The 226763-nt window shown below is 63.3% G+C and carries 217 protein-coding genes and 3 pseudogenes (2 of these 220 running past the window's edge); 105 read left to right on the forward strand and 115 right to left on the reverse strand.

What is annotated here, in order from left to right:
• Positions 1 to 1392, forward strand: partial view of an error-prone DNA polymerase gene (locus ELS24_RS16530; RefSeq protein WP_127184731.1) — the final stretch only. It extends 1842 nt beyond the left edge of the window; only the last 1392 of its 3234 coding nucleotides appear in the window; its start codon lies off the left edge, out of view; its stop codon occupies positions 1390 to 1392.
• A 181-nt stretch (positions 1393 to 1573) separates the two neighbouring features.
• Positions 1574 to 1963: an I78 family peptidase inhibitor gene (locus ELS24_RS16535; RefSeq protein WP_050446590.1), complete on the forward strand. Its 390-nt coding sequence runs from the start codon at positions 1574 to 1576 to the stop codon at positions 1961 to 1963.
• Between the two features lie 69 nt (positions 1964 to 2032).
• On the opposite strand, the gene ELS24_RS16540 is transcribed toward ELS24_RS16535, so the two are convergent.
• The 10 genes from ELS24_RS16540 to ELS24_RS16585 form a co-directional block, all read right to left on the reverse strand.
• On the reverse strand, positions 2033 to 3007 hold the full coding sequence (locus ELS24_RS16540) for a LysR family transcriptional regulator (RefSeq protein ID WP_127184732.1): 975 nt from the start codon (positions 3005 to 3007) through the stop codon (positions 2033 to 2035).
• A 33-nt stretch (positions 3008 to 3040) separates the two neighbouring features.
• Positions 3041 to 3775 (reverse strand): amino acid ABC transporter ATP-binding protein, encoded by a 735-nt coding sequence (locus ELS24_RS16545; RefSeq protein WP_050446591.1) that lies wholly within the window; start codon positions 3773 to 3775, stop codon positions 3041 to 3043.
• An 11-nt stretch (positions 3776 to 3786) separates the two neighbouring features.
• A complete protein-coding gene (locus ELS24_RS16550) occupies positions 3787 to 4476 on the reverse strand; it encodes an amino acid ABC transporter permease (protein WP_050446592.1) in 690 nt (229 codons plus the stop codon).
• Positions 4469 to 5158 carry an amino acid ABC transporter permease gene (locus ELS24_RS16555; protein WP_050446593.1) on the reverse strand — a complete coding sequence of 230 codons (690 nt, stop codon included), beginning with the start codon at positions 5156 to 5158 and terminating at the stop codon, positions 4469 to 4471. Before ELS24_RS16555 ends, ELS24_RS16550 begins: the two co-directional genes overlap by 8 nt.
• A 31-nt stretch (positions 5159 to 5189) precedes the next feature.
• The gene (locus ELS24_RS16560; protein ID WP_127184733.1) at positions 5190 to 6011 is read right to left on the reverse strand and encodes an ABC transporter substrate-binding protein; all 822 of its coding nucleotides are present in this window, start codon (positions 6009 to 6011) and stop codon (positions 5190 to 5192) included.
• A gap of 68 nt (positions 6012 to 6079) precedes the next feature.
• Entirely contained in the window at positions 6080 to 7282 is a 1203-nt protein-coding gene (locus tag ELS24_RS16565) for an aminotransferase class I/II-fold pyridoxal phosphate-dependent enzyme (protein WP_127184734.1), read from the reverse strand.
• Complete coding sequence (locus ELS24_RS16570) at positions 7279 to 7959, reverse strand: RraA family protein (RefSeq protein ID WP_100856002.1); 681 nt, start codon at positions 7957 to 7959, stop codon at positions 7279 to 7281. The genes ELS24_RS16565 and ELS24_RS16570 overlap by 4 nt, the downstream gene beginning before the upstream one ends.
• Positions 7960 to 8119: 160 nt before the next feature.
• Positions 8120 to 9007 (reverse strand): hypothetical protein, encoded by an 888-nt coding sequence (locus ELS24_RS16575; protein WP_050446731.1) that lies wholly within the window; start codon positions 9005 to 9007, stop codon positions 8120 to 8122.
• Between the two features lie 33 nt (positions 9008 to 9040).
• A complete protein-coding gene (locus ELS24_RS16580; RefSeq protein WP_050446597.1) occupies positions 9041 to 9652 on the reverse strand; it encodes an LON peptidase substrate-binding domain-containing protein in 612 nt (203 codons plus the stop codon).
• 10 nt (positions 9653 to 9662) lie between these two features.
• Positions 9663 to 10097 (reverse strand): carboxymuconolactone decarboxylase family protein, encoded by a 435-nt coding sequence (locus tag ELS24_RS16585; protein WP_127184735.1) that lies wholly within the window; start codon positions 10095 to 10097, stop codon positions 9663 to 9665.
• Between the two features lie 154 nt (positions 10098 to 10251).
• On the opposite strand from ELS24_RS16585, the gene ELS24_RS16590 reads away from it, so the two are divergent.
• Positions 10252 to 10680 carry a VOC family protein gene (locus tag ELS24_RS16590; protein ID WP_050446599.1) on the forward strand — a complete coding sequence of 143 codons (429 nt, stop codon included), beginning with the start codon at positions 10252 to 10254 and terminating at the stop codon, positions 10678 to 10680.
• A gap of 95 nt (positions 10681 to 10775) precedes the next feature.
• Here ELS24_RS16590 and ELS24_RS16595 read toward each other — a convergent pair whose 3' ends face one another.
• Positions 10776 to 11699 (reverse strand): helix-turn-helix transcriptional regulator, encoded by a 924-nt coding sequence (locus ELS24_RS16595; protein WP_127184736.1) that lies wholly within the window; start codon positions 11697 to 11699, stop codon positions 10776 to 10778.
• A 174-nt stretch (positions 11700 to 11873) separates the two neighbouring features.
• Here ELS24_RS16595 and ELS24_RS16600 point away from each other — a divergent pair, with 174 nt between their 5' ends.
• From ELS24_RS16600 to ELS24_RS16610, 3 genes are read left to right on the forward strand one after another with little or no spacing between them, the layout of a single operon-like run.
• Positions 11874 to 13937, forward strand: a complete 2064-nt coding sequence (locus ELS24_RS16600) for a TonB-dependent receptor (protein ID WP_127184737.1) — start codon at positions 11874 to 11876, stop codon at positions 13935 to 13937.
• A 44-nt stretch (positions 13938 to 13981) separates the two neighbouring features.
• Positions 13982 to 15010, forward strand: coding sequence for a methyltransferase (locus tag ELS24_RS16605; RefSeq protein ID WP_127184738.1), 1029 nt, complete (start codon positions 13982 to 13984; stop codon positions 15008 to 15010).
• Complete coding sequence (locus tag ELS24_RS16610) at positions 15007 to 16338, forward strand: MFS transporter (RefSeq protein WP_127184739.1); 1332 nt, start codon at positions 15007 to 15009, stop codon at positions 16336 to 16338. Before ELS24_RS16605 ends, ELS24_RS16610 begins: the two co-directional genes overlap by 4 nt.
• 103 nt (positions 16339 to 16441) lie before the next feature.
• Here ELS24_RS16610 and ELS24_RS16615 read toward each other — a convergent pair whose 3' ends face one another.
• On the reverse strand, positions 16442 to 17311 hold the full coding sequence (locus ELS24_RS16615) for an IclR family transcriptional regulator (protein WP_050446604.1): 870 nt from the start codon (positions 17309 to 17311) through the stop codon (positions 16442 to 16444).
• A gap of 218 nt (positions 17312 to 17529) precedes the next feature.
• Between ELS24_RS16615 and ELS24_RS16620 the strand changes: the two genes are divergently transcribed.
• Both ELS24_RS16620 and ELS24_RS16625 read left to right on the forward strand, forming a co-directional pair.
• Positions 17530 to 19167, forward strand: coding sequence for a GMC family oxidoreductase (locus ELS24_RS16620; RefSeq protein WP_127184740.1), 1638 nt, complete (start codon positions 17530 to 17532; stop codon positions 19165 to 19167).
• Positions 19168 to 19261: 94 nt separating this feature from the next.
• Complete coding sequence (locus ELS24_RS16625) at positions 19262 to 20602, forward strand: MFS transporter (RefSeq protein ID WP_127184741.1); 1341 nt, start codon at positions 19262 to 19264, stop codon at positions 20600 to 20602.
• Between the two features lie 21 nt (positions 20603 to 20623).
• Here ELS24_RS16625 and ELS24_RS16630 read toward each other — a convergent pair whose 3' ends face one another.
• From ELS24_RS16630 to ELS24_RS16640, 3 genes and pseudogenes are all read right to left on the reverse strand, one after another.
• Positions 20624 to 22057: an efflux transporter outer membrane subunit gene (locus tag ELS24_RS16630; RefSeq protein ID WP_127184742.1), complete on the reverse strand. Its 1434-nt coding sequence runs from the start codon at positions 22055 to 22057 to the stop codon at positions 20624 to 20626.
• 5 nt (positions 22058 to 22062) lie between these two features.
• Positions 22063 to 25211: pseudogene (locus ELS24_RS16635) on the reverse strand (multidrug efflux RND transporter permease subunit).
• A gap of 40 nt (positions 25212 to 25251) precedes the next feature.
• Entirely contained in the window at positions 25252 to 26493 is a 1242-nt protein-coding gene (locus ELS24_RS16640; protein WP_127184743.1) for an efflux RND transporter periplasmic adaptor subunit, read from the reverse strand.
• Positions 26494 to 26713: 220 nt separating this feature from the next.
• Between ELS24_RS16640 and ELS24_RS16645 the strand changes: the two genes are divergently transcribed.
• On the forward strand, positions 26714 to 27301 hold the full coding sequence (locus ELS24_RS16645) for a TetR/AcrR family transcriptional regulator (RefSeq protein ID WP_127184744.1): 588 nt from the start codon (positions 26714 to 26716) through the stop codon (positions 27299 to 27301).
• Here ELS24_RS16645 and ELS24_RS16650 read toward each other — a convergent pair whose 3' ends face one another.
• The 4 genes from ELS24_RS16650 to ELS24_RS16665 all read right to left on the reverse strand — a co-directional run bounded on the left by ELS24_RS16650 (position 27302) and on the right by ELS24_RS16665 (position 32367).
• Complete coding sequence (locus ELS24_RS16650; protein WP_127184745.1) at positions 27302 to 28312, reverse strand: aldo/keto reductase; 1011 nt, start codon at positions 28310 to 28312, stop codon at positions 27302 to 27304.
• Between the two features lie 274 nt (positions 28313 to 28586).
• Positions 28587 to 29564, reverse strand: a complete 978-nt coding sequence (locus tag ELS24_RS16655) for an IS110 family transposase (RefSeq protein ID WP_127183152.1) — start codon at positions 29562 to 29564, stop codon at positions 28587 to 28589.
• Between the two features lie 505 nt (positions 29565 to 30069).
• Positions 30070 to 31131 carry a serine hydrolase domain-containing protein gene (locus ELS24_RS16660; RefSeq protein WP_127184746.1) on the reverse strand — a complete coding sequence of 354 codons (1062 nt, stop codon included), beginning with the start codon at positions 31129 to 31131 and terminating at the stop codon, positions 30070 to 30072.
• A 36-nt stretch (positions 31132 to 31167) separates the two neighbouring features.
• Positions 31168 to 32367, reverse strand: a complete 1200-nt coding sequence (locus ELS24_RS16665) for a pyridoxal-phosphate-dependent aminotransferase family protein (RefSeq protein ID WP_127184747.1) — start codon at positions 32365 to 32367, stop codon at positions 31168 to 31170.
• A gap of 214 nt (positions 32368 to 32581) precedes the next feature.
• Between ELS24_RS16665 and ELS24_RS16670 the strand changes: the two genes are divergently transcribed.
• The 11 genes and pseudogenes from ELS24_RS16670 to ELS24_RS16715 all read left to right on the forward strand — a co-directional run bounded on the left by ELS24_RS16670 (position 32582) and on the right by ELS24_RS16715 (position 43443).
• Positions 32582 to 33382, forward strand: coding sequence for a GntR family transcriptional regulator (locus tag ELS24_RS16670; protein ID WP_428839644.1), 801 nt, complete (start codon positions 32582 to 32584; stop codon positions 33380 to 33382).
• 108 nt (positions 33383 to 33490) lie between these two features.
• Positions 33491 to 35074 (forward strand): ABC transporter substrate-binding protein, encoded by a 1584-nt coding sequence (locus tag ELS24_RS16675; RefSeq protein WP_127184748.1) that lies wholly within the window; start codon positions 33491 to 33493, stop codon positions 35072 to 35074.
• A gap of 66 nt (positions 35075 to 35140) precedes the next feature.
• A complete protein-coding gene (locus ELS24_RS16680) occupies positions 35141 to 36058 on the forward strand; it encodes an ABC transporter permease (protein WP_050446616.1) in 918 nt (305 codons plus the stop codon).
• A 1-nt stretch (position 36059) separates the two neighbouring features.
• Positions 36060 to 36971: an ABC transporter permease gene (locus ELS24_RS16685; RefSeq protein ID WP_127184749.1), complete on the forward strand. Its 912-nt coding sequence runs from the start codon at positions 36060 to 36062 to the stop codon at positions 36969 to 36971.
• A gap of 2 nt (positions 36972 to 36973) precedes the next feature.
• Positions 36974 to 37963: an ABC transporter ATP-binding protein gene (locus tag ELS24_RS16690; RefSeq protein WP_127184750.1), complete on the forward strand. Its 990-nt coding sequence runs from the start codon at positions 36974 to 36976 to the stop codon at positions 37961 to 37963.
• Positions 37960 to 38952 (forward strand): ABC transporter ATP-binding protein, encoded by a 993-nt coding sequence (locus ELS24_RS16695; RefSeq protein ID WP_050446620.1) that lies wholly within the window; start codon positions 37960 to 37962, stop codon positions 38950 to 38952. The genes ELS24_RS16690 and ELS24_RS16695 overlap by 4 nt, the downstream gene beginning before the upstream one ends.
• Positions 38949 to 40355: a M20 family metallopeptidase gene (locus tag ELS24_RS16700; RefSeq protein WP_127184751.1), complete on the forward strand. Its 1407-nt coding sequence runs from the start codon at positions 38949 to 38951 to the stop codon at positions 40353 to 40355. Before ELS24_RS16695 ends, ELS24_RS16700 begins: the two co-directional genes overlap by 4 nt.
• A gap of 85 nt (positions 40356 to 40440) precedes the next feature.
• Entirely contained in the window at positions 40441 to 40515 is a 75-nt protein-coding gene (locus ELS24_RS31730; protein ID WP_428839703.1) for a hypothetical protein, read from the forward strand.
• Positions 40516 to 40631: 116 nt separating this feature from the next.
• Positions 40632 to 40706, forward strand: coding sequence for a hypothetical protein (locus tag ELS24_RS31735; protein WP_127186369.1), 75 nt, complete (start codon positions 40632 to 40634; stop codon positions 40704 to 40706).
• Positions 40707 to 40922: 216 nt separating this feature from the next.
• Positions 40923 to 42017, forward strand: a pseudogene (locus ELS24_RS16710) (IS481 family transposase); the annotation flags it as partial.
• 526 nt (positions 42018 to 42543) lie between these two features.
• Entirely contained in the window at positions 42544 to 43443 is a 900-nt protein-coding gene (locus ELS24_RS16715) for a hypothetical protein (RefSeq protein WP_127184752.1), read from the forward strand.
• A 32-nt stretch (positions 43444 to 43475) separates the two neighbouring features.
• Here ELS24_RS16715 and ELS24_RS16720 read toward each other — a convergent pair whose 3' ends face one another.
• The gene (locus ELS24_RS16720) at positions 43476 to 44096 is read right to left on the reverse strand and encodes a TetR/AcrR family transcriptional regulator (RefSeq protein WP_127184753.1); all 621 of its coding nucleotides are present in this window, start codon (positions 44094 to 44096) and stop codon (positions 43476 to 43478) included.
• Between the two features lie 321 nt (positions 44097 to 44417).
• Between ELS24_RS16720 and ELS24_RS16725 the strand changes: the two genes are divergently transcribed.
• Positions 44418 to 44996: a hypothetical protein gene (locus ELS24_RS16725; RefSeq protein WP_127184754.1), complete on the forward strand. Its 579-nt coding sequence runs from the start codon at positions 44418 to 44420 to the stop codon at positions 44994 to 44996.
• A 6-nt stretch (positions 44997 to 45002) separates the two neighbouring features.
• Here ELS24_RS16725 and ELS24_RS16730 read toward each other — a convergent pair whose 3' ends face one another.
• The 3 genes from ELS24_RS16730 to ELS24_RS16740 form a co-directional block, all read right to left on the reverse strand.
• The gene (locus ELS24_RS16730; RefSeq protein WP_127184755.1) at positions 45003 to 45338 is read right to left on the reverse strand and encodes a hypothetical protein; all 336 of its coding nucleotides are present in this window, start codon (positions 45336 to 45338) and stop codon (positions 45003 to 45005) included.
• Positions 45328 to 45834, reverse strand: a complete 507-nt coding sequence (locus ELS24_RS16735) for a DUF523 domain-containing protein (RefSeq protein WP_127184756.1) — start codon at positions 45832 to 45834, stop codon at positions 45328 to 45330. The genes ELS24_RS16730 and ELS24_RS16735 overlap by 11 nt, the downstream gene beginning before the upstream one ends.
• A gap of 67 nt (positions 45835 to 45901) precedes the next feature.
• Positions 45902 to 46168, reverse strand: coding sequence for a hypothetical protein (locus ELS24_RS16740; RefSeq protein ID WP_127184757.1), 267 nt, complete (start codon positions 46166 to 46168; stop codon positions 45902 to 45904).
• Positions 46169 to 46285: 117 nt separating this feature from the next.
• On the opposite strand from ELS24_RS16740, the gene ELS24_RS16745 reads away from it, so the two are divergent.
• Positions 46286 to 47065, forward strand: coding sequence for an AraC family transcriptional regulator (locus tag ELS24_RS16745; protein ID WP_127184758.1), 780 nt, complete (start codon positions 46286 to 46288; stop codon positions 47063 to 47065).
• Positions 47066 to 47071: 6 nt separating this feature from the next.
• Here the strand turns inward: ELS24_RS16745 and ELS24_RS16750 are convergent, their stop codons facing one another.
• Positions 47072 to 48976 (reverse strand): NYN domain-containing protein, encoded by a 1905-nt coding sequence (locus ELS24_RS16750; RefSeq protein WP_127184759.1) that lies wholly within the window; start codon positions 48974 to 48976, stop codon positions 47072 to 47074.
• A gap of 296 nt (positions 48977 to 49272) precedes the next feature.
• Here ELS24_RS16750 and ELS24_RS16755 point away from each other — a divergent pair, with 296 nt between their 5' ends.
• The 10 genes from ELS24_RS16755 to ELS24_RS16800 all read left to right on the forward strand — a co-directional run bounded on the left by ELS24_RS16755 (position 49273) and on the right by ELS24_RS16800 (position 56650).
• Entirely contained in the window at positions 49273 to 50169 is an 897-nt protein-coding gene (locus ELS24_RS16755; protein ID WP_127184760.1) for a motility protein A, read from the forward strand.
• Positions 50166 to 51143 (forward strand): OmpA/MotB family protein, encoded by a 978-nt coding sequence (locus ELS24_RS16760; protein ID WP_127184761.1) that lies wholly within the window; start codon positions 50166 to 50168, stop codon positions 51141 to 51143. The genes ELS24_RS16755 and ELS24_RS16760 overlap by 4 nt, the downstream gene beginning before the upstream one ends.
• A gap of 162 nt (positions 51144 to 51305) precedes the next feature.
• Entirely contained in the window at positions 51306 to 51659 is a 354-nt protein-coding gene (locus ELS24_RS16765; RefSeq protein WP_127184762.1) for a YciI family protein, read from the forward strand.
• Between the two features lie 100 nt (positions 51660 to 51759).
• Complete coding sequence (locus ELS24_RS16770; protein WP_127184763.1) at positions 51760 to 52011, forward strand: FitA-like ribbon-helix-helix domain-containing protein; 252 nt, start codon at positions 51760 to 51762, stop codon at positions 52009 to 52011.
• Positions 52008 to 52439, forward strand: a complete 432-nt coding sequence (locus ELS24_RS16775) for a type II toxin-antitoxin system VapC family toxin (protein ID WP_050446637.1) — start codon at positions 52008 to 52010, stop codon at positions 52437 to 52439. Before ELS24_RS16770 ends, ELS24_RS16775 begins: the two co-directional genes overlap by 4 nt.
• Positions 52440 to 52562: 123 nt before the next feature.
• Complete coding sequence (locus tag ELS24_RS16780) at positions 52563 to 52973, forward strand: YciI family protein (protein ID WP_050446638.1); 411 nt, start codon at positions 52563 to 52565, stop codon at positions 52971 to 52973.
• A gap of 18 nt (positions 52974 to 52991) precedes the next feature.
• Positions 52992 to 53399: a VOC family protein gene (locus tag ELS24_RS16785; protein WP_127184764.1), complete on the forward strand. Its 408-nt coding sequence runs from the start codon at positions 52992 to 52994 to the stop codon at positions 53397 to 53399.
• Positions 53396 to 54670: an RNA polymerase sigma factor gene (locus ELS24_RS16790; RefSeq protein ID WP_127184765.1), complete on the forward strand. Its 1275-nt coding sequence runs from the start codon at positions 53396 to 53398 to the stop codon at positions 54668 to 54670. The genes ELS24_RS16785 and ELS24_RS16790 overlap by 4 nt, the downstream gene beginning before the upstream one ends.
• An 18-nt stretch (positions 54671 to 54688) precedes the next feature.
• On the forward strand, positions 54689 to 55570 hold the full coding sequence (locus tag ELS24_RS16795; RefSeq protein WP_240669322.1) for an AraC family transcriptional regulator: 882 nt from the start codon (positions 54689 to 54691) through the stop codon (positions 55568 to 55570).
• A 120-nt stretch (positions 55571 to 55690) separates the two neighbouring features.
• Positions 55691 to 56650, forward strand: coding sequence for a DMT family transporter (locus ELS24_RS16800; protein ID WP_127184766.1), 960 nt, complete (start codon positions 55691 to 55693; stop codon positions 56648 to 56650).
• On the opposite strand, the gene ELS24_RS16805 is transcribed toward ELS24_RS16800, so the two are convergent.
• On the reverse strand, positions 56645 to 57829 hold the full coding sequence (locus ELS24_RS16805) for a CynX/NimT family MFS transporter (protein WP_127184767.1): 1185 nt from the start codon (positions 57827 to 57829) through the stop codon (positions 56645 to 56647). The genes ELS24_RS16800 and ELS24_RS16805 overlap by 6 nt on opposite strands.
• A 120-nt stretch (positions 57830 to 57949) precedes the next feature.
• Between ELS24_RS16805 and ELS24_RS16810 the strand changes: the two genes are divergently transcribed.
• Positions 57950 to 58855: a LysR family transcriptional regulator gene (locus ELS24_RS16810; RefSeq protein ID WP_127184768.1), complete on the forward strand. Its 906-nt coding sequence runs from the start codon at positions 57950 to 57952 to the stop codon at positions 58853 to 58855.
• Positions 58856 to 58960: 105 nt separating this feature from the next.
• On the opposite strand, the gene ELS24_RS16815 is transcribed toward ELS24_RS16810, so the two are convergent.
• Positions 58961 to 59770 carry a DUF169 domain-containing protein gene (locus ELS24_RS16815; RefSeq protein WP_127184769.1) on the reverse strand — a complete coding sequence of 270 codons (810 nt, stop codon included), beginning with the start codon at positions 59768 to 59770 and terminating at the stop codon, positions 58961 to 58963.
• A gap of 149 nt (positions 59771 to 59919) precedes the next feature.
• Positions 59920 to 60813, reverse strand: coding sequence for a LysR family transcriptional regulator (locus ELS24_RS16820; protein WP_127184770.1), 894 nt, complete (start codon positions 60811 to 60813; stop codon positions 59920 to 59922).
• A gap of 97 nt (positions 60814 to 60910) precedes the next feature.
• Between ELS24_RS16820 and gstA the strand changes: the two genes are divergently transcribed.
• Positions 60911 to 61525: a glutathione transferase GstA gene (gene gstA / locus ELS24_RS16825; protein WP_050446646.1), complete on the forward strand. Its 615-nt coding sequence runs from the start codon at positions 60911 to 60913 to the stop codon at positions 61523 to 61525.
• 55 nt (positions 61526 to 61580) lie between these two features.
• Here the strand turns inward: gstA and ELS24_RS16830 are convergent, their stop codons facing one another.
• Positions 61581 to 62498 carry a LysR substrate-binding domain-containing protein gene (locus tag ELS24_RS16830; protein WP_050446647.1) on the reverse strand — a complete coding sequence of 306 codons (918 nt, stop codon included), beginning with the start codon at positions 62496 to 62498 and terminating at the stop codon, positions 61581 to 61583.
• Positions 62499 to 62601: 103 nt separating this feature from the next.
• On the opposite strand from ELS24_RS16830, the gene ELS24_RS16835 reads away from it, so the two are divergent.
• Positions 62602 to 63351 carry an SDR family oxidoreductase gene (locus tag ELS24_RS16835; RefSeq protein WP_050446648.1) on the forward strand — a complete coding sequence of 250 codons (750 nt, stop codon included), beginning with the start codon at positions 62602 to 62604 and terminating at the stop codon, positions 63349 to 63351.
• A gap of 50 nt (positions 63352 to 63401) precedes the next feature.
• On the opposite strand, the gene ELS24_RS16840 is transcribed toward ELS24_RS16835, so the two are convergent.
• Together ELS24_RS16840 and ELS24_RS16845 are read right to left on the reverse strand one after the other, a co-directional pair.
• The gene (locus tag ELS24_RS16840; RefSeq protein WP_127186371.1) at positions 63402 to 64190 is read right to left on the reverse strand and encodes a HEAT repeat domain-containing protein; all 789 of its coding nucleotides are present in this window, start codon (positions 64188 to 64190) and stop codon (positions 63402 to 63404) included.
• Positions 64191 to 64246: 56 nt separating this feature from the next.
• Complete coding sequence (locus ELS24_RS16845) at positions 64247 to 64759, reverse strand: MarR family winged helix-turn-helix transcriptional regulator (RefSeq protein ID WP_205736911.1); 513 nt, start codon at positions 64757 to 64759, stop codon at positions 64247 to 64249.
• A gap of 221 nt (positions 64760 to 64980) precedes the next feature.
• On the opposite strand from ELS24_RS16845, the pseudogene ELS24_RS16850 reads away from it, so the two are divergent.
• Positions 64981 to 65940, forward strand: a pseudogene (locus tag ELS24_RS16850) (hypothetical protein); the annotation flags it as partial.
• Positions 65941 to 65999: 59 nt separating this feature from the next.
• Here the strand turns inward: ELS24_RS16850 and ELS24_RS16855 are convergent.
• The 7 genes from ELS24_RS16855 to ELS24_RS16885 form a co-directional block, all read right to left on the reverse strand.
• Positions 66000 to 66893, reverse strand: coding sequence for an alpha/beta hydrolase (locus ELS24_RS16855; RefSeq protein ID WP_127184771.1), 894 nt, complete (start codon positions 66891 to 66893; stop codon positions 66000 to 66002).
• Positions 66890 to 68782, reverse strand: a complete 1893-nt coding sequence (locus tag ELS24_RS16860) for a caspase family protein (RefSeq protein ID WP_127184772.1) — start codon at positions 68780 to 68782, stop codon at positions 66890 to 66892. Before ELS24_RS16860 ends, ELS24_RS16855 begins: the two co-directional genes overlap by 4 nt.
• A gap of 161 nt (positions 68783 to 68943) precedes the next feature.
• Complete coding sequence (locus tag ELS24_RS16865; RefSeq protein ID WP_127184773.1) at positions 68944 to 70908, reverse strand: TRAP transporter large permease; 1965 nt, start codon at positions 70906 to 70908, stop codon at positions 68944 to 68946.
• Entirely contained in the window at positions 70905 to 71531 is a 627-nt protein-coding gene (locus ELS24_RS16870; protein ID WP_127184774.1) for a TRAP transporter small permease subunit, read from the reverse strand. Before ELS24_RS16870 ends, ELS24_RS16865 begins: the two co-directional genes overlap by 4 nt.
• A 19-nt stretch (positions 71532 to 71550) precedes the next feature.
• Positions 71551 to 72675 (reverse strand): TRAP transporter substrate-binding protein, encoded by a 1125-nt coding sequence (locus ELS24_RS16875; RefSeq protein ID WP_050446654.1) that lies wholly within the window; start codon positions 72673 to 72675, stop codon positions 71551 to 71553.
• Between the two features lie 269 nt (positions 72676 to 72944).
• On the reverse strand, positions 72945 to 73577 hold the full coding sequence (locus ELS24_RS16880) for a DUF6923 family protein (RefSeq protein WP_205736913.1): 633 nt from the start codon (positions 73575 to 73577) through the stop codon (positions 72945 to 72947).
• A gap of 31 nt (positions 73578 to 73608) precedes the next feature.
• A complete protein-coding gene (locus ELS24_RS16885; protein WP_127184776.1) occupies positions 73609 to 74838 on the reverse strand; it encodes a helix-turn-helix domain-containing protein in 1230 nt (409 codons plus the stop codon).
• 172 nt (positions 74839 to 75010) lie between these two features.
• Here ELS24_RS16885 and ELS24_RS16890 point away from each other — a divergent pair, with 172 nt between their 5' ends.
• The 9 genes from ELS24_RS16890 (at position 75011) to ELS24_RS16930 (ending at position 85664) form a co-directional block, all read left to right on the forward strand.
• On the forward strand, positions 75011 to 75730 hold the full coding sequence (locus ELS24_RS16890; protein WP_127184777.1) for a DUF3348 domain-containing protein: 720 nt from the start codon (positions 75011 to 75013) through the stop codon (positions 75728 to 75730).
• A 10-nt stretch (positions 75731 to 75740) separates the two neighbouring features.
• Positions 75741 to 78971: a DUF802 domain-containing protein gene (locus tag ELS24_RS16895; RefSeq protein WP_240669323.1), complete on the forward strand. Its 3231-nt coding sequence runs from the start codon at positions 75741 to 75743 to the stop codon at positions 78969 to 78971.
• Positions 78968 to 79618 carry an OmpA family protein gene (locus ELS24_RS16900; protein ID WP_050446658.1) on the forward strand — a complete coding sequence of 217 codons (651 nt, stop codon included), beginning with the start codon at positions 78968 to 78970 and terminating at the stop codon, positions 79616 to 79618. The genes ELS24_RS16895 and ELS24_RS16900 overlap by 4 nt, the downstream gene beginning before the upstream one ends.
• Positions 79608 to 80288 (forward strand): DUF2894 domain-containing protein, encoded by a 681-nt coding sequence (locus ELS24_RS16905; protein ID WP_240669324.1) that lies wholly within the window; start codon positions 79608 to 79610, stop codon positions 80286 to 80288. The genes ELS24_RS16900 and ELS24_RS16905 overlap by 11 nt, the downstream gene beginning before the upstream one ends.
• Positions 80289 to 80456: 168 nt before the next feature.
• The gene (locus ELS24_RS16910) at positions 80457 to 82370 is read left to right on the forward strand and encodes a B12-binding domain-containing radical SAM protein (RefSeq protein ID WP_205736914.1); all 1914 of its coding nucleotides are present in this window, start codon (positions 80457 to 80459) and stop codon (positions 82368 to 82370) included.
• 84 nt (positions 82371 to 82454) lie between these two features.
• Positions 82455 to 82697, forward strand: coding sequence for a ParD-like family protein (locus tag ELS24_RS16915; protein WP_050446659.1), 243 nt, complete (start codon positions 82455 to 82457; stop codon positions 82695 to 82697).
• On the forward strand, positions 82698 to 83489 hold the full coding sequence (map, locus tag ELS24_RS16920) for a type I methionyl aminopeptidase (RefSeq protein ID WP_050446660.1): 792 nt from the start codon (positions 82698 to 82700) through the stop codon (positions 83487 to 83489).
• Between the two features lie 160 nt (positions 83490 to 83649).
• Positions 83650 to 84879: an MFS transporter gene (locus ELS24_RS16925; protein WP_127184780.1), complete on the forward strand. Its 1230-nt coding sequence runs from the start codon at positions 83650 to 83652 to the stop codon at positions 84877 to 84879.
• A 149-nt stretch (positions 84880 to 85028) separates the two neighbouring features.
• The gene (locus ELS24_RS16930) at positions 85029 to 85664 is read left to right on the forward strand and encodes a glutathione S-transferase family protein (RefSeq protein WP_127184781.1); all 636 of its coding nucleotides are present in this window, start codon (positions 85029 to 85031) and stop codon (positions 85662 to 85664) included.
• A 50-nt stretch (positions 85665 to 85714) separates the two neighbouring features.
• On the opposite strand, the gene sodC is transcribed toward ELS24_RS16930, so the two are convergent.
• The 4 genes from sodC to ELS24_RS16950 form a co-directional block, all read right to left on the reverse strand.
• The gene (sodC, locus tag ELS24_RS16935) at positions 85715 to 86239 is read right to left on the reverse strand and encodes a superoxide dismutase family protein (RefSeq protein ID WP_127184782.1); all 525 of its coding nucleotides are present in this window, start codon (positions 86237 to 86239) and stop codon (positions 85715 to 85717) included.
• A gap of 146 nt (positions 86240 to 86385) precedes the next feature.
• Positions 86386 to 87630 (reverse strand): DUF445 domain-containing protein, encoded by a 1245-nt coding sequence (locus ELS24_RS16940; protein WP_050446739.1) that lies wholly within the window; start codon positions 87628 to 87630, stop codon positions 86386 to 86388.
• A gap of 191 nt (positions 87631 to 87821) precedes the next feature.
• A complete protein-coding gene (locus tag ELS24_RS16945; protein WP_127184783.1) occupies positions 87822 to 89051 on the reverse strand; it encodes an AI-2E family transporter in 1230 nt (409 codons plus the stop codon).
• A gap of 85 nt (positions 89052 to 89136) precedes the next feature.
• Positions 89137 to 90066 carry a LysR family transcriptional regulator gene (locus tag ELS24_RS16950; protein ID WP_050446665.1) on the reverse strand — a complete coding sequence of 310 codons (930 nt, stop codon included), beginning with the start codon at positions 90064 to 90066 and terminating at the stop codon, positions 89137 to 89139.
• Between the two features lie 182 nt (positions 90067 to 90248).
• On the opposite strand from ELS24_RS16950, the gene ELS24_RS16955 reads away from it, so the two are divergent.
• From ELS24_RS16955 to ELS24_RS16985, 7 genes are all read left to right on the forward strand, one after another.
• Positions 90249 to 92372 carry a 3-hydroxyacyl-CoA dehydrogenase NAD-binding domain-containing protein gene (locus ELS24_RS16955; protein ID WP_127184784.1) on the forward strand — a complete coding sequence of 708 codons (2124 nt, stop codon included), beginning with the start codon at positions 90249 to 90251 and terminating at the stop codon, positions 92370 to 92372.
• A gap of 75 nt (positions 92373 to 92447) precedes the next feature.
• On the forward strand, positions 92448 to 93632 hold the full coding sequence (locus ELS24_RS16960) for an acetyl-CoA C-acyltransferase (protein WP_127184785.1): 1185 nt from the start codon (positions 92448 to 92450) through the stop codon (positions 93630 to 93632).
• Positions 93633 to 93650: 18 nt separating this feature from the next.
• Positions 93651 to 94847 carry an acyl-CoA dehydrogenase family protein gene (locus ELS24_RS16965; RefSeq protein ID WP_127184786.1) on the forward strand — a complete coding sequence of 399 codons (1197 nt, stop codon included), beginning with the start codon at positions 93651 to 93653 and terminating at the stop codon, positions 94845 to 94847.
• A gap of 9 nt (positions 94848 to 94856) precedes the next feature.
• Complete coding sequence (locus ELS24_RS16970) at positions 94857 to 95990, forward strand: acyl-CoA dehydrogenase family protein (protein ID WP_127184787.1); 1134 nt, start codon at positions 94857 to 94859, stop codon at positions 95988 to 95990.
• 16 nt (positions 95991 to 96006) lie between these two features.
• Positions 96007 to 97941, forward strand: coding sequence for an acyl-CoA synthetase (locus ELS24_RS16975; protein ID WP_127184788.1), 1935 nt, complete (start codon positions 96007 to 96009; stop codon positions 97939 to 97941).
• A gap of 75 nt (positions 97942 to 98016) precedes the next feature.
• Positions 98017 to 99003, forward strand: coding sequence for a tripartite tricarboxylate transporter substrate binding protein (locus ELS24_RS16980; protein ID WP_050446671.1), 987 nt, complete (start codon positions 98017 to 98019; stop codon positions 99001 to 99003).
• Between the two features lie 168 nt (positions 99004 to 99171).
• Positions 99172 to 99858 (forward strand): GntR family transcriptional regulator, encoded by a 687-nt coding sequence (locus ELS24_RS16985; RefSeq protein ID WP_050446672.1) that lies wholly within the window; start codon positions 99172 to 99174, stop codon positions 99856 to 99858.
• A 13-nt stretch (positions 99859 to 99871) separates the two neighbouring features.
• Here the strand turns inward: ELS24_RS16985 and ELS24_RS16990 are convergent, their stop codons facing one another.
• Entirely contained in the window at positions 99872 to 100753 is an 882-nt protein-coding gene (locus ELS24_RS16990; RefSeq protein ID WP_127184789.1) for a LysR family transcriptional regulator, read from the reverse strand.
• A 138-nt stretch (positions 100754 to 100891) separates the two neighbouring features.
• Here ELS24_RS16990 and ELS24_RS16995 point away from each other — a divergent pair, with 138 nt between their 5' ends.
• Positions 100892 to 102412 (forward strand): MFS transporter, encoded by a 1521-nt coding sequence (locus ELS24_RS16995; protein WP_127184790.1) that lies wholly within the window; start codon positions 100892 to 100894, stop codon positions 102410 to 102412.
• 14 nt (positions 102413 to 102426) lie between these two features.
• Here ELS24_RS16995 and ELS24_RS17000 read toward each other — a convergent pair whose 3' ends face one another.
• The 10 genes from ELS24_RS17000 to ELS24_RS17045 all read right to left on the reverse strand — a co-directional run bounded on the left by ELS24_RS17000 (position 102427) and on the right by ELS24_RS17045 (position 115036).
• Positions 102427 to 103710, reverse strand: coding sequence for a cystathionine gamma-synthase family protein (locus ELS24_RS17000; protein WP_127184791.1), 1284 nt, complete (start codon positions 103708 to 103710; stop codon positions 102427 to 102429).
• Between the two features lie 68 nt (positions 103711 to 103778).
• Positions 103779 to 104804 (reverse strand): response regulator, encoded by a 1026-nt coding sequence (locus tag ELS24_RS17005; protein ID WP_050446676.1) that lies wholly within the window; start codon positions 104802 to 104804, stop codon positions 103779 to 103781.
• A gap of 33 nt (positions 104805 to 104837) precedes the next feature.
• Positions 104838 to 105848, reverse strand: coding sequence for a chemotaxis response regulator protein-glutamate methylesterase (locus ELS24_RS17010; protein WP_050446677.1), 1011 nt, complete (start codon positions 105846 to 105848; stop codon positions 104838 to 104840).
• Entirely contained in the window at positions 105845 to 108163 is a 2319-nt protein-coding gene (locus ELS24_RS17015) for a hybrid sensor histidine kinase/response regulator (RefSeq protein WP_127184792.1), read from the reverse strand. Before ELS24_RS17015 ends, ELS24_RS17010 begins: the two co-directional genes overlap by 4 nt.
• Positions 108160 to 108825, reverse strand: a complete 666-nt coding sequence (locus ELS24_RS17020; RefSeq protein ID WP_127184793.1) for a chemotaxis protein CheW — start codon at positions 108823 to 108825, stop codon at positions 108160 to 108162. The genes ELS24_RS17015 and ELS24_RS17020 overlap by 4 nt, the downstream gene beginning before the upstream one ends.
• Complete coding sequence (locus tag ELS24_RS17025) at positions 108818 to 110158, reverse strand: CheR family methyltransferase (RefSeq protein ID WP_127184794.1); 1341 nt, start codon at positions 110156 to 110158, stop codon at positions 108818 to 108820. The genes ELS24_RS17020 and ELS24_RS17025 overlap by 8 nt, the downstream gene beginning before the upstream one ends.
• A complete protein-coding gene (locus ELS24_RS17030; RefSeq protein ID WP_127184795.1) occupies positions 110155 to 110685 on the reverse strand; it encodes a chemotaxis protein CheW in 531 nt (176 codons plus the stop codon). Before ELS24_RS17030 ends, ELS24_RS17025 begins: the two co-directional genes overlap by 4 nt.
• 7 nt (positions 110686 to 110692) lie before the next feature.
• Positions 110693 to 112312, reverse strand: a complete 1620-nt coding sequence (locus tag ELS24_RS17035) for a methyl-accepting chemotaxis protein (RefSeq protein WP_050446681.1) — start codon at positions 112310 to 112312, stop codon at positions 110693 to 110695.
• A 222-nt stretch (positions 112313 to 112534) separates the two neighbouring features.
• Positions 112535 to 114025: an amidase gene (locus ELS24_RS17040; protein ID WP_127184796.1), complete on the reverse strand. Its 1491-nt coding sequence runs from the start codon at positions 114023 to 114025 to the stop codon at positions 112535 to 112537.
• Between the two features lie 126 nt (positions 114026 to 114151).
• Positions 114152 to 115036 (reverse strand): LysR family transcriptional regulator, encoded by an 885-nt coding sequence (locus ELS24_RS17045; RefSeq protein WP_083447351.1) that lies wholly within the window; start codon positions 115034 to 115036, stop codon positions 114152 to 114154.
• A gap of 115 nt (positions 115037 to 115151) precedes the next feature.
• Between ELS24_RS17045 and ELS24_RS17050 the strand changes: the two genes are divergently transcribed.
• Positions 115152 to 116720 carry an MFS transporter gene (locus ELS24_RS17050; protein ID WP_127184797.1) on the forward strand — a complete coding sequence of 523 codons (1569 nt, stop codon included), beginning with the start codon at positions 115152 to 115154 and terminating at the stop codon, positions 116718 to 116720.
• Here the strand turns inward: ELS24_RS17050 and ELS24_RS17055 are convergent.
• From ELS24_RS17055 to ELS24_RS17080, 6 genes are all read right to left on the reverse strand, one after another.
• A complete protein-coding gene (locus ELS24_RS17055; protein WP_127184798.1) occupies positions 116698 to 118968 on the reverse strand; it encodes an ATP-dependent DNA helicase in 2271 nt (756 codons plus the stop codon). The genes ELS24_RS17050 and ELS24_RS17055 overlap by 23 nt on opposite strands.
• Positions 118965 to 120608, reverse strand: a complete 1644-nt coding sequence (locus ELS24_RS17060) for a VRR-NUC domain-containing protein (protein ID WP_127184799.1) — start codon at positions 120606 to 120608, stop codon at positions 118965 to 118967. The genes ELS24_RS17055 and ELS24_RS17060 overlap by 4 nt, the downstream gene beginning before the upstream one ends.
• 83 nt (positions 120609 to 120691) lie before the next feature.
• Positions 120692 to 121195 carry an AAA family ATPase gene (locus ELS24_RS17065; RefSeq protein ID WP_127184800.1) on the reverse strand — a complete coding sequence of 168 codons (504 nt, stop codon included), beginning with the start codon at positions 121193 to 121195 and terminating at the stop codon, positions 120692 to 120694.
• A 205-nt stretch (positions 121196 to 121400) separates the two neighbouring features.
• On the reverse strand, positions 121401 to 122717 hold the full coding sequence (locus ELS24_RS17070; protein ID WP_050446687.1) for a c-type cytochrome: 1317 nt from the start codon (positions 122715 to 122717) through the stop codon (positions 121401 to 121403).
• Positions 122718 to 122729: 12 nt separating this feature from the next.
• On the reverse strand, positions 122730 to 124505 hold the full coding sequence (locus ELS24_RS17075) for a GMC family oxidoreductase (protein WP_127184801.1): 1776 nt from the start codon (positions 124503 to 124505) through the stop codon (positions 122730 to 122732).
• Between the two features lie 6 nt (positions 124506 to 124511).
• Positions 124512 to 125225, reverse strand: coding sequence for a gluconate 2-dehydrogenase subunit 3 family protein (locus ELS24_RS17080; protein WP_050446689.1), 714 nt, complete (start codon positions 125223 to 125225; stop codon positions 124512 to 124514).
• A gap of 327 nt (positions 125226 to 125552) precedes the next feature.
• On the opposite strand from ELS24_RS17080, the gene ELS24_RS17085 reads away from it, so the two are divergent.
• Positions 125553 to 126185: a hypothetical protein gene (locus ELS24_RS17085; protein WP_127184802.1), complete on the forward strand. Its 633-nt coding sequence runs from the start codon at positions 125553 to 125555 to the stop codon at positions 126183 to 126185.
• Between the two features lie 62 nt (positions 126186 to 126247).
• Here ELS24_RS17085 and ELS24_RS17090 read toward each other — a convergent pair whose 3' ends face one another.
• The 3 genes from ELS24_RS17090 to ELS24_RS17100 all read right to left on the reverse strand — a co-directional run bounded on the left by ELS24_RS17090 (position 126248) and on the right by ELS24_RS17100 (position 127597).
• Positions 126248 to 126643, reverse strand: coding sequence for a PIN domain-containing protein (locus ELS24_RS17090; RefSeq protein ID WP_050446691.1), 396 nt, complete (start codon positions 126641 to 126643; stop codon positions 126248 to 126250).
• On the reverse strand, positions 126640 to 126885 hold the full coding sequence (locus tag ELS24_RS17095) for an AbrB/MazE/SpoVT family DNA-binding domain-containing protein (RefSeq protein WP_050446692.1): 246 nt from the start codon (positions 126883 to 126885) through the stop codon (positions 126640 to 126642). Before ELS24_RS17095 ends, ELS24_RS17090 begins: the two co-directional genes overlap by 4 nt.
• Before the next feature lie 94 nt (positions 126886 to 126979).
• On the reverse strand, positions 126980 to 127597 hold the full coding sequence (locus ELS24_RS17100; RefSeq protein ID WP_127184803.1) for a TetR/AcrR family transcriptional regulator: 618 nt from the start codon (positions 127595 to 127597) through the stop codon (positions 126980 to 126982).
• Between the two features lie 212 nt (positions 127598 to 127809).
• Here ELS24_RS17100 and ELS24_RS17105 point away from each other — a divergent pair, with 212 nt between their 5' ends.
• Both ELS24_RS17105 and ELS24_RS17110 read left to right on the forward strand, forming a co-directional pair.
• A complete protein-coding gene (locus ELS24_RS17105) occupies positions 127810 to 128847 on the forward strand; it encodes an MBL fold metallo-hydrolase (RefSeq protein WP_083447352.1) in 1038 nt (345 codons plus the stop codon).
• 60 nt (positions 128848 to 128907) lie between these two features.
• A complete protein-coding gene (locus ELS24_RS17110; protein WP_127184804.1) occupies positions 128908 to 130521 on the forward strand; it encodes an NAD(P)/FAD-dependent oxidoreductase in 1614 nt (537 codons plus the stop codon).
• Between the two features lie 147 nt (positions 130522 to 130668).
• Here the strand turns inward: ELS24_RS17110 and groL are convergent, their stop codons facing one another.
• The 5 genes from groL to ELS24_RS31085 all read right to left on the reverse strand — a co-directional run bounded on the left by groL (position 130669) and on the right by ELS24_RS31085 (position 134020).
• Positions 130669 to 132291 carry a chaperonin GroEL gene (gene groL / locus ELS24_RS17115; RefSeq protein WP_127184805.1) on the reverse strand — a complete coding sequence of 541 codons (1623 nt, stop codon included), beginning with the start codon at positions 132289 to 132291 and terminating at the stop codon, positions 130669 to 130671.
• 63 nt (positions 132292 to 132354) lie between these two features.
• Complete coding sequence (gene groES, locus ELS24_RS17120; protein ID WP_050446697.1) at positions 132355 to 132672, reverse strand: co-chaperone GroES; 318 nt, start codon at positions 132670 to 132672, stop codon at positions 132355 to 132357.
• A gap of 113 nt (positions 132673 to 132785) precedes the next feature.
• Positions 132786 to 133421, reverse strand: coding sequence for a diguanylate cyclase (locus ELS24_RS17125; protein WP_127184806.1), 636 nt, complete (start codon positions 133419 to 133421; stop codon positions 132786 to 132788).
• A gap of 139 nt (positions 133422 to 133560) precedes the next feature.
• A complete protein-coding gene (locus ELS24_RS17130) occupies positions 133561 to 133797 on the reverse strand; it encodes a tautomerase family protein (protein ID WP_050446699.1) in 237 nt (78 codons plus the stop codon).
• A 61-nt stretch (positions 133798 to 133858) separates the two neighbouring features.
• Positions 133859 to 134020, reverse strand: coding sequence for an SDR family oxidoreductase (locus tag ELS24_RS31085; RefSeq protein ID WP_205736915.1), 162 nt, complete (start codon positions 134018 to 134020; stop codon positions 133859 to 133861).
• 50 nt (positions 134021 to 134070) lie between these two features.
• On the opposite strand from ELS24_RS31085, the gene ELS24_RS31535 reads away from it, so the two are divergent.
• The 4 genes from ELS24_RS31535 (at position 134071) to ELS24_RS17150 (ending at position 135687) form a co-directional block, all read left to right on the forward strand.
• Positions 134071 to 134205 (forward strand): hypothetical protein, encoded by a 135-nt coding sequence (locus ELS24_RS31535; protein ID WP_255696172.1) that lies wholly within the window; start codon positions 134071 to 134073, stop codon positions 134203 to 134205.
• Between the two features lie 207 nt (positions 134206 to 134412).
• Positions 134413 to 134853: an Hsp20/alpha crystallin family protein gene (locus ELS24_RS17140; protein WP_050446701.1), complete on the forward strand. Its 441-nt coding sequence runs from the start codon at positions 134413 to 134415 to the stop codon at positions 134851 to 134853.
• A 29-nt stretch (positions 134854 to 134882) separates the two neighbouring features.
• Complete coding sequence (locus ELS24_RS17145) at positions 134883 to 135287, forward strand: Hsp20/alpha crystallin family protein (protein WP_050446702.1); 405 nt, start codon at positions 134883 to 134885, stop codon at positions 135285 to 135287.
• Between the two features lie 127 nt (positions 135288 to 135414).
• Positions 135415 to 135687: a hypothetical protein gene (locus tag ELS24_RS17150; RefSeq protein WP_050446703.1), complete on the forward strand. Its 273-nt coding sequence runs from the start codon at positions 135415 to 135417 to the stop codon at positions 135685 to 135687.
• Between the two features lie 15 nt (positions 135688 to 135702).
• On the opposite strand, the gene ELS24_RS17155 is transcribed toward ELS24_RS17150, so the two are convergent.
• Both ELS24_RS17155 and ELS24_RS17160 read right to left on the reverse strand, forming a co-directional pair.
• Positions 135703 to 136485, reverse strand: a complete 783-nt coding sequence (locus ELS24_RS17155) for an SDR family NAD(P)-dependent oxidoreductase (RefSeq protein ID WP_127184807.1) — start codon at positions 136483 to 136485, stop codon at positions 135703 to 135705.
• Positions 136486 to 136577: 92 nt separating this feature from the next.
• Complete coding sequence (locus ELS24_RS17160; protein ID WP_127184808.1) at positions 136578 to 137666, reverse strand: alkene reductase; 1089 nt, start codon at positions 137664 to 137666, stop codon at positions 136578 to 136580.
• A 229-nt stretch (positions 137667 to 137895) separates the two neighbouring features.
• Here ELS24_RS17160 and ELS24_RS17165 point away from each other — a divergent pair, with 229 nt between their 5' ends.
• Positions 137896 to 138477: a TetR family transcriptional regulator gene (locus ELS24_RS17165; RefSeq protein WP_127184809.1), complete on the forward strand. Its 582-nt coding sequence runs from the start codon at positions 137896 to 137898 to the stop codon at positions 138475 to 138477.
• 62 nt (positions 138478 to 138539) lie between these two features.
• A complete protein-coding gene (locus ELS24_RS17170) occupies positions 138540 to 138992 on the forward strand; it encodes a MaoC family dehydratase (protein ID WP_050446743.1) in 453 nt (150 codons plus the stop codon).
• On the opposite strand, the gene ELS24_RS17175 is transcribed toward ELS24_RS17170, so the two are convergent.
• The gene (locus ELS24_RS17175; protein ID WP_127184810.1) at positions 138958 to 139971 is read right to left on the reverse strand and encodes a PAS domain-containing protein; all 1014 of its coding nucleotides are present in this window, start codon (positions 139969 to 139971) and stop codon (positions 138958 to 138960) included. The two genes, ELS24_RS17170 and ELS24_RS17175, sit on opposite strands and share 35 nt — an antisense overlap.
• A gap of 193 nt (positions 139972 to 140164) precedes the next feature.
• On the opposite strand from ELS24_RS17175, the gene ELS24_RS17180 reads away from it, so the two are divergent.
• The 4 genes from ELS24_RS17180 to ELS24_RS31330 are packed head-to-tail and all read left to right on the forward strand — an operon-like array spanning position 140165 to position 143860.
• Complete coding sequence (locus tag ELS24_RS17180) at positions 140165 to 141733, forward strand: BCCT family transporter (RefSeq protein WP_127184811.1); 1569 nt, start codon at positions 140165 to 140167, stop codon at positions 141731 to 141733.
• A complete protein-coding gene (locus ELS24_RS17185; RefSeq protein ID WP_127184812.1) occupies positions 141730 to 142902 on the forward strand; it encodes an aromatic ring-hydroxylating oxygenase subunit alpha in 1173 nt (390 codons plus the stop codon). The genes ELS24_RS17180 and ELS24_RS17185 overlap by 4 nt, the downstream gene beginning before the upstream one ends.
• Positions 142899 to 143249 (forward strand): FAD-binding oxidoreductase, encoded by a 351-nt coding sequence (locus tag ELS24_RS31325; RefSeq protein ID WP_240669325.1) that lies wholly within the window; start codon positions 142899 to 142901, stop codon positions 143247 to 143249. The genes ELS24_RS17185 and ELS24_RS31325 overlap by 4 nt, the downstream gene beginning before the upstream one ends.
• On the forward strand, positions 143243 to 143860 hold the full coding sequence (locus ELS24_RS31330) for a PDR/VanB family oxidoreductase (RefSeq protein WP_428839645.1): 618 nt from the start codon (positions 143243 to 143245) through the stop codon (positions 143858 to 143860). Before ELS24_RS31325 ends, ELS24_RS31330 begins: the two co-directional genes overlap by 7 nt.
• A 29-nt stretch (positions 143861 to 143889) precedes the next feature.
• Here ELS24_RS31330 and ELS24_RS17195 read toward each other — a convergent pair whose 3' ends face one another.
• Positions 143890 to 144291 carry a VOC family protein gene (locus ELS24_RS17195; RefSeq protein ID WP_127184813.1) on the reverse strand — a complete coding sequence of 134 codons (402 nt, stop codon included), beginning with the start codon at positions 144289 to 144291 and terminating at the stop codon, positions 143890 to 143892.
• A gap of 238 nt (positions 144292 to 144529) precedes the next feature.
• Here ELS24_RS17195 and ELS24_RS17200 point away from each other — a divergent pair, with 238 nt between their 5' ends.
• The gene (locus tag ELS24_RS17200; RefSeq protein WP_127184814.1) at positions 144530 to 144925 is read left to right on the forward strand and encodes a VOC family protein; all 396 of its coding nucleotides are present in this window, start codon (positions 144530 to 144532) and stop codon (positions 144923 to 144925) included.
• 48 nt (positions 144926 to 144973) lie between these two features.
• Here ELS24_RS17200 and ELS24_RS17205 read toward each other — a convergent pair whose 3' ends face one another.
• A complete protein-coding gene (locus ELS24_RS17205; RefSeq protein WP_127184815.1) occupies positions 144974 to 145690 on the reverse strand; it encodes an SDR family oxidoreductase in 717 nt (238 codons plus the stop codon).
• A gap of 47 nt (positions 145691 to 145737) precedes the next feature.
• On the reverse strand, positions 145738 to 146412 hold the full coding sequence (locus tag ELS24_RS17210) for a peroxiredoxin-like family protein (RefSeq protein WP_127184816.1): 675 nt from the start codon (positions 146410 to 146412) through the stop codon (positions 145738 to 145740).
• Between the two features lie 122 nt (positions 146413 to 146534).
• Between ELS24_RS17210 and ELS24_RS17215 the strand changes: the two genes are divergently transcribed.
• Together ELS24_RS17215 and ELS24_RS17220 are read left to right on the forward strand one after the other, a co-directional pair.
• Positions 146535 to 147422, forward strand: coding sequence for a LysR family transcriptional regulator (locus ELS24_RS17215; RefSeq protein WP_127184817.1), 888 nt, complete (start codon positions 146535 to 146537; stop codon positions 147420 to 147422).
• Positions 147423 to 147472: 50 nt separating this feature from the next.
• A complete protein-coding gene (locus ELS24_RS17220) occupies positions 147473 to 147823 on the forward strand; it encodes a nucleotide pyrophosphohydrolase (protein WP_127184818.1) in 351 nt (116 codons plus the stop codon).
• Between the two features lie 58 nt (positions 147824 to 147881).
• Here the strand turns inward: ELS24_RS17220 and ELS24_RS17225 are convergent, their stop codons facing one another.
• From ELS24_RS17225 to ELS24_RS17235, 3 genes are all read right to left on the reverse strand, one after another.
• On the reverse strand, positions 147882 to 148058 hold the full coding sequence (locus ELS24_RS17225; protein WP_205736916.1) for a hypothetical protein: 177 nt from the start codon (positions 148056 to 148058) through the stop codon (positions 147882 to 147884).
• A 118-nt stretch (positions 148059 to 148176) separates the two neighbouring features.
• Positions 148177 to 148923, reverse strand: coding sequence for a glucose 1-dehydrogenase (locus ELS24_RS17230; RefSeq protein ID WP_127184819.1), 747 nt, complete (start codon positions 148921 to 148923; stop codon positions 148177 to 148179).
• A 156-nt stretch (positions 148924 to 149079) separates the two neighbouring features.
• Entirely contained in the window at positions 149080 to 150066 is a 987-nt protein-coding gene (locus tag ELS24_RS17235; protein ID WP_127184820.1) for a GlxA family transcriptional regulator, read from the reverse strand.
• 106 nt (positions 150067 to 150172) lie between these two features.
• Between ELS24_RS17235 and ELS24_RS17240 the strand changes: the two genes are divergently transcribed.
• Positions 150173 to 150811, forward strand: a complete 639-nt coding sequence (locus ELS24_RS17240; RefSeq protein WP_127184821.1) for an HD domain-containing protein — start codon at positions 150173 to 150175, stop codon at positions 150809 to 150811.
• Between the two features lie 27 nt (positions 150812 to 150838).
• Here the strand turns inward: ELS24_RS17240 and ELS24_RS17245 are convergent, their stop codons facing one another.
• From ELS24_RS17245 to ELS24_RS17265, 5 genes are read right to left on the reverse strand one after another with little or no spacing between them, the layout of a single operon-like run.
• The gene (locus tag ELS24_RS17245; protein ID WP_127184822.1) at positions 150839 to 151438 is read right to left on the reverse strand and encodes a TetR/AcrR family transcriptional regulator; all 600 of its coding nucleotides are present in this window, start codon (positions 151436 to 151438) and stop codon (positions 150839 to 150841) included.
• A gap of 51 nt (positions 151439 to 151489) precedes the next feature.
• Complete coding sequence (locus tag ELS24_RS17250; protein ID WP_127184823.1) at positions 151490 to 152284, reverse strand: SDR family NAD(P)-dependent oxidoreductase; 795 nt, start codon at positions 152282 to 152284, stop codon at positions 151490 to 151492.
• 1 nt (position 152285) lies between these two features.
• Positions 152286 to 153002 carry a glutathione S-transferase family protein gene (locus ELS24_RS17255; RefSeq protein WP_127184824.1) on the reverse strand — a complete coding sequence of 239 codons (717 nt, stop codon included), beginning with the start codon at positions 153000 to 153002 and terminating at the stop codon, positions 152286 to 152288.
• The gene (locus ELS24_RS17260) at positions 152999 to 154087 is read right to left on the reverse strand and encodes a DMT family transporter (protein WP_342672786.1); all 1089 of its coding nucleotides are present in this window, start codon (positions 154085 to 154087) and stop codon (positions 152999 to 153001) included. The genes ELS24_RS17255 and ELS24_RS17260 overlap by 4 nt, the downstream gene beginning before the upstream one ends.
• Before the next feature lie 35 nt (positions 154088 to 154122).
• The gene (locus ELS24_RS17265) at positions 154123 to 155031 is read right to left on the reverse strand and encodes an alpha/beta fold hydrolase (protein ID WP_127184826.1); all 909 of its coding nucleotides are present in this window, start codon (positions 155029 to 155031) and stop codon (positions 154123 to 154125) included.
• Positions 155032 to 155115: 84 nt separating this feature from the next.
• On the opposite strand from ELS24_RS17265, the gene ELS24_RS17270 reads away from it, so the two are divergent.
• On the forward strand, positions 155116 to 155496 hold the full coding sequence (locus ELS24_RS17270; RefSeq protein ID WP_127184827.1) for a MerR family transcriptional regulator: 381 nt from the start codon (positions 155116 to 155118) through the stop codon (positions 155494 to 155496).
• A 42-nt stretch (positions 155497 to 155538) separates the two neighbouring features.
• Here the strand turns inward: ELS24_RS17270 and ELS24_RS17275 are convergent, their stop codons facing one another.
• From ELS24_RS17275 to ELS24_RS17285, 3 genes are all read right to left on the reverse strand, one after another.
• Positions 155539 to 156246, reverse strand: a complete 708-nt coding sequence (locus tag ELS24_RS17275) for an RES family NAD+ phosphorylase (RefSeq protein WP_127184828.1) — start codon at positions 156244 to 156246, stop codon at positions 155539 to 155541.
• A complete protein-coding gene (locus ELS24_RS17280) occupies positions 156239 to 156913 on the reverse strand; it encodes a hypothetical protein (RefSeq protein ID WP_127184829.1) in 675 nt (224 codons plus the stop codon). Before ELS24_RS17280 ends, ELS24_RS17275 begins: the two co-directional genes overlap by 8 nt.
• A 175-nt stretch (positions 156914 to 157088) precedes the next feature.
• Complete coding sequence (locus tag ELS24_RS17285; protein ID WP_050446723.1) at positions 157089 to 158012, reverse strand: LysR family transcriptional regulator; 924 nt, start codon at positions 158010 to 158012, stop codon at positions 157089 to 157091.
• Between the two features lie 141 nt (positions 158013 to 158153).
• Here ELS24_RS17285 and msuE point away from each other — a divergent pair, with 141 nt between their 5' ends.
• The 3 genes from msuE (at position 158154) to ELS24_RS17300 (ending at position 160882) form a co-directional block, all read left to right on the forward strand.
• The gene (gene msuE / locus ELS24_RS17290) at positions 158154 to 158735 is read left to right on the forward strand and encodes an FMN reductase (protein WP_127184830.1); all 582 of its coding nucleotides are present in this window, start codon (positions 158154 to 158156) and stop codon (positions 158733 to 158735) included.
• A 103-nt stretch (positions 158736 to 158838) separates the two neighbouring features.
• On the forward strand, positions 158839 to 159822 hold the full coding sequence (locus tag ELS24_RS17295; protein ID WP_127184831.1) for a DUF1852 domain-containing protein: 984 nt from the start codon (positions 158839 to 158841) through the stop codon (positions 159820 to 159822).
• A gap of 31 nt (positions 159823 to 159853) precedes the next feature.
• Entirely contained in the window at positions 159854 to 160882 is a 1029-nt protein-coding gene (locus ELS24_RS17300) for a methionine synthase (protein ID WP_127184832.1), read from the forward strand.
• 103 nt (positions 160883 to 160985) lie between these two features.
• Here the strand turns inward: ELS24_RS17300 and ELS24_RS17305 are convergent, their stop codons facing one another.
• The 4 genes from ELS24_RS17305 to ELS24_RS17320 all read right to left on the reverse strand — a co-directional run bounded on the left by ELS24_RS17305 (position 160986) and on the right by ELS24_RS17320 (position 164840).
• Entirely contained in the window at positions 160986 to 161969 is a 984-nt protein-coding gene (locus ELS24_RS17305) for a Bug family tripartite tricarboxylate transporter substrate binding protein (protein ID WP_127184833.1), read from the reverse strand.
• A gap of 282 nt (positions 161970 to 162251) precedes the next feature.
• Complete coding sequence (locus ELS24_RS17310; protein WP_127184834.1) at positions 162252 to 163016, reverse strand: SDR family NAD(P)-dependent oxidoreductase; 765 nt, start codon at positions 163014 to 163016, stop codon at positions 162252 to 162254.
• Between the two features lie 125 nt (positions 163017 to 163141).
• The gene (locus ELS24_RS17315; protein ID WP_205736917.1) at positions 163142 to 164098 is read right to left on the reverse strand and encodes a zinc-binding dehydrogenase; all 957 of its coding nucleotides are present in this window, start codon (positions 164096 to 164098) and stop codon (positions 163142 to 163144) included.
• Positions 164099 to 164117: 19 nt separating this feature from the next.
• Positions 164118 to 164840: an alpha/beta fold hydrolase gene (locus tag ELS24_RS17320; RefSeq protein WP_127184835.1), complete on the reverse strand. Its 723-nt coding sequence runs from the start codon at positions 164838 to 164840 to the stop codon at positions 164118 to 164120.
• Positions 164841 to 164961: 121 nt separating this feature from the next.
• On the opposite strand from ELS24_RS17320, the gene ELS24_RS17325 reads away from it, so the two are divergent.
• Positions 164962 to 165891 (forward strand): LysR family transcriptional regulator, encoded by a 930-nt coding sequence (locus ELS24_RS17325; RefSeq protein WP_127184836.1) that lies wholly within the window; start codon positions 164962 to 164964, stop codon positions 165889 to 165891.
• A 53-nt stretch (positions 165892 to 165944) separates the two neighbouring features.
• Here the strand turns inward: ELS24_RS17325 and guaA are convergent, their stop codons facing one another.
• Positions 165945 to 167537 carry a glutamine-hydrolyzing GMP synthase gene (gene guaA, locus ELS24_RS17330; RefSeq protein WP_127184837.1) on the reverse strand — a complete coding sequence of 531 codons (1593 nt, stop codon included), beginning with the start codon at positions 167535 to 167537 and terminating at the stop codon, positions 165945 to 165947.
• A 99-nt stretch (positions 167538 to 167636) separates the two neighbouring features.
• Positions 167637 to 169097: an IMP dehydrogenase gene (guaB, locus tag ELS24_RS17335; protein ID WP_050449705.1), complete on the reverse strand. Its 1461-nt coding sequence runs from the start codon at positions 169095 to 169097 to the stop codon at positions 167637 to 167639.
• 276 nt (positions 169098 to 169373) lie between these two features.
• Here guaB and ELS24_RS17340 point away from each other — a divergent pair, with 276 nt between their 5' ends.
• Positions 169374 to 170054, forward strand: coding sequence for a DUF2239 family protein (locus ELS24_RS17340; protein ID WP_127184838.1), 681 nt, complete (start codon positions 169374 to 169376; stop codon positions 170052 to 170054).
• A 154-nt stretch (positions 170055 to 170208) separates the two neighbouring features.
• Positions 170209 to 170589 carry a DCC1-like thiol-disulfide oxidoreductase family protein gene (locus tag ELS24_RS17345; RefSeq protein WP_050449703.1) on the forward strand — a complete coding sequence of 127 codons (381 nt, stop codon included), beginning with the start codon at positions 170209 to 170211 and terminating at the stop codon, positions 170587 to 170589.
• Positions 170590 to 170608: 19 nt separating this feature from the next.
• Here ELS24_RS17345 and ELS24_RS17350 read toward each other — a convergent pair whose 3' ends face one another.
• Positions 170609 to 171505: a LysR family transcriptional regulator gene (locus ELS24_RS17350; RefSeq protein ID WP_127184839.1), complete on the reverse strand. Its 897-nt coding sequence runs from the start codon at positions 171503 to 171505 to the stop codon at positions 170609 to 170611.
• Between the two features lie 191 nt (positions 171506 to 171696).
• On the opposite strand from ELS24_RS17350, the gene ELS24_RS17355 reads away from it, so the two are divergent.
• Positions 171697 to 172692, forward strand: coding sequence for a Bug family tripartite tricarboxylate transporter substrate binding protein (locus tag ELS24_RS17355; protein WP_127184840.1), 996 nt, complete (start codon positions 171697 to 171699; stop codon positions 172690 to 172692).
• Between the two features lie 66 nt (positions 172693 to 172758).
• Positions 172759 to 173724, forward strand: coding sequence for a 2-hydroxyacid dehydrogenase (locus ELS24_RS17360; RefSeq protein WP_127184841.1), 966 nt, complete (start codon positions 172759 to 172761; stop codon positions 173722 to 173724).
• Between the two features lie 72 nt (positions 173725 to 173796).
• Here ELS24_RS17360 and ELS24_RS17365 read toward each other — a convergent pair whose 3' ends face one another.
• A complete protein-coding gene (locus tag ELS24_RS17365; protein WP_240669327.1) occupies positions 173797 to 174234 on the reverse strand; it encodes an Imm1 family immunity protein in 438 nt (145 codons plus the stop codon).
• A gap of 116 nt (positions 174235 to 174350) precedes the next feature.
• Here ELS24_RS17365 and ELS24_RS17370 point away from each other — a divergent pair, with 116 nt between their 5' ends.
• Positions 174351 to 174884, forward strand: coding sequence for a hypothetical protein (locus ELS24_RS17370; protein ID WP_127184842.1), 534 nt, complete (start codon positions 174351 to 174353; stop codon positions 174882 to 174884).
• A gap of 59 nt (positions 174885 to 174943) precedes the next feature.
• On the opposite strand, the gene ELS24_RS17375 is transcribed toward ELS24_RS17370, so the two are convergent.
• The gene (locus ELS24_RS17375) at positions 174944 to 175150 is read right to left on the reverse strand and encodes a hypothetical protein (protein WP_127184843.1); all 207 of its coding nucleotides are present in this window, start codon (positions 175148 to 175150) and stop codon (positions 174944 to 174946) included.
• Between the two features lie 350 nt (positions 175151 to 175500).
• On the opposite strand from ELS24_RS17375, the gene ELS24_RS17380 reads away from it, so the two are divergent.
• Entirely contained in the window at positions 175501 to 175725 is a 225-nt protein-coding gene (locus ELS24_RS17380; RefSeq protein ID WP_050449695.1) for a hypothetical protein, read from the forward strand.
• A gap of 32 nt (positions 175726 to 175757) precedes the next feature.
• Here ELS24_RS17380 and fdx read toward each other — a convergent pair whose 3' ends face one another.
• The gene (gene fdx, locus ELS24_RS17385; RefSeq protein WP_050449718.1) at positions 175758 to 176096 is read right to left on the reverse strand and encodes an ISC system 2Fe-2S type ferredoxin; all 339 of its coding nucleotides are present in this window, start codon (positions 176094 to 176096) and stop codon (positions 175758 to 175760) included.
• A 29-nt stretch (positions 176097 to 176125) separates the two neighbouring features.
• On the opposite strand from fdx, the gene ELS24_RS17390 reads away from it, so the two are divergent.
• Positions 176126 to 177025 carry a carbonic anhydrase gene (locus tag ELS24_RS17390; RefSeq protein ID WP_230695165.1) on the forward strand — a complete coding sequence of 300 codons (900 nt, stop codon included), beginning with the start codon at positions 176126 to 176128 and terminating at the stop codon, positions 177023 to 177025.
• 148 nt (positions 177026 to 177173) lie between these two features.
• Here the strand turns inward: ELS24_RS17390 and ELS24_RS17395 are convergent, their stop codons facing one another.
• Genes ELS24_RS17395 through ELS24_RS17405 form a run of 3 tightly spaced genes read right to left on the reverse strand, consistent with a single transcriptional unit; the run spans position 177174 to position 179254 of the window.
• Positions 177174 to 178322: an extracellular catalytic domain type 1 short-chain-length polyhydroxyalkanoate depolymerase gene (locus ELS24_RS17395; protein ID WP_127184844.1), complete on the reverse strand. Its 1149-nt coding sequence runs from the start codon at positions 178320 to 178322 to the stop codon at positions 177174 to 177176.
• Between the two features lie 29 nt (positions 178323 to 178351).
• Positions 178352 to 178774, reverse strand: a complete 423-nt coding sequence (locus ELS24_RS17400) for a CopG family transcriptional regulator (protein ID WP_050449717.1) — start codon at positions 178772 to 178774, stop codon at positions 178352 to 178354.
• A gap of 33 nt (positions 178775 to 178807) precedes the next feature.
• Positions 178808 to 179254 carry a hypothetical protein gene (locus ELS24_RS17405; RefSeq protein WP_127184845.1) on the reverse strand — a complete coding sequence of 149 codons (447 nt, stop codon included), beginning with the start codon at positions 179252 to 179254 and terminating at the stop codon, positions 178808 to 178810.
• Between the two features lie 284 nt (positions 179255 to 179538).
• Here ELS24_RS17405 and ELS24_RS17410 point away from each other — a divergent pair, with 284 nt between their 5' ends.
• The 11 genes from ELS24_RS17410 (at position 179539) to ELS24_RS17460 (ending at position 191806) form a co-directional block, all read left to right on the forward strand.
• A complete protein-coding gene (locus ELS24_RS17410) occupies positions 179539 to 180528 on the forward strand; it encodes a LysR family transcriptional regulator (protein WP_127184846.1) in 990 nt (329 codons plus the stop codon).
• Positions 180525 to 182006 carry a flavin-containing monooxygenase gene (locus tag ELS24_RS17415; protein WP_127184847.1) on the forward strand — a complete coding sequence of 494 codons (1482 nt, stop codon included), beginning with the start codon at positions 180525 to 180527 and terminating at the stop codon, positions 182004 to 182006. Before ELS24_RS17410 ends, ELS24_RS17415 begins: the two co-directional genes overlap by 4 nt.
• On the forward strand, positions 182003 to 182977 hold the full coding sequence (locus tag ELS24_RS17420; RefSeq protein WP_050449687.1) for an ABC transporter permease: 975 nt from the start codon (positions 182003 to 182005) through the stop codon (positions 182975 to 182977). Before ELS24_RS17415 ends, ELS24_RS17420 begins: the two co-directional genes overlap by 4 nt.
• Entirely contained in the window at positions 182974 to 183891 is a 918-nt protein-coding gene (locus ELS24_RS17425; protein WP_050449686.1) for an ABC transporter permease, read from the forward strand. Before ELS24_RS17420 ends, ELS24_RS17425 begins: the two co-directional genes overlap by 4 nt.
• Entirely contained in the window at positions 183888 to 184898 is a 1011-nt protein-coding gene (locus ELS24_RS17430; protein ID WP_127184848.1) for an ABC transporter ATP-binding protein, read from the forward strand. The genes ELS24_RS17425 and ELS24_RS17430 overlap by 4 nt, the downstream gene beginning before the upstream one ends.
• Positions 184895 to 185911, forward strand: a complete 1017-nt coding sequence (locus ELS24_RS17435) for an ABC transporter ATP-binding protein (protein WP_127184849.1) — start codon at positions 184895 to 184897, stop codon at positions 185909 to 185911. Before ELS24_RS17430 ends, ELS24_RS17435 begins: the two co-directional genes overlap by 4 nt.
• Before the next feature lie 91 nt (positions 185912 to 186002).
• Positions 186003 to 187586, forward strand: a complete 1584-nt coding sequence (locus ELS24_RS17440) for an ABC transporter substrate-binding protein (protein WP_127184850.1) — start codon at positions 186003 to 186005, stop codon at positions 187584 to 187586.
• Between the two features lie 3 nt (positions 187587 to 187589).
• On the forward strand, positions 187590 to 189053 hold the full coding sequence (locus ELS24_RS17445; protein WP_127184851.1) for an acyl-CoA thioesterase/bile acid-CoA:amino acid N-acyltransferase family protein: 1464 nt from the start codon (positions 187590 to 187592) through the stop codon (positions 189051 to 189053).
• A 24-nt stretch (positions 189054 to 189077) separates the two neighbouring features.
• Positions 189078 to 190253, forward strand: coding sequence for a CMD domain protein (locus ELS24_RS17450; RefSeq protein ID WP_127184852.1), 1176 nt, complete (start codon positions 189078 to 189080; stop codon positions 190251 to 190253).
• A gap of 105 nt (positions 190254 to 190358) precedes the next feature.
• Positions 190359 to 191222, forward strand: a complete 864-nt coding sequence (locus ELS24_RS17455; RefSeq protein WP_127184853.1) for a class I SAM-dependent methyltransferase — start codon at positions 190359 to 190361, stop codon at positions 191220 to 191222.
• Positions 191223 to 191494: 272 nt separating this feature from the next.
• On the forward strand, positions 191495 to 191806 hold the full coding sequence (locus tag ELS24_RS17460; RefSeq protein ID WP_127184854.1) for a hypothetical protein: 312 nt from the start codon (positions 191495 to 191497) through the stop codon (positions 191804 to 191806).
• Between the two features lie 216 nt (positions 191807 to 192022).
• Here ELS24_RS17460 and ELS24_RS17465 read toward each other — a convergent pair whose 3' ends face one another.
• The 14 genes from ELS24_RS17465 to ELS24_RS17535 all read right to left on the reverse strand — a co-directional run bounded on the left by ELS24_RS17465 (position 192023) and on the right by ELS24_RS17535 (position 209383).
• Positions 192023 to 193468, reverse strand: coding sequence for an IS1182 family transposase (locus ELS24_RS17465; protein WP_127184855.1), 1446 nt, complete (start codon positions 193466 to 193468; stop codon positions 192023 to 192025).
• Between the two features lie 263 nt (positions 193469 to 193731).
• Positions 193732 to 195774, reverse strand: a complete 2043-nt coding sequence (locus ELS24_RS17470; RefSeq protein ID WP_127184856.1) for a hypothetical protein — start codon at positions 195772 to 195774, stop codon at positions 193732 to 193734.
• Positions 195759 to 196670, reverse strand: coding sequence for a TRAFAC clade GTPase domain-containing protein (locus tag ELS24_RS17475; protein WP_127184857.1), 912 nt, complete (start codon positions 196668 to 196670; stop codon positions 195759 to 195761). Before ELS24_RS17475 ends, ELS24_RS17470 begins: the two co-directional genes overlap by 16 nt.
• Entirely contained in the window at positions 196663 to 197685 is a 1023-nt protein-coding gene (locus tag ELS24_RS17480; protein ID WP_127184858.1) for a TRAFAC clade GTPase domain-containing protein, read from the reverse strand. Before ELS24_RS17480 ends, ELS24_RS17475 begins: the two co-directional genes overlap by 8 nt.
• Before the next feature lie 6 nt (positions 197686 to 197691).
• On the reverse strand, positions 197692 to 198753 hold the full coding sequence (locus tag ELS24_RS17485; protein ID WP_127184859.1) for a GTPase-associated system all-helical protein GASH: 1062 nt from the start codon (positions 198751 to 198753) through the stop codon (positions 197692 to 197694).
• A 19-nt stretch (positions 198754 to 198772) separates the two neighbouring features.
• Positions 198773 to 200113, reverse strand: a complete 1341-nt coding sequence (locus tag ELS24_RS17490; RefSeq protein ID WP_127184860.1) for a metallophosphoesterase — start codon at positions 200111 to 200113, stop codon at positions 198773 to 198775.
• 625 nt (positions 200114 to 200738) lie between these two features.
• On the reverse strand, positions 200739 to 201782 hold the full coding sequence (locus ELS24_RS17500; RefSeq protein WP_127184862.1) for a hypothetical protein: 1044 nt from the start codon (positions 201780 to 201782) through the stop codon (positions 200739 to 200741).
• A gap of 234 nt (positions 201783 to 202016) precedes the next feature.
• Positions 202017 to 203825, reverse strand: coding sequence for an alkaline phosphatase family protein (locus ELS24_RS17505; protein WP_127184863.1), 1809 nt, complete (start codon positions 203823 to 203825; stop codon positions 202017 to 202019).
• A gap of 32 nt (positions 203826 to 203857) precedes the next feature.
• A complete protein-coding gene (locus tag ELS24_RS17510; RefSeq protein WP_127184864.1) occupies positions 203858 to 204985 on the reverse strand; it encodes a DUF4062 domain-containing protein in 1128 nt (375 codons plus the stop codon).
• 444 nt (positions 204986 to 205429) lie between these two features.
• Entirely contained in the window at positions 205430 to 205672 is a 243-nt protein-coding gene (locus tag ELS24_RS17515) for a hypothetical protein (RefSeq protein ID WP_127184865.1), read from the reverse strand.
• A 239-nt stretch (positions 205673 to 205911) separates the two neighbouring features.
• The gene (locus tag ELS24_RS17520; protein ID WP_127184866.1) at positions 205912 to 206712 is read right to left on the reverse strand and encodes a hypothetical protein; all 801 of its coding nucleotides are present in this window, start codon (positions 206710 to 206712) and stop codon (positions 205912 to 205914) included.
• On the reverse strand, positions 206709 to 207926 hold the full coding sequence (locus ELS24_RS17525) for a toll/interleukin-1 receptor domain-containing protein (protein ID WP_127184867.1): 1218 nt from the start codon (positions 207924 to 207926) through the stop codon (positions 206709 to 206711). Before ELS24_RS17525 ends, ELS24_RS17520 begins: the two co-directional genes overlap by 4 nt.
• 122 nt (positions 207927 to 208048) lie before the next feature.
• Complete coding sequence (locus ELS24_RS17530) at positions 208049 to 208723, reverse strand: TIR domain-containing protein (protein ID WP_127184868.1); 675 nt, start codon at positions 208721 to 208723, stop codon at positions 208049 to 208051.
• A gap of 186 nt (positions 208724 to 208909) precedes the next feature.
• A complete protein-coding gene (locus ELS24_RS17535; protein WP_127184869.1) occupies positions 208910 to 209383 on the reverse strand; it encodes a TIR domain-containing protein in 474 nt (157 codons plus the stop codon).
• Between the two features lie 988 nt (positions 209384 to 210371).
• On the opposite strand from ELS24_RS17535, the gene ELS24_RS17540 reads away from it, so the two are divergent.
• Complete coding sequence (locus ELS24_RS17540; RefSeq protein ID WP_050448696.1) at positions 210372 to 211655, forward strand: IS256 family transposase; 1284 nt, start codon at positions 210372 to 210374, stop codon at positions 211653 to 211655.
• 151 nt (positions 211656 to 211806) lie between these two features.
• Here the strand turns inward: ELS24_RS17540 and ELS24_RS17545 are convergent, their stop codons facing one another.
• Positions 211807 to 212595 carry an IclR family transcriptional regulator gene (locus ELS24_RS17545; RefSeq protein WP_127184870.1) on the reverse strand — a complete coding sequence of 263 codons (789 nt, stop codon included), beginning with the start codon at positions 212593 to 212595 and terminating at the stop codon, positions 211807 to 211809.
• A complete protein-coding gene (locus ELS24_RS17550; protein WP_046807937.1) occupies positions 212592 to 213224 on the reverse strand; it encodes a flavin reductase family protein in 633 nt (210 codons plus the stop codon). The genes ELS24_RS17545 and ELS24_RS17550 overlap by 4 nt, the downstream gene beginning before the upstream one ends.
• Before the next feature lie 248 nt (positions 213225 to 213472).
• On the opposite strand from ELS24_RS17550, the gene ELS24_RS17555 reads away from it, so the two are divergent.
• The 7 genes from ELS24_RS17555 (at position 213473) to ELS24_RS17585 (ending at position 219350) form a co-directional block, all read left to right on the forward strand.
• The gene (locus tag ELS24_RS17555; protein ID WP_127184871.1) at positions 213473 to 214441 is read left to right on the forward strand and encodes a Bug family tripartite tricarboxylate transporter substrate binding protein; all 969 of its coding nucleotides are present in this window, start codon (positions 213473 to 213475) and stop codon (positions 214439 to 214441) included.
• Between the two features lie 137 nt (positions 214442 to 214578).
• A complete protein-coding gene (locus ELS24_RS17560) occupies positions 214579 to 214959 on the forward strand; it encodes a RidA family protein (RefSeq protein ID WP_127184872.1) in 381 nt (126 codons plus the stop codon).
• A gap of 12 nt (positions 214960 to 214971) precedes the next feature.
• Positions 214972 to 215934: an amidohydrolase family protein gene (locus ELS24_RS17565; protein ID WP_240669328.1), complete on the forward strand. Its 963-nt coding sequence runs from the start codon at positions 214972 to 214974 to the stop codon at positions 215932 to 215934.
• Positions 215931 to 216800 carry a fumarylacetoacetate hydrolase family protein gene (locus ELS24_RS17570; RefSeq protein WP_127184873.1) on the forward strand — a complete coding sequence of 290 codons (870 nt, stop codon included), beginning with the start codon at positions 215931 to 215933 and terminating at the stop codon, positions 216798 to 216800. The genes ELS24_RS17565 and ELS24_RS17570 overlap by 4 nt, the downstream gene beginning before the upstream one ends.
• Positions 216801 to 216813: 13 nt before the next feature.
• Complete coding sequence (gene hpaH, locus ELS24_RS17575; RefSeq protein ID WP_127184874.1) at positions 216814 to 217596, forward strand: 2-oxo-hept-4-ene-1,7-dioate hydratase; 783 nt, start codon at positions 216814 to 216816, stop codon at positions 217594 to 217596.
• A 10-nt stretch (positions 217597 to 217606) separates the two neighbouring features.
• Positions 217607 to 218374 carry an aldolase/citrate lyase family protein gene (locus ELS24_RS17580; RefSeq protein WP_127184875.1) on the forward strand — a complete coding sequence of 256 codons (768 nt, stop codon included), beginning with the start codon at positions 217607 to 217609 and terminating at the stop codon, positions 218372 to 218374.
• A gap of 187 nt (positions 218375 to 218561) precedes the next feature.
• Positions 218562 to 219350 (forward strand): DUF899 domain-containing protein, encoded by a 789-nt coding sequence (locus ELS24_RS17585; RefSeq protein ID WP_127184876.1) that lies wholly within the window; start codon positions 218562 to 218564, stop codon positions 219348 to 219350.
• Between the two features lie 10 nt (positions 219351 to 219360).
• Here the strand turns inward: ELS24_RS17585 and ELS24_RS17590 are convergent, their stop codons facing one another.
• From ELS24_RS17590 to ELS24_RS17600, 3 genes are all read right to left on the reverse strand, one after another.
• Entirely contained in the window at positions 219361 to 220251 is an 891-nt protein-coding gene (locus tag ELS24_RS17590) for a hypothetical protein (protein WP_050449538.1), read from the reverse strand.
• Positions 220248 to 220823: a DUF6932 family protein gene (locus ELS24_RS17595; RefSeq protein WP_127184877.1), complete on the reverse strand. Its 576-nt coding sequence runs from the start codon at positions 220821 to 220823 to the stop codon at positions 220248 to 220250. The genes ELS24_RS17590 and ELS24_RS17595 overlap by 4 nt, the downstream gene beginning before the upstream one ends.
• 269 nt (positions 220824 to 221092) lie before the next feature.
• Positions 221093 to 221893, reverse strand: coding sequence for a hypothetical protein (locus tag ELS24_RS17600; RefSeq protein ID WP_127184878.1), 801 nt, complete (start codon positions 221891 to 221893; stop codon positions 221093 to 221095).
• 117 nt (positions 221894 to 222010) lie between these two features.
• Here ELS24_RS17600 and ELS24_RS17605 point away from each other — a divergent pair, with 117 nt between their 5' ends.
• The 3 genes from ELS24_RS17605 to ELS24_RS17615 all read left to right on the forward strand — a co-directional run.
• Positions 222011 to 222445, forward strand: coding sequence for a hypothetical protein (locus ELS24_RS17605; protein ID WP_164741262.1), 435 nt, complete (start codon positions 222011 to 222013; stop codon positions 222443 to 222445).
• Positions 222446 to 222879: 434 nt separating this feature from the next.
• Positions 222880 to 223821 carry a DUF4123 domain-containing protein gene (locus ELS24_RS17610; protein WP_127184879.1) on the forward strand — a complete coding sequence of 314 codons (942 nt, stop codon included), beginning with the start codon at positions 222880 to 222882 and terminating at the stop codon, positions 223819 to 223821.
• 3 nt (positions 223822 to 223824) lie between these two features.
• Positions 223825 to 226763, forward strand: the 5' portion of a protein-coding gene (locus ELS24_RS17615; protein ID WP_127184880.1) for a T6SS effector BTH_I2691 family protein. The gene runs 226 nt beyond the window's last position; 2939 of the gene's 3165 nt are visible here — the first part of the coding sequence; it begins with the start codon at positions 223825 to 223827; its stop codon lies beyond the right edge, outside the window.

The following is a 226763-nucleotide window of genomic DNA, read 5'->3' on the forward strand; positions in this document are numbered from 1 at the left end:
ATGCTGCCCCGCCTGCGGCCGCGCAAATATTACGACCTGGTCGTGCAGGTAGCCATCGTGCGCCCCGGCCCGATCCAGGGCGGCATGGTCCACCCCTACCTGCGCCGGCGCCAGGGCAAGGAAGACGAAACCTATCCCAGCGAAAAAGTGCGTGGCGTGCTCAGCCGCACCATGGGCGTCCCCATCTTCCAGGAACAGGTGATGCAGATCGCGGTGGTGGCCGCGGGGTTTACGCCGGGCGAGGCCGACCAGTTGCGCCGGTCCATGGCTGCCTGGAAACGCAAGGGCGGCGTGGACAAATTCCGCGTCAAGCTGGTGGGCGGCCTGCTGGCGCACGGCTACACGCTGGAATTCGCCGAAGCCCTGTTCCGGCAGGTAGAGGGGTTTGGCGAATACGGTTTTCCGGAAAGCCATGCCGCCAGCTTCGCCCTGCTGGCGTACTTCAGTTCCTGGCTCAAGCGCCACGAACCCGAGGCCTTCCTGGCCGCCCTGCTCAATTCCCAGCCCATGGGCTTCTACGCGCCCGCGCAACTGGTGCAGGACGCCCGCCGACATGGCGTCTGCGTGCTGCCCGCCGACGTCACCGTCAGTTGCTGGGATTCGGCGCTGGAAACCTTGCCGGCCGATCACCCCGGCGCCCAGCGACGCCCGCGCCCGCACTCACCCCCCGCCGAAGACACCCGCCCCGCCGTCCGGCTGGGCCTGGGCCTGATCCAGGGCATGCGGGAAGACGCCGCGCGCCGGATCGAAGAGGCTCGCGCAAAGGCGCCTTTCACCGACACCGGCGACCTGGCCCGCCGCGCCACGCTGAACCGCCACGACCTGAACGCCCTGGCCGCCGGCGACGCGCTGCGCACCCTTGCCGGCCACCGCCGCCAGGCCAGTTGGCAAGCCGCCGCCAGCGTGCAAAGCCGCGACCTGCTGCGCGACGCCGCCATCGTGGAAACCCAGGCCCCCCAGTTGTCGGCCCCGTCGGAAAACCAGACCGTGGCCGCCGACTACCGCAGCCTGGGGCTGACGCTGCACAGCCACCCGGTCGCCCTGTTGCGCGCGCAACTTGCCGCCCGCAATTTCCAGCCGGCCGAGGTCCTGAACAGCTACCCCGACAAGCGCGTGGCCCGCGCCTGCGGCATCGTCACCGTGCGCCAACGGCCCCAAACCTCCAAGGGCGTGATCTTCGTCACGCTGGAAGACGAAACCGGCCCCGTCAACGTGGTCGTGCGCCCGGAACTCATCGAACGCCAACGCCGCGAACTGCTGGGCGCCAAGCTGCTGGGCGTCTACGGCGCCTGGCAGAACGTGGACGGCGTGCGCCACCTGATCGCGCAACGCCTGGTGGACCTGTCCGACCTGCTGGGCGGGCTGGCGACGCATAGCCGGAATTTTCATTGAGGCGTCAACTGGCGGAAGCTAGTACTTTCCTCAGTAACCAAACCCCGCCATCGCAGCCCGCCTTGATCTCATTTCAACGCGGGCTTTTCACTTTTTGGCGCGCCGCCGCAACGCCAGATTACAGCGCGCCTAGGCTGGTCTATCATGGCTTTTTTCGTCGTGAAGTTGTAAGGAGCGATACATGATCCGCAAGCTGATCCCTTTCATTCTGGTTGCCAGCCTGACCGCATGCGCCAACACTGGAACGTCGTCGTCCAGCGCACCGGCAGCCTCCAGCTCCTCCAGCTCTTCATCCTCGTCCGGCGCCAGCTCGTCGGGCGGTGCTTCCTATGGTGGGTCGGGCTCGGCCATGCCGGGCTACGGTAGCAAAACCTGCGATGCCGCCGCGCTGCAATCGCAAATTGGCCAAAAAGCCACCACGTCCTCGATGGAAGACCTGCGTACGCGCAGCGGCAGTACCACCGCCCGCATTCTGCGCCCCGGCCAACTTGTCACCATGGAATACAACGCCACCCGTTTGAACCTGATCGTGGATGACAAAGACGTCATGACCGCCATTCGCTGCGGTTGATCTCCCCCCAAGCCCTGCGAGGACCCCACCCCGCCCCGGACTGGCCGACGCCTGACATCGCCGGCCGCCTCAGGCTTCGTCCGGCAAAGCGGCGGGCGGCGTGGGCGGCACGTGGGGCAGGAAGGCCCCCGCCACTTCAAACGCGCATTCCTCGCGCGCAATCTCGATCACCCGCGACACAATCGGGTTGACGATGTTCTTCTTGTGCACCGCGTAGTAATTGATGGTGGGCAGGTCGGGTTCCACATTCAGCTGGCATAGCGCGCCGCGTTCGACCAGTGGCGCGAAGTAGGCGCCAGGCAGATAGCTGATGCCCAGCCCCAGCATCGTCAGTTGCGCCATCATCCCCAGGCTGTTGCAGGTCAACACCCGCTTGACCGACAAGCCCTGTTCGGCGAACCAGGCGTCGTACAGATGAGACAGCGCGGAATTGGTCGGCTGCGAAATCACCGGATACGGCGCCAGGTCCTGCGGCGACAAACGCGCCTGCAAATCGATATCCAGCGCGGGGCTGGCCATCCAGACGTTGGTGACGCCCCCCAGGTGAATGCCCTCGTATTGATAGCTCCAGAACGGGCCAGGCATGATGGCCAGGTCCAGTTGGTCTTGGTCCAGCCTTTCGTACAGCGTAATGCCGCCGTCGATCTCGGGCATCAGTTGTACGCGCGGGTAGCGCAAGCTGATCTGGTTGATCAGCCGCGCCAGCCACGTCATGCCCACCAGCTCGGTCACCCCCAGCCGTATCACGCCTTCGAAACTGGCCGGGTCGGCCATGTTTTGCACGATGCGGCTGTTCAAATCCAGCATTTCACGCGCCAGTTCAAACAGCTTGCGCCCTTGCGGCGTCATGACCAGTTTCTTGGCCCGGCGCTCGAACAAGGGCGACCCGGCAAAGGCTTCCAGTTCGCCCACCCGCTTGGCCACCGCCGATTGCGTGGTGTGCAGTTTCCGGGAAGATGCGCTGAAGCTGCCTAGCTCGGCGCTCCAGTAAAAAGCCTCTAGCTGTTTAAGGGTGTACATCGCGGCGGTGGATGCGAAACGCATGAAAGCCCTCACGTTACCATCGCCGCCACGGCCCTAGCCGCGTGGGTGCAGGATGTCGGCCAGAAAGCGCTGTGCGCGCGGATGCGAGGGCGCGCTGAAAAAGCGCTCGGGCGTGTCCACCTCAAGAATCTCGCCACCGTCCATGAAGACGACCCGGTCGCAGACGTCACGCGCAAAGCCCATTTCGTGGGTCACGCAGACCATCGTCATGCCGTCCTTGGCCAGGCCCTTCATCACCTGCAGCACCTCGCCCACCATTTCCGGGTCGAGCGCGCTGGTCGGCTCGTCGAACAACATCACCGGCGGCTGCAACGCCAAGGCGCGCGCAATCGCCACGCGCTGCTGCTGGCCGCCCGACAGCGCACCAGGGTAGGCGTCGATCTTGTTCAGCAGTCCCACCCGATCAAGCAGCGCACGCGCCAATTCCACCGACTGCTTGCGCGGCTGCTTGCGGATATTGACCGGTGCGAAGATCACGTTTTCCAGCACGCTCATGTGCGGAAACAGGTTGAACTGCTGGAACACAAAGCCGATCTTCTGACGCAGCGCATTCAGGTTGGCGCCCTTCTGGTAGATGTCGGCTCCGTCGATCAGGATGCGACCTTTCTCGATGGGTTCCAGCCGGTTGATCGTGCGGATCATGGTTGACTTGCCCGAGCCCGACGGCCCGCACACCACCAGCACTTCGCCACGCGCCACGGACAGGTCCACGTCTTTCAGCACGTGATGGTCGCCATACCACTTGTTCACTTTTTCAAGCTTGATCATGATTCTTTCCGTTAAGCCATGGCGCGCGAGCGGCGGATACGCAGGTCCAGCCAGCTCAAGCCGCGGCTCAGGCTGAAGCACACCAGGAAATAGATAATGGCCAGAATGCCGAACACCTGCAGCGGCTGCGTCAGTACCAGGTTATTGATTTGATTGGCCGCAAAGGTCAGCTCGTTGACACTGATGACATAGCCCAAGGACGTTTCCTTGATCGTGGAGACGAACTGGCTCGTCATGCTGGGCAGCACGTTGAACAGCGCCTGCGGCAGCACCACCTTGCGCATCGTCGTCCAGTAGCCCACGCCCAACGAACGCGATGCCTCGATCTGGCCGCGCGGCACCGCCTCGATGCCCGACCGGATCACCTCGGACAAGTAGGCGCTTTCATAGACCACCAGCGCGAAGATCAGCGTCCAGAAACCGCTGACCACCTGCCCCGTCAACTTGGGCACCACGAAGTACGCCCAGAAGATCAGCATCAGCAGCGGCATGCCGCGCACCACGTTGACCAGCGCCTTGCTGGCGGCCCGCAACGCGCCGAATGGGCTGACTCGGGCCAGCGCAATCAACAGCGCCAACGGTAAGGACATCAACAAGCCCAGCGCCGCCAGGATCAGCGTCAGCGCCAGCCCGCCCAAGGGCCCGTTGGGGTATTGGCCGACCAGCAGCGTCGGCCAGTATTGCATCAGCAGGTCAAGCACCGTGGCCTCCGCGATTCAAGCGATAACGGGCGTAGACGCGCGACCCCACCGCCATGATCAGGAACGATCCCAGCAGGTACATGATCGTGGCCGCGCCGAAGGTGGCGAAGGTGCGATAGGTTTCATTTTCAATTTCGCGCGCCTGATAGGTCAGCTCCATCACGCCGATCGCCATCGCCACGCTGGTGTTCTTGAACAGCAGCAACGCGCGGCCGACCAGCGGCGGAATGGATATGCGCAACGCCTGCGGCACGATCACGTAACGCATGCATTGCAGATAGCTTGCGCCCAGCGCGCGCGCCGCCTCGAACTGCGTCCACGGTATGGCGCGCAGGCCGCTGCGGATGTCCTCGGCAATGTACGCGGCCGACCCCAACGCCAGCGCAATCGCGGCCAGCGACATCTCGGCGTTGTGATCGTAGAGCCACAGCCGCAGCCCTTCGGGCAGCAGCTCCGGCATGCCGAAATACCAGAACAACACCTGCACCAACAGCGGCACGTTGCGGTGGTATTCCACATAGGCGTCCACCACCCAGCGGCATGGCGCCAGGTTGGTGGCGCGCACCACCACCAGCGTCACCGCAATGGCGAAGGCCATGACCCAGGCAACGAAGAACAGTTGCACGGTAACCACCATGCCGCTGAGCAGCAGCTGGTATTGGGATGCATCTAGCAAGCTCATAAAGCGTCGGCCCTTGGCGGTTGCGCGGCCATCAGCCGGCGATGGGGCCGATCTTGAACCCGCGCTCCAGCTTGTAGGGCGTGGTGGGGCCGAACCACTTGTCGAACAGCTTGGCCGCCGCGCCCGAGCTCTCGGCTTCGTCCAGCGCCTGGTTCACGGTTTGCAGCATGCGCGTCTCGGACTTGCGCACACCCAGGCCCCAGGGTTCGTCAAACACCGACTTGCCGATCACGCTGACGGGCGCCGTGGGCGGGCTTTGCAGCACCAGGCGCACCAGCACCAGTTCCGACGCAAATTGCGCATCCACCTTCTTTTGCTGCAAGGCCAGGTAAGTGGCCGAACTGTCGCCATAACCAATCACCTTGGACTTGTCCAGGATGCGCTTGATCTCGCGTTCCGAGCTGGAGCCCTTGGTGGCGCCAATGCGGTGGCCGTTCAGCGCTTCGATGCTGTCCAGGCCCGAGTCCTTGCGCACCAACAGCTTTTGCGGGCTGACGTAGTAAGCATGGCTGAAGGAAATCTGTTCAGCGCGATCCGGCGAATAGCCCAGGTTGGCGGCCAGGATGTCCACGCGCCCTTCATTCAATTCCGGCACGCGCGCCGCCACCGACAGCAGCTTGTAGCTGATCTTCACGCCCAGCTTGTCGGCGACGAGCTTGCACACGTCCACGTCATAGCCCACCAACTGGCGGGTGGCGCCGTCCTGGAAGCTGAACGGCTGCGACGTGCCCAACGTGCCGCAGACGAGTTCGCCGCGCGCCTTGATGTCGTCGACTTGATCCGCTTGCGCGGTGGCGCCCAGCGCCAGCGTGGTCAGGCCCAGGCAGGCCGCGAAGATGGAGTGGCGTTTCATGGTTGATTCCCCTTGTGTGTTGTGTGGTGGTCAAACGGTCTTGCGTAGCGTGGTGTGCCGCCTGGCGTTCAGGCCAGCTTGGCGCAGGCCTCGCGAATGGCGGAACATCCTTGCTTGATATCTTCCAGCGACGCGGCGAACGACAGCCGGAACGTGCCGGGCGCGCCGTAGGCGTTGCCGTCGATCACGGCCACGCCCGCCTCGCGCAGCAGGTAGTGCGTCAGGTCGGTGTCGGTGGCGATGACGTCGCCAGCGGGCGTTTTTTTGCCCAGCAGGCCCGAGCAGTCCGGAAATACGTAGAACGCGCCTTGCGGCACGACGATGCTCAGGCCCGGCGTACCGGACAACTCGGCAACCGCCAGGTCGCGGCGCGTTTTGAAAACCTTGGCGAATTCGGTCACGCAATCCTGTGGGCCGGACAGGGCCTCAAGCGCCGCCGCCTGGCTGACCGACGACGCGCCCGACGTGCTTTGTGATTGCAGAATCGCCATCGCCTTGATCAATTCGTCGGGCCCCGCGCCATAGCCGATGCGCCAGCCCGTCATGGCGTAGGCCTTGGACACGCCGTTGACCACCAGCGTGCGGTCGGCCAGTTCGGGCGCCACCTGCAGCGGATGCACCGTCGGCTCGTCCGTGAAATTGAGCCGGGCATAGATGTCGTCCGTCATCAGCCAGACGTGCGGATGGCGCTTGAGCACGTCGGTCAGCCCACGCAATTCGTCGGCGGTATAGACCGAGCCGGTGGGGTTGCTGGGCGCGTTCATCATCAACCACTTGGTGCGCGGCGTGATGGCTTGTTCTAGCGCCTGGGGCGTGAGCTTGTAGTCCGTGGCCGGCAAGGTCTGCACCACGACCGGCACCCCGCCGTTGACCAGCACCATGTCGGGGTACGACACCCAGAACGGCGCGGGGATCAGCACCTCGTCGCCGTCATTCAACGTGGCGGCCAGACCATTGAAAATCACCTGCTTGGCGCCGGTGCTCACGATGATCCGCGCCACGGGATAGTCCACGCCCGTGGCCGCTTGAACATGGCCGCGCGCGGCACGGCGCAACGCCGCCGTGCCCTGGGCAGGCGGGTATTTGGTTTCGCCACGGTTCATCGCGGCGGTGGCGGCCTGGCGGATATGTTCCGGCGTTGAAAAGTCGGGTTCGCCAATCGTCAGGTCGATGATCCGGCGGCCTTGTTCGCGCAGTTCGGCAATGATGGCGCGCGCGGCAACGCTGGGCGACAGCTTGATGCGCTTGATGCGGTCTGCAATGATGCTCATTTGGCGCCGCCCGTCTTTTCGGCAATGGTCTTTGCCAACCACGGCTTGGTGTAGGTGCCGGCACGCAGCTTTTCCTTGGCCACGGCTTCATCGGCTTCCTTCTTTTGCGCCAGGGCCAGTACGGCGGCCGCGTGTTCGGCGGGAATCACCACCACGCCGTCGGCATCGCCCACGACCACATCGCCCGGGTTGACCACCTGCCCGCCCACGGACACCGGCACGTTGATTTCGCCCGGGCCGTCCTTATACGGACCCTTGTGCGACACGGCACGCGCGAAGCAGCCGAATTCGCCTTGGCCAAAGACGTCCACGTCGCGCACCGCGCCGTCGATGACAAAGCCCGCGATGCCGCGCGACTGCGCATCCATCATCATCAGCTCGCCCACCAGCGCGTTACTGGCATCGCCCGCGCCATCGACAACGATGACGTCGCCCGCCGCGCCCATCGAAATCGCCTGATGGATCAACAGGTTGTCACCGGGACGGGTCTTGACGGTCAGCGCCAGGCCGACCATGCGGCGCGTGCCGCCATGCATCGGGCGCAGGCCCGACACGCCGTACAGGCGATTCATGCAGTCGCTGATCTGGGCGGAGCCGATATCGGCAAAGCTGGCCAGCACGTCGGCGGCCACGGCCGGCGCCGACCGAGAAAGAATGCGAAATCCGATGGGAGTCATAAGAAAGTCGAGGGGGATGAATGCGTCAAGCGATTAAGCGAATACGCATTACAAAGCCCCGCGCACCTTTCCTCAAAACGATATAAATTCCCAGCTAATCAGGAATTTTTTTCGTGCATACGCTCGTTAAGGGTTATCCCTTATTCGTAATCGGGGGAGCTTAATCGTCCCCGCCGCCGTTGGCGGCCCGCGCTTCCGACAGTGCGATCGTCAGGTTGACGACCTTCTTCTTCAACTGGTCGCGCTCTTCCGTCACGCGCGCCAACACCCCACGCAATCGCGCCACTTCGGCTGGCAAATCGGCGATGTGTTCGATCGGCACCTCGGGCGGGGCTTCGCGGGGCGGCGGCGCCTTGGCCAGGCGCACTTCGCGCGCGGCCTGTTGCAGTTCTTTCTTGCCGCCCGCCACCGCCGCCGCCTGGCGCTCGGGCGGCAAGGACGCGACTGCCGCCGCGGCATTGATGGAAATCGCGCCCTCTTTCACGGCGCGCACCAGTTCCGGCGCGGCGGCTTTCTGAATCTTTTCGATCTGCCCCAGGGTATTGCTGCTGATGCGCGCGGCGCGTGCCAGCGCCTGGCGGCTGGGCACGGGCGGCGTCCATGACATGTTGGGCGGCAGGCGCGGGGCGCCATCGGCGGCGGGCGCGCCGTCGTCCTCATCCCAGGGCGGCGGTCCATCCGCCTGCTGCGCGTCAGGCGCGGTCTCGGGCGCCTCGGGCGGTGTGCGCGCCAGCAAAATTTCTTTCTTGCGCAAGGCCAGCACGCCGCGCTGGAAGTCCGACACGCTACGGCGTCCCAGGTGGTTTTCAATCATCCACAGATGTACGTCTTCCATCGACTTGAACGTGGTGTTCTGGCGCGTCTGGAATTCAATGCCGTGTTTCTTGCACAGGGCGTAACGGTTGTGCCCGTCCACCAGCAGGTCGCCCCACAGCACCAGCGCATCGCGGCAGCCTTCGGCCAGCAGGCTGCGTTCCAGCGCCTCGTGCTCGTCTTCGGTCAAGGGGTCTATGTAGGCGCGCAGGCCCTCGTCTATCCTGATTTCCATGGTGTCCAATTCGTTGATCTTGTCGGGCTGACGCTACGTCAGCCCCTGGCCGCGCAGAAAATCCTGTATTGCTTCCAGCCGTGCCACCGGGTCCGTCAGGCCCAGCAGACGGGTCTTGTCATCCGGCGGCAGGGGCAGCAATTCGCACCAGCGGTCCGCCACCCAGCCGCTGTCGTCCAGCCGGAATGGCGGCGCAATCGGCATCTTGTCGGCAGGCACGCCCTCTTGCTGCCATTGCGCAACCAGCCGCCCCAACGCATCGGCGCTGGGCTGCATGGAGGCCGGCACGGGCGTGGGCGGATCGTCGGCAATGGGCTCGGCCTGCCCCATCCAAAGGCCGTATTTTGCCACTTCGCTGGAAAGCAGCCGAAACCGACTGCCGCCAATACAGCGCACTTGCAGCAAGGCGGGCATGGGCGCGTCCCAAGAGGCGATGCGCGCCATGGTGCCCACCGACGCAAGCGTCTCCACGCCCTCGGGCGAACGCACTTCGCTACCCGCCAGCAGGCCCACCACGCCGAACTCGCTGCCATCCGCGATGCAGCGGCGGATCATATCCAGATAGCGCACCTCAAAAATGCGCAGATGCAGCACGCCGGCGGGGAACAGTGCGTTGGATAAGGGAAACAGCGGAATCAGCGCCATGGCCGGCTCCTTATTTGATGTCGGAATCGTTGACGGAAGCACTAAGGTCAAATGCGGCATCCACCGGCACCTGCATCGCCGTCACCATTGCGTTGGTCTGCGCCGCCATGCCAATCACCGACAGCAGTTCCGCATGCTGGCCGTCGGTCATGCCCCGGGCCTTGGCCGCCGCCGTGTGCGAATGCACGCAGTACGAACAACCATTGGCAGTGGACACGGCGATATAGATCATCTCGCGCACCAGCGGCGACAATTCGCCGTCGGCCATCATGACTTGCTTCAACTGCGCCCACACGCGCTGCAATTGCAGGGGATCGTTCGCCAGCGCACGCCAGAAATTATTCACGAAATCAGACTTGCGCGTCGCCCGGATGTCTTCGAACACCGCCCATGCCTCAGGGCTTTTACGGACTTCGTCGTCCGATAGCAGTTTGACCGTGCTCATGCCATTTATCCTATGTGAGGCCCATGCCAGGCCGAATTTGCCGTCAAGCGGCTACAGTGCGTACTTTGCCGGCTTCTTCGGGTACCGTGGGCCGGGTTTTCCATCATAGTGCGGCAGCGCTGCGCGCACCCGCCCCCCAAAAAAAGGAAACATCATGCCCCAGCTATCCGCCTATCTCAGCTTTGACGGCAACTGCGCGGACGCCATGCGCTTTTACGAGCGCGTGCTGGGCGGCCGCCTTGAAACGCTGATCCGCTACGCCGACGCGCCGTCGGACGCGGCCATGCCCGCGCTGTCACCCGAGGACGCCGAACGCGTCATGGTGGCGCGCCTGGTGCTGGACGAGCAGACGCTGCTGGGCAGCGACGCCACCAGCGGCCATCCTTATCCCGGCAAGCAAGGTATTGCCCTGGCCCTGGTCTACCCCACCGTGTCCGACGCCCAGCGCGTGTTCGATCAATTGGCCGACGGCGGCAACGTGACGATGCCATTGCAGAAAACATTCTGGGCAGACGCGTATGGGGCGTTGCTGGACCGCTTTGGAACGCGCTGGATGGTCAGCGGCGGCAAGATCACGCATTAAGCGTGTGGGCGTGGCCCGGCCATGCCCACACGCGGCTTGGCCGCCACGTAGTCGCCCCCGTAAGCGCGCGGATCCCCCGCCGCGCCGTCGACACGTCAGGCGCGCCGCTTGCCGAACACGGACTTCGGCGTGCGTCCGTGAAAGCGCGTGAAGGCCGCGCTGAAATTAGCGGGGTGCCGGTAGCCCACGCGATACGCCGCCTGCGCCACCTGGCACCCGGTTTCCAGCAATTCCCAGGCGCGGCGCATGCGCAGTTCGGTCAGCATCCGATGCGGGCTGGTGCCGTACAACTTGCGAAAACCTTCCTTCAGCTTGAACTCGTTCAAGCCCGTGGCCAGGCACAGGTAGGCCACGGTCAGGTCGCGGTCCATCTGTTCCTGCATCAAGGCGCGCACCGCTTCCAGCCGCGCAATATCGGCCTGACTAAGCCGACCCGGTTCAGACATGGGCGCCAGGCCGCGCAGTTGCCGCGACAGCAGCGTCAATGCCCGGATGTGCGCGTCCAGCGGGTCCTGGCCTGACGCCAGTTCCAGCGCGGCCGATGCCAGGTCAGGCGCGGTGCGGCCCTGCGCCAGACGACGAAAACCGCCCGCGCCCAGCAGGCTTTCCGCGCGTTCAACTCCCGCATAACGGCGCAGCACCTGTTCACCCACCAACAGCCGCAATTGCGAAACGGTGGCGCCGCCCAGATAGCGGCGCTCGCCCCGGACGCGCTGAAATGCGGTGACCGTCGTGGTGCCACCACGGAAATCCAGCGCGGCGCCATCGGCGCCTTGATAAGCCGACACGCCCTGCATCGCCAGCGTAATCACCAGCGTGCGCGCGCCATGCCCGGCGGCATTCTCTTCAATCAGGTCGCGCCTTGGGGTGTATTGCGAATGCACCAGCGTCAATCCCTCATCCAGTTCCATGCGGTCCGCGTGGCAATCGCCCAGGTCGGTCGGCAAGGCCAGGCGATGCCAGCCCACGCGGGGGCTCGGGCCGGGTTGGGCAAGCAGCGAAGAAACGCGTATGGGCATGGGGATTTCCTGGTCCGGCGGCGTAGGCAACGGCAAAAAAAGCCGCGCCGCCGACTTGCATACGGATGGATCCGGAATGCATATAAATGTGAATGATAGTTGTTCGCATAAAGAAATACCATCCTTCGGACGGCCGCAATGCATAGCGGTCGCGATGTCCGCACAGGAAGCCCGATGCCCCACCCCGCTCCCCTCACGCCCATCCGGGCCTTGATCTGCCTGGCCTTGTTCTGCCTGACGCTGGCCCCGGAAACGCAGGCGCAGAATCGCGCTGAAAGTCCCGTCCAGGTTTCTACCCCCGCCCCCGCCGAACTGCCCGCCATCACCGTCACGGCCGACAAGCAGGAACGCGCGTTGGAAGACGTGCCCACCAGCCTGTCGGTCTTTGACGGCGACCTGCTGGACGCGCAAGGCATCCACAGCGTGGAAGCGTTGCAGACCATCACGCCAGGTTTAAGCTTTCAGCCCTTTGGCCAGGCCGGCGTCAATTCGGCCGTGATGCGCGGTTTGTCCGCCAACTTCTTTTCGTTCTCGACGTCCACGCTGCTGGTGGTGGATGGCGTGCCGACCTTGATGGCGCAAGGCTACGACGACCAACTGCTGGCCATCGACCGCGTCGAAGTGCTGCGCGGCCCGCAGTCCACGCTGTACGGCCGCAATGCCGAGGCCGGCGTCATCAACATTCACACACGCCAGCCCGACAACACCTTGCGCGGCCAGGTCTCCGCCGAGATCGGTAGCCGCGACCTGCGCGTCATGCGTTTCGACCTGAGCGGCCCGCTGATCGAAGACCGCCTGGCCGCCAGCGTTGCCGGCACGTGGCGCAGCCAGCACGGCTTCATCGACAACACGTACACCGGCCAGCGCGAAGACGACCGCGAATTGCGCAACGGCAAGGTCGCGCTACGCTGGACGCCATCGGCCCGCACCGACGCCACGCTGCGTTACGCGCAAGTGGACTACCGCGACGGCGCCGCGCTGTGGGGGTCACCGGCCGCCCCGCGCGACACGGTTGCCTCTGGCACGCCCAGTTGGAACCACTCCATCGGCCGCAGCGCATCGCTGTCCGTGCGCCACGATTTTGACTCGGGTCTGCGCCTGTCGTCCGTCACCGCCTGGAACGATTTTCGTGACCGCGTGCAGCAAGACACCGACTTCCTGCCCGCCGACCTGCTGCATATCCGGCGCGATCACCAGTTCAGCACTCTGTCGCAGGAACTGCGGCTGGAAGGCGAATGGCGCCACGCGCGCTGGCTCGTCGGCCTGTATGCCGACGGTGACGATCACCACTTGCGCAACACCCAGAAAATGCCGATGGGCCTGACGGAAAGCGTCGTCAAGCTGCGCGGCAATTCCACGGCGGCGTTCACGAACTGGACGGTGCCGCTGGCCGAACGCTGGACGCTGGAAGCCGGCGCGCGCATCGAACGCGACCGCGTCCGGTTCCGGCCCGAAGCAGCAGGTCCAGGTGCCGGCGCGGGCGGCAGCACTCGCACCGCCGACTGGACGCGCGCCACCCCTCGCGTGGCCTTGCAGTACTCCTTCGCGCCGCGCCAGCAGGTCTACGCATCCCTATCCGATGGCTTTCGCGCGGGCGGCTTCAACGTGTTTTCCCCCGCCGCCGACTACGCTGCGTACCAACCCGAGACGCTGCGTTCCTACGAAATCGGCGCCAAGGGCTGGTTGCCGGGCAATCGACTGCGCTACGCCAGCGCTTTCTACGTGATGACGGTCAAGAACATGCAGGTGCAGCAGATGCCCGTGCCCGGCCTGGTCTACGTCACCAATGCGGCCTCGGCCCGGTCGATCGGCGCCGAATTCGAGCTGGAATACCTGTTGGGCGACGGCTGGTCGATGCAAGCCGGGCTGGGCCTGAACCGCACGCGATTTGCCAGCTTCATGGATGGCGCCAACGACTACAGCGGCAATCAAAACCCCTTCGCGCCGCGCATCAACGGCTATGTCAGCGCGCGCTACGACGCCCCCGCCGGCTGGTACGCCCAGGCCTCGCTGACCGGCGCCGGCCGCGTCTACCTGGATGCCGCCAACCGCTATTCCCGCAACGGTTATGGCCTGGTCAACCTGGCCGCCGGCGTCACCGTGCGGCGGGTCGAAGTTTCCGCCTACGTTAACAACCTGGCCAACCGCCGCTACGACGCCGTGGGCTATCAAAACGGCATTGTGACCGTCTATAGCCCGCCGCGCGAAGTTGGCTTGCGCTTCACCTGGCGCATCTGAGTCCGGCCCATCCACTTAGCCTGAACCCTTCAACAAGGACACCGATGAGTTCGCCCACTACCCACCCCCTGCAACGCTACTGGGACCTGGCGGCCGCACCGATCCAGGCGGCCGCGCTGGATGCAGCGTTGGAACTCGGCTTGCTGGACCGCCTGACGCAGCCGGCCAGCGCCGCCGATGTCTCGCAAGCGCTGGCACTGCGCCCCGAGCAGACCGTGCATCTGCTGGACATGCTCTGGAGCCTGGACCTGCTGCACCGCATTGACGGCGACCCGGTGCAATACCTGTGCCAGCCCGAGGCCCGCAAGTACTTCTGCCAGGGCCAACCGGGCTACTGCGCCGACGCCTGGCGCTACCGGCGCCGCGCGCTGGCGCACTTCAGCGAACAACTGGGTGAACAACTGCATCTGGACGGACCCGCCGTCGAACCTTATGTGCAGACCAACGCCACCGGCTGGACGCAGGCCGCGCGAGTACAGATCGCGCAGGAGCAGCGCGCCATCGCCGTGGCCGCCGCCGAACATGCCATCGCATGCGTACCCGGCGCCACTCATGCGCGGCGCATCCTCGACCTGGGCGGTGGCCCGGGCTTGATCGGCATCGCACTGGTGCAACGCTGGCCTGACGCGACAGGCGTGGTGTTTGACTGGCCCGACACCGCTGCCGTGGCGCTGGAGAACATCGTCCAGGCGGGTCTGTCGGACCGCATGTCGGTCATCGGCGGCGACCTTGCCACCGATGACATCGGCCAAGGCTACGATCTGATCTGGTGCTCGTCGGTACTGCATTTTCTGCCCGACCCGCACGCCACGCTGCACAAGATGCACGACGCGCTGGCTCCTGGCGGAACGCTGGTGATGGTGCATGCCGAGGTGCCGGCCGATGCCCATGCCGCCGCCCGCGTGCTGCCCTACTACCTGCCCATGATGCTGCTGGGCCGGCGCGTCACGCGCGCGGGTGAATTGCATCAAGCCCTGCAAGCTTGCGGTTTCGCGGACGTGCGCGGATTCGATTCCGACCGCTTTCCGATGGCGCCCGTGCATGTGCTGGCCGCCCGCAAGGCATACGCATGAACGCGCCGCTACGCAATGGGTTGCGCCAGGCGCTGTTCGGCTGGTTGAATCTGGCGCTGACCGCGCCCGGCGTTTATCTGTGGTTGGGCCTGCCGATGGTGCTGCGTCAGCATGGCTGGTCCGGCACCGCCATTGGCCTGTTCCAACTGGCCAGCCTGCCGACCTTGTTCAAGTTCCTGCTGGCCCTGCCCTTGGAGCGCCGTCGTGCAACGCCCGCCACAACGAAAGCGGCTCCGCCAGCAGCGACGGTCCCGGCGGCCCGCGCAGCCTATCGCGGTTGGGCCGTCTTGCTGTTGTTGATCTATGCCGCCGTGTTGTGCGCGCTGGGATGGCGCAACCTGTTGGATGACAAGCGCGTGCTGTTCGCGCTGGCCACGGCCGCGGCGCTGGCTGGCACCTGGGCCGATGTGCCCGTCAACGCGCTGGCGATTCGCGTGCTGCCGCCATCCAGCCGCGCCTGGGCCGGCGGCGTCCGGTCGATGGCCTTGTGCCTGGGCGCCATTGCGGGCGGCGGTTTGATGCTGGTGGCGCAGGCGCGCTGGGGCTGGCAAGCGCCCTTTGCCATCATGGCGGGGGCCTTGGCCTTGGGCGCGGCCTCGCTTCTGTTCGTCCGCGAAGACCTGATCGGGGGGCAAACGAAATCCGCTCCAGACCGTGTTCACGGTAATGGCAATGGCGGTGGCAATGGGGACGGCAATGACAATCGCAATGGCAACGATGGCGCCATCGCCCATGTCTGGCCGCAGATCCGCGCCTACGTCAAACGCGACGACACGCGCCGTTGGCTCCCCTTGCTTGCTTTGCTGTTTCCCTTCATCGGGTCGGGATGGTTTTTCCTGAAGCCGCTGCTATTGGACCAAGGCCTGCCGGCCGAGCGAGTGGGCTGGCTGGTCGGCGTCGCGGGCGGCGCGGTGGGAGCGGTGGCCAGCGCGTGGTCGGCGCGTTGCAGCAAACGCATGCGTCCGGCCGTCACCGTGCCGTGGCACGCGGCAGCGGTATGCGCCGCGCTCTTGTCGTTGGCGGCCGCCGTCTGGTGGCAGGCGCCGCCGGCAGTCTTGATAGCCTGCGCCATGGGCATTGCCGCCGCGATGGGCGCCACGGCCGCGCTGACCTTCAGCTTGATGATGTCGCACGCCCGCCCCGGCTGGCAGGCGCTGGACTACGGCATCCAGTCCAGCGTGTTCTCGCTGACCCGCATCGCCGTGCCACTGGCGGCCGGAGTGCTGATGGACGCCGCCGGCCAGGTCGTGATGCTGGCCGCGCTGGCTGCCGCATCCGCCTGCGTGGTGTGGATGGCGCTACGCACGGCCCCGTCGTTGCGCGGCTAGCAGGCCAGGTCCGCGCCCGTGCCGGAAATGGTCGGAAGTGGTCGAAGTGACTGAAACGGAGTGACCGAAACGGAGTGGCCGAAGTGATCACACCGGCCAGGCATCAAGCCCCCGGCCGATGCAACGCCAGCACATCGTGCAACGATTGCGCCGCGCGTTGCAGCACCGGCACGGCGCGCAGCAAGTCGTCCAGCATGACGCGGGCCGTGGGGGCGTGACAGGCCACCGCCGCCACCACCCGGTCCTCGGCGTCTTTCACGGGCACCGCCACCGCGCTCATGCCGCGCACGAATTCTTCGTTGTCGATACCGATGCCGCGCGCGGCCAGGCGTTCCAGTTCTTCTTCCAGTTGCGCGGGGTCGGTCAAGGTGCGCGGCGTGTTGCGCGTCAGCGGCAGGCGGGCCACCACGCGGCCCCGTTCCAGCCGGTTCATTGACGCCAGGAACAGCTTGCCGCTGGCCGTGCAATGCATGGGCACATGGCTGCCCACCGCGAAGAACAGCCGCAAGGGTTCCGACGTTTCCACGCGTTCCATATAGACCACGCGGTCGCCGTCGGGCGCGGTCAGGTTGCAGGTTTCACCCAGGGTGCCGACCAGTTGCGCCAGCACCGCGCGGCAGGCCCGCGTGAAGGCCGACGCGTGCAAGGTGGCCAGCGCCAACGACGTGGCTTGCGGCCCCGGCACAAAGCCGTGTTCGGTGGGCGTGGACGCCACGAAACCGGCGCGCTGCATCGCGGCCAACAGCCGCATCAGCGTGGTCTTGGGCATGTTCAGCCGCTGTGCAAGCTGCGCCAAGGTGGGCGGATGCTGGGCGCGCGCCAGGTGTTCCAGCACCACCAGGGCACGTAGTGAACGCGCCGCCTCTTGCTGCTGTTCGGGCGTGTCGCCGTCGCTCGACTTCACCCCCGCCTTCGGCGTGGCCGCCGATGCTGCACTGCGATTTTGAAACCGAAGTTGCATGTTCCGTTCCATTTGTCCGCCCCCTCGCGCGTTGTGCTTTGTTCTACGCGCCTGCTTTCTAGAATCGCCACAGATGTCCAGCCGGTTCCCGCATCAACACCGGATGGGATCGAAGCAGTATATAAGTGCGCCCCGCCGCAACAAGCAGGGAAAACGCGCCGTCATGGGGCGGTGCGGGTTGCGGCGGCACAGGCGGCACAGGCGGCACAACAACAGGGAGACAAGGCGATATGTCCGATACCGTGGATGTCATCGTGGTGGGCGCCGGCTCGGCCGGATGCGTGATGGCCAATCGGCTTAGCGCCGACGGCACACACGCCGTCTGCCTGCTGGAAGCCGGCCCCAGGGACACCTACCCCTGGATCCACATTCCCATCGGCTACGGCAAGACCATGTTCCACAAGGTGGTGAACTGGGGCTACTACACCGACCCCGACCCCAACATGCTGGGCCGCCGCATCTACTGGCCGCGCGGGCGCACCTTGGGCGGCTCCAGCGCCATCAACGGCCTGATCTACATACGCGGCCAGCGCGCCGACTACGACGCCTGGGCGCGCGCGGGCAACCCCGGCTGGGGCTGGGACGATTGCCTGCCCTACTTTCGCAAGCTGGAAAACAACGACCTGGGCGCAGGATCCACCCGGGGCGTGGATGGCCCCTTGAACGCCACCTCCATCAAGACCCCCCATCCGCTGGTGGAAGCGATGATCGCCGCCGCCGGAACGCTGGGCGTACCGGCGGTGCGGGACTTCAACACGGGCGAGCAGGAAGGCGTGGGCTATTACCAACTGACCACGCGCAACGGCCGCCGCTGCTCCACCGCCGTGGCCTACTTGCGGCCCGCCGAAGACCGCCCCAACCTGCGCGTGGAAACCGATGCCCACGCCATGGCGATTCTGTTTGAAGGCGGACGCGCCTGCGGCGTGCGCTACCGGCAAGGCGGCCAGGTGCGAACGCTACGCGCGCGGCGCGAGGTAGTGCTATGCGCGGGCGCGCTGCAATCGCCGCAGTTGCTGCAACTATCGGGCGTGGGCCCCGCCGCGCTGCTGCGCCAGTTTGGTATCCGCGTGGTGCGCGACCTGCCCGGCGTTGGTGAAAACCTGCAAGACCACTTGCAGATCCGGCTGATCTACGAAACCACGCAGCCCATCACCACCAACGACCAGTTGCGCAGCCTGCCCGGGCGCGTGCGCATGGGCTTGCAATGGCTGCTGTTCCGGGGCGGCCCGCTGGCGGTCGGCATCAACCAGGGCGGCCTGTTCTGCCGGGTGGACCCGGCCAGCCTTACGCCCGACACGCAGTACCACTTCGCCACGCTGTCGGCCGACATGGCCGGCGGCAAGGTGCATCCGTTTTCAGGATGCACGTATTCCGTCTGCCAGTTGCGCCCGACGTCACGCGGCCAGGTGCGGCTGCGCAGCGCGGACCCGTTCGAAGCGCCGTCCATGCAGGCCAACTACCTGTCCACCGAGCTTGACCGCCACATGACGGTAGCGGCGGTCAAGCATGCGCGGCGGCTGGCCGCGACCGAGCCACTAGCCGGGCTGATGAAACGCGAATTCCGGCCCGGGCCCGAGGTGCGCACGGATGACGACATCCTGCATTTCTGCCGCGAACATGGGGCCACCATCTTCCACCCGTCGGGCACGGCCAAGATGGGGCCACGCAGCGATCCGATGGCGGTGGTGGACGAGCGCCTGCGCGTGCATGGCGTGGCCGGACTGCGGGTGGTGGACTGTTCCATCATGCCCACGCTGGTCTCGGGCAACACCAACGCGCCCGTGGTGATGCTGGCCGAACGCGCGGCCGATTTCATGCTGGAAGATTTCAAGCTGTCCCGGCGCCGGGCGGATCTTGTCGCCGCCTGATCGTCACCCCATCGACAAGGAAGTCCCGAACGAAGCTAAAGCCAGACCCGCGCACGGCGCCGCAGAGCGCCCCGCCCCATCAAAGGAGACTGCAATGCCCAAGCAAAACGAAGCCGCGGTACGCAAGGTCGTCACCGCATCGCTGATCGGCGCCACCATCGAGTGGTACGACTTTTTTCTATACGGCGTGGTCGCCGGCATCGTATTCAACAAGCTGTACTTTCCCACCGGCGACCCGCTGGTCTCCACCATGCTGGCCTACACCACCTTCGCGGTGGGCTTCATCACGCGGCCATTGGGCGGGCTGATCTTCGGCCACTTTGGTGACCGCATCGGCCGCAAGAGCATGCTGGTGATGACGCTGATGATCATGGGCGTGTCCACCTTCCTGATCGGCCTGGTGCCCACCTACGACAGCATCGGCGTGTGGGCGCCCATCCTGTTGCTGCTGCTGCGCATCTTCCAGGGCATCGGCCTGGGCGGTGAATGGGGTGGCGCGGTGTTGATGGCCTACGAGTACGCGCCGCCGGGCAAGAAAGGCTTTTATGCGTCGCTGCCGCAGATCGGGCTGGCGATCGGGCTGTGCCTGGCGTCCGGCACGGTGGCGCTGCTGTCCACCTTGCTGACCGATGAACAGTTCATGGCCTGGGGCTGGCGCATCGCCTTCCTGGCGTCCGCCGCCATGGTGCTGGTGGGCATGTACATCCGGCTGAACATCAAGGAAACGCCGGAGTTCACGGCGGTGAAGGCCAACAACGCCGAAAGCCGCATTCCGTTTTTCGACATGCTCAAGCGCTATCCGGGCAACGTCTTCAAGGGCATGGGCGCGCGCTACATCGACGGCGTGTTCTTCAACGTGTTCGGCGTGTTTTCCATTTCGTACCTGACGCAGACCGTGCAGATCACGCGCACCGAGGCGCTGATCGGCGTCATGGCCGCCGCGCTGGTCATGTGCTTTTTCATTCCCTTCTTCGGCCGCTTGTCCGACCGCATCGGCCGCACGCGCGTCTACTTCTGGGGCTCGTTGATCACCGCGCTGGCGTCGTTTCCGGGCTTCTGGCTGATGCTGAACAGCCAGGGCAACGTCATGCTGATCTGGCTGGCCATCATCATCCCGTTCGGCATCTTCTACGCCGCCGTGTACGGGCCCGAAGCCGCGCTGTTCTGCGAGCTCTTCGACGCCAAGGTGCGCTACACGGGGATCTCGTTCGTCTACCAGTTCTCGGGCATCTTCGCGTCGGGCATCACGCCCATCATCGCCACCGCGCTGCTGAAGACGGGCGGCGGGCAGCCATGGCTGATCTGCCTGTACGTGCTGTTTGCCGGCGCGGTATCGGCCTGGTGCGCGTGGCTGATCGGGCGCGGCAAGCCCGCCGAAGACCCGGTCGCGCAGTCTACGGCGCCCCTGCCTCGCGCGGGTTTGCGCAAGGCCTGAGCGGGGTCTGAGCGTGGTCGCTCAGTTGGCCTGCGCCACGGGCGGCTGGACGCCGGTCCAGCCGCCGCCCAGCGCCTTGAACAAGGTCGCCAGCGCGATCTGGCGCTGCGTGCTGACTTCGATGTAGGTCAGTTGATCGGTGAACGCGCTACGCTGCGCGTCCAGATAGCGCAGGTGGCTGTCCACGCCCCCGCGATAGCGCGCTTCCGACAGGCGCATGGCTTCCTGGCTGGACTCGGCCAACGCCCGCCGCGATGCCTCTTCGCGCCGCAAGGTGTCCGTGGCGGCCAGCGCGTCGGATACCTCTTTGAACGCGGTCTGAATCGCCAGCTCGTACTGCGCCACCGCGATGTCCTTGCGCACCGTCGCCAGGTCCAGGTTGGCCACATTGCGCCCGCCCGAGAAAATGGGCAGCGTGATCTGCGGCGTGAACGACCAGGCCCGCTGACCACCGCCGAACAGGTCGGACAGGTCCGCGCTGGACGAACCGAACAGGCCCGTCAGCGTGATGCTGGGAAAGAACGCCGCCCGCGCCGCGCCGATGCTGGCGTTGCGCGCTTGCAGTTCATGTTCGGCGGCCAGGATGTCGGGCCGACGTTCCAGCAGTTCCGACGGCGCACCCGCCGCAATCTCCTGCACCAGCACGGGTGACGTAGGCAGTTGCTTGGGAAGGTATGGACGCAGATCGTTCACACCCACCAACAGGGCCAGCGCGTTGCCGGCTTGACGGACCTCGCGGTCGATACGCTCGCGCTCGGCGCGTGCCTGTTCGGTCAGGCCCAAGGCCTCTTGGTAGTCCAGCGCCGTGGCCGCGCCGGCCTGGCGTCGTTGGGCGGTCAGGTGCAGCGACGCCTCGCGGCTGGCCAACGTCTGCTCGGTGACTTGCAGGCGGCGCATCGCGCTGTCGCGCGTGAGATACGCCTGTATCACTTCAGCCACCAAGCTGATGCGGGTGCTGTGCGCGGTTTCTTCGGTAGCCAGATAGCTTTGCAGCGCGGCGTCCGACAGGCTGCGCACGCGGCCAAACAGGTCGATCTCGAACGAGGTCAGCCCAATACCGGCCTGGTAGCTGCTTTGCACGGCAGAACTGCCCGTGCTGTTCAGGTCACCCGGCACCCGCTGCCGCGTGCCCGTGCCTTGCGCGTTGATGCCCGGCAGGCGGTCGGCGCGTTCAATGCGGTACTGCGCGCGAGCCGCCTCGATATTCAGCACGGCCTGGCGCAGGTCGCGGTTATTGTCCAGCGCCAACGCCACCAGTTGACGCAAGGGTTCGTCGGTGACGAAGGCCTGCCAGTCCAGCGTGCCGGCCGCCGAAGGCGCCGAGGCTTCCGGCTGGCCGAACTGCGTGGGGATGGGGGCATCAGGCCGCTGATAGACCGGCGCCATCGAGCAGCCGGCCAGCGCTGCCGTCAACATCAGGGCGCCCAGGGAGCGCGAAAAAGAAGTTTGCATCATGACGGTCATTCCTCGGCCGTGCGTGTGGCAGGCAAGGCATCGGGGGCCGGCTTGCTGCGATTCTTGGGCAGCAGCGACAGCACCCAGACAAAGAAGATGGGCACGAAAATCACGCCCAACAAGGTGGCGGTCAGCATGCCGCCGATCACGCCCACACCCAAGGCGCGCTGGCTGGCCGCGCCCGCGCCGCTGGCCAAGGCCAGGGGCACCACGCCCAGAATGAACGCCAGCGACGTCATCACAATGGGACGAAAGCGCAGCTTGGCAGCCTGGATGGCGGCGTCCGCCAACGTATGGCCCTGCTCGCGCAAGCTCTTGGCGAATTCCACGATCAGGATGGCGTTCTTGGCCGCCAAGCCGATGATGGTGATCAGGCCCACCTTGAAATACACATCGTTGGACATGCCCAGCACGGTTACCGCCAACACCGAACCCAGCGCGCCGATCGGCACGATCAGCATCACCGACGCCGGAATGGCCCAGCTTTCATACAGCGCCACCATCAACAGGAAGACCACCAGGAACGCCAGCGCGAACAGCATGGGCGCCTGCGCCCCAGCGAATTTCTCTTGGTACGACAAGCCGGTCCATTCGTAGCCGATGCCGTTGGGCAGTTCGGACACGATCTTCTCAATCACGGCCATGGCCTCGCCCGTGCTGTGCCCCGGCATCGCGTCGCCCGCGATCTTGAACGCGGGGTAGCCGTTGTAGCGCGAGATCTGCACGGGGCCATTTTCCCAATCGGTCTTGACGAAGGCCGACAGCGGCACCATGCCTCCCGACTTGTTCGGCACGTTCAGCATCAGGATGCTTTCGGGCGTCATGCGATCACGCACGTCGGCCTGCACCACCACGCGCTGCAAGCGCCCGGCGTTGGCAAAGTCGTTGACGGTGGCCGAGCCATAGGCCGACGAGATCGCCGTGCTGATCGTGTCAAAGCCCACGCCCAGCGCTTCGGCCTTCTGGCGGTCGATGTCCAGGCGCAGCTGCGGCGCGTCGGCCAGGCCTTCCATCATGGCGTAGGCGATGACGGGCGAGCTATTGGCCTTGGCCAGCAGTTGGTTGCGTGCATCGGTCAGCGCCTGGCGGCCCAAGCCGCCCCGGTCTTGCAGGCGCAGCGCAAAGCCGCCCGAGTTGCCCAGGCCGTCGATGGGCGGCGGGTTCACGGCCATGATGGAACCGTCCGGAATCACCGCGAAGCGTTCGTTCACGCCCGCCGCGACGTCAGAGGCGGCTTGGCCCTTGCCACGTTCAGACCAGTCTTTCAGCGTGGGAAACGCAATGCCCGCGTTCTGGCCGGTGCCCGAAAAGCTGAAGCCCATCACGGTAAAGGCGTCGCCCATGGCGTCCAGCGACATCAGGTGTTCCTCGACATCCGCCACGACCTTGTCGGTGCGGTTGTAGGTAGCGCCCGGCGGCAACTGCACGTCGACGATGACGTAGCCCTGGTCTTCGGCCGGCACGAAGGATTCCGGCACGCGCACGTACAACACGCCCAGCACCGCCACGATGGCCACATAGATCACCATGTAGCGGCCGGTGCGCTTGACCAGCCGCGAGTTCAAGGCTTCGAAGCGCCCGGTCAGCCGGTTGAACATACGGTTGAAGCCGCCAAAAAAACCCTTCTTCTCGTCGTGATGCCCCTTCGGGATGGGCTTCAGGAAGGTCGCGCACAACGCCGGCGTAAAGGTCAGCGCCAGGAAGCCCGAGAACAGAATCGACACCGCCAGCGACAGCGAGAACTGTTGGTAGATCACGCCCACCGAGCCGCTCATGAAGGCCAGCGGCAGGAATACGGCGGACAGCACCAGCGTGATGCCGATGATGGCGCCCGATACCTGCTCCATGGCCTTGATCGTGGCCTCGCGGGGGGCAGGCCCTCTTCAGCCATGATGCGTTCCACGTTTTCGACCACCACGATGGCGTCGTCCACCAGGATGCCGATGGCCAGCACCATGCCGAACATCGTCATCATGTTGACCGAGAAACCCAGCACCGACATCACCCCGAACGTGCCCAACAGGCAGACCGGCACGACGATGGTGGGAATCAGCGTGTAGCGGAAATTCTGCAAGAACAGGAACATCACCAAGAAGACCAGCACCATGGCTTCCAGCAGCGTATGCACGACCTTGGTGATGGCCACGCTGACAAACTGCGAGGTATCGAACGGCACCGAGAATTCCACGTCCTCGGGGAACGAAGCGGACAGTTCCTGCAAGCGCGCCTTCACGGCCTTGACCGTGTCGATGGCGTTGGCGCCCGGCGCCAACTGCACCGCCGCGCCCACCGACTTCTTGCCGTTCAGGCGCGTTTCAAAGTCGTAGCTCTGGCGCCCGACTTCCAAGCGGGCCACGTCCGACAGATGCACGACCGAACCATCGGCATTCGCGCGCAGCACGATGTTGCCGAATTCCTCTGGCGAATCCAGCATGCCCTTGACGGCCAGCGTGGCCGTCAGCTCTTGTTCGGCCGAACCGGGACGGCTGCCGAAACTGCCGGCCGGCACCTGCACGTTCTGCGCGGCGATGGCCGCGTTGACGTCCGCCACCGACAGGCCCAGGCCCAGCAGTTTCTGCGGATCGATCCACACGCGCATGGCCGCTTCGGCGCCAAAGAACTGCACCTTGCCCACGCCTTTGACGCGGCGGATCTCGTTGTTGATGTGACGCGCGGCATAGTCCGACAAGCCCACCACGTCCTTGTGCGCGTCTTCGCCCTTGTAGGTCAGCGCGTAGATCATCAGGAAGTTCGAGCTGGCCTGCTCCACCTGCAAGCCCTGCTGCGTCACCGCCTGCGGCAAGCGTGCTTCCGCTTTCTTGATGCGGTTCTGCACGTCCACCTGCGCCAGGTCCGGGTCCATGCCCGGTTCGAACGTGACGGTGATTTCAGCGCTGCCGCTCGAACTGCTGGACGACTCGTAATACAGCATGTTCTTGGCGCCGTTCAGCTCTTCTTCGATGACGCTCGTCACCGAGTCCACCAGCACCGAGGCCGATGCGCCCGGGTAGGTAGCGGCAATGGTCACCTGGGGCGGCGCCACCACCGGAAACTGCGACACCGGCAGCGACGGAATCGCCAGCAAGCCCGCCAGCGAAATGAAGATGGCCACCACCCACGCAAAATTGGGGCGGCCAATAAAAAACTTGGACATGATCTACCTTTGGGTATGCACGCAGTGCGTCGGCGGCTGCTTAGTTCGCGACATGGCTGGCGGCTGCGTTGGTGGCCGGGTCAGTGGCTTCATGGGTCGCCCCGTTGCTTGCCGCGTTGTTTACCGCCACCCGTGCTTGTTCAGCGGGCGGCGCCACGCTGACTTTCTGGCCCGGCACGGCGGCCGACACCCCGCCCACGATCACGCGGTCGCCCACCGCCAGACCGTCCACGATGTGCCAGTCCGAGCCACGCATCGTGCCGGTTTGCACGGCGCGCGATTCCACTACGTCGTCCTTGCCCACCAGCATCACCTGCGGCTTGCCGTCGGTGCTGCGCGTGACTGCCCGCTGCGGCACCAGGATGGCGTTGAGGTCCACGCCCTGCTGCGTTTGCACGCGTACATACATGCCGGGCAACAGCAACACATCGGGGTTGGCGAATTCGCCGCGCACCGACACCTGCCCGGTTGTCCGGTCTACCGCGATATCCGAGAACAGCAGCTTGCCGCTACGGCGTTCGTCCGTGCCGTCGATCGTGATCGAGATGCTGGCGCCCTCGCCCTGCCCCAGGCTGCCGTTCTGCAACGCCGCGCGCATGCGCAGCATGTCGGCCACGGGCTGGTTGAAGTCGACGTAGATGGGGTCCAGTTGCTGGATCGTTGCCATGGCGGTGGCTTCGTTCTGGCCGACCAGCGCGCCTTCGGTCACCTGCGCGCGGCCGATGCGGCCAGAGATCGGCGCCTTGACCGTTGCGTAGTCCAGATTCAGTTGCGCGGTCTCGACGTCGGCCTGGGCAGACCGGCGCGCGGCCTGGGCGCTTTTCAGCGTGGTGGTGGCGGTATCGAAATCCTGCTGGCTGACGGCTTCGATCTTCACCAAGGGGGTGTAGCGCTTCAAGATGGCTTGCGCGTCGGCCACGGCGGCATCCGCCTTGGCCAGCTCGCCCTGCGCGCGCGACAGCGCGGCCTTGAACGGCGCGGGGTCGATGCGGAACAGCACGTCGCCCGCCTTCACGTCGGCGCCTTCCTCAAAATTGCGCGTCAGCACGATGCCCGCCACGCGGGCGCGCACTTCGGCCACTCGGACCGGTTCGACGCGCCCGGGCAAGGTGCTGGACAGCGCATAGCGCTGCGTTTGCACCTCAAGCACTTGCACCGGACGCGGCGTGTCGGCCTGCGACTGGTTGGGGGGTTCACCGCCGCAACCGGCCAAAACCAGGGTCAAGCCCAAGGCCGCCACCAATGCCGTTGCAGGCAAGCGCCGCTTCATCTGAATCTTCATTTTTTTACCTTGCGCCCCGCGGCACTGTTTTTTCACCAAGCTGCGGATGCTACTTGAAAGATTGATTTGAATCAATAACGATTCATTTGATTATCAAAAGATCATCAAAGACCATTAACAAGTCGTTTCTTGTCAAATCAGCAAAAGTTTGCACAAGCTGAATCCTGCATGCTCCAATACCCCGCAAATGGGGATCTCACGCACATAACAGGGGAAGGCGATGTCTGACGACACAGGACACGAGCGGTTTTTGGTTGCGTTGGCGTTGGCGATGGTGGACCAGCCGCGCGCCACCTTGCAGGACCTGGCCAAGGCCGTGGGCGTCAGCAAAGCGACGCTATACCGCTTCTGTCAGACGCGGGACCAATTGGTCCTGCGGCTCACGACGCATTGCGCGCACATCATGAAGAAGGCGCTGGCGGACTCGCATCTGGATAGCGCGCCGCCGCGCGAGGCGCTACGCAACCTGATTCAGCAGAACATGGCGCACAAGGAATTGACGGCGTTCCTGATGTACCACTGGAAGCCCGACAACGAGCAGCAGCCCGACATCATGAGCAGTTGGTCGGGTTATCAGGAGTCGTTGGATGCGTTCTTTCTGCGCGGCCAGCGCGAAGGCGCCTTCCGCGTGGACATCACGGCGGCGGCGCTGACAGAGATGTTCTTCGGCGTGCTGACCAGCATGGTGGACGCCGAACGACGCGGGCGCGTCGCACGGCTGGGCATTGCGTCCGTGGTCGAGCAGATGATGCTGCACGGCATCGCCAGCGAACCGGTGCGCGCCCCGGCCCAGGGCGCACCGGCCTGATCAGGCGCTGGCGACGGGACGACCGAAGAACGGGTAGTTCGGGTCGTTGTAGCCGTGGCTGGACGCATGGCCAGGGACGACCCAGCCGTCCACGATGGCTTCGTCTTCGGGCGTGATGGTGACATCCAGCGCCGCGTAGTAGTCGTCCATTTGCGCCAGCGTGCGCGGGCCGGCGATCACGCCGGTGATGATGGGGTTGGCCAAGACCCAGGCGGTGGCGAAATGGCCCGGCTGCACGCCGCGCGCGGCGCTGTGCTGCACCAGTTGCTGGGCGATCTGTAGCGATTCTTCGCGGAATTCAGTCGCCAGGATGCGGCGGTCACCACGGCCGGCCCGGGTATCGGACGCGGGGGTTTGGCCCGGCAGATACTTGCCCGTGAGCACGCCACGTGCGATGGGGCTGTAAGGCACCACGCCCAGGCCGTAGTGCTTGCACGCCGGCAAGATTTCGACTTCAGGGCCACGGTTCAGCATGTTGTAGTACGGCTGGCAGACCACCGGCTGCGGCACGCCCATCTTTTCGCACAGGCGCATCACCTCGGCAATGCGCCATCCCCGGAAGTTCGACAAGCCAAAGCTGCGCAGCTTGCCCGCGCGGATCAGGTCGCCCAGCGCCCACAACGCTTCTTCCAGGTTCTCTTCGTGAAAGTCGCGGTGCAGGTACAGGATGTCCATGAAGTCCGTACCCATGCGCGCCAGGCTTTGCTCGACGCCGCGCATCAGCCATTGACGCGAGTAATGCGACTGGTTCGGCCCCTTGCCGACCGGGTTGCCGATCTTGCTGGCCAACACCCAGTCGTGGCGTTGCCCTTGCAGCAGTTTGCCCACCACTTCTTCCGAGCGGCCTTCGTTGTAGACGTCGGCAGTATCGATGAAGTTGACGCCATGGTCACGCGCCGACGCAACGATGCGCGCGGCCTCGTCGTCCGGCGTCTGCTCGCCAAACATCATCGTGCCCAGGCACAAGGGCGAAACGCGAAGATTGCTGGTTCCCAGTCGACGGTATTTCATGGGACATTTCCCTTTCAAATGTAGGATGGGTGAAGCGCGAATATGCACGCCAAAAGAAAAGCAAGGCGGAACGCGCGCAACCCATCAAGCAGCATAGGCCTCGCGAAGATTGTTCCTATATAGAGGCCATCACAAGAAAACCGTATAGGAACCGTCGCAAGAAAACCGTTGCGCTGCACGATGGGTTGCGCGCGTTCGACGTCTGCTTGCTATGTTGCGGTTTCGCGCGCTTCACCCATCCTACACCTCGTCGACGGCGTTTCCCACGTAGATTCTATGGTTTGGCGCAAGCCTGGCTGGCCATAAAGAGGTTTACATCGAAGGGTTTGCGCGATTTCCATACGCCGAAGGCGATGCGTAGGAGTTTTCTGGCGATGATGTTTAATGCCTGCGTTGAGGCCCAGCCCTTGACTCGTAGCGCTGTGTAGAGGGGTTTGAAGGCAGCTGTTCGGCTTGCTGAGGATGCCGCGTTGTAGGCAAGGCTTCTCAGGGCCGCATCGCCTTGCTTGCTGAGTTTACGCAGGCCTTTGTAGGCGCCAGACTCCTTGGGCCTGGGGTCTAGCCCCGCGTAGGCCACCACGGCGTCCGAGGAGGCGAACGGGATGCGGGCGAAGGCGGTCACCAGTGCGGCCCCAGTCAGCTTTCCCACGCCGGTAATGCTGGTGATTAAGTTGAAGTCGTCGGCCAAGGCGGGTTCGGCAGCGATCTGATCGAGCATTTCGCGCTCAAGAGCGTCTGCCAACTGCGTCAAGGCATCCAACGCTCGCTGGACCTGAGCTTGCGAGCCCACGTGTTTGTGCCGATCGCTGGACAGGCGCAGCCTCGTGCGCGTCGTGACCGCCACCTTGCGTAAGCGTTGGATCTGACTCAGGCGCTCGATGTGCTCCGGGCAAGGTTCGTACCTATGCAACCGCTCGTGCTCGAGCGCCACGTAACGCGCAATCATGACAGCGTCGAGTCGGTCGGTCTTGCCCCGTTGAGCCTGCGACTTGGCGTAATGGTGCAGGGCCTTGGGGTTCAGCACGTAGACGCGCAGCCCACGCTCATATGCCAGGTCGGCCAACAGGCGCTCGTAGCCACCGGTGGACTCCATGGCAAGAACGCTTCCGCGCGGCAGCGTTTGCAACCATTTTTCCAAGCCAGTCGTTGAGTTTTTGACGGCCCGGGTCAACGGCTTGGCCGCCCCGTGCATCGCCACAACAACCTCGGATTTCCCCACATCCACACCAAAGAAAGATTGAGACGTTTGCATCTCTAGACTCCCTGCGATAGCGTTGTGTCTGCTGGGGAAGCCGCGCCCGATTCGTTACCTTGCGATCAATCGGCGGTCATGGCCGCTAGATTCTTAATCGACGTATTTGGGCGGGGTGGGATATCTACCGACGTCAGTCCGCTAGTGACGGCTGATGGATGGGTGCGTCCCGATCCCCAGCACCCCCGAAGCAAGATCGGTAAGTGCTATGAAAACATACAAGGATGGGTGAAGCGCGAAGACCCACGCCAAAAGAAAAATAAAGCGCGACGCGCGCAACCCATCAAGCAGCATAGGCCTCGCGAAGATTGTTCCTATATGAAGGCCATCACAAGAAAACCGTTGCGCTGCACGATGGGTTACGCGCGTTCGACACCTGTTTGCTATGTTGCGGTTTCGCGCGCTTCACCCATCCTACACCTCGTCGACGGCGTTTCCCACGTAGGATGGGTGAAGCGCGAAGACACACGTCAGAAGGAAAATAAAGCGGAACGCGCGGAACCCATCAAGCAGCCTCGCCCGCATCCACCGCCGCCAAAATCTTCCCAAACAGCGCATCAGCGTGTGCCGAATTCAACCAGCGCACGATAACCACCATCTTGCGCTCCGGTTCCACCCACGTGAACGAGCTGCCCGCGCCCACGCCGAAGAAGCTGGAAGCCGGCACGCTGGGAAACACGCGGCCTTCGTGGTTCAGCCAGATCAGATAACCGTAATACGGCGCAATCTCGCAGGGCGTACGCATCGCCTGAATCCATTCACGCGACAGAATCTGTTTCCCATTTGCGGCCTGGCCGTCATTCAACAGCATCTGACCGATCAGCGCCTGGTCGCGCGCGCTGATGGACATGCCGCCGCCCCAGTGCGAACCGCCCGGCACCGACGGCATGCGCTGGCCGTCGATCTCGACCCAGGCGGTGTCGTAGCCTACCCATTGCCAATCTTCACTAGCGCCGATGGGGCGCGTGACGGCTTCGCGGAAAACGTCCGGCAGAGGTTTGCGGAACAGGTGCAACAGCGCATACGACAACTGGTTGATGCGGACGTCGTTGTATTCCCAATAGGTGCCAGGCTGCTGCAAGGGCCGCGCATCGCCCTTCTTGCCGTCCGGCGGCACGCCGAAGGTGACGGCGCGATAGCGGTCTGCCTGGTCCGACACGCCGAAGCGTTCGCCTTCCCATTCACTGGTCTGCTGCAACAGATGGCGCCAGGTGATGTCGGCGTTCTGCCCTTCATCAAAACCGATGCCCGGCACGCGCTTGCCCACGGGCTCGTCCACGTCGGGCAACAGGCCACGGTCATGCGCCACGCCGGCCAGAATCGCCAGGTACAGCTTGGCCACGCTGAAGGTCAGATCGGCGCGCTCGGGCTCACCCCAGGATGCCACCGTCTTGCCGTCCACCACCACCACGCCCGACACCGGGCCACGATCGTGAATGGGGCCCAGCAGGCGGTTCCAGGGCGGCGGGTCGTTCAGGTGCACGCCAAAGTTGCCCTTGACGCTGCGGTCCCAGGTGGATTCGTGTTCATTGGCGAATTCAATCGCCTGCTGCATAAGCGTGTTCATGGTTTCCCTTCGTGTTGTCTTTGTCTTGCTTGATCTTCAGACCGCCGCCGCGCCCTCGGGCGTGCGCGCCAGAAATTCCATCGCGGCCTGCACGCCGCCGGAACGATGCGGCACGCCCGCGGCGGCCAATCCCATTTCGACGCCGGCCAGCGTGCCGCACAGCGTCAGGTCGTTGAAGTGGCCCAGGTGGCCGATGCGGAAAATGCGGTCGGACAATTTCCCCAGACCCTGCCCAAGCGACATATCGAAGCGTTCCAGAATCAGCTTGCGCAGCGCGTCGGCGCTATGGCCCTCGGGCATCATCACCGCGGTCAGCGCGGGGCTATGCGCGGCCGGATCCAGGCTCAGCAGTTCCAGCCCCCAACCCGCCACGGCCAGGCGGGTTGCGCGCGCGTGGCGTTCGTGGCGCGCGAACACAGCGGGCAAGCCTTCGGCTTGCAACATGGCCAACGCTTCATGCAGGCCGTACAGCAGATTGGTCGACGGCGTATACGGGAAATAGCCCTTGGCGTTGGCCGTCAGCATTTCGCCCCAGTCCCAATACGAACGCGGCAGACGCGCGCTATCGGCTGCCGCCAGCGCACGCGCGCTGACGGCGTTGAACGCCAGGCCCGGCGGCAGCATCAAGCCCTTTTGCGAGCCGGCCACGGTGACGTCCACGCCCCATTCGTCGTGGCGGTAATCAATCGAACCCAAGGAAGAAATCGTGTCCACCATCAGCAGCGCGGGGTGCGCGGCGCGGTCGATCGCGGCACGCACGGCGGCGATGTTGCTGGTGACGCCGGTAGACGTTTCGTTATGCACCACGCACACGGCCTTGATGCGATGCTGCGTGTCTTCGGCCAGGCGCGCGCCGATCACGGCGGCGTCAACGGGATGGCGCCAGTCGCCTTCCACGTAATCCACCTCCAGCCCCAGCCGCCCTGCCAGCTTCTTCCACAGGCTGGCGAAGTGGCCGGTTTCCACCATCAGCACGCGGTCGCCGGACGACAGCGTATTGACCAGCGCCGCTTCCCAGGCGCCCGTGCCCGACGACGGAAAAATCACCACCGGCGATTGCGTCTGGAAGACCTGCTTCGCGCCTTCCAGCACCGCGAGGCCCAGCGCGCCGAACTCGGGTCCGCGATGATCGATGGTGGGTTGATCAATGGCGCGCAAGACGCGGTCGGGCACATTGGTTGGCCCCGGAATCTGCAAGAAGTGCCGGCCGGACAGATGGGTGTTCAGGGTAAGCATGCGTAGCCCCAGGGTGGAATTTTTTGTATACCAGTGAAAGAAGCGCGGCGTTTAACACGGCGTTTGAAACGGCCGGGGCCGAGCACGCGGACTTGCAGCATGCGCCACTCTATCCCATTGTTTTTGCATCGATAACCTAGGGTATACACCCATGATTGAAGTCGCGGCGACAGGTTTATAGTGCAAAAAAACACGGGGAAATGTTGGTATACCAATGAGCAGCAATCCTAGCCTGATGCCGGATTTGGCCAGGTCGGCACGCGCCGATTCCGCCATGCCCGACGCGTTGCCAAACGCCGCCGCGCCCGCCGCGCCCGCCGCGCCACGCGCCGCCAGCAACGGCCGCACGCTGCCCGGCACGGTTGCCAGCGCGCTGCGCGAACGCATCATCCAAGGTGAATTCCCCCCCGGTTCCCGCTTGAACGAACGCGCCTTGTGCGACTTGCTGGGCGTGTCACGCACCCCCTTGCGTGAAGCCTTCCGCGTATTGGCGGCCGAAGGCCTGGTGCAGATCGAACCCAACCGCGGCGCGCAAGTCGTGGCGCTGTCGGAAGCCAACATCCGCGAGGCCTTCGAAGTCATCGGCGGCCTGGAAGCCATGTCTTGCCGGCTGGCGTGCGAACGCGCCACCGACCTTGAAATTGCCGAGATCCGCGCGCTGACCTACGAAATGATGGCCAGCCACGCGCGCCACGACCTGCCTACCTACTTCCACACGAACCGCGAGATCCACGAACGCATCAGTCTGGCTTCGCACAACAGCCTGCTAAAGCAGTTGTACGACGCGCAGAACGCGCGCATCCAGAACCTGCGTTTCGTGTCGAACGAGAACCGGCAGAAGTGGGACTTGGCCATGCGTGAACACATCGAGATGGCCGAGGCCCTGGACGCGCGCGACGCGGACCGGCTGGCGGGCATCATGCGGCAGCACTTGCAGCGCAAGTGCGAGGCCGCGCTGAAAAGCCTGAACCCCGATGCGGCGCCCCCGCCCGCGCAATCGTCCAAATCTGGTTGAGCCTGCCCTCCCGGCGCAAGGACGATAACGATAAAAACAGGGTGGCGCGACCCGGAGCGAGACGTTGGATACGCAGTACTTGTAGTGCCTTCCACAGGAGCCTTCACCATGGCTGATAGTCGCTTCACACCGCAGCACCCTGCCTTTGCCCCCGTCTTGCGCGCCCGCCGCATCACCCCGATGCGCGCGGTTGCCGCCGCCCTCCTGGCCTGCGCCACGCTTACGGCCCAGCCCGCGCTGGCCGGCAAGAAGGACGACACCTTGCGCATGGCCTATGACCAGGCGCCGGAAAGCGTGGACCCGTACTTCAACAATGTGCGGATCGGCGTCATCATTGCCGCCAACGTCTGGGACACGCTGCTCTACCACGACCCCGTCTCCAACGAGTACCGGGGGCAACTGGCCAAGAGCTGGAAGCAGATCGATGACAAGACGATGGAATTCGAGCTGCGCCAAGGCGTGAAATTCCACAACGGCGAAGAGTTCGACGCGGACTCGGTCGTGTACACGCTGAACTATGTGGCCGACCCGAAGAACAAGGCCGTCACGCAGCAAAACGTGTCGTGGATCGACAAGGTCGAAAAAATCGACAAGTACAAGGTGCGCCTGACCACCAAGGCGCCCTTCCCTGCCGCCAAGGAATACCTGTCCACCACCGTGGCCATCCACCCGGCCAAGTACTACAAGGAAGTCGGCCCCCAGGGCATGAACGCCAAGCCGGTGGGCTCTGGCCCGTACAAGGTGGTGGACTACCAGCCGGGCAAGTCCATCACGCTGGAACGCAACACCGAGTACTTCAAGGATTCGCCCAAGGCGCAGCCGAAGATCGGCAAGGTCGTCATCCGCTTCATTCCTGACCGCCAGACGCAGATGGCTGAAGTCATCTCGGGTGGCGAAGACCTGATCATGAGCGTGCCCAAGGACCAGGCCGAACAGCTGGGCCAGATACCGAACCTGCAGATGGTCACCGGCAACACCATGCGCATCGTGTTCATGCAGATGAACATCAAGGAAGGCACGCCCGCGCCGCAACTGAAAGACGAGCGCGTGCGCAAGGCCATCATCCACGCGATCGACCGCGAATCCATGCTGAAGAACATCGTGGGTGAAGGCGGCGGGCTCATCAACACCATCTGCACCCCCTCGCAAGTGGGTTGCACACAAGATGGCGCGCCCACCTACAAGTACGACCCGGCGCTGTCCAAGAAGCTGCTGGCCGAAGCGGGCTACCCCGACGGTTTCGACATCGACATCGTGGCCTACCGCGAGCGCAACCAGACGGAAGCCATCATCAATTACCTGCGTGCCGTGGGCATCCGCGCCAAGCTGAACTTTTTGCAGTACGCCGCCATGCGCGACATGATCCGCGCCAACAAGGCGTCGCTGACGCACCAGACCTGGGGCTCCAACCTGGTGAACGATGTGTCGGCGTCCACGCCCGTGTACTTTGCCTTCGGCAACGACGACATCACCCGCGACCCCAAGGTGCGCGACCTGCTCAACAAGGGTGACCACACCATCGAGGCCAAGCCGCGCAAAGCGGCCTACAAGGAAGCGCTGGACCTGATTGCGGAGAAGGCGTACGCGGTGCCGCTGTGGACGCTGCCCGCCTACTACGTTGCCACCAAGGACGTGAACTTCAAGCCCTATTCGGACGAACTCGTCCGCTTCTGGGACATGAGCTGGAAGTAAGGCGCAGGCTTGGCGCCGGGCGTGCGTAATGCGCGCCCGGCGTGCTGACACGTTAGAGGAAGTCCTATGCTGTATTTCACGATCAGGCGTCTGGGCCTGGCGGCGCTGGTGGCGCTGACCGTATCGGTCCTGGCGTTCCTGCTGCTGCACCTGTCGGGCGACCCCGCCCTGGCCCTGGCGGGCGAAGGCGCGCGCCAGGCCGACATCGACATGATCCGCAAGACCTACGGGCTGGACCGGCCGCTGGTGGTGCAGTATGCCGATTGGCTCTGGCATATTGCGCAAGGCGATTTCGGTACGTCTGTGTACTTCAAGACCGACGCCGGCCCGCTGATTTGGTCCAAGCTCAAGACCACCTTGATGCTGGGCATGGGCGCGCTGGGCTTCGCGCTGTTTATCTCGATTCCGCTGGGCGTGCTGGCCGCCATCTACAAGGGCAGCGTGATCGACCGCGCCTGTCTGGCCATCGCGGTGCTGGGCCAGGCGCTGCCGAATTTCTTTTTCGCGCTGATCCTGATCATGCTGTTCTCGATCTCGCTGCGCATCCTGCCGGTATCGGGCAGCGGCACCTGGCAGCACTTCGTGATGCCCGCCATTGCGCTGGGCTACTACGTGGCGCCCGCCTTCATGCGGCTGATACGCGCCGGCATGATCGAGGTGCTAGGCGCCGACTACATCCGCACCGCGCGCGCCAAGGGCCTGCCGGCCCGCAAGATCATCTTCAAGCACGCGCTGCGCAACGCCATCGTGCCCGTGGTGGCGCTTGCCGCCGTGCAGTTGGGCTACCTGCTGGGCGGCTCGGTCGTCATTGAAACCATCTTCGCGCTGGACGGGCTGGGCTACCTGGCCTACCAAAGCATTACGTACAAGGACTTTCCGGTGATGCAGCTGATCGTGCTGCTGCTGTCCGTGCTGTATGTGCTGCTGACGCTTGCCGCCGATATCGCCAACGCGTGGCTTGATCCGCGCATCCGGGTGTCCTGACATGACTACGCCTATCCTCACCCCTACGGTTCCGGGCGCCCCCGCGCCCATGGAACTCACCGCCGCCACCTTGCGCTGGCGCCGGCTGCGCCGCAACAAGGCCTTGCTGGCGGGCGGCGGCATCCTGCTGATCATTGTGCTGATTGCGCTGCTGGCGCCGTGGATATCTCCGCACGACCCCTACTTCCAGGACCTGGCCTACCGCACCGCGCCGCCCGTCTGGTACGAAAAAGGCACCTGGCTGCATCCGCTGGGCACCGACCAGTTGGGCCGCGACTATATGTCGCGCCTGTTCTACGGGGCCCGTATCTCGCTGTTGATCGGCATCAGCGTGGCGCTGATTTCGGGAATCATCGGCACCGCCATGGGCATGGCCGCCGGGTACTTCGGCGGCAAGGTCGACATGGCCGTGTCGTTCCTGATCACAACGCGTTTGTCGATGCCTGTGATTCTGGTGGCGCTGGCTACCGTGGCCATCGTGGGCGGCTCGCTGTGGGTCGTCATCCTGGTGCTGGGCCTGCTGAAATGGGACCGCTACGCCGTCGTCATGCGCAGCGCCACGCAGCAGGTGCGGTCGTTGGAATACGTGGCGGCGGCGCAGGCCGCGGGCGCGTCCACCTGGCGCATCGTGTGGGGCGAAGTGCTGCCCAATGTGGTGCCGCAACTGATCGTGATTGCCACGCTGGAAGCCGCCAGCGCCATTCTGCTGGAGGCCTCGCTGTCGTTCCTGGGCCTGGGCGTGCAGCCGCCGCTGCCGTCCTGGGGGCTGATGATTTCGGAAGCCAAGGCCTATATGTTCTTCTCGTTCTGGCTGATCGCCATTCCGGGGTCGGCGTTGGCGCTGTTGATCTTTGCGATCAATCTGGCCGGCGACGGGCTGCATCAACTGCTGACGCCTGAAGAGAGGGCCTGACCATGAACGAAAAAGAAATTGTTCTGGACGTACAAGGGCTGACGGTGGACATCGCCACGCCACGCGGGCCGCTGCATGCGGTGCGCGACGTGTCGTTCCAGGTCAGGCGCGGCGAAACGCTGTGCCTCGTGGGTGAGTCGGGCTGCGGCAAGTCGATGACCTCGCTGGCCATCATGGGCTTGCTGCCCAAGGCCGCCAAGCGCACGACGCGCCGCCTGGCGGTGCTGGGCGAAGACCTGTCCGCCGCGCGCGGCCGCCGCATCAACGCACTGCGCGGCAGCAAGATGGCGATGATCTTCCAGGAACCGATGACGGCGCTGAACCCGGCGTACGCCATCGGCGAACAACTGACCGAGCACTACATCCATCACCGTCATGCCAGCCAGCAGCAGGCGCGCGACCGCGCCGTGGAACTGCTGGAGAAAGTGGGCATTGCCTCGGCCGGACAGCGCCTGACGCAGTATCCGCATCAGTTGTCGGGCGGCCTGCGCCAGCGCGTGATGATCGCGATGGCGCTTATGTGCGGCCCGGAATTGCTGATTGCCGACGAGCCCAGCACCGCGCTGGACGTCACCATCCAGGCGCAGATCCTGCGCTTGCTGGCCGACCTGCAAGCCGAGCTGGGCATCGCGATGGTGCTGATCACCCACGACCTGGGCGTGGTGGCGCGCATTGCGCAGCAGGTTGCGGTGATGTATGCCGGGCAGATCGTCGAGGAAGGCCCGGTGAAAGACATCTTCGCCACGCCGCGTCATCCGTATACGCAGGGGCTGCTGGGCTGTATTCCCGTGCCCGGCCGCACCCCGCCCGGCGAATCGCTGGGCACCATACCCGGCGTGGTGCCGTCGCTGGTGGGCGACCTGCGCGGCTGCGCCTTCGCCGACCGCTGCCAGTATGTGCAGCCGCAATGCCGCGACACGGTCCCTGTGTACGGCCATCCGCCGCACCAGCAATGGCGCTGCATCCGCCAAGAAGAAGGAGTTCCGGCATGAGCGCGCTCTTGCAAGCTGAAGCCGTCAGCCGGCAGTTTTCCATCCGCTCGGGCATGTTCCGCCCGCGCAGCACCTTGCACGCGGTCAATGGCGTGGACCTGGCGGTGGAACGCGGCGCGGTGCTGGGCATCGTGGGCGAATCGGGCTGCGGAAAATCCACGCTGGCGCGCATGCTGCTGGGGCTGACGCCGCCCAGCGCGGGCGTGATCAAGCTGGACGGGCAAGACATCAGTCAGATGGACCGGCGCGCGCTGGCCCGCCGTGTGCAGCCGATTTTTCAGGATCCGTATTCGTCCTTGAACCCGCGCCGTTCCATTGCGTCCATCGTGTCGCTGCCGCTGGAGGTGCACGGCATCCCCAACCCCAAGCTGCACAAGGCCATTGAAATGCTGGAGCGCGTGGGCCTGCCGCCGCGCCTGGCGCACAACACGCCGGGGCAGTTGTCGGGCGGGCAGCGCCAGCGGGTGGCGATTGCGCGGGCGCTGGTCATGAACCCCGAGATCGTGATTTGCGACGAGCCGACGTCCGCGCTGGATGTGTCGGTGCAGGCGCAGATCATGAACCTGCTGATGGACCTGCGCCGCGAATTCAACCTGACCTATGTCTTCATCAGCCACAACCTGGCGGTGGTGGAGCACATTGCCACGCACGTGGCGGTGATGTATCTGGGCCGCGTGGTGGAATCCGCCGACACCGCCAAACTGTTCCACGACCCGCGCCACCCGTACACGCAGGCCTTGCTGGCGTCGGTGCTGACGCCCGAGCCCGGGCTGGGCATTCCGGACATGGGCTTGGGGCTGTCGTTTCCCGACCCGCTAAACCCGCCGCCGGGCTGCCCCTTTCACCCACGCTGCCAGTACGCGATGGCGCAATGCAAGACCGAACGGCCGGCATTGACCTTGCGCGACGAATCCGTGGTGGCCTGCCATCTGTACCCCGCCGTGTCTTCCCCCGTTTCCCCTACCCTGACCGGAGTCCAACCATCATGAGCCGCGAGCAAGCCATCGCCCAGGCGGAACACTGTTTTGATTCTGGCGCCTTCCGCGCGCTGCTGGCGCGCCGGCTGGCGCTGCCCACGGAAAGCCAGAACCCGGAACGCGCCGCCGTGCTGGCGGACTACCTGGAATCGGAAATCCGCCCCGCGTTCGAGGCGCTGGGTTTCACCTGCCGCACCTTGACGCATCCCAAGGCGCTGGCGCCTTTCCTTTATGCCGAACGGATTGAAGACGCGAGCCTGCCCACCGTGCTGGGCTACGGGCATGGCGACGTCATCCGGGGCTTGGAAAAGGAATGGAAGGAAGGCTTGTCGCCGTGGACGCTGACCGAGGCCGAAGGCCGCTGGTACGGCCGTGGCATCGCCGACAACAAGGGGCAGCACACCATCAATATGGAAGCGCTGCGGCTGGTGCTGGAAACGCGCGGCAAGCTGGGCTTCAACGCCAAGTACTTGATAGAGATGGGCGAAGAGACCGGGTCGATGGGCTTGCGGGAACTGTGTGCCGAGCATCGCGACATGCTGGCGGCCGACCTGCTGATTGCGTCCGACGGCCCGCGCCTGGCGCCCCAACGGCCCACCATCTTTCTGGGCGCGCGCGGTAGCCTGAACTTTGATCTGTCGATCGAGGCGCGTGCGGGCGGGCACCATTCGGGCAATTGGGGCGGGCTGATTTCCAACCCCGGCATTCAGTTGGCGCATGCCATTTCCACGATTGTGTCGCCCACCGGCCAGATCCGTATCAAGGAATGGGTGCCCGCGGAATTACCCGACGCGGTGCGCCGCGCGCTGGCGGATTGCCAGGTGGATGGCGGCACGGACGGCCCCGAGATTGAACCGGAATGGGGCGAACCCGGCCTGTCGCCGGCGGAACGGGTTTTTGGCTGGTGCTCGTTTGAAGTGCTGGCGTATAAAACCGGCAACCCGGAAACGCCTGTCAACGCGATCCCACCGCGTGCCTGGGCGCGTTGCCAACTGCGCTTTGTGGTGGGCGTGGACCCGGACGATCTTATTCCCGCGCTGCGCCGCCATCTGGATCGCGAGGGCTTTCCTATGGTGAAGATTGCGCTGACACGCGAATCCATGTTCCGCGCCACGCGGATTGACCCCGACGACGCCTGGGTGCGCTGGGCGGTGGATTCGCTGGAACGCACGTCGGGGCAGAAGACGGCGCTGCTGCCGAATTTGGGCGGGTCATTGCCGAATGATATTTTCACGGACGTGCTGGGCCTGCGCACGATATGGGTCCCGCATTCGTATCCTGGATGTTCGCAGCACGCGCCGAATGAGCACCTGCCGCCGGAGCTGCTGCGGCAAGCGCTGGGGTTGATGACGGGCTTGTATTGGGATTTGGGCGCGGGGGGAACGCCGGCGGTATCGCGGGAGAAGGATGCTTGATGGTTGCACGCGTTGCGCTACACCCATCCTACGGTGCCGCTTCGTAGGATGGGTGTAGCGCGCGAAGGTCGGAAAAAGAGACCCGATTCCTTTCGCGCGAAACCCATCATGCAGCCGCTGCGTTGTGGCGAACGTCGTGTCGAACTCAACCGTTGCTTGATGGGTTTCGCGCGTTGCGTGTCGACGCTTTTTTCACCGACATGCCGCGCCACACCCATCCTACGGTGCCGCTTCGTAGGATGGGTGTAGCGCGCGAAGGTCGAAAAAAGAAACCCGATTCCTTTCGCGCGAAACCCATCATGCAGCCGCTGCGTTGTGGCAGACGTCGTGTCGAACTCAACCGTTGCTTGATGGGTTTCGCGCGTTGCGTGTCGGCGCTTTTTTCACCGACATGCCGCGCTACACCCATCCTACGGTGCCGCTTCGTAGGATGGGTGTAGCGCGCGAAGGTCGGAAAAAGAAACCCGATTCCTTTCGCGTGTATGGCCCGGGGACATGGGTAACGGGTGTTCGGGGACATAGGTAACACTTCTAGCATCACGGTATGGTCGTTTTTAGGAGCGAGCGATGCCGTGGAAGGAGTCAAGCCTTATGTCCTGCCGAATGGAGTTCGTTCAGCTTGCCCTGCAACCGGGCAGCAATGTACGGGAGCTTTGCCGGCGTTTCGATATCAGCGCCAAGACCGCCTACAAGTGGTTGGGCCGCTACGAGCGGAACGGCCAGGCTGGGTTGCAAGATCTGTCTCGCAGGCCAGGCAATAGTCCTGGGCGCACGTGTGAGCAAATCGAAGCGCAGGTGATCGACCTGCACAAGCGTTACCCGTACTGGGGGCCTCGCAAGTTGCGGGCGCTGCTTGGGCCGACTACGGTGCCCGCGCCCAGTACCATCTCGGCAATTTTGCGACGACATGGCTATCGGGTCCAAGGCGAGGACTCGAACGTCGGGCTGGCGAACCAGCGCTTTGAGCATGAGGCGCCAAACCTGTTGTGGCAGATGGACTTCAAGGGGCACTTTGCCCTGACCGACGCGCGTCAGGGACGGTGCCATCCGCTGACGCTATTGGACGATCACTCACGCTACGCCCTGTGCATCCAGGCTTGTGGCGATGAGCGCAGCAAAACCGTGCAGCAGCACCTGAAGGCTGTATTTCGCCGTTACGGATTGCCCGAACGGATCACCGCGGATAACGGCCCATCCTGGGCATCGGTGCGCGGCCTGGGGCTGACAGGCCTGGAGGTTTGGCTCATGCGGCTGGGTGTGCGTATCAGCCACAGTCGTCCTCGCCACCCGCAAACCCAGGGCAAGCTAGAACGCCTGCATCGAACGCTCAAGCGCGAGTTGATCCAGGCCCGGGGGTTTAGCAGTCTGCTGGACTGCCAGCAAGCCATGGATCAGTGGCGTGAACAATACAACCACGTCCGGCCCCACCAGGCGTTGGGGCAGATGCCGCCCCTGTCGAGATATAGACCTAGCCCTCGTCGCTATCCTGCCTCGTTGCCTCCGATCGAATACGAGCCGGGCGATCGAGTGCTCAAGGTCAGGACCAAGGGGCAGATCATTGTGAACGGACGCGTCGTCTTCGTCGGAGAGGGAATGGCGGGTCTGCCGGTCGCGGTCAGACCCTCCTCGCAAGACGGCGTGCTCGATGTCGTCTTCCTGTACAAATTGTCCAACAGATCGACCTCAGAGCACGCCAATAGGATAAAAACCTATGTGTTACCCATGTCCCCGAACATGTGTCACCCATGTCCCCGGTCCATACATTTCGCGCGAAACCCATCATGCAGCCGCTGCGTTGTGGCAGACGTCGTGTCGAACTCAACCGTTGCTTGATGGGTTTCGCGCGTTGCGTGTCGGCGCTTTTTTCACCGACATGCCGCGCTACACCCATCCTACGGTGCCGCTTCGTAGGATGGGTGTAGCGCGCGAAGGTCGGAAAAAGAAACCCGATTCCTTTCGCGCGTAACCCATCATGCAGCCGTTGCGTTGTGGCGAACGTCGTGTCGAACTCAACCGTTGCTTGATGGGTTTCGCGCGGTCGATTTTTGTGTTCTTGCGATGGCCTTGGCGCGCTACACCCATCCTACGCACCACCCGAATTGGTTCTCAACAGACAGAGAAAATTCGACATTAGCCCGCTTCTGCTGTCAAATGCCCGCACTGTGCATTTAAAACCAGGAAACGTGCTTTGTCCTATTGCCGTTGGACCGTTACCGCAGCGCTGCTATTTGCTTGCGGCGCAAGCCTTGCATCCCCCACCGTCATCCCCGTCAAGATCGCCGATGATCTCGGCGTGCCGTTTATCAGCGTGACGCTTGGCACGGTCAAGACGGATTTGATGCTGGACACGGGCGGTCAGATTGGCATCACCGTGCCCGAAACCCTGATCACCCCCGAGACCGGGGTGTTCCTGACGGGCAGGCAAGAACGCCGGACCGACGTGACCGGGAAAATCTTCCAGGTGCGGCAATTGATTGCCCCCGACGTCTATCTGGACACCGCAAAACTCGGTCCCGTCGCGGGCGCCCTGCATTACGACTGGGGGCTGCGCATCAACGATGACGACCGCATGCCCGCGCCAGAATCGTTGAACGCTGGCGTCATCGGACTGGGCGCCCTGTCCTCGCGCAACATGCTGCTGGATATGGCGCAGCAACGCCTGCTGTTGTACGAACGCGGTGGCATGGAGCGCCCGGACCTGTCTTCCTGGCAGCACGTTCCGTTTGTCTACGACGACGAGGGAATCGTGATCACGCTACACGCCGATGGCATCCCGATACGCTTCTCGCTGGACACCGGCGCCAGCACGTCGATACTGCGCGACGACGCAGCTATCTTCACCCAGCGGCCGTCGCCCTGCGCCGGCAAACAAGCCGAGGACACGCACTGCGGCATCTGGCGGCTGACGCGTCCCGAATCTCACGGTATGCCGCTGGACGACCTGGACGTTCTCGTCGTCCCCATGGCAGGCGTGCCATTCGACGGATTGATTGGCATGGATTTCCTGCGCAGCCACAAGGTGTTCATCGACTTCGACACGCAGACCCTGCACATCCAGGCCACGCCCGACACGAATGCGTCCGGCTGACCGCGCGGGCAATGGCCCAAAAAAGCCTCCGTCTACGAGGCTTGTCGTTGAGGGTGGCGGATGCCATCCAGCAGCAGGTCTGTGATGAACTCCGCTAGCGCCTGTTGCTGCGCCGCGTCCGGCATCTGGCGGGTGAAGCGTTCGATGATGCCCATCAACGACTGCGCAAACCAGTCCGCCGAAATCTCCGGGCGAAACAAACCCGCCTGCTGTTCGGCGCGAATGTTGTCAGCGATCATCGCCACCAATTCGTCCTTCAACGCTTCGGCCGCCGCCACTTGAAAGAAGCCGATGCGGGTCAGGTTGGGATCTTCCTGCAAGATGGCCAGCAGGCCCAGGATGCCGCCACGAATGCGATCAACCAGTTCGGCACCATCCAGACCTGCCGGCACACGCGCCTGGCTGATCGCCTGGCGCAAGCGCTGCGCGAACATGCCGACCAGCTCGTCGTAGGCCGCTTGCTTGCTTGAGAAGTATTGATAAAAGACAGGCTGCGTCACGCCGGCCCGGGCAACGATGTCGCTGATCCGGGTGTGCTGGAATCCGCGTTCGGCGAACTCCGCGGCGGCAACTTGCAAAAGCTGTAAACGGGTGCGTTCACCTTTGGTGAGACGCTTGTCTTGCGATAAAGAAGGGGGTCGTGCCGTCATCATCGCGAGAAAGTACCCTGCTTCATGGCTTTGCGCTACTAGTTCGCATGGCCTTCCCGCAACGCAATGTCACGGTATTTCGGGGCTTTCCAAGGGGCGCGCCCAAACGCTTACAAATTACTGAAACAAAGCCGTCGCAATTTCCCGACAAGTGCCGATTCTTATGCGTCCCAATACGTTCCCCAGCCGCGTTGAAACCCCTTGAAGTCACTTGAAATGCCGGTAGCTTTTGCAACAACTCTTGATGCCTGCGCAGCAGTAAAGTAACGCTATCGCCATGGCGCATTTCAAATATGCCCGTGCCAGGCGGACAGGAGCAAGATCATGAAACGGTTTACAGGCCGACTGATTGCCGTGACGGTGGCGCTTGCCGTTGCAGGTGCGCCCGCGATGGCGGGCGGTCGTGGCGGTGGGTGGGGCGGCGGCGGTTACCACGGTGGCTATTACAACGGCGGTGGCTATCACCACCATGGCGGCGGCGGCAGCAGTTCGGACGGTTGGTGGATAGGCGGCGCCTTTGCGCTGGCCGCCGTTGGCCTATTGCTGGCGGCGAACTCTGGCCCCAGTTATGCGCAGACCAGCGTCTACGCCTCGCCGGGCATTGCCTACACGAGCCCGCCGATCTATGCCGCGCCCGTCTATGACGCGCCGCCTGTGTATGCCGAGCCGTCCGTTGCCTATGCGCAACCGCAATCGCAGCTTGAATCGCAGCCGCAATACGCGCCCGTGCAGTACGAGGCCGCGCCCAAGGTCAGCGCCACCACCGATTGCCAGCGTTGGGCCATGAATCAAAGCGGCTATAACCCGGCCACCATTTCGCAATGGACGACGCAAGTGATGGTGGATTCGTACAACCATTCGCTGGATTCGTGCATGACCAGCCGGGGTTACCGAAGTCAATAAAGCGTGTCAGCGCGCACGGTGCCGCCAACCGCGCCACGCCAGCGCCAGCCCGGCGATCAGCGATGCCGTGGCCGGCAACACCCAGACAAAGCCTGACGACGTATAGACCACTTGGTCCACGGGATCGTAATAGCGACCTAATTCGTTGAAGTCCCACTTCCAATAGAACGCATACCAGGCGTAGTAGAAGAAGGCGGACAGCCCCAGGCACAGTACGGCGCTGACGCGCGCCCGCCACGGGTGGCGCGCGGCGCCCTTCCCGCCCGATCGCCCTGCAACGCGCGCGCCCCAGGCCGCAATGGCCAGCAGCGCCAACACCACGGCTCCCGCGCTAATCCACATCTTGAGCATCCAACTCTGCCAGGCAAGCGTCGGCCTCGGCCCATTGCTTTTCGCTGAAGACCTGCACGCCGGCGCCGATCAGCAATTCGGCCGTGATGCCCACGCCCTTTTTTCGCTGACCCGAGTAATGGCCGTCATACACATAGCCGCTACCACACGACGGGCTGCCTTCTTTCAGCACCGCGATGCGAATGCCGCGCTGTCGCGCCACGGACAAGGCCGCATGGCCGCCTTGCACGAATGGCTGGGTGACGTCGTCTCCTGTCACGGCAATCACGCGCGCGCCGCCGGCCAACACATCGGCGGCCCGCTTGCCCGGCTCGATCTCGGCGGGCGGGCGCGGGGTAGCCATGCCGCCCGCGACTTCCGGACACACCGACACGACCCGCCCTTCCTCGCGCCAGCGAGCCAGGACGGCGTCATCGTTGGGCACCGCGCGTCCGTCATAGCGCACGGGGTTGCCTAACAGGCAGGAGCTGATCAACACGTATTGCATGGCGAAATCAAACTGGGCTGGGCTTGGAAATTAGCAGCCCTGAATCATAGACCAGCAAGCACGCGCGTCAGTCACGCCCCGACATCAACGCGTGTATCCAGGCCCGCAAGCCAGGGTCACGCAGTTCCAACACGTCGAACAAACCCAGCGCGTGCAGGGCTGGCAGCGCATCTTGAATGTCGCGCCGCGCTGCGGCCACCGCCTCTGGCGATGCATTGGCATCGGTGCATACGCGCGCGTTCGCCAGAAACGCGCCCACGGTGCCCTTGCGCACCGGCACGCCGTTGAATTCACTGTGGTTCATGCCGTCCGGCAATATGTCTTTGGCTTGCATGCTTGGCTCCTGATAGTGAGGCACAAGCGTTACGATAGCGGCATCACGTTGGCGTTACTGCGGGGTTTTGGCCAATGAATACCGTGTTTCTGCCATCGTCGCCTGCCACCTGTTGATATGACGACTCCCTTGCTGCCCCCCGAACAGGCCCAATCGACTCGCGGCCCGGCGCTCATCGCCGTGCGCCGCGACGACGGCCTGCTGCGCGACACCGCCATGCACCAGCATGCGCGCGGCCAATTGCTGGGCGCCTATCGAGGCTTGCTGACGGTGTATGCGGGCGCGCGGCAATGGGTGGTGCCGGCCGCCCATGCCGTGTGGATTCCGCCCGACCAGCCCCATGGGTTGAGATCGCACGGGCCGTACGCGGGCTATAGCGCCTACCTGAGTCCTGCGGCCTGCGCGGGCTTGCCCACCACTGCCCATGTGCTGCAAACATCAGCCTTGCTGCTGGCTGCCGTGGACCGCGCCGCATCGTGGAATGGCAATGAGACCGTCGCCGCGCGCATCCGCGTGCAAGAACTGATTCGGGACGAAATACGCACGCTACCCCCGGCAGGCCAGGCGCTGATTCTGCCTGACGACCCACGCTTGCAACGGCTGGCGGTATCTATTTCGGATCACCCCTCGGACACCCGGTCATTGGATGCCTGGGCGGCGCAGGTCGGCATGGCGCCGCGCACTTTGGCGCGCCGTTTCCTGGCGGAAACCGGCCTGCCCCTGGGCGCATGGCGGCAGCAGGCCCGCCTGATGCGGGCGCAGGAAATGCTGGCGGCGGGGAGTGCCGTTACGACGGTGGCGTTGGAACTGGGCTACGACAACATCAGCGCATTCATCGCCATGTTCAAACGCGAATTCGGAATCACGCCGGGCCGCTTTCGCGGCCCGGTGCTGTAAACCCGATCAGGATTCCTTGGCCGCCGTCTTGCGAGGGCTGCGGGTACGCGACGCGGTCTTGCGGGCAGGCTTGGCAGGCGCCTCGGCCTGCGGTTCAGCAGCCGGTGCCGATGCCGCCGCTTCGGTTGCCGACGGTTTCGTTGCCGTCGCTCCCTTAGCCGTGGACTTGGTCGCCACCGATTCCGTTGTCACGGCCCGGGCAGCGCGACCCGCGTCCGATTCAGCCGACTTGGCCTTCGTGGTCTTGCTGGCGGCACGGGCGCGCTTGGCCGGGGCTGCCGGAGCGGGAGCAGGAGCAGGTTCTGCCGCCGGCCTGGCATTTGCGCCTGCGAACGGGTCGGCCACTTTGGCGGGCGCCTTGTCGGCTGCCTCGCGGCGCGTCTCCGCGGGGGGCTCAACGAACGTCCATTCCGCGATATTCACGGCAGGCAGCGGCTGGCGCGCTTGCGGCAAGGGCGTCGGCATGGGCGGCAGGCGCGACGGCTGGACAGGCTTGGGCGCTTGAGCGCGCGCCAGGGCATCCGCGCGCATGGACTCCAGTTTGGCGACTTCCCGAGCAAGCGCCTTGGCGGTTTCCTCGTCGGCCTCGGCTTGCTTGTCGACCTGGGCTTGCTGGTTCGCCTGGCGTTCGGCCTGGGCTGCGCCCTGGAACGATACGGGCGGCGTAGTGGCTGCCGTAGTGGCTGCCGTAGTGGCCGGCGCAGTGGCCGGCGTAAATGCGCCCTCTTGGGTCCGCTCTTGGGTCCGCCGCTCTCGGGTCCGCTCTTGCGCCCGATCCTGCACACCCTCGGGTGCTGCGACCAGAACCGCCGCCTGCGCGTCCGGCGCAGCGTCAGACGGCGCGGCGACCGCCGCTTCGCCCGCGCCTTGCTCAACCGCGTGGTTGGCGCCTCGGCCGGATCCGCCCGACTTGCGGCCGCCGCGTGATCTACGGGCAGGCCGGGAGCTGGTTTCTTCCTGCTCCGCGCCAGCTTGGGTATCGTCAACATCCACCTGCGCCGCCTCGGCCGACTGTCGGCCCTGCCCGGAACGAGACCTACCCTGGCCGCCCGCGCGGTTCACTTCCGGCGCGCCATCAATGCTGTCGCGATACACATAGGTGCCAGACTTCTCTTCGCGGCCCACTTCCAGGAAGCCGCGCGACTGGGCTTCGTCCAGCAGGTTGCCAAAGGCGCGAAAGCCGTAGTACGACTCGTTGAAATCCGGCTTGCGGCGCTTCAACGCATCTTTCAATGCCGACGCCCAGATCTTGCCGCTGTCGCCGCGTTCGGCCATCAGCGCCTCGAAGGTCTCGACGACCATGTCCACGGCCTGGGTCTTGCGCGCTTCCAGCTCTTCCTTGCGGCGGCGCTCTTCGTCCGGCGTGCGGCGCTGGCCGGTGCCGGCAGCGGCGCCGCCACGGTTGTCGCGGCGGGCGTCGGCGGTGCGCTGGCCTTCGCGCGCCAGGTCGTCATAGAAGATGAATTCGTCGCAGTTGGCAATCAGCAGGTCGGACGTGGATTGCTTCACGCCGACGCCGATCACCTTCTTGTTGTTCTCGCGCAGCTTGGACACCAGGGGCGAAAAGTCGGAATCGCCGCTGATGATCACGAAGGTATTGACGTGCGACTTGGTATAGCAGAAGTCCAGCGCGTCCACGACCAGCCGGATGTCGGCCGAATTCTTGCCCGATTGGCGCACGTGCGGAATTTCGATCAGCTCGAAATTGGCCTCGTGCATGGGGGCCTTGAATTCCTTGTAGCGTTCCCAGTCGCAATAGGCTTTCTTGACGACGATGCTGCCCTTGAGCAACAGGCGTTCCAGCACGGGCCGGATGTCGAATTTCTGGTATTTGGTGTCCCGCACACCCAGCGCCACGTTCTCGAAGTCGCAGAAAAGCGCCATGCTGACGTTTTCGTTGGGGGTAGTCATATTCTTCTCCAAAGCGAGGCGGCCACGTACTTCGGGCCGCCAGATAGCGCTCATGATATACATATCCGGCTTTGGTCCCCCATCCCTACCCGAGCAGCCGCACAATTTCATCCGCGCGGCGACATGACCTGGCCCCGTTTCTGACGCCCCGACCGCCTTCCTGACGACTTGCCTAAGCCGGCGCTTACCGGCCCTTTCGCCCCGCTTTCCGGCGGATTGACTTGGACGCGCGCTGGCTAGAATTCCCGAAAATCCGGCATTCCGGCTCGGCGTGCCATCCCCTTCGGGCAAGATCCATGAATCCGTCTACCCTCATCGGCGCCGCCGTCGGCCTGCTTACCCTTGTTATCGTCGTGGCGCTGTCCGCCACCAACGCCAGCATGTACGTCAACCTGCCGGGTCTGGCCATCGTGCTGGGCGGCACCTGCGCCGCGCTGTTCATCGCCTACCCGCTGTCGGAAGTGCTGCGGATCTTCAAGCTGGTCCGCACGGTGTTCCGTAATGATCAGCACGACCAGCAGCGCGACATCGAAGAACTGGCGACGATGGCGCAACTGTGGATGAACACCGACGTCCACAAGGTCGAGCAGGAGCTCAAGAAGGTGTCGAACCCCTTCCTGCGCACCGGCGTGCAGTTGATCATCGACAACACGCCCGAAGACCAGATCATTGAAGTGCTGCAATGGCGCGTGGCCCGACTGCGCGCCCGCGAGCAGGCCGAAGCGCAGATGTTCCGCGTCATGGCCACGTTCGCACCGGCCTTCGGCATGCTGGGCACGCTGATCGCCTTGATCAACATGATGGCGGTGCTGGGCGACGGCAGCATGACCACAATCGGCCAGCACCTGGCCGTGGGTCTGATGACCACGTTCTACGGCATTTTGCTGGCCAACCTGATCTGCAAGCCGATCGCGCTGAAGCTTGAACGCCGCACCGCGCGCCGCGTGGAATCCATGAACATGGTGCTGCAAGGCATTTCGATGATGTGCGAAAAGCGCGGCCCGGCCGTGGTGCGCGAAACGCTGAATTCCTTCGTGCTGCACATCGAAGACGAAATCTACGACGGCGGCGTGGCGGCCGCGCCCGCGTCCAAAGCCAAGGCGGCCGCTCCGGCCAAGGGCCCCGCCAAGGGCGGCCAGGCTGGCGCCAACGCCCCCGTCTCCATCAGCCGCCCAGCCGCCACGCGTCAATGAGCCTGATTTCCCCTTCCCTGGCGCAGCGGATCGAACTGGCCCGCCAGGCCCAACTGCGCGCCCAGAAAGCCGCGGACACGAACGCCTGGCGGCCCAGCAAGACCGACCGCAAGGACCGCTACGCCCGCTGGCACGTCGAAGAAACGGTTGAGCAGGACGCCGAGAACTGGCTGCTGAGCTACCTGGACCTGATCACCCTGCTGCTGGCGATGCTGGTCGTGATGCTGGCGGTGTCGCGCCTGCATGGCCTGGGCGCTGAAGCCTCTGACAAACCCATCGAACTGGTCGGCACGCTGGCGACCGCCGGCTTGCCCAAGTACGACGGTGAATATTCGGAATTCGACGCCGTCGCCATCCCCGCCAGTTGGGCCGAACCGCCCGCGCCCCCGGCAACTGCCGTCCAGAGTGCCGAGGCCGCGCCGGTCGAAGACGGCGTGAAGGTGGCCGACGCCGCCCCGCCGCTGGTCGCGCCGTCCAAGGAATCTCTGGGACTGGACGATCTGGGCAAGTCGGTGGATGTGATCATCAACGAACAATCCGTGAGCTTTCGGATCAGCAACGAATTGCTGTTCCCCTCGGGTCAGGCCACCCTCAGCCCGTCCGGCCTGGACGTGATCAAGCGCCTGGCGACCATTCTGAACAAGAACGGGCACCCGGTGTCCGTGGAAGGCCACAGCGACCCGGTGCCGATCCAGACGCGCCAGTTCGCCTCTAACTGGGAACTGTCGACCAGCCGCGCCACCAGCGTGCTGCGTGAACTGGTGCGCGACGGCGTGTCCCCCGACCGCCTGCGCGCGGTGGGCTATGCGGAAACGCGCCCGATCGAATCCAACGACACCCCGGCCGGCCGGGCCGCCAACCGCCGTGTCGAGCTGATCATGGACATCGCGCCGAAACAGGCGCCCACGAAGAAGGCGCAGGCGCCCGCCGAGCCGTCGACGCCCCAGGCGGACACGGCACCGGCGCGGTCCTGAACGGGCAACCCCGCAACGCTGAGTGCGGGCGACATCACAACAATCAGCGCGTGGCTTGTGTCGCCCCAGGGTGGATAAAGGCGTCACGGTCAGGCTGGCGGGGTGCTGGGCAAGGGCGGTAAGCTTCGCCCAATTGCCCCACCGCTCGAACCAGGAAACGCCATGTCCTATATGTTGTTGATCGTTGAACCGGTAGGCCAGCGCGCCCAGCGCACGCCCGACGAGGGCCGCGAGGCCTACGCGCAGATGGTGCGCTACGCCGAAGGCCTGAAAAGCCGTGGCCTGCTCGTCAGCGCCGAATCATTGAAATCGGAATCCGAAAGCGTCCGCCTGCAAATCCGCGGCGGCGAACGGTCGCTAATGGACGGGCCATTCGCCGAAGCCAAGGAAATGATCGGCGGATTCTTTCTGTTGACCTGCGACACCCGCGAAGAGGCGCTGGCGCTAGCCGCCGAATGCCCCGCCGCCCAATGGGCAACCGTAGAAGTCCGCGAACTTGGGCCCTGCTTTATGTAGAAGCATGGCCGGCTCCTGGCCACCCACCGCAACGCGGGTTGCACAAGTGACGGCATATTCCTAGAATGCCTTCACTGAATGCATCGGGAGCACCCGCATCATGCCTATGTTGACTGTGAGAAATATCTCTGAAGAAGTGCACCGCGCCCTGCGCGTGCGCGCCGCCCAGCATGGCCGAAGCACCGAAGCCGAGGTCCGCGCCATTCTTGAAGACGCCGTCAAGCCTGAAGGGCGCGTCAAGCTGGGCTCGTTGCTTGCGCAGATCGGCCGCCAGGCCAAGCTCACCGACGAGGAAGCCGCCTTGTTCGACCAACGCGACAAGGCGCCCGCCGCCCCACCGAGGTTTGAATGATTCTGCTGGACACCAATGTCATCTCGGAGCCGCTGCGCCAGGCGCCCGCCGACGCCGTCATCGAATGGATAGACCGGCAGCCCCTGGAAACCTTGTTTCTTTCCGCCGTCACCGTCGCTGAATTGCGCTTTGGCGTGGCCTGCATGCCGGTGGGCAAACGGCGCGACGCCTTGCATGCAGACCTGGAACAGCGCGTCCTGGCCTTGTTTGCTGGGCGCATCCTGGCTTTCGATACCGCCGCCAGCCTGGAGTACGCCGCGCTGATGGCGCGTGCGCGGGCCTCGGGCCAGGCCATCGGCGGGCCAGACGGCTACATTGCCGCCACCGCCGCCGCGCACGGCATGAGCGTCGCGACCCGGGACGTGGCGCCCTTTGAAGCCGCCGGGGTTTCCGTCATCAACCCTTGGGGCGCGCATCCACCGCACTAGTAATTACCCTGGTTTCGCGACATTGCTGTCGATCTGACCGTCTTCCATTCGTCGTCCCCCTACAAGCCCCCGAAGATTCACCCCGGATCGGGCGGCGAAGTCCCAATCCAAGGAGAGACTCGGATGCGTTTCATGATGATTGTGCGGGCCACGCCCGATAGCGAAGCCGGCCTGATGCCGGACGACAGCCTGCTTGCCGCGATGGCGACCTACCACGAAGCGCTGGTCAAGGCTGGCGTGCTGCTGGACGCCAATGGCTTGAAGCCCACATCCCAAGGCTGGCGCGTGCAATACGCGGACGGCCAACGCCAGGTGGTGGACGGTCCTTTCGCGGAAACCAAGGAACTGATCGCGGGCTACACCCTGATTCAGGTGCGCTCGCGCGAAGAAGCCATGCAATGGGCGATGCGCTTTCCGCAACCCTTCCCCGGCCAAAACTGCGCCATCGAAGTGCGCCAGTTGTACGAACTGGACGACTTCGAACCCAGCCAGCAAGTGGAACGCTTTCGCGACATGCCCAGCGCCAGCCACTGATATTCAGGAGACAAGGCCATGCACAAGCAGATTTTCGTCAACATCGCCATCAACGATATGCAGAAGTCGCAGGACTTCTTCAAAAAGCTGGGTTTCACCTTCAACCCCGATTTCACCAACGAGCAAGGCGCCTGCATGGTCATCAGCGATGACATCTACGCCATGCTGCTGACGCGTGACTTCTTCCAGGGCTTTACCGGCAAACCGCTGGTGGACGCCAAAGAGGCAACCGAAGTCCTGATCTGCCTGTCTTGCGAAAGCCGCGCCGAAGTCGACGATCTGGTCGCCCGCGCGCGGGCCGCCGGCGGCACCGTGCCGCGCGAGCCGCAAGACCACGGCTTCATGTACGCGCATGGCTTCGAAGACCTGGACGGCCACATCTGGGAATTGGTCCACATGGCGCCCGGCGAGGTTCCCGCGGCATGACGCAGGCGGCCACGCATCGTGCCATCGAGGCGGTCTGGCGGATCGAGGCCGCCAGCGTCATCGCCGGCGTTGCGCGCCTGGTGCGCGACGTCGGGCTGGCCGAAGAACTGGCGCAGGACGCGCTGGTGACCGCCCTGGAACGCTGGCCGCAGACCGGCGTGCCGGACAACCCGGGAGCCTGGCTGATGACCACCGCAAAGAACCGTGCCCGCGACCGCTTGCGGCTGGATGCGCTGCACACCCGCAAGCACGAGCAGATCGGCCACGAACTTGAAGCCTTGCACGCGGACGTAGAGCCCGACTTTGTCGACGCGCTGGACGCCGCACGGCAGGACGACATCGGCGACGACCTGCTGCGCCTGGTGTTCACCGCCTGCCATCCGGTGCTGTCCACCGATGCCAGGGTGGCGTTGACGCTGCGCCTGCTGGGCGGGCTGTCCACCGTCGAGATCGCCCGTGCGTTTCTGGCATCGGAATCCACCATTGCCCAGCGCATCGTGCGCGCCAAGCGCAGCTTGACCGCCGCGAATGTGCCGTTTGAAGTGCCCGATGCCAAGGACCGCGCCGCGCGCCTGGCGTCCGTGCTGGAAGTCATCTACCTGATTTTCAACGAAGGCTATTCGGCGACGTCCGGCGACGATTGGATGCGCCCGGCGCTGTGCGACGAAGCCTTGCGACTAGGCCGCATTCTGGCCGAACTCACCCCTGACGATGCGGAAGTGCACGGTCTGGTGGCGCTGATGGAACTGCAAGCCTCGCGCCTGCATGCGCGCACGGATGCCGACGGCAAGCCGGTGCTGTTGATGGATCAGGACCGTGCCCGTTGGGACCCCTTGCTGATCCGGCGCGGCTTGGCCGCACTGACCCGCGCCGCCGCGCTAGGCGGGCCGCCTGGCCCCTATGTCTTGCAAGCTGAACTGGCCGCTTGCCACGCGCGCGCAGCAACGCCGCCCGACACCGACTGGCCACGCATCGTGGCGCTTTACGACGCGCTGGTGCAATTGACGCCCTCGCCCGTGGTGGCGTTGAACCGCGCGGTGGCCGTGGGTATGGCGTTCGGGCCGCAGGCGGGCTTGGACCTGGTCGACGCGCTGGCAAGCGAGCCCGCCCTGGCCAACTACCACTGGCTGCCCAGCGTGCGCGGCGACCTGCTGGCCAAGCTGGGGCGCAACGCCGAAGCACGTACAGAATTCGAGCGCGCGGCCGGCATGACCCGCAACGCCCGCGAACGCGAACTGCTGCTGGCGCGCGCCCAGGCGATGCAGGCGTAGGTGGATTAAATTCCACGCATGGGTTCCCTGCCTGCCGCCTTATCCGATTCCGACGCCGATGCCGGCGCTTCCGTCTTGACGGGCGTGCCGGCCGAGTTTGACCATCCCAACGACCGCGCCGAATTTCGCCGCGCGGCGCATCAGCCCGGCGTGGAGCTGTACCGCGCCCACATCATCCGCCACGCCTTCGAACCGCACACGCACGAAGCTTATGGGCTGGGCGCCATCGAATCCGGCGTCGAGCGGTTTCGCTATCGGGGCGCCGATCACCTGGCGCCGTCCGGCTCGGTCGTGCTGATGAACCCCGACGAACTGCACACCGGCCGCGCCGAAACGGAAGGCGGCTGGCGCTATCGCATGGTGTACATCGACCCCGACGTGGTGGCGCGTGTATCAGGCGAAGCCGGGTGGTGGTTCGACACGGCCGTCGGCCATGACGTCGCCAGCGCACAGCGCGTCACCGCCCTGCTCGACACCTTATGGCAGGCGCGCGAACCGCTGGCTTTCGACAGCGCACTCTACACGCTGCTCAGTGAATTCCGCCGCCACGCCCAGGTGCCGCGCGATGCGCCATCCGAGGGCGCGCCTCGTTTTTCCCCCGTCGTCGACTACCTGCGCGCGAACCTGTCGCGCCGCCTCACGCTGGATGAGCTGGCGGCGGTGGCGGGGCTGAGCCCCTTTCATTTCCTGCGTCGCTTTCAATCGCACTACCACGCCACGCCCCAGCAGATGCTGATGGCCTTGCGCCTGTTTGAAGCCAAGCGGCTGTTGGCTGCGGGCATCCCGCCCGCTCAGGCGGCGCTGGCGGCCGGCCTGACCGACCAGGCGCACCTGACGCGGGCGTTTTCGCGCCGCTACGGCGTCACGCCCGCCCGCTATCAGAAGCAGGTGCGCGGGTAGGCCCGACCACACCGCCAACCAGAAGCAGGATCGGACGTAAGCTCACCACACCGCAATCTGGTACAAGATTGGCCCCGCTCGCGCCGCTAGACTGCCCGCATTGATACGCAGGAGCATGGCATGTGGGCAGGAACCCTTTACGCGCTGGCCGCCGGCCTGATGTGGGGGCTGGTGTTCGTGGGGCCGTTGTTGCTGCCGGAATACCCGGCCGCGCTGCAATCGGTGGCGCGCTACCTGGCGTTTGGCCTGATCGCGCTGCCGCTGGCGTGGCTGGACCGCAATCGGCTACGGCAGTTGCGCCGCGCCGACTGGATCGAGGCGCTGAAACTGGCCGCCATCGGCAACCTGCTGTACTACCTGTGCCTGGCCAGCGCCATCCAGCGCGCGGGCGGCCCCGTGCCCACGATGATCATCGGCACGCTGCCGGTCGTGATTGCCGTTTGCGCCAACCTGCGCAACGCGCGCCGCGACGGCAAGCTGCCATGGAAACGGCTGGCGCCCTCGTTGGCTCTGATTGCGCTGGGCATTGGTTGCGTCAACCAGGTTGAGCTGCAAGCGCTGCGCCAGGACGCCGATGCCGACTTGTCGCGCTACGCCGTGGGCGCCCTGCTAGCGCTGGCCGCCGTCGCCTGCTGGACCTGGTATCCCCTGCGAAACGCCGATTGGCTGCGGGCGCACCCCGACCGCAGCCCCAGCACCTGGGCCACCGCGCAGGGCGTGGCCACCTTGCCGTTGGCGCTGGTGGGCTACGCCGTGCTGTGGGGTGGCATGGCCGCTACCGGCAGCCCCTTCGACATGCCGCTGGGACCGCGCCCCGACGTATTCCTGGGCCTGATGATCGCCATCGGCCTGTTCGCGTCCTGGCTGGGCACGCTGTGCTGGAACGAGGCCAGCCAACGCTTGCCCACCGCCCTGGCCGGCCAGCTTATCGTCTTTGAAACACTGGCCGCGCTGGCCTACGCCTTCATTCTGCGCGGCACCATGCCGCAACCGCTGACCTTGGTTGGCATCGCGTGCCTGATGGTGGGCGTGCTGCGCGCGGTGCGCGTCAAGCCGGTGCCGGTGCCCGCGCCGCTATAGCCGGGCCGCCCGAACCCGCCGTAGACCGGCGGCAATCACCAAGCCCCCCAGCGCCGCCGCCAGCACCACATATGACGCCGCACCCCAGCCGTAGCGGTCTATCACCCCGCCCACGGTGACCGGCCCGATCACCTGGCCCAGGTTGCTGCCCTGCATCACCAGCCCGACCGAGGCCGCCGTCAGCGCGGGGCGTGGCGCGACCAGCGGCGCGGTGCCCAGCAAAGTGGCGGGTATCAGGCCGCCCACCGCCGAGAACAGCACGCACAGCAGGAAGGTCGGCATGGCCGGCAACACGGATTGGAAGATCAGCAGTGCCACCAGGCCCATCGTGGCGCTGGCGCAGGCGATCAGGGTGGATCGCCGCCAGCCGCGCGCCAGCAGCACGCCCGCGCCCAGATTGCCGATGATGTTGGCGGCGCTGGCGATGGCGCTGTACAGGCCGGCTTGCGCCAGGGTCAGGCCCAGTTGTTCCATCAGCAGCACCGGCAGGAAGGTGAACAGCGCGAAGAACATCAGGCTGTAAAGCGTGAACGACAGGGCCAGCAATACCGGCCCGGCCGCGCCCAGCGTATCGACCGTGTCCTGCCGCATGCCGCGCCAGGACAGCGATGCCGAGGCCGTGGATTCCCCCGCGGGCACCAACGCCGCCACGCTTGCCAGCGCCACGACCACCGCCGCGCCGGCGCACCACCAATAGGCCTGCCAGTGGTCAAACGCCTGCGAGGCCAGCATCGCGACGGCCATGCCGGTCGGCATGTAGCAGCTCCAGAGCGCAAAGGCGAAATCCCGGCCGGATGCCGACACCATGCGCTGCAAGGCGGCGGGGCCGGCTACCGTAATCATCAGGAAGCCCAGACCCTCGACGACGCGGGACGCCAGCAGCAGCCCGTAGCTGGGCGCCATGGCGCCCATGGCCGTGCCCAGCGCCGTGGCCAGCAAGCCCAGCAGCAGCATGCGCCGCGCGCCAAAACGCGCGATCACGCCGCCGGCGGCAATACCGCCCACCACACCCAAGAGAGAAAACACCGCGGTCAGCGTGCCGATCGACGCCAGGTCCAGGCCCAAGTCCTGGCGCAACAAGGGCGCGGCGATGATCACCTTGCCCACCTGCAACGACGCCACCACGCCGGCGCCCACAATAGCCAGCACCCCGGTCCAACGGGTTTCACCCTGATTCATTGCTGCCTCGATACCCATGCGATGGTCGCCAGCATGCCCGCTGGAAGCGATCTTGAGAAGTGATAAATTTTCGATAAAAATGATCGACAAAATAGATCACTGAATCGACCAGCCCGCCCGATGATAGACGCCCTGACCCTGGACCAATTGCGCGTGTTCGCCGCCGTGGCGGACGCCGGCAGCTTTCGCGCCGCCGCCCGACGCCTGTCGCGCGTGCAATCGGCCGTCAGCCACGCCATCGCCAATATGGAACAGCAGTTGGGCGTGACGCTGTTCGACCGCGCCGGTCATCGCCCAGTGATGACCCCGCAAGGCCAGGCGCTGCTGGCCAATGCCCGCGACATTCTGCTGCGCGTGGACGCCATGCGCGCGCGGGCGCAAGGCATGGGCACGGGAGTCGAACTAGAGCTTTCGCTGGTGGTGGATACCCTGTTTCCCATCGCCACGGTGGGCTCGGCGCTAAAGACCATGCGCGACTTGTATCCCATGGTGGCCACGCGCGTGGCGGTCTTGCCGCTGGGCGGGCCGATTGATGCCTTGCTGTCGGGCAGCCATACGCTGGGCATCATTGCGGGCGAACATTTTCGCCATCCGCGCATCACCGTGCAGGCCTTGTCGTCGGTGCAGATGGTGGCGGTCGTGAGCGCCGGCCATCCACTGGCGCGGCACGCAGCCAGCAACACCGCGCTGGGCGCGCCGGAATTGGCCGACCATTTGCAGATTGTGCAGTCCGATCCGTCCAGCTTGAGCGAGGGGCGCGACTTTGCGGTGCTGTCGCCACAAACCTGCCGCGTCAGCGGCCAGGACACCAAGCATGCCTTGATTGTGGCGGGCCTGGGTTGGGGCCGACTGCCGCTCTGGCAAGTGGAGCGCGACCTGGCCGAAGGCAGGTTAGTGCGCCTGCCCACGCACAGCCTGGGACGCGGCAGCCAGGTCGCCACCGAGACGTACCTGGCGCACCGCATCGACATGCCGCTGGGTCCGGCCGCGCGCGCGTTTGCGGAAGCGCTGAGGGCCAGCGCCTAAGCATTGCGCCTAAGCATTGCGCCTACGTATTGCGCCTACGTATTGCGCCTAAGCATCGCGCCTACGCGCCAAGCCGCAAGCTCCGCCTGCGACACCTATCGCCTTCTAGGCCTTGCGATCCCCCCGCGCGGGCGCTTGCGCATAGCTCACCCCCATACCCGCGCGCACGTCATTCTGAATGCCATAGGGCGGGATCGGATAGCGCAAGCCATTGGCGGCCAAGGCCTTCATGCCCTCGATGGCAATCGGCAGATAGCGCGGTGGCAACGCCATCAGCATTTCTTCATCGGGCACACCGCCGTAGCGGCGTTCGGCGAAACAGGGCAAGGACAAGCTCGGTTCGCCCGTGGCAAGCGCCCGTCCCCAGGAATCCGCACAGGCGGTTTCGCCCACCACGCTGAAGTCAAAGCGCCGATAGTTCTTCCACTGCAAGCCATTGATAAGAATGATCATCTGCCCCGGCGTGGCATACACCAGGCAGATGTCGGGCGGGTTCAGCCGGCCCGAGGCCAGCGGCGACACCACCAAGCCCCGGTACTTGCCCGCCGGCACACAGGACAGCGCTTCCTGGCGTGCACGCGCGTCGGCTTCAGTGGCATGCCACACGCCCACGTAGTCCTTGCCGCTTTTCCAGGCTTCGTCCTGCGGGCCAAGACCTATCACCGCGCGGCATTGCGACCCGACAAGATCATCGCCCGTGATGCCCACCGTCCAGCCTAGCCGCGCCGCCATGCCGACGATCTGGTCGGTGGTGTGCGTGGCCTGCGGTCGACGCAAGCCCTTCACGCCGGCCATGTCCGCTTCGTTCTCGAACAGCTTCATGCCGATGACCGTGGTCTTCAAGCGCAGCAGCTTGTTCAGGTCGTCCACCAACTGCGGCCAGTTCATGGTCGCGTCTTGCGTTGTCTCTTCCATACCTGTCCTTTGGACTGTTGTGCGCGGCGTCTGCCGCGATGGGAATTCGTGCCGGCGAGTTGGGCGCGGCTTGATCGCCTGCTGCCCAATCGCTGATCAGCCGTAAGCATGCACCAATCCGCCCATGCATGAAACACACAGGCACAGGGTCAGGGTGTGCGCCCAATGCCGCCTGGCGCTTGCCGCTGCAACATCGCAAACATAGCCTGAACCGGCGCGCTGTCCGCCGACTGCGCTGACGCTGCCAACCCGAACGACCGGTACAGCGGCGCGGCCAGTCGCAGCACACGCAAGCCGCGACGGTTCTCAGGCAAGGTCAGCGCGGGCACCAGCGACACACCCACGCCTTCGCGCACCAGCGCAAACGCGCTGCTCCAGTCGCGCACTGTGGCGCGCACGTCCGTGATCGTCACGCCCTCGCCATTCGCCACGCTTTGCGCATGCACGCTGCATCCGCCCGTGGCCAGCACGAATGGCTGCCGGGCAAGCTCGGCCAGATCGATGGCGTTGCCGGCGCGCGCCAGCGGATGCGTGGCGGGCAGCACGGCCAACCATTCATCCTCGCCAAGCGGGCACACGTGCCGGTCGGGCGCGGCGTTCAGCACCACGCCCACATCCACGGTGTTGGCCGCCAGCAGCGTTTCGACTTCGTCATCGCTGGCTTCCAGGGACACGACATCGATGGCCGGATGCAATTGCCGAAAGCGCCGCAACACGGGCGGCAGAATCGTCGAGAACACCATCGGAAAACTGGCCAGCCGCAAGGTGCCGCGCGCCGCGCCGCGCGCGTCTTGCGCCATATCCTGTATGCGTCGCAGCGCATCCAGCATGGCGCGCGCTTCATCCGCCACGCGCAGCCCCAATGCGGTTGGCAGCGTCTGCCGGCGTTCGCGGGTGAAGAGCGGTGCACCCAGCGTGTCCTCCAGGTTGGCGATGGCCTGGCTGGCGCCAGACTGGGTCATGCCCACCTCGGCCGCCGCGTGCGTGATGTTGCCGGCGTCGGCCACCGCCAGCACCAGGCGCCAATGCATCAGGTTCATCATGGCATTAGCTCTTCTTATTTCACATTTTTGAAGAAGTAATTTTACGCATGCCTCGGGCGGGCTCAAGCTGAACGCCTTGTTGAATCAGGAGTGACCGATGAAGCTGTATTACGCCCCCGACACCTGCTCCCTATCGCCACACATCGTGCTGCGCGAACTGGGCCTACCTTTCACGCTGGTGCGCGTGAACAACCAGACCAAGCGCACGGAAGACGGCGGCGATTTCCTGGCGATCAACCCCAAGGGCTACGTCGCCGCCCTGCAACGTGACAACGGGCAGGTGCTGACCGAGGGGCCGGCCATCGTGCAGTACCTGGCCGACTTGAAGCCGGAAGCCGGATTGGCGCCGGCCAACGGCACGTGGGAACGCAGCCGCTTGCAGGAATGGCTGAACTTCATCAGCACCGAAATCCATGGCGGCTTTGGCCCGCTGTTCAACCGCGCGCTGCCGCCCGCTGCACGCCAGTGGTGGCAGGCGAGGTTGGAAAAACGGCTGGACTATGTGGCGGGCGCCTTGCAGCCGCATTCCTATCTGGTCGACGACCGCTTCGGCGTGGCCGACGCCTACCTGTACACGGTCTTGCGCTGGGCCGCGTTCTTCGACATCAGCCTGACGCGCTGGCCTGCCCTGGCGGACTACATGGCCCGCATCGGCGAGCGGCCCAGCGTGCGGGCGGCGTTGGCGGCCGAAGGACTTGCCAGCGGTACGTAATTCCTGACGCGCGCCATCTTGCCGCAAGCGTTGCCGTCGCAGCTCGCCGCGCCGTTCAGCGAAACGCATCCACGCCGCGCATCAACGCCTGCGCCATCTTCGGTTGGCGCAACTGCTCCAACCACCACGTCAGCGCGCGCCCTTCGTGGCCCCCGCGCCACGCTAGGTAAAGCAAGTTGGGTTCACGCGGGGTCTCGGTGGTTTTTTCCACCAATTCGCCGCGCGCCAGCAACGACGCCACGCGATGGCGCGGCACCCAGCCCACGCCCAGCCCGTCGCGCTGCGCCAGAATCTTGGCGCGCATGCTGGGCACGGCCAGCACCGCCTGCCCGCCCACGCGGCCGTAGCCGCGCGCCGCCGCGCCGCGCGATGTGTCCGCGACCACCACGGCGCGATGCTGCTGAATCTGGTCTTGCCGCAAGGGTGTTTTCAGCTTGGCCAGCGGATGGCGGGGCGACACCGCGAACAACCATTCCATCGCCCCCAATTCCGCCCACTGCAGATTGGGCATAGACTGAGGTTCGTTCGTCGCCCCCACGATAAGATCCGCCCGGCCTTCGCGCAGCGCTTCCCAGGTGCCGCCCAACACCTCTTGCGTCAAGCGCAGGCTTACCCCGGACTCCAGGCGATCAAACGCGCGGATCAAGGGCAGCATCAATTCGAATTCCAGAATTTCGTCGCTGACGATGAGCAGACGGTCTTCCCACCCGTTGGCCACCTGCTTGACCCGCTGCGTCAACCGCGACACGTCCTGCATCAGGCGGGCGGCTTCATCGGCCAGCAACTGGCCGGCTGGCGTCAATTGCAGTCGATAGCGGCGACGATCAAACAGCAAGGCGTCGAATCGTTCTTCCAGTTGGCGCGCCGCGTGAGATACCGACGACGGCGCGCGGCCCAGTTTCACCGCCGCGCGGGACAGGCTGCCGCTGTCCCGGATGGCTTCCAGCAGCGTCAGTTCATTGACCGACAACATGTGCGATTCCTTCGAACGTGTTCATGCGAAAGATCGTACGACAAAGCGCCAGCCCTGGCGCAACATGGCTACACCTTATCGAACGACTCCCAAGGAGATCACCATGAACCGTTTTGAACACAAGACCGTATTGGTCACCGGCGGCACCAGCGGCATTGGGCTGGCGGCAGCGCAGGCGTTTGCGGCCGAAGGCGCCCGCGTCATCGTCACGGGGCGCGACGAAGCCGCGTTGGAAACCACGCGCGGCGCCCTGGGCGGCAATGCGCTGGCGATCCGCAATGTGGCGGGCGCGCCGGGCGCCGCCGCCGCGCTGGCACAAGCACTGAAAGACGCGGACGTGCGCCTGGACGCCGTCTTCTTCAACGCCGGCATCGCCAAGTTCGCCACCTTGGCCGAATCCACCGAAGACCTTTGGGACCAAACCTTCAACACCAATAGCAAGGGCGTGTTCTTTCAGTTGCAAGCGCTGGACCCGCTGCTGAACCCAGGCGCGTCCATCGTGCTGAATGGGTCCATCAGCGCCCACATCGGCATGCCGGCATCCAGCATCTACGGCGCCAGCAAGGCCGCGCTGATCTCATTGGCCAAGACCTTGTCGGCGGAACTATTGCCGCGCGGCATCCGCGTGAACGTGGTCAGCCCCGGCCCGATCTCCACCCCCATCTACGGCAAGCTGGGCCTGGACGCGGAAACCCTGGAGAAGACCGCCGCCGGCATCCAGGCGCAGATCCCGCTGGGCCGCTTTGGCACGCCACAAGAATTGGCGTCGACCGTGCTGCACCTGGCCGCGCCGGAATCCGCGTTCATCGTGGGCACCGAGATCATCGTGGATGGGGGAATGAGTCAGCTCTGACTCATCAGCTTTGATTCATCAGCTTTGACTCATCAGCGCTGCCCCCTCTGCTACGCCCCGATCGAGCGCAACGCGCGCTGACAGATGCGTTCGGTGGCAGCGCCTGGCTTGCCCGCCAGCCATCGCGCGCAGACCTCCCGCACCCAGTCGGGCTGGTCTTTGCTGGCGTCGTTCAACCAGTTCGCCACCGAGTCCTGCACATACACCGAGGGGTCCGCGCGCAACGGCTCCAGCAAGGGCAGCGCCATGGCGGGGTCGGCTTTTAGCGCCGCGATGTGCGCGCACCAGACACCGCGCGGGCGCAGGCATTCGCTGGCATAGCGGCGCACGCGCTCGGAAGGGTCTTGCGTCCAGGGGTGCAATGCCTGAATGGCCGCCGGCAGATCAGCCGTCAGGCGCGGGCGCACCGCCAGCCATGCCCATTCGCGCACGCCGAAATGCGCATCGTCGGCCAAGGGGCGGATCCGCTCAAGCCGCGCGCGCAAGGGCAAGTCCGGCACTGCGCCGATGACGAAGCAGGCCCAGCCGCGCACGGTGTCGGACGCATGCGCGGCAAGCTGCGCTTCGCAATCGGCGCCCAATGCTTGCACCAGAAGTTCGGCGGCCAGCGCCATGCGTTTGGAAATTCCCAGCGCCGCCTGCGCCTGCATCCGCGCGATGGCCTCGGGCCCGGCTTGCGGCGCCGCCGCCTGCATCAGCGCCGCGAAATCCACCGCCAGGCATTCGGTCAGCGTCGTGGCTGGCGCGCCCGCATTCAGTTGCGCCAGTCGCGCGGCGGGGATGTCCTTGACGCCACGCCCGCTGGGTTTGGCGGTGGGTGATTTTTTGGCGGTGGGCATGTTGGCGGTGGGTGATCTGGCGGTGCGTGATTTGGCGGCGGCTGGTTTGGCTGTCCTCATGACCGCCTCTGCGCGATAGTGGCGCGGCCGGCATCGGTGCCGCGCCAGACGCGTGCCAGCAATCCGCTTAGTTGTGTCTTGTCCGCCGCGCTCAACTTGCCGAACAGCGACGCGATCCAGGCCGTGTGCTCGTCGAACAACTGCGCCGCCGCCGTCTTGCCCTTGGGGGTCAAGGTCACCATGATCTTGCGGCGGTCGCCCTGGCCCGCCTGGCGCTGCACGTAGCCGTCCCGCGCCAAGCCATCGAGCAGGCCCGTGATGGTGGCGCGCGTAACGCCCGCCCCGTCCGCCAACTGATGCGGCGACAAGCCATCGGTCTGCTCGTGCAACAGAAACAGCAGCACGAACTTGCCTTCCGACAATTGCCGGGGCGCCAGGCGCGCCGCGCAATCGCGGTCGATGGCATTGGCCAGCGACAACAGCTGAAAGCACAGTCCGATATCGTCGGCCGAGGCCAGGCCGCGCCGCGCGGCTTCGTCCAGCAGCGCGTGATGTTTGGGTTCAAGCATGGGGATGTCGGGAGGCAAGGCGAGATTCCTGGTTCAATTCACGGGCAGATAGTAAGGCACCTAATTATAAGAAGGCAAGGCGCGGCGTTAGCCGCCGATATTCCCCACGATCCACCACGAGCCCCCTGCCGCTATCATCCCGATCTTCCCCCCAAGCGATCCGCCCATCCCGATGATCCCTTCAGGACCTGGCGCAAGCCGGCATCGACCCCGACACGCCGGCTGCCGCCGCCGCCACCTGGCAAGGGCGGCGCGACGCCGACGGCTATCGCGGACGATGGATCGACGCGCGCACGGGCAGGCAACGTGCGTTCACGCTGCGCCGCGTGGCCCAGTACGATCCCGACGCGCTGGCGCCGGACAGCGTGCAAGCGGTTACCGACGCGATCAGCGGCGGCACGGGTAGCGGTATCGATCGCGGCGTCGGCATCAATGCCACCAACGCCCCGTACGAAACCCTGAAGCTTGCGGGTTTCGCCAAACCGGCCGGCCCCGACAGCGGCACGGGCGCAGTCGCCTACCGTATGTGGCGCGATCCGCGCACCAAGTTCAGCTACCCGCGCCTGAGCCGCCACCCCGACCCGCAAGTGCTCACGCGCGTCAACCACCTGCTTGAACAACGCCATTGGCAGATGAACCTGGCCGCGCTGGCTTGCATGGCGTCCGCCTATACCGACGACAACCCCGCCGCCGGTACGCTGGGCAGCTATGACGACGAAGCCATCACGGTGCAGTGGTTATCGTCCGCGCTGATGACCGTGACCGAGTCCGGCAGCCTGTACTGCGGTGGCGCGCATCCCGATAATCATTTCGAGCCCTACACCTTCGACCTGCTGCAAGGCGGCTATCTGGATTGGAACCGTGTGCTGGACGCATACGTGCCGGGCGACAACGGATGGCGCCAGGCAAGCCCCGCCCTGCTTGCGCTGGTGGAGAAAGCCCGCGCGCCGCTGGCCGGCGCAAAGATCGAGAACACGGAAGAGGCATCGCTGAAGGAATGCTCTGACCTTTGGCCCAGCTATCTGGCCTTGGGCACCCAGGCGCCGGGCGTGCTGACCCTGTCAGTCTCCGGCGTGGGCCACGCGATGGGCGTATGCCTGGGAACGCACGCAAGTGTGCCGTTCAAGGACCTGACGCCGTATCTGGCGCCGGGCGGGCAGGCTTATCTGGTGGGTGAGTAACGGCGAATAGCGGGGTTGGCGAACAGCGGGGTGGGCGCATGACGGACCTAAGCGCTTGATTACTTTATCAGCGCATCGTGAATACGGCGGGCAATGACCGGATCATCCAGGTAGCCCTCGATGCCGTGCTGATTGCCGGTATGGTTGGCAACGTCGGTCTTGTTTTCGATAGGCGGATTGACCCGGAAATTTCGCTGGTCCAGCGGGTACAAGGCCACCACGTCGTGCGGGTCCAGCGCGTTGAACCAATTGCCCACGCAGGTCGGGTGCGACACGCCGCCCAGCCGGTCGCGTATGGCCTTGATGCCCAGCGGCGAACCCAGCGTAATCAAGGTGGGCACGCGCCACCCAGCCTGGGCGGTCGTTTGCCGCAGCATCAGATAGGCAACGATGGTGCCCAGTGAATGGGCCACCACCACCTTGTCCGCCGGGTTATCAAAGGCGAGACCGACGCCGCGATGAATGACCGTGCGCACGTTGGTCTTGCGCAAGTACATATAGACGTCATGGGTCAGCATGCCGATCAGCGCGCCGCCGCCCGGCATGTGCTGGTCGATCGTGCGCAGCACCGCGTGAACCCAGCGCCAATTTTGCACGCCGCGCTCAATCACCATCGGCTCGCCGTCGCGCGGGATATTTCGGTTGATCTCGTCCTCGCCGATCCGGCAGGCCACGATATATTCGTCCAGCAAGTCCAACAGGAAGCCCGAAGCGGCGGCGTCGTCTTGCGCGCCGCGCACGATGATCTTCGCCGCCGAGTGCTCGTCCACGCCGCGCACCAGGTCCCTGAGCGTGTCGCCATAGAAAGGGAACCGGATCCGTTCGACAGGAATGGGCAGGGACAGCCCGGCTTTGCCCAGCCCCCGCTCCCAGGCGGCAATCCACTCGCGCTTGAGCGTCTCGGAGGCTTGGTCGTGTTGCGATCGGCCGTGGATCAGCACCAGCTCTTTCATAAGGTCGGCGCCGACATCGAGTAGGCCTCGGCCTGTCCGGTGGAAGGCTCCAGCCACCCCGCCAGGCGCTGCATCCCTTGCGGCGAGTAATGCGCCCACAACTGGCCTGTGTCGTACTGGCGCAGGCTGCGCAGTTCGGCAGGCAGCGTGTGCCCCAAGGCATCCATCAGAACCCATCCGGTTGAAAGCAAGGGCGTGGCGGGCATGAAATCAGTGGGCGTGTAGGGGCCACGCAGCAGGTCGCGCGACAGCAATGCCAGGTCGAACAGATGGACGCCCAAACGCTGGAACATGTAGTCGCGCAACTCGCGGATACGGTCAATTTCGCCGATCTCGCGATAGGCGTAGGCTGCGTAAAGGGCCAGGGCGGGATCCAGGAATTGCAGCTTGGCCATGCGCTCGTCCAAGGCCTGCGCGCTGGTCTTGTCGACTTCAAATACGTTTTGCTTGGCGGCTTCCGCCACCACGGCGCGCAGCCACTGAAGCTGGCGCATATCGTCGGTGTCGGCCTGGGCGTACAGCGGGTCGTAGTGCAGCGCGATGCGTTCTTCGGCGTCCCATCTCAGCGTGGCGATGCATCCGTTGAAAAGGGGGACCAGGAAGCCCGAGCCGTCGTGCAGCTGCACCAATGCCTGCTTGGGCGTCCAGAGATCCGGGAATTGCCAGGAGTCGAACACGACGATGTCCTGGCCGCCGTTCGCGCCGACCGTGCCGAAGCCGGGCATGATGGCGCCATCGTATTCCAGACACGTTACGGTTAGCACCCGTTGCCCGATCGCGACCAGACCGGACGCCTCCAGCTCGGGAATACCCAGGCCAAGCGCCCTAGTCGCCTTTTGAAGCACGTCCCGGGCTTGTTCACCCAGAACATCGAGCGACGGAATTTCCAGGTTGGCCTCGTCCAGCGAATGACGAAGCACATGGCTGACCAAGCCTTCCGCCGATAACAGCGACAGGCCGGGCGAACCCAAGGCGGGCGCACCGGACGGCGCATGCCCGTCTCCTGACGCTCCGTCTTTGCTTGCCTGCCCCTTGGCGTCCGGGAGCCCGCTGTGGGAACCGTCGCCGAAGGACGCACCCAGGTTTCCGAACGGCCCATCGCCCGTCTGGGAAATTCTGGGATCAAATCGCGCCAGCCAAGCTTGTTCGTCCGACAGGATGTACGCGTCGGGATCCTGATTGATGGTCGGAGAAAAGCCCTGCGCGCGCAGGTACTCGGGCACAAGCGTCTTCAACGCCATCTGCAATGGCCGCGGCCGGATGAAGCCGGCCGTAGCCACCTGGGGTTTCGCGCCGCGCAGCACCTCGAACAGCACCTCGGTGTAAGCGGCCTTATACACGCCGTTGGCGCCAACCCGAACAGGAACTTCCAGTGCCGGCGCACCCAACCTGGTAGCGTAAAAGACATCGACCCAGGACGAGTCGTTCACATCAATAGAATTGGGAAATATGCCAGCGCCGTGCAATTTCGTATGGGCCACGTCTTTCGGCACGGTGCGGCAGGCGTCTGAAATGAACACCACATGGCGCACGCTGCCGAGTTTCGCGGATTCTTGGCTGACAAACAGGTTGACGGCCGCATTCAGGTCATTGGGGGCATCGGACAGATGCCAGAACTCCCCGCGGCCGTCCATGGAGCCGTGTCCGGAGAAATAGACAATCAACTGTTCCACCGGGTCCTGCTCAACAAAATGCCGGACCCAACGGTAGATCTGATGAGTCGTCACAGGCTCCCCCGCGCCGTCCGTGATGCGGGCAATGCGGTCTGCCGGAATGCCCTGCCCGCGCGCCCATTGCTCCATCAGGTCCACGGCGCTTTCCACCGCTTCCAGACGGCCCAAATGGCCGCGCGTCTGGCTAACGCCGATAAGAACGATTGCCCGATCCATGCCGTCTCGCCTTGACGCGCCGTGCGCGCCTGTGCCCAAGCGTTTACCTGGATGCAGGTCTTTCAACCCGGCCGCCGAAAAGAGTACGCCCGGGGTCCCCGGGCGCACAATGATGCATGGGCACCGGGTAGCAAGCGCTGCCCCAGGCCCCGGCGCTGCGCCTAGCGGTACAGCACCGTCGGCAGCCACATCCCGATTTCCGGGAACATGTACAGCAGGAAGATCGCCACGATCTGGATGCCCATGAACGGCATCATGCCCAGGAAAATCTGGTTCAGCGTGACGTGCGGCGGCGATACGCCTTTCAGATAGAACGCCGACATGGCCACGGGCGGCGACAAGAACGCGGTTTGCAGGTTCAGCGCCACCAGCAGGCCGAAGAACAAGGGGTCGATGCCGAAGGTGTTCAGAAGCGGCACGAAGATGGGCATGAAGATCACGATGATCTCGGTCCATTCCAAGGGCCAGCCCAGCAGGAAAATAATGGCCTGCGCCAGCAACAGGAACTGGATGGGCGTAAGGCCCAGCGACAGCACCCATTCTTCAATGATGCGCTGGCCGCCCAGCAGCGCGAACGCCGCCGAGAAGATGGACGACCCCACGAACAGCCAGCACACCATTGCACTGGTCTTGGCGGTAAGGAATACCGATTCGCGCAGCACCGGCAGGTTCAGGCGCCGGTACGCCAGCGCCAGCAAGGCGCCGCCCATGGCGCCCATGGCCGCGGCTTCGCTGGGCGTGGCCAGGCCGAAGACGATGGAACCCAGCACCGCCGCGATCATCACCGCCAAGGGGAAGAACGAGCCCATCAGCATCTTGAAGATCTCAAGGCGCGCCCAGGTCAGCGCGGCGTAGAACACCACCAGCATCACCGCGCAGATGGCGGCGAAAATCCAGAAGCCGGTTGGCGCGGCGACGGCGTTGTCCTTGTCTTCAACGGCGGCCGAGGCGGCGGCAGCGGCGGGCTCGGTGGCGGGTTCGGCCTGCGGCGTGCCGGGCGGTTCCGACAAGCCCCCTGAACCGGCATCCGACAACGGCGGCTCGGCCAAGCCATCGACCGGGGGTTCGCTCAGACCGGAATCAAACCCGCCCGAATCAAAGCCGCCAGAATCAAAGCCACCGCCCCCCAATTGCAGTTCAGCGGGAATCTCGTATTCCACCACCGGGCGCGTCAGCCCATGGTGCACCACCGCCACCAGCAACACGGTCACGGCCAGCGGCGCCAGCACCGTCGCCATGTTGCGCAGCATGAAGCCGAACGGCACGCCGTGGTTGCGGCGGCCCTTGAACATGGCGGCCACCATGCCGGTCAAGGCGCGCGTGTATCCGGCGGCGGCCAAGGTCTTGGTTTCGGGTGACAAGGGCACGCCGCGCTCGCTAACCGGCAAGGGCGGCGCCATGTCGGGGCGCAGCTTGGCCAGGATGATCACGTAGCCCATATACAGCGCGGCCAGCATGATGCCGGGAAACAGTGCGCCGGCGTACAACTGCACCACCGACACGCCCGTGGTCGCGCCGTACACGATCAACATGACCGACGGCGGCAGCAAGATGCCCAGGCAACCGCCCGCCGTGATGGACCCGGCCGTCAGGCGCACGCTGTAGCCGGCCTTCAACATGGCGGGCATGGCCAACAGGCCCATCAACGTCACCACCGCGCCGACGATGCCGGTGGCGGTGGCGAAGATGGCGCAGGTGGCCAGCGTGGCCACCGCCAGCGCGCCGGGCAGACGCGCCAGCGCCAGGTGCATGGACCGGAACAGCTTTTCAATCAGGTTGGCGCGTTCAACCAAGTACCCCATGAAGACGAAGAGCGGAATTGAAATCAGCGAATCGTTCGTCATGGTCGCGTACGTGCGCTGCACCATCAGGTCCAGCGTCTGCCTGATCGAGCGGCCCGCGTCGTCGCTTTGCAGGTAGTACGCCAGAAACGTGAACAACACGCCCATGCCCATCAGCGTGAACGCCGTGGGAAAGCCCAGCATGATGGCCACGACAATCAGCGCCAGCATCAACAGCCCGATGTGCCCCTGGGTGATCTCGCCCCATGGGGTCAGGAAGGCGATCATCGACAGCACTATCCCGATGCAGGACAGGCCAAACCACAACGCCTTGTGGATTTTCATCGGTGGGGTTCCCGGGGGGTGGTCACGTAACGGTCCAGTTGGGCGATGTCTTCGTCCTTCACGTGCACCATCTTCTTCAGCTTGTCGATGTCCACTTCCTCGACGTCTTCTTCGCGTGACGGCCACGTGCCGCGCCGCAGGCACAGCACGCAACGCAGCACCTCGGCCACGCCTTGCAGCAGCAGCACCGCGCCCGCCACGGGAATGAAGGCCTTGAAGGGATAGATGGGCGGCCCGTTGGCCATCAGCGACGAGTGCTCGCCGATGGCGATGGAGTAGCTGGCGTAATACCAGCCCGCCCACACCAGCGCGATCACGCCGGGAAAGAAGAACACCAGGTACAGGATCAAGTCCAGGCCACCCTGTACGCGCGGCGGCAGGAAGCCGTAGAGGATGTCGCCGCGCACATGGCCGTTCTTGGCCAGCGTGTAGGCGCCGGCCATCATGAAGAGGATGCCGTAATACATCATCTGCATGTCGAACGCCCAGGCGCTGGGCTTGTTCAGCAGATACCGCGCCGCCACCTCCCAGCACACGTGCAGGGTCAGTACGACGATCAGCCAGGCAAAAGTCTTGCCGACGAAGGTGGAGACGCGGTCTATCAGACGGACGAGACGAAGCATCGATGGGCCTGGGTTGGGGTCAGGCCGGCTTGCTGCTACGCGAGAAATAATGGTTGTAGGCCATTCGGAAATTGACCGAGGTATCCCCCTGCCAACGCCCCACCCGTTCGGCGAAAGCGCGCTGCGATTCCAGCACTTTCTTGAACAAGGGGTTCTCGGCCGAGCGCTTGGCGATCATCTCGTCCCAGATCTTCAACTGCTGCTGCAGGATGGCGTCGGGCGTCTTGTAGAACTTGACGTTGTGTTCCTTCTGCAGCTTGATGTAGTCCTGCGAGTAGCGGTTCGCGGCCTTCCAGGACATGTCGGCGCTGCTGGCCTGCGCCGCATAGCTCAGCACGTGCTTCAAGTGCGGCGGCAGCGCGTCGTACTTGGCCTTGTTGAACAGGATTTCGAACTGTTCCGCGCTTTGGTGAAAGCTCTGCAGCATGCAGATCTTGGACACGTCCTGAAAGCCCAGCGCCAGGTCCGACGATGCGTTGTTGAACTCGGCGCCATCCAGCAGGCCGCGGTCCAGGGCGGGCACGATTTCACCGCCCGGCAAGGCGTTCACCGCCAGGCCCATGGCGGTGTACATATCGATGGCCAGACCCACGGTGCGAAACTTCACGCCCTTGACGTCTTCAACCTTGGTGACCGGCCGCTTGAACCAGCCAAAGGGTTGCGTGGGCATCGGGCCATACATCAGGGACACCACGTTCACGCCCATGGCCTTCTGGATTTCCGTCAGCAGGTCCTTGCCGCCGCCGTACTCATGCCAGGCCAGCAGCATGTTGGCGTCCATGCCAAACGCGGGCCCCGAGCCCCATAGCGCCACGGCCGTGTTCTTGCCGTACCAATACGCCACCACGCCATGGCCGCCGTCCAGCGTGCCAGCCGACACCGCGTCCAGCAGGTCAAACGCCTTCACCACCGCGCCCGCCGGCAACACCTCGATCGTCAACTGGCCGCCGGCCATGTCGTTGACCTTTTGCGCGTAGTCGCGGGCGAACTCGTGGAAGATGTCGTTGGCGGGCCAAGTGCTTTGGAACCGCATCGAAATGGGCGCGTTCTGCGCCCGGGTGACAGCAGGAAAACCCAGTGCGGCGGCGCCCGCGACGGCAGCGCCGGAAATGAACTTGCGGCGGGGCTTTGTGACGTGTTGCATGGCTTCTTGTCTCCTTGGTGGACTACATGGGACCAGCTTGTAGTAACTGCACCTGCGAGGACGCGGGGGATCGCCTGCTGCGCGCTTCCCTGTGTCGGGGCTACGACTGCTTTGCAACTTTGTGCTGATTAAACCTGCCTGACTAACGGCTGACAATCAGCTTGTTGTCGGGAATTACCCTACAGGGGGGCTAGTGCGTTTGAAGGGGATGTTGCGCTTGCCCGACCTGCCGCGCGGCCAGGCAATGTGCATGCCATCACGAAGCAGGCCTACTCGGGCCGACGCACCGCCCTGACCTTGCCGCTGTTGCCGCCGCCGCAGAAAAAGCGGCCCGCGCCATCTGACTCCAGGCCCGACACGCCCACGCCCGCGGGCATGTCAATGCTTTCCAGCACGGCGCCAGTTGCCGGGTCCAGGCGGCGCAAGTCGCTGTCGTCGTTCTCCCAGGTGCCATGCCAGAGTTCGCCGTCCACCCAGGTGACGCCGGTCACGTAGCGGTTGGAATCTATCGTGCGCAGCACGCGGCCGGTCTCCGGGTCCACTTGGTGGATCTTGCGTTGCTGGTATTGACCAACCCACAGCGAGCCATCGGCCCAGGCCATGCCGGACGCTTCCGCGCCGCCGGGCGCGGGAATAGTGGCGTGCACGCGGCCGTTGGCCGGGTCCACCTTCAGAATGCTGCCGTCCGAAATTTGATAAAGGAATTTGCCGTCGAAGGCGGTGCCGGCGTTGGCCACCATGTTCAACGTGCGCTGCGTTTCGCCGCTGTCGGGGTCCAGGTTGATTAGCTTGTCACCCGTGGCAAACCAGATCTGGCTGCCGTCGTAGCTCACGCCATGCACGGCGTCGACATCAGGGAAAGGACCATACTCACGCAGGATTTGGGCTTGGCTTCGTTTCATGTCTGGCTCCTTGTAATGGGGTGAATCCATGCTACAGGCCGGGCACCAGCGTAGGGAGTAACAAGCTTGTCGTGAATGCCGGCACGGCCGGTGTCGTCCAGCGCCGCGCGCGGCCATGGCCCAGCGGCTGCGCCTGGCCCGACGCCGCCAGCGCATCCAAGGCGCGCTGCACCGTGCGCTGGCTCGCGCCCAGGGCCAAGGCCAAGGCCGAACTGGACCACGCCTGCCCGTCCACCAGACAGGCCAGCACCGCCGCGTGATCGCGGTCCGCAACGTCGACGGGACGGGCAAGCACGATGACCTGCGTGTCCGCATGCGGGCGCAGCACAAAGCCATGCCGCGTGGCATTCACGTCCGCCATGCCTTGCATCGCGGTGCGCAAACGCCCAATTTCCACGCGCAGCCGCACCCGATGCGACTCGTCTTGAAAGCCGGTGCGGAAGGCGCGGGCGATCAGCAGTTCGCGGGTCACGTCCTGTGGCCAGGCCTCGGCCAGCATGCGCGCCAGCGTGAACAACACGGGGCGGCTGGCCAGTGGCGCCGTCTGGCCGTTCTGGCGCAATACGTTGCGGCACGCATCGATGATCAGCGCTGGAGACGCCAGCAGCGTTTCCACTTCGTCCAGCAAGAGATCCCGCGCGCCGTCTTGCGTGACCAGACGCGCGGCCGGCGCGCGCAGCGTCTGCACCGCGTGATCCACCTCGGCCTGCAAGGCGGCAATGCCCGCCTCACGCGCAGCGTGTTCGGCGCGCGCCAGTGCCGCTTTGGCACGCGCGGCCTGCACGCGCCGCAGCGCGATGCCGGCCGCGATCAGTTCATGGATGGCGCGGGACGCGGCCGGCACGGCGTCGCCGTCCACGCTGGCCAGCGTTTGTTCGGCATCGTCCAGGCGGCCCAACATCAATAAGCGCCGCGCCGCCAGATACGCGGCATGCGCGGCATTGACGGCATCGCCCTGCGCGGTCAGCGTGGCGCGCGCGGCCGCCAGCGATTTCTCGGGCCAGGCCAGGTCACGCGAGGCCAGCGCGACTTCGGCTTCGGCCACGATGCAGCGGGCGCGCGCCACGGCATGCGCCGGCCCAAACGCGCGGGCCGCCTGGCGCAACAAGACCTTGGCCCGAACGAAATCGCCCAGTTGCGCCATGGCGATGCCGCGCAAGGCCAAGGCAGGCGCATCATCACGCAGCGCAACGTGGTTCAGCGCGGTCAGCGGGTCGCCTGCCGCCAGGGCGCGCGCGGCGCTTGTGATCAGCAAATCCATGAATGTCTCGCCACCTTCAACCCTTGCCCATGCCGGTTGCGACTGAATCTACCACTGCCCGTGGCGCGGATGCGGGGATGCCCATGCGGCCCCATTTATAAGCCGGCGCCCGCCCACCCGCCCTTCAGCCGCCTGCCAGCGTGTAAACTCCCCCCTTTTTGACTCTGGTGGTATGTTGCAAGCCCCACAGCGCACAGGTTTAAGCGGCCCGACGCTCATTCGCTTGCTGACTCGCCTGACGGATGTCGACGTTCCGGAATCCAGGCAATCTCTGTCCGACCATTTGAGCCAGTGGCTCGGCTGGACGGACGCGATCGCGCTGTCCGCGGCGCTGACCACGAGCCCGCCGGTTATCGCCCCCGGCGCGCGTCTGTTCAGCAGCGCCGAAGAGCGTGAATGCGTGCGCGTGCGCACGACGCTGGCCGACGCCATCGCCAGCGATACGGCGGCCACAAGCGCCAAGCGGTTCGTGCCGGGACAGGCGCCTGCCAAGCCGTCGGCGGCGGTTGAAGAAGCCCAGGCCGATTACTCGAATTTTCGTCAGCGGTACGTGTCCTTACAGCACACGATGGAGACCAGCGTGGGCAATTTGCGCAGCCGCCTGCGCGGCATGGTCGCCGCCCGCAATGGCGAGATGACGCGCCTGGCCGTGGTGGACGCCATCATGGACCGCGCGTTGCTGCCCAAGGAACGCACCCTGCTGGGCGCGATCCCGAAGCTGCTGCAAGAGCATTTCGAGCGTTTGCGTCTGGCCGAAGAAGCGCAAGAGCCCGCCACCCCAGGTGCGTGGCTGGACGTATTCCGCAAGGATATGCGCAGCGTTCTGCTTGCCGAATTGGATGTACGTTTACAACCGGTGGAAGGGCTGCTTGCCGCCCTTCGCGCCAGCTAACCAGGACACCATGTCCAAGACTCTGATCAATTTCGTTGTGTTTTTGGCCGGTTTGGCCGTTGTGGGCTGGATTGGCGCGGGCTACGCGGGGTCCAACCCGCTTGCGCTGGCCGTGACGCTGCTGATAGCCGTCTGTTACCTGGCCGGCGCGTGGGAACTGCTGCGTTATCAGCAAGCCACGTCGAGCTTGGCGCGGTCCACTGCCGCGCTGTCCGAAGCGCCCGCCAGCCTGGCTTCCTGGCTGGACCAACTGCACCCCAGCCTGCGCAACGCCGCGCGCCTGCGCGTTGAAGGTGAACGGGTAGGCTTGCCCGGCCCGGCCCTGGCGCCCTATCTGGTTGGCCTGTTGGTGCTGCTGGGCATGCTGGGCACGTTCCTGGGCATGGTCGTGACGCTGCGCGGCACCGGGATGGCGCTGGAAAGCGCGACCGACCTGGGCGCCATCCGCGCGTCGCTGGCCGCGCCGGTCAAGGGCCTGGGTTTTGCCTTCGGCACCTCGATTGCCGGGGTGGCGACGTCCGCCATGCTGGGTCTACTAGCCGCGCTGTGCCGCCGTGAACGGGTGCAGGCCGCGCAACTGCTGGACAGCAAGATCGCCACGACCCTGCGCGTGTATTCGCAAAGCTATCAGCGCGAAGAATCCTTCAAGCTGCTGCAACGCCAGGCCGAAGTCATGCAGCGCCAGGCCGAGGCCATGCCGACGCTGGTTGACCGCCTGCAAGCCATGATGCAGAACATGGAGCAGCAGACGCGCGCCATGAATGACCGCCAATTGGCCAGCCAGGACGCTTTCCAGGGCAAGGCCGAAGCCGCCTACGCCCGGCTGGCGTCGGTAATGGAACAGTCCATGAAGGAAGGCGTGGCCGAAAGCGCGCGTTCCGCCGGCGTGGCCTTGCAGCCCGTCGTGCAGGCCACGATGGAAAGCCTGTCGCGCGAAACCGCCAGCCTGCAAGACACGGTGGCGCAAGCCGTGCAGCAACAATTGAGCAGCCTGACCTCGGGCTTCCAGGCGTCCACCGCCAATGTGGCCGACATCTGGAACCAGGCGCTGGCCGGCCAGCAACGCGCAAGCGAAACGCTGGCGCAAGACCTGCGCGCCTCGATGGACCGCTTTGCCGAAACCTTCGAACAACGCTCGGCCGCGCTGCTGGACGGCGTGTCCGCGCGCCTGGAGGCGTCGTCGGGCAATATGTCGGAAGCCTGGACTTCCGCGCTGTCGCGCCAGGAGCGCGTCAGCGAAAAACTGGCGGGCGACAACCTGCAAGCGCTGACCGCCGCCGCCGCCAGCTTTGAACAGCATTCCGCGTCGCTGCTGCGCACGCTGAACGATTCGCACGCGCTGTTGCAGTCGGACCTGGCCTCGCGCGATCAACAGCGCCTGGCCGCCTGGGCCGAGACCCTGGGCGCCATGGGCGCCACGCTGCGCCAGGAATGGGAACAGGCCGGCACCCAAGCCGCCGACCGCCAACAGGCCATTAGCGACACGCTGGCGCAGACCGTGCGCGACATCAACGCGCAGGCCGCCGCGCAAGCCCGCGTGCTGGAAGCCGTGTCGGCCCGCATGGAAGCTGCCGCCAACAGCGTGTCGGACCGCTGGAACAGCGCGCTGAGCCGCCACGAACAAGTCAGCGAAAAGCTGGCGCAAGACAATCAACAAGCCTTGACGACGGCGGCCGCCGCGTTCGAGGCGCATTCGGCGTCGCTGCTGCGCACGCTGGACCAGTCGCATGCCGAGCTGCATGCAGCCCTGGCCGCGAAGGACCACGAACGCCTGTCCGCCTGGACCGATACGCTGGCCGCCATGGCGGCCACCTTGGGTCAGGAATGGAAGGCAGCCGGCGACCAGAACGTGGCGCGCCAGCAGGAAATCAGCGACGCGCTGGCCCTGACCGCGCAGAACGTCACCGGCCAGACCGAAGCGCAGTCCCGTCTGCTGGACAGCGTGTCGACCCGTCTGGAAAGCGCGGCCGGCAGCGTGACCCAGGCCTGGACCGAGGCCCAGACGCGCCAGGCGCAGCTGGGCGAGAAGCTGGCCGCCGACAACCAGCAAGCCCTGAGCACCGCCGCCGCTGCGTTCGAGCAGCACTCGGCCGCGCTGTTGCGCACGCTGGACCAATCGCACGCGGACCTGCAAGCGGCGCTGGCCGCCAAGGACGAAGAACGCCTGTCCGTCTGGACCGCCAAGCTGGCCGCCATGGCTGAGGCGCTGGGCCAGGAATGGGAACTGGCGGGCGCGCAGGCCGCCACCCGCCAGCAGGAACTGACGCAGGCGCTGGGGCAAGCCACGCAAGAGATCACGGCGCAGACCCAGGCGCAGGCGGGCGTGTTGGAGACCGTGTCCACGCGCCTGGAAACCGCCGCCAGCCAGGTCACGCAAGCCTGGACCGACGCACAGACGCGCCAGGAACAGCTAGGCCAGCAATTGGCCGAGGCCAATCAGCAGGCGCTGGAGGCGGCCGCGGCCACCTTCGAGCAGCACTCGACGGCGCTCTTGCACACGCTGGACCAGTCGCACGCGGACCTGCAAGCGGCGCTGGCCGCCAAGGACGAAGAACGCCTGTCCGCCTGGACCGCCAAGCTGGCCGCGCTGGCCGACACGCTGGCGCAAACCGCGCACGGCATCACCGCGCAAACGCAGGCCCACGCCAGCGAGACCATTGCCGAAATCGGCCGCCTGGTGCAGGCCGCGTCGGAAGCGCCGAAGGCTGCCGCCGACGTCATCGGCGAACTGCGCCAGAAGCTGTCCGACAGCATGGTCCGCGACAACGACATGCTGCAAGAGCGCAATCGTTTGCTGGACACGCTGGATACCTTGCTCAACGCCGTCAACCACACCGCCGCCGAACAACGCTCTGCGGTGGATGCGCTGCTGGCCTCGTCGGCCGAATTGCTGGAGCGCGTGGGCACGCAGTTCACCGAACGCGTCGAAGCCGAAACCGGCAAGCTGACGGACGTGGCGGCGCACGTCACCACCAGCGCGGTGGAAGTGGCCAGCCTGGGCGAATCCTTCGGCGCGGCGGTGCAGTTGTTCGGCGAGTCCAACAACACGCTGGTGGAACACCTGCAACGCATTGAAGCCGCGCTGGACAAGTCGATTGCCCGGGGCGACGAGCAACTGTCCTACTACGTGGCGCAAGCGCGCGAAGTGGTGGACCTGAGCCTGATGTCGCAAAAGCAGATTATTGAAAACCTGCAGCAGCTGGCCGTCCAGCGCGCTGCCGCCAGCGCGGAAACCGCATGAGCGACGACATCGACGGCGGCATCGAGCCTTCCGCCCCCGCCTGGGCCGTCTTCGGCGACCTGATGTCGGTGCTGCTGGGCGCCTTCGTGCTGATTCTGGTCAGCGTGATCGGCATGCAGTTGCAGTTGTCGACGCAGTTGGAAGAAGAGGTCAAGCAGCGCCAGGAAGAAACCCAGCGTCGCGAAACGCTGGAACAGGCGCTGGCCGTTCCGCTGGCAGCGGGCCGCGTGACCCTGGTCAATGGCCGCATCGGCATCAGCGGCAGCGTGCTGTTTGCGCTGAACTCCGACCAGTTGCAGCCGGAAGGCCGCGAGATTCTGAAATCGCTGATTGAACCGCTATCCAGGTACCTGAAAACGCACGACGAAATTCTGATGGTCAGCGGCTATACCGACAACCAGCAAGTGCACGAGGGCAACCGCCGCTTTGCGGACAACTGGGATTTGTCGGCGCAGCGCGCGCTGACCGTCACGCGCGCCTTGATCGACGAAGGCGTGCCGTCTTCAACGGTGTTCGCAGCGGCGTTCGGGTCCGAGCAGCCGGTGGCGTCCAACACCGACGAGGAAGGCCGCGCCAAGAATCGCCGGGTAGAGATCACGCCCATCCCCAAGCAATCCGATGCCCCGGGAAAACCGCGTGAGCAGTGACGGCAGCAGCCAAGGCACGCTGGACGCGCAGGCCATGCTGGACGCTTGGCGCGAGGGTGGAGCCGACCAGGCCGACCCGGTGCGCTTTTGCTTCCTGCAAGCGATGGCGCGGCGCGCCGCCGTGCTGGACGGCCCGGCGCGGCGGTTGCTGGACGAAAAGTTGGCGGGGCATTTGAATGCCTACGCGCAGTTGCTGGATGCCGAGCCGGATGCCAATGCGGATGCCGAACCAGAAGCTGGGGCAGACGCCGAACCGGATGCCGAACCCAGCGCGCTGGCCGGTTTGCTGGCTTATCTGGCGGACCCAGGCCTGAACACCCCGGATGGCGAGCCCGACTGGAACCGCGACGCGCTCGGCCTGCGCGAGGCTTACCCCGACGTGCAGATGCTGGAGTATTTTCGCGCCGTGTGGTCGCGCGTCAGCGCTGACCGGCAGGTGCGGCAGTCGCAGCAGCAGGTGCACAAGAACGCCGGCCCGCTCAATTCCAACCAGTTGGTGCACCGTGCGCTGTCCTTGATGCGCGAGTTATCGCCCGGTTACCTGCAGCAGTTCCTGTCGTACACGGACGCGCTGATGTGGATGGAGCAGATCCACGCGGCCACCGCGCCCGCCCCCAAGGACGCCGCGCGGGGCTCCGCCAAGAAAACATCGCGGGCGAAGGCGCGCTAAGGGTACTGAAAGGCGTACCCAGGCTCGCGCGCAAGCAGCCCGGCGTTCAGGGCAAATGGCCGTGCTGCCTATAATTGCCCTAGCCAGCGGCCCAAGCCCATCGCCCCAAACCCGCCGCCCCGACCCATCGTCTCAACTTCCGCTTTGACGGCAACCATGCCGTGCCTCATGTCCACCTTGCCCCTACGCGTGCTGTCCATCATCCCCCCGATGACGCAGCTGAATACGCCCTACCCCTCCACTGCCTACCTGACCGGTTTCCTGCGTTCGCGCGACGTGAACGCGGTGCAGGAAGACCTGGCGCTTGCGCTGGTGTTGCGCCTGTTGTCGGCGGAGGGCTTGCGCGCCGTGGCGGAGCGGGTCAACGCCCTGCCGCTTGAAAAGCACACGCCCGCCATCCAGGCCTTCGTGGCGATGCAGCCGCGCTACCTGGCCACCATCGGGCCGACCATCGCTTTCCTGCAAGGGCGGGATTCCACGCTGGCGCACCGCATCGTGGGGCGTCACTTCCTGCCCGAAGGCCCGCGTTTCAGCACGCTGGACGTCTACATGGACGAAGACGGCGGCGACCCCTTGGGTTGGGCGTTCGGCGCGTTGGGGCTGCAAGACCGCGCCAAGCACCTGGCCACCCTCTACCTGAACGACCTGGCCGACGTGCTGCGCGACGCCGTGGACGATCGCTTTGAATTCGTGCGCTATGCCGAATCGCTGGCGGGCAGCCAGCCCACCTTCGACCCTTTGGCCAACGCCCTGACCAGTGCGCCCACGCTAGTCGACGACACCTTGCGCGAACTGACGACCGAAGCCCTGTCGCGCCACGCGCCGACGATGGTGCTGTTGTCGGTGCCGTTTCCCGGCGCGGTCTACGCGGCCTTCCGCATCGCGCAGACCATCAAGGCGCAGGACCCCAGCATCGTCACCGTGCTGGGCGGCGGCTTCGTCAATACCGAACTGCGCGAACTGAAAGACCCGCGCGTGTTCGACTACTTTGACTACGTCTGCCTGGATGCCGGCGAGCGCCCGCTGTTGGCCTTGCTGGAACACGTGCAGGGCAAGCGCTCGCGCCAACGCCTGGTGCGTACGTTTGTGCGCAACCAGGACAGCGGCGCCGTGCAGTACGTGAACCTGGTGGAACCCGACGTGGCCTTCGCCGAAGTGGGCACGCCCACCTGGGACGGCCTGCCGCTGGACCGCTACCTGTCGCTGCTGGACATGCTGAACCCCATGCACCGCCTCTGGAGCGACGGGCGCTGGAACAAGCTGACCGTGGCGCATGGCTGCTACTGGAAAAAATGCAGCTTCTGCGACGTCAGCCTGGACTACATCGGCCGCTATGAAGGCGCGTCGGCGTCCGTACTGGCCGACCGCATTGAAGCCATCGTGCGTGAAACCGGGCAGACCGGTTTCCACTTTGTGGACGAAGCCGCGCCACCCAAGTCGCTCAAGGCGCTGGCCACCGAGCTCATCGAGCGCAACACGGGCATTTCGTGGTGGGGCAATATCCGCTTCGAAAAAACCTTCAGCCCGGAATTGTGTGAGCTGCTGGCTGACAGCGGCTGCATCGCCGTATCAGGCGGCTTGGAAGTGGCGTCGGACCGCTTGCTGAATCTGATGAAGAAAGGCGTGTCAGTCGACCAGGTGGCTCGCGTCACGCGCGCGTTTTCGGATGCCGGCATCCTGGTGCATGCGTATCTGATGTACGGCTTTCCGACGCAGACGGTGCAAGATACCGTGGACGCGCTGGAATACGTGCGCCAACTGTTCGCCAACGACTGCATCCAAAGCGGGTTCTTCCATCGCTTTGCCTGTACGGTGCATTCGCCGGTGGGCAAGAACCCCGAGGAATACGGGGTAACGCTGCAACCGCTGCCGCCCGTCACCTTCGCCAAGAACGACATCGGTTTTCATGACCCGACGGGCGTGGATCATGATGCGCTGGGCCGCGCGCTGAAAAAAGCCATCTATAACTACATGCACGGCATTGGCCTGGATGAAGACGTGCGAACCTGGTTTCCGTTCAAGGTGCCGAAAACCACCGTGTCGAAAAACCGCATTGCGCGGGCGCTCAGCCAGCAAGGCTAAGGCCGGGAATGCCTCGATTTGCGCGAGGCCCCCACCGCGCTGTACCATACGGTCCATATACAAACCATATATGGATCATTCTTTATGGGCCTCGTCAAAATTTCCGAGCAGATGCATGAGAATCTGCGCGTCGCCAGCGGCGCCCTCAGCCGCTCGATCAATTCCCAAGCCGAACACTGGATGCGCATCGGCATGCTGTCCGAGCTCTATCCCGAACTGCGCCACGCTGACATCTGCCAGTTGCTGATCCGCATTGAACAGGGCGAAGGCTTCACCATTGCCTCCCTGTCTCGGCGGCTGCCGGACGCGGCCCAGGAGGTCGCGTAAATGGCACGCAAGGTATCCATCAAATCCGCCGCTGATATCGAAATGGCCCGCAAGGCCGGCGCCATGGCGGCCGAAGTGCTGCACATGATCGGCGAACACGTGCGCCCCGGCGTTACCACCGACGAGCTTGACCGCATCTGCAACGAATACATCGTCAATGTGCTGAAAGCCATTCCGGCCAACGTCGGCTACCACGGCTTTCCCAAGACCATCTGCGCGTCGGTCAACCATGTGATCTGCCACGGCATTCCCGGACCCAAGGTGCTGAAAAACGGCGACATCCTGAACATCGACGTGGCCGTCATCAAGGACGGCTGGTTTGGCGACACCAGCCGCATGTACTACGTGGGCCAACCCAGCCCGCTGGCGCGCCGCCTGGTCAACACCACCTATGAAGCCACCCGCGCCGGCATCATGGCCGTGAAGCCGGGCGCCACGCTGGGCGACATCGGCCACGCCATCCAGACCGTGGCGCACCGCGAGCACTTTTCCATCGTGCGCGAATACTGCGGCCACGGCATCGGCCAGATCTACCACGACGAACCGCAGGTGCTGCACTACGGCCGGCCCGGCGAAGGGCTGGTGCTGCAACCCGGCATGATGTTCACCATCGAACCCATGATCAACGCGGGCAAACCGGCCACCAAGCAGTTGCCGGACGGCTGGACCGTGGTCACCAAAGACCGTTCGCTGTCGGCGCAATGGGAACACATGGTGGTGGTGACCGACACCGGCTACGAGGTGCTGACGCCCTGGCCGGACGGCTACGGCGACTATCCGCCGATTCCCTGAAGCGCCTTTTCTGACGCGCCTTTCCTGAACCCAGCCTTCCTGAACCCCGCCTTTCCTGATCACGCCGGATAGGCGCAAAGGGCAAGGACCGGAGTGCAAACCGCCAAGGGCACGATCATGATCGTGCCCTTGCCGTTTTCGGCGCAGCGTTTGTTCCCCCATGCCCACCCTGCCCCTTGCGTTTCGCCGCCTGGCCGCGTCCAACCTGGCCGCCCAGTTTTCCGAGCAGATGGCGCTGGCGGCCGCGCCGCTAGTCGCCGTGCTGGCGCTGGGCGCCACCGCCGCGCAGACCGGCACACTGCAAGCCGCGCAAACCTTGCCCTTTCTGCTGCTATCGATGCCGGCCGGCGTGCTGGCCGACCGCATGTCGCGCAAAGCGCTGATGACCGCTGCCGAATGCGTGCGCGCCGCCAGCCTGCTGGGGCTGCTGGCCTTGTTGTGGATGGGGGGACTGAACCTGGCCTGGCTGGCCGCGCTGGGTTTTCTGGGCGCGGTTGGCACCGTGGCGTACAACGTTTCCGCGCCGGCATTGCTGCCCCGGCTGGTGCCCGCCAGCGAATTGGCCAGCGCCAACCGCTGGCTGGAACTGGCGCGCAGCAGCGCGTTCGCGGCGGGGCCGGCGGCGGGCGGCGCGCTGGTCGGCTGGATGGGCGCGCCCACCGCCTATGTGCTGGCCACCACCTTGTCTTTGCTGGCGGCGGCGCTGCTGGCGGGCTTGCCTCGGGATGGGTCGGCGGGTAACGGGAAACCGGCTCGCCGCCATCCCTTGACCGAACTGCGCGAAGGGGCCGCGTTCGTCGCCACGCACCCCCTGCTGCATCCCGTGCTGATCACGGCGGTGTTCTTCAATACCGCCTGGTTCGTGCTGCAAGCGGTGTACGTGGTCTATGCCATTGAGCGCCTGGGCTTGAACGCCACGGGCGTGGGCATCACCTTGGGCGTGTACGGCGGCGGCATGCTGGCGGGCGCCCTGGCCGCGCCATGGCTGGCGCGCCGCCTGTCCTTTGGCGCGATGATCGCGGCCGGACCGCTATCGGCCTTGGCGGCAAGCGTTCTGTTGCTGTTCACCTTGGCGTATCCGTCGGGCGTGGTCGCGGCGGTGGGCTTCTTCCTGTTTGGGGCGGGCCCGATCTTGTGGACCATTACCACCACGACGTTGCGCCAGGCCGTCACGCCGAACGCGCTGCTGGGCCGCGTATCGGCCGTGATCCTGACAGCTACCTATGGCGCGCGGCCCGTGGGCGCGCTGATTGGCGCGGCGCTGGCCGACCGCATCGGGCTGGACGCCTGCCTGTGGGTGTCGACTGCGGGCTTTCTGGTGCAGTTCGTGGTGTTGTTCACGTCGCCCGTCGCGCGCCTGCAAAGCCAACCACACACCGTTGAAGCCTGACCCGAGGGTCGAAGTCCGCCAGCAATCTGTTGTGCCTGCGCGCGCGTGGCTCTGTATCTGGCGGCCGTGGCTGCCTGCCGCTAGACTGCGGCGATACCCCTTTGATATTGCTTCCAGCCGCCGCACAACCGCCCTGCTCGCCACCGAAAATGCTGAAAATCCTGGGCAAAGCCTCGTCCATCAATGTGCGCAAAGTGCTCTGGACCTGCGCGGAACTGACCCTGCCCTTTACCCGCGAAGACTGGGGCTCGGGCTTTCAGCCCACCAGCGACCCGCGCTTTCTGGCGCTGAACCCGAACGCCATGGTGCCCGTCATCCAGGACGGAGACTTCGTGCTGTGGGAGTCGAACAGCATCATCCGCTACCTGGCCGCGCAGTACGGCGGGCAGGCGCTCTATCCGGCTGAACCGAAATTACGAGCGCGCGTGGATCAATGGATGGATTGGCAGGCCACCGACCTGAACCGGTCCTGGAGCTACGCCTTCATGGCGCTGGCGCGGCAATCGCCCGCGCACCAGGATGCGGCCAGTATCGCGGCGTCGTGCCAGGCTTGGGCCTTGTACATGGGCATCCTGGATACCCGGCTGGCGCAAACCGGTGCGTATGTAGCGGGCGAGGCCTTCAGCTTGGCGGACATCCCCATCGGCCTATCGGTCAACCGCTGGTTCGCGACGCCTTTCGGCCCTGCCCATGAAAAACCCGCCCTGCCCGCCGTCAGCGCCTATTACGACCGGCTGGCCGCCCGCGAGGGCTACCGGCTGTACGGGCGCAACGGCATGGTTTGACGGGTGGGCTTGGCTGACGGGTCCGCTGACCGATCAGCCAGCCTGCTGTGCTACTTCACCACGCCGCAGACCAAACGCCCGCCCCCGCCGCCCAGCGGCTCGGGCTTGTCGCTATAGTTGTCGCCGCCTATGTGCACCATCATCGCGTGCCCTTTCACATCGGCCAGCTTCAGATGTGGCGCCACCACGGCTTTCTTGGCCGTGCCGTCGTCGGCCACCGTAATGAACGGCAGATCGCCCTGGTGCCCGTCCTTGGCCATCGGCCCCTTGTGGGCCTTGGTGCCCTTGGGGTCCAGATGTCCGCCCGCCGCGCCGCCGGGCGCCATCTTGCCGTTCACCATGCCCGGCATGCAGGAACCCTTTTCGTGGACGTGAAAGCCGTGCTCGCCCGGCTTCAAGCCGTTCAGATTGGGCGTGATCTCCAGCCCACCCGGGGTGTCCTTCAGCGAAATCGTGCCGGCGCTTTTGCCCAGGCCGTCGGCGGTCAGGAACGACATCGAAACGTCTTCGGCCAGCACGGCGCCAGACGCGCCCGCCATCGTCAGCGCCGCGACAAGCATCGAGATTTTCTTCATGAAGTGCCTCCTGGAATCATGCACGCAAGGTGCGGATGCCCGGCCAGCGCAAACCTTGCCGCCTGGCCCAGGGCGCAGAAAACAATAGCACCGGGGCAAGTCGGCGCACCAGCATTCTTCCTTCCTGATACAAGCGATCAGGCTTCTTAACGATTCACCAGCAGCACCAGCGCGTGCAGCGCAACACCGATCAGCCCGCCGACCAGCGTGCCGTTAAAGCGGATGTATTGCAGGTCGCGCCCCACGCTCAGCTCCAGTTCGTCGACCAGATGGCGTTCGTCCCAGTTTTTCACCGTGCGTGAAATGTGTTCGGTCACGCCGATGCGCAGCCGGCCGGTCAGGCGACGCGCGCTGCCCATCACGTGGCTGTTGATGGCGTCGCGCAGGCTTGGGTCTTCGCCCAGCTTGCGGCCCAGCGCCAGCATGGCGCGTTCCAGATGGCCGGCCAGCGCCGAGTTTTCGTCAGACAGGTCGCGCCGCAAGGCGGTGTGGATGTCGTCCCACAGGCCTTGCACGTATTCCTGCACCTTGGGGTGGTCGATGGCGCGCTGCTTCAAGGCTTCAACCTGGGCCGACAAGGCCGGGTCGGTCTTCAGGCGTTCGATGTAATTCAGCACCCAGGCTTCGTAGTCGCGCCGCACGGGATGGTCGGGTTCGGACAGCACGTCGCGCAGCTCGTCCATCAAGGCCATGGCCAGGCGGTCGGCCAGGTTGTCGGCAATGCCGTCCACCGACTTCACCACGTCCACCGCCGCGATGATGCGCGGCCATTCCTTGCGCGCAAATTTCACCAGCAGCGTGGACGCGCGTTCCTTCACGTCGTCTTCGCCCAGGTAGCCGCCCAGGCGCTCCATGGCCGCATCCAGCAATTCCTGGTGGCGCCCGTCGCGCGTCAACAGGCCCAGCACTTCGCCGACGGTGCCCGCCGCGTCCCAGCCGCGCAGGTTCTTCACCACGAATTCCTGGATCACGCCACGCACGGCGTGGTCGTCCAGCATGTCCAGCGTTTGCAGCGCCACGCGACGCGCGCCGTCGCTCAAGGCATGCGCCTGCTTGGGCCGCACCAGCCACCGTGACAGCCGCGTCGCGGGATCGAACACGCGCAGCTTTTCCATCAGCGTGTCCGGGTCCAGGAAGTGGTCGCGCACGAACACGGCCAGGTTGTCGCCAATGCGGTCTTTGTTGCTGGGGATGATGGCGGTGTGCGGAATTGGCAGCCCCATCGGACGGCGAAACAGCGCCACCACCGCGAACCAGTCGGCCAGCGCGCCCACCGTGGCCGCCTCGCAAAACGCCCGCACCCAGGCCCATGCCCCCTGCCCGCCCATGACATGGCTGGTGATGAAGCCACAGACCATGGCCACCAACAGCGCCAGCGCGGCGATTTTCATGCGCCGCAACTGCGTGCGGCGCGCGTCGGAGGCCAAGGTGGAATGCGTGGCGAACGCGGCGGAGGCCCGTCCGGGCTGGGGCGGAAAGCCGGGCGTCTTCGGCGTGTCGGCGGGTTCGGGCTTATCAGGCATGGCGGGCTTTTGCGTGGCAACTTCGGCGTGGCAAGCGAGGCGTCAGCATACCAACTGCGCTACTCGCCCAGGAACTCCGACACGGCCTCCAGCCCTTCGATGTGATCCGCCACCACCTTGGCGATAAACGCAATGGGCACCGACAGCAGCGTGCCCCAGATGCCCCACAGCCAGGTGAACAAGAGCAGCATCATGAAGACGGCCACCGAGTTCATCCTGGCGATGCGGCCCGACATCCAGGTCGTGACCAGCACGCCGATCAGCAAGGCAATGGCCACCGAGCTGCCCGCCACCTGTAGCGCCGGCCCGATTTCGCCGAATTGAATCAGCGCCGCCACCCCCGTGCCCACCGCCGTCATCAGCGGGCCAAAGTACGGAATGATGTGCAAGGCGCCCGCCACCACCGCCCAGGTGGCGGCGTTCTCCAGGCCCAACAGGCGAAATGCGCCCCACGACAGCACGCCCAGCGCCACGTTCGTGACCAGCATCATCGCCATGTACATGTGAATCGAATTGTTGATCTGGTCCAGCATGTGCACGCTGATCTTCTTCTGCGACAAGGTCGTGCCCGCCACCTTGACGAACTTGCGCTTGAACGCGTTGCCCGACAGCAGCAGGAAGAACACCAGGAACACGCTCATGGTGGCCTGGCCCAGGAAGGTAGCCAGCCCCTTGGAACCCCACAGCAGGAATTCACTGAAGCCCGCGTCGGACTTGGCCACCACCACCTGGCGGCCCGGCTCTACGCCGCCGGTATCCTGCAGCACGCTGGCCGCGCCTTTGATGCGTTCAATGAAGGAACCATCGCCGCTGGAAAAACCGCTTAGCGTGCGCGAGATCTTGCCGGAAATCTCGGGTAGCGCCTCAATGATGGAGCTGACCTGGCTTTGCGTGGCGTACACCAGGCCCGCCAGCCCGAAGGCAATCACGGCCATCAGGATGACAATACCGACCGGGCGCGGCAGGCGCACCCGTTCCATCAGGGTCACGGCAGGGTCCAGCGCATACGCCACGACAATGGACATGACCACGGGCACGATGAATTCCTGCGCCATCTTCAGGGAAAACAGCACGGCCAACACGGTCAGCGTGGTCAGACAGGCGCCGCGCGCCCAGACGTGCGTGACGTTGGGCGCGGGTTCGGGGATGATGCCGGCGTCTTGGACGGTGGCTTTTTCATCCGAAGCGCGGTCGTCCGGCCCGGACTTTTCCGCCGCCCGTTCTTCCGGCGACGCTTTTTCCAGCGTAGTCTTTCCCGGCGTCACCTTCCCCGGCGTCGCGCTTTCCATCCCGTCCCCTCGCATTTCATTTTGGTGAACGCGGACAGCAAGTATCGTGCCTGGAGATGTTCCGTTTGCTTTTCAGCCCTGCCTTTTACCCCTTCACCGCCAGCAGCCCCGCCTGCCCTTCGTGGTCGCGCTGCGCGCGTTCCAGAATGAATTCGATCAGCATGGAAATCGCGCGCGGATGGTGGCGGTTGGGCATGTACAGCATGTACATGCCGCGCCCAAAGATACTTAGCCGCCACTGCGTCAGCGCCGCCAGCAGCTCGCCGCGCGCAATGTCGTCATGCACCACGTAGTCCGGCACCACGCCCACCCCCAGCCCGGCGCGAATCGCATCCCGTAGAAAGGCGTAGTTGCGCGAAATTACCGTGGGTTCCAGCACCACATGCTGGCGTGGCTGGCCGCCGTAGTAGGCCGACAACCGCAATGGCCGGCCAATGACGGCTGCGCTGATGATGGGCGCCTGGGCCAGATCATCGGGCCGCTGGGGCAGCCCCCGCACGTCGGCATAAGCTTTGGATGCGCAGGCCACGTAGCGCACCAGCCCGAGTTCGCGCGCCACCAGGTTTTGCGGCGGCTCGGACATGATGCGTACCGCGATATCGACCTCGTCGCGCAATAGATCGTCAACGCTGTTCTCGAACAGCACGTCCAGCACGATATCGGGATACGCCTGCTTGAACTCCAGCAGCCAGGGCGTCATCACAAATTGCCCATAGCCGCTGGGCACGCTCAAGCGCACCTTGCCTTGCGGCGTCTTGCCCAGGGTGTCGACCGCCTCGCGCGCGGCGACCAGTTCGTCCTGGATGCTGCGGCCATGTTGATACAGCTTCAGCCCGATCTCGGTGGCTTCCACGTGGCGCGTCGTGCGCCGCACCAGTTGCATGCCCACTGAACGCTCTAGTTGATTCAGGTGGTAGCTGACGTTGGCGCGGGTCATCTTCAGCCGGCGCGCGGCTTCGCTCAAGTTGCCGGCGTCCAGGATATCGACCAGCAAGGTCAGGGATTTGGTGTCCATGGCGTCTCCTTGGGCCGGATTGTCAAATTTTTTTATCCGTCGTGTCAATTCCTGATGGCATTGTCAAGACATCTTTACTGGGAAAGAATAAAGAACTAAGAGACACACGCAAAACAAGACAAGCGGTTTTTCCGGCTTGCCAGGCGCCGCGACAGCGGCCGCCACTAAGGAGACAAGGACCCATGACGGACAGCAGCACTGCCGGCGCCGCCCACGCGCGCCGCGACGAAGACATCCTGGTCATCACCCTGGACCACCCGCCGGTCAACGCGCTTAGCGCGGACGTGCGGCGCGGCCTGGCCGACGCCATCCAGGCCGCGCAGGCTGACCCCGACGTGCGCGCCATTCTGCTGGTGGGCGCGGGCAAGAACTTCATTGCCGGCGCCGACATCCGCGAATTCGGCAAACCGCCCAAGCCACCCGCCCTGCCCGACGTCTGCAACCAGATTGAAGCCAGCACCAAGCCGGTGGTGGCCGCGCTGCATGGCGCGGCGCTGGGCGGCGGACTGGAAGTGGCCTTGGCCGCGCACTATCGCGTGGCGCTTGCCAGCGCCAAGCTGGGCTTGCCCGAAGTAAACCTGGGCCTGCTGCCGGGCGCGGGCGGCACGCAGCGCACGCCCCGCCTGATTGGCGCGGCCGCCGCGCTGGACCTGATGCTGTCGGGCAAACACCTGTCGGCGGACGCCGCGCTGCGCGCCGGGCTGGTGGATACGCTGGCTGAAGGCAATGACCCGCTGGCGGCGGGGCTGGCGTATACCCGCCAACTGTTGGCAAAAGGCGCGGGCCCCCGCCGCAGCCGCGACGCCACCGCAGCGTTGGCCGACAAGGCCGCCGCCCTGGCCGAAGCCGCTGCGGCCGGCGAGCGCATCGCCAAGACGCTGCGCGGGCTGTATTCGCCCGCGAAAATCGTGGAAGCCGTGCGCGCCGCCATCGAACAACCCTTTGACGAAGGCCTGCGCACCGAACGCGCGCTATTCCTGCAATGCCTGGACAGCCCGCAGCGCGCCGGCCTGGTGCACGCCTTCTTTGCCGAGCGTGAAACCACCAAGGTCCCCGAACTGAAAGAAGGCAAGCCGCGCGCCCTGAACAAGATCGGCGTGGTGGGCGGCGGTACGATGGGCGCGGGCATCGCGGTGTCGGTGCTGGACGCCGGCTTGCCGGTGGTGATGGTTGAGCAGGACGACGCCGCGCTGGAACGTGGCCGCGCGCGTGTGGCGCAGGTGTACGACCTGCTGCTCAAGAAAGGCCGCATCACGGCAGAAGAACGCGACGCCCGGCTGGCACGCCTGACCGGCGCCACCACCTACGACGCCCTGAGCGATGCCGACCTGATCATCGAGGCCGTGTTCGAGGACATGGACGTGAAGCTGGCCGTGTTTGCCGAACTGGACCGCGTGGCCAAGCCCGGCGCGGTGCTGGCCACCAACACGTCGTACCTGGACGTGAACCGCGTCGCCACCGCCACGCGACATCCGGGCAACGTGCTGGGGCTGCACTTCTTTTCGCCGGCCAACATCATGAAGCTGCTGGAGATCGTGGTGGGCGAGCAGACCGCGCCCGACACGGTGGCCACCGGCTTCGAACTGGCGCGCAAACTGCGCAAGACGCCCGTGCGCGCGGGCGTGTGCGATGGCTTTATCGGTAACCGCATCCTGGCCGTGCACCGGCAGGCGGCGGACATGATGATGGAAGACGGCGCGTCGCCCTACGACATCGACGCCGCCGTGCGCGAGTTTGGCTACCCCATGGGCCCCTACCAGATGGCCGACCTGGCGGGCGGTGACATCGGCTGGGCCACCCGCAAGCGCCGCGCCGCCACCCGCGACCCCGCCTTGCGCTACGTGCAGATTCCCGACCGCCTGTGCGAACGCGGCTGGTTCGGCCAGAAGACGGGCCGTGGCTTTTACCTGTACCCCGATGGCGCGCGCGTGGGCACGCCGGACCCGGACGTGCTGGCCATCATCGACGACGAACGCCGCCGCGCGGGCGTTACGCCGCGCCCGTTCACGCACGAAGACATCCAGCGCCGCTACCTGGCCGCCATGATCAACGAAGCCGCCAACGTGCTGGACCAGGGCATTGCGCTGCGCCCGTCCGACGTGGACGTGGTGTTCCTGTCCGGCTACGGCTTTCCGCGCCACCACGGCGGCCCGATGCACTACGCCGACAGCGTGGGCCTGGACCGCGTGCTGGCCGACATCCGCACCTATGCGCAGGAAGACCCGGCGTTCTGGAAGCCGTCGCCGCTATTGGTACGCCTGGCCGAATCCGGCCGCAACTTCGCCAGCCTGAATCAGGCTGCCTGAACGCACGTTTTTTAGCCGCCGGCCGCCTGAACACCGCCCGCCTGAATACAGAACCCACTTTCGACTGGAACCCTTATGCGCGAAGCCGTCATCGTCTCTACCGCCCGCACCCCCATCACCAAGGCGGGGCGCGGCGAATTCAACCAGATCGCCGGCCCCACGCTGGCGGCGCACGCCGTGCGCGCCGCCGTTGACCGCGCCGGCATTGACCCCGCGCTGATCGAAGACGCCTTCATCGGCTGCGGCTATCCCGAAGGCGCCACGGGCCGCAACATCGGCCGGCAAGCCGTCATCCGCGCCGGCCTGCCGGTCAGCGTGGGCGGCGCCACCATCAACCGCTATTGCGCGTCGGGCCTGCAAGCCATTGCGTCGGCCGCCGGCCGCATCGTGATGGACGGCGCCCCGGCCGTGATCGCGGGCGGCGTGGAACTGGTGTCGCAGATCCGCACGCGCGACGACGGCGTCAGCGGCATGGACCCCTGGATACTGGCGAACAAGCCCGAGCTGTATTTGCCCATGATCGAAACCGCCGACATCGTGGCCGCCCGCTACGGCATCAGCCGCGAAGCGCAAGACCGCTTTGCCGCGCAAAGCCAGGCGCGCACCGAAGCCGCGCAAGCCGCCGGCCGCTACCGCGAAGAGATCATCGCCGTTACCACCACCATGTCCGTCACCGACCGCGCCACGGGCGTCGTCAGCGAACGCGAAGTCACGGTGGACAAGGACACCTGCAACCGCCCCGGCACCACCTACGAAGCGCTTGCCGGCCTTGCGCCCGTGCGCGGCGAAGGCCAGTTCGTCACGGCCGGCAATGCCTCGCAACTGTCCGACGGCGCGGCCGCCTTGGTGCTGATGGAAGCCGCCGACGCCCAGCGCGCCGGCATCCGCCCGCTGGGCGCGTTCCGGGGCTTGGCCATTGCCGGCTGCGAGCCCGACGAAATGGGCATCGGCCCCGTCTACGCCGTGCCCAAGTTGCTGGCGCGCCATGGCTTGAAGGTCGATGACATCGACCTCTGGGAACTGAACGAGGCATTTGCGTCGCAAGCGCTGTATTGCCAGGAAAAGCTGGGCATCCCCATGGACCGCCTGAACGTGGACGGCGGCTCCATTGCGTTGGGCCACCCGTTTGGCGTCACCGGCGCGCGCCTGGCCGGCCATGTGCTGATCGAAGGCCGCCGCCGCGGCGCCCGCTATGCCGTCGTCACGATGTGCATCGGCGGTGGCATGGGCGCGGCGGGCCTGTTTGAAATCTATGCTTGAGATGCATTAAGGACCGACATGGACTTGGAATTCACCCCCGAAGAAAACGCCTTCCGCGACGACGTGCGCGCCTTCCTGGCGGCCAAGCTGCCCCGGCGCCTTTCCGACAAGGTTGGGCTGGGCAAGCTGCTTACCAAAGACGACATGGTTGAATGGCACGCCATCCTGAACCAGCAAGGCTGGCTGGCCAGCCACTGGCCCGTGGAATACGGCGGCACCGGCTGGAGCGCCACGCAAAAATTCATTTTCGATAACGAATGCGCGCTGGCCGCCGCGCCCCGCATCGTGCCCTTCGGCCTGAGCATGCTGGGGCCGGTGCTGATCAAGTACGGCAACGAAGCGCAGCGCCAGTACTGGCTGCCCCGCATCCTGGACGGCAGCGACTGGTGGTGCCAGGGCTATTCCGAACCCGGCGCGGGCTCCGACCTGGCTTCCGTCAAGACCACCGCCGTGCGCGACGGCGACCACTACATCGTCAACGGGCAAAAAACCTGGACCACGCTGGGCCAGTACGCCAACATGATTTTCTGCCTGGTGCGCACCTCGCAGGAAGGCCGGCGCCAGGAGGGCATCAGCTTCCTGCTCATCGACATGAACAGCCCGGGCATCGAAGTGCGCCCCATCATCACGCTGGACGGTGAACACGAAGTCAACGAAGTGTTCTTTTCCGATGTGCGCGTGCCCGTCGAGAACCTGGTGGGCGAAGAAAACCGGGGCTGGACCTGCGCCAAGTACCTGCTGACTTATGAGCGCACCAACATTGCGGGCGTGGGCCAATCCACCGCCGCGCTGGAACGTCTGAAGGCCGTGGCCGCCAAGCAGAAAAAGAACGGCCGCCCCCTGGCCGAAGACCCTGACTTTGCCGCCCGGATGGCGCGCGTGGAAATTGAACTGGCCAATATGCGCACCACCAACCTGCGCGTGGTGGCGGCGGTGGCGGGCGGCGGTGCGCCGGGTGCGGAAAGCTCGATGCTGAAGATACGCGGCACGCAGATCCGCCAGGAAATCACGGCCTTGAACCGCCGCGCCATGGGTCCGTATGCGCGCCCCTTCGTGCCCGAAGCGCTGCACGACGGCTACGACGCCGCCCCCATCGGCCCCGAAGGCGCCGACAGCGCGGCGGCGCAGTACTTCAACAACCGCAAGCTGTCGATCTTCGGCGGCTCCAATGAAATTCAGAAAAACATCATCTCGAAGATGATCTTGGGACTGTAAGGGCCGGCCATGAACTTTGAACACACCGAAGACCGGCGCATGCTGTCCGACATGCTGCGCCGCTTTGTCAGCGAGCAGTACGACTTCGCCACCCGCGAACGCCATGCGCAATCGCCCCAGGGCTACAGCGTGGAATTCTGGCGCCGCTATGCCGAGCTTGGCGCGATCGGCGCCTTGTTCACCGAGGCCGATGGTGGCCTGGGCGGCGCGGGCTTTGATATCTCGGTCGTCTTCGAGGCGCTGGGACGCGGCCTGGTCGTGGAACCCTTTCTGGACGCCTTGATGGTGGGCAGCGCCATCGCCGCCGCCGGCACGCCCGCGCAGCGCGAAGCCGTGGACGGCCTGATCTCGGGCGCCATCACCGCTGCTCTGGCACAAGCGGAACCGGATTCCGGCTATGAGTTGGCGCGGGTCAGCACGCGCGCCGAACGCGCGGGCGACGGCTGGGTGCTCAACGGCGCCAAGGCCGTGGTCACGGCGGGCGAACACGCGGACCTATTCCTGGTGTCGGCGCGTACGTCCGGCGCGGAAGATGACGAAGCCGGCATCAGCCTGTTCTTGGTCAGCGCCGGCACGCCCGGCCTGGAGGTGCGCGGCTATGGCCTGATCGACGGCGGACGCGCCGCCGAAGTCACGCTGACCGACGTCAAGCTGGGGCCCGAGGCCCTGCTGGGCGAGGCCGGCGCGGGCTACCCGCTGCTGGAACGCGCCACCGGGCGCGGCATCCTGGCGCTGTGCGCCGAAGCCGTGGGCGCGATGGACTGCGCCCGCGACGCCACGCTGGAATACCTGCGCACGCGCCGCCAGTTCGGCACGCCCATCGGCAGCTTCCAGGCCTTGCAGCACCGCATGGCTGATGTGCTGCTGGAAATTGAACAGGCGCGCTCAGCCGTCATCAACGCCGCCGCCGCGCTGGACAACCCCGACCGCGTCACCCGCGAACGCGCCCTGTCCGCCGCCAAGTTCACCATCGGCCGCATCGGCACGCTGGTGGCCGAAGAAAGCATCCAGTTGCACGGCGGCATCGGCATGACCTGGGAACTGCCGCTGGCGCACTACGCCAAGCGCCTCGTCATGATCGACCACCAGTTGGGCGACGAAGACCATCACCTGCGCCGCTACATCGCGCTGGCGCAGGCGTGAACGGAGGCAGCCCGACATGACGCAGGCCCACGCTGCTCAGCCACCGCTATCACCTCCGTTCTCGGCGCCGTTCCCCGTGCGCAGCGCCGCCGACGTGCAGCGGCTGCAAGCGCGCCCGCTGGCGGAAACGCTGACGGTGCAAAGCACCTACGAGATCTTCCGCAACTCGGCCGCGGCCTTTGGCGACAAGACCGCGCTGACTTTTCTGCGGTCGGCGAATCCGGATGACGAAGCCATCCGCTGGAGCTATCGCGAACTGCTGGCCGGCATCCACCAGACAGCCAACCTGCTGCACGACCTGGGCGTGCGCGCGGGCGACGCCGTGGCCGTGATGCTGCCCGGTTGCCTGGAATACCACCTGGCGCTGTGGGGGGGCGAGGCCGCCGGCATTGTCCAGCCGCTGAACCCGCTGCTGACGGAAGACAAGCTGGCCTCGCTGATGACAACCGCGCGCGCCAAGGTGCTGATCGCCTACGGCGCGGACGCCGATTGCGAAATGTGGTCCAAGGCGCTGCGGCTGCGCGAGCGCGTGCCCAGCCTGCAAACCCTGCTGCGCGTGGCGCCGCACACCGAGCCGCTGTCAGACCGCCCCGCCCTGCCCGACTACGCGCTGGACTTCAACGCCAACCGCTCGGCGCAACCGGCCGACCGCCTGCTCAGCGAACGGGTCATCCGCGCCAGCGACGTGGCGGCCTACTTCCACACGGGCGGTACCACGGGCGCGCCCAAGCTGGCCATCCACACCCACGCCAACCAGGTCTTCACCGCCTGGGCGGCCGTGCAGTTGCAGAACGCGGGGCCGACCGACGTGGTCATCAACGGCTATCCGCTATTCCACGTGGCGGGCGTGTTGCCGGCCTCGTTGGCGGCCTTGTCGGCCGGCGTGGAAACCGTGATCCCCACCCCCATGCTGCTGCGCAACCGCGACGTGCTGCGCAACTACTGGCGCCTGGTCGAAAAGCATCGCGCGACGTCCTTGCAAGGTGTGCCGACCATATTGGCGGCGCTGGCCGACGTGCCGCTGGCGGGCGCCGATATCTCGTCCTTGCGCTATTGCCGCACCGGCGCCGCGCCGCTGCCCGCCGAACTGGCCGCGCGCTTCAAGCGGCTGTTCGGCCTGCAAGTGAATGAAAGCCTGGGCATGACGGAGATGGCCGGCATCTCGTCCATCACGCCGCCGGGCTCGGTGTTTCCCGTCAACTGCGTGGGCTACCCGCTGCCCTACGTGCAGGTACGCATCGTCGGCCTGGACATCCCCGCTGGGCAAGCCGCGAAGGACCTGCCACCGGGCACGCCCGGCATGGTGTTGTTCAAGGCGCCTAACGTGATCCCCGGTTTTCTGGACCCCGCCGACACCGCCCGCGCCTTCACCGAAGACGGCTGGTTGATCAGCGGCGACGTGGGCTTCATGGATGCCGAAGGCCGGCTGCATTTGCAAGGCCGCGCCAAGGACTTGATTATTCGCAGCGGCCACAACATCGACCCCAAGACCATCGAAGACGCGCTGGCCACGCACCCGGCCGTGCACCTGTGCGCCGCCGTCGGCGCGCCAGACGCCTATGCCGGCGAATTGCCGGTGGCCTTCGTCACGCTGATGGAAGGCGCGCAAGCCACCGAAGCCGAACTCGTTGCCTACGCGGCCGCGCACGTGGATGAAGGCCCGGCGCGGCCCAAGCGCGTCATCGTGCTGGACGCCATGCCCATGACCAACGTGGGCAAGATCTACAAACCTGATTTGCGCCACCTGGCCACTGCCGTATCGGTAGAGGCGGTGGTGGCGCGCACCCTGCAAACGGCCGGGCTGGCGGAAGACAGCAATATCTTCCGCGTGCTGGCCGATGCGCAACCGGATGTCGCTGTTGAAGCGGCATCCGGCGTGTCCGCGCCGCTGAAGGAGCAGTTGCGCGAAGCCTTGGCGCGCTTGCCGGTCAAAGTCGTGCTGCGCGACTGACCCCGGAACGCGTCCAAGCACATCTCGACCCATTTCCACACACACAACAAACCACAACACCACTGGAGACAACCCATGCTGAAGATGCCCAAGCGCCGCGCCTGCCTGGCCGCACTGCTGCTTGCCACCACCGGCGCCGCCTTGCCGCTGGCCGCCAACGCGCAAACCGACTTTCCCACCAAGCCCATCACGCTGATCGTGCCCTTCCCGGCCGGCGGCTCCACCGACCGCCACCTGCGCATCGTGGCGCAGGACGCCTCCAAATACCTGGGTCAGCAGGTCATCGTGGAAAACCGGCCCGGCGCGGGCGGCACCCTGGGCCCGGCCACCATGGCGCGCACCGCCAAGCCCGACGGCTACACCATCAGCCTGTACACGCTGGCCATGCTGCGCATGCCGTACATGCAGAAAAGCAGCTGGGATCCCATCAACGACTTCAGCTTCATCATCGGCTTGTCGGGCTACACCTTCGGCTTCACGGTGCGTTCGGACTCGCCGTACAAGACCTTCAACGAATACATCGAGGCCGCTCGCAAGGCGCCGGGCACCATCGACTACGGCTCCACCGGCGTGGGTTCGTCGCCGCACCTGCTGATTGAAGAAATCGCCCTAAATTCCAAGGTCAAGCTGAACCACGTGCCGTTCAAGGGCAACGCCGACATGCAGCAGGCGCTGTTGGGCGGCCACGTCATGGCGCAAAGCGACGCCACCGGCTGGGACCAGTTCGTGGACTCCGGCAAGATGCGCTTGTTGGTCACTTTCGGCGAAAAGCGCACCACGCGCTGGCCCGACGTGCCCACCGCGCAAGAGCTCGGCTACAAGGTGGTGTCGACCTCGCCGTATGGCCTGGCCGGCCCCAAGGGCATGGACCCGGCCGTCGTGAAAACGCTGCATGACGCCTTCAAGAAGGCGCTGTTCGACAAAGCCAGCATGGACGTCATGAAGCAACTGAACCAGGAACCCGCGTACCGCAACAGCGCGGACTACAAGGCCTGGGCGCAAGCCACGTTCGTGAAAGAGAAGGACCTGATCGAATACCTGGGCTTGATGGCGAAGGATTGATCATAGGTCGGCAAGAGCCCTGATACAGGGCCAAAAAAGCCGGACGGGACCGCAGATTTTCTTTGCATGCTACGTTTGTATGCAAAAAATGTCTGCCTTTCCTGTCCGGCTTTTTGATAGACTGGCTGCCCGATTGTTTTACCCTCCGGCCCGCCGCAGCCGCGCCCCATGACCCAGGAAGTTCCGCTAGACCCCAGCGCCGACGATATTGCCCGCGAAGTGGCCGCCGCCATCGTGGCGCACAAGCTTCCGCCGGGTACGCGCTTGCGCGAAGAAGCGCTGGCGCGGGTCTACAAGGTCAGCCGCACCAAGATCCGCGCGGCGTTGCTGATGCTGTCCAAGGACAAGCTGATCAACATCGTTCCCGACAAGGGCGCGTTTGTCAGCAAGCCGGACGCCAACGAAGCGCGCGAAGTCTATGCCGTGCGCCGCATCCTGGAAGCCGCGCTGGCCAAGGAATTCGTGGCGCGCGCCACCGCCGCCGACTACCGCCGTATTGACGCCCACCTGGCCGAGGAACGGCTGGCGGTGCAAGCCGGCGACGTGCAAAAGCGCAACTATCTGCTGGGGCATTTCCACATTCTGCTGGCCGAAGCCGTGGGCAATTCGGTGCTGACGGGCATGCTGCGCGAACTGTCCGCGCGCAGCGCCGTGATCACCGTGCTGTACCAAAGCTCGCATGACGCCAGTTGCTCGTCGCAAGAGCACCACGCTTTCATCGAGGCCGCGCGCGCGGGCGACACCGAACGCGCTTGCGCGCTGATGGACGAACACCTGGAACACGTACAGACCGCGCTGAATTTCACCGAAGACGGCACGGGTGGCGGAGACTTGGTCACGGCGCTGCTTAGCTGAGGCCGTACTCCTTTCACCCCGCAGTCGTCCCACCCAGCATCTGCCCCATGCGCTGCTGTAGCCAAAGCTCGGTCGTGCTTAACGACGCGCCTTGCAGCCACAAGGTACGCACCGACAACATCGGCAAGGACAAGCCTGTGCACGGCACCCGCGTCAGCGTTCTGCGAAAGCTTTCGTATTCGGCGATGTTCAACGGCAGGATCGCCCAGCCCAGTTCGTCGGCCACCATGCCGGCAATGCTGTAGAAGCTGTCCGTGCGCCAAACGGTGGGGCTCAGCACCACCTCTTCCACGCCTTCCATCTGCATGACCAGTTGCCGGTAACGCGCCAGGTCGCTGCGCGTGACCTCGGCCAGGGCCGCCAGCGGATGGCCCGACGCCACGAACACCGCCTGCGCCACATGGCCCAGATAACGGTGCGCGAAGGCGCTGCCGGGGTCGCCCCGGTCGAAGTGGAACGCAATGCTGGCGCGACCCTGCTGCACGTAGTCGGCCACCTCGGTCGCGGTGCCGTTCAACTGCGTGAGTTCCAGGGCGGGAAAGCGCTCAGCCACTTCCACCATCAGCGCGCCCAGCACCTGGTACGGCAGCGCTTCGTCCAGCGCGATCGACAGTCGCGCGTCCTGCCCCGCCGCGAAAGACAAGGCCCGCTGATCCAGCCCGCCCGCCTGCCGCAGCAGTTCACGCGCCTCTTGCAGCATCACTTCGCCAGCGGGCGTCAGCGTAGCGTTGCGCCGCGAGCGGTCGAACAATTCCACGCCCAGGTCGGCCTCCAACAGGCCCACCGAGGTACTGACGGCGGACTGCGCGCGGCCCAGCGCACGCGCCGCGGCAGAAAAGGAACCGGCATCCGCCGCTGCCACGAAATGCCGAAGTTGATCCAAGGTCCATTGCATGTCGCCCTCCGTAATTCATCTATTTTATAGATGGAATCAAACTTTTTACGGCAAATAAACAGATAGATAATGCCGGCCTTGCACTCGTAGCGCCGCCGAAACCGCGCGGCCGGGTGTGGTTTAACCAGGAGTAGAACTATGCAGCGGACTCATTCGAACGCTGTCGCCACGGCCGACCCGCGCCGTTGGCTGGTGCTGGGCATTGTGTCCATTGCCTTGTTGTTGATCGTGGTGGACATGACGGTGCTGTACACCGCCCTGCCCCGGCTCACGCACGAGCTGGGCGTGACCGCGTCTGAAAAATTGTGGATCGTGAACGTGTACGGCTTGGTCGTATCCGGCCTGCTGCTGGGCATGGGCACGCTGGGTGACCGGCTGGGCCACAAGCGCCTGTTCATGATGGGCTTGGTCGTCTTCGGCGTGGCCTCGCTGGCCGCCGCCTATTCGCCGGGCGCGGCGTCCTTGATTGCGGCGCGCGTGCTGCTGGCGGTGGGCGCGGCCATGATGATGCCGGCCACCTTGTCCATCATCCGCCTGACGTTCGCCCAGGAACGCGAGCGCGCCGTGGCCATCGGCATCTGGGCGTCGGTGGCCTCCGGCGGCGCGGCGCTGGGGCCGGTGGTGGGCGGCGTGCTGCTGGAGCATTTCTGGTGGGGCTCGGTGTTCCTGATCAACGTGCCCATCGTGCTGCTTGCGCTGCCGTTGGCCTGGCGCTGCATTCCCGCCAGCCGCGCCGCCGCCGCCCGCCCCTGGGACCTGATGGGCTCCTTGCAGGTCATGGCGGGTTTGATCCTGTGCGCCTACGCGCTGAAAGAACTGGGCCGCGCCACCACCTCGTGGCTGCATGCCGGACTGGCTTGCGCGGCCGGGGTCACCATCTTGACCTTGTTCGTGCGCCGCCAGCGTCGCCGCCCATATCCGCTGATCGACTTCGCCATTTTCCGCAACGCCACCTTCAGTTCGGGCGTAGCCGCCGCACTGTTCGCGGGCGCCGCGCTTTTGGGGCTGGAACTGGTGTTCAGCCAGCGCCTGCAACTGGTGCTGGGCATGTCGCCGATTCAGGCCGCGCTGTTCATCCTGCCGCTGCCGCTTGCCGCCTTCGTGGCGGGGCCGCTGGCGGGCTGGCTGCTGGCCTATATGCGTGGCCCGCGCCTGATGTTCCTGGCGCTGGCCGTGTCGGCCGCGGGCATGGGCGCTTACCTGCTGTGCTATGACGGCGCCATCCTGCCGCAAATGCTCAGCCTGAGCGTGCTGGGCCTGGGCATCGGCGCGACCATGACGGCGGCGTCCAGCTCCATCATGCAAAGCGCCACACCGGAACGCGCCGGCATGGCGGCGTCGATTGAAGAGGTGTCCTACGAATTGGGCGGCGCGCTAGGCGTGACGCTGATGGGGTCGATCCTGTCGGGCGTGTATGCCAACACGCTGGACGTGCCCCCTGCCCTGGCCGCTGCGCCCGCGTTGCGTGACAGCTTGGACGAGGCGCTGATCGTGGCGGAAGGCCTGCCGACGGACCTGGCGGCCACCTTGACGCACTTGGCCAAGACCGCGTTCGACACCGGCTATGCCGCCGTGATCGCCACCGCCACCGTCATGCTGCTGGCCACCGCCGCGTTCGTGCTGCTGAACCGCACGCGCCGGCAGCCGGCCCGGGGCTGAGCGAGGCACTCCCGTCACCGAATCCGAAAAGCGTGGTCCATATCGGCGATCAAATCTTCTTCGTGCTCCAGCCCGATCGAAATCCGGATCAGCCCCTCCGACACGCCCGCCGCCGCGCGCTCCTCGGCCGGCACGCCGGAATGCGTGGTGGACGCCGGGTGGCACACCAGCGATTCCGTGCCGCCCAGGCTGACCGCCGACTTGAACAGATGCAGCGCGTTGATGAAGCGGAACGCCCGCTCGCGGCCGCCCTCAAGTACGAAGGCGAAGGTGGAGCCGGGGCCGGTGCACTGGCGCTTATAGACCTCTTGGTAGGCGCGGTCAGCGATCATCTCCGGATGATAGATAACGACCTTCTCATACGGATTGCCGGCCAGCCATTGCGCCACCTTGGTGGCCGTGCGCGCCGCCTGCTTCATGCGCAGCACCACCGTTTCCATCGACCGCGTGATCATCCAGCACGAATGCGGGTCCAGTTGCGAGCCGAACGCGCTGCGAATGGCGCGCACCTTCTTGATCAGGTCCTTGCTGCCCGTGACGGCGCCCGCCACCAGGTCGCTGTGGCCGCCCACGTACTTCGTCAGCGAATACACGCACAGGTCCACGCCATGGTCGGCCGGCTTTTGAAAAATAGGCCCCAGCAGCGTGTTGTCGCACACTGATACGGGGCGATAGCCGTGGCGCGTTTCAAAGGCATCCAGCTCGTTCTTCATGCCTTCGAAATCGATCAGCGCGTTGGTGGGGTTGGCCGGCGTTTCCACGTAAAGCACGCGCACCGGCCCCTTGGCCGCCGCCTCCTCCAGCGCCGCGCGCATGGCCTGGGGCGACAGGCCGTCGCGGATGGCGTGCGAGCCGATGCCCCATTCCGGAAACACCTTGGCAATCAGCGTCTCGGTGCCGCCATACAGGGGCAGTGACTGCACCAACTGATCGCCGGGGCGCAAGAACGCCATCAGCACGGCGCTGATGGCGGCCATGCCGCTGGCCGTGACCGCCGCCGCCTCGGACCCATCCAGCAAGGCCAGCCGGTCTTCCACGATTTCCAGATTGGGATGATTGAAGCGGCTGTAGACCAGCCCGGCGGATTCGCCCTGCGGCAAGGGCTTGCGGCCCGACACCACATCAAAGAAGGCCGCGCCGTCCTCGGCGGACCGGAACGCGAAGGTGGACGTCAAGAAAACAGGCGGCTTGACCGCGCCTTCGGACAGAAAGGGGTCATAGCCATAGGACATCATCTGCGTTTCCGCATGCAGCGGGCGTCCAAAAATATCCTTCTTGTGATAAGTCGAATACGTCATGGTGTGCCTCTTACTCTGGGATTCCCGCCGACCGGGCAGGCGCGTCTCGCATGTTGCGACGATAACGCCTATTCGTCCGCCTGCAACTGGCCGGGCACGACGCGGTTGCGGCCGTGGTGCTTGGCTTGGTAGAGGCCACGGTCGGCCGCCCGGATCAAGTCGGTGCAGGGCTGGTCGTCAGTGGGAATGGCCGTGGCCGTGCCGATGCTGACGGTCAGCCAGGGTCCCGAGCCCAGATCCTTTTGCGGAATCTGCATGGCCTCGACCGCGCGGCGCAGCTTTTCGGCCGCCAGGCGCGCGCTGCCACCCGGCGTGCCAGGCAGCACCAGCGCGAACTCTTCGCCACCAAAGCGGGCCGCCAGGTCGGTGGAACGGTCGCAACTGGCGAAGATGGTGTTGGCCACGCGCTTGAGCGCTTCGTCGCCGGCGATGTGGCCGTAGGTGTCGTTGTAGGCCTTGAAGTGGTCCACGTCGATCATCAACATGCTGATCTCGCGGCTGTCGCGGCGCGCACGCTGCCATTCGGCAGTGAGGTATTCATCGAAGTAGCGGCGGTTGCCCAGGCCCGTCAAGCCATCGGAATTGGTCAGCCGCCGCAGTTCCATATTGCTTTCCAGCAACTGCTGCTGGCTTTGGCGCAGCGCCTGGTAGGCCTCGTCGCGCTGCACCAGCGCCAGGTACGAGCGCGAGTGGTAACGGATGCGCGCCACCAGTTCGATGGAGTCCGGCAGCTTCACCAGATAATCGTTGGCGCCCGACGAAAACGCCGCGCTCTTGATGGCGGCGTCTTCCTTGGTGGACAGCACGATGATGGGAATGTCGCGCGTGACCGGATGAGTGCGGTATTCCTTTACCAGGCTCAAGCCGTCCACGCCGGGCAGCACCAGGTCTTGCAGGATGACGGTGGGCCGCGTCTGAATGGCCACGGTCAGCGCTTTGTGAGGGTCCGAGCAATAGTGGAAATCGATATTGCCCTCCACCACCAGCGCGCGCCGGATCGCTTCGGCCACCATGACCTGATCGTCAACCAGCAGCACCATGGCCGCGTGGGCGTTCAAATCCGCCGAGCCGGCGCTATCTATGGGAGGGTGCATCGCTATTCCTTGATGTCTTGCAATGTTGGGCGCTCAGGCCAAGGCCTGGATCACGCGCGGCGCGATCTGGTCCAACGGTTTGATTTCCACCGCTGCCTGCAGGGCGGCCGCCGCCTTGGGCATGCCGTATACGGCACTGGTGGCCTGGTCTTGCGCAATGGTGAGACAGCCGCGTTCGCGCATGGCCTTCAGGCCGCGCGCGCCGTCCTGGCCCATGCCGGTCAGCAGCACGCCCACGGCAGTGCCGCGCCAGTGCTGCGCCACGCTATGAAAGAACACGTCGATGGACGGCCGGTACAGGCTTTCCTTGGGATCCGGGGTGTAACGCAGGGTGCCGTCGGCCAGCAGATGCAGGTGGTCGTCGGTGCCCGCCAGCAGGACCTGGCCCGGCAAGGGGCGTTCGCCTTCGCGCACCAAGCGCACGGGCAATAGCACCTGGTCGTTCAACCAGTCGGCCATGCCCGCGGCAAACGACGCATCCACATGCTGCACCAGCACAATGCCGGCGGGAAAATCCAGCGGCACGTCGCGCAGCAACTGGGCCAGCGTGGCCGGGCCGCCCGCCGATGCGCCGATGACCAGCAGCCGCTGCGCATCGGCGCGGGGGGCAGCCTTGGGCACGGGGGTCAAGTTGGGCCGGCTGCCGTAGCGACCGATCAGCCAGCCTATGTTGCGTATCTTGCGCAGCAAGGGCGCGGCGGCGGTGCGCAGATCGCCCCCGCCCACCACGGGCGTATCGACCGCGTCCAGCGCGCCGTGGCCCATGGCGTCGAACACCCGCGCGGTGTGGCGGGCCACGTCCACGGTAACCACCACAATGGCGCACGGCGACTCGGCCATGATGCGGCGCGTGGCTTCCACCCCATCCATGACGGGCATGATCAGGTCCATCAGCACCACGTCGGGCCGGTCGCGCGCGCACTGGGCCACGGCCTCTTCGCCGTTGGACGCCACCCATGCCACTTCCAGCCCGGGTTCCAGCGCGATGGCGCGCCGCAGGGTTTCAACCGCTATTTGCAGATCGTTGACGATGCCGATTCTCACGTCAGTGCCTTCCCGATCAGGTCTTCGACGGCGTCCAGCAACGCGTCGTCATGGAAACTTCCCTTGGCCAAATAGTAGTCAGCGCCGGCGTCCAGCCCGCGCCGCCGGTCTTCCTCGCGATCTTTGTACGACACCACCATCACCGGCACGCCTTGCAGCTTGGCGTCGGCCTTGATGCGCGACACCAGTTCGATGCCGTCCATGCGCGGCATGTCCACATCGGTCACGACCAAATCAAAATCCTCGCTGCGCAGCATGTTCCAGCCATCCATGCCGTCGACCGCCACGGCCACCTCAAAGCCCCGGTTCACCAGCAGCTTGCGTTCCAGTTCGCGCACGGTCAGGGAATCGTCCACCACCAGCACGCGCTTGCGGCGGCGCGTCTGGGCAACCTGGCCCGCGCCGTCCACCCGCGTCAGGCGGCCGGCTTCGATCAGCTTCTGCACCGACAGCAGCATGTCTTCCACGTCCAGAATCAACAGCGGCGTGCCGTCGTCCATCAAGGCGCCCGCCATCACGTCCTGCACCTTGCCCAGCCGGGGGTCCAGCGGCTGCACCACCAGCGTGCGCTCGCCCACGTAGCGGTCCACGGCGATGCCGTAGCGCTTGTCGTGATCGCCCACCACCACCACCGCCACGGATTCCGTCGCGGGCGCGGGCTCGCCGCCTCGCAGGATCTGCCGCGCCGACACCAGGCCCACCTGCCGGTCCATGAACCGAAAGTGCTGGTGGCCTTCCAACTGTTCAATGTCTTCCCTGCGCACCTGCAAGGCATGGCTGACGTAGGCCAGCGGGAACGCATAGATGGCGCCCTGCACCTCAACCAACAAGCTGCGCACCACCGACAGCGACAAGGGCATTTCCAGCACGAAGCGCGTGCCCTGCCCGCTGGTCTGATGAATGCGCACCGCGCCGCGCAACTGGCGCACCATGGTCTGCACCACGTCCAGGCCCACCCCGCGCCCGGATATCTCGGTCACTTCGCCGCGCGTGCTGAAGCCGGACAGGAACAGGAATTCCAGCAGCTCGGCTTCGCTCAGGCGCGCTGCCGTGTCAGCCGTGGTCAGCTTGCGCTGCACGACTTCCCCGCGCAACCGGTCCAAGGAAATGCCCGCGCCGTCGTCGCTCAGTTCCACCACCAGCATGCCGGCGGAATGCCGCGCCGACAGCTTGATCAGGCCTTCCGGGGGCTTGCCGGCGTCTAGCCGATCCATCGGCATTTCAATGCCGTGGTCCACCGCGTTGCGCAGCAGATGCATCAGCGGCGCGTCCAGCTTTTCCAGAATGTCGCGGTCCACTTGCGTGGTGTCGCCCTCGATTTCCAGCCGCACCTGCTTGCCCAGCGATCGGCCCAGGTCGCGCACCATGCGCGGCATGCCGCCCACGCCGTCGGCAAACGGTCGCATGCGGCAAGCCAGCGCGGTGTCGTACAGGCGTTGGGCCAGATGGCTCATGCGCCAGCCAAACTCATCCACTTCATTGGTGCGCTGGGTCAGTTCCTGCTGGCATTGCTCGACGATGCGCTGGGCGTCGTCCAGCGCTGCCTGCACGCGCGCGTCCACATACTGGCCCGCCAGCGCGCCGCGCACGCCATCCAGTGCCTGCGCAGCGCCCGCCTGCAAACGCCGCAAGCGCAGCATGGACGCGCCGAAGGGGCCAACCCAGTGCGACTCCACCAGCGTCTCGCTGGACAGGCCCAGCAATTTGTTCAGCGTGTCGGCGGTGACGCGCAACACGCGCTCGCCTTCGAAGATGCCTTGATCGGAACTGCGGCGTGCGGTCGGCGGAGCGGGAGATGTGGGGGTGGGCGCCGAGGTCGGCGTCGGCGTATCCTCGATGCGCACGATGGGCGGCAGGAAGTCCGACGGCCTGGGCGGTCGCGCCAGCGCAAAGGCTGATGCGGACACGGCGGGCGTGGCGGGTGCCTTGGGTGCCGCGCACGCATTGCTCAGGCGCACCACCAGGTCATCGATCTCGCCGCCCAGTTCCGCGCCGGGCGTCGCCACCCGCTGCAGCAGGTCGGTACCCAGCAGCAAGGCGTCGATATCGTCCGCCTGCAAGCGCAGCCGCCCTTCCTGCGCGGCCACCAGGCAGTCTTCCATGGCGTGCGCAATACGCACGGCGGGGTGCAGATCCACAATACGGGCCGCCCCCTTGAGCGAATGCGCCGCGCGCATGCAGGCTTCAAGCTGGGCCGCCGAGGTGGGGTCGTGCTCCAGCGCCAGCAGGCCGTTGTTCAGCACCTGCACCTGCGTGCGGGTTTCAAGCTGGAACAGCTCTAGCAAAGAGGCGTCGCGCATTTCGTCGGGGTTCACGCCAGGCTCCGTTCCAAAGCTTGCATCAGCAGGGTTTCGTCCAGCACGCCCACGCTGCGGCCGCCGCACTGCGCCACGCCGCGCGAATACTTCAGGCTGGCGCCCTCTACGGTGGACGGCAGCGGTTCCAGTTGGTCCAGGTTGACGGCATGGATACCTTCAACCTCGTCCACGGGCAGCACCACGGCCCGGCCCGCGCCACCGAATATCAGCATGCGCGCCGCGCCGGGGCGGTCGCGCGTGTCGTCCGACGCGCCGTGCAAGCCCAGCAGACGCGCCACCGACACACATACGGTCAAGGTGCCGCGCACATTGGTCACGCCCAGCACCGCCGGGTCGCGGCGATGCGGCAGCGCCAGAATCTGGCGGCTGGCGGCCACTTCGTCCAACGCCCGTGTCGGCAGCGCCAGCCATTCGCCGCCGACGCGAAACACCAGCAGCGAAGACAAGCGAACATCTTGCCGGATCTGGGCAATATCGCTGTCAGACGAATCCAGCTGTGGCGGCAGCCGGTCCAGAATGCGTTTGGCGGCGGCCGCATAGACCGGGCAGTTGCGGCAATGCACGTGCGCGGGCAATTGCTCGCAGCTTTTGTCGCCGCGGATACCGATGCGGTTCCAGCAGTCGTCAACGTCGGACAAGCGCGCGGGGGACTCAATCACGTCGTGCCTCCTGTCGCGCGGCACGCGCCTGCAGGCGGCGCGCGCCTTCGATGTCACCGGAGGACGCAATCAAGGCGGCCAGATGCAGCAGCGCCTCGCGGTGGGTGGGGTCCAGATACAGCGCCTTGCGGTACGACGCTTGCGCCTGGCTTGCGTCGCCCGCCGCGTCTTGCAGCAGGCCCAGCAGATGCAGCGCATCGGCGCTGACGCCGTGCAGGTCTATGTGCGCGCGGCATTGCGCCAGCGCATCCTGCACGCGCCCGCGATCCGCCATCTGCGCAATCTGGCGCAGAGATGCCGTGGCGCTGGTGCTGCCCGTGGGCATGGCGCAATCGCCCCTTGCCGCGCTGTGGTCGCCATGGCCAGGCGCAGGGGCAATGGCCGCATGCGCCAAGGGCAGGCGCGCTGCCGGCGCCTGCGCCACGGGCCGCCGGGGCGGCGACCAGGCATGCACGATGGGGGCAGCCCCATTGGCCCCCATCGACCCGGCTGTGCCCCAGGCCCGCATGGGGGGTTCGGGTGGCGGTGGCAAGGGCTGCGCGCGAAATGCAAATGCCCGCGCGATTGGCAGCGCGGGCAGGCGGCGTTGCGTCAACAAGCTGGTTTCCGCCGGCCCCACAAAGACCAGGCCGTCGTCGCGCGCAAAGCGACGCAGCACCTGCACGGCACGTTCCTGGGTCGGCCCGTCAAAGTAGATCAGCAAGTTGCGGCAGAACACAAAGTCATAGGGTGCGGCGCCCGCCAGCAGGTCGCCGTCGAACAGATTGCCGTGTTGAAAACGGACCCGTTCGCGGACCTGCGGGTTCAGTTGATGGCCCTCGGCCGTTTCAACAAAGTGGCGGTCGCGATAGGCCAGGTCGCCGCCACGAAAGGCGTTGCGGCCATACACGGCACGCTGCGCGAACTGCACCATGCGCTCGCTGATGTCCACGGCGTCCACCTGAAAACGCGCGGCCGGCACGCCCGCATCCAGCAAGGCCATGGCGATGGAGTACGGCTCTTCGCCGCTGGCGCACGGCACGCTCAATATCCGCAGCACCCGGCTGTCCGGCACCCCGGGCGCGAACAAGCGTTCACGCGCCAGGCCGGCCATGGCCGTTTGCGATTCCGGATACCGAAAGAACCAGGTCTCGGGCACGATCACGGCTTCGATCAGCTGCTGCATCTCGTCGGCCGCCATGTGCAGCCGACGCAGAAAGTCGTGTTCGTCCGCCACGCCCACGGCGTTCATGCGGTGGCGCACGGCGCGTTCAACGGCGGCCTTGCCGATGGAGCCGCTGTCCAGCCCCATCTTGCGCTTGAGCAAGGCGCTGAACTCATCGATCAGCATCATGGCCGGACCTCGCGCGCGTGGCTCGCCGGGTACAGCATCGCCCGCACGGGCGGCGCCAGCAGGTCGTTCACGCCCACGGCCTGCACCATGCCGTGGGCGTCGTTCAGCACCGGCCCCAGGTAGCGCGCATCCGGGTTGTCCAGGCCAGCGGGCTGGAAGGCGGTCGGGTCGTAATGCACGGTTTCCGTCGCCTGTTCCAGAATAAGCCCCAGCACCTGCTCGGCCGCGTCGGCCCGGTAATGCACCAGCGCCAAACGGGTGCTGGTGACCCGGGCGGCGGCATCCTGGCCCGCCAGCGCGCTCATGTCGATCACGGGCACGGGCCTACCGCGCCAATGCAGCATGCCCGCCACCCACGACGGCGCGCCGGGCACCTGCTTCAGCACGCGCAAGCCCAGCACCTCGATCACCTCGCCCGCGTCCAGCGCATAGCGGTCGCCGCCGATGCGAAACAGCAGGTACAAGCGCCGCGCGGCGGCTGCCGCATTCAGGCCGCCGGGATGGAGGGATGGGGCAAGTTGCGCCATGAGAAGCTCAGATCTTGAAGCGGGACACGCCGCTGCGCAGGTCGTTGGCCACCACCGTCAGCTCTTCAATCGCCAGGCTGGACTGGCGCAGGGATTCCACCGTTTGCTGGGCGGCGTCGCTCAACTGCTGCAAAGCCTGGTTGATCTGCTCGGCGCCGGTCGCTTGCGCCTGCATGCCTTCGTTGACCATCTGCACGCGTGGCGCCAGCGTCTGCACCTGCTGGATGATCTGCGACAACTGGTCGCCCACCTGCTGCATGTCGGCCATGCCCCGGCGCACTTCCTCCGAAAACTTGTCCATGCCCATCACGCCGGCCGACACCGACGACTGGATCTCGCGCACCATCTGTTCGATGTCATAGGTGGCCACGGCGGTCTGATCCGCAAGCCGGCGAATTTCGGTCGCCACCACCACGAAGCCGCGGCCGTACTCGCCGGCCTTTTCCGCTTCGATGGCGGCGTTGAGCGACAAGAGGTTGGTCTGATCCGCCACCTTGGTGATCGTAGTAACCACCTGGGTGATATTTCCGGCCTTCTCGTTCAGAATGGCCAGCTTGGCGTTCACCGAGCCCGCCGCGCCCACCACGTTGCGCATCGTGTCTTCCATGCGCGCCAGTCCAACCTGCCCGCTTCCGGCCAGCGACGCGGTCTGCTCGGCGGCGCTGGACACTTCGGTCATGGTGCGCACCAGCTCGCGCGAGGTGGCGGAAATTTCACGCGAGGTGGCGCCGATTTCGGTGGTGGTGGCCGCCACTTCGGACGCGGTGGCTTGCTGCTGCTTGGACGTGGCCGCAATCTCGGTCACCGACGTCGCCACCTGCACCGCCGACCGCTGGGTCTTGCCAACCAGCCCGGTCAGTTCGTCCACCATGCCGTTGAAGCCGGTTTCAATGGCGTTGAATTCGTCTTTGCGCGCCAGGGACAAACGGCGGGTCAGGTCGCCGCTGCCGGTGGATTCCAGGGTATTGACGATCTGACGCATGGGGTTGCCGATGGCGCGCATCAGCAAAATGCCGCACACGATCGCCGCCGCGATCGCCAGGCCCAGCGACACCAGCATGTCGTATTCGGCCGCATCCACGGCCTGCTTGATGCTGACGGCGGCTTCGTCGGCCTGCTTCTTGTTTTCGAGCACCATCTTCGCCAGGATGTCGCGGCCCAGGTAGAAGGCGGGCCGCAATTCGTTCTTGACACGGCTTTTCGCCACGACCGGGTCACCCGCCATGGCGGTGCCCAGAATGTCGGCACGAATGCGCTTGTAGTCCTGCAAGGCCTTCTCAAAATCGGCGAACATCGTCCGGTCTTCCGCGCGCGCAATCGTGCGGCGGTAGAACTCGATGTTTTCCTCCAATTGCTGATCGCTATCGGGCAGCCCTTCCAGTACCGTGCGGCGCTCTGCGTCGGAATCGCTGTTGAAGGCGTCCTGCACCACCACGAAGCCGGCAAGCCACGACGCACGTATCGACGTGCTGTAGTAGATGCCCGGCACGGCATCCGTGTTGATCAACACCACTTCGTCTTCTATGTGCAGCAGGCGCCGGTAATCGACCACCACCATCAAGGTCATGATGGCCAGAATGACCATGAAGCTGGCCAGGATGCGTTGGCGGAGAGTCAGATTCTTCATTCAGGGAGACCTTTGTGCAGGTGCAACACGACCACGCCCACGCCATCCATGACGGGATGTGGGGAAATGCACTGATTATTACAAAGGCGGGTTCGGTCAGCCACGAAAAACTAGGGAAACCCCGTAAAAATAGAGGCTTCCGTCAGAAACACGCAAAGGCCGTTTACCAAAACTTGTGTTTTTCCGTGACTGTGCGTACCGCAAGCCCGCGCGGCTAGGTGGCTAGGCGGCCTGCCACAGCGACGCGGGCGGGTGAGCGGCCACCCAATCGCAAGCCTGGTCGTAGGCTTGCGCCAAGCGCAACACGTCCAGGTCGGCGTTCGGCGGGCCAATCAACTGCATGCCCATCGGCAGCCCCTGCGGGCTAAAGCCCACCGGCACGCTGATTACCGGGCAGCCGGCCAGCGTCCAGGGCGTCACGGTTTCCATCCAGCGGTGATAGGTGTCCATGGCGCGGCCGGCAATGTCTTTGGGCCAGTCCAGCGTGGCGTCAAACGGGAACACCTGCGCCGACGGCACCGCCAGGAAATCGACCTCTTCAAACATGGCGAGCACCGTCTGGTACCAGGCGCTACGCTCTTGCGTGGCCTGATAGACGTCGTGCGCGGTCATGCCTTCCAGGCCTTGCACTTCCCAGATCAGCGCGGGCTTGACCAGCTTGCGCGTCTGCGGGTCTTGGACCAGCGCATGGAATTGACCGCCCACCATCAGGTGGCGGTGCGTCAGCCACATGCGCCACAGCCGGTCGCCCGCAAACGGCACCTTGTAATCGACGACGTCGCAGCCCACCGTATCCAACGTGGCCAAGCCTTGGGCGCACACGTCCAGAATGCCCGGTTCCAAGGGCAGGTAGCCTCCCCAGTCGCCCAGCCAGCCAACGCGCTTGCCGCGCGGGTCCGCGTCTGAGGGGGCATCCAAGGCCGTGGCGAACTGCGCGGGGTCGTCGCGCAGCGACAAGGGCGAACGCTTGTCATGCCCCGCCATCACCGACAGCAGCAGCGCCACGTCGCGCGGCGTGCGGCCCATCGGCCCTTCATAGGACAGTTGCTTCAGGAACACCTCGGGCGACGGTCCGAACGGCACGCGCCCCGCCGACGGCCGCATGCCGTACACATTGCAGAACGCCGCCGGGTTGCGCAAGGAACCGCCAAAGTCACTGCCGTCGGCCACGGGCAGCATGCGCGCGGCCAGCGCCGCCGCCGCGCCGCCGCTGCTGCCGCCCGCCGTCTTGGACGGGTCGTAGGGGTTGCCCGTCGTGCCGTAGACCTGGTTATAGGTATGCGAGCCCAAGCCGAATTCCGGCACGTTGGTGCGGCCAATGAAGATGGCGCCCGACGCCCGCATGCGCTCGACGATGATCGAATCATGCTGCGTGACCTGGTCCTTGTAGACCAGCGAGCCCATCGACGTGACCATGCCGCGCACGGCCGTCAGGTCCTTGGGCGCCTGCGGCATGCCATGCATCCAGCCCAGCCATTGGCCGGCGTCCAATTGCGCATCGCGCTCGGCGGCTTCGCGCAGCAGCGCGTCGGTATCGCGGCGGGCGACGATGGCGTTGATCTTGGGGTTGACGCTGTCGATATGCGCGAGGTAGGCGCGCATGACCTCGACACAGGACAACTCGCGGCGCCGGATCGCGTCCGACAAGGCATGCGCCGGCATGGCGACAATGGGGTTCAGGCTGGCGGCGTCGGTCGGCGTGGCGAGGGGCATGCGAAGGTCTCCGGGTTCTCTTGGTCGTTGTCAGGCGGGCGCGTGGGCCCGTGCACCCAGCCGACATACTACGCAACCTGGCCGGGGCCGGCACGGCCTTTACGGACGTTATGGCCGTTACGGCCGTTATGGAAACAAATGCTGCGCCAGGTGGTCGATGAACGCGCGCAGCTTGGGCGACGCATGGCGGCTGGCCGGCCAAAGCGCCCACATCGTGCCGCCGCCCCGTGTGCGGTCTTCCATGACGATCTGCAATTGCCCCGCCGCCAGTTCCCGGCGGATCGTGAAGTCCGGCAGGCAGACAATGCCCTGCCCGCCCACCGCCAGCGCAATCCGCGTTTCCACGCTGTTGCATACCAGCGTCAAAGGCAGCTCGGGCGCTCGAGCGTCCGGCCCAAGCTTGAACGGCCATTTTTCCAGACGGCCCGTGGCCGGATAGCGGTAATGCAGGCAGGCATGGCCCAGCAGGTCGGCTGCGCGCTTGGGCGTGCCGTGCTGGCGCAGATAGTCGGGCGATGCGGCCAGCACCCGACGAAACGCGCCCAGGCGGCGTCGTTTCAAGCCAGAGTCATCCATTTCGCCCGTGCGGACCACGGCGTCATAGCCTTCGCCAATAACGTCCACCATCCGGTCCGTGAAATCCAGGTCCAGTTCCACCTTGGGGTATTGCCGCATGAAGCTGGCGATGCTGGCGTCGTACAAGCCGCTATAGCGCGGCAGGCTCACCCGCAGCTTGCCCTGCGGCGCGTCGGACGCGGCCGACAATTCCAGTTCGGCCGCTTCGACCTCGCACAAGATGCGGCGGCAGCGATCCAGGAATTTTTCGCCTTCCGGGGTCAGCGCAAGCTGGCGAGTGCTGCGATGAAACAGCCGTGCCTTCAAGCGTGCTTCCATCCGCGCAATGCTCTTGCCCACCGCCGACGGCGACACTCCCAGCACACGCCCCGCCTCGGCGAAGCTGCCGGCCTGCGCCACCAATACGAACACCCCAATGCCGCTCAGGCTATCCATCCACCACGCTCCCATGCGGACAAAAATGTCCGGAATGACGGGAATCCTAGCCTATTTTTCTTTCATTCCGGGGGCCATAAGCTGGCCATCCCTTTTGTATTCCCTGATGTGCGCCATGCCTACCCCTGACCTTTCCACCCCCTTTCCGGCGCCCCGCCACCGTTGGCTGCAACTGCTATCCGCATGCCTTACCGCGCTGCTGATACCCCTGTGCTTCACCGGCCCCGCCGTGGTGCTGCCATCCATCAGCCACGACCTGGGCGGCACACCCGTGCAACTGAATTGGATTTTGAACGGCTACATCCTGGCCTACGGCAGCGTGATCATGGTAGCCGGCAGCCTGACCGACCTGGTCGGGCCGCGCCGGGTATGGCTGCTGGGCTTGGCAGTCTTTTGCATCACGACCTTCGCCATTGCCTTCGTGCCCACCACCGCCTGGATCAACTTCCTGCGCCTGATGCAAGGCGTGGGCGGCGCGGCCGCGTTTGCCGCCGCCATGTCGTCGCTGGCGCCGCTATTCCATGGCGTGGCGCGTACCCGTGCATTCAGCCTGTTGGGCACCACGTTCGGCATCGGCTTGTCGTTCGGGCCGCTGGCTTCCGGCTGGATGGTGCAGGCGGCCGGCTGGCAGTGGGTGTTTCTGTCCACGGGCGTGGTGGGCCTGCTGGGCGCCGTCATGGTGGCCATCAGCGTGCGCCCCACGGCAGGCGTGGCGCAAGGCCGGCTGGACTGGCCGGGCGCCATCAGCTTTACCGGCGCGCTGGGGCTGTTCACCTACGGCATCCTGCTGGCGCCCGAGGCGGGCTGGACGGACGCGCATGTGCTCGGCGCGCTGCTGGCATCCGTGCTGCTGGCCGTGGCCTTCGTGCGGATTGAACGCCGCGTCGCCCGCCCCATGCTGGACCTGAGCCTGTTTCGCAACCCGCGCTTTGTGGGTGTGCAGGTGTTGGCCGCGTCGCCAGCGTTTCTGTTCATTGCGCTGATTGCGCTGCTGCCCGGTCGCTTCATCGGCATCGACGGCTATAGCGCGCTTGAGGCCGGGCAACTGATGATCGGCCTGGCCGCGCCCTTGCTGGTGGTGCCGTTCCTGGCCGCGCTGCTGACGCGCTGGTTCCGCCCTGGCCTGCTGTCGGCCATCGGACTGATCGCGGTGGCGGCGGGCTTGATCTGGCTGGCCGATGTGATGGCCGCGGGCGCGGCAGGCCTGTGGATGCCCATGTTGTTGATCGGCTGCGGCATCGGCCTGCCCTGGGGCTTGATGGACGCCATGGCCGTTAGCGTGGTCGATGCGCGCAATGTCGGCATGGCGACCGGCATCTTCAACACGGTGCGCGTGTCGGCCGACGGCGTCGCCATCGCGGTGCTGAGCGCGCTGCTGGCGCTACTGATCCAGACGCAGTTGTCAGCCACCCTGCCCGACGCGCAGTCCAGCCTCCTGAACGCGCAAGCGCTGGTAATGGCCGCCAACCGCGCGGCGCTGGGCCAGTTGGACCAAGCCGCGGCGCAACTACCGCACGCTGCGGCCCAGGCCATGCCGCTATTGCATGACGCCTATGACACCGCCTTTCGTCACGTGCTGCATGCCCTGGCTGGCATTGCCGTGCTGACCGCGCTGTGCATCACCCTGCTGCTGGGCCGTCGCGAAACGGTTGCGGCGCGGCTCAGTCCACCCGCCACCAGCTAGGCAGCAGCCCGCGTACCTTGGCGCGCCGATAGCGGTCGTCAATCAGGTGGACCGTGCCCACATCGCTTTCGGTGCGGATCACGCGGCCCGCCGCCTGCACCACCTTTTGCATGCCGGGGTACAGATAGGTGTAGTCGTAGCCGTTTTCTTCGCCGTAGCGCAGGTCCATCGCGCGCTTCATGTTTTCGTTCACGGCATTCACCTGCGGCAGGCCCAGCGTGGCAATGAAAGCGCCGATCAGGCGCTTGCCGGGCAGGTCCACCCCTTCCGAGAACGCGCCGCCCAATACCGCGAAGCCCACGCCCTGGCCGGCTTCGGTAAAACGCGCCAGAAACCCTGCTCGGCCCGCTTCGTCCATGCCCGGTGTTTGCAGCCAGATGGGCACGGCAGGATGGCGCGCGCGCATCAGGTCGGACACCTGGCGCAGGTAGTCAAAGCTGCTGAGAAAGCCCAGGTAATTGCCCGGGCGTTCCGCGTACTGCGTGGCGATCAGGTCAACGATGGGCGCCAGCGAACGCTCGCGGTCGCGATAGCGGGTGGACACATTGCCCACCACCCGCACCGCCAGTTGCTCGGCCTGAAACGGCGCGGCCACGTCGATCCACGGGGTTTCGTTGGGCAGCCCCAAGGTGTCGCGATAAAACTGCTGCGGGCTCAAGGTGCCCGAAAACAGCACGGTGGCGTGCGCCGCCGCATAGCGCGCCGCCAGGTAAGACGCGGGTATCACATTGCGCACGCACAAGGTGGACGGCCGCGTCTTGGCGCTGGCCACGCCCACGTCCGACAGCGTCACATCAAACAAGGCATGCGAACCGAACTGTTCAGCCAGGCGCATGAATTGCAGCGCCTGGAAGTAGAACGTCAGCACCGGGTCGTCTTGCGGCAAGGGAGATTCGGCCATGTATTCCATGATGGCGCCCACCGCTTTCTGCACGGCCGCCAACACACCCGGCGCCACCGCGTCATACGCCTGATAGCGTTCTGCCTGCTTCTTGTTCAGGGCATTCCACGACCGCTGCAAGCCATCCAGCGGCTTCTTCAAGGCCTTGGGCGCGGCATAACGCGCTGCCGACAACGAGGCCTGATCCAATTCCCCCGTATACATGCGCCGCGCGCGGTCAACCAGGTTGTGCGCCTCGTCCACCAGCACCGCCACCTTCCATTGGTAGGCCTGCGTCATGGCGTACAGCATGGCCGAAGAGTCGTAGTAATAGTTGTAGTCGCCCACTACCACGTCGCTCCATCGGATCAGCTCTTGCGACAGGTAGTAGGGGCAGATGCTGTGTTCCCGGGCCACGGCGCGCACCGTGGGCGCGTCCAGCCGTGCGTGCTGCACCGCCGCTTGGCGCGCTTGGGGCAGGCGGTCGTAAAAGCCCTGCGCCAAGGGGCAGGAATCCCCGTGGCAGGCCAGATCCGGATGCTCGCAGGTTTTGTCGCGCGCCTGCAAGTCCAGCACGCGCAAGCCGGGCGCGGCGGGCTGCGCGTTGACCGTGTCCAGCGCTTGAACCGCCAGCGCCCTGCCCGAGCCCTTGGCCGCCAGGAAGAAGATCTTGTCCAGGCCCGTACCAGGGCTGGCCTTGAGCAGCGGGAAGATCGTGCCCAGCGTCTTGCCGATACCGGTGGGCGCCTGCGCCATCAGGCAGCGCCCATCGCGCGCCGTGCGGTACACGGCCACGGCCAGATCGCGCTGCCCGGCACGAAATTCACCATGCGGAAACGCCAGCTTTTCCAGCGCCGCGTCGCGCGTCTGCCGATGCGCCAGTTCGGTCTTGGCCCATGCCAGAAAGCGGCTGCATTGTTCCTGGAAGAACGTTTGCAGCGCCGCGGCATCGTGCGTTTCCACAAGCACCGTTTCTTCCTCGGTGACCACGTTGAAATACACCAGCGCCACGCGCACCTGTTCCAGCCCGCGCGCCTGGCAAAGCAGATGCCCGTAGACCCGCGCCTGCGCCCAATGCACCACGCGATGGTTCTCGCGCACGCTGTCCAACTGGCCGCGATACGTCTTGATCTCTTCAAGCTGATTGGCAACAGGGTCATAGCCATCGGCGCGCCCACGCACCAGCAGGCCTTCATGCTGGCCGGAGAGCGACACCTCGGTCTCATACGCCGGGCCGCGCCGCCCGGTCACGACCGCGTGCCCCGCCATGCCCTCTACCCCGCTGGGCGCGGGCGTGAAGCGCAAGTCCAGGTCACCGGCCCGCGCCGTGAATTCGCACAGCGCGCGCACCGCCACGGCGTAGCTCATGCCGCGCCCTCCTGCCACGTAACGTGGCAAACACGGACCGGCATGCCGTGCGCCATGCAGTACTGCAACCAGCGGATCTGGTTGTCTTGCAGCTTGTCGCCGGGGCCTTTGACTTCAATGAGCTCATAGCGGCGCTCGGCCGGCCAGAAGCGGATCAGGTCCGGCAGGCCTGAACGGTTGGTCTTCACGTCACGCAGCAGGCGGGTAAACACCAGCTTCAGGTGCGCAGCGGGCAGGCAATCCAGCGCCTGGGTCAGCAAGGTTTCGGACAAGGCGCCCCAGAACACAAACGGCGACTGCACGCCCGCCTTGTCGGCGTAGCGTTGCAGAATCAGGTCGCGATAGGCGGGCGTATCCAACTGCGCCAGGCAATCGGCGAACAGCGCCTGGCGACGTTCGTGAAAATCGGGCGCGTCCAGGTCGGCCGGGCCGCGCTGGAACGGATGAAAGAACGCGCCTGGCAAGGGCGCGAACACGGCTGGCCAGCACAACAGGCCAAACAGGGAATTCAGCAGCGCGTTCTCCACGTAGTGCACGGGCGCATCGTCTTGATGCAGGTGGTCGCGCGTGACGAATTCCACCGACGCTGGCGTGGCCGGCCGTTGCAGCGTCAGGTCGGTGCGGGGCACAGCGTGGGCCGGCGGGCGCGCCGGCCGCGCCTGCCCCAGCGCGCGATACAAGCGCGGCAACATGCGCGCCACGCGCTGGCTTTCCTCTTCGCTTTCGGGCGCGTCGCGCGCTTGCAGCGCCAGGGCCAAAGCCTCGTCATACCGGGCCATGCGTTCATGGACACGCATGCGGCGATGGCGCGCGCCGGGGTAGGCGCAGTGCTCATAGGCCGCTTGCGCCGCCGCCCAATCCTGCGCGCGTTCACACGCCTGCCCGATGCGCAGCAGCACCTTGGCGCGTCGCTTTTCCAGCCAGGCGTTCTGGCTGACGCCGCCTTGCACCGTCGCCAGCAAGGGCGCAATGTCCGCGCCATCATCCAGCGCCGTGCGGCAGGCATGCAGCACCAGGTAGGCGTCCACGTCCGCGCGCGTCTGGAACGCGCGCGACGACGCATCAAACGGCACGGTTTCGTACTGGAATACGCCCAGGTCGGCCAACACGAATTCCGACCAGTCCTGGTGCAGGTTGCCAAAGAACATCAAGCGGAAGCGTTCGCAGAGGTCGCCCACCATCACGCGCCAGACGGGTTCTTTCGCGCCAGGAAACCATTCGGCGTATGGGCGGGGGGAGCCGTGGGCGGCGCGCAGGGCGTCCAGCAGATCGGCTTTGCGGGAGGAGGATTTAAGGGGCTGGCCAGAATACAACCGGCAGATTTCCGGCTTGGTATGCAGGCAGAACAATTCGTCCAGCGTCATCGGCGCCCGCGCGTCCAGCCAACCCAGCGCCGCAAGCGGCACGGCGGCATCCACTGTGCTGCCGATTTCTTCATAGACCAGCCGGCTGGCCCGAAACCAGGGCCCACGGCGCATCAGCATGCGCACCATCAGGGCCTGCGAGGCTTGCGGCAAGGCCTGGAAGTCAGCCAGGAAGCGGTGCTCGTCAGCGTCCAGCAGGTCGGCATAGCGGTCGCCGACCCACGCCAAGGCGCGCTGGAAATTGTGCAGGTAGTAGTAGCGGTGCGGGGGAAACATCGGCCGGGCCGGATAGCTGGTTTTTTATCCAGTAATCATAGCAGGCGGCCCGGCGTCGCACCGGGCCATTTTTGCCACTATTTTCAGCCTTGCCTATGCGGCACGATGGTCAGCCCTTCCTGCGGATCGGGTTCGACAAAGTAGGCGGTGATGGCGTCGTACTGCTCGTCCGAGGTGGAAAACGCATGGGTGCCTCCGGCATTGCGGGCCCGCAACCGCGCCTTGCACAGCGCGTCGGACGCCTGCAAATAATGAAGTTGATGCGGGCAACCCGCTTGCCGCGCCACCTCAAGCAACCATTGCCGGGCCGACAGCGTGTTGGCCGGAAAGTCCAGCACCACCGACACCCCCGCCCCCACCAGGGCCGTCACGTGCGCGCCCATCGCGTCGCGCAGCCGCGCGGCGCAACGCGCGTAGTCCGCAATGCCCTGGATCTCGCCGGGATACAGCGCCGCCAGCCAATGGTCTTCGCTGATCAGCAGCGTGCCGGGTTGCGCGGCAAGCTTCGTGGCCAATGTGGACTTGCCCGCGGCGATCTTGCCGCAAAGAAAGTGCAAGGTGGCGGGCGATGAGGATAACGACGTCATGCAAGGCTCTCCTTGAGCGTGTGCCAGGCGGGCCAACAAAAAACCCGCCGGTTGGCGGGTTGTGTAGCGATGTGCCGATGCGCGCTAACCCACCTTGGTACCAAGGAGGCTAATAATCACGGCAAAGGCGGTCAGGGGGCGGCGCATGGGCAAGAGATTGCGCTTGGCGCGAATTCTTGTCAATGGCCGCCCACCCAAAACCACCTTATCGCGCCGGCTGCGCCGCCGCGCCCACGTCCTTGCGGACCTTGGCCACATCAGACGCGCTGACCGCCGAGCCCTTATTGCCCCAGCTTGAGCGCACAAAGGTCACCACATCGGCCACTTCCTTGTCGGTCATGCGCCAGTCAAAGCCCGGCATGGCGTAGGCGGTGGGTGCCGCCGTCGTGCCCGGCATCTGGGCGCCCTTGAGCACGATGTGAATCAGCGACGTCGGGTCCGCCGAATTCACCGTCGAGCTCAGCGCCAACTGCGGGAACGTTTCCGTGTAGCCCTTGCCCGTGCTGCGATGGCAGGCCGCGCAGTTGTTCAGGAAGGCCATGGCGCCGTCGCCCTTGTCCTTGCCGGTACGCAGCGCCTGCGCCACCGTCTCGTCATAAGCCAGGGGCTTGTTGGCGGCGTCCTTGTTGACCGGCGGCAAGCTCTTCAGATACACGGCGATGGCGTTCAGGTCGTCATCGGTCAAGTGCTGCGTGCTGTCTTGCACCACCTGCGCCATGCCGCCAAACGCCGCCGAATGCCCGTTGCGGCCCGACTTCAGGAACACGGCAATGTCTTCCTTGGTCCAGCTACCCAGGCCGTCCACGACGTCGCCGCGCAGGTTCTTGGCCAGCCAGCCTTCCACCACGCCGCCCGACAGGAAGGCCGAGCCGTCCGCATCGCTCAAGGCCTTTTCCTGCAAGGCAAAGCCGCGCGGGGTGTGGCAGGTGCTGCAATGCCCCAGCCCTTCAACCAGGTACTGGCCACGCAGCAGCGCCGCGCGGTCCGCGCCCTTCAAGTCGCTGGCGGCCGGGCCGTTGACGACGTCGGGTGCGAACATCCAGCGCCACACGGTCAGCGGCCAGCGCATCGACATGGGCCACGAAATATCCGTGTCCTTGTTTTCCTGCTTGACCGGTTCAACCCCGTGCATGAAGTAGGCGTACAGCGCCTTCACGTCCTCGGGCGTGACCTTGGCGTAGGCGGTGTAAGGCATGGCCGGATACAGCGAATGCCCATCACGGGCCTTGCCATGGCGCACGGCCTGGTCGAAGTCCTCCAACGTGTAGTTGCCGATGCCGGTTTCTTTATCGGGCGTGATGTTGGTCGAATAGATCGTGCCCAAGGGCGATTCAATGCCCAGGCCGCCAGCAAAGGGCTTGCCGCCCCCGGCCGTGTGGCAGGCAATGCAGTCGCCGGCGCGCGACAGGTATTCACCCTGCTTGATCATCTGCGCGTCGTTCGTGGCGGGCGTGCCGTCCGCCGCGAAGGCGGTGCTGGCGACCAGGGCCGAGAAGGCCGCAACAATGGTTTGCTTCAACATTGTTCCGTCTCCTCAAGCCTGGACCAGCGGGCCGGGGTTCTTCAGGTACTGCTCGCGGATCGCCTGCGCGGCCCAATAGGCCAAGGCGCCCACCAGCCCGGTCGGGTTGTAGCCCATGTTCTGCGGGAACACACACGCGCCCATCACGAACACGTTCGGCACATCCCAGCTTTGCAGGTACTTGTTGACCACGCTTTCCTTGGGGTTCGAGCCCATGATGGCGCCGCCCGTGTTGTGCGTGCTTTGGTAGATGCGCGTGTCGTAGTGCGCGCCCTTCTTGCGCACCCCCACGAAATACTTTTCGGGGTTCATGGCCTTGGCCACGGTCTCCATGCGCTTGCCCATGTAGCCCAGCATGTCGAACTCGTTGTCGTGCCAGTCGAACGTCATGCGCAACAGCGGCTGGCCAAAGGCATCCTTGTAGGTCGGATCCAGCGACAGATAGGCGTCGCGGTACGACATCACCGAACCGGAAATGCCGATGATCATGTAGCGCTGATAAGCATCCTGCACACCGGCCTTCCAGCCCGTGCCCCACGTCGGTGTACCCGGCGGGGTCGGCGTCTGCTTGATGGGCCGACCGCCGGTGCGCACGTGGCGGATGCTGGCGCCCCCCACGAAACCCAAGGGGCCGTGGTCGAACTGGTCGCCGTTCAAATCATCCATGCCCACGCCGCCCGCGCCCGTGCCCATGAAGGGGTTCAGTTGCGTGCCCTTGGGCAACAGCACATTGATGCCGCCGTTCATCTGATAGGCGTAGTTCTTGCCGACCACGCCTTCGTTGGTCTTCGGGTCATACGGCTTGCCGATGCCCGACAGCAGCAGCAGGCGCACGTTGTGCATCTGGTAGGCCGACAGGATCACCAGGTCAGCCGGCTGGTCGATCTCCTGGCCCTGGGCGTCGATATACGTCACGCCAATGGCCTTCTTGCCGGTCGAATCCAGGTTGACCTTGATCACTTGCGAATGCGTGCGCAGTTCGAAGTTGGGCTTCTTCAGCAGCACCGGCAGAATCGTCGTCTGCGGCGAAGCCTTGGAATACATGTAGCAGCCGTAGTTTTCGCAGAAGCCGCAAAAATTACAGGGGCCCAGGCGCACGCCATAGGGGTTGGTGTACGGGGCGGAAGCGTTGGCCGCGGGCGTCGGATACGGGTTGAAACCCACTTCGCGCGCGGCCTTCTCGAACAACTGCGCGCCATAGGTGGTGGCAAGCGGCGCCAGCGGATATTCCTGGCTGCGCTTGCCTTCCAGCGGGTTGCCGCCTTCGACGATCTTGCCGTTCAGGTTGCCGGCCTTGCCCGACGTGCCGCACACGTATTCGAACTTGGAGAAGTACGGTTCCAGTTCGTCGTAGGTGACGCCGAAGTCCTGGATGGTCATGCCTTCGGGAATGAAGTCCTTGCCGTAGCGCGTTTCGTAGCGCGTGCGCAGTTCCAGTTCTTCGGGCAGCACGCGGTAGTGCATGCCGTTCCAGTGAAAGCCCGCGCCGCCCACGCCCGTGCCCAGCAGAAACGAGCCGTTCTGCCGATACGGCACGGCCACGTCGTCCACGCCATGGCGGATGGTCACGGTTTCTTTCGACAGGTCCTGGAACAGCTTGCCGCGCACCGAATACGCCAACTCGTCGATCACCTTCGGGTACTCGGCGTCCTTGGGCGTGTCTTGCATGCCGCCGCGTTCCAGCGCCAGCACATGCAAGCCGGCTTCGGTCAGTTCTTGCCCCAGGATTGCGCCGGTCCAGCCGAACCCGACCAGTACCGCATCCACTTTGTCTTTCTTGATAGCCATGATTGATTAACCCTTTTCCCCAGAGATCGACACGGGGCCATAGGGATACTTGACGTTGGGCTGATCCGCCCAGTCCATGTAGTCGGCACGCGCGCCCGGAAAGCCCACCATCTTCCAACCCACCATGTTCTTGTTGCCGCCGTACATCGGGTCGGCAAAGAAGCCTTCTTTGGTGTTGGCCAGCAGAAAGCTGAAGAAGGTGGATGCGGGAACGGTTTCCAGCTTGATCTTGTTGCCTTGCAGGTCTTTCAGGATCTGTTCCTGCAAGGGCTTGTCCAGTTCGGCGTAGACCTTGCCGTGCGTTTTCACGCACCAGGCGTTGCAGGCTTCGATGCCGTGGCGATAGACTTCGCGCGGGTTCTGGTTCAGTTGGTAACCCAGTTCCGGCGCCTGGTCGGTGTGGAACGGGCCTTCCATGTACCAGAGCTTGCCGTGGCCGAATGGCGTTTCCATCTGACGGTCGATGAACTCGGGCACACCGGCTTCAATCGCGCCCGGACCATATTGGTCGGCAGGGATCAGGTGATCCACCGCGGCAACGATGAAGTCCCATTCGGGCTTGGTGAAATAGGTGGGTTCGTAGGGCTTGGCGGCCGCCGCGGTCTTGTCGTCCGCGGCGTTGGTACAGCCGGTGGTCAGTGCACCAACTGCCAGTGTCGACGCCGGCACGATCGCCATCGCCTGAAGAAACCGACGACGCGGCTTTGCATCATCTGTCATAGACATCTCCGTGAATATTCCAAGTTGTCCTAGCGCGCTACCGAACATGAACCCTGGAAACACGAACTGCCGAGCTAGTGACAACACGCTCTGTACTTCAGAAAGAATCGAACCTGCTCTTCAATGGGGACGTAAGAGAAGGTGCTGGCATTATGCGCTTATTGATGCATCTGATCCGCTTGCAGGACCGAATCAGATTGAATTTATTGACATGGAAAAGTGTTTTGCATTAAGGACAAAGTAAGAAGCCCGCAAAAGCGGGCTTTTCTGACAACTAGGTGAACGAATTCTGTATATTTCGCGCTTGGAACACCAAGGACGGCAGGCATGAACGACAAGACGAAGATCTGGAAAAGTTCGACGACAACACGCAGTTGGAGTTCCACCACGAACTTGACGCCCGAACAACGGGTGAACATTGAAGATCTGCTGGACGGCAAGCTGGGCAGCGTCAGCATTCAAGAAAAATGGAGCTACGCCGGCACTGACAACGGCGAAGTGTTCAAGGTCGATATCGATAACGGCGCGGTCACCGTCAACGGCCAGCGCTACAACAGCCTGGACGACGTGCCGCGCGCGGAACGCGAACGCATCGAGGCGCTGCGCGACGGCGAAGGCATGAAGGGCCTGTGGGACATGCTGAAAAACGCCGGGGTGTCGATTGAAGATGTGCCGGGCGATCATGCTGCACGCGCAGGTAAGCCTGCGTTCACGATTGAGACGGACGGTGATGGCGCGGGTGCGATAGCGGCAACGTCAGCGCCGGTGGTTGACGTGCCGGACGCTGCTGAAACCGGCAGGACCCCAAGCACTGCCGCCGCGCAGGGCGCGCGCATCAATATGGACCCGGCCGCGTCCCCCGGCGCCGTGCCCAAAAGCGGCGGCCTGCGCCGCGCGCTTTTAATCGGCATAGCCGTGGGCTTGGCGCTGTGGGTGGCGCGGGCGTTGAATGTGTTTTAGGGCTATTCCCGTCGCGCCACACGACACGGGTGCTTTACGTCCGCCAGTGCAGCATGCACGAACTATTTGATCAGCCGCATACCGGTGGCTTTTGCAGCCTTCACGTCAAACGTCGCCGTGTATTCACACAGCGCCTCGTGTCCGGTGCGCTCGATCAGACAATCGGCAAAATCCGCTGTGGAGGCTGCGTACAAACGCACTGCCTTCCATACCGTCTCGCCCGCCTCGACATGAATTTCCTTCGTGCGAAGCAGGGTTTCGATAACCTCCGCAATGGAAGAGCGCGGCGCATCGTAGGCCCGACCAAGCACCCATACCGTTTCGACCAGAGCCACCAAGGCGACGAAACCGGGTTGCTCAGCAGTCAAAGATTCGATCAAGGCATTTGCTTTCCGCGTCTGCACCGGATCATCCTGCGCGAAGTAGCGCACCAGCACATTGGTATCCAGGCCGATCATCGCGCTGATTTGCCCTGCTCGGCGATCGCGTCGTTCATCTCTTCAATCGTGACGGGTTTGCGTGGTTTCGCGATGATGCCTTTAAGCGCCGTAACCGAGTAGGTTGCCGGCACCATTTCGTAACGGCCGCTTGCCTCATTCAGAACAAACTCGATTCTGTCGCCAGTCGACAAGCCCAGACGATTCCGCACATCGACCGGAATGGTGATCTGGCCTTTGGAAGTCACGGTGGCGGAAGTCATTGGCTAGCTCCTTGGAAGTGTGCCTTACCATAATGTAAGGAATGCGCTTGCGCAAGGCCGCGCCATCGGATTGCAGCAACCCTACTGCGCCCCGTCACCCCCGCCGCGCGTAGCACCCCAGGAACATCTCCACCGCCGAATCCGCCACGCGCTTACGCTCGGCGGCGCTCAAGGGCGGCTGCCCCAGCGTGACTTGCGGCCAAAAAGCAAAGCTCTTGACCAGCCCCTGCAACTGGTGGCCGGCGAACTCGGGGTCCACATCCATTAGCCGCCCGTCCTGGATGGCCGCGCGTATCCAGGCCGTTTCGCCGCCCTCTTTTTCGCCCATGCGGCACACAATGGCCTGGGCGCGTTCGGGGGAATGGATGATTTCGGCCATGGCCACGCGCGCCAGGTCGATGAAGTTCGGGTCCGCCAGCAGGTCCAACTTTTGCATCAGCAACTGCCGCAACTGCTGATCCAGCGCGACGTCGGGGCGATAAGCCAGCGCAACGCTGGCCGCGCTGCTGGCCCATAGCTCTTCAAGAATCAGCGAGAACAGCGTTTCCTTGCTGGGGAAATGGTTGTAGACCGTGCGCTTGGAGACGCCCGCCACGGCGGCAATGCGATCCATGCTGGTGGCATCAAATCCGGCCGACCGGAATTCTTCCACCGCCGCGCGCACGATGGCCTGGCGTTTGCGGTCGGTCAGGCGGATCGGGGGGGTGGGCATGAAGGGGGCTCGTTGTCAGGTGGGTGGCGCACGCGGGCGAGGTGCGCACGTCGCAACAGGCAGGTGCCGATACACGGATTTCGGGGATGAGAAATTTTACACCGCTCAGTGTACTTTTCAGAAAATCAAAACTACACTGCGCAGTGTAATTTTTGCGGCCCGTGAAGCATCAGCCGCACCGCCCTTGCCCCTTCCCGCTTGGAACCCTAGCCGTGACCGCCCTCACCTCTTGCCCCGCCGCCCAACCCAGCTATCCGCAGTCACCCCAACACCACAAAGGCCGTTTCCGCAACCCGCTGCCGCGCCCCTCGCTGGGCTTCTGGCAAGGCGTGAAGCTCATGTGGACGTTCTTCTTCGCCAAGCCCCGTGGCACGGTCCCCGAGCAAACGATTCCCGTGCGCCCCCTCACCTTGGCCGACCTGCAAGCCGCGCCCGAGCGCAGCCTGTACCGCCTGGGCCATTCGACCATCCTGATGAAACTGCGTGGCCGCTACTGGCTGACCGACCCGGTTTTCTCCAAGCGCGCCTCGCCCGTGCAATGGGCCGGCCCGGCGCGCTTTCACGCGCCCCCTATTTACATCGAAGACCTGCCGCCCATTGCCGGCGTGATCCTGTCGCACAACCACTACGACCACCTGGACCGCGCCGCCATCGACAAGCTGGCCGCCAAGACCGCCCGCTTCATCACCCCCTTGGGCGTGGGCGACCAGCTCATCGCCTGGGGCGTCGACCCCGCCCGCGTCGAACAACTGGACTGGTGGCAATCCACCGACGTCGACGGGCTACGCCTGACCGCCACGCCGGCCCAACACTTTTCAGGACGCGGCTTGACCGACACGGACCGCAGCCTATGGGCCTCGTGGGTCATCCAGGACGCCGACCTGCGCGTCTTCTTCAGCGGCGACAGCGGTTACTTCGACGGCTTCAAGGCCATCGGTAACGCCTACGGCCCCTTCGACCTGACGCTGATGGAAACCGGCGCCTACGACAAGCGCTGGGCCTTCGTGCACATGCAGCCCGAAGAAACCCTGCAAGCCCACCTGGACCTGCGCGGCCGCTGGCTGCTGCCGATTCATAACGGCACGTTCGACCTGGCACTGCATGCGTGGGAAGACCCGTTTGAACGGATCGCGGCGCTGGCGTCGTCCAAAGGGGTGGCACTGACGACGCCCGTGATGGGGGAACGGGTGGCGATGGAAGCCCCCGGGGCCGGCACCCCGTGGTGGCGAATTGGGGAGGCCGCCTCTTGATCGCTCCAGTACAATCCCGCGTTTGGCGACGTTGTGATCGCCCACCTTCTGGACCGAAGCATGTTGCGACTGACCGAAATCAAGCTGCCGTTGAACCACACGCCCGAAGAATTGCCCGCCGCGATTCTTAAGAAACTGGGCATTCCGGCTAGCGACCTGCACGGCTTCACCATCTTTCTGCGCAGCTACGATGCGCGCAAAAAGCACAATATCCTGCTGACCTACACGCTGGATATCGACGTGGAAAACGAAGCGGCGCTGCTTGCCCGCTTTCATGACGACCGTCATGTGAAGCCCACGCCCGACACCGAATACAAATTCGTCGCCCAGGCGCCCGCCACGTTGGCCAAGCGCCCCATCGTCATCGGCACCGGCCCCTGTGGCCTGTTCGCCGGCCTGGTGCTGGCGCAGATGGGCTTCAAGCCCATCATCCTGGAACGCGGCAAGGCCGTGCGGGAACGCACCAAGGACACCTGGGGCCTGTGGCGCAAGCGCATCCTGAACCCCGAGTCGAACGTGCAGTTTGGCGAAGGCGGCGCGGGCACGTTCTCGGACGGCAAGCTGTACAGCCAGATCAAAGACCCCAAGCACTATGGCGAAAAGGTCCTGAAGGAATTCGTGCTGGCCGGCGCGCCGGAAGAAATCCTGTATGTCAGCAAGCCGCACATCGGCACGTTCCGCCTGGTGGGCATGGTCGAAGTCATGCGCGACACCATCACCAAGCTGGGCGGCGAAGTGCGCTTTTCCAGCAAGGTGGAAACGCTGCAACGCGAAAACGGCCAGGTCACCGGCGTTACGCTGGCCAGCGGTGAACACATCGAGGCCGATCACGTGGTGCTGGCCATCGGCCACAGCGCGCGCGATACCTTCCAGATGCTGCATGACCAGGGCGTGTACATGGAAGCCAAGCCGTTTTCGATCGGCTTCCGTATCGAACACCCGCAATCCCTGATCGACAAGGCACGCTTCGGCCCCAGCGCCGGCCACCCCATCCTGGGCGCCGCCGACTACAAGCTGGTGCATCACGCCAGCAATGGGCGTTCGGTGTACAGCTTCTGCATGTGCCCGGGCGGCACCGTCGTGGCCGCCACGTCGGAACCCAACCGCGTCGTCACCAACGGCATGAGCCAGTATTCCCGCAACGAACGCAATGCCAACGCGGGCATCGTGGTGGGGATTTCACCCGAGCAAGACTACCCGGAACACGTGCTGGCCGGCGTGGACTTCCAGCGCAAATGGGAATCGCAGGCCTTCGTGCTGGGCGGCGAAACGTACAGCGCGCCCGGCCAGTTGGTGGGCGACTTCATCGCGGGCAAGGCGTCGACGGAATTCGGTTCCGTGCTGCCGTCCTACACGCCGGGCGTGCACCTGACCGACCTGGCGACCGCGCTGCCCGACTTCGCCATCACGGCCATTCGCGAAGCGCTGCCCGCCTTCGACAAGACCATCAAGGGCTTCGGCATGCACGACGCCGTGCTGACTGGCGTGGAAACGCGCACGTCGTCGCCCGTGCGGATCAAGCGCGACAACGACACGCTGCAAAGCCTGAATACCAAGGGCCTGTTCCCGGCCGGCGAAGGTGCCGGTTATGCGGGCGGGATTCTGTCGGCGGGCGTGGACGGCATCAAGATTGCCGAGGCCGTGGCGTTGAGCATCATGGGCCGCCAAGGCTGACGTCGAATAGATAACAGCCCCCCTGATATAGCCCCCCCCGAACGACAAAAGCCCCGCACGACAAAGGGCGCCAGACGGCAAGCATTACCTTGCCGCCTGGCGCCCTTTTTTCACCCTGAACCGGGGCGAGCAGCCCCAGCGCCCCCCTTAGAACGACATTTCAGGCGAGGGCGCGGCGGGCGCCTTGGACTCCTCCGGCAGTTGCGCCACGGTGGCGTCCGTGGTGAGGATCAGGCCGGCGATGGACGCCGCGTTCTGCAACGCGGTGCGCGTCACCTTGGTGGGGTCGATCACGCCCAGTTCCACCAGGTCGCCGTAGTTGCCGGTGGCCGCGTCGTAGCCATGGTTGCCCTTGCCTTCCAGCACCTTCGCCACAATCACCGAAGGCTCGTCGCCCGCGTTGGTGACGATGGCGCGCAACGGCGCCTCCAGCGCGCGCAACACGATGCGGATGCCTGCGTCCTGATCGGCGTTGGCGCCTTTCAGGCCGTGGATGGCCGTGCGCGCCCGCAACAACGCCACGCCGCCCCCGGGCACAATGCCCTCTTCCACGGCGGCACGCGTGGCGTGCAGCGCGTCGTCCACGCGGTCCTTCTTCTCTTTCATCTCGACCTCGGTGGCGGCGCCCACCTTGATCACGGCAACCCCGCCGGCCAGCTTCGCCACGCGTTCCTGCAGCTTTTCGCGGTCGTAGTCGCTGGTGGCTTCGTCCACCTGCTTGCGCAGCACCGCCACGCGCGCTTCGATATCCGCCTGCTTGCCCGCGCCGCCGATAATGACGGACGCTTCCTTGCGCACTTCCACGCGCTGCGCGCCGCCCAGCTGTTCCAGCGTGGTCTTTTCCAACTGCATGCCGGTCTCGTCCGAGATCACGGTCGCGCCCGTCAGGATGGCGATATCTTCCAGCATCGCGCGGCGGCGGTCGCCAAAGCCGGGGGCCTTTACCGCCACCACTTTGAGCACGCCGCGAATCGAGTTCACGACCAAGGTGGCCAGCGCTTCGCCGTCCACATCCTCGGCCACGATCATCAAGGGCTTGCCCGCCTTGGCGGCAATTTCCAGCACCGGCAACAGATCGCGGATGTTCGAGATCTTCTTGTCATGCAGCAGCACCAGCGGCTCGTCCAGTTGCGCCACCTGCTTCTCGGGGTCGGTCACGAAATACGGGCTAAGGTAGCCGCGGTCAAACTGCATGCCTTCGACCACATCCAGCTCGTTGTCCAAGGACTTGCCGTCTTCCACCGTGATGACGCCTTCGCGGCCGACCTTGTCCATGGCCTGGGCAATGATCTGGCCGATGGTCTCGTCGGAATTGGCCGACAAAGACGCCACCTGCGCAATTTCCTTGCTGGTCGAGATGGGCTTGGAAAGCGTTTTCAGATTTTCCACCACGGCCTGCACGGCCTGGTCCACGCCGCGCTTCAGGTCCATGGGGTTCATGCCCGAGGCCACGTACTTCATGCCCTCTTGCACGATGGCCTGCGCCAGCACGGTGGCAGTGGTGGTGCCATCGCCCGCCACGCCGGCCGTCTTCGACGCTACCTGCTTGACGATCTGGGCGCCCATGTTCTCGAACTTGTCCTTCAGTTCGATTTCCTTGGCGACCGACACGCCGTCCTTCGTGATCGTCGGCGCGCCGAAGCTGCGTTCCAGCAGCACATTACGGCCCTTGGGTCCCAGCGTGACCTTGACGGCGTCGGCCAGAATGTTGACGCCCTTCACCACGCGGGCGCGCGCGTTGTCGTGAAATTGAATGTCCTTGGCACTCATTTCTAAGGCTCCTGATATGTCTATGTCTTTGGAAGACTCCTGATACCGGCTCGGGCAGCGGCGTCAAGCCGCTTTCTTCAACGTGTCGCGGGCGGGTTCCAGCACCGCCAGCACATCGTCTTCCCGCATCACCAACAGCTCCTGGCCGTCGACTTTCACGGTTTGCCCGGCGTACTTGCCGAAGAGGACGTGGTCACCCACCTTCAGTTGCAGTGGCTGCACGGCGCCGTCGCGACCGACCTTGCCGCTACCGACCGCCACGACTTCGCCCTGCTCGGGCTTTTCCGCCGCGGAATCGGGAATCACGATGCCGGATGCGGTCTTGCGTTCCTGTTCGATGCGCTTGACGATTACCCGGTCATAGAGGGGACGGATCTTCATGACTCAATCTCCTGAACAATACAGATCACCAAACACTGCGCCTCGCGGGCGCGCATCAGGATTTATGGGCAGACCCGCGCGGCTTCAAGACCCGCAAATTGCATCAAATTGCATCAACGAAGTGGCTCACCAGAGACCCAGATGCCGACCGCCTTTCCCAGCCGAAAAGTCACGCGCTTTTGCAGCTTGGCGGTGGGCGAGGCATGCACGGGACGGGGCTGCGAACGCCCTCCTTCAGCATCCACGGTGGCATCATCCGCGTCCGTCTGATTCCAGATGCCGTTCTTGCGCGGCCGGAACATCCACCGCAGATATCCTTTCCGGGCAGCCAGTTCCATCAGCGCCGAGTGATCGGGCGCTTCCAGCGCGACGCGTTCCTGCCCGCCGGGCAGATCGGAATAGTCGGCAAAGGCCCGCCGGCAGGCCACGGCTTCTTCCAGCGGCGCATTCAGGCGGCACCAACCGGGATGCGCCACGCGCTCCACGTCCCAAGCGCCCAAGCGCCATCCGGCTTCCAACACGGCTTCGTCGATTTCAGCCACGTCATTCCAGCGCTGGTTCAGCTGCAAGGCCGACGCCGCCACCGACCGCAGTGGCTGCGCAATCGCCGTCCTGTCGGGCTTGAAGCCGTGCCAGTGCAGCGTCAACAAAATAGGCGTGTCGGACTTTTGCACCGCGCTGGCGCTGACCGCGTATAGCGGCAGGCCCAGCGCGGCGATATGCGTGCGGATAGTCGTGAAGATGTCCATGAGATCTCCGTTATCGAAAAGCGGATTTCGCGTGGGGGCATGCCCATCGAACAAACATGCCTGACGAATTTATCGCTTCTTGAAATGGTGCTCAAGCGTAGAGAAAATGCCGGGACGTCCGGACGACTATCGCGGCAAGCTACGTGTCGGCCTTGGCTTGTTGCGCTCGATACTCAGGCACGGCGAGGCCGCCGACGCCCCAGTTTTCCATATCCACTTCGTCTATCACCACGAAGGTCGACGCTCGCGGCTTGCCCAACACGTCAAACAGCAGATCGCTGACGCCTTTGATCAGCGCTCGCTTCTGTTCGGGCGTTGTGGCCGTCGCGCCGGGCGCGGTGCCCTCACGAGTAACTTTGATATTTACGTAGGGCATGTTGTTCTCCTTTGAACTTGGCCTTGCCACGGGATCAGTGCTTTGGCGGCGATGTTGACGGTCAAGCGCCCGCCACCTGGCCACCATCGACATGCAGGATTTCGCCAGTCACAAAGCCGGCGTCCCCCCGATACATTACCGCCTGCGCGATATCGGCGATGTAGCCCAAACGCTTCATGGGATGCAATCCCCCCCACGCCTGATGCGTTTTGGGCGCATGCATGGGCGTCTTGATGACGCCGGGCGACACCGCCGTTGACGCGGATATCCCGGGTGGAAGCCCCGCCGCCCCCGCGTGAAATCGTGCTGCTTACACGCCGACAGGACCGCAAGGACGCGCCCATCCAGACGGTAGTGGACTACCTGCCCGAGATGTTTGGCGATAACAAGGCGTTGTTTGAAACCTGACGTTGAAACCTGCATTGAAGCCTGCGTTGCAGCCTAAAAAAATCCGCAATTTTTCCCGCCGGCCTGATTGAAGAAATCAATCAAACCCGTCTCTTGAAACCTGCAAACCCGATGCCACATTTGCGCTATGGCGGGGCCGCGCGGCTTATATAAGCCATGCCGCTGAGCCCTACGCCCGTCTGAACCAGACCTTATCGGGAGACGATCATGGCAACGTATCCATTTTTCGATAGCGGCATCAGTTCCGCCCTGGACACCCTGCAACAGCTGGACAAAATCCTGCGGTCCTCGACCGCGCCTTCCAATCTGCGATCCACCGCGCGCGGCGACTTTCCGCCCGTGAACGTGGGCGCCTGCGCCGATTCCATTGAAGTTGTGGCCTTCGTGCCCGGCGTGGACCCGGAAGCGCTTGAGGTCACCATGGAAAAAGGCCTGCTGAGCATTTCCGGCGAACGGCGCGAAGAGGAACCTGCCGGGCAAACCACCCTGTACGCCCGCGAACGCGCGCGTGGCCGCTTCAGCCGCGTGGTGGAACTGCCCAGCGACGCGGATCCCGAGAACATCCAGGCGCGCTACACCGACGGCTGCCTTTGCATCTCGATCGGCAAGCGCGAATCCGCCAAGCCGCGCCTGATCTCCGTCCAATGAACGCACGCTGACGACACAGGAGGACCATCATGGAAGAACGCAACCAACTGGCCGCCACGCGCGGCTCGGAATCTTTGGCCAAGGTCTCGAACGACAGCAACCGCCCCGCCACCCTGCCCGCCGTGGACATTTACGAGAACGCCACCGGCATTACGCTCTTGGCCGACCTGCCGGGCGTGTCCAAGGACAGGCTGTCGATCAAGGTGCAGTCGAACGAACTGCTGATCGAAGGCGAAGCGGCCGTGCAGGTGCCGGCCGAGGTGCGGCTGGTGCACAACGAGCTGCGCGAACCCCTGTTCCGCCGCAGCTTCACGCTGGGCCATGACCTGGACAAGGACCACATCACCGCCAACTTGAAGCACGGCGTGCTGACCTTGCAGATTCCGCGCCTGCGTGAAGCACAGCCCCGCAAAATCTCGGTCACCGTATCGTGATTTGCGAGCGTGCAACCCTGCGCCCGGCACCCGCCGGGCGCATTGACGTTTCAGCGGTCACGAAAGCCTTGCGGCAATCGCGTCCGGGTCTTGTGAACATCAAGTGAAGGTCTTGTGGGGAGGCCTTATGGAGCATTCCGTCATTACGCAGTATCGCGGCTACATCCTTAGCGTGCGCGCCGTTCCGTTGCGCGCGCTGGACAAGCCTGGGTCGCTGCCGGCCGGCTTCATTTCGCTGGTGCAGGTGGTGCGATGCACCGACATTCTGGTCGACTGGTGCATGCCTTGCCCGCACACGCCCTGGGAAACCCCCGCCGAGGCGCTGCGCGAAGGCACGCAGTATCTGCAGCGGCTGATCAACACGGGTGCGATCGGGGTCGCGGCACCCATGCTTCAGTAGGCGGCAGTTCGCCCATCAAGCGATGCGATAGCGTGCCGCCGCGCTGGCCATCCTGATGTCGCCCAGCAGTGCCTGCCGCGCGCCGTCCAAGGCCTCCCAGCGCGACGCCTCATGCAGCGGCGGGATCGTCACTGCCTCGCGCCGGTCAAAGCCAACCAGCGCGGCGTCCACCAATTCGCCCACGTCCATCACTTCCGGCAGCGCATTGATATCGATGCCCGCGCGTTCCCAGATTTCGGTGCGCGTGGCGGCTGGCAACACGGCCTGCACATAGATGCCGGCGGGCGACAGCTCTTCATGCAAGGCCTGCGACAGGAACAACATATAAGCCTTGGTGGCGCCATAGACCGCCATGCCGAACTGTGGCATGAAGCCCACCACCGACCCCACGTTGACGATAGCGCCCGTGCCGGCTTGCACCAGACGCGGCGCGATGGCGCTGGCCAGCCGCGTTGGGGCCGTCGTGTTCAGCGCCACCAGTTGGCCAGCCGCCTGAGGCGTTTGCGCCACAAAGTTGCCCGTCTGCGCGGCGCCCGCGTTGTTGATCAGGATCTGGATGCGGGCGTCATCGCGCAGCCTGGCCTCGACGGCTTCGATGTGGTCGTCGCGCGTCAGGTCTGCCACCAGCACGTCGACCGCAACGCCATGGTCTTGCCGTAAGCGCGCGGCCAGCGTGTCAAGCCGGGTTCGGTCGCGCGCCACCAGCACCAGGTCATGGCCACGCCGCGCAAAGCGTTCGGCATAGGTGGCGCCAATGCCGGAGGACGCGCCGGTAATCAACACTGTGGAGGAATTCATCTTGCAGCTCTCTTTGTAAGTGGGAACGGACCCCGCCGCGATGCGCAGCGGGTCAAGGGGAGTCAAGGGGAGTCAATGCGGGTCAGCGCGGGTCAGCGCACGTCAGCCAAGGCCGGATAGTCGATGTAGCCTTCCGCGCCGCCGCCATAAAGCGTGGCCGGGTCCAACTGCGCCAGCGGCGCGTCCGTCTTCAGGCGCTGGACCAGGTCCGGGTTGGCGATGAACGGACGCCCGAACGCGAACAGGTCGGCATGGCCCTGGGCAAACTGGGTAGCGGCCAGATCCAGGCCGTAGCCGTTGTTCGCGATATAGGTGTTCTTGAAGCGCCGGCGCAACGAACCATAATCAAACGGCGCCACGTCGCGCGGGCCGCCCGTGGCGCCTTCCACCACATGCAGATAGACCACGCCCAGCGCGTTGAGTTGGTCGGCAATGTAGTCGTACTGCGCCTGCGGGTCGCTGCACGAGATGCCGTTGGCGGGCGATACCGGCGAGATCCGCACGCCTGTGCGGTCAGCGCCAACCTCTGCGGCCACCGCCTGGACGACTTCAAGCAACAGCCGGGCACGGTTCTGCACCGAGCCGCCGTAAGCATCGTCGCGGTGGTTGGCGCCGTCCTTGGCGAACTGTTCAAGCAGATAGCCGTTGGCGCCGTGGACTTCAACGCCGTCAAAGCCCGCCGCGATGGCGTTGGCGGCCGCCTGCCGAAAATCGTTGACGATGCCGGGCAGCTCGTCCAACGCCAAGGCACGCGGCGTCGACACCGGTACAAAGCCATTGTTCACAAACGTCTTGGTCTCGGCGCGGATGGCGGATGGCGCCACGGGCGCGGCCCCGTTCTCTTGCAAGTCCACGTGCGACACGCGGCCCACATGCCACAACTGCAGAAAGATCTTGCCACCCTTGGCGTGCACGGCTTGCGTCACCTGGCGCCATCCCTCGACCTGCGCGGGCGTGTAGATCCCCGGCGTGTCTTGATAGCCCTGCCCCTGCCGCGAAATCTGCGTTGCCTCGGCAATCAACAAGCCCGCGGAGGCGCGCTGGCTGTAGTACGTGGCGGCAAACCGGCTGGGTACGAAGCCCGCCTCGGCACGGTTGCGCGTCAGCGGCGCCATCACGATGCGGTTGGAAAGCGTCAGGGATCCCAGTTGGTAGGGCTGAAACAAAGCGTTGTCGGTCATGATCGGGTCCATCGAAAAGGGTTGAGCGCCAAGGCCGAAAGTGCGTGCTTGGCCTGTTGCGCTGGCGCTGGATGCGCTAACGGCGTTAATGATGATGATCAACATCTAAATCGTCAAGCACTTTGATGATGATCGACATCAATGTATATTCACGTCCTGGGCACTGCATTGATCAACGAGGCACGCGATGTGGGCCGCGAAGTGAGAAACAACGAATGAGGGACAGCAAATGAGAGTCACCAAGGCGCAGGCGCAGGCCAACCGGGCGCATATCGTCGAGACCGCATCGGCCCTGTTCCGAGAGCACGGCTACGACGGCGTGGGTGTGGCCGAATTGATGGCCGCGGCCGGTTTCACCCACGGCGGCTTCTATAAACACTTTCGGTCCAAGGCCGACCTGATGGCGGAGACCGCCGCGTCGGGGCTGTCGCAATCCCTGGCCATGACGGGCGACATGGACCTGGCCAAGTTCATCAGCGTGTATGTGTCGCGCGCCCACCGCGACGGGCGCAGCGCCGGTTGCACCATGGCTGCCCTGTGCGGCGATGCCGCGCGCCAATCAGACGACGTCAAAGCCACCTTTGCGACGGGCATCGAAGACATGCTGGCCGTGCTGGGCCGGGACGACGCCGCGCCGCAAGACGCTGACCCGACGCGTGCCCGCGCCAAACGCATCGACTTGCTTGCCCGTGTGGTTGGAGCCGTCGCCTTGTCGCGCGCCTGCCCTGATGATTCCCCGCTGGCCGACGAAATACTGGAGGCCTGTCGCAATGAACTGCTTGCGTCCCTGGCGCCAGAAGCCGCCGCTTAACGTCTCCGTTGTTCTGTGTTCAGTGCCTTGAATTCACCGCCCATCTGATGGAGCCAATCCCCATGCCCCTGCACTACCTGGAAGACCTGAGCCCCGGACAACGCTTCATCGGCACCGCCCGCGTGCGCGTTACCCGCGAACGCATCAAGGCCTTTGCGTCCGAATTCGACCCGCAACCCTTTCACCTGGACGAAGACGCCGCCAGCAGCACCCTGTTCAAGGGCCTGGCCGCCAGCGGCTGGCACACCGCCGCGCTGACGATGCAGTTGCTGGTCGCCAGCGAATTCAAGCCGGCGGGCGGCATCATTGGCGCCGGCGTGGATGAAATTCGTTGGCCGCAGCCGGTGCGCCCGGACGATGAACTGCGGATAGAAAGCGAAGTGCTGGAAGTGCGGCCATCCAAGACGCGGCCCCAGCAAGGCATGGTGAAAGCGCGCACGACCACGCTGAATCAAAACGATGAAGTGGTGCAGATCTTCGTCAGCAATCTGGTGGTGCAGCGTCGCGGGGCGTAAGCGCCAGCGCAAAGTACGCCGCCGTGCCGTCATCCTTGGCACGAGTCAGCACAGCACGCAGCGTTACGTTCAGCCAGCTTCCATCCTTGCCACGCAGCTTTGCACTAAACGCCGCGGTGGGCCTGCCATGCAACATTTTCTTCAACCGCGCGCCCCCGTCGGCAAGCAAGCTGGCCAGTCCATCGCTCAGTAGTTCTTCTTGTCGGTAGCCCAGCATGCGCGCCAGCGCCGCGTTGGCGGATTCGCAGCGCAGGTCAGCGTCCAACAGCGCCATGCCTTGCGACGTCAGCTCAAACACCGCCTTGAAACGCGCCTGCTGGTCCCGCAGCGATTGCTCGGCCAGCTTGCGCGCGGTGTTATCCATGCTGATGCCCACGACCTTCACGACGCGCCCGTCCAAGTCACGCACGGGCGTGGCGCGCGATGAAATCCAGCGCAGGCCGCCGTCTGGCTGGAACAGCCGAAAGTCGAACTCATGCGCGTTTCCCGTCCGTAGCGATTCTTCGTAGACGGCGTTCATCATGGGCACGTCGTCGGCGTGCACGTGCTTCCAGAAGCTCTCGTTACTGACAATGCGCCAGCCATAAACGGCCTGGACGTTGGACGAGTAGCTGACGTCGTCCGTGACCAGGTTCCATTCCCATGTGACGATGCGCGCGCCCTCTTGCGCCAGCTTCATGCGCGCTTCGCTTTCCATGATCTCGGCCATGTAGCGGCGCCGCGTATCGGTCATGGGCATGGCCACCGCGCCCGAGGCCCCCGCGGCTTCCAGGCCCTGCTCGCCGTAGCGCAGCCAGATCCAGTTGACGTCCAGGAACGCCGCCAGCTTGCGCAGCTTTTCATAGTCAATTTCGCCGCCCTTCGTCCATTTATGAACGGCGGGGCGCGAGACGCTGAGCGCGGTGGCCACGGCCTGCAATGACAACTGCTTGTGCTCAAGCAGCTCTTTCAGGCGGAACGCAAAGCTGTCTTCCGTCATGACGCTGTCCTCCTGCGCGCGCAGGGGTAAAAACTGCGCGCCGTTACAAACGCGCCGCGTTCAGATTGATGCTTGTACATAGGCTGGGCTGTACCTACAGTCGCGTTAGTCAATTGTTAGCTAATGGTTAATGTAAACCGTTGGTTAACTCCCAACAAGACACCGTGCGCAACGACGCATCGGAGGAGACAACGTGAAAACATCCGCGCCACGCCGCGACCAGTTCCTGACCCTATGCACGCTTACCGCCGTGCTGCTTACCGTCATCGCCATGGTTCTCTGGCCCACTGAAGCGGCCGCCACGGCCACCGTACTGTTCGACTGGACCACGCGCTCGTTCGGATCAGTGATCCAGGTGTTCGTCTTTGGCTGTGTCATCGCCTGCATCGGGCTGGCATTCAGCAAGTACGGCAACGTACGGCTTGGCGAAGACAAGCCGGAATACTCAACGCTGTCTTGGGTCTTCATGTTCATCTGCGCCGGCATGGGGTCGTCAACCCTGTATTGGGGCGTAATGGAATGGGCCTACTACTACCAGTCGCCGGGGCTTAACGTCGCCGCCGGCTCGCGTGAGGCACTGGAATACAGCATCAGCTATTCCTTCTTCCATTGGGGCCTTAGCGCCTGGGCGGTGTACGCCCTGCCCTCGCTGGCCATGGCGTATCACTTCCATGTACGCAAGAACACGGGCTTGAACCTGGCGTCCATCATTCAGGCCATCACGGGGTTTCGGGCCACGGGTCCGGTCGGCCGCGCAGTGGACCTGATCTTTCTGCTGACCATGTTCGGCGCGCTGACGGTGTCCATTGCGCTGACCGCATCGACCTTCACGCGCGGCCTGTCCAGCCTGCTTGGCACGCCCGACACCTTCAGCATGCAAGTGATCGTGATCGTGGGCGTGTCGGCCCTGTTCTCGGCCAGCGCCTATATCGGCATCGCCAGCGGCATGAAGCGGCTTAGCCATATGGTCTGCTGGGGCGCGCTGCTGCTGGCCGCCGCGGTGTTGCTGGTGGGGCCAACCCAGTTTTCCGGCAACAACATCGTGAACGGCCTGGGCCTGATGCTGCAGAACTACATCCGCATGAGCCTCTTCACCGACCCCGCTGGCGACGGCGCCTTCAACCGTGGCTGGACAGTGTTCTATTGGCTGTGGTGGGTGTCGTATTCGCCGGGTGTGGCGATGTTCGTGGCGCGCGTATCCAAGGGCCGCAAGATCAAGGAAGTGATCTACGCGCTGCTGCTGGGCGGCAGCGTCGGCTGCTGGTTCTTCTTCGGCGCGCTGGAAAGCTATTCCATGCACCAGTTCATGTCGGGCGCCATCGACGTGCCCCGCATCCTGAAGGAACACGGTGGCGAAACGGCAGTGGAAATGTTGTTGAACGCGCTGCCCGTCGGCTGGCTATTCCTGGCGCTGTACCTGGCCATCATGATCGTCTTCCTGGCGGCCCACGTGGATGCCGTGGCCTACGCCGTGGCCGCCACCACCACCCGCAACCTGTCCGAAGGCGAAGACCCCAGCCCCACCAGCCGCGTCTTCTGGTGCATTGCGCTGACGCTGGTGCCGCTTGCAATGCTGTTCACCAAGGCATCGCTGGAAACCATGAAAACCGCCGTGGTGCTGACGGCCATCCCCTTCCTGTTCATCCTTGCCATCAAGCTGTTCGGCCTGTTCCGCTGGCTGATACAGGACTACGGCGATACCCCCGCGCACCAAATCGAATCGCCCACCCAACCTGCTTTTGTTACCCGGAGATCATCATGAACCTCATCGCCAAACTACCCGCCAACTTCTGCGCCGACGAAGAAAATGCCTGGACCCTGCCCGCCGCGTACTACACGAAGGACGCCGTGTTCGACTACGAAAAAGAAAAAGTATTCGCCAACGCCTGGATCTGCGTGGCGCACCGCAGCGAACTGGCCGCGCCCAACGACTATGTCACGCGCGAGATCATTGGAGAAAGCATCATTGTGCTGCGCGACCGCGAAGGCGCCTTGCGAGCGTTCTACAACGTTTGCCCGCACCGGGGTCATCAACTGATGCAAGGCAGCGGCCGCGCCAAGAACGTCATCACCTGTCCGTACCACGCCTGGACCTTCAAGCTGGATGGCGAGCTTGCCCTGGCCCGCAACTGCGACAACGTGCCTAATTTCAACCCCGACAAGGCCAGCCTGGTTTCCGTTCGGGTTGAGGAAACCGCCGGCTTCATCTTCATCAACCTGAACCCGGACGCCGGCACCGTTGAAGATCAACTCCCCGGCCTTGCAGCCCGCCTGCGCGCCGCCTGCCCGGTAGTGGACGACCTGCACCTGGCCGCGCGCTTCGTCACGGAAACACCCGCCAACTGGAAGTCCATCGTCGACAACTACCTGGAGTGCTACCACTGCGGCCCCGTACACCCCAGCTTCGCGGACTCCGTCCAGGTGGATAAATATCAGCACACGATGCACGGCAATTGGACACTGCAATTCGGCTTGGCCAAGTCGTCGGAAAAATCTTTCAAGGTGGATCCCTCGGTAAAGGACCCCAGCTTTGCCGGCTTCTGGGCTTGGCCATGCACCATGTTCAACGTGCCGCCGGGCGCCGACTTCATGACCGTCATCTACGAATTTCCCGCCAGCGCTGGCGTCACGTTGCAGCACTACGAGATCTACTTTCTGAACAAGGAACTCACCAACGAGCAGCAGGCGCTGGTGGAGTGGTACCGCGACGTGTTCCGCCCCGAAGACCTGCGTCTGGTGGAAAGCGTGCACAAAGGCCTGCAGTCCCGGGGCTATCGTGGCCAGGGCCGCATCATGGTCGACCGCCAGCGCAGCGGCATCAGCGAACACGGTATCGTGCATTTTCATCGCAAGCTGGCAACGGAATACGCAGCGGCGGCTGCTTCTGATATGCCTCGGTCGACGCCGCAACAGGCCCCCGCCTCGGCATGAGCACACAACAGACCTTGCAAGTACGGGTCGCGCGCATTGAGCGCGTGACCCCGCTGATCAAGCGCTACACGCTGGAAGCCCTGGACGGCGGCGCGTTGCCGCCGTTCACGGGCGGCAGTCACATCATCGTGCAGATGCGCAACGGTGGCCGTCAGGTCAACAACGCCTATTCGCTAATGAGCGCGCCTGGCGCATTAGGCAACTACCAGATCGGCGTGCGGCGCGAAGCGGCATCCCAGGGCGGGTCGGCGTTTTTGCATGACAGCGTGGCCGTGGGCGACACGCTTGCCATCACCCCCCCCGCAACCTGTTCGCGCTGGATGAGTCGGCTTGCCACCATGTGTTGATCGCGGGCGGCATCGGCATCACCCCATTCATGTCGCAGTTGCACGAGCTGCACCAGCGCGGCGCTTCGTATGTATTGCACTACGCCTTTCGCGCTGACGAGCACGGCGCCTTTCGGGATGAGCTGACCCGGCTCTGCGGGGACGGCGTCAGGTTCTATGCGGGCAGCAAAGGCCAGAAGCTGGATCTGGCCGGTTTGCTGGGCGGCATGGACGCTGGCGCGCATGCCTATGTCTGTGGCCCCGGGAAGCTGATCGACGCCGTCCGCCTTGCCGCGCAAGCGATCGGCATTGCGTCCGCGCGTGTGCATGCCGAGCAATTCGCCGCACCGAAGCCAACAGGCAGCGCTTTCACCGTGGTGCTGGCCAAGTCCGGCAGGACAGTGACAGTGGCTGCCGGCGAATCGATCCTGAACGCCATCGAACGCGACAGCACCGTGCCGGTGGAATGCCTGTGCCGCGCAGGCGTGTGCGGCACCTGCGAGACCCGCATTCTGGAAGGCGAAGCCGAACACGCTGATCAGTATCTCAGCCATGCCGAAAAGGCGGCGCAGCAAACGATGCTGATCTGCGTGTCCCGAGCCCGGGGCGGAAGGATCGTGCTTGATTTGTAGAGTCGCGCCACGCGGACGGCAGCAACACATCAGCGTCCGAGCTGCCAGCTTTTGTAAACGAATTCCAGGCTATAGCCGTCCGGGTCCCTGACCTGGGCGGCGTAATAGCGAGGGTCGTAATGATGCTGCGGACCGGGCGGGTGGATCTCCGTCGCGCCGGCTGCCAAGGCGGCGGCGTGGGCAGCGTTCACCATGGTTTCCGAGTCTGCAACCAGCCCGACATGCACCGCACCGGGCGCGGCCACGCCCTGCCTTAGCCAGAAGAACACCCGGCCGTTTGCGCCAAAGCCCTTCAGGTCAGGATGGCCGGCCGGGCCGTCCTTACCGTCATAGTCCAGGCGGCTGGTGACGCCCAACACGGGCAGCACCTTCTCGTAAAACGCAATGGAACGCGCGGGTTCGCTGACGGTAAGAAAAAGATGATCAAGCATCAAGTGTTCCTCTCAGGGTGATGGTGCCGACCGCTACTTCGTTGTTTGCGCATGCATGGCTCCAAGGAATGCAGTTCAGTAGGGAGACGATAGGCCGCCGCTTGCCTTGCGGCCTATCTGATCCTGCTCCAATCCTGCCTATTCCTGCTTCCTCTCTAGGCGTAGCGCCAGAAACAGCGTTCAATGGCGTCGACCGCCGTACCCTTCCCACTTCCACCTAGCCCCACATCGAGCAACCATGAGCCTCCTGGACCATATCGAATTCGCCGTGCGAGACGCCGAAATATCGCGCCGCTTTTACGAACACGCGCTGGCGCCATTGAGCATCGCCCGCGTCATCACCGTCGGGCCTGACCGCACGCGCCACGGCGGCACCCGCCACGGCTTTGGCCGTGACGGCTATCCCTGCCTGTGGGTCCACGACAAGCAACCCGCGGCCGCAGGCACGCACATTGCCTTCGCCACGCAGGACCGAGACGTGGTCGACGCCTTCTACCAGGCCGCGTTGGACGCAGGCGGCATCGACAACGGACCACCGGGAATCCGCGATCGCTACCACGCGAATTACTACGCCGCCTATGTACTGGACCCGGACGGCGTCAATGTGGAAGTCGTGTGCCAGAAGCCGTACTGACGGGAAAGATGCGCGGCCTTCCGGGTTGCCGCTTGCCTGGCACACGAGTCAAAACAACGCCCTTCCCAACGACGCCCCGCCATCCACATGCAAGGTCTGCCCGGTCATGAACGCTGCATCGTCCGATAGCAGGAACGAGATCACCGCGCCAATCTCATCCGGCTTGCCAAAGCGCCCCATCGGCACGCCAGACAGATAGCGGCGTTCGCCTTCGCTGCCGGGTGGGTTATTGGCGCGGAACAGCTCGGTTTCCGTGGGACCGGGCGCCACCGCATTGACCGTGATGCCGGTGTCAGCCAGTTCCAAACCCCAACCGCGCGTGAAACTGACCAGTGCTGCCTTGGCGGCCGCGTAGGCGGTGCGTTGGGGCATGCCCAGGATGGTCAGGCTGGAAATATTAACGATGCGCCCCCAACGACGCGCCGTCATTCCCGGCAAGGCCGCCTGCACCGCCGCCAAGGCGGGGTGCAGGTTCACACGAAACACTTCATCCAGCGCGGGCAGCGTCACGTCAGCCAGCAAGGCGGGCCGGACCAGCCCCACGTTGTTCACCACGCCATCCACCTCGAAGCGCTGAATGATGCCTTCCAATGCGACGCGGGTGGCGTCGTCGTCGCTCAGATCCACGGCAACGAAGGTACCGGGGAAATCGCTTGGCGCGGTACGGGCCAAGCCAATCACATGATGGCCGCCAGCGGCAAGCCGGACCGATAACGCAAGACCGATGCCCTTGCTGGCGCCGGTGACAAGAAAAGTACGAGGCATGGGAGTTCCTTCGCGCTCGCCCTTCAGCGAGCGCTTATCCAGACGAATCAGACAGCGCGGGCGACTGCCTGCGCAATGGCGGGCAACATGTCTGATGGTTCCGGGCGACGGGTGTAGTCGGGGTTGACCTCTGCGTAGACAATCGTGCCGTCTTGCGCGACCACGTAGCGAGCCGGCATCGGCAGCGTCCAACTGGCATCGCCATTGAAGGCGGGTAGTTCGTTCTTGAGCGACTTGTACAGATCAACCAGATAGTCCTGTAGCTCAAAGCGCAGGCCGAACGCGGCCGCCACGTCGTTGTGCGAGTCCGACAGAATCGGGAACGTCAGCGAGTTTTGACGCACTGCCTTGCGGCTGTTTGCTGCAAGCTGCGGCGAAATCGCCACCAGGCTTGCGCCCGCCTCTTGGACAGCGGGCAGCGCGGCCTGCAACGCTTGCAAATCCATATTGCAGTACGGGCACCACACACCGCGATAAAACGTGACGGCCAAGGGGCCCTGCCGCAGCAGATCGGCGGATGACACGGGCTTGCCCTCGGCATCGTCTAGCGTGAACGCTGGCATCGTATCCCCCGCCTTCAGGGCGCGTTGCGCCGCGCCGGAATTGATGAGTTCAGCGGTGGCGCGGTGCATGGTCTCGACGACTGCACGCGGCACGTTATAGGGAGGCTGGCCGGCTTCAAAGGCGGCCTTGAAGGTATCGAGCTGTACCTGGAGCGACATAAGAATTCCTTGGCAAATGAAAGCGTTTTGAGAACACGCATTGGGAGAGCACATTCTGGATGGCGCGCATCAGGAAGGGCAGATACCATTCAGCGATAACGCTTATTCCAAAAAGGAATTTCATGGATCGCTTTCAGGCCATGACCACCTTCGTGCGGGTGGTCGAAGCCGGCTCCTTTTCTGGCGCGGCCCGCGTGCTGGGGGTGGGGCAGCCGGCCATCTCCAAAAGCGTGGCCCACCTGGAGCGGCACCTGAACGTGACGCTGTTGCTGCGTTCTACGCACGGGCTGACGCCAACCGAAGCCGGCTTGCGCTTCTACGAGCGCGCCCGCCTTGCCATTCAGGAAGCGGATGAAGCCGACCTGGCCGCGCGCGGCGTGGGCGCCAGCCTGTCCGGGCGGCTACGCATTTCGGCGGCGCCCACGTTCGCCAGCCTGCACGTCATTCCCCACCTGCCGCGCTTTCTGGACGCCAACCCCGGCCTGGACGTGGATGTGGTGCTGGACGATCGCGTCATCGACTTGATTGCCGAGGGCATTGATATCTCGTTGAGAATGGGCGCACTGAACGACTCCAGCGCCGTGGCGCGAAAGTTGGCGTCTTCACCCCGCTCGGTACTGGCCACGACGGAATACCTTTCCCGACACGGCACGCCACGGCTACCCGCTGAGCTGTCCGACCACGAAACAGTGGTGTTCAGCCAGGCGGGCAATGCGTGGAATTTCCAGCGTGATGGCGCCGAGGTGTCGGTGCTGGTCAGAGGCCGGGCAAGGTTCAGCGCGGCTGAAGGCATACGCGCGGCGGTGCTTGCCCACCTGGGCCTGACCATCGCATCTGACTGGATGTTCGCACCGGAACTGGCCGATGGCCGCGTCGTCCGCGTGCTGGAAAATTGGTCGCTTCCCGACATCGACCTGTGGGCCGTATTCCCCACGGGACGCCTGGCCACCGCCAAGGCGCGGCTATTTGCTGAATTCGTTGAGACGGTGATGCGCGAAAATGGCTGCTAAATACCGCATCCAGCCGCCCAATCAACCCTGCCCACTCAACCCTGCCCCCTATGACCGATACCCTGCAAGACCTTAGCCAGCAACAACGCGAATTTGCCCAAGCCCGCAATTGGGAGCAGTTCCATTCCCCCAAGAACCTGGCGTCCGCGCTGATCGTGGAAGCGGCAGAATTGCTTGAACATTTCCAGTGGCTGACCGAAGAACAAAGCCGCGCGCTTTCCCCAGAAAAACTTGAAGCGGTGGGCAGCGAGATCGCCGATGTGCTGCTCTACCTGATCCAGCTCGGCAACGTGCTGGGCATCGACCCCGTGAAAGCCGCGCAAGCAAAGATTCCGTTGAACGCACAGAAGTACCCCGTCGACCGCGCTCGGGGTAGCAGCAAGAAATACGATGAGCTTTGAGTGCTTGGCCAAGACAGCATCGTTCATGCCATCTTGATCTGCGATGTTTAACTGCGGATCATTCGACGATGGGTGACGGGTCCCGATCCTCGAACGCGGACTGCACGGCCTCGATAACACGCAAGGCCCGTATCTTGTCGTCGAGTACCGGGTACTCATTCGCGAGTTTGCCCGAGATGCGCCACCCGTGTTCCTTGATCGAGCGGATCATGCGTACAGCGTCCGCGTCCGGCATCTCCAGTACGTCCTTTGGTAATTCAAAAAAAACGATAACGGAATACTGTCACACATCGCCGGACAATGCACCAAGAACAGCGTGCATCGCAATTAAGACGCACGCTTGCGCGCCCTCTTCAGCGCATCCCTCCCGACCCCAGAATCACCTCGCCCGTTACCCACCCCGCCTCGTCGGACGCCAGGAACGCGACGATCGACGCAATATCCTCAACTTTTCCGACGCGGCCCAGCGGCGTCTGGCCCACATTCCACGCCTCGAAGTCCGAGCCCATCACGCCAGCGGCATGAGTGCCTTCGGTTTCGATCAGGCCGGGGTTGACCGCGTTGACGCGGATGCCTCGGGGGCCGAGTTCGCGTGCGAGCACGCCGGTGATGGCGTCAATGGCTCCCTTGGTGCCTGTGTAGATGGCGCTCTCGGCGGGCAACACACTCGTCACGTTGGAACTGATATTGATGATGCTGCCGCCCTGGCCCAGATGCCGCGCGGCGGCGCCCGCCACCAGCAGCGTGCCCAGCACATTGATGTCGAACTGCTGACGGTAGAGCGCTTCGGTGGTGTCTTCGATCTTGGCGAACTGGTAGATGCCGGCGTTGTTCACCACGATGTCCAGCCGCCCGAAGTGCTCGATGGCCGACCCGACCAGCGCCTCGACGTCCGCCTGCTGGGTGACGTCCGCGCCCACCGCCACCGCCCTGCCGCCAGCGGCTTCGATGTCGGCCACCACCTTGTCCGCGCCACCCCGGCTTGACGCGTAATTGACGATGACCTTCGCGCCGTCGGCCGCGAGTTGGCGCGCGATGCCGGCGCCAATGCCTTTCGATGCGCCCGTTACCAGGGCGACTTTATCTTTCAATTTGCTCATGTCTTGAGAACCCAGAATCGGCTGGCCCAACGTGGACCAGCTCGGCTAAGCCGCCATGGTGATCTCAATAAAACTGTTTGCGAACTGCCATTCCTGCATATTTTTCGTACGTTTTTGTACGGATCCACGGATGGTGGATTGCGGATTGCGGATGACTTATTGCGGCGGCAGCAGCGCCGCGAAGCGCTTGCGGTATTCCGCGGGCGTCACGCCGACATGCCGCGCAAACGCCCGACGCAACACATCCGCATCGGCAAACCCGCAACGCGCCGCGACCTGCTTGGGTGCCGCTTGCCCTTGCTCCAGCAGGCGACGCGCCGCGTTCACTCGTGCCTCTTCAACCCAGCTTGCGGGCGTGATGCCGATCTCGCTACGGAACAGCCGCGCAAAGTGCCGGGGGCTGAGGTTCATGCGCTCGGCCAGGCTTGCCACGCTGTGGTTTAACTCGGGATTGGCGGCGACCCAGCGCTGAAGCTCCTGCAACGCCGCCCTGCCCGCGGGCGCGGCTTCGCTTTTACGGCTGAACTGTAGTTGTCCGCCGGGCCGCTTGAAAAACATGACGAGTTGGCTTGCGACTTTAAGGGCGATCTCACGCCCAAGGTCTTCTTCCACCAGGGAAATGGCCAGGTCCAGGCCGGCCGTAACACCGGCGGCGGTACGCAGCGGACCATCACTGATGTGGATCGCGTCCTGGTCAACCGTGACGTCCGGGAATTGCTGGGCAAGCCGCTCGGCAACGGCCCAGTGTGTGGTGACGCGCTTGCCACTCAGCAACCCGGCTGCCGCCAGAAAGAACGCCCCGCTGCACACGGACCCAAAGCGCCTTGCCTTGGGCGCGCGACGCCTTAGCCAGTCCACCACCACGCTGCGCGCCGGCACCTCCGCCGCGTTCGGGCAGCCGGCAACGAGCAGAGTGTCGACCGGTTCGTCCGCGTCGCGCCCGATGGTGCGATCAGCCATCAAGCGAACGCCGGAAGAACTGCGGATGGGGCCGGATCCGCCCGCGACCACCAGCAACCGGTACACCTCGCGCCCGGCCTGCACGTTTGCTTCGGCAAAGACGTCCAGCGGGCCGGACACGTCAAGCAGTTGCACCCCTGGCAACGCCAGCACCATGATCGTTTTGACCTTATCGCGCGCCATGGCTGCCTTGATCTTTAAATGGCTGAAATCGACGTGTTCCGCCTATTGTTGCCATGCTAGCACGGCCCTATTCTTGATAGAACCCACTCACCCCAGGAAGAAGCTGATGTCCATCATCCACGAAGCCGCCATTCCCGATTCGACCCTGGCGCGCGCCATCACTGAATTCATCCGCGACACCGAGACGCCACTGCTCTTCAACCATTCAAGCCGCGTCTATCACTTTGGCGCGTTGGCTGGCGTGAAGCGCGGCCTGACCTTCGACCGCGAACTGCTCTATGCCGGCGCCATGTTCCATGACATCGGTCTGATGCCCAGCCATAGCAGCCAGGACGAGCGCTTCGAGGTGGACGGTGCGCACGCCGCCCGCTCGTTTCTCAAGAGCCACGGCATCTCGGAAGAGGACGCGTACACGGTGTGGACCGCCATCGCGCTACACACCACGCCTGGCGTACCGCAGCACATGCACCCTGTCGTTGCGCTCGTGACCGCAGGCGTCGAGATGGACGTGCTGGGCCTCACCTACCATCAATACTCGGACGCGGAACGCGAGGCCGTGGTCAGCGCTTTCCCCCGCACGCCCCGGTTCAAGGAAGACATCATCCAGGCGTTCTACGACGGCATCAAACACAAGCCCGACACGACCTTTGGCAACGTCAAGGCCGACGTCATCGCCGACAAAGCGCCGCACTTCCACCGTGGCAACTTCTGCAGCGTGATCCGTTGCTCACACTGGCACGGTTGAGCGGCTTCACCTCAGCTTTCCGCCCCATCAACGGGCCGGGCTGGCGTCATCAAGCAACGCCAGCGCGGGCCGCACCAGGCCACGCAGCAACTCCGGTTTCGGTCGCGAACGCGCCAGCACGCGCAGACCCATCAGCAAGCCGAGCAGCATGCGCGCAAGATCCTCCGCCGACTGCGTGGCGTTGATGGCGCCGGCTGCTTGGCCCGCCTGCACGCAGCGCAGGAAGAATGCCTCCATATCCCGCAGCACAAGCGCCAGCGCCTGCTGGAATTCGGCATCGTGCGGAGACAGCTCCAGCGCCGAATTCACAATCATGCAGCCCTTGCGCTGCTCGTCCGCCAGAGATAGCTCAATGATCTCGTCAAAGAACGCGCCGATGGCCTCGCGAGGCGTCAATTGCGATTCAAAACGCCTGACCCGTTCGCAAAAGCCGCGCTCGACGTAATGCGCAAGCGCCCGCTGGTACAAGCCGCGCTTGTCGCCAAACGTGTTGTACAGGCTGGGGCCTACGATACCCATGGCAGCGGCCAGATCGCGCACCGACGTGGCTTCATAGCCGCGCGACCAGAAGCATTCGATGGCGGCATCAAGCGCCGCCGCTTCGTCAAACTGCCTGGGGCGCGCCATGGGGGCTCCTCAGCGGTTGCGTCGCGCAGCGAACGGGAAAAGGCGACGCCATCATAATGCGCTGTGGTCCTTGACCGCGTCTTCCAGCGCAGGCTTGAGCGTCAGAAACCGTGCATCAACGGCGGCGGGATCCTGGCGGTTCAGCGCGATCATCTGCGCGCGTGTCTCGCCGCCGCGGATGACTTCGAAAGCGTCGGTCTCGATACCCTCGACGATGGCCTCGGCCACGGCGGAAGCCGGCTCCCGCGAAAACCCCAGTTCCGGGCCGGCGCGGTTGGACTGCATCATGGGCGTATCGGTCCCGCCCGGATAGGCCGTCAACACATGAATGCCTTCGCCTTTAAGCTCGCGCCGAAGGGCCTCGCCGAAATGCGCCAAGCCCGCTTTCACCGCTGCGTAAGTCGTGTAGAACGGCGCGCCCACCAGCGCAATGCCAGACGTAATGTTCACGACCATGGCGTTGCCGCTGGCCCGCAAGGCGGGGATCGCGGCGCGGGTCAGCAAGATCGGCGCAAGCAGGTCCACGTTCACCATCTGCTCGATGTCGGCCTCTGCCGTATTTTCCAAGCGGCCGGCGCGCACGCCCCCGGCGTTGTTGATCAGGATGTCGAGGCCACCCAAGGCAGCCACGGCCTTGTCCAGCGTGACAAGCCGTCCTTCAGTCGTGCCCACATCGGCGCAAACCCCCGTGGCGGAATCCAGACCGCGCAGCGCGTCATCCAGCACGCTTTGCCGACGCCCCGTGATAACCACCCTGGCGCCGCGCGCCGTCAACGCATGGGCCAGCGCAAGGCCGATGCCGCTTGATCCGCCTGTGATCAGAACCCGCTTGTTCTTCAGATCCATCTCAGGCTCCTTGTGACGACGCGGGCGGGAAGTTCGACGGGAACAACGCCCGCTTGGTCTCGTCGTCGTTCACCGTTTTCCATTGGTGGCTCTTGGTCAGCGCCCGCGCACGCGCAACCGCCGGGCGCGCATCCACACTGGCGAACCAGCGCTTCAGTTCCGGAAACGGCGCCAGCGGGTCTTCGGCGCCCTTGCGCACGCGGGAAGCCCGGTCCAGCCAACCCCACGCCGAAATGTCCGCGATGGTGAAGCTGTTGCCAACAATGAACTCGCGCCCCTTCAGATGCTCGTCCAGCACCTGATAGTGCCGATCGGCTTCGCGGCGGTAACGGTTGACGGCGTAGTCCAGGCCATCGGGCGCGGCAAACTGAAAGTGCACCGCCTGGCCAGAGAACGGCCCCAGGCCCGAGGCAATGAAGAGCAGCCACGACAACAGCTCGGGCCGATCTTCAGGCGTGCCTGTTAGCTTGCCGGTCTTGTCGGCCAGGTAGATCAGGATGGCCGTCGAGTCAAACACGCGCGCTTCCTTGCCGCCGGGGCCGTCGGTGTCAACAATGGCCGGCACCTTGCCGTTCGGATTGATGGCCCGAAAGGCCGGCGTGTGCTGTTCGCCTTTGCTGGTGTCGACCGGCACGGCTTCGTACTCCAGCCCGGTCTCTTCCAAAAAGAGCGCGATCTTGGCGGGGTTGGGCGTCGGATGAAAGTAAAAACGGATCATGGCTGTTGTCTCGCTGTCGTGGTGGTCGATGGGACTGCTACCTTGCGCTTGGGACGGGCTGCCAGAAGCACGCCGCCGACGACGGCAAGAAGCGCAACGCCCTCTTCCCATGACGGCAACTCACCCAGGACGGGAATGGCGGTCAGCGCGGCAACCGCCGGAATCAAGGCAATGATGGCCGTCGCGGCGGACGGCCCCAGCAACGTGACAGATCGATTGAAGGACACGATGGCCACGCCGCTCATCAAGACGCCCTGATAGAACGCCTGCAAAACGATTTCACCGGGTGACGCCAAGTCAAGGCGGCTGAGTCCGGCAAACAGGTAGATCGGCAGAAACAACACGGCCGACCAGAAGCAGATCAACGCTGCCGCCTGCACCGGCGTCAACCTGCTGCGCCGAAACAGCAGCGTATACACGGCCCACATCGCCGCGGCCGTGATCAGCGCCAGGATGCCCACCGGGTTCGCAACGCCGTGCGCCGAGGCGCCGCCCGCGATCATGCAGACCAACCCGATGACGATAGCCAGATAACCCAGCCAGCGGCCCCTGCTTGGTTGTTCTTTCAGGAAGATCCACGCAAAAAGCCCGACAAAAACGGGCATCAATGTGGGCGCCACTGCCGCCGCCCGACCGGCGGACGTGAGCTGCAAGCCCAGGGCGACCGCCAGTACGAAGGGCATGCCCCACAGGCAGGCGTACAGCAGTCCTTCACCCCATTGTTTGGCGGACATGTGCCTTGCGCCGCGCAGCAGTACGGGAAAAAGAATCACAGCGCCGATACCGAACCGCAGCGCGGTGACATCCCACAAGCGCAGTTCCCGCGTCACGCTAAAGCGCGTCACCACAAACCAGCCCGCGAAAATCAGGACGCTAAGCGCCGCCCAGCAGAGTCCGTGAAGGGTTTGGCGAGAGGGTCGCGGGGAATGGGATATGGGAGCGGGTCCGATGGCGGCGTTCTGGGCGGGGTCGGCAAGTTGCGTCATGCGGTGGCCTTCCCCCTGGGGCAAGCGGGTTGACGAAGGCACTTGCGTTGCAGGTGCCGTGCGATGTCTGGCAATTTTATATCGACTGCTATAAAACATGCCAGCATTGATTTTCCCAGAGCGCCGATGAACGGCTAATGCGATGCCGCCGCATCAACAAAGGCAGACAGATCACGATTGAAGCGCTGCGCCTCTTCGATAAAGGGCGAGTGCCCCGCTTCTGGGTAGAACTTGCCGATGGCGTCGGGGTTCAGGGCCTTGGCCCGATTGAAGGACGGTTCGGCTTGAACCAAGGCGTCACGCGCACCGTAAATCAGCAACAGCGGCTTGTGCATGGCGCCCAAGCCCTTGGGCGCATTCAACGACATGCCATGCACGGCGTTCTGCATGGCCTGTGAGGCCATGGCCGCATTCGCCAACAAACGCTGGAACGTCTGCGCGTCGGGCAGCTTGGCAAAGCACAGCGCCACGAACTCACGCTCGGCATCCAGATGCGTCTTGAGATCCGGCGATGCCATCCCGCTGTACACCTGCGGATGCGAAACGATTTGCTCGGGCTTCAGCTCGATGACACCACCCACGTACACAGCGCCGGCGATTTTCTCGTCACCATAGGCAGCCAAGTAATTAGTGGCCACGGCAGCGCCCAGCGACCATCCCACCAAGACAGGCCGCCGGGCTCCTGACCCAGCAATCACCGCTGCCAGATCATCTGCCCAACGGCGTCCATCACGGTAGGCATCGGCGCGCTCCGGTTGACCGGACATACCATGCCCGCGCATATCAAAGGTAATCAGCCGATAGCGCTGTAACTCAGGGCTGTTGACCTGCTTGTCCCAACTCAGATGGCTGCCAAGCAAGCCGTGAATGAAGATAATGGGCTGGCCGTTCGGGTCACCGGCCTCTTGCACCGCGATGCGCACCCCATCAGGCGCCGTCACGGTGTACGGTTCCACGGCGGCATGCGCCAGCGCGGCCACAGCCATCAAGGCAACCGCGGCAAAGCCCTTGCGCCATTGGCTGAAGAGGTTGAAAAACATCATGTTGAAGCTCCTTCGAATAGAAAGAGCCCAGGCTAAAGCCTGACATTAGTGTCACAGTCAAGCGCGGATGATAAGGTTCGATCCATGAAGAAGACTGAGTCCATCACCCTGCTGAAGATCGGCGCTTTGGCGCAAGCAACCGGCGTCAGCGTGCGCTCGATTCGTCACTACGATCAGCATGGCCTGCTTGCGTCAACGCGTGCTCAGAATGGCTACCGCGCCTTCGAGGCAGTGGCCGTCACACAGGTCAAGCAGATCCAACGATTGATCGCCACCGGCTTCAGCTTGGAAGAAATCCGCAGCTTTCCGGATTGCATGTTGCTGATCGAAGGGGCGAAGGCATGCACGGATATGACGGATGCGAAGCGTAAGCGGCTGGCGATACTGGAGAAGCAGATAGCGGCGCTGGAAAAGCAGCGCCAGCGGTTGCGAGGCATGCTGATTGAGGGGGGTGGGCAGGAGTGAGTCGCCCTGGATTATGCGGAGGCCTGCACTTACCCGATTCGCCTAGCTTTTGCCTGGAACAATAAGCACGCCCAGCCGCCCCGCAAGATCCAACAACGCGTCGTACGCCCCGACATCGTCCATCAAGCTGCGCGACTCACCATCCGGGCGCAGAGTTCCGTCGGCGATTCGATCCCCAACCAGAACCACGGCCCGAGCGGAGTCATCTTGTCGAGAAATCCAAGATAAACCCTGCACCCGTGGATGCTTCTCATGAAGTTTTTTCCCCCATTGGCGGGTGACTGGGTACTGGTCTTTTTCCGTATCGATAAGCTGCCTACGGGTCACGCCTAGTTTGCGCAACGGTACGCTAGCCAAATCGACGAGCTGCAGGTCCTGGGTGACTTCAACACATGAGTGAACCTGACCTTCCAGTTTGCGCTTATCCAGACTTTTGAAACCCGGCGCGTGCGGAACATCGTGGAATACCGTCTCCATCATGGCGCAGTCCATGGTCGCACCACCGTAGAGCGTCGGAATCGGTGCGCCTTGGGCATCCCGAATAGGACTGAAGCGCGCGTTCCCCTGAGTGCCAGGGTTGAACTGGTCCGCCCGGTATTTCCCCTGGTGAACGCGGTGCAGGATAGTTCCAGCCTCTAGCGTTTTTATGGTCGCGTGAAGGACTTCAGGAGGTATCGGCGTGGCGTTGCCGGGGTGAGCTTCCATCGACATCGACACCGAATCGGCAGAACGGCTACGGCGGTTAGCCATGTGCGACCTCTTGCACCTCATCGCGAGCGGCCTCGATCACCTGATCCGGCAAAGCAGCCAGCAAGTCCTGCGGCCGCTTGCCTGACAGGAAGCTATTGGCGGACAGGAACCAATAGGCCATGCCCCAAGCATCCTTGTGCCCGTCAAATTCCTTAATGATCCCGGCCAGCGCTTTCAATGGACGGAAGCTGGCCTCCCGATCCAGACCATAGGCTGGGAAGTAGTCAACGCCGTTGTGATGAATGGCAAATATCTGCCCCTGCTTCTTCCACTTGTTTGGCTGCGCGCTAGGGTTGACGGTGCTCAGGCCTGCCAACTGGGCCACTTCGGCTGCTGTGAGCCAGTCTCCACTTTCGAGAACAGCCATGCGAGCCCGAGCCAGCATCATCGCTTCCTTGAGAAGCTGGGGCGAGGCGGGCTTGCGGGGCACAAGGGCATCAACCAAGCGCTCGACGAGCTCCCGATCCTGCCGTTTAAGGAAAAGCTCAAGCATCGATTCCGCGACGCTGGACATGTTCCGGGCAACAGTGGAAAGCGAGGCGTTGTCGACATGTTCGAATGCAAGCACCACCACCTGATTGGCGTGGGATTTTCGGAGGTAGTCCTGTGCTTGCTTCGGGGTACCCACAAGGGTGGAGACCCCAGGATGGTCTTGTACGACGCCCATGGCTGAGCTCCGTCAGAGTTATAACAATTATGTCACCATAACATATCTTCTATAACTTAAATGGCGAGGAAAACCTTCAGTTGCTGGCTGCCATAGTCGTATGAGAGAAAATCAAGGACACCGCTACCCGGCACGCCAAACCACTTGGCAAGCGGTTTGCCTACCCCCGTGAAGTTCATCCATTGGCTTCTTGCGCCACAGCGGTCGGCACGTCGGCGCCCGGATGGCGGGCCAGTTCGATGAAGGCCCGCACGTAGTCAATGGCGCTGTCCGCCTCGCGCGCCCCAAGAAAAATCTGCTTGGCGATGCCGCGCACGCCCAGCCGCACCGGCACCACATCCATCCGCGCCGCGTATTCCTCGACCAGCCAGCGCGGCAGAGCGGCCACACCGCGTCCGCTGGCCACCATCTGCACCATGATGTCGGTGGTTTCGATGGCTTTGTGGCGCTTCGGCGTGACACCGGCCGGCAGCAGGAACTGGTTGTAGATGTCCAGGCGCTCGATGTCCACGGGGTAGCTGATCAGCACTTCCTGGTTAAGCTGTTGCGGCTTGACGTACGCAGCCGTTGCCAGGGGATGGCCCTTGGGCACGACCAGCACCTGCTCGTAGTCGAACACGGGCTCAAACTTCAGGCCTGGCTTGAACAGCGGGTCGGGCGTCACCAGCAGGTCGATCTCGTAGCCAAAAAGCGCGCCGATCCCGCCAAACTGGAACTTCTGTTTGACGTCCACATCCACGTCGGGCCAGGCCGCCAGATACGGTGAAACCACCTTCAGCAACCACTGATAGCAAGGGTGGCATTCCATGCCGATGCGCAGCGCGCCGCGTTCGCCCTGCGCGAACTGGCCCAACCGCTCTTCGGCCAGGTCCAGTTGCGGCAGCACGCGGTTCGCCACCGCCAGCAGGTATTGGCCGGCCTGCGTCAAGCGCAGGCTTCGACCTTCGCGCAGCCAGACGTCGGTGCCCAGTTGCACCTCCAGCTTCTTCATGCTGTGGCTCAGGGCCGACTGGGTCAGGTTCAACACGCCCGCGGCGGCCGTCAACGACCCTTGCCTTTCGACCTGCTGGACGATGCTGAGATGGATGCGCTCAAGCATTCAGATGATTCCTGCTCATGGATTGGTGAAATAAAACCATTTTACTTCATGGTTACCCTCATCTAGCATGCGGTTCCAGCTTGATGCTGCAACTGCACAAACAGGTGCGGCGCCGGGTAGATCCATTCATGTGAAGCAAAGATGACACGTCCACTCCGTCTAGTCGCAGTTTCCGGCGGACTGCAACGCCCCTCCAAGTCAGCGGCCCTGGCAGAACACCTGCTGGATCTGATCGCCGACCATATTCCGTGCGAACAGCACCTGGTTGAACTGGGTGAGCTGGCCCCGCAACTGGCCGGCGCCGTCTGGCGCTCGCAATTGCCCGACACGGTGGAGCGCGAGCTTGGCGTGGTCGAACAAGCGGACATCCTGGTGGTGACAACCCCGGTCTACCGAGGCTCGTACACGGGGCTGTTCAAGCACTTCTTCGACTTCATTCATCAGGACGCCCTGATCGACAAGCCCGTCTTGTTGGCGGCCACCGGCGGCAGCGAACGCCATGCCCTGATCATCGACCACCAGTTGCGGCCGCTGTTCAGCTTCTTCCAGGCACGCACCTTGCCGCTGGGCGTCTACGCCACCGACAAGGATTTTGCCGACTACCGCGTGCAGGACATGGCCCTGATCGAACGGGCCAGGCTGGCGGTCCAGCGCGCACTGCCCTTGATCGAATTGATGCGCCATCCACGCACCGCCGCCGCGGAAGAAGCGGTAGCAGCCTGACGCAAAGCCAAATCAAGCGCCGCCCGCAGCGGCAATAGCGTCCGTCGCCAAGCGGCCGCCGGACTCCGCATTTCTTTCGTAAAAATCAGCACACCCCATCACCATGAGCAACGCGTTCACATTCAACATCAAGAGCATTCCTTTTGATGAAAATTACCAGCCTTCCGACAGCACGCGAATCACGACCAACTTCGCCAATCTGGCGCGGGGCACGAGTCGCCAGCAGAATCTGCGCAACACGCTGAAGATGATCGACCGGCGTTTCAATAGCCTGGCGCATTGGGACAACCCCAGGGGAGATCGCTACACGGTCGAACTCGAAATCATCTCCGTTGAAATGAACATCGCGGCCAACGGCGGCAGTGATGCGTTTCCGCTGATTGAAATCTTGAAGACCAATATCGTTGACCACCACAACAACGAACGCATCGAAGGAATCGTCGGGAACAACTTCTCTTCGTACGTGCGCGACTACGACTTCAGCGTGCTTTTGCAAGAGCACAACAAAAACAAATCCAGCTTCAGCTCGCCTGACGGTTTCGGCGACTTGCACGGCAAGCTGTTCAAGCACTTTGTCGGTTCCAGCGCTTACCAAGAGCGGTTCAGCAAGCCGCCTGTCATCTGCATCAGCGCCTCAAGCAGCAAGACATACCTGCGCACTGAAAATCAGCACCCCATCCTGGGCGTTGAATATCAGCAAAACGAATTCTCGCCGACGGACCAATACTTCGAAAAAATGGGCTTGCAGGTCCGTTACTTCATGCCCCCGGGCAGCGCCGCGCCGTTGGCCTTTTACTTTCAGGGCGACCTGCTTGGCCACTACACGAACCTTGAGCTGATCAGCATCATCAGCACGATGGAAACGTTCCAGAAAATCTACCGCCCCGAGATCTACAACGCCAATTCCGCCGCGGGCAAGGTCTATCAACCGAGCCTGAAGAATCAGGATTACTCGTTGACGCAGATTGTCTATGACCGCGATGAGCGCAGCCAGCTCGCCGTGAAGCAAGGAAAGTTCACGGAAGAGCACTTCATCAAGCCCTACAAGCATGTGCTGGAAAGCTGGGCCGCCAACTACGCGCACTAATCACTCAAAAAACACACGAGACCACCTGATCATGAAAAAACTACTGCCCACCTCCACCGCCGGCAGCCTGCCCAAGCCTTCGTGGCTTGCACAGCCTGAAAAACTCTGGTCGCCTTGGAAACTGCAAGACGACGAGCTGATCGAGGGCAAACAAGACGCCTTGCGCCTGGCGCTGCAAGAACAACAGCACGCGGGCATTGATATCGTCAGCGACGGCGAGCAAACCCGTCAGCACTTTGTCACGACGTTCATCGAACATCTCGACGGCGTGGATTTCGAAAAGCGCGAGACCGTTCGCATCCGTGATCGCTATGACGCAAGTGTGCCGACCGTCGTGGGCGCCGTCAGCCGTCAAAAGCCGGTGTTCGTTGAAGACGCCAAATTCCTGCGTCAGCAAACCAAGCAACCCATCAAGTGGGCGCTGCCTGGCCCCATGACGATGATCGACACGCTGTACGACGCCCACTACAAGAGCCGCGAAAAACTGGCCTGGGAATTCGCCAAGATCCTCAACCAGGAAGCCCGCGAATTGGAAGCCGCAGGCGTGGACATCATCCAATTCGATGAACCGGCGTTCAACGTGTTCTTCGACGAAGTGAACGACTGGGGCATTGCCACCCTGGAACGCGCCATCGAAGGCCTGAAGTGCGAAACCGCCGTGCATATCTGCTACGGCTACGGCATCAAGGCAAACACCGACTGGAAGAAGACGCTGGGCTCGGAGTGGCGTCAGTACGAGGAATCGTTCCCCAAGCTGCAGAAGTCCAGTATCGACATCATCTCGCTGGAATGCCACAACTCGCACGTGCCGATCGATCTGCTCGAATTGGTACGCGGCAAGAAGGTGATGGTCGGCGCCATCGACGTGGCGAGCGACAAGGTTGAAACGCCGGAAGAAGTGGCCAATACGCTGAGAAAGGCGCTGAAGTTTGTGGATGCCGACAAGCTGTATCCGTGCACGAACTGCGGCATGGCGCCGTTGTCGCGGGCTATTGCGAAGGGCAAGCTGCTAGCTTTGAGCGAAGGCGCGGAAATCGTTCGCAAGGAACTGTTGGGCTGATGCGCCATGGAGTCAGACTGCATTTTTGCGCTGGCATCGGCGAAATTGCAGTCTGACTTCGTGGGAATGCGGGGCGAAGGCGGAGGTTTTATCTTTGTTCCGCCTACTGTTCCTTCAGCCCCAACGACTTGATCAATGGGGCGAACAATTTCTTCTCTTCCTGCACACGCGCGGCATACTCGGCCACGCTCAGCGGTAGCGCCTCGGCGCCGGCGTCCAGGAACCGCGCCTTGATCTCCGGCCGTGCCAGCACCTTGTTGATTTCGCCGTTCATGCGATCAACCACATCATCGCGGGTGCTGGCGGCGGCATACACGCCGAACAGGCTGTCCGCGAAAACGCCGTCAATGCCGGCCTCAGAAAAGGTTCGTATGTCTGGCGCCACGGCGGCCCGTTGCCGGCTTGCTACCGCCAGCACCTTCAGCTTGCCCGCTTGCACCATGGGAAAGACCGTGGCCGGTCCAAAAGCAAAGTCGATCTGGCCCGCGGCCAGGTCTTGTATCGCCGGCGCCACGCCGCGATAAGGCGCATGGGTGGCCTGCATGCCGGTAGCCTGCTTGAGCAGCTCGCCAGCCAGATGCGGCGTCGTGCCGTTGCCGGCCGAACCGTAGTTAAGCGGATTGGGCTGCTTGCGCGCGTATTCGACGAACGCTTCAAGCGTATCGACGCCCAGCGAGGACCGGACGAACAGGAACAACTGGCTGTTGGCCAACAAGGCGACCGGCCGCAAGTCACGCTGCGGATCGAACGGCATGTTGGTGAACATCAGTGGGTTGACCGATTCAGTCGTCGATGGATTGAGCAAGAAGGTATGGTTGTCTCGGCCGTTGCGCGCGACCTCGGCGCCCGCCACGTTGCCGCCCGCGCCGCCGCGATTCTCCACGATAACGGTCTGCTTCAAGGCCTCGGCCAAATGCGGCTGTACCGTGCGCGCCAGCACGTCGACCAGCCCGCCAGGGGCCAGCCCCACGACCAGGCGCACCGGCTTGTTGGGCCAAGCCTGAGGCGGCGTTTGCGCTTGACTGCCCGTCGCCCAGCCAGTCAGCGCCAGCAGCATCATGGCCAGGCAATGTCTACGCAACGGCATGCGATTCTCCTTATGGGCCGCCACCGCGCGATCCTGCGTACGGTGCGTCAGGTGCCGCACCCCGGTGAACCGCCTTGATGCCTCATCACGGCGGTGCCCTGCATCTGCCGCTCATTCTTCACAAAAGTTTAAGCATAAAGAATCCCGGATAACCCTAGTTTGCCGGGGAGGAGCAAGCGCGGCTTGTCTAGACCGCTTTAGGCCGAACAAAAATTGTGTCTGATGATGAAGATCGGCTTTGCAGTCGTGTGGCGCGGGCCAACGGGCCCACTCCAGAAACGCTTAAGACGTGAAGCCGCCGTCGACCAGGATGTCGGCGCCCGTGACATAGGAGGCCTGTGGACTGGCGAGAAACGCCACGACGCTGGCGATTTCATTCGGCTTACCGTAACGGCCCACCGCGATACCGGGGATGAGCAACTTGGCCCACTCGCTATCGACCGGATTCATGTCCGTGTCTACGGGCCCGGGGTGCACGGCGTTGACGGTGATACCACGCGAGCCCAGGTCGTATGCCAAGCTGCGGTTGAAGCCAGTGATGGCTCCCTTTGTCAGTCCGTACACCGAGAGACCGGGCACACCGGCATACTTCGTGGCCGAACTACCGATGTGCACGATTCGGCCACCTTCCTTCATGTGGCGTACGGCTTCCTGCGTGGCAACGAACACGCCCGTGACGTTGACCGCGAGCATCGACTGATAGTCCTCGAACGTAATCTGGTCTATCGGACTCGCCGACGCGATTCCGGCGTTATTCACCAGAATGTCCAGACCACCAAATGTCTCGACCGTCTTGGTGATGGCCGCGCGCACGGCGTCCGGGTCCGCAGCGTCGGCTACGATGGCCCGCGCGCGGCCACCGGCTGACTCGATGTCGGCGATTGTTTGCTTGGCCGAGTCAGGCGAGCCGCGGTAGGTGAAGGCGACTTGGGCACCGTCGGCAGCGAGTTGCTTGCTGATGGCCGCCCCGATGGAGCGCGAACCACCAGTGACGAAAGCCGTCTTGCCTAGCAGCGGAAGCGATTGGGTAGAAGTTGTGTCGTTCATAGGTCACTCCGTTTAAATGCCGAGAATTCGGTGGAGTGACTTTCGCGCTTTTATTGCCGATTGATTAGTATCAAATGACTTGGATCATCTTCAAGCAATTATTTAATATCCGCCTGGAGGTTGGTCTATGTGATCAGAACCGGAAGCCCGGTCAAGCGGCGACGGTCCATGTCGTCATGTGCACGCGTAATCTCATCGAACCGATAGCGAGCGGTTTCTAGGTCGTCGAAAATGCCGGAACGCACTGCGGCCCATAGCTCGTTGGTCGCAATCCCAACCGCCTGACCACGCACATATTGAGGGGCACCGCCACTTCGAACTGCGATGGCTCGTCGAGCGAAATCTGGTCGGTTTATCGATGCTTGGCCCGACGCATAGCCGATAGCTGCTATGACACCGCCGTCCCGGACACTTGCAGCGCCCAGATCAAACATCGCCTGCCCTACAAAATCGTAAACCACATCCACCCCATCCGGGGCGATCGCGCGGATGTTCGCCGCGATGTCGGGATCTTGTGAGTGAAACGCGTAAGTGCTGCCAGCGCTTACCTTGGAAAGCTTGTTCGGAAACCCAGCGATACCAATGACCGTCGCGCCGAGCGATTTTGCCCAACGGGAAAGAATTGAGCCCACGCTTCCTGATGCGCCGAGCACCAGCGCCACATCAGTCGGTTTGAGATCGTATAGCCCACGAAGACCCATCCAGGCCGTTCCGCCCTTGGCCAAGAAAGTCGCTGCGACCTCATTGGTGATGTCGCCAGGCAGGCGAACCAACGGTGCCGTTGAAATCACCCTCTCGGTAGCGTATGCACCCTCGGCGTAGAAGTAGGCGACACGGTCGCCGACCGAGAGCCCACTGACGTCGGGTCCTATCGCAGTGACTATCCCCGCTGCTTCAAAACCAGGGACCGCCGGCATCGTCACCGGATACTGCCCCCTCCGTATCATGGTATCGACGAAATTGAGACCAATCGCGTCTTGGGTGATCTGAACCTCGCCAGCACCTAGCGCCCGCAGGTCGCTGTGGATGATCTGCAGCACGGCCGGACCGCCGAGGGACTGCATCTGAATAATTTTCGGCATGCACCTAGACCATTGATATCTAAACCTGAGCCCAATGCGCTTCTAATTCCCGCGCCACGTCCGTGGTCCGCTCCAACATGGGCCAATGGGAGCTACGAAGCTTGACTGCAGCCTGAGCGCGGGTAGCATTCGCCAGCTCATCGGCAAATCGGTGTGGCAGATAGGGGTCATCCAAACCCCAAATCACCAGCGCCGGTACAGTGATGTTGCTCAGCTCTGGCTTCCATTCCGCACCGACATGGACGGCTGATCGATATAGCGCAAGAATGCTCGACTTCATGGTTTCGTCGATATAGCGAACCATCTCTCGTGCCTCGTCCCTGGGCACCTTCGCTTGAACGAGCTGATCGGCGAACGCTTCCAGATCGAGATTTTCCATCCAGCGCTCGCCCTCCACCGGGGTTTGCCAGATCTTCGCCAGATCGTGCCAGGGATATGCGGGATCGACTGGACCACTGATCCCCACCCAGGTGCGGACAAGATCGGGGCGAGTCGACGCGATCCGCGCGGTCAGCAGGCAACCCCAGTCGTGGCCAACCAAATCGACCGGTGTGCCAATCGCCTCCAGTTCCCTAGTCAGCCAATCGATATATTCCTCTTTTGTCGCCGTAAATCCATCGGGCACAGGTTTTCCAAAACCCGGCAGGTCGGGTGCAATCACGTCCTGCCTTTTGATTTGTGAGAGAAGGCGGTTCCAGAGTCGATGGGTGTCGGGAACGCCGTGGACGAGTACCGCTGGCATGCTGCATCTCCGGCTTCGTTAGTGGTCGTGATTGAGTCACCCGCACTGTCGCCCACTTATTTCCTCTTGATTAGTGCCATATGACTTGAATCATCTTCAAGCATCCATTTAGTATTCACAAATGGAGACCTTGGCCAACTTGGAGTCGTTCGTGCGCAGTGCTGAAAGCGGAAGCTTTTCGGCTGCGGCGCGGCGGTTGGCGCTAAGTCCGGCAGCAGTAAGCCGGAACGTGGCCATGCTGGAGCGCAACCTAAAAGTACGGCTGTTCCATCGTTCAACCCGCAAGCTGACGCTGACCGAGGCGGGTGAGGCATTCCTGAGCGCGATCGGCGGCAATCTGGACTCTTTGCAAAACGCCATTGCGTCGGTATCGGCAGACGACGGACAGCCTGCGGGTGTGCTCAAGATCAGCCTGCCGCCAACCGTCGGAATGAGCCACATTCTGCCGCTACTGCCTGAGTTCTTGCAGCGCTACCCTCGCATCAAGCCCGAGTGGCATTTCGAGAACCGCGCGGTGGACCTGATCGCCGAAGGCTACGACGCCGCTATTGGTGGTGGCTTCGAGCTCGCGCCCGGCATGATCGCCCGGACATTGGCACCAGCGCACATCATCGCCGTCGCATCTCCTGCCTATCTGGCCCGACGCACGGCACCTGCTGACCCATCCGGGCTGATTGAGCTGGATGGAATCGTCATGCGTTCACTCAAGTCGGGCCGCATCCGTACCTGGGACATGCGCAACGCGCAAGGCGATCAGGTTGCCGCATTGATGCGCGAAACTTTAGTGGTCAACGACCCTACCGCGCTGAGGGAGGCAGTGCAGCTAGGCTTGGGTGTCGCCATGCTGGCCGTCCCTGATGTTCTAGCAGGATTGGAGTCGGGGAAGCTTGTGCGAGTTTTACCGCGCTGGTGGGCCGATGCGGGCGCAATCTCGCTCTACTATGCGAGTCGCGACCTGCTCCCGGGCAAGACGCGAGTCTTCATCGACTTCGTGATCGAGGCATTCAAACGTCAAGACTATGCACGGCGTTTTGCCGGTAGCTTGGGATAAGAACGTATGAATGCCTCGCCGATAACTGGCGATAGTTCCCGAAGGACCTCAAATCACTCCCACTCAATCGTCGCCGGCGGCTTGCTCGACACGTCATAAACCACGCGGTTAATCCCGCGCACTTCATTAATGATCCGTGAAGAAACGCGAGCCAGCAGCGGGTGCGGCAGCGGCGCCCAGTCGGCCGTCATGAAGTCAAACGTCTGGACCGCACGCAGCGCCACAACGTACTCATAAGTCCGCCCGTCGCCCATCACGCCCACCGACTTCACCGGCAGGAACACGGCAAACGCTTGCGACGTCAGCTCATACCAGGTCAAGCCACTAGCTTCATCCTTGGTGTTCCGCAGTTCTTCAATGAAGATCGCATCGGCACGGCGCAGCAGTTCAGCATATTCATGCTTCACTTCGCCCAGAATCCGAACGCCCAGGCCGGGGCCCGGGAACGGATGGCGGTACACCATCTGCGGCGGCAAACCCAAGGCCACGCCCAGTTCGCGGACTTCGTCCTTGAACAGTTCGCGCAGGGGTTCCAGCAATTGCAGGTTCAGCGTGTCCGGCAGGCCGCCCACGTTGTGGTGCGACTTGATCGACGTGGCCTTGCCCGTCTTGGCGCCGGCGGATTCGATGACGTCGGGGTAGATCGTGCCCTGGGCCAGCCACTTGGCGCTTTGCTGCTTGCCGGCTTGTTCCTGGAACACTTCGACGAATTCGCGGCCGATGATCTTGCGCTTGGCTTCCGGGTCAGCCACGCCTGCCAGCTTGCCCATGAATTGGGCGGTGGCGTCGACGTGAATGATCTTCACGCCCATGTTTTCAGCGAAGGTCTGCATGACCTGCTTGCCTTCGTCCAGGCGCAACAGGCCGTGGTCGACGAACACGCAGGTGAGCTGGTCGCCGATGGCCTTGTGGATCAGCGCGGCGGCAACCGAGGAGTCCACGCCGCCGGACAAGCCCAGGATGACTTCGTCGGTGCCGACTTGCTCGCGGATGCGGGCAACGGCTTCGGCGACGTAGTCGGGCATGTTCCAGTCCCCCTGGCATTCGCAGATCTCGTTCACGAAGCGGGCCAGCATGGCCTTGCCTTGGACCGTGTGCGTGACTTCGGGGTGGAACTGAACGGCGTAGAAGCGGCGGTCTTCGTCGGCCATGCCGGCGATGGGGCACGACGGCGTGGACGCCATCAGCTTGAAGCCCGGGGGCAGCTCGGTGACCTTGTCGCCGTGGCTCATCCAGACCTTCAGCATGCCGTGGCCTTCGGGCGTGGTGAAGTCGTCCAGGCCTTCCAGCAGCTTGGTGTGGCCGTGGGCGCGGACTTCGGCGTAGCCGAACTCGCGGTGGTCGGAAAAGCTGACCACGCCGCCCAGTTGCTGCGCCATGGATTGCATGCCGTAGCAGATGCCCAGCACCGGCACGCCCAGTTCGAACACGGCGTGCGGCACGCGCATCGAGCCTTCTTCGTAGGCCGAGGCGTGGCTGCCGGACAGGATGATGCCCTTCAAGCCTTGCGCCATCTGCTCGCGCACGAAGGCGTCGTCGACGTCGCCGGGGTGCACTTCGGAATAGACGCCGGCTTCGCGGACGCGGCGGGCGATCAGTTGGGTGACTTGCGAACCGTAGTCAAGAATGAGGATGCGCTGGTGCATTGAGCTCTACCGATTAAATAAAACCGCACCGGCAGAACCGCTGTTGTTAATGCGATTCTGCCGGTGCGTGATGCATGACATTGTAGTTGACTGTACGGATCAGTCGGCGCGGTAGTTGGGCGCTTCCTTGGTGATCTGCACGTCGTGTACGTGGGACTCGCGCACGCCGGCGGAGGTGATCTCCACGAATTCGGCCTTGGTGCGCATGTCGTCAATGGTGGCGGCGCCGCAGTAGCCCATCGAGGCGCGAATGCCACCCACCAATTGGTAAATGATGGCCAGCACGCTGCCCTTGTAGGGGACGCGGCCTTCGATGCCTTCGGGGACCAGCTTGTCGGCGTTGTTGGACGGGTCCTGGAAGTAGCGGTCGGCCGAGCCGTCCGTCATGGCGCCCAGGCTGCCCATGCCGCGGTACGACTTGTACGAACGGCCTTGGAACAACACGACTTCACCCGGGGCTTCTTCCGTGCCGGCGAACATGCCGCCCATCATGCACGCGAACGCGCCAGCGGCCAGCGCCTTGGCGACGTCGCCCGAATAGCGGATGCCGCCGTCGGCAATCAGCGGAACGCCCGTGCCTTCCAGCGCCTTGGCGACTTCGGAAATGGCATGGATTTGCGGCACGCCCACACCGGCGACGATACGCGTGGTGCAGATGGAGCCGGGGCCGATACCGACCTTGACGCCGTCGGCACCGTACTCGACCAGTGCGCGCGCGGCGGCGGCGGTGGCGATGTTGCCGCCAATGACTTCAACCTTGGGGTAGTTCTGCTTGACCCAGCGCACGCCTTCCAGCACGCCCTTGGAGTGGCCGTGCGCGGTGTCGACGATCAGGACGTCAACGCCAGCGGCAACCAGCTTTTCCACGCGCTCTTCAGTGCCCGCGCCCACGCCCACGGCCGCGCCCACGCGCAACTGGCCTTGGCCGTCTTTGCTGGCCATCGGGTGTTCGGTGTTCTTGACGATGTCTTTGACGGTGGCCAGGCCACGCAGCTCAAAGCCGTCGTTCACGATCAGCACGCGCTCAAGGCGGTGCTTGTGCATCAGGGATTGCGCTTCGTCCAGCGTGGCGCCTTCCTTCATGGTGACCAGGCGTTCCTGCGGCGTCATGATGTTGCGCAGGGGCTGATCCAGGTTTTCTTCAAAACGCAGATCGCGGTTGGTCACGATGCCGACCAGCTTGCGGCCTTCAACCACCGGCAGGCCCGAAATGCCATGCTGGCGCTGCAACGCAATGGCGTCGCGCACTTTCATTTGGGGGGTGACGGTGACCGGATCGATCACGATGCCGAATTCGTGGCGCTTTACGCGAGCCACTTCACGGGCTTGGGCATCAGCGGACAAATTCTTGTGAATGATCCCGATGCCACCTTCTTGGGCCATGGCGATGGCCAGGCGAGCTTCGGTGACGGTGTCCATGGCGGCGGACACAAGCGGAATATTCAGGCTGATATTGCGGGTCAGGCGGGTGGCCAGGGAGGTGTCGCGCGGCAACACCTCGGAATACGCAGGCACCAACAACACATCGTCGAAGGTGAGCGCTTTTTGAACGAGACGCATGGGTAACTCCGGGCGCAAAGCAAGATTATACGCCGCCCGCCAATTTTTTCTAGGTGTCTACCCTAGGTTTTATGCGGGTTTTTTACATGACGGCGCAGCCAGGCCGGCACCAAGAACGCCGGGGATCAGTGCCCGCGTTATAGCCCCGCATCGCGAAAGCCACAAGTATTTTTACCCGGGTGATATTGACAGCATATTTTCATCCGGGTAATAATTCGCAGCGCTTCGACATCCTCTTCTCGCCACCCTCTCCCCTGCCCCTTGGACCTTTATGCCATGAACCTGCCCGCCGCCAACATTGCCCCCACCAATACCTACACCGCCTTTGAAGGCCATCAAATTCTTGCCGCCGGGCCGCTTGCAGACGTAGCGCTGGCGGTCAAGCGCGCCATGGATTCAGGCGCCGCCCACACGATGCTGGTGTATCAGGACGGCACCGGTATCCAGACCGACCTGAACCTGGCGGGCACCGACGCGCAAATCATCGAACGCCACCGCCAACCCGTTGACGCGGCGAACCCCGGGTCGGCGCCATCGACCGAACCCGACGACTCCGCCGAACCACGCGAAGCAAGCCACCACAGCGCCCTGCACCCGCGCGGACGTGGCCGGCCCAAGTTGGGCGTGGTGCCACGCGAGGTGACGCTGTTGCCTCGGCATTGGGATTGGCTGGCCACACAACCAGGTGGCGCGTCGGTGGCGCTGCGCAAGCTGGTGGAACAGGCGCGCCGCGACAACGACACGCAGGACCAGCAGCGCCAACGTCAGGAAGCCGCGTACCGCTTCATGTCCAGCATGGCCGGGAATCTGCCCGGCTTCGAAGAAGCGACCCGGGCGCTGTACGCCAATGACCGAGAGCGATTTGCGCAATGCATCGCCGCGTGGCCGCAGGACGTCCGCGCTTATGCCACGCGCCTGGCGTGGCAGGCTGCATCCGACACGCAGGCGCGCCACTAAGCGCATTGCCGACCACAACGCCTGCGCGCGCCGTCCGCCCGCGCAAGGCTGGCCCTGCCCCAGGCAGCGCGATCAACAACCACTCACACATCGCCACACACAACCCGGCGCATTGCCGCTTTAATGAACCCGTGATGTCAACCGAAGGTGCGCCATGTCCATCTCCAAGAACTTCCTGCTGTACGACGGCGACTGCCCCTTCTGCTCGAACTACGTGCGGATGCTGCATCTGCAAAAGGCGGTAGGGCAGATCGACCTGCTCAATATGCGCGACCATCCCGACCTGGCCGTGGCCTACAAGGCGCAGGGCTATGACCTGAATCAGGGCATGCTGCTGCATCTGGATGGCCAGGATTACTGGGGCGCCGACTGCATCAATCGGCTGGCCATGCTTAGCACCGGCAACGATCTGTTCAACAGCCTGAACGCCGCCGTGTTCCGCAACCGCTGCCTGTCGACCGCGCTATACCCCTTCATGCGCACCGGCCGCAGCCTGGCTTTGACACTGCTGGGCAAGCGCAAGATGCAGTTGTAGGCTCGCGCAACGAAGGCGCTTAGCGGCGCGTGGCCACTCCATCCACATCCACCACCCGCTGCAAGAACGCGCCCAGCGCCGGGTTGTCGTGCTGGGCGTGCCACACCAAGTACATATCCGCGTACAGATTGCGCTGCCCGATCGGGCGAAACTCCACCCCCTCAAAGCGCAATTCCCGCGCCGAATCCGGCACGATGCCCACGCCCAGTCCCGCGCGCACCAGCGCCAGCAGCGTATGGGTTTGCCCGGCGCGCTGCACGTAGTCGGGCTGCACATCCGCCAGCCCGAACGCCCCCACGATACGGTCATAGAAATACTTGCCTTCGCGCGGCGAATACAACACGAAAGGCTGGCCCTGCAACAGGCGCAGCGGCACGGTTTCGTGTTCGCACAGCGGCGATCCAGCGGGCAGCGCCAACACCAGCGGTTCACGCTCGACCAGCCGGGATTCAATGCCGGCCTGCTGCGGCACGCTGCGCGACAGAATGGCGTCCAGCTCGCGCGCCAAGAGCAGGCGGACCAGATCGGTGCTGACCGTTTCGCGCAGTTGAATTTCAACGCCGGCCAAGAGCTTGCGGGCTTGCATGATCATCGAGGGCATCAAGCGATAGGACGCCACGGCGGTAAAGCCCAAGGTGATGTGGCCGGCTTCTCCGCCGGAGGTGCGCCGTGCCGTGGCGGCCGCGCGCGCCGAAAACTCCAGCAGGTGGCGCGCGTCGCGCAGAAAACGCCGGCCTGCCGCGCTAAGCAGCACCTGGCGGCTGTTGCGTTCGAACAGCGTCACGCCCAGATCCTGTTCCAGCAACTGAATCTGGCGCGACAACGGCGGCTGCGTCATGCATAGCCGTTCGGCGGCGCGGCCAAAGTGCAGCTCTTCTGCCACGGCGATAAAGCACTCCAGCTGACGGAATTCCATCGATTCAATCCTTGAATTGATCAATGCTATTTATAGCTCGAACGGCTATCCATCGAAAGCCGTTTCTATACTTCGAAAAAATCGCGGCGCACGGGTCGACGTGACCGCGAAAGTACCCAAAGGAGCTTCACCGCAGCACGGTAATTTTTCACGGCGCAAGCCGTTTCCCAACCCCAAAAAAGAGAAGAGACATGGAGACAACCCCCATCGCCCGACCGCGCGTCCGGCTCATCGCCGCGGCGCTGGCTCTGGCCGCCACCGCCGCGTTGCCCTTCAGTGCACAGGCCGCCGGTTACCCCGAGCGCACCATCAACCTGATCGTTCCTTTTTCACCGGGCGGCGGCACCGACATCTCGGCGCGGCTCTTGGCGGCGGCGCTAAGCGAGAAGCTGGGGTCGTCGGTGGTGGTCGACAACCGTCCGGGCGCGGGCGGGCAGATCGCCGCGGACCTGGTCGCGCGTTCGCAGGCCGACGGCTACACGCTGCTGTTCGCCAATTCCGGCATGCTGGCCATCAACCCGTGGATCTACAAGCTGCATTCGGACCCAGCCACCGCGTTCGCGCCCGTGTCGCTGTTTTCGGATCTGCCCTTCGTGTTGGTCGTACCCGCCAGCCTGCCCGCCAAGAACGTGGCGGACCTGGTCACGCTGGCCAAAGCCGAACCGGGCAAGCACACCTTTGCCAGTTCCGGCACGGGCGGCGCGCCGCACCTGTCGGGCGAGATCTTCCAGCAGGCAACCGGCGTCGACCTGATGCATGTGCCGTACAAGGGCGGCGGCCCCGCCATGACCGACCTGATGGCCGGCCGGGTCGACATGCTGTTTGCGTCCGTGCTGGAAACCATGCCCTATGTCTCGGCCGGCAAGCTGCGTGCGCTGGCGGTCACGGGCGCCACGCGGTCATCGGCCATGCCAAACGTGCCGACCATAGACGAAGCCGGCGTGAAGAACGCGCAATCCGGTTCCTGGACCGCGGTGCTGGCGCCGGCCGGTACGCCGCCAGCCGTCGTTGACAAGCTGTCGCAAGCCATCCAAGAGGTCGCCGCCGACCCTGCCATGAAAACCAAGCTGGAATCGCAAGGCGCCGTGGCGCACGGGTCCACCCCGCAGCAACTGCAAGCGCTGGCCGCCAGCGAACGCGCGCGCTACGGGCAGATCATCAAGGCCCGCAACATCCAGACCAACTGAGCTTGACCCGGCCCGGGTAACGCCGGGCCGTTTTCGATGAAACCTCCATCCCAATAAGCCGCATCCATGACCGATTCCCTGCCCTCCTCCGCCCCGCACCTGTTGATGGTCGGCCCTTTGCTGCCGGACCTGATTGCGGACCTTGAATCGCGCTATCACGTGCATCGCTTGTGGGAAGCGGCGGATGCCAATGCGCTGCTGCGCGAACAGGGTGCGAACATTCGCGGCATCGCCACCAGCGGGCGCTTTGGCGCCACGGCCGACCTGATCAACGCGCTACCCGCGCTGGAAGGCATATTCAGTTTTGGCGTGGGCTACGACACCATCGACCTGGCTGCCGCGAAGGCGCGCGGCGTGGTCGTCACCAACACACCGGGCGTGCTGGACGCCTGCGTGGCCGACACGGCGCTGGCCTTGATGCTGGCCGCACCGCGCCGCATCGCCCAAGCCGACCGCTTCGTGCGCGCCGGCCGCTGGCCCAATGAAGGCTTTCCGCTGGGCACCCGCATGAGCGGCAAGCGCTGCGGCATCGTGGGGCTGGGAAATATCGGCTTGCGGATCGCCCGCCGCGCCGCCGCCTTCGACATGGAAATCCTGTACACCAACCGCAAGCCGCGCGCCGATGCGCAGGCGGAATACCGCTACGTGGCGGACATCGAAACACTGGCCGCGCAGTGCGACTTCCTGGTGCTGGCCGTGCCGGGTGGCGGCGCCACGCAGCACATGGTGAACGCGCGCGTGCTGGACGCGCTGGGTCCGCAGGGCTGGCTGATCAACATTGCGCGCGGCACGGTCGTTGACGAAGCCGCGTTGGTCAGCGCCTTGCAGAACAAGCGTATCGCGGGCGCGGGGCTGGACGTGTTCGAACACGAACCCGAGACCCCGGCCGCGCTGCACGCGATGGACAACGTGGTGCTGCTGCCCCACATCGCCAGCGGCACGCACGAAACCCGCCGCGCCATGGCCGATTTGATGGTGGCGAATCTGGACGGCTGGTTTCGGGATGAGAAAGTGCTGACGCGGGTGGTTTAAGCCAATGGCACGAAAGCGCCGGCGTCGCGGCGCTTGAGCCAAAGCGATAGGGCACAGCGCTTGGACTCGCCCTTACTCGCTGACCCACTGCAAGTCGGGCGACGGCGCGCCTTCCTGTTGGAAATGCAGCAGAGCCGCCTTCGCCATGTCCCGGTCCACGCATTGGTACTGCTGGTAGCTGCCCGCCTGGCCGCCCACCACCACTTCCTGATCGTGGTCTTCCGAGCGCGACGGGTCGATCAGCGTATAGATGCGCGCGTCGTCATCCAACGTGATGGACACGACAAACGCGCCATCGCCGCCCCCGATAGCCATGACGGTTTCGTCTTCCGTCACGAAGGCGATGGAACTGAATTGCGCGCCGTCCAGTTGGTCCAGCGCGGCCAAGTTATCGGCGTGACTTGGGTCGTCGCGCTCGCTGACCGCGACGCGTTCGCCCAGGCGGCGTTCTTCAATCAGTTTTTTATTTTCACAGCGTTCCAGCCCCCTTGGTCTTGGACGCGTGGCCACCCGCGTGGGCCAGCGCCGGTCTATTGCTGCCTCGTAAAAAACAAGGCGCGAAAAGAAGCAGTCTACCGGGATCGGAGCAAGCGGGTACGGGCCACGGTTTATGCCAGAATTGCGCCATGAAATTGATCATCACCGCCGCCGTTCTGCTATTGGCCACCGTGGCATCCATCATTTATCGGGTAGCCCGGCGCAGCCCCGACGACACCGGCCACCGCATCCGCAGCGATCTCGTCGCGGGCGGCTTGATGTTTGCGTTTATTGCGCCCGCCATTGGCGGCATCGCGGTCACGCTGGTGCTCAGCGCCATTTCACAGACCCCTAGAAACCTGATGATCATGGTTTTCGGCCTGCCCTGGTTTTATTTATTTGGCGTAATCCCCGCGCTGCTGTGCGGCGTCGTGGCCGGCGCGCTGAGGCCGGTGCGATCCACCTGGGTGGCGCTGGGCAAGATTGCGCTGGTCGGCCTGGTGTTTGGAATGGGCTCTTTCCTGCCGTTCTCCGGCCGCGATGCCGAAGTGCGCGACGTCCTCTTCCCGTTCTTCGTGGGTGGCCTGCCCGGGATGCTCAGCGGCTTTCTCTGCGCCTACTGGTTCTACGGCAAACCCGGCAGCGTGCGTCCGACAAGCGCAGACGCGTCCCAAGTGGCGTGACGTGAAACGAAGCGCCCCGGCGTGGTCAACTGCAAGCCGCGCCTGAGCGTCAACCGCTATCAGCGCTCTTCCTGCCGTTCCTTCTCTTCGGCCGCCGCCACATCCTCCAGCTTCACCGTCTGCGTACAGCCATTGGCTGCCGCACATTGGCCGGGCAGCTGCGAGCTTTTCACGCACTCGGCAAAGGCCAGCGCGGCATCCACCGTCGCGAAGTGGTACGAATGTCCATCCGTGAAAGCGACCTTTCCTTCCACTGAGCAATCCATGCCTGACTCCGTTAGCGACGCAATTCTTCGTCGGCATAGCCAAACGGCCAGCGGCGCTTGTTCGGTTCAGGGGTCGGCTTTTCGTTATTCATGATGGACTCCAATATTCGAATATAAGAATCCTATCTGCGCAGTTGTAACAGCGACGTAAGGGTTCGCAAACAAGCCCTTCATTGCTGGGAACGCACGCATGTCATGCATAAGTGATAGCGGGCGGCATTCGCCCACAAGGGCGATATCCCCCTCCCGCCTTCAGTGCTATCAATAAAACGCCAAGGGTGAAACCGCCGTCCGCAGGCACAACAACATCCGGCCCGATACGGATTGGCAATCTGAGGGAGGGCTTTGTCATGGCCTCAGGCTCACGGCTGTCTGACGTAATTGTCAAACTGCCGGACCGGTCGACCGTACGCATTGAACGTCGCCTGGTTATTACTCGAAGTGCCGACGCGCCGCCAGAACATCGCTATGTCTGCACGCTGGAATCAGGCGAGCAAGTGACTTGGCTGGGCGATGGCAAGTACCGTTTGCCAGACGGCGCCGTCGCGGTGGCCGTGGCACACAAGCGCCCGTAGTCACGACGGGCAGCGCAGCGTTGCCCTTCACTTCAGTGATTTTCCTTTGCATGATTGACCGTGTACTTGGGGATGTCGACCGTCAGGTCCTGTTCGCCGACGATGGCCTGACAGCTCAAGCGCGACTGCGGCTCGACGCCCCACGCGCGGTCCAGCAGGTCCTCTTCGCCCTCTTCCACGTCATTAAGCGCATCAAAACCGCTGCGCACAATGCAGTGGCAGGTTGTGCAGGCGCGGCTTTTTTCGCACGCGTGTTCAATGTCAATGCCGTGATCCAGTAACGCATCACAGAGGGAAGTCCCTGAGGATACGTCCAGCACCGCGCCGGCGGGAGCAAGATCGGGATGGGGAAGAACGGTGATTCTTGGCATATTGGGCGGGCCCACCTTATGTGTCGGTCTTGGAAGATTCAAACCAGTGCCCCGAGACTAAAGATTCCCACGATGGCAAGGTCAAGCGCCCGCGACTGAAAATAATCGTCAATTTCACCCCAATTACCGCACCAAAACACGGTTATCGCCGCACAATCAATGCGCACGAATTCTCTGGACATCGTGTCCTTTGGGAGACCCTCATGTGCGATTGCGCTGCTTGCGTTACCCCTTCCCCGGACTCCGCCCCACGCCGTCGCCTGCTATTGGGCGCGGCAGGTCTCGCCGCTTTTGGCGCGACCGGCTGGGCGGAAACGGCCAATGCCGAAGTGCCGTCGAATGATATTGGCGGCGACGAAGCCTTGAAACGACTGATGGCCGGCAATGCCCGGTATGCGGCCAACAAACCCAATATGCGGGACTTTTCAGCGGGCCGGGCGGCTCGCGTTAAAACACAAAAGCCGATCGCCGCCATACTCAGTTGCTCTGATTCCCGGGTGGCGCCGGAATTGGCCTTCGACCAAAGCCCGGGCGATGTCTTCATCGTTCGGGTCGCGGGAAACTTCGTCAACGAAGATGGCCTGGCCAGCTTCGAATACGCCGCCAAGATTCTGAACGCGCCGTTGATCCTGGTGCTGGGACACAACAACTGCGGGGCGGTGGACGCCGCGATAAAGGTCCTGAAAGAAAACGCCGAGCTGCCCGGCCATCTGCCCCAACTGGTCAGTGCCATCAAGCCCGCCGTGGAACGCGCCAGCAAGGGCGACCCCAAGAACCTGCTGACAGCGTCAATCGCTGAAAACGTCCGTCAGGCCGTCCAGCGCTTGCAGACGGCGCAGCCGGTGTTGCAAGGCATGGTGCAGGAAAAGAAGTTGATGGTGGCGGGCGGCGTGTATGACTTGGCCACGGGGAAGGTGACGTTGGTTTGATTGTGCGGGTTTGATTGTGCGGGTTGACTGCGCGGGTTGATCGCGCCGACCTGATCCGCGCTTGCACGGTCGCGGCCTTTCCTGTTGGAAGGCCGCGACCGGATAGCGACTTGGTCGCCTGCCTGGTTGCGTAACGCTTTCCCCGCGCTTACTGCTTTACCGCCAAGGGATGTTCAAAGAAGAACCGCAGCATTTCTTGCGTGGCATCCGGTCCGCTCTGATCCGTATACGACCCCTTGGGCGACCCGCCTGCCCAGGCATGGCCGGCCCCGTGCACCTCCCAATATTCCGCAATCACCTGGCCCTGCGCATTCGTGTACACCCGTTTGGTGCTGTCACGCCCTTGGCTCGCGCCCGACACGCGCTGGCTTTGCACGCGCGCATCGCCGCCGGCACTGGCGGCGACAACCGCGCCGGCATTGGCCGGGTGCACGGTGGCGTCGCGATCCCCATGAAAAACAATGGTCGGCACCGGCGTGCTGGACACCGCACCCGGCCGGATACCAATGCCCTTCATGGCCGACAAGGCGGACGGCAGGTCCTTGGCCGCGCCCGCAGCCAGCCCCGAATGCACGCCCGCAGCCGCGTACAACTGCGGATAGGTATCGGCCAGAATCGCGGCCATTGCGCCGCCCGCTGACAGCCCAGCCACGTAGACGCGCCGGGTATCGATGCCGTATTCAGCGATGACGTGGCGCGTCATGTCCGCCAAAATCGACGGCTCGCCTTTGCCGGCCTGCTGGTGGTTGTGCTTGAACCAGTTCCAGCACTTTTGCGGATTGGTTTCGCGCGGCTGCACCGGATACAGCACATAGAACCCCTGCTCACGCGCCGCCTCGTTCATGGCGGTTCCAGCCGCGAAGTCGTCGGCGTCCTGCGTGCAACCGTGCAGCATCACGACCAGCGGCCTCGCTTGCCCGTTCACGCCTGGCGGCACATACAGCTTGTAGGCGCGCTGACCGGCGCTATTGCGAAACGAACCCGCCGTGAAGAAATCACCCTGGGTGGCGGAGGACTCGCCGGGCGCGCGATGGGTGGGCTTGGATGTCGGGGCGGCGCCATCGTCACTTGCCGGGGACGGTGCGGCGGCAGGGGATGAAGCGCTCGGCGACCGCGCGGGAACCTCGCGCGCCTCGACGTCAATCACATCGGCCTCGTCATAGCGCGGCGCGGCGGATGCCGCCGTGGGCTGCACGCCCATCAAAGCGGCTTGAATGGCAGCCGTGGCCGCGGCCAGGTTGCCGGAACGGGTAAGCCGCGTGGCTTGGCTCATCAGTTGCTGAAATTCTGGGTGCATAGGAAGACCTTGGAAGCGGCAATAAGGGGTCAGCGGATGCGCTGACGCAGGGCAGTCTTGACGGCGGGACTGGCATGCAAGGCCCCCAATACCGTCACGGATTCGATCGTGGCCAACGCCAATTCGGGCGTCACGTCCGGCGCGATGGTCGCCAGCCCCAGGATCCGGATCTGCAGCATTTCACCCGCGGCCTGAACCGCGAGCAGATCGTCGACCGTGTAGTGCTGAATACCCAACACCAAAGTCTTCCGGCTGACCGCCTGCCGCACGGCATCGCCATGGGCGGCAAGCTGGTTGCGGATGGCGGTGCGGATCAGGTCGGTCCGGTTGGCGTAGAAGCCCTCTTGAACCAGAAGATCAATCTGGCCCAGGTCGACATAACCCAGGTTGATCGTGATCTTCTCGTCTGAGGGCTTGGGAGCGGAAGCGAGGCGTGGGGGACGTGGAGGCATGAAACGAAGCATAAAACCATCCAAGTGGATGGCCTATGGATGTTTCATCTTGATAGATTCCTCGGCATTGGCCTGACGCCGAGCGCGGGCGCTTTCAATACGAGCCAGCAAGGGCCCTTTACGCTTGACGACCATTTCCAGGTAGCGCTCTCGCGACAAGGCCAAACGCACCAGCGTCGGCAGTGCCTCGTAAGCCCGTTCCAAAACCAACTGCACCGACGCCTCGTCCTTCAACTTGTCAGACGCCACGTTCAACAGGCCATCCACCACCACCCGCTCGATTTTTGGCCAATGCTGGTCAATCAAGTCATGGCCCTTGCCACTGACTGCGTCCAAGGCGGCCCCGCCAGTGGCCTTGACCTTCACGGCTGAAGACGCGGTGCTTTCCACTGCACTGCTGACTGACCGGGACGCCTTGTCCGCCAAGTTCTTGGCGGTGCCAGACGCGCCCGAAGCCAGATCGGTGATTTTCTTGAACATGTCCTGATCCCGGTTGCGGCCATCCACCTTATTGGTGCTTTGGCCCCTGTTGGTCGAGCGCGCGCGCCGGCTCGATCTTCTGTGCGGCCATGGTACCAAGGCCACGCTACACGCCGCCCCTGGCACCCGGGAATTCGCGCTTCGACCCTAAGCCCTTGAAATAACTGGCAGTTATGAAACCGCATAAGGAAATGCCGAATTAGGGAATTTACTTATGCCTTTTAACTATTTGCTGTGCGCATACTTGCCGGGTCAGAATTCGCGCTGAGCATAAAGCACCCCAGATGGAACTTCGCCAACTCGAGGCCTTCGCGGCCGTCATGTCTACAGGTAGCGTCACCGCTGCCGGGCGCCTGCTTGGGCGTTCGCAGCCGGCCATCAGCCGCCTGTTGCAAGAGCTTGAAGCGGAAATCGGCTATGCCCTGTTCAACCGCAGCGGGCCGCGCGTCACGCCCACCGAACAGGGCTTTCTGCTGTATGACGACGTGGAACGCGCGCTGGCCGGTTTGCAGCAGATTCGCAGCCGCGCCGAAGAAATTGCGCGCGGCCAGGCCAAGCCGCTGCTGCTGGCGGCAACGTCCGCGCTGGCTGCTGGCCTGGTGCCGGACGCGCTCAAACGCATCGAATCCCAAACCGGCGCCATGCGGGTGCAAGTGCGCAGCGCCTCGCCCGAACGGGTCGTGCACGCAGTGCTGACCGGCGCCGCGCAACTGGGCGCCACCAGCTTGCCATTGGAACATCGCGGCCTGACCGTGCATTGGATCGCGCAAGCGCCCTGCGTAGTGGCCTTGCCCGAAAACGATCCGCTGGTCGCGCATGCCGTGGTGCCCGTCGCCCTTCTGGCCGGCCGCCGCCTGATCACCATGGCCAACCCCTACCGCCTGCGTCGCCGCCTGGACGCCGCGTTGGCCCCCGACGGCAATGCGCCCGGCACCATCGAAACCAATTCGTCCGTCAACGCCCTGGCCGCCGTGCGCGCCGGCCTGGGTGTGTCGGTGCTGGAACCGATTACCGCTTACGGCGTTCCGATGCCGGGCGTGGCGATCCGGCCCATCGACCTGGACATCCCTTTCTTCTTTGGGGTCATCACCCCGCAGCCGCAACCGCAACCTCAACCGTTGACGCCCGCCTGCCAGGCTATGGCCGACGCGCTGGCCGAAGCCGCCGCCGCGCTGCTGCCCGGCTTTGTGCTGCACGACGCCAGCGAGCATGCCGCGCTGCTGCACTCTGTCTACGGTGATGACGCCCCTGTTTTGGACTCCCCCACACTATGAATTTGCCCGTTGCCACCCCGCCGCAAGGCTTGGATGCGCTGGAAGCGCGTCTGCGGCAAGACCTGTCCTGGCTGGAAATTCCCGCCAAGAACTGGGTTGCGCCCCGTCTGGTTGATGGACAACAGGTACTGGACGTTGTCGTCATCGGCGGCGGCATGGCCGGCTTGGCCGCCGCCGCGTCGTTGACTCACCTGGGCATCACGGCGCCCATCTTCGACCAGGCGCCCGAAGGCTACGAAGGCCCCTGGGCCACCACGGCCCGCATGGAAACGCTGCGTTCGCCTAAGCAGCTGACCGGCCCCGCGCTGGGCTTGCCCGCGCTGACGTTCCGCGCCTGGTTCGAAGCGCAGTTTGGCTCGGCTGAATGGGACGCGCTGGACAAGATTCCCCGCCTGCAATGGATGGACTACCTGCGCTGGTATCGCCGCGTGCTGAACCTGGACGTGCGCAACGAACACCGCGTGCTGTCCGTGCAACCGCGCGCCGACCGCCTGGTGCAACTGGACATCGAGTCCCCCGCCGGACGCAGCACCGTGCTGGCCCGCCGCGTGGTGCTGGCCACCGGCCGCGACGGCCTGGGCGGCGCCTATGTGCCTGACTTTGCCAAGAAACTGCCGCGCGACCGCTGGGCGCATTCGTCCGACGTGATGGACTACGCCACCCTGGCCGGCAAGCGCGTCGGCGTCGTGGGCGCGGGCGCGTCCGCCATGGACAGCGCCGGCACGGCACTGGAAGCCGGCGCCGCCAGCGTCGACCTGCTGATCCGCCGCAACGACATCCCGCGCGTGAACAAAGGCAAAGGCGCGGGCAACCCCGGCCTGACCCACGGCCACCTGACCTTGCCCGACGAATGGAAGTGGAAGATCCGCCACTACATCAACGCGGCGCAAGTGCCGCCCCCGCGCGGCAGCACCTTGCGCGTGTCGCGCTTCCCCAACGCCCGCTTCAACCTGGGCTGTGGCGTGCAAGACCTGGCAATGGTGGGCGACGACATCCACGTCACCACGCCCAAAGGCGTGTTCGTGCTGGACTTCCTGATCTTCTCCACGGGCTTTCGTATCGACTGGACCGTGCGCCCGGAATTCGCGCCGCTGGCGCCCCACGTGCGCAACTGGGGCGACCGTTTCACCCCGCCCCCCGGCGAAGAAGACCAGGAACTGCATGATTCGCCCGACCTGGGCGCCGTCTTTGAACTGCAAGAAAAAGTGCCCGGCGCCTGCCCGGGCCTGGACCGCGTGCACTGCTTTTCCTACCCCGCCGCGCTGACGCAAGGCACGATCTCGGGCGACATCCCGGCCATCAGCGAAGGCGCCAAGCGCCTGGCGCAAGGCATCGCCGGCCTGTTCTACCGCGAAGACGTCGAAACGTACTACGCCAACATGGAAGCATTTTCCGAACCGGAAGTGTTCGGCGATGAATGGACGCCGGCCCCACCGCCCGCCCAAGCCGCGGCCTCGCAAGCGGAGACCGCGCAATGACTGGTTGGTTGATACGCCGCATTGCACAAGCCGCGGTGGTTGTATTTCTGATGACCTTGATCGTCTTCGTGGGCCTGCACGCCATCGGCAACCCCGTGGACATCCTGATCGGCCAGGACGTGGACCAGGTCGACCGTGCCCGCATCATCGCGGAGCTGGGCCTGGACAAACCGCTGTGGCAGCAATACCTGGCGTTCCTGAACGGCGCGCTGCACGGCAACCTGGGCAACAGCTTCGTCTACAACATTCCCGCGATTGAACTCGTCATCCAGCGCCTGCCCGCTACGCTGGAACTGGCGATCAGCGCCCTGGGCCTGGCCGTCATCATCGGCCTGCCGCTGGGCTTGATTGCCGGCCTGTACCCCGACAGCCGCTTTTCCAAAATGATCATGGCCGGCAGCATCGTCGGCTTCTCGCTGCCGACCTTCTGGGTGGCGCTGATGCTGATCATGACGTTCAGCGTGTCGCTGGGCTGGCTGCCCGCCAGCGGCCGTGGGCAGACGGTGGAATTCCTGGGCTTTCAGTGGTCATGGTTGACTGCCGACGGCTGGCGCCACTTGATCCTGCCCGCGCTGAACCTGTCGCTGTTCAAGATTTCGCTTGTCATCCGCCTGACCCGCGCCGGCGTGCGCGACGTGATGCCGCTGGACTTCGTGAAGTTCGCCCGCGCCAAAGGCTTGTCGCCGTTTCGCGTGGTCTGTGTGCACGTGCTGCGCAACACGATGATCCCGCTGGTGACCGTGCTGGGGCTGGAGCTGGGTTCGACCATTGCGTTCGCCGTCATCACGGAAAGCATTTTCTCGTGGCCGGGCGCTGGCAAGCTGATCCTGGACAGCCTGAACGCGCTGGACCGCCCCGTCATCGTGGCCTACCTGATCGTGGTCGTGTGCCTGTTCGTGACGCTGAACCTGATCGTCGACATTCTTTATAAAGTGCTGGACCCCCGGGTACGGCTGGAGGGCTCGGCATGAGCACCACTGCAACCCCTGAGAAGGTTCCCGCCCTGCGCCGCGAATCGCCCTGGCGCCGCAACCTGACCGAATTCCTGTCGTCCAAGACGGCGGTGTTCGGCCTGGCCGTGGCCACCCTGCTGATTCTGGCCGCCATCTTCGCGCCGTGGATCTCGCCGCAGAACCCGTATGACCTGCTGCAAATCGACGTGCTGGATTCCCGCATGCCGCCGGGTTCCATGAACGGCTTGGACACCTTCCACTACTGGCTGGGCACCGACGGCCAAGGCCGCGACTTGCTGTCCGGCATTCTGTACGGCCTGCGCATCAGCTTGATGGTGGGCGTGGGCTCGGCCGTTATCGCCGGCATCGTCGGCACGCTGCTGGGCCTGCTTGCCGCCTACGCGGGCGGCAAGGTCGACGCCTTCATCATGCGTTTGGTCGACCTGATCCTGTCGTTCCCGTCCATCCTGGTTGCCATGATGATCCTGGCCTTTCTGGGCAAGGGCGTGGGCAACGTGGTGCTGACGCTGGTGATTCTGGAATGGGCCTATTACGCCCGCACCGCGCGCGGCCAGGCGCTGGTGGAACGCCGCCGTGAATACGTCGAAGCCGCCCGCTGTCTGGACATTCCCAACTGGCGGATCATGTTGAAGCACATTCTGCCCAACTGCCTGCCGCCGCTGATCGTCATCGGCACCTTGCAGATTGCGCGCGCCATCACGCTGGAAGCCACCTTGAGCTTTCTGGGCCTGGGCGTGCCGGTAACCGAACCGTCGCTGGGCCTGCTGATTTCCAACGGCTTTCAATACATGCTGTCCGGCGAATACTGGATCAGCTTCTACCCCGGCATCGCACTGCTGATCACCATCGTCGCCATCAATCTGGTGGGCGACCGCCTGCGCGACGTGCTGAACCCAAGGACTCACAAATGACCGACCGCACCGCTACCGGCGCGCCGGCCACGCTTGAAGTGCGCAACCTGCGCACGCACTTTCATACCCGCGCGGGCGTGCTGCCCGCCGTGGACGACGTGTCGTTCACGCTCGAGCGCGGCAAGATCCTGGGCCTGGTCGGAGAATCCGGCTCGGGAAAATCCGTGACGGGCTTTTCCATCATGGGTCTGGTCGACGCCCCCGGCCGCATCGTCGGCGGCGAAATCCTGTTCCAGGGCCGCGACCTGACCAAGCTGGCCCCGCGTGAACTGCGCCGCCTGCAAGGCAACCGCATCGCCATGATCTTCCAAGATCCAATGATGACGCTGAACCCCGTCTTGCGCGTGGACGTGCAGATGATCGAAACCGTGCGCGCGCATAACAAGATGAGCAAGCGCGAAGCCCGCACGCTGGCCCGCGACACGCTGGGCATGATGGGCATCCCCAGCCCCGAAGAACGCTTGCTGGCCTACCCGCACCAACTGTCCGGCGGCATGCGCCAGCGCGTGGCCATTGCCATCGCCATGCTGCACCGCCCTGACCTGATCATTGCCGACGAACCCACCACCGCGCTGGACGTCACCATCCAGGCGCAGATTCTGTCTGAAGTGCAAAAGCTGGCGCAGCAGCACGGCACCAGCCTGATCTGGATCACGCATGACTTGTCCGTGGTGGCGGGTTTGGCCGATGACGTGGCCGTGATGTACGCCGGCCGCATCGTTGAACACGGTAAGGTCGACGACGTGCTTGACCGCCCGCAGCACCCCTACACCGTCGGCCTGATCGACAGCCTGCCCAGCAATAACCTGCGGGGCCAGCGCCTGCGCCAGATCCCCGGCATGACGCCCAACCTGCTGCACCTGCCCGCCGGCTGCGCGTTTTCCGCGCGCTGCTCGCGCGCCACCACCGCCTGTGGCCAGCAACCCGGCATCACTCAAGCCCTGCCCGAACACGACGTGCGCTGCTTCCATCCGACTATCCAGATCCACAACGAGGTGACGGCATGACTGTATCCGCCGCCCCCACGCCGCTTATTGACCTTGCTCAAGTCAGCAAGCGCTTTGGCGAAAGAAAGGTCGGCGCGGCCGGCCGCGCCATGCAGCGCATGGGCTTGTCCAAGCCGCCCGCGATCACGCGCGCCGTCGACAACGTGGACCTGATCGTGAACCCCGGCGAAGTCGTCGGCCTGGTCGGTGAATCCGGCTGCGGCAAATCCACGCTGGGCCGCATCGCCGCAGGCTTGTTGACGCCTTCCGGCGGTGAAGTCCGCATCAACGGCGTGCGCCCGTCCGACATGAACTCGGCCGCCGCCCACGCCGCGCGCCTGACCGTGCAGATGATTTTCCAGGACCCCTACGCCAGCCTCAACCCGCGCCTGCGCGTGGACGAGATCGTGGGCGAAGCGGCCCGCATCCACGGCCTGGTCGACAACGCGGGCTTTGACGACTACGTCAGCGCCCAGCTCGAACGCGCGGGGCTCGACCCTGCCCTGCGCCAACGCTACCCGCACCAATTCAGCGGCGGCCAGCGCCAGCGCATCGGCATCGCCCGCGCGCTAGCCGTGCAGCCGTCCATGCTGGTGTGCGACGAAGCCGTTGCCGCGCTGGACGTATCCATCCAAGCGCAGATCCTGAACCTGTTCATGGACCTGCGCGAAGAACTGAACCTGACGTACCTGTTCATCAGCCATGACCTGGGCGTGGTGGAACACCTGTCTGACCGCGTCGTCATCATGTACCTGGGCCGCGTCGTGGAAACGGCCACGGTGGACGAAGTGTTCCAGCGCCCCAACCACCCGTACACGCAAGCGCTGCTAGCGGAAATTCCCAGCCTGAAGTCGCGCCACAAGATCTTTACCGCGATCAAAGGCGAGATTCCCAGCCCGCTGAACCCGCCCGGCGGCTGCCATTTTCATCCGCGATGTCCGCATGCGATGCCGCGCTGCAAGACCGAAGTTCCCACGTTGAAGGGAATCGCCATCAACCATTTAAGCGCCTGTCATTTGAACGACATGGCCTGAACCTAATTGGCCGCGTGGTACGCAAATACGGCAAATACCGCGCAGCCTTCGGAACACTTAACTCGTTCCCCCCCTACCAAGGACCCCGAACATGAAACGCTTGATTCTTTCGACCCTGACCGCCGCCATCCTCGGCGCCTCTGCCGCCGCGTCCGCCGACAACCTGTCGATCGGCTTCGCCGACCCGCTGTCGTCCCTGGACCCGCAGCTGAACAACCACGCCGGCGACCGCTCGGTGGCCCTGCACTTCTGGGACCTGCTGATCGAGAACAAGTGGAACAAGCTTCAACCCGGCCTGGCCGTTAGCTGGAAACCGCTGGACCCCACCACCTGGGAATTCAAGCTGCGTGAAGGCGTCAAGTGGCAAGACGGCACGCCGTTCACCGCCGACGACCTGATCTATTCCTACACCCGCGCGCGCGCCGTCCCGGGCAGCGTGGCAACGTACGCCGGCTACCTGCGCACCATCGACACGATGACCGCCAAAGACCCGCTGACCCTTATCGTCAAGACCAAGGCGCCCAACCCCGACCTGCCGCTGAACCTGGCATCCGTACACGTCGTCAGCAAGCACGTCGGTGAAAAGTCCACCACCGAAGACTACAACTCGGGCAAGGCCATGGTGGGCACCGGCCCGTACAAGTTCGTGTCCTACACGCCGGGCGACCGCGTCATCATGGAACGCAACGACGGCTACTGGGGCGAGAAGGCCACCTGGGACAAGGTCAACTACCGCTACATCAACAACGCCGCCTCGCGCACCGCTGCGCTCTTGGCCGGTGACGTGGACGTGATCGACAAGGTGTCGGTGTCGGACCTGGCCAAGCTGCAAAAGTCCGCCAACATCTCGGTGTACCCGTACGACGGCCTGCGCGTCATGCTGCTGCAACCCAGCTTCAACCCCGCGCCCAACCAATACATCACCGACAACAACGGCAAGCCGCTGGACAAGAACCCGCTGCTGGACCTGCGCGTGCGTCAGGCGCTGAACCTGGCCATCAACCGCAAGGCCATCGCCGACCGCATCCTGCAAGGCGCGGCCACCGAAGCCAACCAGTGGATGCCCAAGGGCACCTTCGGCTACAACCCCGACGTTAAAGACATCCCCAACGATGTCGCGCAAGCCAAGAAGCTGCTGGCCGAAGCGGGCTTTCCCGACGGCTTCAAGCTGACCATGCATGTGCCCAACGACCGCTACCCGCAAGGCCCGGAAACGGCCCAAGCCGTGGCGCAGTTCTGGACCCGCGTGGGCGTGAAGACCCAAGTGGAAGTGGTGCCATGGGCCGTGTACTCGGGCCGCGCCAACAAGAACGAATTCGCCGTCAGCATGCTGGCGTGGGGCAACGGCACGGGTGAAGGCAGCTACGCGCTGGTCAACATCCTGGCGTCGGTCGACCCCAAGAAGGGCCTGGGCGCCTCCAACTGGGGCCACTACTCCAACCCCAAGGTGGACGCTGCCCTGGAACAATCCACGTCGGAATTCGATGTGGCCAAGCGTGAAGCCATCCTGCGCGACTCGGTCAAGCTTGTGTCGGACGACGTCGGCATCTTCCCGCTGTTCCACTACAAGAACATCTGGGCCACCAAGAAGGGCTTGAAAGTCACCCCGATGACCAGCGACCGCACGGCCGCCATGATGGTCACCAAAGAACCCGCCGCCGCGGCCGGTAAGTAAGCCATGGCGCCGACCCTGACCATCACCCCCGCGGACGCCTTGATCGACGTGCCGCGCCAGATCCGGGTGGAAAACGTGGCACCCGGCCAAACGGTGCATATCACCGCGCGCACCCGCCGCAACGGCGTGCTGTGGCAAGCCCACGCCACCTACACGGCGGGCGAAGACGGCGTGGTCGACCTGACCCGCGACGCGCCTGTCTCGGGCGACTACACCGGCTTGTCGCCGATGGGCTTGATCTGGTCGCAAGCCCCCGTGGACTCGCCCAGCCGCGAACACTTCAACCACCCGGTGACCGATGCTTTGGTTACTGATGTAGTTGCGCGTGTGGGCGCGGTTGAAGGCGGTGCGGAAGCCAGCGCTGATGCCGGCGTTGTAGCCGGCGCTGTGGCCGAAATGCAGGCCCAAGCCACGTTCACGCAACGCTTGGCGCTGGACGGCGTTACCCGCCACGAGGTCCGCGAAGAAGGCTTGGTCGGCACGCTGTACCTGCCGGCAGGCAGCAAGCCCGGTTCGCACCCCGCCGTCATGATCCTGAACGGCTCGGGCGGCGGCATCAACGAACCGCGCGCCGCGCTGTATGCATCGCGCGGCTACGCCGCCTTTGCGCTGGCGTACTTTAAGGCGCCGGGCCTGTCCGACTACATCTCGAACACCCCGCTGGAGTACTTCCAGACCGGCCTGCGCTGGCTGCGCAAAAAGGTTCAACCCAAGCACGACTTCGTCGCCATCAGCGGCCAATCGCGCGGCGGTGAACTCGTGCTGCTGCTGGGCGCAACCTTCCCCAAGGAAGTGTCCGCCGTCGTCGCCTACGTACCCGGCGCCGTCGTCCACAGCGGCCAGAACGCCTGCGACCCCAAGATCGGCCGCGAAGGCCCCACGTGGTTGCTGGGCGGCAAGCCCATCCCCCACGTCTGGGAAAACAACCGCACCGCCACCTGGGCCCCGTTTGACGAAGGCCCATCGCCGCATCGTCACGAGAAAGCCATCCTGACCGCGCTGCAAGACCCCGACGCCGTCGCCCGCGCCCGCATTCGCGTGGAAGACATCGAAGGCCCGGTCATGCTGCTGTCCGGCACCGACGACGGTTCATGGCCGTCCAGCCTGTACTCGAAGATGGTGCAGGACAAGCTGGTCGACGTGAAACACCCCTACCCCGTCGAATGGCTCGACTACGAAAACGGCGGCCACTCCATCCTGTTCCCGTACGTGCCCACCACCCAGCTCGTCTACGCCCACCCCGTGTCGGGCAAGATCAGCACCAGCGGCGGGAATCCAAAAGACAACGCACGCGCCGACCAGGAATCGTGGGAAGGCGTGAAGAAGTTTTTGGACGCGGCGGTGAAGGCGCGGGCGGCTGCGGTTTCGGCTTCGGCTTCGGCAGCGTCTAGTTCGACTAGCGCGGATTCCGCAAGCTCGCAATCGGCTGCTGCCCATTCCGCAAGCACTTCCGGCAACGCCGGCTGATCAGACACCAAGGAGAACATCCCCATGGCACAACAACCCATCGTCTATGACGCCGTCAATGATCTGGTCGACAAGCTTGTCGGCCTGACACCCGGCAGCAAAACTTTTCAGGTCCGCCACCAACGCGAAAAAGTCGCCGCCGCCACGCAAGGCAGCTACGACGCCCTGTTCGACCCGGCCCTGCCCGGCTTGTCGCTGGCCGAACGCCTGCTGGTCGCGCTGTACGCCACCCGCATCAGCCTGTCGCCGCTGCTGGCCTCCCACTACCGCGCACGCTTGGCGGAAACGGAGGCAGCCCCCGCCGACATCGCCGTCGCAGAATCCGGCAAGCCGTCAGACGCCTCCACCCCGCGCCTGGTTGCTGTGTTGGAATTCACGCGCAAGCTGATCGAAAACCCCGTCGAAGGCGACGAAGCCGCACTGAAGACCCTGCCCGCAGCCGGCGTCACCACGCCTGCGGTGGTCACCCTGTCGCAACTGATCGCCTTCCTGTCGTACCAGACCCGTCTGGTCGCCGGCCTGGCCGCGATGAAAGACTTGGAAGGCCAAGCCCCCCGCGCCGCCGCCGTCCCGCCCGCGCCCTTCGAACCCAACACCGCCGCCACCGAACCCGGCGCCGTCATCAAGGCCCACGGCTTCACCAACGAAGTGCTGGAGTGGAAGGCATGGCTCGACGTCGTCAACGTCGACACCGCCACCCCGGAACAAGTCGCCGTCCTGGAAGAAAGCCACCCCAAGGCCAAGGTCTCGGACTACTACCTGTTCCTGGTCCACCAACCGGAAATCCTGCGCCAGCGCTCCACCGCCTTCAACGCCATCATGTACGCCCCAGGCGGCCTGTCGCGCGCCGAACGCGAGCTGGGCTCCACGGTCGTCTCGCGCGTAAACGGCTGCGTGTACTGCGCATCCGTCCACGCGCAGCGCTTCGAACAACTGGCCAAGCGTAACGAAGTGATCGCGCAAGTGTTCGAAGACCCCTACACCGCCGGCACCACGGCACGTGAACTGGCAATTGCCCAGTTCTCGATCCAGATCACCGAAGCCCAGGCCGACGTCAACGCCAACAGTATCCAGGCATTGAAGGATGCGGGCTTGAGCGAAGGCGAAGTGCTGGACCTGCTGCACTCGGACGCGATCTTCGCCTGGGCAAATCGTTTGATGCTGAACCTGGGCGAACCGGTTTTTGCCACCGTAGGCTAAGACCCGCTTTACCGCCGCCCAGCGGCCGCGTCAGCGTTTTCGTTAAACTGACGCTTTCCGCGCCACTACGCGCCCCGCCCCGTGCGGGGCGCTTTGCCTTCCCCCATGTCAGAAAAAACCCACGACATCCGCCCCGGCCAGTCGATCGAACTCCTAAAAGCCCTGCACATCCTGACCCGCGACGGCAAGATGAACCAGGACAGCCGCCGTAAATTGAAGCAGGTCTATCACCTGTTTCAGTTCATCGAGCCGCTGCTGAAAGACGTCCAACAAGAACGCGGCGCCGTCACGCTCGCGGATCACGGGGCTGGTAAGTCGTATCTGGGGTTCATTCTGTATGACTTGTTCTTCAAGGAACAGAAGGACGCCGTCGGGAATGGGTCCCATATTTATGGGATCGAGACTCGTGAAGAACTGGTGAAGTCGTCAGAAGAACTGGCGAAGCGGCTCGGGTTTGGTGGGATGTCGTTCTTGAATCTCTCTGTGGCGGAGTCGATTACGTCGAGTCGGTTGCCGGCGACGATTGATGTAGTCACTGCACTGCACGCTTGTAATACCGCCACCGATGACGCGATTCACTTTGCGTTGGAGAAGAAGGCGAAGTACATCGTGGTGGTGCCTTGCTGCCAGGCGGAAGTGGCGTCGGTGCTAAGGAAGAATAAAGGCAAGGCGCTGGCTGATCCGTTGGCGGAGATCTGGCGGCATCCGTTGCATACCCGGGAGTTTGGAAGCCAGATTACGAATGTGCTGCGGTGCTTGCAGCTTGAGGCGCATGGGTATCAGGTTAGTGTGACGGAGCTGGTCGGGTGGGAGCATTCGATGAAGAATGAGCTGATCGTGGCGCAGTTTAAGGATTTGCCGACTCGGAAGCCTGCGGAGAGGTTGACGGAGATGTTGGCGCGGATTGGGTTGCAGGAGTTGAAGGATCGGTTTTTTGTGCCGGTGGCTCCGGCGGCGGTAGCTGAGTAGGTATCTGCTTGGCTGATTGGCATGAACCAGAGATAGCTTTAGCTGGTGGTGGGCTGCTGATCCTTCTCTAATCAGTAGCCTGCGATTGCGCTTACGTAAGAGAAAGCGTGATCAATTTGGCACGGAACCGCATCGCGTCCGTCGCCTAGCGGGGCATACTCGCCCCGTGGTCCAAAGGATCGCCCGGGTTGACAGCCGGAAAGACAGAACAAGTGGCCGCTGCAACGGTGGCCTCCTTTCTTTCATTGCGTCAATTACACCGGAGCGTCGAGATGAGCGACCACCCTTTTACTTATGACCGTTGGGCCACGCCGGATGATCCGGAGTTTGGTGTTGTGCGGTTTGATGATTTGCGGAAGATCGAGCGGGCTTGCTTGGGGATTTGGGCTATTGCGAGGATTGTGGGGAATACTGCGAATGAGCCTGGGGCTACGGGAGTCACGCCGCTGCATGGTTGGGTGGTATCGAATTTGATGGGCGGAGTGGAGAGCCTGTGCGATCAGATCGCTGATCAGGTGGCAGGCGCAATGGAGGAACCGCCGTTAGATTCCTTCTTCTCCAAGGCGAGGACTTCGACGCAATAGCGCAGTACTGTCAGCAAGCGCAGAAACCACTGCCCGTAAGTCGGCTTACGACCGAGGCTGTGTGGAAACTCATCTCGCCCTAACGACCACAGCGAATTCACCTGGACCGCATCAACTTGAGCGGTCTTCACTTCGATTTTTCGACGCGAGACTCCCTGAAGGCCGTTTGAGCGGCGCGGATACGATATGAAGTGCGTCATTGGTCACATGAAGGGCTCAGCCCCCCATCGACAGCATCGCTTTCATCGTTTGCTGGAAGCCTAGGATGCGCATGACCCGCTTGAGGTTATAAGCCAGTACATTCAAGCTCATTTCCGTGCCCACATTGCCCAAGCGACGAGTTAGGAAGTGTGTATAGCCCATCCAATGCTTGAACGTGCCGAACACATGTTCCACTGTGCGCCGCCGCACCTTCATCGCATCTGGCATTCGGTCTAGACGGCGCTGCGCCGCCTCAAGCACCGCCTCATGTTCCCATCGACTGATGCGCCGATACGCGCTAGGTGTGCATCGCTCCTTCATAGCGCATTGTGGGCAGGCACTACTCCAGTAGCGCCGCAATTGAAGACCATTTTCCTCTCGCGTAAACCGGTGGATGGCGCGCTGGCCCGCAGGGCACTGGTACTCATCGTCCTTCGCGATGTACATGAAGTCCGAACGGTCGAAGCGGCCTTCGGCCTTGGCATTGGAAGTGGTCGGCTTGGGCAAGATCGCATCAATACCTGTTTCTGCACATGCCTTGATCTGAGGCGCGCTGTAGCAGCCGCGATCGGCAATCGCACGGAGTCGCTTCTTGCCCATCGCCTCCCGCGCGGCTTGTGTCATCGATGCCAAGGAGTCCCTGTTATGTCCTCGGTTCGTCACTTCGTGCACGACGATCAGATGGTGCTTGGCTTCGACAACCATCTGCACGTTGTAGCCGACCATCCCCGAGCCCCGGCCGCTGGTGGCCATCGAGCGGGCACCCGGGTCGGTCACCGACAGCTGACCGTCTGGACTGTCTTTGAGCCTCTCCTTGACGTCATCCAGCGTGCGCATTTGTTTGCGCAGACGTTCGATCTTGTCATTGAGCCGATTGGTCCTGGCCTCGATCTCGACAGGTTGCGTTCGGTCCGCTGTGTCGAGCGCCGTCAGATAGCGGTGGATGCTCTCCTCAATCTGCTGCTGACGTTTGTCTATCTTGGCAGCCGTGAAGTTCTTGTCGCGCGTGTTGACTGCCTTGAACTTGCTTCCATCAACGGCAACCATGGCTTGGCTGAATAGCTTGAGATCTCGGCATACGGCAACAAACCGCCGGCAAACGTTGCGAATGCCCGACCCATTGTCACGGCTAAAATCCGCGATGGTCTTGAGGTCTGGCGCCAGACGACCAACCAGCCACATCAGTTCGACATTGCGTTGGCGCTCTCGCTCGAGTCGGCGACTGGACTGGACCCGATTTAAGTAGCCGTAGATGTAGATCTTCAGCAGCACGGCCGGGTGATACGACGGGCGGCCGGTAGCTGCTGGCGCCGCCTTCTCAAATCCCAGCGATTCCCGGTTGAGCTCTTCGACGAATGCGTCGATTATGCGCACCGGGTTGTCGTCGGCGATGAAGTCATCCAGGCATTCCGGGATCAACGCTACCTGATGCCGGTCCTGACCTTCGATGAATCGGGGCATGTCGACTCCCGGGATCGAGATACCAAACTTTATCTACACCACCGAAGCGGCGTCAAAGAGTTTTCACACAGCCTCGACCCATTGCAGCCGTTCGAGCCGGGGTAGTCGTCGCCTGCCTCGCAGCGATTGCAGTCCGCCGTAGTAACACCGTGACAATGTCGTTTGAGCCGAACAACAGTTGTTCGGGAAATGCATAGATGCCGGGTCAGTTCATTATGCGACAGCTTTTCACTGACGAGCCGTCTCATCCGCAGGTTTCCCCGCTACTCTATCCTGCGGTCGATGATTTTCGCCCGCTCATTCCACCAAGCTTCGCCGCCGCCACGTAGCGCGCTACGCACCTTATCCAGATAGCGGCGCCCCCTGAAGCTATCGGCCGCGAGGTCAACCAGTTCTTTCCAGAGATTGTCGTTGTCGACGACGGTACCAAATTCGATCGGGGGCAGTTCCCGGTCAATGAAGCTATCGACAACCGCGTTCCGGAGCTTCTCGCACTGGTCCCATTCACGCCAGACTGATCCGTATGGCAGCCGCGGCTTGGCGATGCGCCACGCCTCGTCGGTAAGGCGCTCGGATGCCATCGCCTCGTGAAGGCGCTGCACGGAGAGGAAAAACAGCTTACCGGCCGACTTCGAACACCATCCTCTGGCGCGGGCAAAAAGGAAAGAGGCGAGCAGATCCTCGTGCCGCACATCATCTGAAGTTTTTGTTCGTTCGACAGCAGTCACCCATGGGTCGGTCCCGACGCTGTTCGGCACGGACTCAGGGGCCAAGATCTTGGCCAGGGCGAACAGCAACGGCCTGTGCCAGATGATTCCGCACGACATTCCTTCGGCCAGATCGTCGATACGATGCGCAATTGTTCGAATCCAGGCTAGCCTAGAACGGATCCCGGCGGCGTCCAGACTGGACAGTGCAGCCACTACCGGATCGATGCCGAAGCGGTCGACCATAACTGCCGAGCATTCGTCGCGACCCGCCTCCATTAGCGCGCCTACTATCCGGACAGTCCCATCCTGACCGGCGTCCAGGGCTCCGATTAATCTCGGCGCGTCTAGTGAGGCTATCCGCCAGAACGACGCACGCTCGAAGACGTCCGGACGTGCGGGAAGCACTGCCATTGCGGCGCCGGGCAAGGCCTCGATCAAATCGATCAGCTCTTCTACGTCCGCTTCGGGGAGCGCGGCATCGATCGCCTTATGTAGCGGATCCTCCTCCGGCAGGTCGTCGGCGAGAAACTCAGGCTTCCATCGCAGCAGGGCGCGGCCTACTACGAGCGGTTCGACGCCAAGCAGGTCACGGTCTACGCGCACCTGCTGCAACGCGAAATCAAAGAGCCTTCGATCTACGAGTCCAGGTCGCGAGAACACCATGCGCGCAGCCGCAGCGCGACCCATGCGGGCTTGGTTTGTCCCCAACTGCTCGAGTTCGAAAACTGCTTCGGCCAATCTAATCGAATCTGCGTTTTGCTCCAGGGCGGCGTACAAGTGGACAAGCGGAATCATTGCTGCCCGGCCGTTGGTGACGTCCGAACCCACGTCGCGCAGGAACTGCCGCAGCCCCGATCCTGTAGGCGTTACGAGGTCGTTGAGAAGGGTCTCGATCCAGTCGCCCCGGCTTTTCGCGGAGGAGACCGCCCGAGGCACTTTCGAACGGCTCGTTCTACTCACATCTATCAGTTGAAGGTCGAACGCGTCGGCCGAGGTGGAGCGGTCTTCCGCAGAGAACGAGCAAAACCTAAAGGCCCGACGCAGGCGGGGCCACTGCTGCATCCATATGGCCACGATGAGCTCCTCGTCTTCCGGACGCTCGCGTTCATCGACAATCCTTTCCTTCGGTTTTTCATAGAGCGCGCTGGCCCACTGACCGGCTCGCCTCAGATCGGAAGGCGCGACGGGAGTCGGCGCCCTGGAGGCCATGACCTCGAACTGGGCCGCGAACGCGGATCCTCCGCCGACGGAGGGGCGTTGGAGGCGTCCGAGCAGGTCGTCCGCCGAGCCAAGCCTCGCGAGATCCGCAAAGTCTATGAGGAGAGAGTGAGTCCATACGCAACCCGGTCGGCTCATCTCTGGGGCGGCCCAGGTTCGCGCGAGGACGTACTTGCCCGATTCGGCGAGAGGGTATCCCGTGATGTAGCCGTTCGCGGGAATGCGACTGCCGCTGCCGGATGCGTCGCTAAGCACCAACATAGTACGCGCGTCAGACTGCGGGAGCTTGAGCGATCCTTCAATGAGACGATGGCCCTCGCTGTAGCCGTGAAGCGTCTGATCGACTTTTATGCGATCCCTGTTCAATGCATTAGCCATTGCAGCGGCTCTGTCAGGTCGTTCGATTCGCGTTCGGCGAAGACGAGACGGATGCGTTTGGCCGCGATGTCCACTTCTCGCAGTCGCTCCGCGTCTCTGCCCGTCGTGGCCCTCTTCTTCAGGGCCTCTCCATCCACCGGTTGGGCGTTTGCCTCGTTGCCGTCGTACTCCCCGCCTTGTGCGCTGACTCCGTACACCCGGGTCGTCCAACCGTCACGGGCGGCTTGAAGATACTGGGCGAGGAGAGGCAGCTTTTGCCCGAGGAAGGCATCGGGCGTGAGCCTTTCGCCCTCAACCTTGTCCCAGGCGCTAATCATGACGACGATCTTGCGACCCGCACGACCTACGGGAGCACGCGAGATTGATTGAAGCAGATCCACCAGCTGCACCTGGGTCGGGGCGAGGCTTGGTTCCCAATCTTTCGGAAGGGCCTCAACCTTCTTCCTGCCAGTCGCCCTGCGCTGCGCTGCGCGCTCCGCGACCCAGGCGGGCGCCTTCACTTTGTTGCCGTTTAAGAGCAGTAGAATGTTGCCCTCGGCAAGGCTCTCGCCCAGCACTCGCCCGAGCTCGCGATCTTCCCACATTGCGCGGAAGTCTTCCCCGGGCGCGTCGGGCATCGCGACCTCGACCACCTTTCCGGCAGCGTCCTTCAAATTCATCTTTACCGCACTCAAGCCCGTGAGCCTTGTGCGCGCTTGTTCGGTCGCCTTCCGCCAAACCGTCACGATCTTGCGCAGATAGCTGTGGTCGTTTTCCCCTATCGAATCGAAGGCGAGCATCTTCGTGACGCGTCGCTCGTTCACTAGCTCCCACAACGCCGCCAAGAAGGTCGTCTTGCCAGATCCGGGCAGGCCAATGATCGATATTGAGACGTGGTGCTTGCCGTGATCAGCCACGTTCCGCCTCCTCAACCATGAGGCCGTCGAAGACGCGACCGCTGCGATGATGCTGCCTAATCCCTTGGGGCTCCGCACCCGGCTTCATCCAGAACTCCAGCATTTCGGCCAAGCCGGCGCCACGCATCACGTTCGTGTCCTTGGGCGACGCGGAGGTGACGAAAGTGCCAATCTCGCCGAAGTGGACGGCGAACGCGTCCCTGATGCCGCCGATGATGGCATGGAAGTCGCGTTGCACTTGGTCCTTACGGGGCGAAGCCTGCACAGCGTCGTCCTTCGTCAGGACGATCGCGAGATTCGGCCTCCGTGTGAATGCGCCGTTCTCGACCATGCCCTGAATGATTAGCGGTATGGCACCTATGACGTCCGCTCGGTCGCGCGACGATGCTAGCCGCCGGCCATCCACCAGTACGGTGATCACATCGGCACGCCGGAGTTCGAACATAGCGGTCGCGTTCGCCGCAAGGTCAGCGACCTCTTCGTACTCCTCGCCTGAACGGTCGGCGATGAGCACCGACTGGAGCAGCCCATCCCGCAGCACGTCGAAATGGTAGAAGCGAACTTCGCCTCTCTTAGTTCGCTCTGAATGCGGTTCGTCGCGCTCCGAAGCTACCCTCGCGTCATGACAGATCATCTCCAGCCCGTGCAAGGTTGATGACCCAGCAAAAATTGCATCGGCTACGGGGCCAACTTGGAACAAGTCGAATAGGCCAGCAATGACGCTCGTCTTACCGGAATCATGCACGCCGATCACCCCAATCATCCGCGAGGGTAACGATGCGAGCACGCGGTCGGCGCGCCTGCTCTCAAGCGGAAGTGCATCGGGCAAAAGCACGCCGTCGAAGCGGTCAATTGCCTCCTGATCGTCATCGCCCTCGTCCTCGTCCTGCTCGCTCTCCTCCGGTTCCTTGCCGTAATAAAGACACCTGGCGAGATCGTCGTGGCCTTCGATGCAGCGGCCGCCCTGAGCGATGCGGCACTCGCGGTTTGCGCAGACTAATTCGGTTTCAGCCATCGCGGATCAACGCAGCCAGAGATTTTCACGGTAGAACTGTTCCGCGAGTGCGATGGGCGCCATGGCGGCCCCGACATTGATACCGGTTATGGCAGACCATCCGGCATACCAGCCCTCGCCGGCCCCGGTCTCTTGGCGCCTAAGCAGCGCGAAATGGACTGGTGAAGTGACCGGTGACGGTTTGCGGCCCTTCAGAGCCGTCGATGTCCAATCGTCTGAAACGGCATCCACCGCGTCGGCGATCTTAATCTTTCCCGTCGCCTTTACGCCGGCGCGCGACAGCAACCCGGGTATCGAGTTCGGGCCCGGGTATATCTTTGTGAGCGATGCAAGGTCGCGCGCGAACACGAGAGGCTTCTCGCTGGCGGAAAGGTCAGCGAAAGACTGGTTCGAAAGCAGCGATCGCTGTCCGAGCGCCCATGATAGTAAATCGAGTTCCTCGTCTGCCTTCTTACCGGCCTCCACGAGCAGCTCGGTGGACGCGTTGAACTTGCCGACGAGATCAATTAGCGCTTCGCTTACGGTTTCGGTGAATTGGTCGAAGACATTCTTGAACGTACTTGGGGAATTAGGTGCAACCCCGGCAAAGTCGGGCTCGAAGGCAAACTCTGGATCGGGAATGCTGATCTTGCTGAGATCAGGTCGCATGCGGCGCGAAGCGCCAAGCCGCGACAGACTGTTCTCGGCCAAAGTGACTAAATCAACCGGTAGTGCGAGTTTGCGCGCACCGCCGCACGCTGTCGCACAGACGGCCAATGCGGCCATTGAATTCAAACCGACGTACTGTAGGAGAACGCCCGCAGCCAAAACCTGATCCTGTCGAGCTCCTGATTCAATCGACGGATCCGCATCCGAGAACGCCTTATGAAACGCTGCTAATGCCGCGGCCAGCTCATCCTCCTGATGCCCCCCGGCCGGCGCCTTCGTGCCGAAGGCCAACCTTGCGAGCATCTCGATTGTGGATTTCGTCCAGTTTCTAGCGATGGCGTCGATTGCGGTCCAGCGCAGGTCTCGTTGTGCGCCGTCGGTCGAGATCTCGGAGTACAGTTTCGGAAAGTCCGCGTGCATATTTGATTCCTCTCCCAGTCTATTGCTCTCGAGCGTCGATGAGCCGCTCCAGTAGATCGAGCAGGCCGCGCTCTGATGCGCGGATTAGGGCGATGCCGTAGCGCTGAGGCTCAGGCAGATTGATCTCCTCGTCGCTGATCAGAGCGAGTTCGAGCGCGATCTCACGCCGGTCGCTCGCGTCCAAATCCCAGAAACGGTCGACAAGATGTCTAGTCTTTGCGTCGCCCATGGATGCCTCCGCGTCTGTGTCGGGAGCGGAAGCCTTCGCCTGAACCTTGAAGGTCTCGGTTACGACAGCGTCGACGATCCCGCCGCTCCTGATTCCGGTCGTTACTTCGGCCGGAAAGGGCATGGAGCGCCTGACTACGTCTTGGCCGTCGTTCTGTCGGATCGGCTGGAAGCCCTCCGGTTGCGGCTGGTACTTGTAAAGGTGACTAGCGACGTCAATCCGACGCTCCGCGCCCTCACCCGCGACGTTCAGTTCGATTATGTTATAGCTCGGATCGAACTGCCTGTCGGCGTGCGACGGGTTCACCGCGCCCGCACTCCATCGGACGAAGTTCGCACCCTCTTGGATACGCTGCCGGTGCTTGTGACCGAACACTTGGAACATCGCCCGTTCGTTAAGCATGTCCTCGACGTCGTCACCGTCAAGAAGCCAGTCGGGAGGGTGATGACAAATAGTGAGGTTCACGACATTCGGCGAAGGGTCGATTGTCTGGAGCGGGCTCAGGTAAAGCGAACCCCTATTGTCATCGCCGCCGTTGCGTCCCGACAATAGGGTGGAAGTCAGACCATGGATACGAAGCATGACGCCCAATCCCAGCTCGCGCTCCTGCTTCCAGTAGAGGTGACCCGGATAAACCTGACAGCTCATCTTCTTAGCGAACTCGTTGTACGCAGCGTGGCCATGGAAGAGAGCCTGCCCGGTGTCGTTGTGATCGAGTTGCTTTCGGAGCATCCATACTCGGTCTTCTTCGCTTCGCGCTTGGAAGATCATGGACTGCGCGTTCATCGTGGGTGTGTCCTCACACGATTTTCGGTTCACATCGTGATTTCCGGGCACCACCCAGATACTGGCGCTGTCGCACCCGCATTTCGCCGCCAAGTCAAGCAGCCAGGTTCGCGCCACCTCATATTCCCGAGGATCCCCTTGATACGCAATGTCGCCGCCTACCATGATTGCGTCTATCGGACCCATCGCGGCAACTCGGCCAGTCAGGTGCCGCTCGAGGCGCGTGCGATAAGGCTTGTCCCGGTCGTGGTCGGGATCAAGACATTCAGGGGCTCTAAAGTGAATGTCAGAAAGATGGAGAATCCGCATCGTTTTGTTCTCGAGACTCCGCAGGGCATTAACCAAGGCTGATCCATAAGCGACCTTTGCCCCTGGGTACGCTCTGTTCTCGGTACGCTGTAAGTTTGAAAGCGTCGTTGGCCAGCTACGCAAAGCCGATGGTCATTCGTAGCGGGGACAGGCAAGTATATGCGAAACGGATGTTCAATTTGCCGAGTAGTAACGCCCCCGTCGGCACGGGTTGGGATTATCGCGAACACAAGTCGGTCGTCGACTGCGAGTACGGTCTGCGCAAAGGCTGCCTTGTTGCCACTCGAAGCTCGAGGCCGCCGTGCGCTACCTTGGCATTGAAGTAGATGACGCGTTGGACATTCGGATCAGACGGAAATCTGACGCCGGTCGGGTCATGCGTTCGACGCTCGTTCCACCCGATCACTGCGTCAAGGTGGGGCGCGTTTACCGTTGAGCCAAGAGAACCACGGGCGACATTTCTCCTTCGCAGCATAACTTCCGCTTCACGAATTCAAGCGGCTATCTACGCACAGAACTGAACGTCGGCAGTCAGCCCATTGCAGTCATCCGGCGCACCGAATTTGAGGCTCGCAAGCTGGCCTTGGCCCCGTTAGACAGCCGAAAAAGCCCTGCACCAAGTACCAGCAGGCGAGTGCATCAAGCCGTATCGCTCCGCGACTCACAGTGGCATGATCTCCATTCCATGGCCCGGTAGCCACCATTCGGAGAACACCTCATCTAGCGCATCGCGCTCGCGTTGATCATTAGTCCACGCCTTGGCGAGGTTGAACACTGTCTTCATTCTCGCAAGTTGCTCATCAAGAGTAGATACTTCTCGAGCCTGCAAGCTTCGGGCAACCCCGACGACGCGTTCAAAAGTCTCTTGAGAGAGTTCATTGGGCGCCACACTGAAACTGGTCGCTCCAGTGGGCATCATGACCGGGGGAATCGCCCGAAAGATGAGCCGATGGAGGGCCTTGTCACCGGTAGCCAGCGCGGAATGGCTACCGATCGAATATCCCAGTTGGCGCAGAACTGGTAGTGCCAGCCATGTATTCAGATCCCCAGCGCGATTGCGGAGGTACGAGACGTTCATGTAGTCGCTCTCGTCTTTGCCCGCCGGTTGGAAATCCAAGAAAGACGAGAGGTAAGAGTAGGCAGGTTTGGGGTCACTTACCCACTTGAATGCCTGCTGCTTCTTTAGCGAAACCCCCAGCGCTGTCAGCGCAATCACACCTGTGAAGCGCGGAATGTCGGACTGTCCCATTTCTTTCAAGCGTGCCAGCGATTCATCGACCGGCATCTTCTGCGACAGCAGGCACTTCATGATTGCGACGAACGGAACTATCGAACTGAACTGCCTGCGAAGCGCCCTTTCGTTCTTCATCAATAACTGAACTTGATCGCTTGCGTATCCTGGGCGGAACTTGACGCCGTACTGCTCAAGATTTTCGATCCAGCCATTGATACGGCTCTCGGGGTCATTGCGAAAGCAGGAGTTAGAGAACCACTGTTCTTGGATTGCCATCCAAGGATTTACCACGCAATATCGAAGCAGATCTTCAGATAGTTCGGACAGCCACTGAGACCTGGTGAGGGCATTGGTGTCCAAGAAGAGCTCAAGTTCTCCTCGGCTCCGCTGAACGTTTAGGAACGGCCAAATAACGGCAACTCCTGACTCGGTGCGGTGACAGCGCTGGTCGTAGGGGATGGCTTCATTCATGTGTGCAGGTGTACTTGAAAATTGAAGATGGAATATATGTCTTGCCGATACTAGTCACATCCGAATGACTGCCCTTGGCCGGGAGCAGTCGTCGATGACAGGCAGTTTTCGACCCAAAGCGGAAGTTCGGATGTGCCGTTCGACCGCGAATTTGTCACCATTGAATCCGAACTTAGAAACGCAGAGAAATCGTTCTCTGCGCACTCATTCTTAACCAAAAGTGCATTTAAATATCTATATTGCTTGTTGTCGGCCACGCAACTCTCCTAACACCAATAATTTCGCAGGCTCCGTTGCTAATAGATGATTGGTGAATGATTTTTTGGATTCACAACGCCAAGTGCTCCAAAGTTTGGAACCGTTAGGATCCCCTCCACCGAGATCTAGTTCAAGTGCTAACCAATTTCGCGCAGCCATTACATGCCTATTTGACCCGGGAAATAACATCATTTCCGCATTCAAGTTCACATCCAAAACTTGCTTGTTGTTGGCAACAGAATCAAGCACATGGAAGAATAGGCGCTCCATCACCGACACTAGGGAAGGATGAACTACCGCAGTGGATGTCACCTGCTGAATTTGGGCCCAGTTGTCGGTAGGGCCTACGTCCTTTCGGTATGCGACGCCCCACGCCGCAACATGCACGTCGCCCGACACGATAGTCACGCGCAATTCTTTCTGCTTTGCAACTAACAGCAAAGTCTCAAGGAGCCGTTTGCGCTCTCCCTCGTGATCGTCGGCGGTCCAATGGTCCTTCAGATCATCCGCGCTGCTATCAAGAACATGGTCTGATCCAAAGTTGTCCAGAAACGCTTCCGCTAGCGATAACTTGGGGTGCACAACCGGAACAGACGACATAAAGATCAAATGCTGGCAACCGGTTCCGGGGTGAATTCGTTTGTTGGGGGGAACGTCTTGAATCCACCGCTGAAGGGAGGACCAGGTGTCGGGTCCTAACACCTGGGAATGGGAACGCTCGGTGCGTAGGTCGGCCACCATGAGTTGCACTGGCCCGACCGCATGCGCGAAGCTGAAGCCAGGCTGCTCGTCGAGCATGGGCAGTGCTAATTTGTCGGACTTGAGCACCGCCTTCCACGCGATCTTTTCGTAGAGTGGGTCGTCATTGCGAGCGCTAACATCAGTTCGCAGGTGCAATTCCGGGAGCTGGTCCACTGCATGCTGCATCTGAAACACCCAGAACGCTCTACGCGCGTGAAAGAACAGCCGCTTAAACAGTGGGCTTTGCTGCATTTCTGTGCTGTAGGAACCCCATCCGTCAAAGATGTCGTGGTCGTCCCACATCATCACAGTGGGCATGCGCGCCATAGCATGGGCGGCATCCAGCGACTTGGATTTTGAACCCCAGGGCGAGCGCTCCTTAAGGAGCCATCGGGAGCTGTAAAGACCAACGTAGTAGCTCTCGATCTCTTTCTCCAGCGAGGCGCTCACAGGGTATGTCAGCTGCTTTTCGCGCGGAAGCCCAATCCACGCTTTCAACTGTTTAATGTCCTCCCAGATTGAATCGAAATAGATCTGGTCGCCACCCATCAACAGCAGATGAAAACGTTGCAGCCCTTTTTCGTGGGTCCGGGCCTCGTGCCAGATTTGCTCTTTGTCCAGTTGATAGCCATCGGGCCTAACTTTCTTGTCGTGGTTGCATAGCAAGTCTTCCCACACAGCGTTTTCCGACTTTATAAGTTTTCGGATTGCACTTGGATCTGAAAAACCGTTGCAGGACACATAGGCCATCCGAGGCGCGAAGTCTTTACCCGGCACTGTGAAATGCCACACTTCGTCGATTCCGTCGATCCGATATTCCACACGTCGTTCGACCTTTGACTGCTTGCAGGAGAGGTCGTAGCGTAAATAGGTGTGGCCGCCTTGCTGGAGCAAGATTACCGGATCCTTTGTGGGCTTTCCTTTGATCAACACTGTGGGCACTGGTGCTTTGCCCTCAACACCAATCAAGGCCGTTACCTTCCACACGCCCTCATTCGACCCACCACGAAACGATAATACGGGTCCCAATATCAGTTTGGTCATACGTTCCCCGCAGATGTGATTATTTCAGTTATCTAGTCAGTCGCAGACTGCTCTTTTGCGACCGCCTTCACAATCCTCGATCGCGCCATAGCTCGCGCTACGAGCAATTGGCCCTCTCCCGCCTGTTCCAACCACTCCCAAAATCGCTGTGCCGCTAGCCGTGTTTGCACTGGATCTCGGCAGTTTGCGAGAAAGACAAATTGCATCTTTTGCACGTTGTCTGCCACGTATATGCCGAAGGGGCCGCTGATCAGCGTCGCGTCCGGAAAGCCCAGTAGGTTCGTCGCCTGCGTTTCCGTCACGGTGCGATGACAGGCTATGAGATGCAACGGCCCGCCCGCAGAAGTCAATTCACTAACGAATTTGTGGTCTTGCAGATGCGGTCGTCCTAACGGCTCACGCGCGGCGGCGACAGTAAAAGCGGCGGGAACTGCGTGGATCTTCGCAAGAATGGTCGCCCCTTCGATTGACAGAAAAAGCGCATCCTTAGTTGTTCCGGAGCTTTGCCTCGATGTCAAAGCAGCCGACAGCTCCGTTTCCATCGCGGCTCGGCGCCCGCCGAAGTCCAATCGACTCCATTCCAAAGCAGCACCTAGGTCGTACCGTCCGGCTTTAACGCTCTCAGCGCCTCGGCGCGTTTGAGTCAATACTGCATCCACTAGCGCCTTCTTGACCTCGTTCCGCGGATCATCAATCGTAGCCACCTTCCCACCACGAAACGCCGAAACCGTATTCTTATATGTCGTAAAGCGTCGGTTCCTGGCCTCTTGCTCTACGTCTCCCATCGGGCCGCATGTGGGCAGCTCGATTACCCTTATTTTCCCGGGGGACACCTTTAGACCTTCTACATATTCGGCGTGACAGATACCAATGTCTTCGGCGGTTTTCGCCCAGCCCGCGTTACCGTTATATAGAACAAGCAGAACGTCGCATTTTCGAACCTGCGCAAGGCACGCATCCCAACTATCCAATGTGTGATCTTGTGCCTCAGCATCTTCATTGATCCAGACATCGAAAGTTTGCAGATCGAAAAGGCGCTCTGCTTCGATAGTGCGCTTAAGATCCCGGCGAATTTCGGTCAACGACACACGCTCGTTTGCAGAGAAAAGATCGTTGCATCGGCTTGACAACATGACCTTGATCGGTGGACTGGTTCCCATTCATACCCCTTATTTCTGACAGCGAAAAATGCAGGCCTATGTAAAGGAGCCCGTTCGCCGAAGGTCTATTTCAGGCGGCTGAGCGACAAGACAGGCCGATTCGATCTTTTAATATCGCTGTCTAACTGCAACTCGGCCATCCGCCTACCGCGAAATTGCAGTCAGGCACTGATGTTTCCCCACGAATTTCCAACGAAATTCATTTTGAATCAACGGTCTGTTCAGCGAGCCGGGGCTCAATTGGTTCGGTTGGCGGTGATTAGGGCGCGCATGGCGCCAGTCTTATACCCTTCATCAGGCGACCAAACCGTTTGAAGGAAGACAAGGCCATGCACGCAGTCGGAGTATTGCAGAAACTGCTTCAGGATTCGATCCCTAACCTACATTTTGAGCCGACTCAAGGCGTTGCTATGCACGGTGCGAAGTGCGATGGCGACGCGACGGTTAACACTCAGCGGACTGGCGCGCGGACTGCCGACTGGGCAAGCGATGAGGCATCGGATCAAGCGCGTAGACCGGCTGCATGGCAACCGTCATCTGCATAGCGAACGCCCCATGTTCTATCAGCTGCTGTGCCGCCAGTTCGTGGCCGGGATCAAGCGGCCCATTATCTTGGTGGATTGATCCGACTTGAAGGCGGATCGAAGTTGAAATTCGCACGCCCGTCAGGCGTTGTTTGACTGCCATTCCCACCATCCATTTTGGTATTCCTGGTTTGAATTAGAACCGCTTCTATTCGACCGGAAGCGGCAAATAAAATCAACTCATTCGCTGAGTGGTGCTCCGCGGCACCCTTCATGCAGACGTCTGCGCACGCGGGGGCTATCCACCGTCGAATCCGTCAGCGGCCTCAATCCAGCCAAAAATCGCGATTTTTTCGGCGCGACGAATATCGGAGTTTTGGCGCAACCCTAGCCCCGCCCCTTTTAAGGAGTTTCTTTCATCTTCTGCGGAACAATTTTAAGGATAAATTTTTCAAAATTTAAGAGCGATACGGGTGACCACTGGACAGCGGTTTTCGACCAGTAGTGCCGACATAAACTCTCAAAGATGATGTTGACGCAAGAGGCAACGTCATCGGAACCAAAAAGCTCTACGTTTTCCGCTATTGACAGCTCATTGTTCAGCGATGCCGGCGTTAGCTCTGCAGCCAATTGTTGCGAGTAACCACCGAGTCCACCTATTAGATATCGAGGAATTTTCCGCTTTTCCGCGAGCGCCATCTCTTCGGCCACTCCTGGATTGGCGCCGTCTCTATCGTGCATCTTTCCGCCGACTGAGACCATCACGTTTTGAGCCGCAACGAGAACCTTGCGCATCACGGACAAACTGTCATTCCTGGTTTGTCTGTGAGCATCTGTGCCATCACCAATCTTTTTCGTCAAGATAAGTTGGGCCACGTCAGTCATAGCTTGGATCTCGTCTGCTGAGTAATAGTCGAACCAGAGGTCAGACATCACTAACGTCACCGGCGGCCTATCAGTCCGAGTTGAATGCAACCGCGCTTGCCTCAAGATAATGGGCGTAAAACTCGGATGACTACCATGAACAACTCTACCGCCGTACTTGAAAATCAACCCACTGAAGAGCGCTACGAACTCGAGAATACCTCGATCCATTGCTCGTTCAGTCCAGTTTTCGCGTTCTGGTATGGCGCCGGAGAGCCCAACTTCCAAGCCTTCCAGACGCACGTCAATTTTTCCGTTATTCAGGCCGATTTCGCTCATGCGCCACCCAGTTTCGTGAAGTGTGAAGCCAAGAGCGCGGATAGCTCCTGGTGGTGGAGAACGATCATGTCATCATCGAGGTAGTCTCTAAACTCGTCCTCGGGCCAAAGATCGCCGTCATAAACGAAGAGAGAGTGATTGGCGCGCGGTTGTGTTTGCAGGAAGCTCTTAAAGCGTGCACGGGCGGGATCATAAATCTGATCAAAAATGGAGCAATGACTGTGGATCGTCCTTTTTAATCGAGGACTGAACTCTTGGTGCGACCTGAACATAAGCAATGCGCGATCCAATGCTTCCCAATCGTACCCGGCCGCCTTAAAAGATCTTTCGACGAGGAAGGGAACGCGACATTTTCTGACGAAGATGTCGCAGAGATAGGTTTCGATCTCAACAGTAATTTTTTCCAATTCAGCATCGGACAAATTTTTTTGTGTGGGCACATCTAAGAAGGTCATGTCGATCCAGCGCTGTAGACTCAATAATGCGCGGAATCGTGGCCCTTTCTTCCCATCTCCTTGCGATCTAAAAACCACCGGAAGGACCGGAATCAACATACTGTCAGCAGTGTTGATTTCTTCCTTTATCCACTTCGACTTGTAGGACTCTGGCGTATCGACCAGAAGGACCAAACTCGCCTCGGATAGGGCATTTTCAATTTCTTTTTGAACGAGATTGCCCGGCAATATCTGGGTGGCACCGTCCAGATCCTTAGCCTCATCAAGCCACGGTTTATATCCCAGGGTGTAGAGGTAGTCATAAATTTGCGAAGCAATCTGTTTACCGTCTACAGCTCGGTATGATATGAAGACCTTTGTATTGCGGCCTTGTAGACGAAGCCCCAGCATAGCGCCGGCGCGATGTATTAGTCGACCGTTAGCCCCTAACGAGTTGCCGTCGAAAGCCAGCGCTTTGTAATCTTTGGCAGCGCCGGGTGGTACTGGGAAATCTTTATTGATAGCGACAGGCAGAATCATCGCTGTATCGGGTCGACTACGCAAGAATTCTTCAATAAACGTATTCGCTTCGTTTGGAAAAGGGTGCTCATCGTAAAGTACGATTAATAGATCATCCCAATTCACGTCGCTTGGCCAAACGTAGGGTATGGAGTCTAACGCAAGCGCTACAGATATGTGGTCTTGGAATGTCTCGAGCAAGTCAGTTTGGATGCAATTGGCGATATTCCCGCATGCCTCATTATGCAGAACTACGATCATTCGTCTATTCCCTATGTAGCGAAAGTTACGCTAATACTATTGAGCTATGCGATATCCTAATCGGCATCTTGCTACCGAACCAGATATTTCGAGAACATTATGCTGAGCGTTCCGCTTTAGCTTTATGGAAGTTGCTTTGTTATATTGTAGGAATCGATATTTTCACCAATACCGATTGCCAGATCAATATAGCGCTCAGGATTTATCACAAAATCAGACCATTTTACCGAATAAATATACGATGAACTTCCTGAATAAACTCTAGACCCAGAGTTATGATGAGTGCATTCCGTATATTCTGGCTGTTTGATGTTGAACATGTTGTCCTTCATAATTTTGAATAGCTTGCTTGTTCTCAGCGTGCGGCTTTTACAATGCGGACATGACGCATCAATAATGTAGTAGTCATAGAGACCTGCTTCATCAGGCAAGGTAATTGCCAAGAGCGCATTTGGTCGAGATGATTTGCCGCCACGGCTCTTCTTCCTCAGGGAATACGATATTTCCCATGGTATCCACTGGTCAGCCTCCGGAATCATCGGATCTAGCATACCCTTGGAAATCATAATGATAGTGAGGGAGCTATCGAAGATTTTTTCGCCTAATATGGTCTGAATCGTATCGTCTTTGAAAGCACTGAGATCAGCGTCGTCCTTCTCCCCCTTATTAATATGCTCCTTGCCCTCCAGCATTTTCTGAAGCTCATCCACATAAGTGCGTGCGGTTGTGTTCTCGACTTCGAGCGAATTGACTAGCTCATCCGCATACTTGTACGTGACGAATATTTTTCGTGCCATATTTCCACTCTAGATATCTATACCTCGCAGCTTAGCGAGTATGTCTGAGCGCGGCGCATTCCAGGCAGCACCATGCATGCCCAGAGCGTGCTCCGCAGGTCTACTTCCCGGTTGGCTATGTAACTTCTTCACCAGTGCGTCGCTATGGAGTACAGGGACATGTCAATACCGATACTCGGCAAGCGACTATTGGGCGATTGCGGCCTCAACCCAGATAGATAGATTGTTGGAGATGTCCTTATAGGCATCACTTACCTTCGGGTCGTACACCTTTGGCACAATCACAGTATCGCCGCGCTTGAACGTAATACTGTCAAACGGATTCGTACCTTTAGCACATTTTCCGTTATTCGGGCAGTTAAGATTGTGGACATAGATGCCCAGAATACCCTTCCCGTCTTCCCATGCCTTCTTGATTTCGTAGTTGACCCAAGGTCTTCTGTGCGTATCCGTGCCTATCAAAACGATAATGCACGACTTGCCTTTCATATTGTCATCAATCCAAGTTTTGATGGCACCATCGCCCTTTTTTTTCACTTCCTCCCAATTATTGGGAGAAACTGGCGTGTTACCTTCAACGACTCCCATGTTTCGAATCTGCTGTACGCGCATCACGTCGTTAGCGAAGTGAAAGCTATAAAAAATTTGCCTTTTTGCCATTATTATCTACTCAATAGTTAAATGATCCGAACCAGCTCGTCGACTAGTTCGGCACGAGTCACGACAGAAAACACTTAGAGCAAATATTGCCATCGTGATATTTAATTTCATTTAAATAAAGGGAGGGCTCCACCACCCGGAGGCTTGACGAAGTAACTTTATTATGTCGACCGATATGCCCTGAGGCGTAATCAAACGGCACCATCCGGTTCCGGCAGACTCACGTATTCGACGCAATAAAGTTGCGCAATATCGGAGGCCCCCGGGTATATGCAAGTGCTAGCAATTGTTCTTCGGACTTCTTCAGCAAGTCTTCAAACCTCGCCGCTACTGGGTCGGTAGCGCCGACAGGGATGACTGGTCGCAGCACATATCTGCGCTTCGTTCACTCTGACACTAGATGCCTAAAGGAATGATGGCGTCTGACTGCAGATGCTCCCACTGGTAGGCAGATTCGCTTCAGTTGTGGCTGCTGTGTAGCGTCTGGGATGGCCTCATCCAAGTCTAAGTTGCCCCAGAAATCGTCGATGCTGGACGCCACCCCGCCTCAGCGGAGGATCTCCAGGTCGTGCAAGCGTCCAGGGTGGGGACAACTGGGCCGCGTTTCGGGTACGGAACATCAACATCTCGTTCTAAGGTTGCAGGATAGAAACTCTCTATCTCGGAAAGCGCTTATGTGCGTAACTCCGAGTCCCGACCGATGATGCGGATTGTGCTGTCCCGTGCTTGGGCTGCTCTTGCGGTGTGATGCCGCCGACCTTGCCAAAGCTGATGCACAAGCAAACCGCAGTGACAACTTGGCTTAACGAATCGATGCTGATCGCGTTGCCCTGAAGCAAGACTTCAGGGGCCAAGGTCGGCCAAAGATTCCAAATGTTACCTTAGTTACTAACTTTGATCTATGGCAGATCTAAAGCTCCATGCAGACGGCCAGGGACTGTCAGGATTTTTGTGTGCAGGCCTATGATGGTTTTCAAGGAGACCGACCATGGCACGCAACCCGAAGTCCACGAGGCAGTCCAGCACGTCTGCGCTACCGGCCAGTGCCGAGCAGTTGCTCGATGAACTTGTAACGGGGCCGATGACAGCCGAGGCGGTCCAGGACACGTTCATGTTGCTGAAGAAGGCGCTGATCGAGCGTGCTCTGGGCGCTGAACTGGGCCGACACCTGGGTTATCCCGCAGGCGGCGAGCGCCCGGAGGACACCACCAACCAGCGCAACGGCAAGAGCAGCAAGACCGTGCTGACCGACGACGGCCCGCTCAAGCTGGATATCCCGCGGGATCGGGATGGCAGTTTTGCCCCAATCCTGATTCCCAAGCACGCACGCCGGTTTACCGGTTTTGATGACAAGATCATCGCGATGTACGCCCGTGGCATGAGCGTGCGCGAGATCCGAGCGTTCCTGGACGAGCAATATGGCACTGACGTGTCGCCGGAGTTCATCAGCTCAGTGACCGATGAGGTCATGGATGAAGTACAGGCGTGGCAGAACCGCCCTCTGGAACCCATGTTCCCCGTGGTGTTCTTCGACGCGTTGCGGGTCAAGATCCGCGACGAAGGCTTGGTGCAGAACAAGGCGGTTTATCTGGCCTTGGGTGTGCTGCCCGATGGCACGCGCGAGATTCTCGGCCTGTGGGTCGAGACCACCGAGGGCGCAAAGTTCTGGATGCGGGTGTTCAACGACCTCAAGACCCGAGGGGTGCAGGACATCCTGATCGCAGTGACCGATGGTCTGAAAGGGATGCCCCAGGCGCTAGAGGTCGTGTTCCCAGCCACCACGCTACAAACGTGCATCGTGCATCTGATCCGCAATAGCCTGGCCTACGCCGGCTGGAAGGACCGCCGCGCGATCGCCACGGCGCTGCGCCCGATCTACGCTGCCGTTAACGCCCAGGCCGCGCAACAGGCCCTTGATGAGTTTGCCAAAGGCGCTTGGGGCTTGAAGTACCCAATGATCGTCAAGGCCTGGAAAGACGCCTGGGAACAGGTCATCCCCTTCTTCGTGTTTCCACCCGCGATCCGACGTGTGATCTACACGACGAACGCGATAGAGAGCGTGAATGCGCAGCTACGCAAGATCATCAAAACGCGCGGCCACTTCCCCACCGACGACGCGGCGATTAAGCTGCTCTGGTTGGCGCTGCGAAACATTACCGTCAAATGGGGCACGGCCACACACCATTGGACCGACGCGATGCACCAGTTCGCCATCCTCTACGAGGAGCGATTTACCCGCATCCGTACCAACGCCCAGTGGGCCAGCGAGTAAATGATGCAACGTCAGAACAACGCCTAGAACACAAAATTTCTGACAGTCCCGACGGCCATACAGGAGCAGATATCGATCTGTTGATTGCGCTCGCTCTTTCTTAATGTGAATGTCCCTGCGCGAGGGCCCCAATACCCGCCAATCTTTCCTCTCACCTCCCCTCCACCCTCCCCCACCTCCCCGCAATCCCCCCCGCCGCCGCCTTCATCCTCTCCACCACCATCCCAAATCTCCCCACCCCCAACCTCTCCGCCATCGCCGTCACGGTAATCGCCCCCAGCGCCACCCCGCCCTCCGTCAACACAGGCACCGCCACCGCGCTAGTCCCCGGCATCAACCCCATAGCCGCATGCGCAATCCCCTCCCTTCTTGCCACCTCAACCCGCGCAATCACATCCTCCACCCGCTCCCCCATCACCTCCAGCCTGGCCGCGTTCCCCCGCACCAACTCCACACTCTCCTCCCTCCCCAAACTCGCCAACAACGCCACGCCCGACACGCCGACGCCCAACGGCCGTCTAACCCCCACCTCAATCGACAGCACCTGTATCGGATGCCTGCCGGTCCTCCGCCCAATACAAATCGAATCGTGCCCATGTCGAATACTCAAAAACACCGTATCCCCCACCTGATCGGCCAGTTCGCTCATATACGGGTCCGCCAGCGTCAGCAGCGGAAAGCGCCGCGTCCTGGCCAGCCCCAGCAAACTGATCTCTTGCCCGATCAAGTACCGTCGAGTTTCTGAATCCTGTTCAACCGCGCCCTCTTGCACCAGCGTCTTCAGCAAGCGATGCACAGTCGGCCGATTCAAACCGGACATGCGTTCCAGATCCACCAGCCTTACTCCCCGCTCTTGTCCGCAGGCAATCAGGCGCAGCAGCGCCAAGGCTCTGCGTACCGTCTGCGCGCCGGATGCGCTTTTATCTTCTGATTCGCTCACGTGGCCTCCGGTTTGATAATGGATTTCGGAGTCTGCTGAATACCCCGTTTGGTGACGATGGGGCCTAGCGATGCATAGTTCGGCCCGCCGATGCGGCAGATGGGGCGTAGTAATGCCGTATCGATCTTGCCGTCTTGCAGCAGGCCATCGCGAATATGGAACATCACCACTTCGCCCACGAAGAACTCCGCGCCGGTGTCGCCAAACGGGGTGACGCTATGAAAGCGGCATTCCAGGCTGATGGGCGCGGCGGCAAGTCTGGGGGTGTCGATAACGGCGCCGGGAAGCACGCTTAAGCCCAGCACGTCGACTTCACTGATTTCGGGCGGGTGTTCTTGGGCGCTGTCGTGCAGGGGATCAAGCAGGGTTTCGTCGCCGACGTTGACGACGAAGTGGCGGTTGGCCAGGATGTTTTCGGCGGTGTCTTTGCGTTTGCCGGCTTTGCGGCCGATGTTCACGCCGATCATGGGGGGTTTGTTTGAGACGAAGGTGTAGCAGCTGAACGGCGCCAGGTTGACGCCGCCGTGGGCGTTGACGCTGCTGATCCAGGCGATGGGCCGTGGCACGACGATGCCGCTCATCAGGCGGTAGGTTTGTTCGGGGTTCAGGTCGCTGGCGGGAAAGTGCATGATGGGTCTGGCTCCGTAGTCCGGATATTGAACATTCAACAATGAATAAAACTGCGCGCGCAATAGGCGCCCAGGGTAATTCTGCGGCGAAACGCGGTCATGCCAGAAGCCGCTCGCAAAGCAACCTGCCAAAAGAGTCCAACATCCGGAACTTTTCTTGAAATTCGGATTGTTCAGCGGCGCGGGAATTTCTAGAGTGTCGTCAAACACAACAAACAAAACGTGATGACACGACCAGGAGACAAACCATGCATCGCAATACCCTTCGCGCCTGCGCCACGGTGGCGCTAACCGTTCTGACTTCCATGGCGCACGCCGCGTGGCCCGAGAAGCCCGTGAAGATCGTGGTGCCCTATCCGCCGGGCGGCAATGTGGACGTGGCGGCGCGGATGATTGCGCCGGGCTTGCAGGCGGCGTTTGGGCAGCCGTTTATTGTCGAGAACAAGCCGGGTGCGGGCGGGATGATTGCCGGTGAGCAGGCGGCGCGGTCCGAGCCGGATGGCTACACCTTGTTCATGGCGGCGAACGGGCCGCTGCTGTTCTCGCCGCTGATCTTCAAGCGGGATGCCTACAAGTGGGACCGGGACTTTGCGCCGATCAGTTCGGTGTCGTACACGCCGCTGGTGTTGCAGGTGAAGCCAAGCGTGCCGGCGAAGACGCTGGCTGAATTGCTGGCGCTGGCGAAGAAAGAGCCGGGCAAGCTGAACATGGCGTCTCCGGGTGCGGGGACCACGAATCATCTGGTCAGCGAGCTGTTGCAGTCGTTGACGGGCGCGCGTTGGACGACGGCGCAGTACAAGGGCAACGCGCCGGCCACAACCGATCTGCTGGGCGGGCAGGTGGATTTCAATTTTGATCAGATTTCGGTGGCGCTGCCGTATGTGAAGGAAGGCCGCTTGCGCGCGTTGGCGGTGACGACGGCCAAGCGCGTGCCGTCGATGCCGGACGTGCCGACGTTTGCGGAAGCGGGTGTGCAGGGCATGGAGGCGGCCACGTTTACCGGGCTGCTTGCGCCGAAGGGCACGCCGCCGGATGTGCTGAAACAGTTGAGCGAGGCGCTGACCAAGATTCTGGCGCAGCCGACGATTATCAAGCGATTTGATGACCTGGGCGCCGAGGCGCGCGGCAGTACGCCCGAGGAATTCACGCGCTATCTGGCGGCGGAAGACGCGCGCTGGACGCCGATCATCAAGCGGGCGGGCATCACGGCGAACTAAGGCCAGACCACCGCCGCCGGACCGCAGCCTGGCCTGACCCGCCAGTAGCCACGCCCTGAAAACGAAACGCATCGCGGCCTTGCTTGGTCATGGCCGCGGTGCCGCCCCACCCTCTTCTTTTGCAAACGGAACCCGCCATGAGCAGACGCAGCATCTACGCCGAAGGCTTCAGCCACAAGAATCCCATTCCGGCCGCGTGCCGGATTGGGCCCATGCTGTATTCGGGCAGCATCCAAGGCACCGACCCCGCCACGGGCGCGTACGGCGCGTCGCTGGAACGCCAGTGCGAGCTGATGTTCGACCACGTGCGGCGCATTGTGGAAGCGGGCGGCGGCACGCTGGATCACATCGCCAAGATGACGGTGTGGATGCGCGACCGCAGCCAGCGCGCGGCGCTGAATGCGGTGTGGCTGCAAGCGTTTCCGGATGCGGAGAACCGCCCGGCGCGCCACACGATGCAGGCCGATCTGGATGGCGACAAGCTGATCGAATGCGATTTTGTGGCCGTGATCGGGTAAGGGAGACAGACGATGACTCAAGGCCAAATGACTCACAGCCAAAGTTTGCAGAATCAAGCCGTGCAGAATCCAGCGTCGCAGAAGCAAGCGCCGCAACATTCCCCCTCGCAGTACCAACCCTTCAATCCCCGCCCCACTGCGCCTGCCACTCGCCTGCCGCCTAAGGCCTGCGACAGCCAGTTTCATGTGTTCGGCCCCGCTGACCGTTACCCCGTGCGCCCCGGCGCGGCGTACGAGATGCCCAGCGCCACCATCGAGACCGCGCTGGGCCTGCATCGCCTGCTGGGCATCGAACGCGGCGTGATCGTGCAGGCCACGACCTATGGCGCGGATCATCAGGTGGTGCTGGACGGCCTGGCCGCCGCCGGCCCGTCGTATCGCGGTTGCGCGAATGCGGTGGTGCTGGCCGAGCGTGATGACGCCTACATTCAGAAGCTGCACGATGCGGGCGTGCGCGGCGCGCGGTTCACGCGTCAGGGCTTGGGCATCAGCATGGCGCCTGCCGTGTTTGACCGCGCCATTGCGCGCATTCGTGAACTGGGTTGGTACGCCAAGTTTCAGCCGGAGCCCGACGGCATGATGGCGCAGGCGGCGCAGTTTGAACGGCTGGATATTCCGGTGCTGCTGGATCACATGGGGCGTGCCGATCCCACTGCGGGCGCGGCAGATCCGACTCGGCAGTTGTTGGAGTCGTTGCTAAGTCGCGGCAACTTCTGGGTGATGTTGTCGTTGACGGAAAAAATCTCACGCAGCGGCCCGCCTTGGGACGACGTGACGCCGCTTGCGCAAGCGCTGATCGCCGCCAACCCCGACCGCGTAGTGTGGGGCAGCGACTGGCCACACCCCGTCTCCACCAAGCCCACGCCCGACGAGGGCCAGTTGGTGGACCAGTTGGCGCGCTATGCAGGCGACGCCGCGAAGCTTAAGAAAATCCTGGTGGACAACCCCGCCCGCTTGTTTGGATTCGACGAATGAAACTGCTGACTTATACGCATGAAGGCCGCACGCACTTTGGCGCGCTGCGCGGCCAGGACCAGATCGTGGCCTTGGATGGACATGGCCATGGTTATGACAGCCTGCGCGCTGCGCTGGAAGCCGATGCCCTGCCCGCGCTGGCCAAATTGGCGGACTCGATTCCCGCCACGCACAAACTTAACGAAGTGCGGCTGTTGCCGCCAATCCCCTCGCCAGAAAAAATCATCTGCGTCGGCGTGAACTACGGCAAGCGCAACGAGGAATATAAAGACGGCAGCGCGCCGCCTGCCTACCCCAGCGTGTTCCCGCGCTTTCCGGGTTCGTTCGTGGGCCATGGCGAACCCTTGCTGCGCCCACCGGAATCCGAACAACTGGATTACGAAGGCGAGATCGCCATCATCATCGGCAAGGCCGGCCGCCGCATTGCGGCCGAAGACGCCTGGAGCCACATCGCGGGCCTGACCTGCCTGAACGAAGGCACGGTGCGCGACTGGATCAAGCACGGCAAGTTCAACGTCACGCAGGGCAAGAACTTTGACGCCAGCGGGTCCATGGGGCCGTGGATGGTAACGGCCGACGAATTCGATCCCGCCGCACCGTTAACGGTGACCACGCGCGTGAACGGCGAGCTGCGCCAGCAAGACGCTACCGACAACCTGATGTTTCCGTTCGCGGAACTGATCCGCTACATCTCCATCTGGACCACGCTGCAACCCGGCGACGTCATCTCCACCGGCACGCCGATTGGCGCAGGCGTGCGCTTCACGCCGCCGCGCTTCTTGAAGCCGGGCGATGTGGTTGAAGTGGAAGTGGCCGGCATTGGCGTGTTGTCGAACCCCGTGGCCGCCGAAGTCGCCGCGCACTGATCAGGAGCCTTCCATGCTTAACGACGAAGACCGCGCCCGCGCGGCCAGCCTGCTGCTTGAAGCCGAGCGCAGCGGCGTGCCCACCACGCAGCTTGATCAAGCGTTTCCCGATATTGAGATTGCCGATGCGTATGCCATCCAGCAACGCAATATCGACCAAAAGATTGCCGACGGCGCCAAACTGCGCGGCCACAAGATCGGCCTGACGTCCAAGGCCATGCAAAGCACCGTGGGCATCGACGAGCCGGACTACGGCCATTTGCTGGACACGATGTTCTATCAGGATGGGCAGACCATTCCCACCGACCAGCTGATCGTGCCGCGCGTGGAAGTGGAGCTGGCTTTCGTGCTGGGCAAGCCCTTGCGCGGCCCGGACGTAAGCCTGTTCGATGTGCTGGATGCCACCGATTACGTGGTGCCCGCGCTGGAACTGATTGACGGGCGCAGCAAGTATCCGCGCCGCATCGTGGACAACATTGCCGATAACGCGGCCTGCGCCGGCATCGTGCTGGGCGGCCGGCCGGTGCGGCCGATGGATATTGATCTGCGCTGGGTTGGCGCCCTGCTTCTTAAAAATGGCGTGATCGAGGAATCCGGCGTGTCGGCTGCCGTGCTTGGGCATCCGGCGTTGGGTATTGCGTGGCTGGCAAACAAGCTTGCGCAGCACGACGCCGGGCTGGAAGCCGGGCATATTGTGCTGGCGGGGTCCTTCACGCGCACGGTCGCGGTGAAACGCGGCGACACGTTGCATGCCGATTACCGCAAGCTGGGCAGCATCTCGGTGCATTTCTCATAAGGCGGCGCGCATGGAACTTCCCATCAATACGTTTAAACGCGCGCTGCGCGAACAGCGTCATCAAACCGGGCTGTGGGTGACGCTTGGGGCTGCGAACAGCACGGAACTGGTAGCGGCCAGCGGCTTTGATTGGCTGCTGCTGGATACCGAGCACACGCCCGTGGTGCTGCCGACTGTAATGGCGCAGTTGCAGGCGGCTGGCGCGTATAAGAGCCATCCGGTAGTGCGCCCGTCTTGGAATGACAAGGTGCAGATCAAGCAGTATCTGGATATCGGCGCGCAGACCTTGCTGCTGCCGTATGTGCAGAACGCGGACGAGGCGCAAAGCGCGGTGGCCGGCATGCGCTATGCGCCGCGTGGTGTGCGGGGCGTAAGCGGGACCATGCGCGCGACGCGGTATGGACGCGTGCCGGACTATATGCGCCGGTGCGAAGAGGAACTGTGTTTGCTGGTGCAGGCAGAGACTGGCGAGGCGCTGGAGAATCTGGACGCCATGATTGCGGTGGATGGGGTCGACGGGGTGTTTCTAGGCCCCGCGGATCTGGCCGCCAGCCTGGGCTATCCGGGCGAGCCGCAGCATCCAAAGGTGGTGGCCGAAGTGGAAAGCGCCATCAAGCGCATACGCGCGGCGGGCAAGGCGCCGGGGGTGTTGACGGGGGATGAGACCTTGGCGCGGCGGTATATCGAGGCCGGGAGCTTGTTTACGGCAGTGGGCGTGGACGCGGCGATCTTGGTACGGCATTGCGATCAGTTGGCGGCGCGATTCGCACAGGTTTGACGGGTTTCGCTAGACGCTAGACGCGCGGCCGTGGCGGCTTATGCCACGGAAATAACGCCACGTTTGTTACTCCCGGCTCTCGGCACGCGGTGCAACACTATTCGTAAGCACCCTTACACGGCGGGCTGTCATGCATCCCGCCGTTCATCCTAGCCAAGAAGGAATCACCACCGGAGGTAACACCGCCATGACCGCTGCCACTGAACCCACGGGCCGCATGCAGACGCCCCCCGTCGTCTCCGCCGACGAATGGGAAGCCGCCCGACAGCAACTCCTGCTGAAAGAAAAAGCCCAAACCCGCGCCCGCGACGCCCTGGCCGCCGAGCGCCGCCGCATGCCCTGGACGCCTGTCGACAAGGACTACACGTTCGACGGCCCGAACGGCAAGCTGACGCTGCGCGACCTGTTCGACAAGCGCCGCCAGCTCATCATCTATCGCGCCTTCTTCGAACCCGGCGTGTACGGCTGGCCCGAGCACGCATGCCGAGGCTGTTCCATGGTGGCCGATCAAGTGGCGCATCTGGCCCACTTGAATGCCCGCGACACCACGCTGGTCTTTGTCTCACGCGCCCCGCAAGCCGACATCGCCCGCCTGAAGGCCAGCATGGGCTGGACGATGCCGTGGTTCACGATCACTGACAGCTTCGACGCGGATTTTGGCGTGGACGAATGGCACGGGACGAACGTGTTCTTTCGCGATGGCGACCGCATTTTCCGCACGTACTTTTTGAATAACCGTGGCGACGAGCAGATGGGCGGGACGTGGAATTACCTGGACATCACGCCGTTGGGCCGGCAGGAAGCTTGGGAGGATTCGCCTGAAGGGTATCCGCAGACGCCGGCGTACACCTGGTGGAACTGGCACGATAGTTATGTGCCAGGTGCGCCGCCAGATCAGGAGTGGGTCGAGGTGTCCGAGGCGGCAGATAAGGCGCTCATGGAGCAATGCTGCAACAAGGGTAAGCCAGCGCCGTAGCCGTACCGCGTTACTTGGGAAGGGCGTTCAGCGTGAAGCGAGGACGCCCTTGGCCTACTTGCACAACCGCTAACGTTATTTGTACGCTGCGCTTGAGCCAGTCTCTGAGAATCACGTCGGGATCTGCAATTGAAGCGCCTATCCTGCCTTTGATCAGCCCATCCTCGGTCTGAAATTCGAACGTTCTCGAGTTGGGAAGAATGCCCACAAACTCACCCGCAAAGGATTCGGACGCCTCCTGTATGTTTTCTTCGCCCAGCCGACTGGCGGAGTGTGTCAACTGGTCGAAGCCCTCATACCTGAATATCCTGCCTTTAAATTCCAGCCCACACCACGCGTGGTACTGAAACAAGACCGAGAGAAACTCAGAGATTTTCTTTACTGCACGAGGATGAATCGCATCAACAAACTCCGCCACATCATCATCACTGCCGGTCGCCGAGGCCTCTAGCAACGACTGCATCTTCTGCAGTGCATCCTCTGTTTTCTCGTGCTCGGGAAACAGACCCCCGGCGGGAAGTTCGAATTCGAATCCGAACGAACCTACCGCGGTGCCAGTGATCAAAAGTTGATTTTTATCGCGGTCAGGAATGGGCCCCATCAATTGAAGATTTTCGTTGAGCCCGGCCACTACAGCTGCAAAGGCATCGGCAAACGCGGTGGTTGCCTTTCCCCCAAAGTCCGCCGCAATTCCATGGCTCCCGATCGTGGGACGTCCTCGAAAAGTAAGCTTCACGCGTGAAGGTTGTGGGGAGGCTAGCTCGCTCTTGAGCGCAGCACGAACCGTCTTCAAACGATTTTGAATCGAGATACGTTGGATCGCCGCTGACGCAGGAATATCCTCCAACATTCGTTCCAACTCTCGGATTTCGGAGGTGAGGAATTCATCACGATTAGTCATGGCTCGACTCCAAGCTCGCTCTTGGCTTGAGCTAGCACCTGAACAGCAACGACATCTTCGGACGGGTCCAATTCCACTTGAACAAAGCCCTTCCACATGCCGTCTCTTCTATGGGACCACATGCTGTACCAATAGGATACTGATTGAACCGATTCGGCTTGCAGCGGGCGGCCCAGAACTTCCCAATAGGCATCCACGTGATAGGTGTCTTTCACATACGCTTGATCGAAAAGACGTGGATTCCTAGCCACTAGTGCCTCTTGGTCCAGCCCATTCGGAAGATCCAAAAACGTCACAACATCAACGTCACGCGGGTCTCTTGCTTCAACAACCTCGACGTGTTCAGAAAAGCTGCCGTTCAGCCATTGAAATCCCGTGTCGATTCCAATTCTGTGAATCTCGGCGCGGAACTTCAGAAGCCCATCAAGAATGTTCAATCGAGCGCGCGATATCCCCATCGCGTCGATCAGCGAATGAAGGGACGATTTATATGGCGAACGATCAGGATCGTGCCCATGAGCACCCGGGCGCACCGGCGGAAGAACGCCTTGAAGGTTCCATGCAGGAATCATAGATTTTGCCTCTGGGCCACATCAAAAGGTCAAATTGCTGTTCGATACGAACCATCCATCATAGACCGTCGACACCCAAAAACACCCGCAATAACCGCCCATAAACACCGTGAAAGAGTCCTACTTTTAGCCTCACGGCCCGACTTCACCGACATCGCAACTGCCGTCCCGTCAATTTCCCCGTTCAGCACGTTACACGTACAAACTTCTTGCCAGTTATCTCGGCTATTGAACGCCCCAATGGCCGCAGCGATGCGCCCCACCCGCCATCACAAATGCCGATGGCTACACACCATCGCCTGCCCGGTCAGTTCGCCAATCAGCTTGGCGATGCCGCGCGCGCTCGCTTCATCCAGCCATTCCATGCGCACCATCCGAAATCCCATTGCCAGGCTATAGCGCCAGTCCAGTTCCAGGATGCGGTAGGCACAACCATTTGCCTCGCTATGCCATTGCGCGGCCGGGTCCTCATACGCCGCGCCGATGAAATCCACGTGCGATTCAAATGGCGGTAGCGATTCCAAGGGTTCGTCGGAACCGGGCAGGCACGGCTCGGACAGGTTTTCTCCGACGGCCACGTTGGGGTTATGGCCGTTGAACGCCAGCAGCATCAGCGGAAAATTCCTGGGGTCTGCGTCATAGTCCTCTCGAACCTCGGCGCTTAGGTAGGGGCGCGCGGCTGGGCCAAGGCAGTATTGGGGGCTGTGCCAGTCGCTGTTTTCGTAATCGTCGTATAGCGGGTCAGGCGTAATGCCATGCTGCGCCAGCAGGCTCAGCGTTTCTTCGATGGTTGCGTCATGCCGAATCGGCAGGTCGGCGGGCAGATGACCGGCCTGCACATAGCGCGCAAGCAAGTCGCCCGGTGTACCCACGGGTTCCGGGTTTTGATATGAGCCTTCGTTCAGGCCGGCCACGCCAAACCCCAGGTTGATGATGGCGCGATACGGCACTTGCCGGCCGCGTGGCTCAAGCACGTATCCGCCTTTCAGCAGTTGCGCTTCCAGGGCCTGCCAATCGGGTGGCGGCAGGTGAAAATCGCGCGGGCAAATGAATTGGTGATGTTCAGACATGGGGGATGCGTTTGCAAATTCCGGGGTTAACGGTTTGCGATTCGTGGGCAAACCGCGAAAGTCTAAATGAAAAATTCCAGGTGAACGATAGCGCCCTGTCCGCCTAAACTTGCCGACATGAGTAAATCGTTATCCCCCTCGTCCGACCTCTTCGCGCCGCCTCGCAAGCGCTCCCCTGCCCGCGTGAATTCCCTGTTATGGATTCTGGAGCCCATGGAAAGCGACGCCGCCTACCAGCGCCGCAAGATGTTCGGCTGCGATGCGGCGTATCTGGATGAGTCGCTGTACTTGGTGGTTGCTGACCGTGAACCGCCCTGGACCGGGGTCATGGTGTGTACATCGCGCGAGCACCATGCGGCGTTGATGGCGGACGTGCCCGGGCTGCTGGAGCATCCAGAGTTGGGTAAGTGGCTGTACCTGCCGCAGACCGACGAAGCGTTTGAGTCCCATGCGGCCGTGCTGGTGGCGCTGGCCTTGGACCGAGACCCGCGCATGGGCGTGGCGCCCAAGCCTAAGACGTCGCGGCGCAAGTCTTGGCGTGCCGCTGACTAAAGCGCTTAGTACGCGGATTGCTGCGCTGATCACCGCGTCGATTATTGCGGTGATTACCGCGCCGCTGACCTAGTGGGCCAGATTTGACCTGATCGGGCCAAATATGACTCGCCCTAAGCCGTTGATAACGCAGCGGATATTTTTTATCGGGTCAAATCTGGCCCAATTCTTCGTAAAAACACGGTTTTTTTAGGCGTTTGACGCGGTGCGCGCGTCGACACGCCACGCCACAAAAACACAAGCCATTGATCGCAAAGGGATATTTTCCCGGCGACCGCACGTGGCACGGATATTGCATTAGCCCTGGTAGCGCTTCTTTTTAGAGAAAGCACCCAGCCCCTTCGGCTGCGCTTTGCCACCAGGACACCGCCAATAACCGCCATGAAGCAACCTATGCTTTGCCGCCGCTTGATCGCTGACCGAAGAACGCCGCCATGACCACCTACGCGGCCCTGCTTTCCCGGTCCAGAATCGCCGACCAAGGCTTCTATCTCTTGGTCGATCCGCTGGCCGATTTCGACGAAGATCACGCCTTGCATCCCGACAATTTGCTGGCACGGTTTGCGACCGATGCCGTCGAACCTGTGTTGCGCGCGGACCTGACGCATGACCTCTCCGCCTGCCCAAGGCTGATCACCCTGGCGAATGCCGGGCAGACCTTGGACGAGGACTATCTGCGCATGACGGTGAACGTGGCGCTGGCCGAGCCCATCGGCGGTAAACGCCTGATTTGCGGTTGGCTAAGCAGCCCGTCGCCGCTGACGGTGGTGGCGGAACACCTGGCGCAACGCTGTCTGGTTGCCGAGCAGAACGCGCAACGTGTCGTGCCGTTCTTTGAGCCCTTGCGTCTGGAACTGTTGGCCGTCAGCCTGCGCGACAGCATCGGGCCATGGCTGTGGCCGATCAGCCAATGGATCGTGCCCAGCAGCGGCGGGCGCTTGCTGCACCTTAGCGGCAACGGCAATGCGCACGCGCCATCGTTAGGTGTCGCAGAAATCTCCGCACAGTATCTGGCGCCGATGGTGGGCAGTGTTCTCTCCGCTTGGCAGCAATTGACCACACAGCCCATGCGCGCTGACCTGCACGCACTGGCGCCGTTGCTAAGCGAGACGCCTGGCCCCGGCATCCACGCCGCGGCCAAGGTGTTGGCGCACTTGCGGCGCAGCTATGCGCTTGGTTTGCGTGGCGCGCACGACCGTATGACATTTGCCCTGCAGCATTTGACCGTCAATCCGCATCTGGAAGCCCATCCGCGTATTCAGCAGCGCATACAGGAAGCCGCCGCCGGCAAAACGTCCTTGGAGGATGCATTCGGCGCGCTGGACCGTGCCGAATGGCACGACGTACTCGCCACCTTGACCCGCACTCGGAGCTGATTCATGGATACCTTTACCAATCAGATCCGCGTGGCGCTGCAAGAAGCCTCTGCGGTGCCGGCCGGCGCATGCCGGACCTGCGAACGGGGCGGCATGCCCATCATGCTGCTGCGCGAAGCGCCCTTGCCGCCGTCGTCTCCGTTCAACCCCGATCAAGACCGCCCTGGCATCGATATCCAATCGGGCAAGTACCGCGTGCTGCGTCAAGGCTATGTGTATGTGCTGCTGGATCAAGAAATCTGGCATGCGTACCAAGTCAGCGCGGATGGTTATCTGCGTCAGTACGATCCCTACCGTATGCCCAAGGGCACGGCCAAGCCGCTGTCCAAAGCCTGCACGGCGGTCGGGCATGACGTGCGCGCTTCGTTTATTCATCTGGACACCAAGGTCTACAAGGAAGCGTGGATCGCGTTCTCGCAAGACCGATGGCCCGAGCAGGTACTGCACGCCTACAAAGCACAGCGGGCGCCTTCAACCCGGTTTCTGAAAGTCGATTTGGCGACGCTACGCGACACGCCCAACACGCTGTTGCATGGCCTCAACTATGCGGACGGATTCCTGACCGACCACGTATGGGAATACCGCTACGACGGTCACGACTTCGGTAGCCGACACGCCGTTCAACTGCGCACCCATCGCATCGTGCCACTGAATGAGTACGTCGACAGCGCCAGGAAAACGCAAAGCTTGCCCCAAGGCGTACCGGTATTGGCCTTACCCGACCCCGTCGGCGCGGTGCTGGAATTCAATCAACAACGCCATATTCTGATTCAAGAACGCCTGGCATGGGCCAGCAATGCTGAACGGCAATATCTGCTGTTCACCTCGGCGGCGTTGGTGCAGATCAAAGAACTGGAAAAGACTTGGGCGCAAGCGCAAGCGGTGGAAGAAGTCAAGAAAGAAATCGAATACCGCAAACAACATAATGACCACCCGGTGTTGGGCATGCGCGCGTACTTACCGCCGGTGGATGTACCGCGTGAAACGGAGAAAGCCGCCAAGCGCATCACGGCGGATTATCACAAGCGCCTGGAACAACGCTATAGCGAGCCGCGCCGCAAACAGTTTCAAGACGCGCATGACAAAGAATGGCAACGTCGACAGGGGTTGATCGACGTTGTGGGCAAGCGCTATGCAGCATGGCTGTTGTCTGACGCCTGGCAGCGGATTGCGCAACACGACTACTCGGCGGACGATTCCTATTCGGCGGCAGGCTATACCAAGATGGTGGCGGCGTGCCTGGACGGCGGCCCCAGCGAAACACCGCCAGACACCGGCGGTGAACTGGGTCCCACGCAGAAGCTGTGGAAGGCGTTGCTGGAGGATCCGAACAGCATCTTGTACAAGGCGCTGCTGGCGAAGAACGCAAGCCTGCTCGCGGGACTGCGTCCGACTTTTACGGAAGGGTTTCAGGCGAATGATTCGGGCAAGCTGTATGCCGCGATCAAAGATCTGATGATGTCTCAGGAAGGCGAGATTTTCCTACGCAGCACCGTCAAGGAAGCCGTTGGCCAGTTGCAAGGCGCGATGACCAACGCGATGTTGGCGATGGAAGCGCGGGTGCAAGAGCAGCTTGTACCCGTAGCCGCCACCGTACATCAAGCCGCCCTGCTGCTGTGCGAACGCGTCCAGCTTTTGCGCGTGGAAATCGAACTGACGCTTGGTGAATATCAGGATTTGCTGACCAAGCAAATGCGCCAAGGGTTCGACGAGGCGGTACGTGAAACCGGCAAGCAGGCCCGCGCGCTGATTTTCAGCGGCATGCTCACCCTGCCCGGCCCGGCTCAGAACCAGATATTCAAAGCCACTTTCTGGATTGCGGATACGGCTGCAGGGCTGAAAGAAAAACTGAGCGTAGTGTCCAACGCTACAGCCAACGCCCTAGACGGCAGTTGGCGCAGCCTGGAGGTGGCCGTGGGTAGCTTGGAGCCCGGCGCTATTGCGATTGCGGGACAGCTAAAGACGACCGCCTTGGATGCGAAGCTGCTAGCGCACACCGCTTTGGTAGGCATGCGCGGATTCGCCAACCTGGAGTTGGTGCTGTCTATGGGGGCATTGTTCTTTCAGCAAGACGGGCTGACCCGAAGTTTGCAGGACCTGGACCGGGTGATGGGCGCGCAGTATCCGGAAGCCGTCGCGGGCGTAGCTGCGAGCGCGGTCGGAGTAATGGGCGTTGGGATAGAGGCGACCGGCGTGGGCATCCGAAGCGTGGCGCAAGCGTTGCAGAAAGCAGGTATCGCAGAAGCGCGTGCGGTGAACGCGCTGACGCTGGGGAAAGGACTGATTCGATTTGGAGGGGTGACGAGTGCGCTGTCGGGAGTGGTTGAGGGAGTGCAATTTGGGTTTGCGGCCTCGCGTACGCATAGATCGGGAGATGCCGACTCACGCAACCGTTATTTAGCTGCCAGTGGTCTATCCATACTTTCAGGCTTCGCAGGGGCGTACGTTGCTCTATCTGGGGCGTCATCACTTCTGGGCCCCCTTGGATGGGCTATTGCTTTTGGCCTGCTTGCCTACACCGCATCTGCATGCGCAAGGCGCAACCAGTCAACCTCTATCGAGCAATGGACTCGCCGGTGTTATTTTGGGAATCATGACGAAATCCCATCCATCTGGTGGAACGCGGCTAAAACCATTATTAATATTCCCCCACACGCTAGCGAAGAAATAGCTATCGAAAAGTCAGGTGCTGCCAATGCGGATAAAGACACTGCTATTGGGGCTCTGAATGCAGCTCTAATAGGGCTAATAATAGATTTTGAATTTAATTTCCGCCCCCGATCGTCGCTAGCCCCGATGGGCGCTTCGGGCATCACGTGGGGAACAACGCTTGACTATAGCGTCGAACTACCAAGGTGGACGTCGGAGCAATCAGGCTACGCGATGTACCTAGCGTTAAAGCGGCACACGCCTGCGCAAATAGTAGTCGCGGAGCAGCACAA

This window comes from Achromobacter spanius (assembly GCF_003994415.1).
Classification (GTDB): Bacteria; Pseudomonadota; Gammaproteobacteria; order Burkholderiales; family Burkholderiaceae_B; genus Achromobacter; species Achromobacter spanius_C.

Coding starts and splice junctions, on each gene's coding strand:
- ELS24_RS16535 (WP_050446590.1), top strand. CDS start 1,574: ATGATCCGCAAGCTGATCCCTTTCATTCTGGTTGCCAGCCTGACCGCA.
- ELS24_RS16540 (WP_127184732.1), bottom strand. CDS start 3,007: ATGCGTTTCGCATCCACCGCCGCGATGTACACCCTTAAACAGCTAGAG.
- ELS24_RS16545 (WP_050446591.1), bottom strand. CDS start 3,775: ATGATCAAGCTTGAAAAAGTGAACAAGTGGTATGGCGACCATCACGTG.
- ELS24_RS16555 (WP_050446593.1), bottom strand. CDS start 5,158: ATGAGCTTGCTAGATGCATCCCAATACCAGCTGCTGCTCAGCGGCATG.
- ELS24_RS16560 (WP_127184733.1), bottom strand. CDS start 6,011: ATGAAACGCCACTCCATCTTCGCGGCCTGCCTGGGCCTGACCACGCTG.
- ELS24_RS16565 (WP_127184734.1), bottom strand. CDS start 7,282: ATGAGCATCATTGCAGACCGCATCAAGCGCATCAAGCTGTCGCCCAGC.
- ELS24_RS16570 (WP_100856002.1), bottom strand. CDS start 7,959: ATGACTCCCATCGGATTTCGCATTCTTTCTCGGTCGGCGCCGGCCGTG.
- ELS24_RS16575 (WP_050446731.1), bottom strand. CDS start 9,007: ATGGAAATCAGGATAGACGAGGGCCTGCGCGCCTACATAGACCCCTTG.
- ELS24_RS16580 (WP_050446597.1), bottom strand. CDS start 9,652: ATGGCGCTGATTCCGCTGTTTCCCTTATCCAACGCACTGTTCCCCGCC.
- ELS24_RS16585 (WP_127184735.1), bottom strand. CDS start 10,097: ATGAGCACGGTCAAACTGCTATCGGACGACGAAGTCCGTAAAAGCCCT.
- ELS24_RS16590 (WP_050446599.1), top strand. CDS start 10,252: ATGCCCCAGCTATCCGCCTATCTCAGCTTTGACGGCAACTGCGCGGAC.
- ELS24_RS16595 (WP_127184736.1), bottom strand. CDS start 11,699: ATGCCCATACGCGTTTCTTCGCTGCTTGCCCAACCCGGCCCGAGCCCC.
- ELS24_RS16600 (WP_127184737.1), top strand. CDS start 11,874: ATGCCCCACCCCGCTCCCCTCACGCCCATCCGGGCCTTGATCTGCCTG.
- ELS24_RS16605 (WP_127184738.1), top strand. CDS start 13,982: ATGAGTTCGCCCACTACCCACCCCCTGCAACGCTACTGGGACCTGGCG.
- ELS24_RS16610 (WP_127184739.1), top strand. CDS start 15,007: ATGAACGCGCCGCTACGCAATGGGTTGCGCCAGGCGCTGTTCGGCTGG.
- ELS24_RS16615 (WP_050446604.1), bottom strand. CDS start 17,311: ATGGAACGGAACATGCAACTTCGGTTTCAAAATCGCAGTGCAGCATCG.
- ELS24_RS16620 (WP_127184740.1), top strand. CDS start 17,530: ATGTCCGATACCGTGGATGTCATCGTGGTGGGCGCCGGCTCGGCCGGA.
- ELS24_RS16625 (WP_127184741.1), top strand. CDS start 19,262: ATGCCCAAGCAAAACGAAGCCGCGGTACGCAAGGTCGTCACCGCATCG.
- ELS24_RS16630 (WP_127184742.1), bottom strand. CDS start 22,057: ATGATGCAAACTTCTTTTTCGCGCTCCCTGGGCGCCCTGATGTTGACG.
- ELS24_RS16640 (WP_127184743.1), bottom strand. CDS start 26,493: ATGAAGATTCAGATGAAGCGGCGCTTGCCTGCAACGGCATTGGTGGCG.
- ELS24_RS16645 (WP_127184744.1), top strand. CDS start 26,714: ATGTCTGACGACACAGGACACGAGCGGTTTTTGGTTGCGTTGGCGTTG.
- ELS24_RS16650 (WP_127184745.1), bottom strand. CDS start 28,312: ATGAAATACCGTCGACTGGGAACCAGCAATCTTCGCGTTTCGCCCTTG.
- ELS24_RS16655 (WP_127183152.1), bottom strand. CDS start 29,564: ATGCAAACGTCTCAATCTTTCTTTGGTGTGGATGTGGGGAAATCCGAG.
- ELS24_RS16660 (WP_127184746.1), bottom strand. CDS start 31,131: ATGAACACGCTTATGCAGCAGGCGATTGAATTCGCCAATGAACACGAA.
- ELS24_RS16665 (WP_127184747.1), bottom strand. CDS start 32,367: ATGCTTACCCTGAACACCCATCTGTCCGGCCGGCACTTCTTGCAGATT.
- ELS24_RS16670 (WP_428839644.1), top strand. CDS start 32,582: ATGAGCAGCAATCCTAGCCTGATGCCGGATTTGGCCAGGTCGGCACGC.
- ELS24_RS16675 (WP_127184748.1), top strand. CDS start 33,491: ATGGCTGATAGTCGCTTCACACCGCAGCACCCTGCCTTTGCCCCCGTC.
- ELS24_RS16680 (WP_050446616.1), top strand. CDS start 35,141: ATGCTGTATTTCACGATCAGGCGTCTGGGCCTGGCGGCGCTGGTGGCG.
- ELS24_RS16685 (WP_127184749.1), top strand. CDS start 36,060: ATGACTACGCCTATCCTCACCCCTACGGTTCCGGGCGCCCCCGCGCCC.
- ELS24_RS16690 (WP_127184750.1), top strand. CDS start 36,974: ATGAACGAAAAAGAAATTGTTCTGGACGTACAAGGGCTGACGGTGGAC.
- ELS24_RS16695 (WP_050446620.1), top strand. CDS start 37,960: ATGAGCGCGCTCTTGCAAGCTGAAGCCGTCAGCCGGCAGTTTTCCATC.
- ELS24_RS16700 (WP_127184751.1), top strand. CDS start 38,949: ATGAGCCGCGAGCAAGCCATCGCCCAGGCGGAACACTGTTTTGATTCT.
- ELS24_RS16720 (WP_127184753.1), bottom strand. CDS start 44,096: ATGATGACGGCACGACCCCCTTCTTTATCGCAAGACAAGCGTCTCACC.
- ELS24_RS16725 (WP_127184754.1), top strand. CDS start 44,418: ATGAAACGGTTTACAGGCCGACTGATTGCCGTGACGGTGGCGCTTGCC.
- ELS24_RS16730 (WP_127184755.1), bottom strand. CDS start 45,338: ATGTGGATTAGCGCGGGAGCCGTGGTGTTGGCGCTGCTGGCCATTGCG.
- ELS24_RS16735 (WP_127184756.1), bottom strand. CDS start 45,834: ATGCAATACGTGTTGATCAGCTCCTGCCTGTTAGGCAACCCCGTGCGC.
- ELS24_RS16740 (WP_127184757.1), bottom strand. CDS start 46,168: ATGCAAGCCAAAGACATATTGCCGGACGGCATGAACCACAGTGAATTC.
- ELS24_RS16745 (WP_127184758.1), top strand. CDS start 46,286: ATGACGACTCCCTTGCTGCCCCCCGAACAGGCCCAATCGACTCGCGGC.
- ELS24_RS16750 (WP_127184759.1), bottom strand. CDS start 48,976: ATGACTACCCCCAACGAAAACGTCAGCATGGCGCTTTTCTGCGACTTC.
- ELS24_RS16755 (WP_127184760.1), top strand. CDS start 49,273: ATGAATCCGTCTACCCTCATCGGCGCCGCCGTCGGCCTGCTTACCCTT.
- ELS24_RS16760 (WP_127184761.1), top strand. CDS start 50,166: ATGAGCCTGATTTCCCCTTCCCTGGCGCAGCGGATCGAACTGGCCCGC.
- ELS24_RS16765 (WP_127184762.1), top strand. CDS start 51,306: ATGTCCTATATGTTGTTGATCGTTGAACCGGTAGGCCAGCGCGCCCAG.
- ELS24_RS16770 (WP_127184763.1), top strand. CDS start 51,760: ATGCCTATGTTGACTGTGAGAAATATCTCTGAAGAAGTGCACCGCGCC.
- ELS24_RS16775 (WP_050446637.1), top strand. CDS start 52,008: ATGATTCTGCTGGACACCAATGTCATCTCGGAGCCGCTGCGCCAGGCG.
- ELS24_RS16780 (WP_050446638.1), top strand. CDS start 52,563: ATGCGTTTCATGATGATTGTGCGGGCCACGCCCGATAGCGAAGCCGGC.
- ELS24_RS16785 (WP_127184764.1), top strand. CDS start 52,992: ATGCACAAGCAGATTTTCGTCAACATCGCCATCAACGATATGCAGAAG.
- ELS24_RS16790 (WP_127184765.1), top strand. CDS start 53,396: ATGACGCAGGCGGCCACGCATCGTGCCATCGAGGCGGTCTGGCGGATC.
- ELS24_RS16795 (WP_240669322.1), top strand. CDS start 54,689: ATGGGTTCCCTGCCTGCCGCCTTATCCGATTCCGACGCCGATGCCGGC.
- ELS24_RS16800 (WP_127184766.1), top strand. CDS start 55,691: ATGTGGGCAGGAACCCTTTACGCGCTGGCCGCCGGCCTGATGTGGGGG.
- ELS24_RS16805 (WP_127184767.1), bottom strand. CDS start 57,829: ATGAATCAGGGTGAAACCCGTTGGACCGGGGTGCTGGCTATTGTGGGC.
- ELS24_RS16810 (WP_127184768.1), top strand. CDS start 57,950: ATGATAGACGCCCTGACCCTGGACCAATTGCGCGTGTTCGCCGCCGTG.
- ELS24_RS16815 (WP_127184769.1), bottom strand. CDS start 59,770: ATGGAAGAGACAACGCAAGACGCGACCATGAACTGGCCGCAGTTGGTG.
- ELS24_RS16820 (WP_127184770.1), bottom strand. CDS start 60,813: ATGATGAACCTGATGCATTGGCGCCTGGTGCTGGCGGTGGCCGACGCC.
- gstA (WP_050446646.1), top strand. CDS start 60,911: ATGAAGCTGTATTACGCCCCCGACACCTGCTCCCTATCGCCACACATC.
- ELS24_RS16830 (WP_050446647.1), bottom strand. CDS start 62,498: ATGTTGTCGGTCAATGAACTGACGCTGCTGGAAGCCATCCGGGACAGC.
- ELS24_RS16835 (WP_050446648.1), top strand. CDS start 62,602: ATGAACCGTTTTGAACACAAGACCGTATTGGTCACCGGCGGCACCAGC.
- ELS24_RS16840 (WP_127186371.1), bottom strand. CDS start 64,190: ATGCCCACCGCCAAAAAATCACCCACCGCCAAACCCAGCGGGCGTGGC.
- ELS24_RS16845 (WP_205736911.1), bottom strand. CDS start 64,759: ATGCTTGAACCCAAACATCACGCGCTGCTGGACGAAGCCGCGCGGCGC.
- ELS24_RS16855 (WP_127184771.1), bottom strand. CDS start 66,893: ATGAAAGAGCTGGTGCTGATCCACGGCCGATCGCAACACGACCAAGCC.
- ELS24_RS16860 (WP_127184772.1), bottom strand. CDS start 68,782: ATGGATCGGGCAATCGTTCTTATCGGCGTTAGCCAGACGCGCGGCCAT.
- ELS24_RS16865 (WP_127184773.1), bottom strand. CDS start 70,908: ATGAAAATCCACAAGGCGTTGTGGTTTGGCCTGTCCTGCATCGGGATA.
- ELS24_RS16870 (WP_127184774.1), bottom strand. CDS start 71,531: ATGCTTCGTCTCGTCCGTCTGATAGACCGCGTCTCCACCTTCGTCGGC.
- ELS24_RS16875 (WP_050446654.1), bottom strand. CDS start 72,675: ATGCAACACGTCACAAAGCCCCGCCGCAAGTTCATTTCCGGCGCTGCC.
- ELS24_RS16880 (WP_205736913.1), bottom strand. CDS start 73,577: ATGAAACGAAGCCAAGCCCAAATCCTGCGTGAGTATGGTCCTTTCCCT.
- ELS24_RS16885 (WP_127184776.1), bottom strand. CDS start 74,838: ATGGATTTGCTGATCACAAGCGCCGCGCGCGCCCTGGCGGCAGGCGAC.
- ELS24_RS16890 (WP_127184777.1), top strand. CDS start 75,011: ATGTTGCAAGCCCCACAGCGCACAGGTTTAAGCGGCCCGACGCTCATT.
- ELS24_RS16895 (WP_240669323.1), top strand. CDS start 75,741: ATGTCCAAGACTCTGATCAATTTCGTTGTGTTTTTGGCCGGTTTGGCC.
- ELS24_RS16900 (WP_050446658.1), top strand. CDS start 78,968: ATGAGCGACGACATCGACGGCGGCATCGAGCCTTCCGCCCCCGCCTGG.
- ELS24_RS16910 (WP_205736914.1), top strand. CDS start 80,457: ATGTCCACCTTGCCCCTACGCGTGCTGTCCATCATCCCCCCGATGACG.
- ELS24_RS16915 (WP_050446659.1), top strand. CDS start 82,455: ATGGGCCTCGTCAAAATTTCCGAGCAGATGCATGAGAATCTGCGCGTC.
- map (WP_050446660.1), top strand. CDS start 82,698: ATGGCACGCAAGGTATCCATCAAATCCGCCGCTGATATCGAAATGGCC.
- ELS24_RS16925 (WP_127184780.1), top strand. CDS start 83,650: ATGCCCACCCTGCCCCTTGCGTTTCGCCGCCTGGCCGCGTCCAACCTG.
- ELS24_RS16930 (WP_127184781.1), top strand. CDS start 85,029: ATGCTGAAAATCCTGGGCAAAGCCTCGTCCATCAATGTGCGCAAAGTG.
- sodC (WP_127184782.1), bottom strand. CDS start 86,239: ATGAAGAAAATCTCGATGCTTGTCGCGGCGCTGACGATGGCGGGCGCG.
- ELS24_RS16940 (WP_050446739.1), bottom strand. CDS start 87,630: ATGAAAATCGCCGCGCTGGCGCTGTTGGTGGCCATGGTCTGTGGCTTC.
- ELS24_RS16945 (WP_127184783.1), bottom strand. CDS start 89,051: ATGGAAAGCGCGACGCCGGGGAAGGTGACGCCGGGAAAGACTACGCTG.
- ELS24_RS16950 (WP_050446665.1), bottom strand. CDS start 90,066: ATGGACACCAAATCCCTGACCTTGCTGGTCGATATCCTGGACGCCGGC.
- ELS24_RS16955 (WP_127184784.1), top strand. CDS start 90,249: ATGACGGACAGCAGCACTGCCGGCGCCGCCCACGCGCGCCGCGACGAA.
- ELS24_RS16960 (WP_127184785.1), top strand. CDS start 92,448: ATGCGCGAAGCCGTCATCGTCTCTACCGCCCGCACCCCCATCACCAAG.
- ELS24_RS16965 (WP_127184786.1), top strand. CDS start 93,651: ATGGACTTGGAATTCACCCCCGAAGAAAACGCCTTCCGCGACGACGTG.
- ELS24_RS16970 (WP_127184787.1), top strand. CDS start 94,857: ATGAACTTTGAACACACCGAAGACCGGCGCATGCTGTCCGACATGCTG.
- ELS24_RS16975 (WP_127184788.1), top strand. CDS start 96,007: ATGACGCAGGCCCACGCTGCTCAGCCACCGCTATCACCTCCGTTCTCG.
- ELS24_RS16980 (WP_050446671.1), top strand. CDS start 98,017: ATGCTGAAGATGCCCAAGCGCCGCGCCTGCCTGGCCGCACTGCTGCTT.
- ELS24_RS16985 (WP_050446672.1), top strand. CDS start 99,172: ATGACCCAGGAAGTTCCGCTAGACCCCAGCGCCGACGATATTGCCCGC.
- ELS24_RS16990 (WP_127184789.1), bottom strand. CDS start 100,753: ATGCAATGGACCTTGGATCAACTTCGGCATTTCGTGGCAGCGGCGGAT.
- ELS24_RS16995 (WP_127184790.1), top strand. CDS start 100,892: ATGCAGCGGACTCATTCGAACGCTGTCGCCACGGCCGACCCGCGCCGT.
- ELS24_RS17000 (WP_127184791.1), bottom strand. CDS start 103,710: ATGACGTATTCGACTTATCACAAGAAGGATATTTTTGGACGCCCGCTG.
- ELS24_RS17005 (WP_050446676.1), bottom strand. CDS start 104,804: ATGCACCCTCCCATAGATAGCGCCGGCTCGGCGGATTTGAACGCCCAC.
- ELS24_RS17025 (WP_127184794.1), bottom strand. CDS start 110,158: ATGATGCTGATCGATGAGTTCAGCGCCTTGCTCAAGCGCAAGATGGGG.
- ELS24_RS17030 (WP_127184795.1), bottom strand. CDS start 110,685: ATGGCGCAACTTGCCCCATCCCTCCATCCCGGCGGCCTGAATGCGGCA.
- ELS24_RS17035 (WP_050446681.1), bottom strand. CDS start 112,312: ATGAAGAATCTGACTCTCCGCCAACGCATCCTGGCCAGCTTCATGGTC.
- ELS24_RS17040 (WP_127184796.1), bottom strand. CDS start 114,025: ATGCCCCTCGCCACGCCGACCGACGCCGCCAGCCTGAACCCCATTGTC.
- ELS24_RS17045 (WP_083447351.1), bottom strand. CDS start 115,036: ATGGATAGCCTGAGCGGCATTGGGGTGTTCGTATTGGTGGCGCAGGCC.
- ELS24_RS17050 (WP_127184797.1), top strand. CDS start 115,152: ATGCCTACCCCTGACCTTTCCACCCCCTTTCCGGCGCCCCGCCACCGT.
- ELS24_RS17055 (WP_127184798.1), bottom strand. CDS start 118,968: ATGAGCTACGCCGTGGCGGTGCGCGCGCTGTGCGAATTCACGGCGCGG.
- ELS24_RS17060 (WP_127184799.1), bottom strand. CDS start 120,608: ATGTTTCCCCCGCACCGCTACTACTACCTGCACAATTTCCAGCGCGCC.
- ELS24_RS17065 (WP_127184800.1), bottom strand. CDS start 121,195: ATGACGTCGTTATCCTCATCGCCCGCCACCTTGCACTTTCTTTGCGGC.
- ELS24_RS17070 (WP_050446687.1), bottom strand. CDS start 122,717: ATGTTGAAGCAAACCATTGTTGCGGCCTTCTCGGCCCTGGTCGCCAGC.
- ELS24_RS17075 (WP_127184801.1), bottom strand. CDS start 124,505: ATGGCTATCAAGAAAGACAAAGTGGATGCGGTACTGGTCGGGTTCGGC.
- ELS24_RS17080 (WP_050446689.1), bottom strand. CDS start 125,225: ATGACAGATGATGCAAAGCCGCGTCGTCGGTTTCTTCAGGCGATGGCG.
- ELS24_RS17085 (WP_127184802.1), top strand. CDS start 125,553: ATGAACGACAAGACGAAGATCTGGAAAAGTTCGACGACAACACGCAGT.
- ELS24_RS17090 (WP_050446691.1), bottom strand. CDS start 126,643: ATGATCGGCCTGGATACCAATGTGCTGGTGCGCTACTTCGCGCAGGAT.
- ELS24_RS17095 (WP_050446692.1), bottom strand. CDS start 126,885: ATGACTTCCGCCACCGTGACTTCCAAAGGCCAGATCACCATTCCGGTC.
- ELS24_RS17100 (WP_127184803.1), bottom strand. CDS start 127,597: ATGCCCACCCCCCCGATCCGCCTGACCGACCGCAAACGCCAGGCCATC.
- ELS24_RS17110 (WP_127184804.1), top strand. CDS start 128,908: ATGTTGCGACTGACCGAAATCAAGCTGCCGTTGAACCACACGCCCGAA.
- groL (WP_127184805.1), bottom strand. CDS start 132,291: ATGAGTGCCAAGGACATTCAATTTCACGACAACGCGCGCGCCCGCGTG.
- groES (WP_050446697.1), bottom strand. CDS start 132,672: ATGAAGATCCGTCCCCTCTATGACCGGGTAATCGTCAAGCGCATCGAA.
- ELS24_RS17125 (WP_127184806.1), bottom strand. CDS start 133,421: ATGGACATCTTCACGACTATCCGCACGCATATCGCCGCGCTGGGCCTG.
- ELS24_RS17130 (WP_050446699.1), bottom strand. CDS start 133,797: ATGCCCTACGTAAATATCAAAGTTACTCGTGAGGGCACCGCGCCCGGC.
- ELS24_RS31085 (WP_205736915.1), bottom strand. CDS start 134,020: ATGCATGCGCCCAAAACGCATCAGGCGTGGGGGGGATTGCATCCCATG.
- ELS24_RS17140 (WP_050446701.1), top strand. CDS start 134,413: ATGGCAACGTATCCATTTTTCGATAGCGGCATCAGTTCCGCCCTGGAC.
- ELS24_RS17145 (WP_050446702.1), top strand. CDS start 134,883: ATGGAAGAACGCAACCAACTGGCCGCCACGCGCGGCTCGGAATCTTTG.
- ELS24_RS17150 (WP_050446703.1), top strand. CDS start 135,415: ATGGAGCATTCCGTCATTACGCAGTATCGCGGCTACATCCTTAGCGTG.
- ELS24_RS17155 (WP_127184807.1), bottom strand. CDS start 136,485: ATGAATTCCTCCACAGTGTTGATTACCGGCGCGTCCTCCGGCATTGGC.
- ELS24_RS17160 (WP_127184808.1), bottom strand. CDS start 137,666: ATGACCGACAACGCTTTGTTTCAGCCCTACCAACTGGGATCCCTGACG.
- ELS24_RS17165 (WP_127184809.1), top strand. CDS start 137,896: ATGAGAGTCACCAAGGCGCAGGCGCAGGCCAACCGGGCGCATATCGTC.
- ELS24_RS17170 (WP_050446743.1), top strand. CDS start 138,540: ATGCCCCTGCACTACCTGGAAGACCTGAGCCCCGGACAACGCTTCATC.
- ELS24_RS17175 (WP_127184810.1), bottom strand. CDS start 139,971: ATGACGGAAGACAGCTTTGCGTTCCGCCTGAAAGAGCTGCTTGAGCAC.
- ELS24_RS17185 (WP_127184812.1), top strand. CDS start 141,730: ATGAACCTCATCGCCAAACTACCCGCCAACTTCTGCGCCGACGAAGAA.
- ELS24_RS31325 (WP_240669325.1), top strand. CDS start 142,899: ATGAGCACACAACAGACCTTGCAAGTACGGGTCGCGCGCATTGAGCGC.
- ELS24_RS17195 (WP_127184813.1), bottom strand. CDS start 144,291: ATGCTTGATCATCTTTTTCTTACCGTCAGCGAACCCGCGCGTTCCATT.
- ELS24_RS17200 (WP_127184814.1), top strand. CDS start 144,530: ATGAGCCTCCTGGACCATATCGAATTCGCCGTGCGAGACGCCGAAATA.
- ELS24_RS17205 (WP_127184815.1), bottom strand. CDS start 145,690: ATGCCTCGTACTTTTCTTGTCACCGGCGCCAGCAAGGGCATCGGTCTT.
- ELS24_RS17210 (WP_127184816.1), bottom strand. CDS start 146,412: ATGTCGCTCCAGGTACAGCTCGATACCTTCAAGGCCGCCTTTGAAGCC.
- ELS24_RS17215 (WP_127184817.1), top strand. CDS start 146,535: ATGGATCGCTTTCAGGCCATGACCACCTTCGTGCGGGTGGTCGAAGCC.
- ELS24_RS17220 (WP_127184818.1), top strand. CDS start 147,473: ATGACCGATACCCTGCAAGACCTTAGCCAGCAACAACGCGAATTTGCC.
- ELS24_RS17225 (WP_205736916.1), bottom strand. CDS start 148,058: ATGCCGGACGCGGACGCTGTACGCATGATCCGCTCGATCAAGGAACAC.
- ELS24_RS17230 (WP_127184819.1), bottom strand. CDS start 148,923: ATGAGCAAATTGAAAGATAAAGTCGCCCTGGTAACGGGCGCATCGAAA.
- ELS24_RS17235 (WP_127184820.1), bottom strand. CDS start 150,066: ATGGCGCGCGATAAGGTCAAAACGATCATGGTGCTGGCGTTGCCAGGG.
- ELS24_RS17240 (WP_127184821.1), top strand. CDS start 150,173: ATGTCCATCATCCACGAAGCCGCCATTCCCGATTCGACCCTGGCGCGC.
- ELS24_RS17245 (WP_127184822.1), bottom strand. CDS start 151,438: ATGGCGCGCCCCAGGCAGTTTGACGAAGCGGCGGCGCTTGATGCCGCC.
- ELS24_RS17250 (WP_127184823.1), bottom strand. CDS start 152,284: ATGGATCTGAAGAACAAGCGGGTTCTGATCACAGGCGGATCAAGCGGC.
- ELS24_RS17255 (WP_127184824.1), bottom strand. CDS start 153,002: ATGATCCGTTTTTACTTTCATCCGACGCCCAACCCCGCCAAGATCGCG.
- ELS24_RS17260 (WP_342672786.1), bottom strand. CDS start 154,087: ATGTTTTATAGCAGTCGATATAAAATTGCCAGACATCGCACGGCACCT.
- ELS24_RS17265 (WP_127184826.1), bottom strand. CDS start 155,031: ATGATGTTTTTCAACCTCTTCAGCCAATGGCGCAAGGGCTTTGCCGCG.
- ELS24_RS17270 (WP_127184827.1), top strand. CDS start 155,116: ATGAAGAAGACTGAGTCCATCACCCTGCTGAAGATCGGCGCTTTGGCG.
- ELS24_RS17275 (WP_127184828.1), bottom strand. CDS start 156,246: ATGGCTAACCGCCGTAGCCGTTCTGCCGATTCGGTGTCGATGTCGATG.
- ELS24_RS17280 (WP_127184829.1), bottom strand. CDS start 156,913: ATGGGCGTCGTACAAGACCATCCTGGGGTCTCCACCCTTGTGGGTACC.
- ELS24_RS17285 (WP_050446723.1), bottom strand. CDS start 158,012: ATGCTTGAGCGCATCCATCTCAGCATCGTCCAGCAGGTCGAAAGGCAA.
- msuE (WP_127184830.1), top strand. CDS start 158,154: ATGACACGTCCACTCCGTCTAGTCGCAGTTTCCGGCGGACTGCAACGC.
- ELS24_RS17295 (WP_127184831.1), top strand. CDS start 158,839: ATGAGCAACGCGTTCACATTCAACATCAAGAGCATTCCTTTTGATGAA.
- ELS24_RS17300 (WP_127184832.1), top strand. CDS start 159,854: ATGAAAAAACTACTGCCCACCTCCACCGCCGGCAGCCTGCCCAAGCCT.
- ELS24_RS17305 (WP_127184833.1), bottom strand. CDS start 161,969: ATGCCGTTGCGTAGACATTGCCTGGCCATGATGCTGCTGGCGCTGACT.
- ELS24_RS17310 (WP_127184834.1), bottom strand. CDS start 163,016: ATGAACGACACAACTTCTACCCAATCGCTTCCGCTGCTAGGCAAGACG.
- ELS24_RS17315 (WP_205736917.1), bottom strand. CDS start 164,098: ATGCCGAAAATTATTCAGATGCAGTCCCTCGGCGGTCCGGCCGTGCTG.
- ELS24_RS17320 (WP_127184835.1), bottom strand. CDS start 164,840: ATGCCAGCGGTACTCGTCCACGGCGTTCCCGACACCCATCGACTCTGG.
- ELS24_RS17325 (WP_127184836.1), top strand. CDS start 164,962: ATGGAGACCTTGGCCAACTTGGAGTCGTTCGTGCGCAGTGCTGAAAGC.
- guaA (WP_127184837.1), bottom strand. CDS start 167,537: ATGCACCAGCGCATCCTCATTCTTGACTACGGTTCGCAAGTCACCCAA.
- guaB (WP_050449705.1), bottom strand. CDS start 169,097: ATGCGTCTCGTTCAAAAAGCGCTCACCTTCGACGATGTGTTGTTGGTG.
- ELS24_RS17340 (WP_127184838.1), top strand. CDS start 169,374: ATGAACCTGCCCGCCGCCAACATTGCCCCCACCAATACCTACACCGCC.
- ELS24_RS17345 (WP_050449703.1), top strand. CDS start 170,209: ATGTCCATCTCCAAGAACTTCCTGCTGTACGACGGCGACTGCCCCTTC.
- ELS24_RS17350 (WP_127184839.1), bottom strand. CDS start 171,505: ATGGAATTCCGTCAGCTGGAGTGCTTTATCGCCGTGGCAGAAGAGCTG.
- ELS24_RS17355 (WP_127184840.1), top strand. CDS start 171,697: ATGGAGACAACCCCCATCGCCCGACCGCGCGTCCGGCTCATCGCCGCG.
- ELS24_RS17360 (WP_127184841.1), top strand. CDS start 172,759: ATGACCGATTCCCTGCCCTCCTCCGCCCCGCACCTGTTGATGGTCGGC.
- ELS24_RS17370 (WP_127184842.1), top strand. CDS start 174,351: ATGAAATTGATCATCACCGCCGCCGTTCTGCTATTGGCCACCGTGGCA.
- ELS24_RS17375 (WP_127184843.1), bottom strand. CDS start 175,150: ATGGATTGCTCAGTGGAAGGAAAGGTCGCTTTCACGGATGGACATTCG.
- ELS24_RS17380 (WP_050449695.1), top strand. CDS start 175,501: ATGGCCTCAGGCTCACGGCTGTCTGACGTAATTGTCAAACTGCCGGAC.
- fdx (WP_050449718.1), bottom strand. CDS start 176,096: ATGCCAAGAATCACCGTTCTTCCCCATCCCGATCTTGCTCCCGCCGGC.
- ELS24_RS17395 (WP_127184844.1), bottom strand. CDS start 178,322: ATGCACCCAGAATTTCAGCAACTGATGAGCCAAGCCACGCGGCTTACC.
- ELS24_RS17400 (WP_050449717.1), bottom strand. CDS start 178,774: ATGCCTCCACGTCCCCCACGCCTCGCTTCCGCTCCCAAGCCCTCAGAC.
- ELS24_RS17405 (WP_127184845.1), bottom strand. CDS start 179,254: ATGTTCAAGAAAATCACCGATCTGGCTTCGGGCGCGTCTGGCACCGCC.
- ELS24_RS17410 (WP_127184846.1), top strand. CDS start 179,539: ATGGAACTTCGCCAACTCGAGGCCTTCGCGGCCGTCATGTCTACAGGT.
- ELS24_RS17415 (WP_127184847.1), top strand. CDS start 180,525: ATGAATTTGCCCGTTGCCACCCCGCCGCAAGGCTTGGATGCGCTGGAA.
- ELS24_RS17420 (WP_050449687.1), top strand. CDS start 182,003: ATGACTGGTTGGTTGATACGCCGCATTGCACAAGCCGCGGTGGTTGTA.
- ELS24_RS17425 (WP_050449686.1), top strand. CDS start 182,974: ATGAGCACCACTGCAACCCCTGAGAAGGTTCCCGCCCTGCGCCGCGAA.
- ELS24_RS17430 (WP_127184848.1), top strand. CDS start 183,888: ATGACCGACCGCACCGCTACCGGCGCGCCGGCCACGCTTGAAGTGCGC.
- ELS24_RS17435 (WP_127184849.1), top strand. CDS start 184,895: ATGACTGTATCCGCCGCCCCCACGCCGCTTATTGACCTTGCTCAAGTC.
- ELS24_RS17440 (WP_127184850.1), top strand. CDS start 186,003: ATGAAACGCTTGATTCTTTCGACCCTGACCGCCGCCATCCTCGGCGCC.
- ELS24_RS17445 (WP_127184851.1), top strand. CDS start 187,590: ATGGCGCCGACCCTGACCATCACCCCCGCGGACGCCTTGATCGACGTG.
- ELS24_RS17450 (WP_127184852.1), top strand. CDS start 189,078: ATGGCACAACAACCCATCGTCTATGACGCCGTCAATGATCTGGTCGAC.
- ELS24_RS17455 (WP_127184853.1), top strand. CDS start 190,359: ATGTCAGAAAAAACCCACGACATCCGCCCCGGCCAGTCGATCGAACTC.
- ELS24_RS17460 (WP_127184854.1), top strand. CDS start 191,495: ATGAGCGACCACCCTTTTACTTATGACCGTTGGGCCACGCCGGATGAT.
- ELS24_RS17465 (WP_127184855.1), bottom strand. CDS start 193,468: ATGCCCCGATTCATCGAAGGTCAGGACCGGCATCAGGTAGCGTTGATC.
- ELS24_RS17470 (WP_127184856.1), bottom strand. CDS start 195,774: ATGGCTAATGCATTGAACAGGGATCGCATAAAAGTCGATCAGACGCTT.
- ELS24_RS17480 (WP_127184858.1), bottom strand. CDS start 197,685: ATGGCTGAAACCGAATTAGTCTGCGCAAACCGCGAGTGCCGCATCGCT.
- ELS24_RS17485 (WP_127184859.1), bottom strand. CDS start 198,753: ATGCACGCGGACTTTCCGAAACTGTACTCCGAGATCTCGACCGACGGC.
- ELS24_RS17500 (WP_127184862.1), bottom strand. CDS start 201,782: ATGAATGAAGCCATCCCCTACGACCAGCGCTGTCACCGCACCGAGTCA.
- ELS24_RS17505 (WP_127184863.1), bottom strand. CDS start 203,825: ATGACCAAACTGATATTGGGACCCGTATTATCGTTTCGTGGTGGGTCG.
- ELS24_RS17510 (WP_127184864.1), bottom strand. CDS start 204,985: ATGGGAACCAGTCCACCGATCAAGGTCATGTTGTCAAGCCGATGCAAC.
- ELS24_RS17515 (WP_127184865.1), bottom strand. CDS start 205,672: ATGGCAGTCAAACAACGCCTGACGGGCGTGCGAATTTCAACTTCGATC.
- ELS24_RS17520 (WP_127184866.1), bottom strand. CDS start 206,712: ATGAGCGAAATCGGCCTGAATAACGGAAAAATTGACGTGCGTCTGGAA.
- ELS24_RS17525 (WP_127184867.1), bottom strand. CDS start 207,926: ATGATCGTAGTTCTGCATAATGAGGCATGCGGGAATATCGCCAATTGC.
- ELS24_RS17530 (WP_127184868.1), bottom strand. CDS start 208,723: ATGGCACGAAAAATATTCGTCACGTACAAGTATGCGGATGAGCTAGTC.
- ELS24_RS17535 (WP_127184869.1), bottom strand. CDS start 209,383: ATGGCAAAAAGGCAAATTTTTTATAGCTTTCACTTCGCTAACGACGTG.
- ELS24_RS17540 (WP_050448696.1), top strand. CDS start 210,372: ATGGCACGCAACCCGAAGTCCACGAGGCAGTCCAGCACGTCTGCGCTA.
- ELS24_RS17550 (WP_046807937.1), bottom strand. CDS start 213,224: ATGCACTTTCCCGCCAGCGACCTGAACCCCGAACAAACCTACCGCCTG.
- ELS24_RS17555 (WP_127184871.1), top strand. CDS start 213,473: ATGCATCGCAATACCCTTCGCGCCTGCGCCACGGTGGCGCTAACCGTT.
- ELS24_RS17560 (WP_127184872.1), top strand. CDS start 214,579: ATGAGCAGACGCAGCATCTACGCCGAAGGCTTCAGCCACAAGAATCCC.
- ELS24_RS17565 (WP_240669328.1), top strand. CDS start 214,972: ATGACTCAAGGCCAAATGACTCACAGCCAAAGTTTGCAGAATCAAGCC.
- ELS24_RS17570 (WP_127184873.1), top strand. CDS start 215,931: ATGAAACTGCTGACTTATACGCATGAAGGCCGCACGCACTTTGGCGCG.
- hpaH (WP_127184874.1), top strand. CDS start 216,814: ATGCTTAACGACGAAGACCGCGCCCGCGCGGCCAGCCTGCTGCTTGAA.
- ELS24_RS17580 (WP_127184875.1), top strand. CDS start 217,607: ATGGAACTTCCCATCAATACGTTTAAACGCGCGCTGCGCGAACAGCGT.
- ELS24_RS17585 (WP_127184876.1), top strand. CDS start 218,562: ATGACCGCTGCCACTGAACCCACGGGCCGCATGCAGACGCCCCCCGTC.
- ELS24_RS17590 (WP_050449538.1), bottom strand. CDS start 220,251: ATGACTAATCGTGATGAATTCCTCACCTCCGAAATCCGAGAGTTGGAA.
- ELS24_RS17595 (WP_127184877.1), bottom strand. CDS start 220,823: ATGATTCCTGCATGGAACCTTCAAGGCGTTCTTCCGCCGGTGCGCCCG.
- ELS24_RS17600 (WP_127184878.1), bottom strand. CDS start 221,893: ATGTCTGAACATCACCAATTCATTTGCCCGCGCGATTTTCACCTGCCG.
- ELS24_RS17605 (WP_164741262.1), top strand. CDS start 222,011: ATGAGTAAATCGTTATCCCCCTCGTCCGACCTCTTCGCGCCGCCTCGC.
- ELS24_RS17610 (WP_127184879.1), top strand. CDS start 222,880: ATGACCACCTACGCGGCCCTGCTTTCCCGGTCCAGAATCGCCGACCAA.